General features: G+C 48.7%; 192 protein-coding genes (2 of these 192 running past the window's edge). 103 read left to right on the forward strand and 89 right to left on the reverse strand.

Annotated elements, in window-relative coordinates; all coding sequences use genetic code 11:
• The 4 genes from NX722_RS21845 to NX722_RS21860 form a co-directional block, all read left to right on the forward strand.
• Positions 1–1,238 carry the 3' portion of an IS1182 family transposase gene (locus NX722_RS21845; RefSeq protein ID WP_262563606.1) on the forward strand. 280 nt of this gene lie to the left of the window's left edge, so only the last 1,238 of its 1,518 coding nucleotides appear in the window; its start codon lies beyond the left edge, outside the window; its stop codon occupies positions 1,236–1,238.
• Between the two features lie 401 nt (positions 1,239–1,639).
• Entirely contained in the window at positions 1,640–1,954 is a 315-nt protein-coding gene (locus tag NX722_RS21850; protein ID WP_262564992.1) for a hypothetical protein, read from the forward strand.
• Positions 1,955–2,260: 306 nt separating this feature from the next.
• Complete coding sequence (locus NX722_RS21855) at positions 2,261–2,998, forward strand: GIY-YIG nuclease family protein (RefSeq protein WP_262564993.1); 738 nt, start codon at positions 2,261–2,263, stop codon at positions 2,996–2,998.
• A gap of 975 nt (positions 2,999–3,973) precedes the next feature.
• Positions 3,974–4,615, forward strand: a complete 642-nt coding sequence (locus NX722_RS21860) for a TetR/AcrR family transcriptional regulator (protein ID WP_262564994.1) — start codon at positions 3,974–3,976, stop codon at positions 4,613–4,615.
• 47 nt (positions 4,616–4,662) lie between these two features.
• Here the strand turns inward: NX722_RS21860 and NX722_RS21865 are convergent, their stop codons facing one another.
• The 4 genes from NX722_RS21865 to NX722_RS21880 all read right to left on the reverse strand — a co-directional run bounded on the left by NX722_RS21865 (position 4,663) and on the right by NX722_RS21880 (position 8,758).
• The gene (locus NX722_RS21865; RefSeq protein WP_262564995.1) at positions 4,663–5,121 is read right to left on the reverse strand and encodes an RDD family protein; all 459 of its coding nucleotides are present in this window, start codon (positions 5,119–5,121) and stop codon (positions 4,663–4,665) included.
• Positions 5,122–5,178: 57 nt separating this feature from the next.
• A complete protein-coding gene (locus NX722_RS21870; protein ID WP_322740981.1) occupies positions 5,179–5,661 on the reverse strand; it encodes a glutathione peroxidase in 483 nt (160 codons plus the stop codon).
• 98 nt (positions 5,662–5,759) lie between these two features.
• Positions 5,760–7,844, reverse strand: a complete 2,085-nt coding sequence (recG, locus tag NX722_RS21875) for an ATP-dependent DNA helicase RecG (RefSeq protein WP_262564996.1) — start codon at positions 7,842–7,844, stop codon at positions 5,760–5,762.
• Complete coding sequence (locus NX722_RS21880; RefSeq protein ID WP_262564997.1) at positions 7,844–8,758, reverse strand: hydrogen peroxide-inducible genes activator; 915 nt, start codon at positions 8,756–8,758, stop codon at positions 7,844–7,846. Before NX722_RS21880 ends, recG begins: the two co-directional genes overlap by 1 nt.
• Before the next feature lie 252 nt (positions 8,759–9,010).
• Between NX722_RS21880 and NX722_RS21885 the strand changes: the two genes are divergently transcribed.
• The 3 genes from NX722_RS21885 to NX722_RS21895 all read left to right on the forward strand — a co-directional run bounded on the left by NX722_RS21885 (position 9,011) and on the right by NX722_RS21895 (position 12,296).
• Complete coding sequence (locus tag NX722_RS21885) at positions 9,011–9,856, forward strand: SDR family oxidoreductase (RefSeq protein ID WP_262564998.1); 846 nt, start codon at positions 9,011–9,013, stop codon at positions 9,854–9,856.
• Positions 9,857–9,900: 44 nt separating this feature from the next.
• Positions 9,901–11,151 carry a flavin-containing monooxygenase gene (locus NX722_RS21890; protein WP_262564999.1) on the forward strand — a complete coding sequence of 417 codons (1,251 nt, stop codon included), beginning with the start codon at positions 9,901–9,903 and terminating at the stop codon, positions 11,149–11,151.
• A 101-nt stretch (positions 11,152–11,252) separates the two neighbouring features.
• The gene (locus tag NX722_RS21895; RefSeq protein WP_262565000.1) at positions 11,253–12,296 is read left to right on the forward strand and encodes a hypothetical protein; all 1,044 of its coding nucleotides are present in this window, start codon (positions 11,253–11,255) and stop codon (positions 12,294–12,296) included.
• A gap of 52 nt (positions 12,297–12,348) precedes the next feature.
• Here NX722_RS21895 and NX722_RS21900 read toward each other — a convergent pair whose 3' ends face one another.
• The 5 genes from NX722_RS21900 to rpoZ form a co-directional block, all read right to left on the reverse strand.
• Positions 12,349–12,735 (reverse strand): RidA family protein, encoded by a 387-nt coding sequence (locus tag NX722_RS21900; RefSeq protein WP_262565001.1) that lies wholly within the window; start codon positions 12,733–12,735, stop codon positions 12,349–12,351.
• Between the two features lie 129 nt (positions 12,736–12,864).
• Positions 12,865–13,611 (reverse strand): hypothetical protein, encoded by a 747-nt coding sequence (locus NX722_RS21905; protein ID WP_262565002.1) that lies wholly within the window; start codon positions 13,609–13,611, stop codon positions 12,865–12,867.
• Complete coding sequence (locus NX722_RS21910; protein ID WP_262565003.1) at positions 13,608–14,033, reverse strand: hypothetical protein; 426 nt, start codon at positions 14,031–14,033, stop codon at positions 13,608–13,610. The genes NX722_RS21905 and NX722_RS21910 overlap by 4 nt, the downstream gene beginning before the upstream one ends.
• An 81-nt stretch (positions 14,034–14,114) precedes the next feature.
• Entirely contained in the window at positions 14,115–16,244 is a 2,130-nt protein-coding gene (gene spoT / locus NX722_RS21915) for a bifunctional GTP diphosphokinase/guanosine-3',5'-bis pyrophosphate 3'-pyrophosphohydrolase (RefSeq protein ID WP_262565004.1), read from the reverse strand.
• Between the two features lie 50 nt (positions 16,245–16,294).
• The gene (gene rpoZ / locus NX722_RS21920; RefSeq protein WP_262565005.1) at positions 16,295–16,546 is read right to left on the reverse strand and encodes a DNA-directed RNA polymerase subunit omega; all 252 of its coding nucleotides are present in this window, start codon (positions 16,544–16,546) and stop codon (positions 16,295–16,297) included.
• A gap of 290 nt (positions 16,547–16,836) precedes the next feature.
• Between rpoZ and NX722_RS21925 the strand changes: the two genes are divergently transcribed.
• Complete coding sequence (locus NX722_RS21925) at positions 16,837–18,618, forward strand: aminopeptidase P family protein (protein ID WP_262565006.1); 1,782 nt, start codon at positions 16,837–16,839, stop codon at positions 18,616–18,618.
• 85 nt (positions 18,619–18,703) lie between these two features.
• Positions 18,704–19,507, forward strand: a complete 804-nt coding sequence (locus NX722_RS21930) for an alpha/beta fold hydrolase (protein ID WP_262565007.1) — start codon at positions 18,704–18,706, stop codon at positions 19,505–19,507.
• A 166-nt stretch (positions 19,508–19,673) separates the two neighbouring features.
• On the opposite strand, the gene gmk is transcribed toward NX722_RS21930, so the two are convergent.
• The gene (gene gmk, locus NX722_RS21935; protein WP_262565008.1) at positions 19,674–20,291 is read right to left on the reverse strand and encodes a guanylate kinase; all 618 of its coding nucleotides are present in this window, start codon (positions 20,289–20,291) and stop codon (positions 19,674–19,676) included.
• Between the two features lie 32 nt (positions 20,292–20,323).
• Complete coding sequence (locus NX722_RS21940) at positions 20,324–21,187, reverse strand: YicC/YloC family endoribonuclease (protein WP_262565009.1); 864 nt, start codon at positions 21,185–21,187, stop codon at positions 20,324–20,326.
• A 340-nt stretch (positions 21,188–21,527) separates the two neighbouring features.
• Between NX722_RS21940 and rph the strand changes: the two genes are divergently transcribed.
• Positions 21,528–22,244, forward strand: coding sequence for a ribonuclease PH (gene rph / locus NX722_RS21945; protein WP_262565010.1), 717 nt, complete (start codon positions 21,528–21,530; stop codon positions 22,242–22,244).
• A gap of 94 nt (positions 22,245–22,338) precedes the next feature.
• On the opposite strand, the gene NX722_RS21950 is transcribed toward rph, so the two are convergent.
• The 4 genes from NX722_RS21950 to NX722_RS21965 form a co-directional block, all read right to left on the reverse strand.
• Positions 22,339–23,298, reverse strand: a complete 960-nt coding sequence (locus NX722_RS21950) for an ABC transporter substrate-binding protein (protein ID WP_262565011.1) — start codon at positions 23,296–23,298, stop codon at positions 22,339–22,341.
• A gap of 46 nt (positions 23,299–23,344) precedes the next feature.
• Complete coding sequence (locus tag NX722_RS21955; RefSeq protein WP_262565012.1) at positions 23,345–24,355, reverse strand: ABC transporter permease; 1,011 nt, start codon at positions 24,353–24,355, stop codon at positions 23,345–23,347.
• Positions 24,355–25,848, reverse strand: a complete 1,494-nt coding sequence (locus NX722_RS21960; RefSeq protein WP_262565013.1) for a sugar ABC transporter ATP-binding protein — start codon at positions 25,846–25,848, stop codon at positions 24,355–24,357. The genes NX722_RS21955 and NX722_RS21960 overlap by 1 nt, the downstream gene beginning before the upstream one ends.
• 63 nt (positions 25,849–25,911) lie before the next feature.
• The gene (locus NX722_RS21965) at positions 25,912–26,562 is read right to left on the reverse strand and encodes an L-fuculose-phosphate aldolase (protein ID WP_262565014.1); all 651 of its coding nucleotides are present in this window, start codon (positions 26,560–26,562) and stop codon (positions 25,912–25,914) included.
• Positions 26,563–26,731: 169 nt separating this feature from the next.
• Between NX722_RS21965 and fucK the strand changes: the two genes are divergently transcribed.
• Together fucK and NX722_RS21975 are read left to right on the forward strand one after the other, a co-directional pair.
• Positions 26,732–28,150 carry an L-fuculokinase gene (gene fucK, locus NX722_RS21970; protein WP_262565015.1) on the forward strand — a complete coding sequence of 473 codons (1,419 nt, stop codon included), beginning with the start codon at positions 26,732–26,734 and terminating at the stop codon, positions 28,148–28,150.
• Positions 28,151–28,391: 241 nt separating this feature from the next.
• Positions 28,392–28,988, forward strand: coding sequence for an ATP/GTP-binding protein (locus tag NX722_RS21975; protein WP_262565016.1), 597 nt, complete (start codon positions 28,392–28,394; stop codon positions 28,986–28,988).
• Between the two features lie 18 nt (positions 28,989–29,006).
• On the opposite strand, the gene NX722_RS21980 is transcribed toward NX722_RS21975, so the two are convergent.
• Entirely contained in the window at positions 29,007–29,783 is a 777-nt protein-coding gene (locus NX722_RS21980; protein ID WP_262565017.1) for an exodeoxyribonuclease III, read from the reverse strand.
• 411 nt (positions 29,784–30,194) lie between these two features.
• On the opposite strand from NX722_RS21980, the gene pyrE reads away from it, so the two are divergent.
• Entirely contained in the window at positions 30,195–30,839 is a 645-nt protein-coding gene (gene pyrE, locus NX722_RS21985) for an orotate phosphoribosyltransferase (protein ID WP_262565018.1), read from the forward strand.
• A gap of 52 nt (positions 30,840–30,891) precedes the next feature.
• Here the strand turns inward: pyrE and NX722_RS21990 are convergent, their stop codons facing one another.
• The 6 genes from NX722_RS21990 to NX722_RS22015 form a co-directional block, all read right to left on the reverse strand.
• Complete coding sequence (locus tag NX722_RS21990; protein WP_262565019.1) at positions 30,892–32,973, reverse strand: alpha-amylase family glycosyl hydrolase; 2,082 nt, start codon at positions 32,971–32,973, stop codon at positions 30,892–30,894.
• A 188-nt stretch (positions 32,974–33,161) separates the two neighbouring features.
• Positions 33,162–33,752, reverse strand: coding sequence for a nucleoid occlusion factor SlmA (gene slmA / locus NX722_RS21995; RefSeq protein WP_262565020.1), 591 nt, complete (start codon positions 33,750–33,752; stop codon positions 33,162–33,164).
• Positions 33,745–34,683, reverse strand: coding sequence for an acetylglutamate kinase (argB, locus tag NX722_RS22000; protein ID WP_262565021.1), 939 nt, complete (start codon positions 34,681–34,683; stop codon positions 33,745–33,747). The genes slmA and argB overlap by 8 nt, the downstream gene beginning before the upstream one ends.
• Before the next feature lie 139 nt (positions 34,684–34,822).
• Complete coding sequence (gene dut / locus NX722_RS22005) at positions 34,823–35,278, reverse strand: dUTP diphosphatase (RefSeq protein WP_262565022.1); 456 nt, start codon at positions 35,276–35,278, stop codon at positions 34,823–34,825.
• Positions 35,275–36,504, reverse strand: coding sequence for a bifunctional phosphopantothenoylcysteine decarboxylase/phosphopantothenate--cysteine ligase CoaBC (coaBC, locus tag NX722_RS22010; RefSeq protein ID WP_262568707.1), 1,230 nt, complete (start codon positions 36,502–36,504; stop codon positions 35,275–35,277). The genes dut and coaBC overlap by 4 nt, the downstream gene beginning before the upstream one ends.
• Positions 36,505–36,623: 119 nt before the next feature.
• Positions 36,624–37,598: a sugar-binding transcriptional regulator gene (locus NX722_RS22015; protein ID WP_262565023.1), complete on the reverse strand. Its 975-nt coding sequence runs from the start codon at positions 37,596–37,598 to the stop codon at positions 36,624–36,626.
• 340 nt (positions 37,599–37,938) lie between these two features.
• Between NX722_RS22015 and NX722_RS22020 the strand changes: the two genes are divergently transcribed.
• Positions 37,939–38,184, forward strand: a complete 246-nt coding sequence (locus tag NX722_RS22020) for an HPr family phosphocarrier protein (RefSeq protein WP_262565024.1) — start codon at positions 37,939–37,941, stop codon at positions 38,182–38,184.
• A gap of 167 nt (positions 38,185–38,351) precedes the next feature.
• On the opposite strand, the gene NX722_RS22025 is transcribed toward NX722_RS22020, so the two are convergent.
• Together NX722_RS22025 and NX722_RS22030 are read right to left on the reverse strand one after the other, a co-directional pair.
• The gene (locus tag NX722_RS22025; protein WP_262565025.1) at positions 38,352–38,681 is read right to left on the reverse strand and encodes a helix-turn-helix domain-containing protein; all 330 of its coding nucleotides are present in this window, start codon (positions 38,679–38,681) and stop codon (positions 38,352–38,354) included.
• Positions 38,665–38,919, reverse strand: coding sequence for a type II toxin-antitoxin system RelE family toxin (locus NX722_RS22030; RefSeq protein WP_262565026.1), 255 nt, complete (start codon positions 38,917–38,919; stop codon positions 38,665–38,667). The genes NX722_RS22025 and NX722_RS22030 overlap by 17 nt, the downstream gene beginning before the upstream one ends.
• 171 nt (positions 38,920–39,090) lie before the next feature.
• Here NX722_RS22030 and radC point away from each other — a divergent pair, with 171 nt between their 5' ends.
• From radC to NX722_RS22060, 6 genes are all read left to right on the forward strand, one after another.
• Positions 39,091–39,780 (forward strand): RadC family protein, encoded by a 690-nt coding sequence (gene radC / locus NX722_RS22035; RefSeq protein WP_262565027.1) that lies wholly within the window; start codon positions 39,091–39,093, stop codon positions 39,778–39,780.
• 337 nt (positions 39,781–40,117) lie between these two features.
• Positions 40,118–40,354 carry a 50S ribosomal protein L28 gene (gene rpmB, locus NX722_RS22040; protein ID WP_034879091.1) on the forward strand — a complete coding sequence of 79 codons (237 nt, stop codon included), beginning with the start codon at positions 40,118–40,120 and terminating at the stop codon, positions 40,352–40,354.
• 20 nt (positions 40,355–40,374) lie between these two features.
• Positions 40,375–40,542, forward strand: coding sequence for a 50S ribosomal protein L33 (gene rpmG, locus NX722_RS22045; protein WP_034879088.1), 168 nt, complete (start codon positions 40,375–40,377; stop codon positions 40,540–40,542).
• A gap of 207 nt (positions 40,543–40,749) precedes the next feature.
• Complete coding sequence (locus NX722_RS22050; RefSeq protein ID WP_262565028.1) at positions 40,750–41,073, forward strand: hypothetical protein; 324 nt, start codon at positions 40,750–40,752, stop codon at positions 41,071–41,073.
• A 138-nt stretch (positions 41,074–41,211) separates the two neighbouring features.
• Positions 41,212–42,534: a prephenate-dependent tRNA uridine(34) hydroxylase TrhP gene (gene trhP, locus NX722_RS22055; protein ID WP_262565029.1), complete on the forward strand. Its 1,323-nt coding sequence runs from the start codon at positions 41,212–41,214 to the stop codon at positions 42,532–42,534.
• Between the two features lie 61 nt (positions 42,535–42,595).
• On the forward strand, positions 42,596–43,300 hold the full coding sequence (locus NX722_RS22060) for a hypothetical protein (RefSeq protein ID WP_262565030.1): 705 nt from the start codon (positions 42,596–42,598) through the stop codon (positions 43,298–43,300).
• A 5-nt stretch (positions 43,301–43,305) separates the two neighbouring features.
• Here the strand turns inward: NX722_RS22060 and NX722_RS22065 are convergent, their stop codons facing one another.
• The 3 genes from NX722_RS22065 to NX722_RS22075 form a co-directional block, all read right to left on the reverse strand.
• On the reverse strand, positions 43,306–44,664 hold the full coding sequence (locus NX722_RS22065) for a GPW/gp25 family protein (protein ID WP_262565031.1): 1,359 nt from the start codon (positions 44,662–44,664) through the stop codon (positions 43,306–43,308).
• A gap of 211 nt (positions 44,665–44,875) precedes the next feature.
• Positions 44,876–45,304, reverse strand: a complete 429-nt coding sequence (locus NX722_RS22070; RefSeq protein WP_262565032.1) for an H-NS histone family protein — start codon at positions 45,302–45,304, stop codon at positions 44,876–44,878.
• A gap of 544 nt (positions 45,305–45,848) precedes the next feature.
• Positions 45,849–46,064 (reverse strand): hypothetical protein, encoded by a 216-nt coding sequence (locus NX722_RS22075; protein WP_262565033.1) that lies wholly within the window; start codon positions 46,062–46,064, stop codon positions 45,849–45,851.
• Between the two features lie 204 nt (positions 46,065–46,268).
• On the opposite strand from NX722_RS22075, the gene NX722_RS22080 reads away from it, so the two are divergent.
• The gene (locus NX722_RS22080) at positions 46,269–48,080 is read left to right on the forward strand and encodes a Na/Pi cotransporter family protein (RefSeq protein ID WP_262565034.1); all 1,812 of its coding nucleotides are present in this window, start codon (positions 46,269–46,271) and stop codon (positions 48,078–48,080) included.
• Between the two features lie 37 nt (positions 48,081–48,117).
• On the opposite strand, the gene ppx is transcribed toward NX722_RS22080, so the two are convergent.
• Positions 48,118–49,620, reverse strand: a complete 1,503-nt coding sequence (ppx, locus tag NX722_RS22085; RefSeq protein WP_262565035.1) for an exopolyphosphatase — start codon at positions 49,618–49,620, stop codon at positions 48,118–48,120.
• A gap of 198 nt (positions 49,621–49,818) precedes the next feature.
• Between ppx and trxA the strand changes: the two genes are divergently transcribed.
• The 5 genes from trxA (at position 49,819) to NX722_RS22110 (ending at position 55,075) form a co-directional block, all read left to right on the forward strand.
• Positions 49,819–50,142 carry a thioredoxin TrxA gene (trxA, locus tag NX722_RS22090; RefSeq protein ID WP_262565036.1) on the forward strand — a complete coding sequence of 108 codons (324 nt, stop codon included), beginning with the start codon at positions 49,819–49,821 and terminating at the stop codon, positions 50,140–50,142.
• Positions 50,143–50,649: 507 nt separating this feature from the next.
• Positions 50,650–51,909, forward strand: coding sequence for a transcription termination factor Rho (gene rho / locus NX722_RS22095; RefSeq protein ID WP_262565037.1), 1,260 nt, complete (start codon positions 50,650–50,652; stop codon positions 51,907–51,909).
• Between the two features lie 116 nt (positions 51,910–52,025).
• Positions 52,026–53,501: a 4-hydroxy-3-polyprenylbenzoate decarboxylase gene (gene ubiD / locus NX722_RS22100; protein WP_262565038.1), complete on the forward strand. Its 1,476-nt coding sequence runs from the start codon at positions 52,026–52,028 to the stop codon at positions 53,499–53,501.
• Between the two features lie 5 nt (positions 53,502–53,506).
• Positions 53,507–54,229, forward strand: a complete 723-nt coding sequence (locus tag NX722_RS22105) for an NAD(P)H-flavin reductase (protein WP_262565039.1) — start codon at positions 53,507–53,509, stop codon at positions 54,227–54,229.
• Between the two features lie 198 nt (positions 54,230–54,427).
• Entirely contained in the window at positions 54,428–55,075 is a 648-nt protein-coding gene (locus NX722_RS22110) for a TetR/AcrR family transcriptional regulator (RefSeq protein WP_262565040.1), read from the forward strand.
• 42 nt (positions 55,076–55,117) lie between these two features.
• On the opposite strand, the gene parC is transcribed toward NX722_RS22110, so the two are convergent.
• From parC to NX722_RS22125, 3 genes are all read right to left on the reverse strand, one after another.
• On the reverse strand, positions 55,118–57,373 hold the full coding sequence (gene parC / locus NX722_RS22115; RefSeq protein ID WP_262565041.1) for a DNA topoisomerase IV subunit A: 2,256 nt from the start codon (positions 57,371–57,373) through the stop codon (positions 55,118–55,120).
• A 59-nt stretch (positions 57,374–57,432) separates the two neighbouring features.
• On the reverse strand, positions 57,433–58,134 hold the full coding sequence (locus NX722_RS22120) for an endonuclease (RefSeq protein WP_262565042.1): 702 nt from the start codon (positions 58,132–58,134) through the stop codon (positions 57,433–57,435).
• Positions 58,135–58,285: 151 nt separating this feature from the next.
• The gene (locus tag NX722_RS22125) at positions 58,286–58,930 is read right to left on the reverse strand and encodes a queuosine precursor transporter (protein WP_262565043.1); all 645 of its coding nucleotides are present in this window, start codon (positions 58,928–58,930) and stop codon (positions 58,286–58,288) included.
• Between the two features lie 218 nt (positions 58,931–59,148).
• Between NX722_RS22125 and NX722_RS22130 the strand changes: the two genes are divergently transcribed.
• On the forward strand, positions 59,149–60,066 hold the full coding sequence (locus NX722_RS22130; RefSeq protein ID WP_262565044.1) for a cation diffusion facilitator family transporter: 918 nt from the start codon (positions 59,149–59,151) through the stop codon (positions 60,064–60,066).
• A gap of 34 nt (positions 60,067–60,100) precedes the next feature.
• Here the strand turns inward: NX722_RS22130 and NX722_RS22135 are convergent, their stop codons facing one another.
• Both NX722_RS22135 and NX722_RS22140 read right to left on the reverse strand, forming a co-directional pair.
• Positions 60,101–60,322, reverse strand: a complete 222-nt coding sequence (locus tag NX722_RS22135; protein WP_265442377.1) for a hypothetical protein — start codon at positions 60,320–60,322, stop codon at positions 60,101–60,103.
• Positions 60,323–60,417: 95 nt separating this feature from the next.
• Positions 60,418–61,671: an FAD-dependent monooxygenase gene (locus NX722_RS22140; protein ID WP_262565046.1), complete on the reverse strand. Its 1,254-nt coding sequence runs from the start codon at positions 61,669–61,671 to the stop codon at positions 60,418–60,420.
• 151 nt (positions 61,672–61,822) lie between these two features.
• On the opposite strand from NX722_RS22140, the gene NX722_RS22145 reads away from it, so the two are divergent.
• The gene (locus NX722_RS22145) at positions 61,823–63,541 is read left to right on the forward strand and encodes a hypothetical protein (RefSeq protein ID WP_262565047.1); all 1,719 of its coding nucleotides are present in this window, start codon (positions 61,823–61,825) and stop codon (positions 63,539–63,541) included.
• Here the strand turns inward: NX722_RS22145 and NX722_RS22150 are convergent.
• The 3 genes from NX722_RS22150 to NX722_RS22160 form a co-directional block, all read right to left on the reverse strand.
• Positions 63,538–63,792: a hypothetical protein gene (locus tag NX722_RS22150; RefSeq protein ID WP_262565048.1), complete on the reverse strand. Its 255-nt coding sequence runs from the start codon at positions 63,790–63,792 to the stop codon at positions 63,538–63,540. The genes NX722_RS22145 and NX722_RS22150 overlap by 4 nt on opposite strands.
• Positions 63,793–63,847: 55 nt before the next feature.
• The gene (cdd, locus tag NX722_RS22155; RefSeq protein WP_262565049.1) at positions 63,848–64,759 is read right to left on the reverse strand and encodes a cytidine deaminase; all 912 of its coding nucleotides are present in this window, start codon (positions 64,757–64,759) and stop codon (positions 63,848–63,850) included.
• A 565-nt stretch (positions 64,760–65,324) separates the two neighbouring features.
• Entirely contained in the window at positions 65,325–66,527 is a 1,203-nt protein-coding gene (locus NX722_RS22160) for an ISL3 family transposase (RefSeq protein ID WP_262563714.1), read from the reverse strand.
• On the opposite strand from NX722_RS22160, the gene NX722_RS22165 reads away from it, so the two are divergent.
• Complete coding sequence (locus NX722_RS22165; protein ID WP_262565050.1) at positions 66,526–67,008, forward strand: hypothetical protein; 483 nt, start codon at positions 66,526–66,528, stop codon at positions 67,006–67,008. The two genes, NX722_RS22160 and NX722_RS22165, sit on opposite strands and share 2 nt — an antisense overlap.
• Before the next feature lie 141 nt (positions 67,009–67,149).
• The gene (murI, locus tag NX722_RS22170; RefSeq protein WP_265442378.1) at positions 67,150–67,986 is read left to right on the forward strand and encodes a glutamate racemase; all 837 of its coding nucleotides are present in this window, start codon (positions 67,150–67,152) and stop codon (positions 67,984–67,986) included.
• A 17-nt stretch (positions 67,987–68,003) separates the two neighbouring features.
• Here the strand turns inward: murI and NX722_RS22175 are convergent, their stop codons facing one another.
• Complete coding sequence (locus tag NX722_RS22175) at positions 68,004–69,110, reverse strand: TRAP transporter substrate-binding protein (protein WP_262565052.1); 1,107 nt, start codon at positions 69,108–69,110, stop codon at positions 68,004–68,006.
• A gap of 129 nt (positions 69,111–69,239) precedes the next feature.
• Complete coding sequence (gene uvrD / locus NX722_RS22180) at positions 69,240–71,411, reverse strand: DNA helicase II (RefSeq protein WP_262565053.1); 2,172 nt, start codon at positions 71,409–71,411, stop codon at positions 69,240–69,242.
• Between the two features lie 207 nt (positions 71,412–71,618).
• Between uvrD and NX722_RS22185 the strand changes: the two genes are divergently transcribed.
• A complete protein-coding gene (locus NX722_RS22185) occupies positions 71,619–71,795 on the forward strand; it encodes a hypothetical protein (protein ID WP_262565054.1) in 177 nt (58 codons plus the stop codon).
• A gap of 236 nt (positions 71,796–72,031) precedes the next feature.
• On the forward strand, positions 72,032–72,982 hold the full coding sequence (gene znuA, locus NX722_RS22190) for a zinc ABC transporter substrate-binding protein ZnuA (RefSeq protein WP_262565055.1): 951 nt from the start codon (positions 72,032–72,034) through the stop codon (positions 72,980–72,982).
• Here znuA and NX722_RS22195 read toward each other — a convergent pair whose 3' ends face one another.
• Both NX722_RS22195 and purU read right to left on the reverse strand, forming a co-directional pair.
• Positions 72,983–73,276 (reverse strand): Lar family restriction alleviation protein, encoded by a 294-nt coding sequence (locus NX722_RS22195; RefSeq protein WP_262565056.1) that lies wholly within the window; start codon positions 73,274–73,276, stop codon positions 72,983–72,985. It lies immediately after the preceding gene.
• Positions 73,277–73,366: 90 nt separating this feature from the next.
• The gene (gene purU / locus NX722_RS22200; protein ID WP_262565057.1) at positions 73,367–74,221 is read right to left on the reverse strand and encodes a formyltetrahydrofolate deformylase; all 855 of its coding nucleotides are present in this window, start codon (positions 74,219–74,221) and stop codon (positions 73,367–73,369) included.
• 155 nt (positions 74,222–74,376) lie between these two features.
• Here purU and def (NX722_RS22205) point away from each other — a divergent pair, with 155 nt between their 5' ends.
• Positions 74,377–74,985 (forward strand): peptide deformylase, encoded by a 609-nt coding sequence (gene def, locus NX722_RS22205; RefSeq protein ID WP_262565058.1) that lies wholly within the window; start codon positions 74,377–74,379, stop codon positions 74,983–74,985.
• Here the strand turns inward: def (NX722_RS22205) and NX722_RS22210 are convergent.
• The 7 genes from NX722_RS22210 to NX722_RS22240 form a co-directional block, all read right to left on the reverse strand.
• A complete protein-coding gene (locus tag NX722_RS22210) occupies positions 74,982–75,326 on the reverse strand; it encodes a hypothetical protein (protein ID WP_262565059.1) in 345 nt (114 codons plus the stop codon). The two genes, def (NX722_RS22205) and NX722_RS22210, sit on opposite strands and share 4 nt — an antisense overlap.
• Before the next feature lie 39 nt (positions 75,327–75,365).
• Entirely contained in the window at positions 75,366–75,914 is a 549-nt protein-coding gene (locus tag NX722_RS22215) for a hypothetical protein (RefSeq protein WP_262565060.1), read from the reverse strand.
• Positions 75,907–76,590 (reverse strand): NUDIX domain-containing protein, encoded by a 684-nt coding sequence (locus NX722_RS22220; RefSeq protein WP_262565061.1) that lies wholly within the window; start codon positions 76,588–76,590, stop codon positions 75,907–75,909. Before NX722_RS22220 ends, NX722_RS22215 begins: the two co-directional genes overlap by 8 nt.
• 10 nt (positions 76,591–76,600) lie before the next feature.
• Positions 76,601–77,170, reverse strand: coding sequence for an adenylyltransferase/cytidyltransferase family protein (locus NX722_RS22225; RefSeq protein WP_262565062.1), 570 nt, complete (start codon positions 77,168–77,170; stop codon positions 76,601–76,603).
• A gap of 445 nt (positions 77,171–77,615) precedes the next feature.
• Positions 77,616–78,488 (reverse strand): endonuclease/exonuclease/phosphatase family protein, encoded by an 873-nt coding sequence (locus tag NX722_RS22230; protein WP_262565063.1) that lies wholly within the window; start codon positions 78,486–78,488, stop codon positions 77,616–77,618.
• 75 nt (positions 78,489–78,563) lie between these two features.
• Positions 78,564–79,283, reverse strand: coding sequence for a thiol:disulfide interchange protein DsbA/DsbL (locus tag NX722_RS22235; protein ID WP_262565064.1), 720 nt, complete (start codon positions 79,281–79,283; stop codon positions 78,564–78,566).
• A gap of 121 nt (positions 79,284–79,404) precedes the next feature.
• On the reverse strand, positions 79,405–80,022 hold the full coding sequence (locus tag NX722_RS22240) for a c-type cytochrome (protein ID WP_262565065.1): 618 nt from the start codon (positions 80,020–80,022) through the stop codon (positions 79,405–79,407).
• Between the two features lie 359 nt (positions 80,023–80,381).
• Here NX722_RS22240 and yihA point away from each other — a divergent pair, with 359 nt between their 5' ends.
• Both yihA and NX722_RS22250 read left to right on the forward strand, forming a co-directional pair.
• Positions 80,382–81,056 carry a ribosome biogenesis GTP-binding protein YihA/YsxC gene (gene yihA, locus NX722_RS22245; RefSeq protein ID WP_262565066.1) on the forward strand — a complete coding sequence of 225 codons (675 nt, stop codon included), beginning with the start codon at positions 80,382–80,384 and terminating at the stop codon, positions 81,054–81,056.
• Positions 81,057–81,368: 312 nt separating this feature from the next.
• On the forward strand, positions 81,369–81,605 hold the full coding sequence (locus NX722_RS22250) for a hypothetical protein (protein ID WP_262565067.1): 237 nt from the start codon (positions 81,369–81,371) through the stop codon (positions 81,603–81,605).
• Between the two features lie 65 nt (positions 81,606–81,670).
• On the opposite strand, the gene polA is transcribed toward NX722_RS22250, so the two are convergent.
• Positions 81,671–84,451, reverse strand: a complete 2,781-nt coding sequence (gene polA / locus NX722_RS22255; RefSeq protein WP_262565068.1) for a DNA polymerase I — start codon at positions 84,449–84,451, stop codon at positions 81,671–81,673.
• 100 nt (positions 84,452–84,551) lie between these two features.
• Between polA and NX722_RS22260 the strand changes: the two genes are divergently transcribed.
• The 6 genes from NX722_RS22260 to znuB all read left to right on the forward strand — a co-directional run bounded on the left by NX722_RS22260 (position 84,552) and on the right by znuB (position 89,848).
• Complete coding sequence (locus tag NX722_RS22260) at positions 84,552–84,959, forward strand: DUF2782 domain-containing protein (RefSeq protein WP_262565069.1); 408 nt, start codon at positions 84,552–84,554, stop codon at positions 84,957–84,959.
• A gap of 78 nt (positions 84,960–85,037) precedes the next feature.
• The gene (locus NX722_RS22265; RefSeq protein WP_262565070.1) at positions 85,038–86,036 is read left to right on the forward strand and encodes a homoserine kinase; all 999 of its coding nucleotides are present in this window, start codon (positions 85,038–85,040) and stop codon (positions 86,034–86,036) included.
• A gap of 55 nt (positions 86,037–86,091) precedes the next feature.
• Complete coding sequence (locus NX722_RS22270; RefSeq protein ID WP_262565071.1) at positions 86,092–87,660, forward strand: hypothetical protein; 1,569 nt, start codon at positions 86,092–86,094, stop codon at positions 87,658–87,660.
• A gap of 89 nt (positions 87,661–87,749) precedes the next feature.
• Complete coding sequence (locus NX722_RS22275; protein ID WP_262565072.1) at positions 87,750–88,259, forward strand: Fur family transcriptional regulator; 510 nt, start codon at positions 87,750–87,752, stop codon at positions 88,257–88,259.
• 42 nt (positions 88,260–88,301) lie between these two features.
• A complete protein-coding gene (gene znuC / locus NX722_RS22280; protein WP_262565073.1) occupies positions 88,302–89,060 on the forward strand; it encodes a zinc ABC transporter ATP-binding protein ZnuC in 759 nt (252 codons plus the stop codon).
• Positions 89,060–89,848, forward strand: a complete 789-nt coding sequence (znuB, locus tag NX722_RS22285) for a zinc ABC transporter permease subunit ZnuB (RefSeq protein ID WP_262568709.1) — start codon at positions 89,060–89,062, stop codon at positions 89,846–89,848. The genes znuC and znuB overlap by 1 nt, the downstream gene beginning before the upstream one ends.
• A gap of 70 nt (positions 89,849–89,918) precedes the next feature.
• On the opposite strand, the gene NX722_RS22290 is transcribed toward znuB, so the two are convergent.
• From NX722_RS22290 to NX722_RS22320, 7 genes are all read right to left on the reverse strand, one after another.
• Entirely contained in the window at positions 89,919–91,313 is a 1,395-nt protein-coding gene (locus NX722_RS22290) for a MipA/OmpV family protein (protein WP_262565074.1), read from the reverse strand.
• Between the two features lie 110 nt (positions 91,314–91,423).
• A complete protein-coding gene (locus NX722_RS22295; RefSeq protein WP_262565075.1) occupies positions 91,424–92,332 on the reverse strand; it encodes a manganese-dependent inorganic pyrophosphatase in 909 nt (302 codons plus the stop codon).
• A gap of 215 nt (positions 92,333–92,547) precedes the next feature.
• Positions 92,548–93,210, reverse strand: coding sequence for an SCO family protein (locus NX722_RS22300; RefSeq protein ID WP_262565076.1), 663 nt, complete (start codon positions 93,208–93,210; stop codon positions 92,548–92,550).
• Positions 93,211–93,311: 101 nt separating this feature from the next.
• The gene (gene cyoE, locus NX722_RS22305) at positions 93,312–94,199 is read right to left on the reverse strand and encodes a heme o synthase (RefSeq protein WP_262565077.1); all 888 of its coding nucleotides are present in this window, start codon (positions 94,197–94,199) and stop codon (positions 93,312–93,314) included.
• An 11-nt stretch (positions 94,200–94,210) separates the two neighbouring features.
• The gene (locus NX722_RS22310) at positions 94,211–95,245 is read right to left on the reverse strand and encodes a COX15/CtaA family protein (protein ID WP_262565078.1); all 1,035 of its coding nucleotides are present in this window, start codon (positions 95,243–95,245) and stop codon (positions 94,211–94,213) included.
• Between the two features lie 85 nt (positions 95,246–95,330).
• A complete protein-coding gene (locus tag NX722_RS22315) occupies positions 95,331–95,966 on the reverse strand; it encodes a hypothetical protein (RefSeq protein WP_262565079.1) in 636 nt (211 codons plus the stop codon).
• Positions 95,947–96,663, reverse strand: a complete 717-nt coding sequence (locus NX722_RS22320; protein WP_262565080.1) for an SURF1 family protein — start codon at positions 96,661–96,663, stop codon at positions 95,947–95,949. Before NX722_RS22320 ends, NX722_RS22315 begins: the two co-directional genes overlap by 20 nt.
• A gap of 112 nt (positions 96,664–96,775) precedes the next feature.
• Here NX722_RS22320 and NX722_RS22325 point away from each other — a divergent pair, with 112 nt between their 5' ends.
• On the forward strand, positions 96,776–96,991 hold the full coding sequence (locus tag NX722_RS22325) for a DUF2909 domain-containing protein (protein ID WP_262565081.1): 216 nt from the start codon (positions 96,776–96,778) through the stop codon (positions 96,989–96,991).
• 26 nt (positions 96,992–97,017) lie between these two features.
• Here NX722_RS22325 and NX722_RS22330 read toward each other — a convergent pair whose 3' ends face one another.
• The 4 genes from NX722_RS22330 to coxB are packed head-to-tail and all read right to left on the reverse strand — an operon-like array spanning position 97,018 to position 101,303.
• On the reverse strand, positions 97,018–97,908 hold the full coding sequence (locus tag NX722_RS22330) for a cytochrome c oxidase subunit 3 (protein WP_262565082.1): 891 nt from the start codon (positions 97,906–97,908) through the stop codon (positions 97,018–97,020).
• Positions 97,909–97,918: 10 nt separating this feature from the next.
• The gene (locus tag NX722_RS22335) at positions 97,919–98,491 is read right to left on the reverse strand and encodes a cytochrome c oxidase assembly protein (protein ID WP_262565083.1); all 573 of its coding nucleotides are present in this window, start codon (positions 98,489–98,491) and stop codon (positions 97,919–97,921) included.
• Positions 98,492–98,506: 15 nt separating this feature from the next.
• Positions 98,507–100,090: a cytochrome c oxidase subunit I gene (gene ctaD / locus NX722_RS22340; RefSeq protein ID WP_262565084.1), complete on the reverse strand. Its 1,584-nt coding sequence runs from the start codon at positions 100,088–100,090 to the stop codon at positions 98,507–98,509.
• A gap of 10 nt (positions 100,091–100,100) precedes the next feature.
• Complete coding sequence (gene coxB / locus NX722_RS22345; protein ID WP_262565085.1) at positions 100,101–101,303, reverse strand: cytochrome c oxidase subunit II; 1,203 nt, start codon at positions 101,301–101,303, stop codon at positions 100,101–100,103.
• A 978-nt stretch (positions 101,304–102,281) separates the two neighbouring features.
• Between coxB and NX722_RS22350 the strand changes: the two genes are divergently transcribed.
• The gene (locus tag NX722_RS22350) at positions 102,282–102,986 is read left to right on the forward strand and encodes a hypothetical protein (protein WP_262565086.1); all 705 of its coding nucleotides are present in this window, start codon (positions 102,282–102,284) and stop codon (positions 102,984–102,986) included.
• 2 nt (positions 102,987–102,988) lie between these two features.
• Here NX722_RS22350 and NX722_RS22355 read toward each other — a convergent pair whose 3' ends face one another.
• From NX722_RS22355 to prlC, 3 genes are all read right to left on the reverse strand, one after another.
• Positions 102,989–103,240 carry a YheV family putative zinc ribbon protein gene (locus NX722_RS22355; RefSeq protein ID WP_262565087.1) on the reverse strand — a complete coding sequence of 84 codons (252 nt, stop codon included), beginning with the start codon at positions 103,238–103,240 and terminating at the stop codon, positions 102,989–102,991.
• Between the two features lie 148 nt (positions 103,241–103,388).
• Positions 103,389–103,877 carry a hypothetical protein gene (locus NX722_RS22360; protein ID WP_262565088.1) on the reverse strand — a complete coding sequence of 163 codons (489 nt, stop codon included), beginning with the start codon at positions 103,875–103,877 and terminating at the stop codon, positions 103,389–103,391.
• A 143-nt stretch (positions 103,878–104,020) separates the two neighbouring features.
• Positions 104,021–106,057 (reverse strand): oligopeptidase A, encoded by a 2,037-nt coding sequence (gene prlC, locus NX722_RS22365; protein WP_262565089.1) that lies wholly within the window; start codon positions 106,055–106,057, stop codon positions 104,021–104,023.
• A gap of 197 nt (positions 106,058–106,254) precedes the next feature.
• Here prlC and NX722_RS22370 point away from each other — a divergent pair, with 197 nt between their 5' ends.
• The 5 genes from NX722_RS22370 to NX722_RS22390 all read left to right on the forward strand — a co-directional run bounded on the left by NX722_RS22370 (position 106,255) and on the right by NX722_RS22390 (position 110,725).
• Entirely contained in the window at positions 106,255–106,797 is a 543-nt protein-coding gene (locus NX722_RS22370; protein ID WP_262565090.1) for a gamma carbonic anhydrase family protein, read from the forward strand.
• A gap of 59 nt (positions 106,798–106,856) precedes the next feature.
• Positions 106,857–107,135: a hypothetical protein gene (locus NX722_RS22375; RefSeq protein WP_262565091.1), complete on the forward strand. Its 279-nt coding sequence runs from the start codon at positions 106,857–106,859 to the stop codon at positions 107,133–107,135.
• Positions 107,136–107,318: 183 nt separating this feature from the next.
• Complete coding sequence (locus NX722_RS22380) at positions 107,319–107,921, forward strand: YhgN family NAAT transporter (RefSeq protein ID WP_407648027.1); 603 nt, start codon at positions 107,319–107,321, stop codon at positions 107,919–107,921.
• A 253-nt stretch (positions 107,922–108,174) separates the two neighbouring features.
• Positions 108,175–109,773 (forward strand): class I SAM-dependent DNA methyltransferase, encoded by a 1,599-nt coding sequence (locus NX722_RS22385; RefSeq protein WP_262565092.1) that lies wholly within the window; start codon positions 108,175–108,177, stop codon positions 109,771–109,773.
• Positions 109,763–110,725, forward strand: a complete 963-nt coding sequence (locus NX722_RS22390; protein WP_262565093.1) for a restriction endonuclease subunit S — start codon at positions 109,763–109,765, stop codon at positions 110,723–110,725. The genes NX722_RS22385 and NX722_RS22390 overlap by 11 nt, the downstream gene beginning before the upstream one ends.
• Positions 110,726–110,791: 66 nt before the next feature.
• On the opposite strand, the gene tnpA is transcribed toward NX722_RS22390, so the two are convergent.
• Positions 110,792–111,223, reverse strand: coding sequence for an IS200/IS605 family transposase (gene tnpA / locus NX722_RS22395; RefSeq protein ID WP_262563698.1), 432 nt, complete (start codon positions 111,221–111,223; stop codon positions 110,792–110,794).
• Positions 111,224–111,323: 100 nt separating this feature from the next.
• On the opposite strand from tnpA, the gene NX722_RS22400 reads away from it, so the two are divergent.
• The 11 genes from NX722_RS22400 to oppF all read left to right on the forward strand — a co-directional run bounded on the left by NX722_RS22400 (position 111,324) and on the right by oppF (position 126,287).
• A complete protein-coding gene (locus tag NX722_RS22400; RefSeq protein ID WP_262565094.1) occupies positions 111,324–111,707 on the forward strand; it encodes a restriction endonuclease subunit S domain-containing protein in 384 nt (127 codons plus the stop codon).
• Between the two features lie 9 nt (positions 111,708–111,716).
• Positions 111,717–112,763, forward strand: a complete 1,047-nt coding sequence (locus NX722_RS22405) for a PDDEXK nuclease domain-containing protein (protein ID WP_262565095.1) — start codon at positions 111,717–111,719, stop codon at positions 112,761–112,763.
• 95 nt (positions 112,764–112,858) lie between these two features.
• Positions 112,859–113,167, forward strand: a complete 309-nt coding sequence (locus NX722_RS22410; RefSeq protein WP_262565096.1) for a Fic/DOC family N-terminal domain-containing protein — start codon at positions 112,859–112,861, stop codon at positions 113,165–113,167.
• Between the two features lie 165 nt (positions 113,168–113,332).
• Positions 113,333–116,656 carry a type I restriction endonuclease subunit R gene (locus NX722_RS22415; protein ID WP_262565097.1) on the forward strand — a complete coding sequence of 1,108 codons (3,324 nt, stop codon included), beginning with the start codon at positions 113,333–113,335 and terminating at the stop codon, positions 116,654–116,656.
• Positions 116,657–116,967: 311 nt separating this feature from the next.
• Positions 116,968–118,293, forward strand: a complete 1,326-nt coding sequence (iscB, locus tag NX722_RS22420) for an RNA-guided endonuclease IscB (RefSeq protein WP_262565098.1) — start codon at positions 116,968–116,970, stop codon at positions 118,291–118,293.
• A 397-nt stretch (positions 118,294–118,690) separates the two neighbouring features.
• Complete coding sequence (locus NX722_RS22425) at positions 118,691–120,397, forward strand: glycosyl hydrolase family 18 protein (protein WP_262565099.1); 1,707 nt, start codon at positions 118,691–118,693, stop codon at positions 120,395–120,397.
• Between the two features lie 207 nt (positions 120,398–120,604).
• A complete protein-coding gene (locus NX722_RS22430) occupies positions 120,605–122,269 on the forward strand; it encodes a peptide ABC transporter substrate-binding protein (RefSeq protein ID WP_262565100.1) in 1,665 nt (554 codons plus the stop codon).
• Positions 122,270–122,372: 103 nt separating this feature from the next.
• Positions 122,373–123,293, forward strand: coding sequence for an oligopeptide ABC transporter permease OppB (gene oppB, locus NX722_RS22435; RefSeq protein ID WP_262568711.1), 921 nt, complete (start codon positions 122,373–122,375; stop codon positions 123,291–123,293).
• Entirely contained in the window at positions 123,293–124,282 is a 990-nt protein-coding gene (oppC, locus tag NX722_RS22440; RefSeq protein WP_262565101.1) for an oligopeptide ABC transporter permease OppC, read from the forward strand. The genes oppB and oppC overlap by 1 nt, the downstream gene beginning before the upstream one ends.
• 14 nt (positions 124,283–124,296) lie before the next feature.
• Positions 124,297–125,295, forward strand: a complete 999-nt coding sequence (oppD, locus tag NX722_RS22445) for an oligopeptide ABC transporter ATP-binding protein OppD (protein ID WP_262565102.1) — start codon at positions 124,297–124,299, stop codon at positions 125,293–125,295.
• A complete protein-coding gene (gene oppF / locus NX722_RS22450) occupies positions 125,292–126,287 on the forward strand; it encodes a murein tripeptide/oligopeptide ABC transporter ATP binding protein OppF (protein ID WP_262565103.1) in 996 nt (331 codons plus the stop codon). The genes oppD and oppF overlap by 4 nt, the downstream gene beginning before the upstream one ends.
• A 52-nt stretch (positions 126,288–126,339) precedes the next feature.
• On the opposite strand, the gene NX722_RS22455 is transcribed toward oppF, so the two are convergent.
• Positions 126,340–127,356 (reverse strand): hypothetical protein, encoded by a 1,017-nt coding sequence (locus NX722_RS22455; RefSeq protein ID WP_262565104.1) that lies wholly within the window; start codon positions 127,354–127,356, stop codon positions 126,340–126,342.
• A 785-nt stretch (positions 127,357–128,141) separates the two neighbouring features.
• Between NX722_RS22455 and speE the strand changes: the two genes are divergently transcribed.
• Genes speE through speB form a run of 4 tightly spaced genes read left to right on the forward strand, consistent with a single transcriptional unit; the run spans position 128,142 to position 132,923 of the window.
• Complete coding sequence (gene speE / locus NX722_RS22460; protein ID WP_262565105.1) at positions 128,142–129,041, forward strand: polyamine aminopropyltransferase; 900 nt, start codon at positions 128,142–128,144, stop codon at positions 129,039–129,041.
• Between the two features lie 35 nt (positions 129,042–129,076).
• Complete coding sequence (gene speA / locus NX722_RS22465; RefSeq protein ID WP_262565106.1) at positions 129,077–131,089, forward strand: biosynthetic arginine decarboxylase; 2,013 nt, start codon at positions 129,077–129,079, stop codon at positions 131,087–131,089.
• Positions 131,089–132,012 carry an S-adenosylmethionine decarboxylase proenzyme gene (locus NX722_RS22470; protein ID WP_262568712.1) on the forward strand — a complete coding sequence of 308 codons (924 nt, stop codon included), beginning with the start codon at positions 131,089–131,091 and terminating at the stop codon, positions 132,010–132,012. The genes speA and NX722_RS22470 overlap by 1 nt, the downstream gene beginning before the upstream one ends.
• Positions 132,009–132,923: an agmatinase gene (gene speB / locus NX722_RS22475; protein WP_262565107.1), complete on the forward strand. Its 915-nt coding sequence runs from the start codon at positions 132,009–132,011 to the stop codon at positions 132,921–132,923. The genes NX722_RS22470 and speB overlap by 4 nt, the downstream gene beginning before the upstream one ends.
• Before the next feature lie 34 nt (positions 132,924–132,957).
• Here the strand turns inward: speB and NX722_RS22480 are convergent, their stop codons facing one another.
• From NX722_RS22480 to purE, 5 genes are read right to left on the reverse strand one after another with little or no spacing between them, the layout of a single operon-like run.
• On the reverse strand, positions 132,958–133,611 hold the full coding sequence (locus NX722_RS22480) for a YiiX/YebB-like N1pC/P60 family cysteine hydrolase (protein WP_262565108.1): 654 nt from the start codon (positions 133,609–133,611) through the stop codon (positions 132,958–132,960).
• Positions 133,611–134,462 (reverse strand): shikimate dehydrogenase, encoded by an 852-nt coding sequence (gene aroE, locus NX722_RS22485; RefSeq protein ID WP_262565109.1) that lies wholly within the window; start codon positions 134,460–134,462, stop codon positions 133,611–133,613. The genes NX722_RS22480 and aroE overlap by 1 nt, the downstream gene beginning before the upstream one ends.
• The gene (hemF, locus tag NX722_RS22490) at positions 134,462–135,388 is read right to left on the reverse strand and encodes an oxygen-dependent coproporphyrinogen oxidase (RefSeq protein WP_262565110.1); all 927 of its coding nucleotides are present in this window, start codon (positions 135,386–135,388) and stop codon (positions 134,462–134,464) included. The genes aroE and hemF overlap by 1 nt, the downstream gene beginning before the upstream one ends.
• A gap of 38 nt (positions 135,389–135,426) precedes the next feature.
• A complete protein-coding gene (locus NX722_RS22495) occupies positions 135,427–136,050 on the reverse strand; it encodes an L-threonylcarbamoyladenylate synthase (protein WP_262565111.1) in 624 nt (207 codons plus the stop codon).
• A gap of 1 nt (position 136,051) precedes the next feature.
• On the reverse strand, positions 136,052–136,558 hold the full coding sequence (gene purE / locus NX722_RS22500) for a 5-(carboxyamino)imidazole ribonucleotide mutase (protein ID WP_262565112.1): 507 nt from the start codon (positions 136,556–136,558) through the stop codon (positions 136,052–136,054).
• Between the two features lie 226 nt (positions 136,559–136,784).
• Here purE and NX722_RS22505 point away from each other — a divergent pair, with 226 nt between their 5' ends.
• Positions 136,785–137,936 carry an iron-containing alcohol dehydrogenase gene (locus NX722_RS22505; RefSeq protein WP_262565113.1) on the forward strand — a complete coding sequence of 384 codons (1,152 nt, stop codon included), beginning with the start codon at positions 136,785–136,787 and terminating at the stop codon, positions 137,934–137,936.
• A 97-nt stretch (positions 137,937–138,033) separates the two neighbouring features.
• On the opposite strand, the gene ltrA (NX722_RS22510) is transcribed toward NX722_RS22505, so the two are convergent.
• A complete protein-coding gene (ltrA, locus tag NX722_RS22510; RefSeq protein ID WP_262563619.1) occupies positions 138,034–139,299 on the reverse strand; it encodes a group II intron reverse transcriptase/maturase in 1,266 nt (421 codons plus the stop codon).
• Positions 139,300–139,880: 581 nt separating this feature from the next.
• Between ltrA (NX722_RS22510) and NX722_RS22515 the strand changes: the two genes are divergently transcribed.
• Positions 139,881–140,033, forward strand: coding sequence for a hypothetical protein (locus tag NX722_RS22515; RefSeq protein WP_262564358.1), 153 nt, complete (start codon positions 139,881–139,883; stop codon positions 140,031–140,033).
• Positions 140,034–140,113: 80 nt separating this feature from the next.
• Here NX722_RS22515 and ltrA (NX722_RS22520) read toward each other — a convergent pair whose 3' ends face one another.
• Positions 140,114–141,379: a group II intron reverse transcriptase/maturase gene (gene ltrA, locus NX722_RS22520; RefSeq protein ID WP_262563619.1), complete on the reverse strand. Its 1,266-nt coding sequence runs from the start codon at positions 141,377–141,379 to the stop codon at positions 140,114–140,116.
• A 581-nt stretch (positions 141,380–141,960) separates the two neighbouring features.
• On the opposite strand from ltrA (NX722_RS22520), the gene NX722_RS22525 reads away from it, so the two are divergent.
• Complete coding sequence (locus tag NX722_RS22525; protein WP_262565114.1) at positions 141,961–143,052, forward strand: LysR substrate-binding domain-containing protein; 1,092 nt, start codon at positions 141,961–141,963, stop codon at positions 143,050–143,052.
• Positions 143,053–143,072: 20 nt separating this feature from the next.
• Here the strand turns inward: NX722_RS22525 and dprA are convergent, their stop codons facing one another.
• Positions 143,073–144,236, reverse strand: a complete 1,164-nt coding sequence (dprA, locus tag NX722_RS22530; RefSeq protein ID WP_262565115.1) for a DNA-processing protein DprA — start codon at positions 144,234–144,236, stop codon at positions 143,073–143,075.
• Complete coding sequence (locus NX722_RS22535; protein ID WP_262565116.1) at positions 144,233–145,267, reverse strand: LysM peptidoglycan-binding domain-containing protein; 1,035 nt, start codon at positions 145,265–145,267, stop codon at positions 144,233–144,235. The genes dprA and NX722_RS22535 overlap by 4 nt, the downstream gene beginning before the upstream one ends.
• A 266-nt stretch (positions 145,268–145,533) precedes the next feature.
• Between NX722_RS22535 and def (NX722_RS22540) the strand changes: the two genes are divergently transcribed.
• From def (NX722_RS22540) to NX722_RS22565, 6 genes are all read left to right on the forward strand, one after another.
• A complete protein-coding gene (def, locus tag NX722_RS22540; RefSeq protein WP_262565117.1) occupies positions 145,534–146,043 on the forward strand; it encodes a peptide deformylase in 510 nt (169 codons plus the stop codon).
• 94 nt (positions 146,044–146,137) lie between these two features.
• On the forward strand, positions 146,138–147,790 hold the full coding sequence (locus tag NX722_RS22545; RefSeq protein ID WP_262565118.1) for a hypothetical protein: 1,653 nt from the start codon (positions 146,138–146,140) through the stop codon (positions 147,788–147,790).
• Between the two features lie 136 nt (positions 147,791–147,926).
• Complete coding sequence (gene fmt, locus NX722_RS22550; RefSeq protein ID WP_262565119.1) at positions 147,927–148,883, forward strand: methionyl-tRNA formyltransferase; 957 nt, start codon at positions 147,927–147,929, stop codon at positions 148,881–148,883.
• Positions 148,883–150,205 (forward strand): 16S rRNA (cytosine(967)-C(5))-methyltransferase RsmB, encoded by a 1,323-nt coding sequence (rsmB, locus tag NX722_RS22555; protein ID WP_262565120.1) that lies wholly within the window; start codon positions 148,883–148,885, stop codon positions 150,203–150,205. The genes fmt and rsmB overlap by 1 nt, the downstream gene beginning before the upstream one ends.
• A gap of 12 nt (positions 150,206–150,217) precedes the next feature.
• Entirely contained in the window at positions 150,218–151,591 is a 1,374-nt protein-coding gene (trkA, locus tag NX722_RS22560; RefSeq protein ID WP_262565121.1) for a Trk system potassium transporter TrkA, read from the forward strand.
• A gap of 116 nt (positions 151,592–151,707) precedes the next feature.
• Positions 151,708–153,156: a TrkH family potassium uptake protein gene (locus NX722_RS22565; RefSeq protein ID WP_262565122.1), complete on the forward strand. Its 1,449-nt coding sequence runs from the start codon at positions 151,708–151,710 to the stop codon at positions 153,154–153,156.
• Between the two features lie 24 nt (positions 153,157–153,180).
• Here the strand turns inward: NX722_RS22565 and nadS are convergent, their stop codons facing one another.
• From nadS to NX722_RS22585, 4 genes are all read right to left on the reverse strand, one after another.
• A complete protein-coding gene (gene nadS, locus NX722_RS22570) occupies positions 153,181–153,498 on the reverse strand; it encodes a NadS family protein (protein WP_262565123.1) in 318 nt (105 codons plus the stop codon).
• A gap of 13 nt (positions 153,499–153,511) precedes the next feature.
• Entirely contained in the window at positions 153,512–153,673 is a 162-nt protein-coding gene (locus tag NX722_RS22575; RefSeq protein ID WP_262565124.1) for a hypothetical protein, read from the reverse strand.
• A gap of 36 nt (positions 153,674–153,709) precedes the next feature.
• Positions 153,710–153,862 carry a hypothetical protein gene (locus NX722_RS22580; protein ID WP_262565125.1) on the reverse strand — a complete coding sequence of 51 codons (153 nt, stop codon included), beginning with the start codon at positions 153,860–153,862 and terminating at the stop codon, positions 153,710–153,712.
• A 194-nt stretch (positions 153,863–154,056) separates the two neighbouring features.
• Entirely contained in the window at positions 154,057–154,698 is a 642-nt protein-coding gene (locus NX722_RS22585; RefSeq protein WP_262565126.1) for a GntR family transcriptional regulator, read from the reverse strand.
• A gap of 200 nt (positions 154,699–154,898) precedes the next feature.
• On the opposite strand from NX722_RS22585, the gene NX722_RS22590 reads away from it, so the two are divergent.
• The 8 genes from NX722_RS22590 to NX722_RS22625 all read left to right on the forward strand — a co-directional run bounded on the left by NX722_RS22590 (position 154,899) and on the right by NX722_RS22625 (position 166,082).
• Entirely contained in the window at positions 154,899–156,257 is a 1,359-nt protein-coding gene (locus tag NX722_RS22590; RefSeq protein WP_262565127.1) for an FAD-dependent oxidoreductase, read from the forward strand.
• Between the two features lie 82 nt (positions 156,258–156,339).
• Positions 156,340–157,914, forward strand: coding sequence for a BCCT family transporter (locus NX722_RS22595; protein WP_262565128.1), 1,575 nt, complete (start codon positions 156,340–156,342; stop codon positions 157,912–157,914).
• Between the two features lie 92 nt (positions 157,915–158,006).
• A complete protein-coding gene (locus tag NX722_RS22600) occupies positions 158,007–159,143 on the forward strand; it encodes a mandelate racemase/muconate lactonizing enzyme family protein (protein WP_262565129.1) in 1,137 nt (378 codons plus the stop codon).
• Positions 159,144–160,257: 1,114 nt separating this feature from the next.
• Entirely contained in the window at positions 160,258–161,406 is a 1,149-nt protein-coding gene (locus tag NX722_RS22605; protein ID WP_262565130.1) for a hypothetical protein, read from the forward strand.
• 201 nt (positions 161,407–161,607) lie between these two features.
• Positions 161,608–162,591 (forward strand): glycine--tRNA ligase subunit alpha, encoded by a 984-nt coding sequence (gene glyQ / locus NX722_RS22610; RefSeq protein ID WP_262565131.1) that lies wholly within the window; start codon positions 161,608–161,610, stop codon positions 162,589–162,591.
• Complete coding sequence (gene glyS / locus NX722_RS22615) at positions 162,591–164,681, forward strand: glycine--tRNA ligase subunit beta (protein WP_262565132.1); 2,091 nt, start codon at positions 162,591–162,593, stop codon at positions 164,679–164,681. Before glyQ ends, glyS begins: the two co-directional genes overlap by 1 nt.
• A gap of 57 nt (positions 164,682–164,738) precedes the next feature.
• A complete protein-coding gene (gmhB, locus tag NX722_RS22620) occupies positions 164,739–165,281 on the forward strand; it encodes a D-glycero-beta-D-manno-heptose 1,7-bisphosphate 7-phosphatase (protein ID WP_262565133.1) in 543 nt (180 codons plus the stop codon).
• 156 nt (positions 165,282–165,437) lie between these two features.
• Positions 165,438–166,082, forward strand: coding sequence for a lysophospholipid acyltransferase family protein (locus NX722_RS22625; RefSeq protein ID WP_262565134.1), 645 nt, complete (start codon positions 165,438–165,440; stop codon positions 166,080–166,082).
• A 131-nt stretch (positions 166,083–166,213) separates the two neighbouring features.
• Here NX722_RS22625 and lpcA read toward each other — a convergent pair whose 3' ends face one another.
• The 5 genes from lpcA to dnaA form a co-directional block, all read right to left on the reverse strand.
• Entirely contained in the window at positions 166,214–166,792 is a 579-nt protein-coding gene (lpcA, locus tag NX722_RS22630) for a D-sedoheptulose 7-phosphate isomerase (RefSeq protein WP_262565135.1), read from the reverse strand.
• A gap of 15 nt (positions 166,793–166,807) precedes the next feature.
• A complete protein-coding gene (gene gyrB, locus NX722_RS22635; RefSeq protein ID WP_262565136.1) occupies positions 166,808–169,222 on the reverse strand; it encodes a DNA topoisomerase (ATP-hydrolyzing) subunit B in 2,415 nt (804 codons plus the stop codon).
• Positions 169,215–170,402 carry a DNA replication/repair protein RecF gene (gene recF, locus NX722_RS22640; protein WP_262565137.1) on the reverse strand — a complete coding sequence of 396 codons (1,188 nt, stop codon included), beginning with the start codon at positions 170,400–170,402 and terminating at the stop codon, positions 169,215–169,217. Before recF ends, gyrB begins: the two co-directional genes overlap by 8 nt.
• Before the next feature lie 75 nt (positions 170,403–170,477).
• Positions 170,478–171,581, reverse strand: coding sequence for a DNA polymerase III subunit beta (gene dnaN, locus NX722_RS22645; RefSeq protein WP_262565138.1), 1,104 nt, complete (start codon positions 171,579–171,581; stop codon positions 170,478–170,480).
• Between the two features lie 118 nt (positions 171,582–171,699).
• Positions 171,700–173,436 carry a chromosomal replication initiator protein DnaA gene (gene dnaA / locus NX722_RS22650; protein ID WP_262565139.1) on the reverse strand — a complete coding sequence of 579 codons (1,737 nt, stop codon included), beginning with the start codon at positions 173,434–173,436 and terminating at the stop codon, positions 171,700–171,702.
• 876 nt (positions 173,437–174,312) lie between these two features.
• Between dnaA and rpmH the strand changes: the two genes are divergently transcribed.
• The 5 genes from rpmH (at position 174,313) to mnmE (ending at position 178,544) form a co-directional block, all read left to right on the forward strand.
• Positions 174,313–174,447 (forward strand): 50S ribosomal protein L34, encoded by a 135-nt coding sequence (gene rpmH, locus NX722_RS22655; protein WP_034878971.1) that lies wholly within the window; start codon positions 174,313–174,315, stop codon positions 174,445–174,447.
• Between the two features lie 21 nt (positions 174,448–174,468).
• Positions 174,469–174,882 carry a ribonuclease P protein component gene (rnpA, locus tag NX722_RS22660; RefSeq protein ID WP_262565140.1) on the forward strand — a complete coding sequence of 138 codons (414 nt, stop codon included), beginning with the start codon at positions 174,469–174,471 and terminating at the stop codon, positions 174,880–174,882.
• A 159-nt stretch (positions 174,883–175,041) separates the two neighbouring features.
• Positions 175,042–175,383, forward strand: a complete 342-nt coding sequence (yidD, locus tag NX722_RS22665; RefSeq protein ID WP_262565141.1) for a membrane protein insertion efficiency factor YidD — start codon at positions 175,042–175,044, stop codon at positions 175,381–175,383.
• Entirely contained in the window at positions 175,359–177,050 is a 1,692-nt protein-coding gene (gene yidC, locus NX722_RS22670) for a membrane protein insertase YidC (RefSeq protein WP_262565142.1), read from the forward strand. Before yidD ends, yidC begins: the two co-directional genes overlap by 25 nt.
• Before the next feature lie 117 nt (positions 177,051–177,167).
• Positions 177,168–178,544 (forward strand): tRNA uridine-5-carboxymethylaminomethyl(34) synthesis GTPase MnmE, encoded by a 1,377-nt coding sequence (gene mnmE, locus NX722_RS22675; RefSeq protein WP_262565143.1) that lies wholly within the window; start codon positions 177,168–177,170, stop codon positions 178,542–178,544.
• An 18-nt stretch (positions 178,545–178,562) separates the two neighbouring features.
• Here mnmE and NX722_RS22680 read toward each other — a convergent pair whose 3' ends face one another.
• Positions 178,563–179,201 (reverse strand): MarC family protein, encoded by a 639-nt coding sequence (locus NX722_RS22680; RefSeq protein ID WP_262565144.1) that lies wholly within the window; start codon positions 179,199–179,201, stop codon positions 178,563–178,565.
• A 41-nt stretch (positions 179,202–179,242) separates the two neighbouring features.
• Positions 179,243–179,689 (reverse strand): ATP-binding cassette domain-containing protein, encoded by a 447-nt coding sequence (locus tag NX722_RS22685; RefSeq protein ID WP_262565145.1) that lies wholly within the window; start codon positions 179,687–179,689, stop codon positions 179,243–179,245.
• 661 nt (positions 179,690–180,350) lie between these two features.
• On the opposite strand from NX722_RS22685, the gene NX722_RS22690 reads away from it, so the two are divergent.
• The 3 genes from NX722_RS22690 to NX722_RS22700 all read left to right on the forward strand — a co-directional run bounded on the left by NX722_RS22690 (position 180,351) and on the right by NX722_RS22700 (position 184,142).
• Positions 180,351–180,872: a hypothetical protein gene (locus NX722_RS22690; RefSeq protein WP_262565146.1), complete on the forward strand. Its 522-nt coding sequence runs from the start codon at positions 180,351–180,353 to the stop codon at positions 180,870–180,872.
• Positions 180,873–181,183: 311 nt separating this feature from the next.
• On the forward strand, positions 181,184–183,058 hold the full coding sequence (gene mnmG / locus NX722_RS22695; RefSeq protein WP_262565147.1) for a tRNA uridine-5-carboxymethylaminomethyl(34) synthesis enzyme MnmG: 1,875 nt from the start codon (positions 181,184–181,186) through the stop codon (positions 183,056–183,058).
• Positions 183,059–183,266: 208 nt separating this feature from the next.
• Complete coding sequence (locus tag NX722_RS22700) at positions 183,267–184,142, forward strand: class I SAM-dependent methyltransferase (protein WP_262565148.1); 876 nt, start codon at positions 183,267–183,269, stop codon at positions 184,140–184,142.
• Here NX722_RS22700 and NX722_RS22705 read toward each other — a convergent pair.
• From NX722_RS22705 to NX722_RS22715, 3 genes are all read right to left on the reverse strand, one after another.
• The gene (locus NX722_RS22705; protein WP_262565149.1) at positions 184,139–185,278 is read right to left on the reverse strand and encodes a lipase family protein; all 1,140 of its coding nucleotides are present in this window, start codon (positions 185,276–185,278) and stop codon (positions 184,139–184,141) included. The two genes, NX722_RS22700 and NX722_RS22705, sit on opposite strands and share 4 nt — an antisense overlap.
• Positions 185,275–185,736, reverse strand: a complete 462-nt coding sequence (locus NX722_RS22710) for a type III secretion system chaperone (RefSeq protein WP_262565150.1) — start codon at positions 185,734–185,736, stop codon at positions 185,275–185,277. The genes NX722_RS22705 and NX722_RS22710 overlap by 4 nt, the downstream gene beginning before the upstream one ends.
• Positions 185,737–185,840: 104 nt before the next feature.
• The gene (locus NX722_RS22715; RefSeq protein WP_262565151.1) at positions 185,841–186,422 is read right to left on the reverse strand and encodes a porin family protein; all 582 of its coding nucleotides are present in this window, start codon (positions 186,420–186,422) and stop codon (positions 185,841–185,843) included.
• Positions 186,423–186,629: 207 nt separating this feature from the next.
• On the opposite strand from NX722_RS22715, the gene rsmG reads away from it, so the two are divergent.
• From rsmG to NX722_RS22730, 3 genes are read left to right on the forward strand one after another with little or no spacing between them, the layout of a single operon-like run.
• The gene (rsmG, locus tag NX722_RS22720) at positions 186,630–187,268 is read left to right on the forward strand and encodes a 16S rRNA (guanine(527)-N(7))-methyltransferase RsmG (RefSeq protein WP_262565152.1); all 639 of its coding nucleotides are present in this window, start codon (positions 186,630–186,632) and stop codon (positions 187,266–187,268) included.
• Between the two features lie 24 nt (positions 187,269–187,292).
• Entirely contained in the window at positions 187,293–188,090 is a 798-nt protein-coding gene (locus NX722_RS22725; protein WP_262565153.1) for a ParA family protein, read from the forward strand.
• A complete protein-coding gene (locus NX722_RS22730; protein WP_262565154.1) occupies positions 188,090–189,034 on the forward strand; it encodes a ParB/RepB/Spo0J family partition protein in 945 nt (314 codons plus the stop codon). The genes NX722_RS22725 and NX722_RS22730 overlap by 1 nt, the downstream gene beginning before the upstream one ends.
• Before the next feature lie 47 nt (positions 189,035–189,081).
• On the opposite strand, the gene NX722_RS22735 is transcribed toward NX722_RS22730, so the two are convergent.
• Entirely contained in the window at positions 189,082–189,558 is a 477-nt protein-coding gene (locus NX722_RS22735) for a hypothetical protein (RefSeq protein ID WP_262565155.1), read from the reverse strand.
• Between the two features lie 427 nt (positions 189,559–189,985).
• Between NX722_RS22735 and NX722_RS22740 the strand changes: the two genes are divergently transcribed.
• The 12 genes from NX722_RS22740 (at position 189,986) to NX722_RS22795 (ending at position 201,819) form a co-directional block, all read left to right on the forward strand.
• Positions 189,986–190,336, forward strand: coding sequence for a YggL family protein (locus NX722_RS22740; protein WP_262565156.1), 351 nt, complete (start codon positions 189,986–189,988; stop codon positions 190,334–190,336).
• A gap of 132 nt (positions 190,337–190,468) precedes the next feature.
• Positions 190,469–192,454 carry a bifunctional 2',3'-cyclic-nucleotide 2'-phosphodiesterase/3'-nucleotidase gene (locus NX722_RS22745; protein ID WP_262565157.1) on the forward strand — a complete coding sequence of 662 codons (1,986 nt, stop codon included), beginning with the start codon at positions 190,469–190,471 and terminating at the stop codon, positions 192,452–192,454.
• A gap of 622 nt (positions 192,455–193,076) precedes the next feature.
• Complete coding sequence (locus NX722_RS22750; RefSeq protein ID WP_262565158.1) at positions 193,077–194,006, forward strand: LysR substrate-binding domain-containing protein; 930 nt, start codon at positions 193,077–193,079, stop codon at positions 194,004–194,006.
• A 435-nt stretch (positions 194,007–194,441) separates the two neighbouring features.
• On the forward strand, positions 194,442–194,858 hold the full coding sequence (locus tag NX722_RS22755; protein ID WP_262565159.1) for a F0F1 ATP synthase subunit I: 417 nt from the start codon (positions 194,442–194,444) through the stop codon (positions 194,856–194,858).
• 36 nt (positions 194,859–194,894) lie between these two features.
• Complete coding sequence (gene atpB / locus NX722_RS22760; RefSeq protein WP_262565160.1) at positions 194,895–195,761, forward strand: F0F1 ATP synthase subunit A; 867 nt, start codon at positions 194,895–194,897, stop codon at positions 195,759–195,761.
• 92 nt (positions 195,762–195,853) lie between these two features.
• The gene (atpE, locus tag NX722_RS22765) at positions 195,854–196,108 is read left to right on the forward strand and encodes a F0F1 ATP synthase subunit C (RefSeq protein WP_262565161.1); all 255 of its coding nucleotides are present in this window, start codon (positions 195,854–195,856) and stop codon (positions 196,106–196,108) included.
• 197 nt (positions 196,109–196,305) lie between these two features.
• The gene (locus tag NX722_RS22770; RefSeq protein ID WP_262565162.1) at positions 196,306–196,776 is read left to right on the forward strand and encodes a F0F1 ATP synthase subunit B; all 471 of its coding nucleotides are present in this window, start codon (positions 196,306–196,308) and stop codon (positions 196,774–196,776) included.
• A 12-nt stretch (positions 196,777–196,788) separates the two neighbouring features.
• Complete coding sequence (locus tag NX722_RS22775; protein ID WP_262565163.1) at positions 196,789–197,322, forward strand: F0F1 ATP synthase subunit delta; 534 nt, start codon at positions 196,789–196,791, stop codon at positions 197,320–197,322.
• Positions 197,323–197,420: 98 nt separating this feature from the next.
• The gene (gene atpA, locus NX722_RS22780; protein ID WP_262565164.1) at positions 197,421–198,977 is read left to right on the forward strand and encodes a F0F1 ATP synthase subunit alpha; all 1,557 of its coding nucleotides are present in this window, start codon (positions 197,421–197,423) and stop codon (positions 198,975–198,977) included.
• A gap of 53 nt (positions 198,978–199,030) precedes the next feature.
• On the forward strand, positions 199,031–199,891 hold the full coding sequence (gene atpG, locus NX722_RS22785; protein WP_262565165.1) for a F0F1 ATP synthase subunit gamma: 861 nt from the start codon (positions 199,031–199,033) through the stop codon (positions 199,889–199,891).
• A gap of 56 nt (positions 199,892–199,947) precedes the next feature.
• Positions 199,948–201,324 (forward strand): F0F1 ATP synthase subunit beta, encoded by a 1,377-nt coding sequence (atpD, locus tag NX722_RS22790; protein WP_262565166.1) that lies wholly within the window; start codon positions 199,948–199,950, stop codon positions 201,322–201,324.
• A gap of 69 nt (positions 201,325–201,393) precedes the next feature.
• The gene (locus NX722_RS22795) at positions 201,394–201,819 is read left to right on the forward strand and encodes a F0F1 ATP synthase subunit epsilon (protein WP_262565167.1); all 426 of its coding nucleotides are present in this window, start codon (positions 201,394–201,396) and stop codon (positions 201,817–201,819) included.
• Positions 201,820–201,892: 73 nt separating this feature from the next.
• On the opposite strand, the gene NX722_RS28995 is transcribed toward NX722_RS22795, so the two are convergent.
• Positions 201,893–202,500 carry the 3' portion of a C2H2-type zinc finger protein gene (locus tag NX722_RS28995; RefSeq protein WP_407648028.1) on the reverse strand. The gene runs 79 nt beyond the window's last position, so only the last 608 of its 687 coding nucleotides appear in the window; its start codon lies beyond the right edge, outside the window; it ends in the stop codon at positions 201,893–201,895.

Below are 202,500 nucleotides of genomic sequence, written 5' to 3' on the forward strand. Positions count from 1 at the left end.
TCATGTACATCTCTCAGATGAATTGCCCAAACTTCCGGGTCCTGGGGGACTTCCGCAAAAACAACCTGTCGTTTTTTCATGACTGTTTCAAACAGTCCGTCAAGCTGGCGATGGAGCTGAAACTGGCATCGCTTGGGCATATCAGCCTGGATGGTTCGAAATTCAAAGCCAACAGTTCAAAGCATAAGGCCATGAGCTACGGCCGGCTTAAAGCCAAAGAGGCAGAACTCAGCGCTGAGGTTGATGAACTGATCAAAAAAGCCAGCCAGTGCGATCAGGAAGAAGACGACGCCTACAAAGAAACCAATGGCTACAGTATTCCTGAAGACCTCCAGTTTAAAGAAGAACGGCTGAAGAAAATTAAGGCTGCCAAAAAAGCACTGGAAGAGCGTGAGAAAGCCCTCAATCCGGACGAGCCAATAGACGACAAGAAACAGATTAGCTTTGCAGACCATGATGCCCGGGTGATGAGCAAGAAAGGGTACTGCGAATACAGCTACAATGCCCAAATTAATGTAGATGCGGATCACCAGATCATTGTTGGCCAACACATCAGCCAGCGCGCCAACGACGTACAGGAAGTAGAACCTGCTCTTCAGGCTTTGTCAGAATCTACCGATGGCGCAGCTGTGGATAAATGGAGTATGGACAACGGCTATTTTTCAGGGCCAAATCTGCACACCTTGGATAAACACGGAATAGACGGTTATATCGCTACTGATAAGGAAGAAAAACCGGCTGTCACGAACCTTGAAAATACTGATCGAAAATTTGTCAAAGCGGATTTTACATACAATATTGAAGCTGACGTCTTCATCTGTCCGGCTGGGGAAAAATTGGTTACCAATCCAGCCAGTAAAGCTAAGAGGAAAGGCTACCGGGCAAACAAGGAAGTATGCCGAGAGTGCGCTTACCGCTCCAGATGCAGTGGCTCCAAGAAAAGTGCAGGCAAGGTAATTCGCACAGACAAGTTTGAAACTGCACGACAAGCCATGAATAAAAAAATGGAAACAAGCGAAGCGAAAGCGGTATACGAACGTCGCAAAGTAATAGCGGAACCGCCGTTTGGTCAGATAAAAAACTCTGGATTCAGGAGTTTCAGTCTGCGCGGGAAAGAGAAAGTGGAAGCAGAGTTTTCACTGGTATGCACAGTGCATAATTTCAAAAAAATTGTGAAGAAAGCTTTAACGGGGTCACTCCGTCTTGAGGATTTAAAAAAGGTTGAAAAAGCGGCATAAAGGTAAAGAAAAGCTGTAAATTGGCAAAAATGAGCAAATCAACCTCAAAAAGTGGTTGTTTTTTGCTCATTTTGAATTTTGCGAAACCTTTAGGAGGACTGCCTAAGCTATTCTCGGTCAGGCTCCTAGGGATATGGTGACGATGACGAGCTACAGCCCAGTAAAATCAAGGGGTCGTATAAATACGTAGAGACGAGCAAGGGTGACTGCAATGGTTGCCCTTTTTTGTAAAGTTTTACCGTCACCACACGTCACCGCCTGCACACACACCACGCCTCAAAACCGATCACAGTGGACACGCTGGTAGTTTTGTAAAGCCATCAGATACCACCTACCAATGAGAGCCTGCCGTTGGTCAAATAGCCACGCATTCGACGCAGCAACAAGAGCAGGTGCAGACTATGGAACACATCAATGCAGCCATGAACCGAGGCGAGTTGTTTGACGCCGCTGACGTGGACGGTATTGACCGGGACGAACTTGAAACGATTAGGGCAGTAGTGGAAGCGGAAGCGGTACTACTCCCAGGGACAAAGAACAAGCCGGGGCTGACTGGTGAATCACTGGAGCTACTGGACAGACTACTGATACCGGATAGCGACAGTACACGACAAACCATCTATGCCATTGCTGAAAAGTTTAAAGGTTTGGCAGTGACCGGAAATAGGACAAAATACTGCACTTTTTGTACGTGTGAAAGTGACTCAGAAGGCTAGAAGCCACGGATAGCAAGGGGTCTAGCGGCTTAGGCTTTTTCCCTTCCTTATAGAGACCAGGGATAGATCAGATTCATGTATGAAAGAATCTATACCCGGTAATTAGTCGAACGACGCCGGACGCCTGCAAGTGGCTAGGGTTTATCCCATTGACAGCCACCAGCACACTGAAAAGTCAAAGTGTCGGTTTGACAGTTTGAGAATCAGCACCAGCACAGTTTTAGTATTCGCTGAATTTAGCGAAAAACCTAACACCACCAGTACCACCAGCAGCAAATACTTTTAGCCAACATTGGAGAGAACCTAATGGTCAAAGCAACTACCAAAACATTCAGGCAATTCTGCAAGCCTTGTAATAGCGAACAGGACTTTTACGCCAACGGGACTAAACGGTGCGTGGAGTGTAAGCGGAAGCTGAACGCCGAAAAACACCCATCAGCTCAGGTGTACCAGCCAGCCGACAACCTTAAGCTATTGGGCATGACTAAAAATCAGTACGATAACTGCACAGAACCCGGCTTCGAACGTCTGTATCTGTCCAGCGTGTACCGATTGACGCACAGAGCGACAGGCCATACCTACATTGGTCAAACTGAACAGGCGACGGATAACCGGGTACATAGACACTTTGCAGCAGCTCAAGAACTCAAAAAGGATGGCTCAGGCGAGTACGTATACGACCATTCGATGGCGACGTTTATCCGTGGTCGTATTGCCGACGTTGGCCTGCAAGCCGCCAAAGAAGAATGGAGTACCAGTATCATCAATGAAAAGGTTTTTAATCTTGAACCCGGCGATAAGGATCGAGTTAAACAGGTGCTGTTGCAACTGGAGGGTTCGTATCTTGATGGTGAGTTACAGCACCCATTGAACCTGAATGAACAGGCTTCAGCGGTTGAGCTGTTCACAGTACCTCAGCTATCCGGTACACAGTCACCAGATACAGAAACACCGCTAGATGACTTCGGACGGTTTGAGGCTCAGTCGAAGGCAGTCATAGCTGCATACCAGAAAAGGTTAGGTCAGTATGTCAAAACGACATAGTGAATACGACTCTGCTTGCCTGGAACTGGTGTTACCCTTGCTGACTCTGGTTTCATGCAAGCTCGTTAACGTCTGGTACTGGCATATGGCAGAGGTGGTACCTAATTTGGAATACATACTCATTAAGAATAAGTTAGTAGAATAAGTTAGTAGGTTACTACATCTAGCTCTATCTTAAGATATCTATAGATATGTCTTTCGGTTCTTCTTTCTATAAGGAAGGTAAAAAGGTACTAACCTCACAGCCCACGTATAGTAAGGGCTTTAGGTTTTCACACTGGTATTTGACCGTGTAAAAGTGACCCACTTTGTCCTATTTCCCGGTCAGTACCGCTACAGCCCACGGTTTGCAAGGGCTGGAGAGAATGACTTAAATCCGGTCAGTACGCCAGCACCGGACAAAACCGCAAGTTTCAGCACCGGATAGTTCCTTTTTTAACCTGAAATCTCTCCAGTAGATTTTAGGTCAACACCAGCACACCCACCAGTACCGGAAACAATACGCCAGATACAGTGGACGCTAATTTATGCTGCCCACCATGAATACCCAATACGCCAAAACGGCGGCTTGACTTTTCTGATAGGTGGCGAAAAAGATACGGTATCTAATCCGCCAGATCGAAAAGCAATAAAGCTGACCCTTCAAATCGAGGGGTCAGGTCAGAAAAGAAGCTGTCAGTGTATTCCTGAATCAGATGTGTACCGCCGTCCCCGTGAGCTTGCCCGTTGTTCCGACCGGACGGACAACAGAACCGGCTTTTAAAACTTGCTACTCAGATTTGGCAAGCAAAACAACCACCACCAGCACACCCACCAGGGACAGCAATTCGCTAACAACTCTGCCAACATTCACATACTGTGCTAACCTGAACCCTCATTAAATCAAGAGGTTACACGGATGACCAGTGCTAACAACGTCAGTTTTACTAACCAGATGTTATGACCTCTGAACATCAATCTGCGGGGATAGAGTACATGTCAAAAACGACCGTAAAACCCAGAAAAACACCAGTGCAAAGCCGATCAAAAAAACGTGTTGAGTCGATCTTAGAGGTGACTGCATCCTTACTGGTAGAGAAAGGTTATGAGTCACTGACAGCAGTAGGTATAGCTGAGAAAGCCAAAATTCCAGTCGCATCTCTCTACCAGTATTATCCCAACAAAGAAGCTGTTATCTACGCGCTGTGTGAAAGCATGATAAACGACGTGATGCAAAGGTTTGACGACTACGAAAACTTTGATTCTCATAAACTGGGTATCTGGGAACTTCTCGAATTGATTGGTGAACAGGAGTACGCAAACCCGGCTAATCATAAGCTTGAGTTTGAACTCAACAGAGCAATGATTGCCATGCCACAACTGTCAGAGCTTCATGAGTCATTTGACGAGCGCATATCAAAACGCTTTTCTTCTATCCTGAAATACTATGGTTCAAAATGGAGCATTGATGAACTGGTCAACTTATCACGCATTGTCTTCAGAATGGGGACAACGTATTTTGAACACATTAACAATAACCGGGAAAATCCAACTCTGGCGAAGCAGAGCAAAGAATTGATAATGAAAGCAATGGGGTCACTGATTCAAGACTGTCTGCATGAGCCAGCAACCAGTTGAAACGCGCAGTGAGGGGAGCAGTGTATTATCCCCTCTGCTGGTTAATTTCAGCTTTCACTTTTCTTTAGTTTAATGACAACGGTACCTGCCAGTTTATCATGCCAGCCCTGTTTTCTCTTATCGATGGCAATCCAGATAAATCCAAGCATCAGTGGAATGATCGACAGAAAGTAACCAACATACCGGATAGCAGACTGACGAAATCCCGGAATTTGCCCGGTTTTGGCATCAACAACTTGCACCGACGTTGCCATTTTTCCAGGCGTCGCCCCTCTGTATCGCCAAAACAGGATGACAAACACAACAGGAAGCAGCCAGTTAATCAACAAGTCCCAACTGCCAAGTACCGGTGCTTCGTTGTGCCACATTTCGCTGCCGTAGATCACCAGCGTTAACGGGACAGTAACGAGCAATAATACAAAAGTATCAATCAGCGTGGCTCCACAGCGAGCCCAGAAACCTGCGTATTCAATAGATTCGGGAAGCTCCGGAGCCTGTTCAGTCATGTTTCCACCATTCAGTCCTGATTACATTGTCGTCTTATCGACCTGGGAGCCGATCTCTTATGACTCAAGTTCTGCGAGAATAGCACTCTCCAGATTTTCAGGTTTTGTCGTTGGTGCATAACGGGCAATCACTTCACCCCTGCGGTTCAGGAGAAACTTGGTGAAATTCCATTTAATTTTCTTCGTTCCTAATACTCCGGGAGCTGCCGACTTCAAATCCTGATACAGTGGGGCAGCACTGTCGCCGTTAACGTCAATTTTCTCAAAGACAGGGAAGGTTACACCGTAATTTTTTTCGCAGAAAGCTCCAATCTCATCACTGCTGCCAGGCTCCTGATGGCCAAACTGATCACACGGAAAGCCCAGGATCACCAGCCCCTTCTCACCGTACTTTTCATACAGGCTTTCCAGCCCTTTGTACTGGGGTGTAAAGCCGCACTTGCTGGCGGTATTAACAATAAGAACCACTTTCCCCCGGTAGCCACTTAGGGAGCAGGGTTCACCATTCAACAGTGGCATCTCATATTTCAGCAAGTCCATCATCGTTCTCCGTGCTGTTATTGTTTTGTCAATATAGAACGATATTTTTGCGCTATAGGCAAGACTGTTTCACTCAATCAATCACTGTTGTTTAACGATTAAACATTGGCGTATTGCTCAGCATGCCCCAGCCAGCGAAGAATCAACGGCTCGGCATTTTCCGGGGCGACCTGCAACAGGGTTTGTGCGGCGGAGCGAACATCTTCCAGCAAGTCACTGTCTCGCTCCAACTCAGCAACCCGCAGTTGCGCCAATCCTGTTTGCCGGGTTCCCAGCACTTCACCAGGCCCCCGTAACTCAAGGTCTTTTTCAGCAATAATAAAACCGTCGCTGGAGTCACGCATCACCTGCAGCCGCTCCCGACTCTGCTGAGATAACGGTGCGTGATACATCAGAAGACAATGACTGGCTATATTACCTCGACCAACACGCCCCCGAAGCTGATGAAGTTGCGCCAGCCCCAGCCGTTCAGGGTTTTCAATAATCATCAGGCTGGCATTGGGAACATCCACACCCACCTCAATGACCGTTGTAGCCACCAGCAGATGTAAATGACCTGATTTGAAGGCATCCATCACCTCCTGCTTTTCACTGGCTTTCATACGACCATGGACCAGGCCAATAGACAACTCTGGCAAGGTTTCCCGTAATTGTTCCGCAGTTACCTCCGCAGCCTGACACTGCAAGGTTTCCGACTCATCAATCAGCGTACAAACCCAATAGGCCTGCCGACCTTCCAGACAGGCAGCACGAAGCCTTTGCATGACCTGTTCACGCCGGTCGTCGCCAATCACAACGGTGTTAACCGGCGTGCGCCCCGGAGGCAGTTCATCAATCACCGAGCAATCAAGATCAGCATAAGCACTCATCGCCAGCGTTCTGGGAATCGGTGTGGCGGTCATAATCAGTTGATGAGGTTGTCCGCCGTTCTTTTCGCCTTTGTTCCGCAGAGCCATGCGCTGATGGACACCAAAGCGGTGCTGTTCATCGATAATTGCCAGCCCCAGTCGATGAAAGTCAACATCGTCCTGAAACAGGGCGTGGGTTCCTACGACAACTAACGCCCCACCGCTGGCTATTTCCTCCAGCACCTTCTCACGCTTTTTACCCGTGGTTTTGCCGGATAAATAAGCCACTGATACGCCCAGGGGCTTCAACCAGCTTTTAAAATTGCGTTCATGCTGTTCTGCCAGAATTTCAGTGGGTGCCATAATCGCCGCCTGATAGCCATTTTCCACCACCTGCAGGGCCGCCAGCGCAGCAACAACGGTTTTGCCTGATCCTACATCCCCCTGAACCAGACGGAGCATAGGCTCGGCCTGCATCATATCCTGACTGATTTCGGCCACTACCCGTTCTTGCGCGCCTGTCAGGTTAAACGACAACTGTTCACGGAAAGTGCGTGTCAGCTCTTGCTTAGGCGGCATGGGGTAGCTGTTAACAGTACGCACCAGCGTACGCAGCTTTTGCATACTGAGGTTGTGTGCCAGCAGTTCTTCAAAGGCAAGACGTCGCTGGGCTGGATGACGCCCCTCGCCAAGCAAAGCCACTGAATTGTCCGGAGGAGGGCTGTGGAGCAACCTCACAGCATCCACCAGCGTTTCCAGCCGATACTGTTGTTGAACAGACTCTGGTAGCCAGTCTTGCAGGGCAGAAGGGTTGTTCAGTTTATCCAGTGCCAGATCACACAGGCTGCGTATGCGTTGTTGAGTTAAGCCTTCTGTAGCGGGATACACCGGTGTCAGCGTTTCCTCAACCTCAAGCTCGTTGTCCGGCTTTATCACCCGGTACTCCGGATGGTAAAACTCCAGGCCTGATGCCCCCCGCCGGGGCTCACCAAAGCAACGAACTTCAACCCCGGCTTTCAGGTTATTTTTCTGAGCTGCAGAGAAATGATAAAAGCGTAAGCCCACACTGCCCGTGCCATCGCTGACCCGGCACAACAGACTTCGCCTGCGCCCCATCACCACTTCAGCGCCAAGCACTTTGCCCTGCACAACGAAGTCTCCATCTGGCTGGAGTGCGCCAATGGGTGTTATGCGGGTACGGTCCTGGTAACGTAATGGCAGATGAAACAGCAAATCCTGTAAATTGCGGATATGAATTTTAGCCAGTTTTTCCGCCAAAGCGGCCCCCACACCTTTGAGTGCCGTTACCGGAATCTCATGCAGAGGCTTACTCATCAATCTTTAATCCTGTTGATATCAGTACATTGTTTAAGCGCCCCAGCCAGAACATCAATGGCTTTGGGTCTTGGGAAGCTGGCTCGCCATGCCAGGGCGACTGTTCTTTCCGGCCTTGGAGTACTGAACGGCTTAGAGGTCAACACATTCGGTGCGTAATAGTTATTGCCCAGAGCCGACTCTGGCAGAATGCTGATGCCCATGCCTGACGCAACCATATGGCGGATGGTTTCCAGCGAAGTGGCTTCAATACCAGAGCCGTCATGCCCCTCATTTAGATTAAGCAGCGGGCAGGCCTCCAGAATCTGGTCGCGGAAACAATGACCTTCACCCAACAGCAATACTTCATCTCTGGACAGTTCTTCTTTATTAATCGCATCACGCTCAGCCCACGGATGATGGCTCGGCATCAATACCCTGAAGGCTTCATCATAGATGGGTAATGTTAAAACATCCGGTTCAGTGAAGGGCAGGGCAATGATGATGGCATCCAGTTCACCCTGTCTTAACTTTCGACGCAGAACGGCGGTAAAGTTTTCCTCTATATAAAGTGGCATACCGGATGCCAGCTCTGCCAGTTTGGGTACCAGGTGCGGGAACAGGTAAGGGCCAATGGTGTAGATCGCGCCCACCCGCAACGGTGTGCTCAACTGGTCTTTACCTTCTTTTGCCAGCTCTTTCACAGCATCCGCTTCTTCAAGGACTTTCCTTGCCTGCTGAACAATGCGTTGCCCCATATCACTGACACGAACAGCGTTGCGAGTACGCTCAAACAACTCAACGCCCAGTTCTTTTTCCAGTTTTTTCACCCCGGCACTGAGGGTAGGCTGGCTGACAAAGCATTCAGCTGCAGCACGACCAAAGTGCTGTTCCCGGGCAAGAGCGACAATATAGCGCAGTTCAGTCAGAGTCATAATAAAAGTAAGCCGACAACGATTATAAGAACACTGTAAATTTAATCAGTATTATTCACTAATTCCTTTGCTGTGTCAGCTTTTGCGCTATCTGTCGCTGTATTTTCCTGCTGTTACACTTTTCGCTCATGGCTATTTGGTACTGAAAAACTGAACTCAGATGATTCCATATGGCCGGATACTTAACCGTTGTTTGTACGAGCCAGATGTAGTTGACTAACGAACAGTTCTTTCTTTTTAACGAGAACAGAGATGGACACACAGAACATTCTAATCGCAGGTTGCGGCGACGTAGGGTGCGAGCTGGCCAGACAGCTGCTACTCTCAAGTGACTTTCAGGTCTGGGGGCTGCGTCGCTCCATTGACCAGCTGCCCGAAGGTGTTCACGCTATTCGCGGTGACCTTTCAGACCCAAAGAAGCTCGGCGCATGGCCTGAAACCATCGATTACGTTTTTTATACGGCCGCTGCCGACGGTTACTCACCAGAACTTTACCGACAGGCTTACGTCACTGGTCTTATGAATGTGATCAATCATTTAAAGCAGAACAGCATTCAGCCCAGGCACCTGTTCTTCACCTCCAGCACCAGCGTTTACCATCAGAGCCACGGTGAGTGGGTTGACGAAAACTCGGACTGCAACCCGCAAACCTTCGCAGGTCAAACATTACTGGAAGCTGAAAAGGTACTGTTTGCCAGTGACCTGCCTACCACTTCCGTTCGCTTTGGTGGCATTTATGGCCCTGGCAGAAACCGACTGATTAAACGGGTGCTGGAAAAAAAAGGATGTGCTAAAGAGCCGGTCGTTTACAGCAACCGAATTCACAGGGATGATTGCGCCGGCATTCTGAAACATCTACTGCAAATGAGTAACAGCGGGCAAACGCCTGATCCTGTTTACCTTGGTGTTGATAGCCAGCCTGCCCCTATGCACGATGTTCTGCACTGGATTGCCGGTCAGTACGGCGTAGAGCTGAGCGATGATCATCCTGCTCCCCCAAGATCCAGTAAACGTTGCAGCAATCGCAAAGTTCTTGATACGGGTTATCGTTTTAAATACCCGGATTACAAGGTTGGCTATCTGAACAATTCTGCCTGATAGCGGTCTATTCTTTCTCCAGTGAGATCAGGCAGAGAGCAAGAATGTCCGCTAACAAAGAAGTCGCCATCATCGGGGCAGGGCCAGCAGGGTTAATTACCGGCAGCATACTGAAGAAGGCTGGCTTCACTGTTACGCTCTTTGAGCAGCGTGACTGCCTGGGTGGTTCCTGGGCAATCCAGCCTTTGTCCACACTGGTTGATATTCGTGACGGGGTTTCCGGAATATACTCCCCAACCTTCCCCTCGTTGCGTTGCAATTTACCAAAGCAGGTCATGCCGCTGCCAGACTTCCCTTTTCCTGATGATTATCCACTCTATGCCCGCCATGATGATGTATTGTCACACCTGCATCGCTTTGCAGAGCACCAGAAGCTCCTGAGACACATTCGTTTTAACCATCGCTTTCTTAAACTTGACGCCTCATCCACAGCTTCACCCGAAAAGCGTCGCTGGCAGGTTCAGACCAGTCAGGGCGTTGGTGAATTTGATGCCGTTGTCTTCTGCAACAGTCACTACTCTTTCCCAAAACTGCCAGACCTTGAGCCATTACTTCCTTTTACCGGTCGGCTTGAGCACAGTTTCAGTTACCGGGGTCCTGAAGCCTATCGCCATAAACGTGTTGCCCTGATGGGCTCAGGACCTTCCGGTGAGGACCTGAGCAGAGAGATCAGCCACTGTGCCAGTAGAGTTTACCTTTGTACTCATCCTGGAAGCCGACAACTGCACAAGCCAGTCACGGGACGGTACGGAGCGCATAATAACCTGACCCGACACCGCGACGTTATTGCCTGTAATGACCGAACCGTGATACTGGAAAACGGTGAGAAACTGGAGAATATTGATGTTCTGATCCTGTGTACCGGTTTTCAGCCTGACCCGGCTTTCAGGCGTACTCTGCCGGGTACCGGACTGTCTGGTGACCAAAATACTATAGCCCCGCTTTACCTGAACCTGTTTCACCCGAAGTATCCTGAGCTGACAGCAACGAGCATGATACAGTGCGCTGCCCCCTTTATTCTGTATCGCTACCAGGCTGAAGCCATTGCGGGTTACCTGAAAGGCAAAATACAACTGCCCAATGCTCAGCAACGGCAATTTGCGGCAGAGCAGTCGGAGCTTCGTCAGACAGGACGAGTGGATTTTTCGATTCGCAAAGCCAACAGCATGGAGCATATAAACCGGCTGGCAAGCATGGCAGGCATTCCGCCGCCAACAAAAGAAATATTAGAAATACTGGCGACCGCCAATAAAAAACGGCTGGAGCACCCGGATACTTATCGAGACCTGCCGTGATAGAACGGGTAGAGCTTCGGAAGAAGCTCTGCAAAAGAGTTAACTAAAAAGGATCGTGCTATCTTTCCGTAGGGTATTTTTTATTAATATTGCCTGGAGTGATGATAGACATGCCGTATGTGTTGAAAAGGAGTTTTGTTTTATGGGTACTCAGCCTGGCACTAACCCGGTCACTGGTCGTTTATGGGATAAATCTTGAATTTTCTACGTCTGTCCTTTTCAAGTGGGATCTTTTTACAGATAGAAACGCTGATAGTGTTCTAACAGGAACAATAAGAGAAAATATTACTACCAGAAATAGTGTTATACGGCCTGACGAGGAGGCCGCTTTCGCTTCAGGTGAACCCCGTCGTCAATATACGGTAATCGAGTCGGACTCAGTAAGAAGCATTACAGTAACAGATCCTGTGAATCGCGTTAGCTTCACAGGATCGCCGTTTGAGCGATTCAGTAATAACTATGAAGGGACTCACAGGCTCAGGTATCTGTACAGAGACCCTCCCAGAACTCCATTTCTAACCAATTGGGATATTTTCAACTACCTTACCGGGAACCTCTTTGAGCGGATGAGGAACAGATTTCGACGTTATTTCAGGCGTTCACACACAACACCGCCTCGATCTCAGTTATCTTCTCGTGACGATGTTCGTCACTTATCTTTAGAAGAATTCAGGGATGGTCATAACGAGCTAAGCGTTCTGGAAAACAATGTATCGGTTATCTCCCTTTCAGGATCCGACATTATTACAGGAAGGTGGCTGGAAAGCATACTGGACAGTAACGATGAGTTTCAGGATAACATCGTTATACCAGGACTCCTTAATGATTCGATCCCTGTGCGTACCAGAGTCCGGGCAGCACCTGACAATTCGGCTGCAAGAGTGATTACAATGAGGGTTGATCCAGATCGGTCAGATGAGCTGGGAATTGAAAGAATTAACCTACACGTCCATAGCGGGTTCCCAGAAAGTACTATTGTGTCAGAAATTGAATTTATCTTTCATGAAACCAGACTGGTTATGCGCACAGTTGGACAAGAAAACCCTGTCCATGGACAGGGTTCAGGCACTTTACCACCAGCCGCCCCTTCTGCCGGACTTTATTCACCTACCGGCAATATTTTTACTGGGAGTACCACAAATTAAGAACTTACCAATGAACTATCTTGCCGTTAGTAAATCTTTGCCAGGAGCCGAACTACTTAAGTTCCAGAACAGCGTCAACCTCAACCGGTACACCCTTTGGCAACTCTTTCACGCCAATGGCAGCACGTGCCGGGTAAGGCTGCTCAAAGAACTCAGCCATCACTTCGTTCACAGCAGCAAAGTTGCTCAGGTCGGTCAGGAAGATATTCACCTTGGCGGCGTCCTCCAACGTACCACCTGCAGCTTCGGCAATCGCTTTAAGGTTGGTAAAACAACGACGTGTCAGGTCTTTAAAGTCGCCGTCCTGCACTTCCATGGTTTCAGGCACCAGTGGAATCTGTCCAGAAATATAAACGGTGGTCCCTGCTTTTACCGCCTGGGAGTATGTGCCAATCGCTTGCGGCGCTCCCCTAGTGTTAATAGTCTGTCGGTTACTCATCTCGTCCACCTTCCAAAAGGGTGATAGTAGGGAAGACTCCGCATATTGCAAGCAGATTTGCAGTTTATTATGAAGCACGAAGGAAGTAGCAGAAATGAAGGGTGATTTATTGTGCAAGAAACAATCTGCTCAATCAGGTTTTAATTTGCCCCAGCTTGTTGAATATTTATTTTTAATACAGAAATTATACAGCTCTTCATAGCCATGAATCCTTTGGCTTGTTAATTCACGATGAATAGACTTTAAGATAATTACACCATTATCAATATCAAGAGCCAATAATGGCTGAGTTATTACACTTTCGATATGAGCGAATTCAACTTCGCTGTTATTGTTGAATATTTTCATGGAAAACTCACAGTGAGTAACATTATACTCGGCTATACGTTGATTCTTAAGTAGTGGGCGATTATTCCTAATGTCATCTAAAAACAATTCTTTCAAATCGCTGACTTGTGAAAGCGTAATTATTCTTTCATAAGCTTGCATGGAAACTCTTAAGTATTGTTTTGTTCTACCATCTGCGAACGCAATTCTTGTGTCCAAAATGGCCCTGAGCGATGGTCCGGAAATATGTTCTTCACCATCAATCTCAATAATTTCAGCTGGCGAGAGAATGTTTGCCATTCCTTGATATATTAAAGGCCTTTCAGCACCTGAGTTGCCTGTTCTCAGGATGCCTGATAATCCCTTAACTTTAATATACGGAACTCCATTAACACAAATTTTAGTGTTAACAAAAAAAGCATTCACTATAGAAGTCAAGTGACCTTTATCAAGAACGCTGGTAGCAGCATTGGCAATATGATCAATTTCAGGCCTTTCAATTAAGTCGTCTAATTGATGATAAATTACAGATGGTAATTTGCTTGTCATGCCTTACCTACCATTTGACTATAAATCTTGTTTATTTTTTGCATAATCATCTCATAGTCTAATAGGTTATCATCAATGTTTTTGTCAGGATGAAATATTGATTGATACTTTTTCTTCCATTCATTAGCCATTTTTTTATCTAAATAATGTTTCTTTTTTATACCAAGTTCTTTATCAAAAGAAGTGCCTTGATGATTTATTATCATAAATGCCAGCTTATGCTTTTCTGACTTAAAAAAAGCATCTTCATTTTTAAGTGAAGAGACATCACAAAAAGCTTCTATAACTTTCAGTAAGTCTTTCTTTGTTTTTATTGACAATACATCAGAAAGACCCTTGTCGTTTAAAATATGTTCTCTTATTTCATCATACTTTTTGTCTATTTCATTCTCAGTAATTGATAAGGCATAAGATTTTTCCATTAATCTTCTCCAGTTAATATAAAGGTTGAGTATAATACTGAAACTAGGGATAGCAAAGTTACTGCGTCAACAACGCAGTAACTACGACTCCCTGCGGCGGGTAATGGAGTGTACGCCTTTAATCACGCGCAGTCGTTTAATGATGCGGGCAAGATGGACACGGTCTTTAACGTTCACCAGTAGTTGTACCATGCAGAAACTGGCATCACGTTCTTCCATGCTGATCTTTTCAATATTGCCTTCGACCGCCGTAATACTGGTGGCCAGAGAGGCGATCATGCCACGATGGTGTTCCAGCTCGACCTGAAGGTCTACTGTGAATTCACCGGAAACATGTTTGTCCCAGTCGACTTCCAGAACCTTTTCAGGGTTATGGCGAATTTCTGCAATGTTTTTGCAGCTGTCGGTGTGAATCACAATGCCCCGACCCGAGCTGACATGCCCCACCACCGGATCGCCGGGAATAGGGTGACAACACTTGGCAAAGCTGATCACCATGCCTTCAGTGCCACGAATGGTCAGAGACTGTTCAATATCCACATCCAGTGACGACTTCTCTTCACCATCGGTTTCCTGAGGCTCCACCAGCATACGGGCAACGATGTAAGCCATACGGTTACCAAGGCCGATGTCTTCAAGCAGTTCGTCCAGCGACTCCAGCTTAAAGTTTTTCAACTGCTGGTTGAGAATGCCCTGATCCAGCTGATCCACCCGGGTGTCAAAGCTGACCAGTGCCTTGTTCAACAGGCGATAGCCAAGAGCAATGGATTCGTTTCGACGCTGATATTTGAGGAAGTGACGGATGTTGGAACGGGCTTTGCCAGTCAGAACAAAGTTCAGCCAGGCAACATTGGGGCTGGCACCTTCCGCCGTTACGATTTCTACCGTCTGTCCGCTCTGCAGTGGCTGGCTGAGTGACGCAAGTCGTTTATCAATACGACAGGCAACGCAGGTATTACCCACATCGGTATGAACCGCATAGGCAAAATCGACCGCCGTCGCCCCTTTTGGCAATTCGAGAATCGTACCACGGGGCGTGAAAACATAGACTTCATCGGGAAAGAGGTCGATTTTAACGTTCTCAATAAATTCCAGAGAGTCACCGGCATTCTTCTGTAGTTCCAGCACACCTTTCAGCCACTGCCTTGTACGAGCATGACTGCCCGACAGCGCTTCATCACCGGATTTATACAGCCAGTGTGCGGCGATACCATTGTTTGCCATATCTTCCATTTCCTGAGTACGGATCTGGATTTCCACAGGTATGCCGTGCATACCGAACAAAGTGGTGTGGAGGGATTGATAGCCGTTGGCTTTGGGGATGGCGATATAGTCTTTGAAACGACCGGGGATGGGTTTGTAGAGGTTGTGAACAATGCCAAAGGCGCGGTAACAGCTGTCGACGCTCTCGACTATGATGCGAAAGGCGAACATGTCCATGATTTCACCAAAGGACTTGCTCTGGCTGCGCATCTTTTTATAAATGCTGTAGAGATGTTTCTCGCGACCCACCACCCTGCCTTTAAGACCTTCTTCTTCCAGTCGGGCAGCAATGGCTTTCTGTACTTTGCCCACCAGATCCCGGCGATTGCCACGCACCTGTTTGACAGCCTGGCGAATCATGCGTGAACGCATGGGGTACATGGCCTCAAAACCGAGGTCTTCCAGCTCAATCCGCAGACAGTGCATACCAAGGCGATTGGCTATTGGAACATAAATTTCGAGGGTTTCACGGGCAATTCTGCGGCGTTTGTCCGGTCGCAGAACCCCGAGGGTTCGCATGTTGTGCAAACGGTCTGAAAGCTTGACGAGAATAACCCGGATATCCCGGGCCATGGCCAGCGCCATTTTCTGAAAATTCTCGGCCTGAGCCAGGGTTTTATTCTCGAAGTGCATGTGGGTCAGCTTGCTGACCCCGTCTACCAGTTCAGCGACAACCTCACCAAACTGTTCGACAATAGCACTTTTTTCAATACCGGTGTCTTCTATGACATCGTGCAGCATGGCGGCCATCAGACTATGATGGTCCATGTGCATGTCGGCCAGAATAGCTGCCACTTCCAGAGGATGGGTGATATAAGGCTCACCACTGCGTCGTATCTGCCCGTCATGGGCCTGTTCGGCGTAATAGTAAGCCCTGCGAACAAGATTAATCTGTTCAAGGGTCAGGTAGGACTTCAAGCGGCCGGCAAACTCATCGATAGTCAGCAAAGCCCGCTCCTCCTGTGCAGCATTCCGGACATCAGAGGCTTTCCTGGCTGTTAGCTTTCTACACCAGCCAGAAACATAGCGGCATCGTCTTCATCAACAATGCGCTCTTCAACGGAACTTGCAGATACCAGGCCTTCAGCAATTTCACGCAGAGCCATTACCGTTGGCTTATCATTTTCCCATTCCAGTTTTGGTTCTTTACCACCAATGGACAGCTGGCGGGCGCGCTTGGAAGCCACCATCACCAGTTCAAATCGGTTATCAACGTTATCCAGGCAGTCTTCTACGGTTACTCGAGCCACTACTTCACCTCTCGTTATTTAGAAAAACGGTTTTCTTTCGCTATGGCTGCTTGAATCATCGAGCCGCCAGTCTATCGACGTGATATATTTTTGCCGACATTAGAGTCTACTTTACGACCTGTTTTCAAACAAGTGCGTACAATATCCAGGGCATTAAAACCGGGAACGACTTATGACGTTATCGGTTCCTTTTTAATTTCCGGAAGGCAGGCTTTGCCAATAGTATTTCCAACAACTTAAGGGTTATAGTTCCGGAAATAATTTCAAACCAAAGTCATTCGGAGTAGATCATGAGCAGTACACAAGAGAAGCTCACGGCCCTGAGAGCCGCCATGAGTGCCAGCGATATCGATGCCTGGATTATTCCCAGCTCTGACCCTCACGAAAGTGAATACACGGCAGAACACTGGGGGGGCAGGGCATGGCTGTCCGGTTTCACCGGTTCAGCAGGCACCGTGGTTGTACTGAAAGACCAGGCCGCCCTCTGGACCGATGGCCGTTATTTTCTGCAAGCCAGCCAGGAATTGGAGAACTCCGGCATTGAGCTGATGCGTGACGGGATGCCAGAGGTTCCGGCCATTCACGAGTGGCTGGTCGATACGTTGCCTGAAGGCAGTGTAGTCGGCTTTGATGGTAAGGTCATGAGCCATCACCAGACTGAGAAGTTACTGGCAGCTTTCGCTGACAAAAACATCACCATCGACGTTGAAAAAGACCTTCTGGAAACTATCTGGATCGATCGTCCAGATATGCCTGCGACACCGGTGTTTCTGCATGATGACAGCATTGCTGGCAAAACCAGAGAAGAGAAGCTGGCTGAAGTTCGCCTGGAGATGACAAAAAAAGGCGCCAGTCACCTGCTGATCACCATGCTGGACGATATTGCCTGGTTGCTGAACCTGCGCGCCAGCGATATTGAATGCAACCCGGTGTTCCTGTCCTATATTCTGCTGACAGACACCGACGTCAAACTGTATATCAATGCCAGCCGCATAGAAGACGATGCTTTGCAGGCTTTAAAGCAGTCGGGCATAGAGCTGCTGCCTTACGATGCCATCGCTGACGATATTCGCAACCTGGACAGCAACACACGCCTGTTGATGAATCCGGCTTCCACCAATCAGTGGCTGGTCAATGCGTTGCCGGAGTCCGTCAAAATTATTAAGGCTGCCAGCCCAACCCTTTTGCTGAAAGCCATTAAAAACGATGTGGAAATTCAGCGCATGGGTGACTGTCATCGACGCGATGGCGCAGCGGTTGTCCGCTTTATGCGCTGGCTGGAAGAGACAATTCCCGGCGGTGAGGTCACCGAGCTGTCACTGGATGAGTTTCTGCAGGCCAGTCGGGCGCAGGCACCAGAGTTCAAAGGGCCAAGTTTCCCAACTATTGCCGGTTATGCCTCTAATGGAGCCATTATTCACTATCGTGCTGATGAACAATCCTGCCAGAACGTTGAAGCAAAGGGGCTGCTCCTGGTTGATTCCGGTGCCCAGTACCCGGACGGCACCACCGATATTACCCGAACCTTTGCCTGTGGCCCCATGACAGAAGAAGAACAGAAAGACTATACGCTGGTTCTGAAGTCGCATATTAATCTGGCAAAAGCCCGCTTCCTGAAAGGTACTCGAGGCATGCAGCTGGATATCCTTGCCCGTCAGCCGGTCTGGGAAGCCGGGCAAAACTACAACCACGGCACAGGCCACGGCATTGGTTACTTTCTGAACGTACACGAAGGTCCTCACAGCGTCAGCCCTAAATGGATTGACCAGCCTTTGCAGGTGGGTATGCTGCTCACCAATGAGCCTGGCATGTACCGTAATGGCAAACATGGTGTACGCCTTGAAAACATCATGCGTGTGGCTGAAGACATCACGACAGAGTTCGGTGAATTCTACAATCTGGTTCCGATGACACTGGCACCGATTGATACACGCCCCATTATCCGGGAGATGCTGACCCAGCCTGAAATCGACTGGCTGAATCAATATCATGAAATGGTTCGTGAAGCGTTGTCGCCACTGCTCAGCGGTGCTGACCTTGACTGGCTGAATAAAGCCACTCAGCCATTCTGACGATCATTATTCCCGGCTTTCTGTCCTGAAAGCCGGGTGTTTCTTCTACGCCCTCATCTCTTTACAAGAATAAAGGAAGCGAAACGTGAGAAAGCAAGCCATTGGCGCCATTGCCCTTACCTTTCTGGCCGGGCTGTCGATTAACTCGCCAATGGCTTCAGAACCGAAAGTAACCACTCATTTCACCGATACCGGTGTCGCTTATGTGGAGCAGGGAAATCTGACCAGTCACTACCGAATAATTTTTATACACGGCTCGCCGGGCAGCAAAGAAGGCTATAAAGATTATCTGGAGGACCCCTGGCTTTTGAAGAATGCTGAGTTAATTTCTGTAGACCGGCTGGGTTATGGTCAGTCTCCGAAAAAACTTGAAGCCAGTCTGGACTCGCAATCCAGATCTATCGAACCACTACTGACTAAAGACAAAATCAATATTCTCGTTGGCCACTCACTGGGGGCAACAATTGCTCTTGATCTCGCGCTGATGGTTCCCAATCGGGTACAGGGGATGGTTCTGATTGCTCCCGCACTTGATCCCAAACTTGAAGAACCTAAATGGTACAACAAACTGGCAGACACCAGGCTGGTCAGTGCTTTTCTGCCTGACCACTGGAAAAAATCAAACGGAGAAATGATGCCGCTGGCCGATGAGCTTTCGAAGCTGAGTCGCAAAGACTGGCGTTTGTTAGATCCAGTGCCTGTCATTTTGATTCATGGCGATGAAGATAGCATTGCCGATCCTGATAACTCAGTATTCGCCATTAAACGTTTAAAGGGTAAGGGAAAGGAGCTGGTAAAAGTCAAAGGGGAGGGGCACTTTATCCTATGGAAAAATCCCCCCAGAGTTATTAACGAGATCAAAAAGATCATTAACGTTAGTCACCGCTGAAAGCAAAAATGTTCCGTGCATTAAGTCTGCTTTTTATGGCTTACGGGTCGCCACTCTGAAGAATCAAGGCCCGGAATCTGGTCACGCAGCAAAGCTGCATATAATCATACAGCTTCCTGCGCGGGAATGACGTTGAATATAGCCTTCAACGCAGGGAGGTTATGCGTTAATTCAGCAAGCCTTTAATCAGATCAGCCTTGTAGTGCTGCATCCATCCAATCGCCAGACGTCGGCTACGGATAATGGTTTGCAGGTCACGCAGAGCCAGATCAAACTCATCGTTGATCACCAGATAATCAAACTCACCGTAGTGAGACATTTCATTCACCGCCTGGGCCATACGGCGGTCAATGATTTCCATATCGTCTGTCGCACGACCAATCAAACGCTCACGCAATGCTTCCAGCGAGGGTGGCAGAATAAAAATACTGACGGCATCGGGCATCAGACGACGAACCTGTTTAGCTCCCTGCCAGTCGATTTCCAGAATAACATCTTCACCTTTTGCCAATTGCTCGCGTGCCCAGGTTTCAGAGGTTCCGTAGAAGTTTCCGAACACTTCCGCGTGTTCCAGAAAACGACCTTCACCCAGTTCTTTCTGGAATGCTTCAGCAGAGACAAAGTGATAATTTACACCATCCACTTCCCCCGGGCGCTGTTCGCGAGTGGTATGGGATACCGACACCTTAACGTGCGGCGTAGACTCTACCATTGCCTTAACCAGACTGGTTTTTCCCGCACCGGAAGGTGCTGCAATAATATAGAGTTTGCCTTTATTAGCCATGATTGCTCCAACAGCCGGGCAGCCGCCCAACATTATTCAATATTCTGGATCTGTTCTCTCATCTGTTCGATTAATACCTTGAGGTTTACCGCACTCTGGGTCAGACCGGCATTGATCGACTTGGACGACAGTGTGTTGGCTTCACGGTTCAGTTCCTGCATCAGGAAATCCAGCCTACGACCAATGCCGCCTTTTTTGTCCAGTGTTCGTTTTACTTCCTGAATATGAGTATCAAGACGATCCAGTTCTTCATCAACGTCCATCTTCTGCGCAAGAATAATCATTTCCTGCTCCAGACGCTCGGGATCCAGTTCTGCTTTGGCTTCTTCCAGGCGATCCAGAATCTTCTGTCTCTGGGCTTCAATCAGCTCAGGCAGAACACCGCGAATCGTACCCACTTCTTCGCTGATGCTGTTCAGGCGGGTCAGCACAAACTGCTTCAGTTCGGCTCCCTCTCGCTGACGCATATTAATCAGCTGAGTAATTGCCTCTTCAAACGCCTTCAGAGCCGCTGCATGCACAGGCGCCAGATTGGTTTCTTCGTTCTCCATCACGCCTGGCCAGCGCAGGATTTCCAGCGGATCGACGCCTGAAGCGTTAATGAACCAGGTTTCAACCTGATTAACAGCACTCTGCACACCTTCCAGAGCCGCCTCATTCAAAGTCAGTTTCTGGGTGCTTTCAGCCAGTTGCAGCCTCAGATTGCATTCAATCTTGCCACGACTCAGCTGCCTGCGCAGAACTTCACGCAACCCCGGTTCAATTTCGCGAGCCTGTTCCGACAATCGAAAATGCGGTTCAAGGTAGCGATGGTTAACAGAACGAATTTCCCACACCAGACTGCCCCAGTCTTCCTGGACTTGAACACGGGCAAAAGCGGTCATACTGGAAGTCATAAAAAACTCTTTTCGTACTCTTTACTATGAAAATGCAGCTCTCTCAGGCTGTGTAGCCATTTTCATGTTTCGGGGTGAGCTGCACTAAAAATGCCCCGGAAGCCTTCCAGAGTCGGCTCACAGATGAGAAAAAGGGACGGATTGTACGATTATCCGGAAGTTTATCCACAATTAAAACAATCTCATCGATAAAAAAATGGGCTTCGACCCTGAAAATTGTTGATGACAAACGCTAAAACGGCAAGGTTGCAATCTCACTGTCATTCACAACGCCGCTAGCCTTCCTATAAGTCTGGGTTATAATCTCGCCTTTCCATTTCCGGCGGTAGAAGGTAATACCATGCGTCCAAGCGGCAGAACAGCTGATCAACTGCGTGAAGTTAAAATCACCCGAGAGTACACCATGCACGCCGAAGGCTCAGTGTTGGTGGAATTCGGAAATACCAAGGTTATTTGTACTGCATCTGTCGATAAAGGTGTCCCACGTTTCCTGAAAGGTTCTGGTCAGGGCTGGGTAACGGCAGAGTACGGTATGCTGCCTCGCTCCACCACTGAGCGAATGGGTCGTGAAGCGGCTCGTGGCAAGCAGGGTGGCCGCACACTGGAAATCCAGCGCCTGATTGGCCGCTCCCTGCGTGCCGCTGTCGATATGAAAAAGCTGGGTGAAAACACCATCAACATTGATTGTGATGTTATTCAGGCTGACGGTGGCACCCGTACCGCTTCTATTACCGGCGCGTGCGTAGCACTGGTTGACGCTATTCGTCACATGCAGCGCAAGAAGATGATCAAGACTGATCCGTTTGTTCAGCTGATCGCTTCTGTGTCCGTTGGTATGTACAAAGGCAGCCCGGTTCTGGATCTGGACTACCCGGAAGATTCCAACGCTGATACCGATATGAACGTTGTGATGACTGAAGAAGGTGGTTTTATTGAAATTCAGGGTACTGCCGAAGCCGCGCCATTCAGCCAGAATGAAATGACCGCCATGCTGGCGCTGGCCAGGTCCGGCATTGAAGAACTGGTCATTTTGCAGAAGAAGGCACTGGACGAATAATTTCAGTGGCTGTTATCAGGCTGGCTGTTCTGGCCAGCCTGATCTCCAGAGACACTTACTGTTGCTATTTTCCGCTCATGGCTGTTTTTTCCGCTCATGGCTGTTTTGGTCTGATAATGTTTTGAATGTCTTTATTATTGACATTCTTACTGGTGACCAACACTGCCGGAATATCAATCACTTCCTTGACGTCATGACCTGTCAGAACGTTGTGCAGGGTTTTCATACCAACGTAGCCAATCTGGAACGCATCCTGAACCACCAGCCCCTGTATCACTCCGGCTTTCAGGAAGTTAACAACAGCGTCACTGGAATCAAAACCAACCACCTTGATTTTGCCAGCCAGCCCCAGACTGTCCACCGCTGAAGCCACTCCCAGGGTACTGGCTTCGTTGGTGGCATACACAGCTGACAGGTCAGGATTAGCGCGAATAATATCCATCGTCTGGTTCATTGCCCGCTGCGGATCACCCTCAGAATACAAAGGACTCAGAATTTTAATCGCCGGATATTTCCTTTTCATTTGCTGAACAAAGCCGTCAACGCGATCAGTGGCCGTCATCGTACCGGCATTGTGAGCCACTATTGCAACTTTGCCCTTGCCTCCCAGAATATCTTCCATAGCGTCAGCAGCCATAGCACCAGCAGCCTTGTTGTCAGTGGCAACAAACGACACCGGGATATCCGAGTTTACGTTGGAGTCGAAGGTGACAACCGGCACCTTCTGAGCATGGGCACGTTCAACCGAGGGCAGCAGCGCATTGCTGTCCAGTGCGGCCAGAAGCAGGCCATCCGGCTTTTGGGTCAGAACGTTTTCAACCAGTTGCACCTGCTGAGCAACCTGGGTTTCATCGGAAGGGCCAACGAAACTGGTTTTTACATTCAGCTCTCTGGCAGCAGTATCAGAACCCATTTTTACTGACTGCCAGAACTCAAGCATGAATCCTTTGCTGACAACCGGTATATACAACTTTTCTTTGGCAACTGAAGTCATCGATGCTGTCATCAACCCTGCCGATAAAAACACGGAGATTGTCAGAGTACGAAGATTCATGAAGGCTCCCTTGTCGTTATTAAGAATTAGTTCGTTAAAGGATGGCTTATCGCCGCTGCGTACGTTTACGCTGGTTATCCAGAAAAACTGCCGCCACAACCACCACACCCATTGCAACCATCTGCCAGAACTGAGAAACCCCTGTCAGGTTGAGACCGTTCTTGAGAACACTCATGATAAAAGCACCTATAACCGTTCCCCAGATTGTGCCAATGCCGCCACTCAGGCTGGTTCCACCAATCACCACAGCCGCAATAGCTTCCAGCTCATAACCAACGCCGGCAGAAGGCTGTCCGGAGTTCAGCCGGGAGGCGAGGATAATGCCGGCAATGCCGGTCATGAAGCCACAGAATGCGTAAACCATCAGTTTTACACGCTGAACGTTGATTCCAGACAGCCTTGATGCTTCTTCGTTACTTCCTACCGCGTATATATAACGGCCGAAAACCGTACGACGAAGGATGTATGCTGCCATCAGCGCAATCACAAACAGGCAGATTACCGGATAAGGAATAACACCCAGCAGCTTATCTTGCGCCAGCAGTCGGAATGCCGGGAAGTCAAGAAAGTAAATGGGACGTCCATCGGTGAATACCATGTTCAGTCCCCGGACAGACATCATCAGTCCCAGAGTGGCAATAAAGGAAGGAATGCCCGCTTTTGCCACCAGAACACCACTCAACAGACCACATAGCGTTGCAGCGGCAATACCGGCTGTCACGCACAAAGCCAGAGGCATTCCAAAAGTCGCTGCGATGCCGGTACATACGCCTGAGAAAGCCATGACAGAGCCCAGTGAAAGGTCAATGCCTCCGGTGATGATGACATAGGTCACTCCAACCGCCATGATGCCGATCACTGCTGTCTGCAGGGCAATGGTCATCAGATTTTCTATCGAAAAGAAGTAAGGGCTGCCAACACTGAAGAAGGCGCAAAGCAGAATAAGGCTCAATAACGGTGCCAGCTTCATCAACAGTTCTCTGTTGACGATAAAGTCTGACTTCTGTTTCTTCTGTTTTTCAGCTTGTTCGTACTCAATGGGTTCATACATAGCCATCAACCTCCTAATGCCGCATATTTCATAATGCTGTTCTGACAGGCCTGATCTCTGGACAGTTCACCGGTAATACGACCATGACGCATGACCAGGATTCGGTCGGAAAGGCCAATAATTTCCGGCAACTCAGACGAAATGATAATGATGGACTTGCCCTGCTGAACCAGTTCATTCATTAATTCATAGATTTCATATCGGGCGCTCACATCAATGCCCCGGGTCGGCTCATCAAAAATAAGTATATCGGTATCCCTGCAAAGCCATCGGGCAATGATAATTTTCTGCTGATTACCCCCGCTGAGGTTACCTGCCAGTTGCTCCAGATCAGGGGTTTTGATTCTCAAACGCCTGCTGAATTTTTCCACAACCGACGATATTTTTTTCTCATTGATAACACCCAGAACACTGGCGTACTTCTGGTAGTTACTGAGTAGTGTGTTCACCTGCACAGACAACCCCAGTGCAAGGCCTTCGAGCTTTCTGTCTTCCGTTAAATAACCAATGCCGGCTTCAATGGCCTCTTTGACAGAGTGATTTTTCAACAGATTTCGATTGAGAAGGATTTCTCCACTATCGATCGGATCGGCACCAAAAACTGCCCTTGCCAGCTCAGTTCTGCCTGCACCCATCAGTCCCGATAAGCCAAGAATTTCACCACGATAAAGATCAAAGCTGACATCATTCAGTACGCCTTCACGGCTGAGGTGTTTAACAGACAGTGCCACCTGATCAGAAGCAGCAGACTGACGGAGAGGAAAGAGATTACTCAGTTCTCTGCCCACCATCATGCTGATGAGTTTATCCAGCGTCGTATCCTTGTAGTTGACAGTGTCCACATATTCACCGTCCCGCATGACCGTAGCGCGATCGGCAATAATGGCTAGTTCTTCCAGACGATGGGAAATATAAACAATGCCAACCCCCTGATCCCTGAGCATATTTGTAACCCTGAACAGGCTGTCGATTTCACGTTCTGTCAGGGCCGCCGTTGGCTCATCCATAATCAGTATTCTGGAGTTGAACGACAATGCCTTAGCAATTTCCACCATCTGCTGCTGAGCAACAGTCAGGGTGCTGACCTGCCGGTCTGGAGCGATAGCCAGATTGAGCGTTTTCAGTATGCCGGCAGCAGCACGATTCTCACGCTCCTCATCAAGAAGCCAGCCTTTGCGATGTTCACGACCGATAAAAATATTCTGGGCAACCGTAAGATGGGAGCAGAGATTAAACTCCTGGTGAATGATGCTGATACCGAGCTTTCTGGCGGTCAGTGGCTCGTTAATAATGACCGGACTGCCTTTGTAAAAAATTTCGCCCTCATCTTTCTGGCAAACGCCGGACAGAATTTTCATCAGGGTAGACTTGCCTGCACCGTTTTCACCAAGCAAAGCATGAACTTCCCCCCTGCGAAGATTAAAATCCACCCGGTTAAGGGCAAGCACACCGGGAAATCGCTTGGTGATTTTTTTCATCACCAGCAAATCATCTGACATAAGCCTGTTCCCTCGAACTGTGATTAACGTCCACTCAAACCCCCAGAGTTCAAACCCGCAGAATTAACTTTTCTCTCTTAATCCATAACGTTTGAATTTGCCCACCACCACATCAATTTCATCATCAGGCAGCAGCGGAATTTCCAGTCCGGTTTGCAGCAGGTTGACGTACAGCTTAGACAAAGTTTCCACTTCTTCCGCAAGCCACATGGCATTGCCAAGGGTTTTGCCTGCCGCCGTCATGCCATGGTGCTGCATCAGGATGGCGTCACGCTTTAAGAAGCCAGCAGCCACATGACCGGACAATTCACTGGTTCCGTAAGTGGCATAGGGAACACAGGGAATGTCTTTTCCTCCTGCTGCAGCAATCATGTAGTGAATAGCAGGAATCGCCCTGCTCATGATCGCCAGAACTGTGCTGAACACGGCGTGGTTGTGTACCACAGCGTTCAGGTCAGAACGGGTCTGGTAAATAATCTGATGAAAGCGCCATTCGCTGGAAGGCACCTTTCCGTCCTCATAGCCACCATTATTGTGAACAAAGACGATGTCGCTCTCATCCATCTGGTCATAGGCAATGCCAGAAGGCGTGATCAACATCCCGTCCTCATATCGGCAACTGATATTACCTGCAGTTCCCTGGTTAAGGCCTGAGCGGTTCATATTCAGGCAGGCATCAATGATTTTTCCGGGCAGATCGCCTCTTACGTGCATAAAACAGGCTCCACTGTGTAACAAAGCAAGCATTGTGTCAGGGGGATACCAAGACCGGAGGCAGGTTATCTTGATTTTTTGACACAAACGCTCTTCTTTTAAGAGGTCTTAGTTTAATCGTTCTCGAAATATCTGCCGGTCACCAGACCTGTTGCAAGAAGGGGAAGTTATGAGGCAAGACGTTGTAATTGTTCTCGATTGTGGTGCCACCAATGTCCGGGCTATCGCCATTGACACCCGTGGGCATGTGGCAGCGAAAGCAGCGCGACCCAACGCAACCAGCCCCTCTATAGAAAATACTTCATGGCTCGTCTGGCCTTTGGATGACCTCTTTAAAAAACTCTGCCTCTGTTGTCAGGACGTCGTACAAACAGTCAGCCCCGAACAGGTAAAAGGCATCACAGTCACGACTTTCGGCGTGGACGGAGGGCTGGTCGATAACAACGGAGAACTGATTTATCCGGTTATCAGCTGGAAATGCCCACGTTCCAGCACTTTCATGCAACACCTGGAGAGGTACTTTAATCCTGAAGAAGTAGTGGTTCGCACCGGCGTCGGTCATTTTGCCTTCAATACCCTGAATAAACTGATCTGGTTCAAAGAAAACCGTCCGGAATTACTGACCAGCGCCTGCGGCTGGATGTTTATCAGCTCGTTATTCACTCACAAGCTTACGGGGCGAATGACCAACGATGCCACCATGGCTGGCACAGCACAGCTGACAGACCTGAATACGCAGTCATTCAGTAAAACCATTCTTTCTGCACTGGGCATCAGCACGAGTTTTTTTCCGGAACTGGTGCAGGCAGGCGAAGTGATCGGTTTATTGCTGCCAAAACCTGCGGAAACACTTGGCTTACAACCAGGCATCCCGGTGATATCAGCAGGTCATGACACCCAGTTTGCAGTTTTTGGTTCAGGAGCCAGTGAAGATCAGCCTGTTTTATCTTCGGGTTCATGGGAAATTCTGATGGCCCGCACCCGCAAGATCAGCTCATTATCATCAAATAGCCCGGGAAATGGATTCACCTGTGAATGGGATGCTCAAAAGGGCTGTTACAACCCCGGCGTTCAATGGCTGGCATCGGCGGTACTGGAATGGATTGGCAGACAGTTTTATCCGGAGCTGGAAGGTTCAGAAAAATATACCGGTATGATTCATGAAGCTTCCAGTGTGCCACCAGGCTGTAACGGCGTGAGCGTCAATCCTGATTTTTTGACCGGTGAAAACGACAAAACCTGCGGAGCTATCAGCGGCCTTACCCTGAACACTCAGCGCGGCAGTATTTACAGGGCAGCTCTTGAAGGTTTGAGCGGCAAGCTGAAAGCCAGCCTTCAACTGCTTGAACAGGTGGGAAATTTCTCAGCTGCCGAACTGATTCTGGTGGGTGGCGGTTCAAAAAATCAACTCTGGAACCAGATCAAAGCTGATACATTGCAAATCCCCATTAAAGTACTCAGGGAAGCTGATACCACCGCACTGGGCGCTTCCATGTTCACCATGACAGGTGCAGGGTTGTTTGAAAGTCCTGAATCAGCCAGAGCGGCGTTCGACCTGAAATACCAGACCATTTATCCCGGCAGGTAACGATTTTCACAAAGCAGCAATCGGGCTATATGCTATTTTGGTATCACTATTTCAGTTGGCATCAGGCAGCACTTAGATATTGACGGGGCATCAGAGTAATCACATTAAGGTTGCCTGTGTACCGGAAGACAATCTGAAAGGCGTCGTTCAGGTCTTTGTTGCCCAGTCTCTGACCCGGAACATACGTGTTTATGTCGCTGGAGGTATTGAGCTTTGACTGTGGAGCTTTGACTGTAGAACTATGATGATTTCAATCATTGGCTCTAATGGCACCGGTAAAACGACCCTGATCAACCAGCTACGCCGACACCCCGGCAACGACTGGCCAGTGTTTTCTGATTACTACAGAAGTACCGCCAAAAATCTGGGTTACAGCCGGCCAAGGGATATTCTGCTGGAAGACAGTCCGAATAAAGACAACACGATTACCGCCATGACATCGGCAGCGCTGGGAGCCATGCAACAATGGTTGAATACTTCAGCCCCTGACGGGTTTATTGACCTTGGCCCACCCGCCCTGCTGGCTTACCAGCGTTACTGGATGGCTGTCTGCAAAAAAACTGTCTCGCCTTATCTGTTACATCTCTGCCGGAAAATCTCGGATCAGATCGATGGTTACATTTACCTGCCCAGCAATCATTTTCCTATTGAAAAAGACGCTATGCGTTCAGCCGACCCGATTTTTCAACAGGACGTGGATCAATGGGTTAAACGATGCATTCAGGAATTGGAAATACCTGAACAGAAGCTGTTGTCAGTCAGCAGTGGAAACATTGGGGAGAGGGTAGAGGAAGCGTCTGACTGGTTAACCGGTTTAGCTCTCACGCCTGAAGCGTGAGAGCTGATTCGGGATTTCTTAAAGGCTAAGTTCCCAGTCGTAATCGATGATCACCGGACCATGTTTGGAAAAGGTCTGGTTCTTATAGATACCGCCACTCAGAACACGACTGCGCATACCGGCAGTAATAATCTGATAGTCCAGACGAATACCCATGTTGTCATTGCGCAGGGAGTCATCTTCCCAATAACTGTATTTGCCCGACTCACGATCCATTTCACGATAAGCGTCGTGGAAACCCATATCACCCAGCAAGCCTTCCATCCAGCCACGTTCAGCAGCCTGGAAGCCGGACACTTCTTCCTGCTCACGCCAGTTGGCAACATCAATCTTGCGATGAGCAATGTTCCAGGTACCCGCCATAATAAACTCACGACGCTTGCGACGTTGTTTGTTCAGGTGGTGGGAATAGCTGTCCAGGAAGCGGTACTTAAAGTTCTGGCTTTCGTCGTCGTGACCTTCCGGTACGTACAGACTGGCGATGCTGATCTTGTCAAAATCCGCCTGCAGGTAACGGCCTGTTTCATCCGCTTCAGGGAAGCCCAGGCCACTGATAATCGCTTTTGGCGCCTGACGTGTATAAATGGCAACACCGCCACGGTCTGGTCTCTGATAGCCGCCGTAGGCGTAGCAGAAGTAACCATCGAGCTGGAACCGGTCCTGCTCCATCGTATAGTCATCCTCACGGATGTCCTGCAGACAGATAACATCGGCATCCTGCTCATTGAGCCAATCGAACAGGCCTTTTTCTCGCGCGTTATTAATGCCTTCGCAATTGAAACTGATAACTCTCATTATTGACTACACCTTGTCCGGGTCAGAGACGCTGCGGACATAAAGCAAAAGTCTGGCAAGCAACGCCTAACCGCCATTACTTGTGACAGACCTGCCTGATACGGCTTAGCACTCTGGTCTTAACACTTCTGGTCAAAACCAGCCGCCGGTCAAACTCGACCGATCTAAATAGGCAGTACCAGGAAAAAATGGGGAACTGTATCGCACAAATGATACAGGTTCGGCAAAACAATGTTTATCCGCATAAATGCGGCTCCTGACCAGACAGCCATAAGCGAAAGTAAATAATAAAAAGCATTTACCGCTAAAATCACTCATGAACATCCATAGGCTCACCCAGCGCTATACATGGAGCCTGACGGCGAATAAAATGCACAGCCATTAACCAATATGGAACAGGTTGAATAGCCAATGTTTGATTACCAGAGAGAATTTATCGAGTTTGCCCTGCAACAGGAAGTCATTCGATTTGGTGAATTTACACTCAAGTCCGGTCGTAAGTCCCCCTACTTTTTTAATGCCGGCCTTTTCAATACCGGCGAAGCCATGAGCAAGCTGGGCAAGTTCTATGCCCGGGCACTGGTTAATTCCGGAATCGAATTCGATATTCTGTTTGGACCCGCCTATAAAGGCATTCCGCTGGCAACCGCTACAGCGGTGGCATTGTCTGAACAGCATGGGCGTAACGTCCCCTGGTGCTTCAACCGTAAGGAAGTGAAGGATCACGGCGAAGGCGGCAATATTGTAGGTGCATCTCTGGAAGGCCGTGCAATCATTGTCGATGACGTCATCAGCGCAGGGACTGCGGTTCGTGAAGTCATGCAGATCATTGAACCTTCTGATGCCAAACCTGCCGCTGTAATGATAGCACTGGATCGTCAGGAAAAAGGTCAGGGTGAACTGTCAGCCATTCAGGAAGTAGAGCGAGACTTTGACATTCCGGTCATCAGCATCGTTAAACTGAAAGACCTTCTGAGCTATGTCGAAGATGAGGAAGCGTTCAGGCAGTTCGCGCCAGCTATTCGGGCTTATCGTGAACAGTACGGCGTCGAATAAACGACACTGTTTTCAAGGCTTCCTGTACGACACAGGAAGCCTTTTTCACTGTTTACTGACAGCGACCTATATATAGACTTCCGGATCGCCCGGTAGGGTCAATTCTGAAACTGTAGACATATTCGCCGGGTTCCGGAATAACAACGCTGGACTCAGTGCCATAGCCCGATGCCGGTGCCATGTCCTGTATAACCCCCAACTGTACCGGTGCTGAACCTTTCACCGCCATTTCCGGACTCCACCCTGAGCTGGCAAACTTGAATGAAAAAGCGGTAGAAGCCGGTTCATTCACCACCACCTGATACAGGTTATCCCCCTTAAAACGGAATTTTCGACTATCCGGAGTTGCCATGAAATTGTTGCCGCCCCGGTAGCTGCCCCGTATCCACATATCTTTACCCAGAGGCCCTGCGCCTGTGGCATCCGGAATATCACAACGAGCCATATCGTCTGTTATCGTCGACACTTGCCCGCTATCAGTCTGGACTTCAGTGGCTGCTTCTATATTCAGGAAGCGACTTTCAAGCGCTTGCAATCGAACATTATAGACATCCTGCTCAACCGCAGTGACGGTTCCGTCCATCAGGTCAGTCAGAGAGCCTTCACTGCCGATGGCAGAACCATGAATCCGCAGCAACACATCCTCATTACTGACATTGACCAGATATAAAACATGATCGTCGTCTAAATCCTTGCGATCAATATAAATTCGGTCGTCTGAGTAAATATGAGTTCTGGCACCTTTGGACAACGCCGGGTGCTGATCACGCCATTGCATCAGCTGGTTGAAGTAGTGTCGTAAATCGACTTCATCCTGAGACAATTCAGACACTTCAGTTTGCCCCGAGATACGACCAACATGGTCGTCGCACAACCCTCTCATGGCACAGGTGTCGCCTGAAACCGGCTGGCTGAAACCTTCCGTGCGCGCGCCGATTTCGTCGTTATACAGCCACGTGAGTGGACCGGAATAAGCCGCCATAAAGCTCATGGCAGCACGATGTCTGGCCCAGTAATCTTCAGACCCATAGTCTGCCAGTCTGGCACGCTTGAGCAGGTTACCAAAACGGGGAACGTCGTGAGTACTGAGCATCAGATTCGGCATCGCATGATCAGGGTAATTGACAGACTTAGCCATGGCATTGGCAAGGTGGGTAGCCGGACGACCATGGTTACCTTCCTTGTCACTGCCAAAGGTTTGTACGACAGCGGTTCTTACAGGAAAGTCAAAAGCTGAATCAAGTGCCGGGGCCTCATCGGTACCATAACCGGTTTCTGCAATGTAACCGGCATCGTTCCAGATTTCTCCCACCATGTAACCTAAAGGATGAACGGTTTCACCCAGGTCGTTTTTATAAGTGACGGTCTGTGACGCCTCCTCAACCGCAGTTCGAAGTTCCGGCCAGAACCTCACAGGCACCTGATAGGCCTGATCCAGACGCCAGCCATCAATCTTCAGCTCTTTGATCCAGTAAGTCGCTACTTCCTTGAAGAAATCCAGGTCATCAGGATAGATCGCCTCACGTCCAACACCCGCCTGAGGTTTACCACCCTCAGATAACGTCAGACCCGAAGGGGAAGGGTAGTTGTTTGCATTGTTTTTGAAGTGTCCGAACACTCCGTCAAAGAAAACGTATAGTCCTCTGCTATGGGCTTCCTGAACTAATGTGCGGGCGTCGTCCATGGAACCAAAACGAGGGTCAATGGCAAAATAGTTACTGGCAAAATAACCCGTCGCATCCAGCTTGTCAGCCCAGACATTCTGATCAGCCATTGGTGCGCTGTGGAAAATCGGTGTCAGCCAGATGGCGTTAAAGCCCGATGCTTTGATGTAATCAAGGGATTGAGTGACGCCCACCAGGTCACCATGATGATGACTGGTACCATAACCATCACCAAACCCTGTTGCCGGATCACCGTCGGCAAACGCTTCGGTCATGATATGGAAAATACGCAGGTCACAAAGCTCTGAACTCTTTTTGCTGTTACAGATTAACCGGCTCTCCTGTTCACCCAGTGCAGCAGTTATCTCAACCTGGTCGTTTACCTGGCCATCTTCTGCTGCTTTATCTGGCATAGAAACGCAACTCGCCAGCAATACGCTGATACTTACAGCCAGTAGAGACTTCTTCATTCACTTCCCCCTGATTATTTTATTTCGTGCTGTATTATCGGGGGGAATGATCAGGGGCTCGATATGTAAAGCTTTTCAGTTATATTCGCTGTCCGCTGTCCGCTGTCCGATTTCCGTTTCCCGCTGTTGGGGATATGAGCAGCGGGCGACGGGCGACGGGCGGCGGACGACGGACAGCAAAACGTCGCTTATCGAAAGACGACGGTCGACGTATCCCGCCACTGATCCAACCACAGCTCGGTAGGCTTGCGTTTAAATTCACTGCGTACAAACTGGCTGATGCGTCCTTCGGCCAGTGCCAGAATCATGTTGGACGTCGTGCCAACCGTAGAACGTGTGCGCAGACCTTCGTTAAGTTCCGCTTCACGCAATATCTGCTTGATCTGGGTTTCCAACCGGTCAAACAACTGGATCATTCGGTGACGCAGACGATCGGGCTCCCCTGCCAGCGCATCACCATTGATGATTCGGGTCAGCCCCGGATTACGCTCGCAGAACGTTAACAACAACGTCAGAATTTTCTCGCAACGCCTCAGGGCTTCCGGCTCATCGTCCAGAATCAGTGCAATGCGGGAAAACAGGGTTTCTTCTATAAACTCGATCAGCCCCTCGAACATTTTCGCCTTACTGGGAAAGTGCCGGTAAAGTGCCGCTTCCGATACGCCAACTTCCTTAGCCAGAGCAGAAGTAGTAATTCGAACTCCCGGAGATGTTTCCAGCATATGTGCCAGAGCCTGCAGGATTTGATCTTTACGAGAAATTTTCTGTGGTTTAACCATTACAACCAGATACCGTCTCCACGTGTTCTCCGGTAATCAGGGTGCCAACGCCCTGGTCGGTTAACAGTTCCAGCAACAATGCATGGGGTACTCGCCCGTCAATGATCAGTGCTGTGTTAACCCCATTACCGACAGCGCTCAGGGCGCACTGAATTTTGGGCAACATGCCACCATAAATGGTGCCATCATCAATCAGGGCCTGAACCTGTTTAGCATTCAGGCCGGTTAATAGCTCGCCATCCTTGCTCAGCAATCCCTCGGTGTTAGTCAGTAGCAGCAGTTTTTCAGCCTTCAGGGCTTCAGCCAGCTTACCTGCCACCAGATCCGCATTGATATTGTAAGAAGCGCCTGCATCATCGACGCCAATGGGAGCAATGACAGGAATAAAGTCAGAGTGTTGCAGCATTTCGACAATGCTGGTGTCTATAGACTCCACTTCACCCACCTGCCCGATATCAATAATTTCAGGCACTGTCATTTCCGGCGTTTTATGGGTCACTTTCAGGCGTTTTGCCCGAATAAACCGACCGTCTTTCCCGGTAATGCCAACTGCTCTGCCGCCATTGCTGTTGATCAGGGAGACAATTTCCTTGTTGACCAGCCCGCCAAGCACCATCTGAACAACGTCCATTGTGCTGGAGTCAGTCACTCGCATGCCCTGAACAAACCGGCTTTCCAGGTTTAGTCGATTCAGCATTTCACCAATCTGCGGACCACCACCATGCACCACAACCGGATTAATACCCACTGCTTTGAGCAACACCACACTGCGGGCAAAGCTGCGCTTCAGTTCATCGTTTTCCATGGCATTGCCGCCGTATTTAACGACAATAGTTTTACCAGCGTATTGCTGGAGGTAAGGCAGAGCTTCAGTCAGCACCAGCGCCCTGTCCTGAAAATCTACCCTTTCTGTCATTGTTTCCGGGGGCATGGTCGCCTGTTCCTTATGACTGTTTGTTGTCTGAATCACCAGTCAAAATGAACAGCTACTTTAATTCATTTCAACTGGAATAGTACACGGCCTGAAGTCAATATTATTTGATTGAATATAGATACAGATTTATTTGTGATCAGTGCTTGCCGGTATGACCAAACCCGCCTGTACCACGGTCACTTTCTTCAAAACTGTCAACAATATCCAGCTCAGCCTGAACCACGGGCACCAGTACCAGCTGGGCAATGCGCTCGCCAGGCTCGACAGTAAAGGTGGTATTGCCCCGGTTCCAGCAGGAGACCATCAGCTGTCCCTGATAGTCGGAGTCAATCAGCCCAACCAGGTTACCCAGGACAACGCCATGTTTGTGGCCCAGCCCTGATCGAGGCAGAATCATAGCTGCCAGGGAAGAGTCTTCAATATGAATAGCCATTCCGGTCGGCAACAGTTCCGTCTGTCCGGGCTCCAGAGTCAGCGCTTCATTGATGCACGCACGCAGGTCGATACCCGCAGAACCATCGGTGGCATGGGCTGGCATTGGGAACTCATTGCCCAGGCGGTTATCCAGAATACGGGTTTTAATGGATCTCATGATTCCTGCTCTCTTTTCCATTTGTGGTAGCCACGGGAAGCAACACTCAAAATTTTACGGGCCAATACTTTCTTGGAAGCTCTTGGGAGGGTTTTCTGCAAGCCTTCGGCCAGTATGGTGACTTCATTCACGTCACTGGAAAAACCAATACTTTTATCGGAAACATCATTGGCGACAATCATGTTCATCCCTTTCTTCTGCATCTTGTTGGCCGCATACTCGATGACATTGCGGGTTTCAGCAGCAAAGCCAATCACAAAAGGCGGATTGTCCAACGCGGCGACAGAAGCAGCGATATCCGGATTTCGCACCAGCTTGAGCTCCAGAATTTCTTCTGTATTGTTGGGATCTTTCTTGATCTTGTCTTTCAGGATCTCAACCGGACGATAATCGCTGACCGCTGCGCAACCGATAAAAATATCCACACCTTCAATATTCTCCTGAACCGCATCATGCATTTGCTGAGCGCTGATAACATCAATAGTCTTCACCCGGCCAGGCTTATCGATACTCACCGGACCACTCACCAACGTCACTCTGGCACCTGCTTCTACTGCGGCTTCAGCAAGGGCATAAGCCATTTTTCCAGAGCTGTGATTAGAGATGAACCTGACCGGATCAATATCTTCACGGGTTGGTCCCGCAGTGATCAATACATTCCGGCCAGTGAAAATATCGTGTTTAAACATTTCTGCGGTATGCAGGGTAATCAAATCAGGATCCAGCATACGCCCCGGGCCAACATCACCACAGGCCTGGCTACCGTCAGCAGGACCAAATATTTTCAGCCCTTTTTCAAACAGTTTTGCTACGTTCTCCTGAGTCGTGGCGTCGCGCCACATCCCCTGATTCATGGCTGGAGCCAGACAAATGGGCGCTCCCGTTGCCAGGCACAGGGTTGTTAACAGGTCATCAGCCTGACCACCCGCAATGCGGGCAATAAAATCAGCTGTAGCAGGTGCAACAAGAACAATATCCGCCCACTTCGCCAGTTCAATATGCCCCATGCCAGCTTCTGCACGGGTATCCAGCAGATCAAGGTGTACCGGGTTGTGGGAAAGAGCCTGAAGCGTCAGTGGCGTGATGAACTCACAGGCTGCTTTTGTCATTACAACCCGTACATCCGCCCCCAGCTTACAGAGCGATCGTATCAGTTCAGCACTTTTATAGGCAGCAATACCACCGGTCACGCCGAGGACGATCCGTTTATTGCATAAGCGTTGCATGGAGGTTCCTGAAAAGTTAGTACAGAATTTTATCCGGGCTATTTTGTCTGAAATGGTTGAAAGATAACAGTCGTTATCCTGCTTTGTTATTTTGTCCATGCAGGCATTCTGTGCGATGACTACAGTGCTTTTTCAGCCAGACTCAGTAAAGCCAGAGCATTGTTAACGGTTGTCGCCAGAATAGTGATGCTGCCTGTCTGTAAGGCACCAAAGGTAGCCAGAACTTTTGAGTTTTCACTGGCTATGCCTATCACTTCTGGCATCTGTTTTAATTCAGAGGTTGTCAGGCCAATGATTCGACCTTTTATACTGGATTCAACGCAGCTGCCATCCAGCCGGAAGAAGTCGTAACCCATCATATCGCCCACTGCTCCCTGCTCCCGTCGTGCATTCACCAGGTCCTGAGCACTGAACCAGCCCAGATTTACCATATGACTGTTTTCGTTCAGATCGCCAATACCCACAATGCCAACATCTGCTTTGCGGGCTCGGTCCAGAGCCTGCTTGACGGTGTCATTCTGCTTCAGCTGTTCCACCAGTTTCGGGGAATCAACAAAAGCCGGGGCATAAAGAGTCTCGGAAACGCCGTCAAAGCATTTAGCCAGCTTCCGGCAAATATGGTCAGCATTGATCTCGTCGCCTGCCGGATGCGTTCCTCCAATGGCTGACACGAAACGAACGTTACGGGGGTGAACAAATGTATTGGTTTCAGCAATGGCGGCAATATTTCTTCCCTGACCTACCGCAACGACATCACCATCTCGCAATGTATCCGACAGGTACTTGAGAACGACCCTCGCCACCTGCTTTCTCTGCTTTTCTTCCGAGGACTGGTCAATGGCGACAAGTGCCGTCTTTAATCCGAAGGCTTTCTGAAGTTGCTGTTCGAGGTTGGTGCTGTAAACCGGGTGATGCCTGATATTGATTTCAACAATGCCATGGTCCCGGGCTTTCTTCAGTAAGCGGCCGACTTTTATTCTTGATATTTTGTGCTCTCTGGCAATGTGATCCTGAGTCCAGCCTTCCTGATAATAGAGAATAGAAACCCTGGTCAGTAACTCCGTGTCAAACTCTGTGCAATCAATAGACTCCATTTTTTCCTCATCATTTGCTGAGCGGCCACATTATGTTCAGCACAAGATCGAATGAACACCTTCTGACGATGTCAGGCACCGGATTATTGACTCAGATCAAAATAATGCCCGATAAAATCGACAATCATATGAACATCGTCAGATCATATGATCTTGCTCAAAAAATAACTAAATAATGAATAGCTTTATCCAGCAATGGCTAAAAGTTGATCTGATATATTGATACAGCTGCATAAACGACAACCACAGCAGTAAAACATTTGACCAAAAACAGTTCTGTGTGTTTAAGGCCATTTTTATTTATACAGGGAGAGAGAGCTATTCGCTTTCTGACAGGATTATGAAGACATTAACTATTAACTCAGGCACCGCACTCAACATCAAAAATCGCTATCACAAGTTTATGAAGGTCTGCGGCCTGTTCGACAGCAAAGTAGTGTTTGAAGCGAATAATACTGTGACTGATATCCACTCAGGCAGCGGGCTGATGAGTTCAATCAGACGGGATGAAAGCATTACTCTGCGCATAACGGGCAAGGATGAATCTCAGGCGGCTATTTTAATCAAAGAGTGCATTGGTTACTGAGAGAGAGGCTGTTTGGCAGGGCTAGTTCAGCTAAGCGCTAAAAACCATGCATGCAAAACCTTCGCGGGAATGGCGGTTGTATGGATATAAACGCTTGTCAGCACTAGCTGAACTTGCCGACACGAGCGAATGCCGTGTTAACTCAGAAAGGGTAAGTCAGTTAACCGCTATTCCTTTAGCTGCAATGTACTGATGCCAAGGGCATTAGCAACCCGTTCAAGGGTCTTCGTTTGAGGTTTTGAATCAGACTTTTCAATCTGTGCCATTGCGCTCTGGCTGATCCCCAGCCGGTCAGCCAACTGTTCCTGACTCAGCTTTTTATGTTTACGCCATGCAGCAATCAGACTATGACCCTTTAGCTGAAAGCCTACGACTTCGTGAGGGAAGTAGACCTCGTTATTCTGCCCGGTCAGTTGCAGCCATTGGTCGTAAGGCACAACCGCAAAGGCAGGTTTACCGGAATGGGTAATGATTTGAACGTCAGTAGGTATGTTCATTTCTGAGTTTTACCTCCTCGATGGTGACAATGCGTATGCCGCCGTCGAAATTAAAAAAGATTCTGTATCGACCCACCCTTAACCGGTAATCGTGCCGGTGGTTAGTCAGTTTTTTTATGTTTTGACACGCCGGGAAGTGTTCCAGAGCTGACGCTTCCCTGTAAACTTTGCTGGCATCCTGCCTTGGCAGCTTCAGAAGTTGTTTCCGGGCTTTATTAGACCAGCTTATTGTATTCATATCTTATAGTATAAGATAATTTATAAACTTTAATCGTTTTAACCAGCCCTCTCAATTGGGAGCTGACGCTCTTATTTGTCTCTGAAAAAAAACGGTCAAGTCACCTGGAATGGAATTTTCTCCTGTCTTCCCTGTCAGATATGAACACATTCATCTGAGAACCCGTTGTTCATGCCTGACTCTCACAGCCAAGCCTCTCAGCCGCCCTCTGAGCGCCCCAGAGAGAAACTGTTAAACCATGGGGCTGAGTCCTTAAGTGACACTGAACTGCTCGCTATTCTGCTCAGAACGGGCTCTAAGGGTGTGGGAGTGATCGAGCTGTCCCGAACGCTGATTCATCATTTTGGCTCACTGGATGGGCTGCTGAGCGCCAGACCAGCCCAGCTCAAACGTTTTAAAGGGCTTGGACAGGCCAAAATCGCTGAATTGCAGGCGATTCTGGCCATCTGTCAGCGTGTACTGGAACACCGGGTAAAGGAGGGCGATGCACTGACCAGCCCCGACAGCACCCGGCAATATTTGCAAATGCATTTCAGAGGCCAGACCAGCGAGCAGTTTGCCTGTCTGTTTCTGGATACACGCCATCGGGTGATTGTGCTGGAAACACTGTTTTACGGCACTATAAACTCTGCAGCAGTTTACCCTCGGGAGATTCTGAAGCGGGCTCTGGCGTTAAATGCCAGTGCGGTTATTCTCAGCCATAATCATCCCAGCGGCGACCCGGAACCCAGCCAGGCTGATATTCGTATTACCCGGATCATCAAACAGGCATTAGAACTGATTGACATTAAATGTCTGGATCATATGATTGTCGGCCGGGGTCAGATTGTGTCCCTGGCTGAAAGAGGTTTGCTGAATTAAGTCAACCGTACAATAAATCCCCTGCTGATGGCCTCAATGTCTTGCGAGACCAGCATTTCACAAGGGGTTGTAGGTAGAAGTTCGCCCGGTGCCAACTTGCGATTAAGGCTTGACTCTGGTATAAAGCCCGATCTTTGTTTGAGGGTAACTGCTGAGAGCTCTGGCTCATGATTTAATAAGGAAATGCGGTTTTATAGCTTAATAAAGAGCTTAATAAAGCGTATTTTCTGGCTCATGGCTGTTTGGGCTGGAATAAGCAGACTCTGGAATTCAGTTTAGTTTTCCGGCCTGATGGCTGGATCATTGTTTAGACAGATAGCTTTGAGAGGCCATCATAATGTCCAAAGTTTGTCAGGTTACCGGCAAGCGCCCGGTTACTGGGAACAACGTATCCCACGCGCAAAACAAAACTCGTCGTCGCTTCGTGCCTAACCTGCACTCCAAGCGCTTCTGGGTTGAGAGCGAAAATCGCTTTGTACGCCTGCGTGTTTCCTCCAAAGGCATGCGCATCATCGACAAGAAAGGCATCGACGCTGTTCTGGCTGACATGCGCGCCAACGGTCAAAAAATCTAAGACAGCGGGAGCAATAAGTCATGGCAAAAGGTATTCGCGAGAAGATTAAGCTGGTTTCTACGGCTGGTACTGGTCACTACTACACCACCAACAAGAACAAGCGTAACACTCCAGACAAGCTCGTATTCAAGAAATACGATCCTGTTGTGCGCAAGCACGTCGAGTACAAGGAACACAAGATCAAGTAAGATCGACGGTTTCTCAAAAAAACCAGACCCGATTCAATCCGGTCTGGTTTTTTTTGTGCCTGTAAATTTTTCAGAAAAAATGCATAACTATTCAATTGATTTATTGAAATATGTAATCGTTTTCAGTAAAACTCCCTCTCGACCAGCGCAGACGAATTATTCATGATAAGTGCGCCGAACCCCATCAGTAAGAGCTTTTGACTGATTATGATGTACCACAACACGTTATCCGAAACCGCCTCTGAAGTTGTCGCTGAAAAAGCTTTCGACCAGATTGAGGCGTTAAGCGAAACCTTTACGACACACGAAGCATCGGAAGCCAGTGAACTGGCTGTTCAGGTTTATCTGGATAAAGGGGCATCGGCAGAGTTTCAGCAGAAGGGTGGCAAAATTGTTGTGACAGCGGATCGGACTCCGGCAGGACCAATGGCAAGAGTGCTGGTAAAAGAAGGCACCGTATCCTGGCGCAGGGTTAACGTTCATATCCGCCTGAAAGACGACACACGCCTTATGCAAACCTTCGAGGTCTAACCCATTGTCTCTGTCAGGTAGCTAACCTTATGGCTATCTGACGGCTACCTGAAGTTGTTTGCAAAACTGCTTATTTCCTCAAACCCTGCCACTGATATAATGCGCCCCCTGTCCTGCAAACAGAGCATAATCAGATCGATGAAACCTGAACTCCTTTCCCCCGCTGGCACCCTGAAAAACATGCGTTACGCCTTTGCTTACGGTGCCGACGCTGTATACGCTGGCCAGCCTCGCTACAGCCTGCGTGTTCGCAACAACGACTTTAAGCTGGAAAACCTTGAGAACGGCATTAACGAAGCTCACGCCCGGGGCAAGAAGTTCTATCTCGCCAGCAATCTCGCGCCCCACAACAGCAAGGTAAAAACCTTTCTGAAGCATATGGAGCCGGTGATCGCGATGAAGCCGGACGCTCTGATTATGTCAGACCCTGGTCTGATCATGATGGTGCGTGAAACCTGGCCGGATATGCCAGTGCATCTGTCGGTACAGGCCAACGTCGTTAACTTTGCCACCGTCAAGTTCTGGGCGAAGCAGGGGGTTGAGCGCATCATCCTGTCCCGCGAACTGTCTCTGGATGAGATTCAGGAAATTCGTGAAGAAGCGCCGGAGATGGAAATCGAAGTGTTTGTCCATGGCTCCCTGTGTATTGCTTACTCAGGCCGCTGCCTGTTGTCTGGTTATATCAACAAACGTGACCCCAACCAGGGTACCTGCACCAATGCCTGCCGCTGGGAGTATCAGCCCCATGCTGCAACAGAAAGCTACACGGGTGAGGTAGTGCCACTGGCAAAGCCTGAAATGGTTCAACCCACTCTGGGGCAGGGCGCACCAACAGACCAGATTGTGCTTTTGCAGGAAAAAGGTCGCCCTGAGCAATACATGCCTGCTTTTGAAGATGAGCATGGCACCTACATCATGAACTCCAAAGACCTGCGAGCTGTACAGCACGTCCACCGCCTGACCGATATGGGAATTCACTCCCTGAAAATTGAGGGGCGCACCAAGTCATTCTACTACGTGGCTCGTACTGCACAGGTTTACCGGAAAACGATCGACGATGCCGCCGCAGGTCGCCCGTTTGACAGGAGTGCAATGGATACGCTGGAAAATCTGGCTAATCGCGGCTTTACCGAAGGTTTCTATCGCCGCCATGTTCACGACGAATACCAGAACTATGAGACCGGCAACTCCCGTGGGAACAAACAGCAATTTGTCGGGGACATCCTCGACTTCGACGGACAACAAGCCACTATCGACGTGAAGAACCGCTTCGAAACCGGTGACACCATGGAGTTGATGACACCAAAGGGAAATATTGCCTTCACCCTGGATAACATCGAAAACAAACACGGTGAATCTGTTTCTGTGGCTCCTGGCTCCGGTCATAAGGTGAAAATTCCGGTACCGGAAGGTGTTCAGCCAGACGAGATGTCTCTGCTGGTACGTAATCTCCCGCAGTAACTATTTGAAGCAGCTGTCAGAAGTCACTATCAGAAGCAACTGTCAGCAGTTGCCTTAACCATTGAAGGCTCATTTGGCCGTGTCGTCGGTCGATAGAGCCTTCATGGATTTCAAAACCTTTACCAAACTATTCTCCGGCTCACCGTTCAAGCCGTTGCTCCAGCATCGCGAATTAATACTGGATGCACTGTTACATCTAAACCAGCAGTTTCACAACCTGAACTCCGACCAATCATTTAATGCTCATTCTTCTAAGTGGATAAAGGCTTTTCCCGGTCAGCTCGAAAAGCTGGAACATGAAACACTACAGCGTCTCCATCAGCCATTCATCACCTCTCAGCCCAAAGACGTGGTGATTAACACACTACAAATACAGAGCGCTCTCGCCCATGAAATTTGTCGTCTGTCAGAGCGACTGGGTTACCGGCCTCTTAACCTGCCATCGGAGTTGATAGTACCCATAAATGTGCTGGCCCGTCAGTTTGGTCAAACGACCTGTCAACTCAGGCAGGGCATCGACGAGCTTGAGCAGTTAAGTGCCAGCGGATACAGAAAACGGCACAAGAGTTCTCTGCACAGGTTAAGAAAGCAGCTGGCACTCTACACTGACGAACTTAGAGACACCAGTCAGGAAATCAGGCTCCACGCCTGCCAGCTTGAACGTCACATCGACCCGGTTGATGTGGCGCTCTTATTTTTAATCCTTGATAGCATCAGTGATTTAGCGTTGTGGATGCGCTCCCTGATCGTGCATCTTCAAAACTGATCCACTCAAAACAAGGCAAAAGCAAAAGGCAGGATTAAAGGAATAATCCATGCTGTAACAGTACGGGCAGAGCTAGTGCGGGCAGAGCTATAGCTTTGTGTAAATGATGAATGCCCTGACATCTCTGAAGAGGTAGACGATATATAACCCGTCATATCAATATTGTCGCTATAAGCGTCATGGTTGTTCAACAGCTTTAAAGGGTTATCTGAATTCATTTGCACGAAGTATTTATAGTGGTCAGGGGTCGATGAAAAGTAGTTGTTAACACTGGTTCTGATCAGGGTCGTGAGAGCCCCCGTATCAAAAGCACTATCACCTTTTGGCACATAAAGATAAGAATTGGATACGCTTATAAAGATTTTATTTTTTCTTATCGAGGGTATTGAGTTGGGGACGGCTTTCGATTTGATAATACTCCCCTTGTGCAGGTTGCTGTAAAGCCGTGAGTGGGCAATGTGTATTCTGGGAACCAGTGTTCCCCGCTCTACAACCATCATACTCCTGTTTGAATTCAGTATATTTTTTGGCTTAGAAGTGGTTCGAATAATATCTGACCAGCCTATGATTATGATGCTTTTTCCCTCAGCATAAATAAGTGGAAAATTGCCCTCTGACTCAAAGGCATTCAAAAACACACCAAAAATAGACAGCCCTGCTTTTCCTGTGACAGAAAACCAGGCTTTCTGAGATTTGGCATCAGCAGAGTCGGAGCCAGTTACTGATAAAGCAGGAGCGAGCTTAACAGTCGCAGGCTTGTCGCTTTCTATTCCCGGCATAATACCATTCTGATGGCTTTGACCAAGGCTGCAGATTGTCAGAGAAAAATCCGAAATGTCCATTGAATCTTTCATTTCATAGGGAACTTTAGAGGCTTTCAGAAGAAGGAGTGCGATCGGCAGCCTGGTACCACCTAGCGACCCGGTTCCTGAATAGTCCTGAATCCCGCCAGATCCTGATCCTGATCCGGAAAATATAGAGTCTTCGTCATCACTGTTAAGAGGTATGATATCGTTTTTTGTTGTTTTAAATTGAGAGAGCATTTTTTTTATACGCCGTTCAAAACGATAATGTTGTTCTGTTCTTCTGTTAGTCTCCGGCTCAAAATAAAAACTCGAGTCAGGTAAACCAAAATCTGCCGAAGGCGTTTTCGGTAAAGAGCGTCTGGGTAAAGAGCGTCTGATTGATTCGAGGTGAACGAGCAGATCGTCTCCCGGTGATGCTTCTATGACCGTATCGTAATGAACCGGATCACAGGGATTGAAAGGATCCACCGGCTGATGACTGCCACTGGTTACAGGGGATGCTCCGCAATAACCACTTAAAACTGCCACTATAAACGCAGGAAGCGATTGATTTAGCATAAGGTACACCACTACTCTTTGCATTCGATATTCGGCCTGCCGAATAGAGTAGATCAATGCTTAGTAGTTGAGTGGTTCATTTATCTCAGAATTGAAGTGAATTTTTTGAGCAGAACACACCCTGTGCCTGTATGGAAATCTATGCACAGGGTGTACTCAGATTAACCGTTATATCAGGAGTCTGTCGGACTTAAGGCTGCCCTGCTGACCCCTAGTCGTTATCAACTATACAGTCGGTTCGCTTCTTGTTCGTTCGATCAAGGTAGTCCTGGAAATCTTTGGGCAGGCGCCCGGTCGTTGAACCATACCAGCGAACAATGTCTCCCGATATGGTCTGGTATTCAAAGTTGTGCTTGCTGACATTGCGCTTGCGCTTGGATTCTTTCCCCATTTCATCCAGCAGGCTTAGGTCAGAAATAGACAGGCCCCGTTCGGCCATGGCTTTCTTGATTTCTTCGATACTGCGCTTTTTCTCTTCGCGCTTGACCTCTTCGGCCTCTTTCTCATTGAACTTTTCCTGCAGTACCTCATTCATACGATTTATTATTCGCTCCATCTCTTCAGCATTCACGTCTTTGAAAAGAGAGCGAATTCTGGTTTTGCTGCCTAATCTGTGATGAAGTTCTTCGAATATATTCATTACTCTACCTCAGTGGCCAATCCAGATAGAAGGTACATTATTAAATGCCTGCTGAGCCTTTGGTAATCCTGAGCTGCAGCGGTGTTTAACAAAAACCATCTATCCTCCCTAACACCAGGTAACTGTTGACAAGTTACGCATAACTCAAGTGGAATATCCATGACATAAAGCCAGCCATTGATTCAGTGGAATAGACTTTCAGTTCATAGATTACACCACCTTGCCGTACGACCATGGCTATTTAACGATACGAAAACCACTTATACGACCAGCGCTGGATACTTTTTTTGCGTGCTTTTTCAACACTCACTCGCAATAATAATAACAACAGCCTGTATAATAGCTGTCATTATTTATTTCGAAATTTTTTTAAGGCAAAAATTATCGTTATTCTCAAACATTGAGTTCTTTGAAACGATAAGGAGCAAAAGGCAGAGTGTGACTGCGAAAAACAGAAATGTAATTAACACTCAGACATTATCTTCTCATATGAAAAAACGGTCTTTTTATTGCAGTACTGATGGTAAAAATTGCATTTTTATAGTCAGCAGCCATGGTCGTTTTGCCTGACTTTTTTGAAAGGCACTTCCTGCAACGTTTCCTGCAATGCAGAACCAATGGACGCAATAAGGTCTGCCGGGCGATATTCCCTGACTTCCCCATTATCCATCAATACTTTCACCCAACCCGTTTTCAAACTCTGGAACAAACGACCTTCTTCAAATGTATTTCGGTCTTTTACTCTTAAAGTGCCATTCATTGCTTTTCTTAGCCCGCTCAAAATCCTGAGCCTCTATTATCGGTAGCCGCTGTAGACACTTTAATGACATTTTTACGACCGATTGAAGACACCTGACACAGGCTGCCATAAACGTAAAAATTCGCCACTGAACACTGTAGAGCCTGCACCGTAACGCCGATAAATCAGCCTATAGCCTGAGTAGCTACCAATGGATGAGGCTTTATGCTTAGTCGACTTTTTTTACCATCAGCCCTGCTGCTATTGATTTACGGGTTCTGGGTCAGCCCGGAGTTCAAAATCATTGCTGCCGGAGTCGCTATATTTCTGTTTGGCATGGTTTACCTTGAACAGGGATTCAAGGTGTTCACTGGTGGGCTGTTGGAAAATATTCTGCAAAAAACCACTGACAAAGTTTGGAAAAGTCTCAGCTTTGGTATTGTTTCAACAGCCATTTTGCAATCAAGCTCGCTGGTTTCCGTCATTGTTATTTCATTTCTCAGCGCAGGACTGATTGGGCTGGCAGCCGGTGTGGGTATTATTTTCGGTGCCAACCTGGGCAGTACAGCAGGCGCATGGCTGGTTGCCGTGTTTGGTCTGAAAGTAAAATTATCTGCCTACGCTATGCCAATGCTTGTGATTGGCTTGCTGCTGAAAACTCAACGGGCGAAAAAACTTAATGGTTGTGGCTTTATTCTTCTTGGCATCGGCTTTCTGTTTCTGGGCATTCACTATATGAAAGAAGGCTTCGAAGCCTTTAAAAGTGCAATAGACCTTGCCGAATACGCCATGGACGGTTTTGCCGGGCTGATGGTTTACACCATGATTGGCATGGTCGCCACCGTTATCATGCAGTCGACCAATGCCACAATGGTACTCACCTTCTCTGCTCTGGCGATTGGTCAGCTTTCTTACGAAAACGCTCTGGCCATCGCTATTGGCTCCAACATAGGTACCACCATTACCGCTATTTTAGGCGCAATCAGTGCCAATGCCGAAGGTAAACGATTGGCCGTCGCACACCTGGCCTTCAATGTGATTACTGCACTGCTTGCCATTATCCTGATTGAGCCCCTGATCAACCTGGTTAATCAGATTGCCGAATACCATGGTGTTGCCAGTAACAACTACACACTCAAACTGGCTATTTTCCATACTCTGTTCAACATTCTGGGCATGCTGATACTGCTTCCATTTCTGGGTTTGATGGTGAAATGGTTACAGTCTCTATTCCGCGATCAGTCTGCAGCAAAACCCCTCAACCTTGCCAGTCACGATGGAACTGAGCCGGAAAAAGCGATCTACCTTAACCCGGTTACACTCAGTTATCCGGATACCGCTATGCGGGCTATGACGAGGGAGTGCGCACACTTGTACCGCAACGCACTGGAAATCATCTGTTATAGCATCTATCTATCTGGTGAAAAACTGCGAGAAACCGACAATCTGGAAGAGCTGGTCAAAAATTGGAAAAGAGAAGAGCAGCCCTGGACTATCAAGGACCTGTATATCCGCCATATCAAAGGCATTTATGCCGATATCATCCAGTATTCCGGAGCGCTTGAAGGTCGCCTGCCAAAGCAACAGGCTCAGGAACTGTTTGCCCTGAAAGTGGCCTGCAGAGATTTTGTACAGGCCATCAAGCACGTAAAGCATATTTATAAAAATATGGGTAAGTACACCGATTCAGAAAATGAGCAGATTCGGGAGCAATACAACCAGCTCAGGCTCTGCATTGCGTCGGTTTTGAAACTGGTTGACCTGTTGGGCGTAAAACGCCGGTACAGCCATATTCGTGAGCATACTGACCAGTTAAAACAGGAGCTAAGGGAGCAGGACAAGCAAACCAACACAGCCCTGAATGAATTGATTCGTTCCGGTCAGGTTGATGCCTATATGGCCAGCTCCCTTCTGAACGACAGCGCTCATGCGCATGATGCCTGTACCAACCTGATTGATGGTGCTGTGATTATGTTGACCAGAGACAGTGAGGAGTATCACGATTTTGATGTCACACCAGAGATCGCCCGTTCATAACAAACCGGATACGGCTGAGCAAAGCCCAGCCAGATAATCAGTCAACAACCAGCCAGTACCCTACCCGAATCTGTTCGATTCGCTCCCGCTCAAAATCCGCTGCCGTTAGCGTATGCTGTTTCAGCCATTTCTTAGGGAAAGAAACCGTCAGCTTTTTATTGTCAGCTTCAAGAGAGTAGGTAAACCCGTTATCCGCACCTTTGATATGATTCAGCACAATGGCGATTCGTAGCAGAATGGTCAGTTTCAACAACCTGCTTTCTTCATCATCACTGTCAATCAACGTCCTGGGGATTGTGCGCCGGTGTCCTCTGACCAGAAGAGCCAGCTTGCGCTGCTGCTCCTTGCTGAAGCCCATTAAATCGGAGTGATGAATCAGGTAAGCACCATGACGATGGTACTGGGAATGGGAAATATCCAGCCCGACTTCGCACACCAGGGCAGCCCAGGACAGTAACTCCCTTTCGCCCTGGCCTAATCCCCATTTTTCTGCCACCTGATCAAAGCAGCACAAAGCATGCTGACGAACCGCTTCCGCATTGCTCTGGTCCACATGATAACGTTTCATCAGGGCAGAAATCGTCCGGCCACGAACATCTTCATGCCGGTCACGCCCCAGCATGTCGTACAACACCCCTTCCCGCAGAGCGCCATCGGAATACTGCATCTGCTCAATATCAAACGCATCAAAACAGGCGATTAAAATCGCCAGGCCTGCAGGGAAAATCGTCTGCCGTTCGGGCTTCAGTCCGGAAAAGCGGATACGATCTGTGCGGTTGAATACCAGCAGATCATGTTTCAGTTTATTCAGTCGTTCCCGGGTAATAACATCCCCTTCGCCCATTGCCTGAAGGATACTGCTGACCGTACGAATAGACCCTGAGGACCCCACAGCATCTTCCCAGCTAAGCTCCCGATACGTTTTCTCTATATTCAACAGTTCCAGTCGGGCGGCATAATAAGCTGACTGGAAACGTTCCGGCGACAAATGCCCACCGGAAAAAAAGCGGTCATTGAACGTCACACACCCCATGTGCAAGCTCTCAAGCAGCCGGGGTTCAAAGCGCTCACCAACGATCAGTTCGGTACTGCCACCGCCAATATCCACCACCAGTCTGCGATCATTATCATCAGCCTGAGTCTGGGCAACCCCCAGATAAATCAGTCGCGCTTCTTCGCGCCCGGCAATGATTTCAATGGGATAAGGCAAAATTTTTGCGGCACGTCGAACAAATTCGTCGCTGTTTCTGGCTTTTCTCAGCGCATTGGTGCCAACAATTCTGATGGCCTGAAACGTTCTGCCTTTCATGTACTGGGCAAACTGTGCCAGACAGTTAAGTCCACGCTCCATGGCTGCATCAGACAAACTGCCATCTTTTGCCAGCCCGGCGGCTAGCTGAACTTTCTCGCCCAACCGTTCCACAGGCCGGATTTCTCCCTGGTCGACCCGGGCCACAATCATATGGAAACTGTTAGACCCCAGATCAATAGCCGCTACCAAAGGCTGGCCGTCTGTCTCACTTTGACCGATTTCTCTCATGATCCTTTACTGCAAGGGTGTGTTTACTTGAAAGCCGGACTCAGCATAACAGAAGGCGGCTTGTCTCACATAACAGATCATTAATTCCTGGCTGATCCTGCAAAACCATGCAAATTTAAAAATTCGAACAATTGTTTCTCAGGCAGACCGTTTGCTATGATTTCGAAACTGAATGCAAATGGCTAGGAGACCCATTCCATGAGCGATATTGTCAATGTGACAGACGCTTCCTTCGAAGAGGACGTACTGAAGGCTGACGGACCGGTACTGGTCGACTACTGGGCAGAGTGGTGCGGCCCCTGCAAAATGATTGCACCGGTTCTGGATGAAATTGCCCAGGACTACGACGGCAAGTTGAAGATCTGCAAACTGAACATCGACGAAAACGAAGCCACTCCACCCAAATATGGCGTGCGCGGTATCCCGACCCTGATGCTGTTCAAGGGCGGCAATGTAGAAGCGACTAAAGTCGGCGCTCTGTCCAAATCTCAGCTGACTGCATTTCTGGACAGTAACCTCTGATCCTTTTCAGGGAACAGGCAAGCCAGAAATGGCCGGATGTTATTTTGGTATTTTCATCCGGCGGTCTGCCTGATGCCTGCACCAGCATTGCGCTACTTTCATCATTGCGCTACGTTCGTCAATGCAACTCAGACAGACCTTTCAACGTACTGAGCAGAAAAAAGAATAATAAAACCTATTTAAAGTTGACGAGACACTAGTTCTTGATTATTTTCCAGAAAAGGATATAGACTGTTGGAGTGACACATGTCAGACGCCAACGATTGATAAATTGGTACAATGACAGTCAATAGAATTATTTCCGGCCGGGCTTGTTTTGAATTCTTTCGAGCCAACACTCACTTAATTCAAGTACATGACCTAAACATCGGGCTGTAGCTGAAAGGCTGTAAACAGCTTTCGCAGGGATTGGCATTAAGCGATCCTTAAAATAATAATCTCAATAATACCTGATTTTCCTGCAACTACGACGGCCACTACCTTTCAATATAACGTTCTCAAACTGTTATGCATCTTACCGAACTAAAGAAACAATCTGTTCCTGAGCTTCTGGCAAAAGCCAATGAAATGGGCCTGGACAACCTCGCCCGTTCACGAAAGCAGGACGTAATATTCTCTATCCTCAAGCGCCATGCCCGCAGCGGGGAAGACATCTTTGGCGAAGGCGTTCTGGAAATCCTCCAGGACGGCTTTGGCTTCCTGCGATCTGCCGACAGTTCCTATCTGGCAGGCCCTGATGATATTTACGTATCCCCAAGCCAGATCCGCCGTTTTAACCTGAGAACCGGCGACAGCATCTCGGGTAAAATTCGCCCGCCAAAAGAAGGTGAGCGTTATTTCGCGCTGCTGAAAGTTAACGAAATTAACTTTGATCAGCCTGAAAATGCCCGCAATAAAATTCTGTTTGAAAACCTGACGCCATTGTTCCCGCAGGATCGTCTGGTGATGGAAATGGGTAACGGTTCTACAGAAGACCTGACCGGTCGAATTATTGATCTGGTCTCCCCAATCGGCAAAGGTCAGCGCGGTCTGATCGTATCTCCGCCAAAAGCCGGTAAAACCCTGATGCTGCAAAATATTGCAGCCAACATCACCCGTAACAACCCTGAATGTCACCTGATTGTACTGCTGATCGACGAACGTCCTGAGGAAGTGACAGAGATGGCACGTTCTGTTCGTGGAGAAGTGGTCGCGTCCACGTTTGACGAACCACCATCACGTCACGTTCAGGTGGCCGAAATGGTACTGGAGAAAGCCAAGCGACTGGTTGAGCACAAGAAAGACGTTGTCATTCTGCTCGACTCCATTACCCGTCTGGCACGTGCTTACAACACCGTCATTCCATCTTCCGGCAAGGTTCTGACCGGTGGTGTGGATGCCCATGCCCTGGAACGTCCGAAGCGTTTCTTTGGTGCTGCCCGTAACATTGAAGAAGGCGGCAGCCTGACCATCGTAGCCACCGCACTGGTGGATACCGGCTCCAAGATGGACGAAGTGATCTTCGAGGAATTTAAAGGTACCGGTAACATGGAACTGAACCTCGACCGTCGCATCGCTGAAAAGCGTGTGTTCCCGGCTATCGGTATTAACAAGTCCGGTACTCGTCGTGAAGACCTGCTGACCACGGAAGAAGAGCTGCAGCGCATGTGGATTCTGCGTAAAATCCTGCACCCAATGGATGAAATACAGGCCGTTGAATTCCTGCTGGATCGTATGAAGCACACCAAGACCAATGAAGAGTTCTTCCAGGCCATGAAGCGCAAGTAAGTCTTCTTCTTTTTCTACAGAAACAGCTACCCCGTAGCCGTTTCTGTAGAAAAGCCTCCCTTCCTGATAACAATACAATCAGCCCCTATAACGATAACCTCCCGGCAGTAGAATCCATGAAATACAGGGACCTTCGAGATTTTATCCAATTGCTGGAACAGCAGGGCGAACTGAAACGAATTTCCGCTGAAGTCGACCCTTACCTGGAAATGACCGAGATCAGCGACCGAACCCTGCGTAAAAAGGGACCGGCACTACTGTTTGAAAACCCTAAAGGCTTTGATACGCCGGTGTTAACCAATCTGTTTGGTACACCACGACGAGTAGCCCTGGGTATGGGGCAGGACAATGTCAGCGCCCTGAAAGAAGTCGGGCAGTTACTCGCTTACCTGAAAGAGCCCGATCCCCCCAAAGGCTTTAAAGATGCCTTGCAGAAGCTTCCGATTTTCAAGCAGGTTCTAAACATGGGCCCCAGGGTGGTCAACAACGCTCCCTGCCAGGAAGAGGTCCTGAAAGGTGATGAGGTTGATTTAAGCCGACTGCCCATACAAACCTGCTGGCCCGGCGACGCCGCCCCCCTTGTCACCTGGCCTCTGGTCATCACGAAAGGTCCTGAAAAAGACCGCCAGAACCTGGGCATCTATCGCCAGCAGCTGCTTGGACCCAACAAGCTGATTATGCGCTGGCTGTCTCATCGTGGCGGCGCTCTTGATTACAGGGACTGGCAGCAAAAACATCCGGATAAGCCCTTTCCTGTTGCCGTTGCATTAGGCGCAGACCCGGCCACCATTCTTGGCGCTGTGACACCGGTTCCGGACTCCCTGTCAGAATATGCGTTTGCAGGTCTTCTGCGTGGTTCCCGAACCGAACTGGTCAAATGCAAAACCAGCGATCTGCAGGTACCAGCCAGTGCCGAGTTTGTTCTGGAAGGGCATATCCATCCGGGGGAATTGGCAGAAGAAGGTCCCTATGGTGACCATACCGGCTATTACAACGAAGTCGAATCCTTTCCGGTGTTCACTGTTGACTGCATCACCCACCGCAAAGAGCCGATCTACCACAGCACCTACACAGGCCGTCCACCCGATGAACCCGCCGTACTTGGGGTCGCGCTGAATGAAGTGTTTGTTCCAATTCTGAAAAAACAGTTTCCGGAAATTGTGGATTTCTACCTGCCACCGGAAGGCTGCTCCTATCGCATGGCCGTTGTCACCATGCGTAAAGAGTATCCGGGACACGCCAAGCGTATTATGCTGGGAGTATGGTCATTTCTCAGGCAGTTTATGTATACCAAGTTTGTGATCGTGACTGACGATGACGTGAATGCACGGGACTGGAATGACGTAATATGGGCAATGACCACCAGAATGGACCCCAAACGAGACTCCGTATTTATTGAGAACACGCCCATTGATTACCTGGACTTTGCCTCTCCTGTCGCTGGTTTAGGTTCAAAGGTGGGTTTTGACGCAACCAATAAATGGCAGGGTGAAACGGACCGTGAGTGGGGCAGGGTCATCACCATGAGCGATGACATTAAAAACCGGGTCGACGATCGTTGGCAGGAACTGGGCATTTTTCCAGAGGAATAATGACAATGAGCAATAACGTTTCGGAACAGGCTTTTGATGTAACCGACATTCATCCGGCAGGTTCTGACATTTACCGGATTATCCTGAAACCCCGGTCAGGTTTTGTACCGCCTTACCGGGCCGGGCAATACCTGGAAATTCTTTTACCCAACAAACAGCCCTGCGCCTTTTCCATCGCCTGCGCACCGTTAAACCAGCAGGAAGAGCTTGAACTGCACATACAAAAACTGCCAGACAGTTTAAACTCGACTTTACTGTTTGATCAGCTTGATAACGGATGCGTTGATGTTCGTATGCCTTCAGGCAACTGCTTTCTGCCAGAGCCCCTGCCGGAGACGCCTCTGGTGTTTATCGCGGCAGGCACAGGCTTCGCCCAGATGAAAAGCATGATAGAACACTGCCTGAACCTGAAACACTCCGGAGACATTCATCTGTACTGGGGCGCTCGTACGCCTGCTGATTTCTACCTGCCCTACCTGCCTGTGGAATGGTCAGCCAGAGGTATCCATTACCACCCGGTGGTCAGTGATGCCGATGACGACTGGTGTGGACGTCATGGTTTACTCTATCATGCCATCCTGGCTGACAAAGACCGGCTACTCAGAGGTCATATATATCTGAGTGGATCGCCACAAATGGTTTATACGACGGCAGACGCTATTGAAAGAGCTGGCTTTAATCGACAGAGTATGCACTCAGATGTTTTTGACTATGCGCCCAGACCTTGATTTAAAACGACAGTCGACTACTGCTACTTCATTCTTGTCTCTATTTCACTGAATAATAATTACTTTATATTAACTGCCACCTTTCACTTATAAGTCATTGGACGTTTAAAAACTGAAGTTATTGAATGGCAATTATGTAGCCCTTGTCTATATTGGTACTCGACAGTCATAACTCACAACTTAAACATGGTACCTGTCATGCAATCTTCTGCGTCCACTATTGGGCATACAGGAATAAAGACCAGCCGGGCCCGACAGAAAAATATCCAGGTCATACTCAAAGCCGCTGAAGACGAATTTGTGATCAGTGGGTTCAAAGGGGCTTCGATCCGTGACATTGCGAACCGGGCAGGGCTTCCTAAAGCCAATGTACACTACTACTTCAACAGCAAAATGGACCTGTACAGTGCCGTACTCTCCCACATAATGGATTTGTGGGAAGCGGTTTTCAGCGGACTGAATCCAGAGGATGATCCAGCCAGAGCATTACGACAATACATTAACGCCAAGATGCAATACTGTCTGGCTCATTCGAGTGCTTCCCGCATTTTCAGCAGTGAAATCCTTCACGGAGGTCAGCACCTTAAAGAACACTTCAAACATTTTAAAGTCTGGATCAACGACAAATCCAGAGTGATTCAGGCCTGGATTGAGCAGGGAAAAATGGACCCGGTCGACCCGTTGCATCTGATGTTTACCATTTGGGCAACCACACAATATTACGTAGACTACAACCCCCAGGTAGCCTCTGTCTTAGGGAAGGAAGAACTCAGTGAAAACGATATCCAGGCTGCAACTGATCATTTGTGCAACCTGGTTATCAAAGGCTGTGGTATCAGGGTTTAACGCTTCCCTAACCACGTCCTGCTGACAAGGCAGTGGATTTAACTATTCACTGTCGCCTGCCACTTCAACACTGTCTACCTTCTGGAAACCTCTGGGCAACTTGTTACCCCGACGCCCACGCTCACCATGATAGTGCTCAATATCTGTCGGCTTCAGCGTCACATGACGTTTACCCGCCCGTAGCACCAGTGAATCGCCTTTGCTGAAGACCGCCAGGGCAACCAGAATTTCAACCCGCTCTGCCGCCCTTGCCGTTGCAATACTGATAATTTTATTACCCTTGCCCCGACCAAGTTTTGGCAGCTCAGACAATGGGAACACCAGCATTCTGCCTTCATTGGTAATGGCCGCCAGCAGCTGTTCTTCACCCTGTACGGGTACAGGCGACATCACTCTGGCATTTTTGGGCAGGGTAAGAAGCGCCTTACCCGCTTTGTTCTTGCTGACCATATCGCCGTGCTGAACCACAAACCCATAACCGGCGTCTGATGCCATCAGGTAACAATTACTGGTATCCCCCACGCATAACCCTTCAAAGGTTGCGCCGGAAGGTGGATTGACACGTCCCGTTAAAGGCTCGCCCTGACCACGGGCAGAGGGCAGGCTATGGGTTTGAACCGAATAGGCGCGTCCGGTGGAATCGATAAAGACAGACGACTGATTACTCTTGCCTCGTGCCGACAGTCGATATTTATCACCCGACTTGTAGTTCATGGTAGAAGGGTCGACTTCATGACCTTTGGCACAACGCACCCAACCTTTTTCCGACAGAATGATGGTAACAGGCTCTGAACTCATCAAGTCTGTCTCAGACAAAGCCCTGGCTTCCTGACGCTGTTCAATGGGTGAACGACGTTCGTCGCCATATTTCTCTTTATCCGCAATAATTTCTTTCTTGATCAGGGTCTTCAAACGACGCTCGGAGCTTAATATCAGCTCCAGTTGCTTACGTTCTTTATCCAGTTCTTCCTGCTCAGCACGAATCTTCATCTCCTCAAGCTTTGCCAGCTGACGCAGCTTGATCTCCAGAATGGCATCAGCCTGCAACTCAGACAGCCCAAACTTTGCCATCAGGGCTTCTTTGGGTTTGTCTTCACTGCGAATAATATCGATCACTTCATCAATATTCAGGAAAGCTACCAATAATCCTTCCAGAATATGCAGGCGTGCCAGCACCTTGTCGAGACGATACTGCAAACGCCGACGCACCGTGTCAGTCCGCCACGACAACCATTCGGTCAGCATACGATCCAGTGATTTAACCTGTGGCCGACCATTGACACCAATCATGTTCATATTGACCCGATAGGTCTTTTCCAGATCAGTGGTAGCGAACAGGTGATTCATCAGGCCTTCCACATCAATGCGGCCGGACTTGGGAACGATCACCAGGCGGGTAGGGTTTTCATGGTCAGACTCATCACGCAGGTCAGCCACCATTGGCAGCTTTTTCGCCTGCATCTGGGCTGCAATCTGCTCCAGCACCTTGGCACCTGAACACTGGTGGGGCAGGGCGGTAATAATGATATCGCCCGATTCCTTCTGATAAACCGCACGCATCCGGATAGACCCACGACCCTGTTCGTACATTTTGAGAATGTCTTCACGGGGCGTGATGATTTCAGCGTCTGTCGGATAGTCTGGTCCCTGAATATGTTCAACCAGCTCTGCAATCGTTGCCTTCGGGTTTTCCAGCAGATGCACACAGGCATCGGCGACTTCGCTCAGGTTATGGGGAGGAACATCAGTAGCCATACCGACCGCAATACCCGTGGTGCCGTTCAGCAGCAGGTTGGGCAGGCGGGCAGGCAGAATGGAAGGCTCTTCCAGCGTGCCATCGAAGTTAGGTAACCAATCTACGGTACCCTGTCCCAGCTCACCCAGCAGAACATCCGAGTATTTCGTCAGGCGGGATTCGGTGTAACGCATCGCTGCAAACGACTTGGGGTCGTCAGGAGAACCCCAGTTGCCCTGACCGTCCACCAGCGTATAGCGATAGGAAAACGGCTGTGCCATCAGCACCATGGCTTCGTAACAGGCACTGTCGCCATGGGGATGAAACTTACCCAGCACATCACCCACGGTACGGGCAGACTTTTTGAACTTGGCCGTATTCTTCAGACCCAGTTCACTCATCGCATAGACGATACGACGCTGCACCGGCTTAAGCCCGTCGCCAATATGAGGCAGAGCCCGATCCAGAATGACGTACATGGAATAATTCAGGTAGGCACTTTCTGTGTACGCTCGCAATGACTGGCGTTCTATTCCGTCGTCGCCAATAACGGTTTGTTCCATTCTGATAAAATCCGGAAGCGTTAATGAATCGAGTTATATTATCATACCTAAGAGTCAGACTATCCGGCATGTGCTGAAACGTAAGGGTTCTCCCAGCCCTGAACCCGCGAAATCTTGTCATTGCGCTGAACCTCCCACTCAGTCGGTGGGTACATTTTGTCCCAGGCTTCGTAAAGCTTCCGCTGGCCGTCGCTGAGCCGGAATGGGTAACGGTCTTCCATATACAGATAAATTCGTGCAATTTTGCCCCGTTTGGCTATGGGGGGCTGCGCCTTGCGTTCTTTGAAGTTCACCTTAAAGTCACACTGCCCGTACATTTCCGGTGTGTCGAGAAGAAAGCCAAACCGGTAGTTAGACCGATCACCATTCACTTCACCCACCGCCGGGGTCAGGTTGTGCAGGTCGGCTTCCATACGGCGAAATTTTTCATTCTTGCCACAGTTTCTGCGACCGCCATCCTGCCAGCATTGTAGCTGATGACCAAACTCCCAGGCAGGTACGACATGTTCCCATTCAATGCGGTTGGCGCGAGCTTCCTGCTTGCGTATTTCATAACCACAGGATTCAAGATCGGGAACCAGCTTTTTACCTTCGCGCCTGAACTCGCAGTCACAGTAAAAGCTGGTCATATGGGTATGGTAGATTTTTTCAGCTTCACGCTTGGCCTGTGAGAAACTCTTCGGTGCAGAAGGTGCAGAAAACGCCTGAAATGAAATGGCACAGAGGCCTGCCAGCAAAGCAGCTTTAGAGAAAAACGACATTGGGTAAGACACTCACAAATTCCGACAGATGACTGGAAAATATTTGATTGTATCTTTAGTGATGGAAAGAGATAAGCAGCAGGGAATAAATTATACGTCTTAAGCCGTCTGGACAAACCAGACGGCTTGGAATGCCGATTAAGAGTGCATATCAGGCGTAAGCTGTCTGTACTTCTGAAACAATTTGTTTCTTCAGCACCGATACCCCCATATACACAACAGGTGTATCAATCGCCGCAATCAGCATTTTAACGATCCACTGTCCAATAATCATTTCACTGATCGGAAACACACCATAAAAGGCAATCGTTACAAAAACGGCTGAATCAATCAGTTGAGAAGAGAACGTAGAAGCGTTGTTACGCAGCCACAGGTGTTTACCATTGGTCGCCTTTTTCAAACGGCTAAAAATAGTGATATCCAGATACTGGCTGGAAATATAAGCCACCATACTGGCAATGATAATACGTGGGCTGTTGCCTAATACCTGTTCGAACACTTCCTGTCCCTGCCAGAAATAGGCGGCTGGCCAGACGATAGCCAGCTGAATCAGCAAGGTCACTGAAATCATGGCAACAAAACCCGCCAATACCATTTTACGCGCTACTTTTTCGCCGTAGACTTCACCGATAATATCGGTGCAGGCAAAGGTAATTGCGTAAGCCAGCACACCCGCAGGTACGGCAAAGCCGGCAACATTGATGATTTTTGCAGCCAGAACTGCTGCGATGGCCATGCCGGAGAAGAACAGAGAAAAGACGATCATTCCCGGCAGTGGGTATTCCCGGGTACTCATAAAAAGAGACTCCTCGTTTGAAACCGCTGTCGTTTATAGAATATGTACGAAAGTACATAATTTGCAGGCCGTGAACCTTATCGGTCTATCTGCATGAGGTCAATGGGGGCTTATCAGCAAAAGGGGGGAAACAGGGTAATCCGGTATTTTCAAACCGATCCGGTCATCTTAAGGTTACAGTCGGAAAACTCATAAAAATGCCTATAACCATGGACTCAATGACTGATACACAACTATCGCCGTCTGTTCATAACACAGAGCTGACAGCACACACTGTTACTGTTACAACCGGGATTGGCTTAATCGTTAACCTGGCTCTTTCTGTTCTGAAAATTCTGGCGGGAACACTGGGCAACAGCCGGGCTATGGTGGCTGATGGTTTGCACAGCCTTTCCGACCTTGTCAGTGACTTTGCGGTGCTTGCCGGTGTAAAAATCTGGTCAAAACCTGCCGACAGTCGACATCCATACGGGCATCAACGCTTTGAAACCCTGGCTACCCTGTTTATTGGGGTTCTAATGGTTGGTACAGGCATTGGCATAGCCTGGGATGCTTTTTCTTCCTGGGATGAAGGAAATATTTCCAATGCAGGACCTGTTGCTCTGGTTGCCGCACTGATCTCCATGGTTTCCAAAGAAGTTCTGTTCCACTGGACTCGACACAAAGGCAAACAGGTTAACTCGTCAGCTCTGATTGCCAACGCGTGGCACCATCGAAGCGATGCGTTAAGCTCAATACCCGCTGCCATTGCGGTGCTGGTATCAATGTTTCTGCCTCAGTTTGCCTGGATTGATCTGGCGGGTGCGCTCATTATTGCGCTGTTTATCCTGTTTTCAGCCTTTAAAATCTGTTCCCCTGCACTGGGTTCTCTGGTAGATACCGGAGCTTCAGAAGACATTATCGAGCGGCTCCATGAGCTTGCAGTCACCGTTGAGGGCGTTAAGGGCATTCACCGGTTAAGAAGCCGTTACCATGGTGGGTTGTTTGTGGATATGCACCTGAACGTTGATGGCACTCTGACCGTCAATCAGGGGCATGATATTGCGTTAGCGGTTGAAAAGTTATTGCTGGAAGAAGGGCCTCATATTCTTGAGGTACTGATACACGTTGACCCGTGGAATGATAAAAAGCATTAAAACGCAAAAGGGCAGCTGAAGCTGCCCTTTAGAATCAGTCACTATATTCTTCCATGGGAACCAGCATTTCCGAGAGCTGAACGCTCAGCATGCCAATCACAAAAACCACCAGCATCATGCCCGCACCGGACTGCACGGAAGACCATAGAGAGTCATGCTGGATCAGGTAATAATAAGCCGTTCCCAAAAACAGCCACATCCACCAGTAACCTAAAGAAGCAATTGCAGCCAGTTTTAAAAAGGCTGATAGCACCATCCGCATATCCTGACTCCCTACCTGAAATATTCAGCAGAGAATCGTAACGCCTCTGAGATTCCAGAGGCATCAGGGATTAACGCAAACACCGTATCTTATTGTAATAGCCATTCCGGCTTTTTACCGGAAACACCCATCGCATACTTCATCACCTGCGTAACTGCCAGCCTGTTTTTCCCGGCAATGGCCAACATCGCATTGCGGGCAAGCTTCAAGGGCAAACTGTTATTGCTGAATGTGTAATAGAAAGCATCCATTGTCGACATCATTAACAGATTGTCTTTACGTCTGGCCTTTTCATAGCCCGCCAGAACATCGACAGAGCCCGGGTTACGCTGCTGTTTTTTTGCATCAAACAGGTGTTGAGCCAGCCAGGCAACGTCCTGAAAACCAAGATTTACACCCTGACCTGCCAGGGGGTTTATGGTGTGGGCAGCGTCTCCCACCAGAACCACACCCGGTTTGTAGTAAGTTGCAGCATGTCTTCTGGCTAAAGGAAAGTAGCTGCACTCGTGCAACGCTTTTATTTCTGGCAACTCACCGGGAAAGGTGGTCACTATTTCATCAATAAGCTCATCAGTGCGATGCTGGTTAGCGAGCAACATTAACCGCCGAATCGGTTCCGGCTGGTGATACCACACGACAGAGGCATAGCTCCTGCCGTTGATATCAGGCAGGGGCAAAAACGCCTCGGGGCCAGTCGGGGTGAATGCCTGCCAGGTGATGTCCTGCTGCCCGCCAGCAATTTCAACGGTGGCGACAAAGCACTGCTGGGCATATTCAGACGTTTCAAGACGAATACCTGCCTGTTCACGAACTCTGGATTGAGCGCCATCTGCTCCGACCAGCAGTTCACCGGTGAAGGCGCGCCCATCCTGCAAAATAAGTTCGGGTTGTTGACCAGAGAGGTTTATGTGTTCAATCGTCACCGGACAATGCAGGTCTACACTGCCATTGTCTTTTAAGGCTTCCAGCAAACCCAGCTGAGTAACCCGGTTTTCGACGATAAAACCCAGCTGCTCAAAGTGAGCGTCTGCGGCGTCAAACAGGGTTTGATTGAAGTGTTGGCTAAAAGAATGCTCAAGCTTTTCCCAGACAGCCATTTTCCGATAGGGACACATGCGCATGGATTGCATACGTGACCAGGCTCCAACCTTTTGCAGCAAAGCTTCTGAAGCCTGACTCAATGCCGACACACGAATATCAGGTAAAGCCTCTGCCGAAAATGGTTCAGGCATTTTCTGGTCGAAAATCGCTACTGTAATACCATGCAAACCCAATGCCGCTGCCAATGCCGCACCGACCATTCCCCCACCAACTACCAGTACATCGTAATGTTTTTTACTCATGGTTGTTGCTCTTTATCGTTGCCTTAACAGTCGCCATTCTGGTCTTTTTTTTGTGATCATCAGAGCATAAGTACTCAAGAACTTGCAACTCCCTCAGTCACTGCTAAACAAATACAGTCAATAAATATAATGTCTGAACGAGGAAGACAAAATGAAATATCGGACTTTTTCGATGGTCTCTCTTTTTGCAACGTTTCCCGCTTTGGCTTTTGACTTGGGTTTTAGCTCAGAACTCAGTGGGTCAGCAGGGATTTTTGGTTCAATGATGACATCAACAAGGCTCGAAGCTCCCCCTCTTGAAGCAGGTTTCATCAGAAAAGATGCTATTTTAACTGACCACATAGCAGGCATCACAAGCAGCCAGATAGTGCCAAAACCGCAGCAAACTCAACAGGTAGCACTGCCTCTTTACGGTATCTCTGCCCAGATTTCTCGTGACACAAGGGGTCAGCAGTCTTTGTCATTCAAACTCTCTGAAAAATCCGGTAAGGCACTGCCTGAATCAAGCCAGCAGGATGCTTTCGGCTATCAAAGTCTACTGCTTACAATAGCCGAGCCCGTTGCTAATAATAAACTTAAGATTTTGTTTGATGAGGCCAGCTCCAGCTTTGTTCTCTCTTCAACAGCAGCAACAACACACAGAATCAAAGTGCCTTCCCGTGTAGACAGACAGGGTTACCCTGAAGGGATTTTGACCGGTTTTTCAATGCTTCACCACACGTCATTAGAGGATATGACCAGTGCCTGGTTCTGCTATGACAAGAATGCAGGTTACTTTTTATACTCCACTTTCTACTCCACTTTCTACTCCACCATAGCCTGTGATGATGGTTCACACTTATCATGGGATAAAGAGGAAAACTTATATAGTTATCACGCAGTAGCAGCTGCACCTTCTCCAGCTCCACCTGATTTCTCATTTGGCTGGCAACAGTTTGGTTATGATGAAAGCTGGCCCTTGTCTTACGAATACCTGCTTCTGACATTCAAAGGAAAGCCTGTCAGAGTTTCTGCTATAGGGGATGTCGGCTCTGAGGGAAAACCTGACGACGGAAATACCCCATCGAGTAACAATAATTCGGGCAGCAAATCCCCTTCTTCCGCAACTTCCTCAAACACACCGCAAAGCCCGTCTTCATATGCTGTAAGGCGTAACAGAGATTACTCCGGTTCTACAGGGGCAGCAGGGGCGGGGGGGAATGAACCTCCCCGCAGACCAGTCAAGTATGAGAAAGAAGAACCAGAAGACGGTGCTGTTTCCGACAAAACCAAGAAAAAACACAGAGAAAAAATACCTAAAGACTCTGGAGTTGTGACATTCTTTCCATCCACCCCAAACTTAAAACATTCACTACATACAGGCGCTGTATACAAAGAAAAACAGCAACTAACTCATAAGCAGATACGTATAATGATGATTTCTATTCGTAATGAAAAGTTAAAAGAACATCTCAATAATGCTCAGGAAAGTATTCAGAGTTCTATACAAATGCTGTCTGCTCCAGATTCACCGGCATCCCAGCATCTTCAGACTGCACTTAATTCGATACAATTAGCAACAGAACAATATTCCCCTAATTCACAAGATGGAGAGACGCAACCTGAACCTAAAGCTACTGACACTGACACTGAAACTGACACTGAAACTGAAACTGACTATAGTGACGACAGCGGACAAGAAGAAGGCTTTGACACAACCGATGAATATCCTGCTTTATCCAATAGCAAAGAAAACAGCATAATAAAGAAGCAGAAGAGAGAACATAATAAAAAACCTACCAAAAAACCAAAAAATGACCGTTCAAATAAAGATGGTAAAAAACATCACAGAAAAAACAAAGATCGCATTAGACCTGAAGAATATTTTTAGTCTGTTGTTGAAGGTTTGTCGTCTTTGCTCTTATTTCGCCGGGCTCTGCGCTCGGCGATTTTTCTTTTCTTTTTACGAGCCTTGCGCGCAGCCAGTTTTTTCGAACGGATAACATCGGAATGATCATGGGGCAAAACAGGGTTGTACTGTTTGTCATCCTGCTTTTTATGTTGCTGTTTCTCTCCTGAACCATCGTCAGGGTTGTGACCGTAATCCAGATTCGTGGATGTGGTGGAAGGATCTATTTTCATCGTTGAGCGTCCCTGCCCGAGATATGCATCATTGCTAACTTACTTCCTGTTAAGTTTAGACCCTGAAATACTGAAGCTTGACACCATAGTCAGCCAGAAAAGCTTCTGCCAGGTAGCGTTGTGAGCTGGTTCCCTGCTGTTCAACCATAACGGCAGCGACAATACGATCTTCTGGCTGCGCCAGCAATGCCATCCGCCAGTTAACAACCGCCGCCTCCATGGCTGAAATACCCGGGTTAAACGCAGCATTCTCTCCATAGCGCCCGGTAACTACCCGCCCACTGGACAGTTGCAGAGCCACACCCGCCCGGCTGTTTGAAACAGGCGCATGACTTCGCCGGGCCGCCTCCAGAGCAGCCTGAGCCAGTTCATTGGTTTCTGCCAACGGCTTTTCTGAAAACGACAATGAGTAACAAACATCGCTCATCAGGTACTCTTTGATACCCAGGTCATCAGGACCAAAAGCATCCGGCAGCAGGTCGCCAATCTTACAGGTAACCACCTCCCCTCTGGAGGTACGATCAATAATGATCTGCATGTCATCAACCTTGTTCAGTTCTTTCAAAAACTGGCGACAATGACCGCAGGGCGCTTCATTCACCATCAGGCGTTTCAACCAGGTTTCCCCCTGGTGCCAGGCGTTGGTGACAACACACTGCTCAGCATGGACAGTGATTTTCAGGGGATGCTGAGAAAACTCAAGGTTCGCACCAAAATACAGATTACCACTGCCGCCTTCTGCTATGGTTCCTACCTGAAAACTGGAAACCGGAGTAACACTCAGGGAAGCAGCGAGAGGCAATAGAGCTTTCATCAGCTCCTCGATTGTCATATTCAGACACGACAACAATGAGTCAACCTGCTTTTTATCCAGACGCCCCGACTGTGTGGACAGCGTTTTCAGAATCGATGCAGGTTCAGCAGGAAATTCGTTCAAAAGACTATTGAAATTGTTGTTAGTCTGCATGACATAATGACCAGTAAGAAATTAACGGATCATTACCATACCGAATTGCACTGCTCTGTCCAGTTTTCAGGTAAACTGCACGCTCCGGTGGACGGTTGCAGTATGAAGCGGCAGAAAGCCTTCTGAATCCCCTTCGACAACAATGGCAGTGAGCAAGACATCAGGAACAGCAAGGCGAAACAGAAAATATCAGGATGCATCCGAAGCAAGAAAAGAGCGAAAATATTATAACCTGGTACGAAGTGGTATCTCATCGGTGAGGAGGCAGGAGCATAACTATGTTAGGTATACACAGCCTTATTACTCTCGGAAATCTTGCATGCCATCATGTTTATAATGAACTTGCGTTCACGGCTATCAACCATCCTCCTGGTTTTCCTAGCTACAGGCCATCTCCCCATCCCGCAAATATGTCTACTCCGAACATGGGTGATGATATGTTTGGAGAGAAACGAAGTATACACGCAGAGTTAAGAGTACGCAGAACTGAATTTCTTGGAAGAAATCCAAGTGTTAGGCAGCAAGCTGCGTGGTGTAAAAAATGGCTCTTTTACAGGTTGGCTGATCATTTTACAGCCTCCTGCCTGATTTTAAGATAGAGGTAATCAAGATCATTGTAGCCACAAGCTTTGTAGATAATCCGTTTGATGACTCCATTGAAAGCTTCAATCTTCGCGCTGGTTATACGATGATGGCAGTACGACAGCAAGCCCTCTCTTGCCCTGTCCAAGCCCTTAGCAAACCTCTTAAGTTCTGCAATTCCGGTTTCTTTTGCTAACTCTATCCATCTATCCAGAAACTTGCCGGCACACGCTTTGTACGTGTACGTCCATAGCTGTTTGAGCATGTCTTTCAGGATGTAAGCCTGATTGAGATCCTCGTTCATGCTCAAGAGCTCTTTCAGACTGCTTTCTCGCTTTGGAGTCAGGTTCTCAGGGTTCATGAACAGGTTGAACCGCTGACCCTTGATAAAGGGCTTGTTCTCTTCTTCAGCCTGACGCCACTCCCTGCGCCTTATCTGATCTATCACATCATTATAATTGGCAATAATGTGAAACTTGTCGTATACAATATCCGCATTGGGCAAGTGCTCTTTCACCGAAGCCTGATAGCTGCCACCACGGTCTATGCCAACACACTCGATGCTCGCTTTTTGCTCTTCAGTCAGGCTGCTCAAGAACTCATCCAGAGTCTCTTTTCGCTTGCCTTCACCAAGGAAGAGGGTTTCTCCTGAGTCGGCGTTAAGAACAACGGTAAGATACTGATGGCCTTTGCCAATGGATTTTTCGTCAATGAGCAGAGCGCGAATACCGTCACGCTTTGGAGCTGGAAGCATTCTCAGCAGCATCTCTTTATCCCAACGACGGGCAGTACCACCGGATATAGCAATGAATTCAGGCACCTTGTCGCAGGGCATATAGCGACATAAATGGCTGACGTGTCGTTTAAGGCGATCGGTTGCCTGAGCCTTGGGAGTTAAACCAGGAATAGTAACGGTTTCAATATTGTTGCAGTGTGAGCAGCGGCCCTGAAAAGCTGTGAAGAGAAGATTTACCTGTAGAACTCCCAGTGGTAAATCCTGGACACACCGATCTTTTGTCTTCATTTGTCCCATAGGGGTTTCACATTGACTGCATTTCTCGTGCTGAATTCGGCCATCCCTGCGGAGATAGACAAAAGCTTGTTTGACTTCCCAATCAATATCAATCTGCTCGATTACCCAGCCGGGAAATGCGAACATAGGACGTAGTGAGGGTGTTGTACACATGTCTGATCCTTCAGAAATTTTGATCTGTTCAAATCAATCTTTCCTGAAAGGCTATTTCTGTTGCAACCCCTCATTTTCCATCAGCCAACCTGTAAAAGCCCCTAAAAAATTAGGGTTTGGGACGTGTGATGACTTTGCATCTATAGCATATAATTATTTATCAAATATAAAGCAATCACCTGATTTACATATAGGAATAGTCCGAACTGAGATCAATTACGACCATACTTTTTTACTATTAGATAGTAAGCCTATCCTGCCGGAGTTTATTTTAGGTGGTGAAAGATTTAAGAAAGCACTTCAAGGTTCTGTTGTATGTGACCCCTGGGCTAACTGTACTTTTCCTGCTTCGGACACCAGCTGTATTATCAAGTACTTTAGCTTAATACCACGATTTAATGGTATCTCCTTTTCATCAGGTCTTGTGCTTACAAGAAAGCATCCAGAATGGACCGAAGCCGAAAAGAACAGTCTCTTTTAGAGTGAAGCTGAATCAGTGACTCCCTGGTTAGACTCCTCACTGCTTATGAAATCCCCAGGAAACAGCGAAGAGCTCTTATTTGCAAACCGGTTGACAGCGTCTACCCTGTTTTATTTTGTGGAACAACGACACCCTTTATCTATGCAACAATCCGCTCAACCACTCGCTCAACAAGAGCAACAAAAGAAACCCATTGTTATCTTCGACTCCGGCGTTGGAGGGCTGAGTATTTATCAGGAAGTCAAACGCAGACTGCCGGGGGTTGAGGTTATTTACTGTGCGGACAACGAGGCATTTCCTTATGGTCCAAAACCAGAAGCGGAAGTCATTGACAGGACGCTGTATTGCCTGAACCAACTGGCAGAGCAATATCAGCCAGCCCTTGCCATTATCGCCTGCAATACCGCCAGTACCATCTCTCTGCCCCGCGCACGACAGGCACTGCAAATTCCAGTGGTGGGCGTTGTTCCAGCCATCAAACCGGCGGGGGAATGGTCAAAAAAGCGCAGTATTGGACTGCTGGCCACACCGGGAACCATTGCCAGAGAATATACTCATCAATTAATTCGTGATTTTGCCAGAGACTGTGATGTCATTTCTGTGGGTTCCAGTGAACTGGTTGCCATGGCAGAACGCCACCTGCGTGAACAGCCTGTCAGCCATGAGGAATACAAAACCGTCGTTGAACCTTTTTTTGCCAATGGCAAACAGCCCGACTGTATTGTATTAGGCTGCACCCACTTTCCTTTGCTGGAACAGCAGCTTCAGGCCGCCTGCCCGGTTCCCATTCACTGGATTAATTCCGGCGAAGCCATTGCCAGACGGGTTGAATTTCTACTGGAAACCATCCCTGATTCCAGCACACCGACCTCTGACCGGTTTATCTATACCGGCAGCCCTGACGGCATTCATGGCCTGATGCCTGCACTGGAAGCAATGGGATTTGAAGAAGTGCATCAGCTGGAGCAGGGTCGTTAACCCCTGCTCATCTGGCTCTATAAAGAACGTGCGTCGTAATAGGCTTCTTCAGAAATCTTGTGGTACTGCGTGGACTGTTCACGGAAAGCCTTAAAAGACTCGTAAACACGTTTGGCAACATCACTGCTGGCAGCCACTTCAGCCGTGACTTCGTCAGCCGTTTCCTTCAGCTCTTTTAATACGTCATCCGGCAAACGACGCAGTTTCACGCCATGTTCGGATACCAGCTGGTTGAGAGCGGCATTATTTCTGGCTGTGTACTCGTCAAGCATGTCCTGATGAGCCGCTTTTGCAGCAGCCTTTACGATAGCCTGAAGATCGGCTGGTAATGCATTCCAGGCATCCAGATTAATGGTAAATTCCATCATGGAACCTGGCTCATGCCAGCCGGGATAGTAGTAATAGGAAGCCACCTTATAGAAGCCAAACGCCATATCGTTATAAGGCCCAACCCATTCCGTTGCATCAATGGCACCAGTCTGCAAAGCAGTAAAGAGTTCACCACCAGGCAGTGTTACCGGAACGCCTCCCAGACGCTTCAGCACTTCTCCGCCCATGCCGGGAATGCGCATTTTCAGTCCCTTAATATCATCAAGAGAGTTAATTTCCCTGTTAAACCAGCCCGCCATTTGCACACCGGTATTACCACCTGCCAACGGCTTAATATTAAAAGGCTTGTAGACTTCATCCCATAGCGCCTGTCCACCGCCATAGTGAATCCAGCTGCTGATTTCCTGAGCGTTTAAACCAAAGGGGACGGCGGTAAAAAACTGTGTAGCAGGGTCTTTGCCTTTCCAGTAGTAAGCACCGGAATGCCCCATATCGGCTGTACCGTTCGACACGGCATCAAACACCTCCAGTGCCGGAACCAGTTCACCAGCGCCGTATATTTTGACCTGAAGGCGACCCGCGCTCATGTCATTAACCATGTCAGCAAAGCGTTCTGGGGCCATGCCCAATCCGGGAAAATTTTTCGGCCAGGACGTGACCAGTTTCCATTCAAAAGATTGTTGTTCAGGCTCTGCTACAACGGAGGTTTCAGCTTGCTCGGATGATCCACAACCGGCAAGAAATGTTGCAGACAATGCCAGCCCGACGGAGGCAAGCAGGTTACGACGTTTCATGACTTTACCTTTCTGTCATTGTTGTTTTTATACGGATGTTTTTATAGAAGACAGGTGCATGTTAGCAGGTGTGGCTTTTCTGGCAACTTAAATCAATCAGCCCGGACTGAACATCCGGGCTGGTATCAATCAGGAAATCACCACCAGATTAGCGTAAGCCATCATCAGCCATTTCGTGCCTTCACTGTCGAAGTTCACCTGTACTCTTGCCTGCGCCCCATCACCTTCAGCACTTACAATAGTACCTTCACCAAACACATCGTGGTGAACCCGCTGCCCAAGTGCCAGTCCGGCAGATGCAGCAGAAGACGTAGACTGTCGTGTGGTGGCGGGGCGGGAAATCGTACCTCCCAGACGCACTTCCTGAATCAGTTCACCCGGTATTTCACGAATAAACCGGGAAGGGCGGTTGAAGGTATCCTTGCCATATAAACGACGGTTTTCAGCATAACTGAGCGTCAGCTTTTCCATGGCTCGGGTAATACCCACATAACAAAGACGACGCTCCTCTTCCAGGTTGCCTTCTTCCAGCGACATTTTGTGAGGGAACAGACCCTCTTCCATACCGGCAAGAAACACCATAGGAAACTCCAGACCTTTTGCCGAGTGCAGAGTCATCATCTGAACACTGTCAGAAAACTGGTCAGCCTGAGTGTCACCGGCTTCCAGCGCCGCATTGGCCAGAAAGGCATCCAGCGGACTCATGGTTTCGATTTCTTCATCCAGATCAAGGTCGTCAATATCAAACTGACGACAGGCGGTCACCAGTTCCTCAAGGTTTTCTACCCTGGCACGACCTTTTTCACCCTTCTCTTTTTCATGGTGCGCCACCAGGCCGGTGTGGGTAATCACACGATCAGCCAGCTCACCAAGATCAAGGTCGTCACCCACCGCAGTGAGGGTTTCAATCAGGTCGACAAACTCCGCCAGAGAACGTCCGGCCTTGCCACCAATAGCCTTGTTGGCAATCACGCTCTTGATCGCCAGCCACAGGGAAACATCCTGTGTGCGGGCAGCTTCCCTGAGTTTTTCGACGGTTTTCTCGCCAATACCCCGTGCCGGAATATTAATCACCCGCTCCAGAGAGGTGTTGTCATGGGGTGTGCTGATCAACCTCAGGTAAGCCAGGGCATTCTTGATTTCAGCCCGTTCGAAGAAACGTTGACCACCATAAATCCGATAAGGAATCCCGGCTCTCAGCAACGCTTCTTCCAGATTGCGGGACTGGGCATTAGAGCGGTAAAGAATGGCAATGTCGCTACGGGACTTGCCTTCGTTAACGGCTTCGCTGATGCGATCAGAAATAAACCTTGCCTCATCCATTTCATTGAAACCGGAATAAAGCTGGATCGCTTCGCCATCGCCACTGTCGGTGTGCAACTCTTTGCCAAGACGGTCAGGGTTGTTGGCAATCACTGCATTGGCAGCATTCAGAATCCTGCCTGTGGAACGGTAATTCTGTTCAAGTTTAACCGTGCTGGACTTAGGGAAGTCTTCGGTAAACTGACGTATATTCTCAATGCGGGCACCACGCCAGCCATAAATGGACTGGTCATCATCACCCACGACCATCATTTTGTCTTCATCGCCCACCAGTAATCTTAACCAGGCGTATTGTACGGCGTTGGTATCCTGAAATTCGTCCACCAGAACGTAGCGAAAACGCTGTCGGTAGTGTTGAAGGATATCCGGACGTTTCAGGAACAGCTCATGGGCTCGCAGTAACAGTTCACCAAAATCGACCACACCCATCTGCTCGCAATATTGGTGATAGGCTCGATAAACATCCAGCATGGTACGTTCAAACGGGTCATAACCCGGATCAATATAATCCGGGCGAAGCCCTTCATCTTTCTTGCTGTTGATGTACCACTGTGCCTGTCTTGGCGGCCAGCGCTGATCATCCAGCTGCATCGCTTTCATAATGCGTTTTACAACCCGAAGCTGATCATCGCTGTCGAGAATCTGGAAGCTTTCCGGCAGACCGGCATCCTGATAATGAGTCCGCAACAGACGGTGAGACAAACCATGGAATGTACCCACCCACATGCCTCTTGGGGGAATCCCCAGCAGGTCTTCAATGCGTGAGCGCATTTCTGCCGCAGCCTTGTTGGTGAAGGTAACAGCCATGATGGAGTAAGGCGATATTGCTTCTGCCTGCACCAGCCAGGCAATGCGATGCACCAGTACTCTGGTCTTACCACTTCCGGCTCCAGCCAGTACCAACATCGAACTCAGCGGGGCTGTTACCGCCTGCCGCTGGGCATCGTTCAGAGAGTCAATAATCGGGGTTACATCCATAACGGGTCTTCGCAGTTAAAACTTGGAACAGTGTAACGAATACTTGATACGTTATCGATTTATGTCTTACGGGAGAGAGTGTGGCAAAGAGTTGAGCTGTGTACGAGATATCTCACAGAGATAAACGACATGGACTCTTGTCAAGAATATGACACACGCTTATTTTAAAATGGTCAGTAAGCAAAAAAATAAGAAGAGATTACTGCCATGCCCAAGAATAAAGCATCCAAAAAAACGTCCATCGCTGCTTCCGGTCATCCCCGGGACGAAATGCCCGAAAAAAAATCAAAGCGGGCTCTGTACATCCGTCGCGCCCTGGAAGACCGGGAAGAAAAGAAGCGCATGAGTAGTGAATGTGGTGAGGATTACTGGGGAAGCTATTAACAGTAGCTACTAACAGTAGCTATTAACGGTAACTATTAACGGAAACAGTCAGGCAGCTTGAAAGCTGCCTGAGTCCCTCCAACGACGGCTGCTACTCATCGAAAAAAATCACCCGACGAACCTGCCTGTGCTAAAAACAAGGGGTCTGATAAAAACCATTAATTGGACAAAAGTACACATTATTTTATGTATGTTATAATATAACGTTTTAGATTTAAGCAGTGTTGTAACGTTTCATGGTACCCAATAAAAAATTCCCTATAATAATCAGCCTTATCAGTTTGCTGTTCTTCCATGCGCCAGCATTTTCAAGCGAACTGCCCGGTCAACCGCAGCCTCCGAAAGTATTAACATCTATCAAGCCATTACAGCTGATTGCCCAGGCAATCACTGAGGGAATTACTGAGCCAGACGTTCTTCTGCCTCCCGGAGCTTCTCCTCACAACCACAGCCTGAGACCTTCTGATGCCCGCCTGCTGCAAAGCGCTGATGTCATGTTCTGGATAGGCCCGGATATGGAGGTGTTTCTTGAGAGGATGCTGGCCAATAACAGAACGACCCGTTCTGTCCCTATGATGAGCGCCAAAGGCATCCATTTAAGGCGCTATGACGATAGTGATGAACACCATCATCATCATCATCATCATGACGACGACGATCATCATCACCATGGAGACTACGATGCTCATATCTGGCTAAGTCCGCAGAATGCCATCGCTATGGCGACAGCCATGAGCTCAACCCTGAGTGAGATAGACCCGGACAATGCCAGCCTCTACAAAAACAACCTGAAAAACTTCGTCAGCACTATGAGCCAGATTGATGCCCGCAACAGGAAAAAGCTGGCACCTTTCGTCAAGCGCCCTATTTTTGTGTTCCACGATGCCTATGGTTACCTTCAGGATCACTATCACCTTAATATTGCCGGACATTTCACCCTGAACCCCGAACAGCAGCCGGGAGCCCGTCATCTGGCAGAGTTAAGAAGGAGGCTGAAGGAGTCTGGCAAAACCTGTGTATTCCGAGAACCACAGTTCCAGCCTGCTTATATCAATAGAATTGTTGAAGGCCTCGACACCAAAGTCTCTCTGCTTGATCCTCTGGCAACGGATATTGCGGAAGGGCCCAATGCTTATCCAGAATTTATCAACGGGCTTGTGGACAACATTGTTGACTGCCTGAAGTAATCAGGAAAATAAACTGATCCCCAGGTAGCTGCCAGCCAGAAAAGCCAAAACAGCTACCAGAGGAACCGTAGTGGCTGACAGAGTCAGCCACATTCTCAGCCTCTCAGACTCCAGTCGACGGTTCCAGCACTGCACACTGAACTCCAGATCATCATCCAGCTCGGAAGACAGTCCACATCGGTTGCAGTGAACCTGCCACATTTGTGTTTCTGCAACAACCATATCAGAGAGTTCTGCTTTTCCCCGGCAGCAGGGGCAAGGCTTGAGAAGCGCAAATGGCAGATTCTTTTCCATAAGCAGCTCAGTATAAATATCATTTAGAATCAGTTTTACACATTTCCTAACAGGTTATCCACAAGTTAGCTGGCTTCTGTTGAAAAGCGTTCAGTCCAGAATAACGGTCTTTCTGCCATCAACAATAACGCGGTCTTCAAGGTGATAACGCAGGCCATGAGCCAGAACCGTCTTCTCTACATCCTTGCCTAAACGCACCATATCCTCCGGTAGATGATTGTGACCCACCCGAATCACATCCTGTTCAATGATCGGGCCGGCATCCAGCTCTTCAGTGACATAATGACAGGTGGCTCCCACCAGTTTTACACCACGATCATAAGCCTGATGATAAGGTCGTGCGCCAACAAACGAAGGCAGGAAACTATGGTGAATATTGATTAACCGGTTCTCATAGAGAGAACACAATTCTGGCGGGATGATCTGCATGTAGCGCGCCAGTACAACAGTATCAACGGCATACTCAGACAAAAGCTCTTTCATGCGCTCGTAAGCCACAGCCTTGTCGTTTTTATCGACCGGCACATAAAGAAAAGCGATGCCATGCCATTCAACAAAACTGCGCAGATCTTCATGGTTAGAAATAACACATGGAATATCCATCGCCAGATCGCCACTGCGCCAGCGATAGAGGAGGTCAGACAGACAGTGAGCCTGTTTGCTGGCTAACAGGGCAACCCGGTGTGGCTGCGCTGAATCGTTGATACGCCAATCCAGTTTTAACTGATCAGCAATGGGCTGAAACCTTGTGCAAAACTCCTTTAGCCCAAACGGCAGGCTGTCCGCTTTGATTTCATGGCGCATGTAGAAGCGGCCTGTCACGGGATCGGAGTGGTGGTTAGCTTCAAGAATCCAGCCACCCTCCCCGGCAATAAACTGGCTGACTGCTGCTACAATACCACTGGCATCCGGACAGGAGATTAAAAGTCTATAGGTTCTTGTCATCGTACTATTCTTTCAGTTCGAGATTATTATGAAAAATACTCAGCCTGAAAAAGTTTCTGAAAAAAAGCCAAGCATTGAAAATGCGGCATTATATGATGACTCGGCCGTGATACCTTAACCATTTTTAATGATTAAAAGAAAACAGGGGAAGATCAATGAAATTGTCACCAGAAGCAGACGTTTTACTGATGGGTCATCCGTTGCTCTTTCATGAGCAGGCACAGGTAACACTGGACGAAATAGCAACCAGTGAGTTTCAGGATAATCTGGACGCCTTGCGCCAGATACAGCTCAGGAGTAAGGGCATCGGTATAGCCGCGCCACAGGCAGGTTGGCCGGTAAGAGTGTTAAGTGTGGGAATTTCTGAAAAGAATCGAATACGTTACCCTGATGTAGAACACATTCCTTTCAACTTCTGGATTAATCCACAAATCATAGAAAGCAGTACAGATACCTGCTGGACCTGGGAGGGCTGCCTTTCTGTACCGGGCATGCGCGGCTGGGTTGAAAGGCCGGAGTCGGTTAGGGTGGCAGGCTATGATCAGTCTGGTCAACGTCAGGAAGCAGAGCTGACCGGTTTTCATGCCCGATTAATGCAGCATGAGCTGGATCATCTCAATGGGGTTCTGTACCCCATGCGAGTGGATGACAAAAGCCTGTTGATTCCTGACGGAGCCCTGTTTAACCAGAATGAATGGGCTGAGGGATGGCCTACACCCAACGCAAGAAACACCCCGGGAGGCGTTATTTCAAAAGAACGTTAGAAAATATTTTCATCGTCTTCGCCGCCAATCAGGCTGGTTCGGTCTTCTTTGCGAAGTTCTTCACGGTAACGCCGACGATTCAATAACTTGTTTTGAACCGGGTCAGGCAGTTCGGTGAACTGAATGACAGCTTTGTCAATCAACAGGTCGATAACATCTTCCAGTACACGGATAAAATCAGCATCGGCAGCCTGCATAACCTTGCCGCCAATGGTTGGGTTTCGTTGAAGAAAAATGAGAACCGCCTCATCTTCCAGATCTACTGATTTCCACTCATCAGAAAGCTGTTTTTCTGAAACCGCTATTATCAGCCCCTTATCATCCTTTAGCGCGTATAGCATCCTTGCCTATCCTCTTTATTATCCTTTGCACATGACGGTTTATAAGCGACGGTTAATGGGTAATGACCGGAGCAGGTCATTAATTAGCCCTCGACTGACAGCATACAGGTCATCGCCTGGCAACCCTTCACTGGCACCGCTGATACTCCATAGCGTTTCATTGCTGCGAACGTCCGTGACGCTCAGGCTCAGGGCGACATGAGGCCTGCCCTCATCATCAAACATCCATTCATTTACAGCACCGGAAAATGCGAAGCTTATGCCACTCTGTGCTGCCCACTGGCGTCCATTCTGAATTCTGTGAGCATCTGCCAGCGTATCATTTGCAGTGGTGACCATAAATTCCGGATACAGCTGAGGCTCGTCGATACCGTTAGACGGCAGCATAACCATCAGAATTCTCTCAACCTGAGTAGCGACGTTCTCAGATTCGGTATAGTTAGCAAAGGGAAGTACAGCCCAGCTGGCAGTACCTGGCAATCCTTCCCTGTACAGATTGGGAATACCGGAAGACTGACAGCCCGCCAGCAGGAACAGTACCAACAGGGCAAACACATTGTTTTTAAGCATCACACTGTTTTTAAGCATATTGCTGTAGCTCCTGATGATGTAGTTTCAGCCACTGAATAGCGATAACGGCAGGTGCATTAGCAATGCGTCCGTCTTCTACCATCACATAGGCTTCAGAAAAAGGCATTACCTGCACCCGAATGTCTTCACCTTCTTCTTTCAGTCCATAGCAACCACCGGCTCCGGAAGCATCGATAATGCCACAGTAAAGCATCAGCCTTTCATTGGTGGCCCCCGGACTCATATAAAAATTAGAAATGGGCAGCAGCTCTTTCACTTCGCAGTTGGCTTCTTCTTTGACCTCCCGGCGAGCAACCGACTCCAGGGTTTCATTCGGCTCAGAAATCCCTGCTACCACTTCAAGCAGCCAGGGATCTTCCCTGCTTAACATAGGGCCAACACGGAACTGTTCAACCAGCACTACCTGATCCAGCCCCGGATCATAAAGGAGTACACCCACTGACGGTACACGATAGACTGCTTCCCGAATGAGCTGAGGACTCCATCCTCCCTCAAAAAGGGCATGTCGAATTGTGTATCGGCTTAGCTTCAAAAAACCGGAATAGATAGTTTCTTCTTCATCAATACAAACATCGCCCATTCCAAAACCGGCTCGCTGGGTAGATTGTTGGGTAGGTTGTTGGGTAGATTGTTGAGCAGATTGCCGGGTAGCCCGTTCATTAGATTGCTTCATAAATAGTTTGTCAGACCTGGTAGAGTTTATTGGTCAGAATGTAGTCACGTACGGATGGATATAGCAAACCATCCAGCACCTTTTTTCTGTTATCGTCCGATGTTGTCGAAGCTGTTAGTTCTCGTACCAGACTGCTTCGAATCGAGCGTCTTTCCTGCGCTGTAAACAGTTTCCAGCGTTGCTCTATTTCCTGAGCCTTATAGAACCGGTTCCAGATCACAGGGTCTGCGTTGTCCGGTCCGCGAATAAAACCAAGCTCCACCTCTTCGCCATATTGCTGCTCCAGCGCTTCCATCAAGTCAAAAGTATACACTGGTGTATCGGGGTTATTTCTCAGCAAAGTTTCTTCAAGCGTACAGAGTTCCAGTTCACAGTCCGGAACCTGAGCTTCTCTCAAAAAACATTGCAGCATGGCAACCCGCTCAGCAAAAGACAGCAATTTTTTGGAAAAAGCATGAGACGCTGACGGCACCAGAAGAATCCGGTCAAAATGACCAGCAGCCTGACTCAGAACATCCTGATGCCCGAGAGTAGGGGGATTAAAGGCAGAGCCGAATACTCCGATTTTTATTGGGTTCATACTGTCTCATCCAGAAGTTTGCACTCTATTCTACCATCTGCTTTTGTTTCGAATGATCTCTTCTGGATGCCCGAACTTCGCAAAATAAGCATCTTATAGGTAACTTATGCAACTGGCCGAAATGTCTTTTCAAGACATTTATTGTGGTCAAAATAACCAGAAAGCCCTTCATATTGTTGATTTCAGTCAACAAAATACGATTATCAGCTTTGAAAGTCTGTTTTTGCAGCCCGGCAGGAAAAACAACCTTAGTCAGTTTGATTACTTATCAAACAACACAAATATACTGATACAAATCAATTTTCAGGGGAGTAATATACTCCCCATCAATTACTCCCTGACTTCTGGTTGGAATTTGTTAAGGTCTGGCATCACCCCTCCTCCTTCCCCCTCGATGCCAGACCTTTTTTTATAAGTCTGACACCCGTTCCACAGAAGATTTGATTTATTTCCTCAACTCAACACTATCCGGAACTTCTATTTCGACTGCGACTGGCAGATGGTCGGAGATGGCTATATTCAGCACTTCCATTCTGTTCACCAGCAGTGACTGGCTGACAAGAATATGATCAAGGGATTTATGGGGCTTCCAGCTGGGGAACGTATTTTGTTCCCAGTGCGCGGCCTGTAAGCCACTTCCTTTCAGCGGGGATTGATTTAAAAGTTGCTCTGCATGAGTGTTCATATCACCCATCAACACAACGTGTCGGTAAGATTGCACCAGTTCACGAATATACGACAGTTGAATGTCACGGGTCCGGCGACTCAGTGCAAGGTGCATCATAACCACCAGCAGTGTATCCAGTCCCTGACCATATTCAGCGACAATAGCACCACGTCCGGGAATGATACCCGGCAATTTGTGATCTTCGAGAGTAGCTGGTTTATAACGGCTTAACAGTCCATTACTGTGTTGGGCAAACTTACCCAGGTTACGGTTCAACTGCTGGTACCAGTAAGGAAATCGTCCCCTGAGCGCAAGGTATTCGGTCTGATTCACAAAGCCACTGCGCAAACTGCCGCCATCGACTTCCTGCAAAGCAACAATATCGAAATCAGGCAAAACGGAAGCGATAGAGTCAAGGTTATGGACACGTTTGGCATGAGGTAAAACATGCTGCCAGCTGCGGGTCAGGTAGTGGCGATATTGCTGGGTATTGATACCTACCTGAATGTTAAAGCTGAGAAGTCGCAGGCTCTGGTGTTTATTAAAGCTCACGGGAAAATAGTCAAGTTCGCTACAGGCAACAGCCTGGGGAGACTTGCTGCGTCTTCGTAAACTGGCAGCAATAGCTCCCTTAAGGGTTCTTATCGGCATCGGTGATATCCGAACGTTACAGACTCTTTCTTAAGCTTACCCCAAGGTTTATCGACTATCCCATAACCGTAACAATTACTTTACTTTAACGTTCTGATCCTTAAGGGGCTGGCTCGTTGCGGGAGCTTCTTTCGCTTTAGCTTTAATACGCTCAGTAATAACTTTCTGGATCAGAAAATCAGCAATTTCAGGCATTTTTTCCAGACCGACCTTTGGCTCAATAACAAATCGTCCATCAACCACCAAGGCCGGCACACCCGTTAACTGATAGCCACGAACCTTGGAAGACGCCTGATTCAACAGGTTTTTTACACCAAATGAGTTGTAGTAAGACAGGAACTTTTTCTTATCCACTTTGTGGTGTTTGCTCAGAAACGCCACCATTTCCTCTTCATTCTTCAAAAGGTTTTTTCGCTCCTGAACCTCACGGAAAACAGAGTCATGAATGGAATTCAGAGTCTTTTCATCCGGAAAAAGGCTTTCCAGTGTGTAGTAAAGCTGGGCGTGGGTTTGCCAGAGATTCGGCCCGAAAAAAGCGGGAACACGAACAAGCTGTACTTCTTTGGACAGTCTGGGTTTCCAGCGATCAACAACCGCTTCAAGGCTACGACAATGAGGGCAGCCGTACCAGAACACTTCTGCTACTTCGATACGGTCAGGACCAACAGAAGTCTGAACGGGCGATTTAAGCAGACGATAATCTTTGCCTTCCGTAAAAAGCTCTTTAGCTGACGCCTGCGCCAGAACAGAGAGCAACAGGGCTGTTATCCAAAAGCTTCGAATTATTTTTTTCATCAAGAACTCCTGCCAATGCAGCTTCTTCCACCGTTTGACTTACCAGCTTTCGGGCTAGCCTGCGACGTCCGGTCTTCTGTTTTTACCAGAGAACAGCATAGACCCTTTAGCCCAATAAGACTTACTGAAGCCCACTGATATAACTGGCCAGAGCTTCAACTTCCTTATTGCTGAGCTTTTCAGCAATCATACGCATGGTTTTAGAGTCACCATCATTAACCCGAATGCCTTCCCGGAACTCCTTCAGCTGTTTCTCGGTGTATGCTGGATGCTGTCCGGAGATATGCGGGAAACCTGCCATAAAGTTGCCCTGACCGGTTGGTGAATGACAGGAGCTGCAAGCCGGTATGGCTTTTTTTTCGTCACCGAAGCGGAACAGTTTTTCACCCAGTGCCACTTTTTCCGGATCGGCAACACTTTTAGCGGCTGTCTGGCTGGCATAAAACGCAGAGATATCTTCTATATCCTGGTCGGAAAGTTTGGCAACAAATGGAGCCATTTCCGGCACACTTCGCACACCTGATTTTATTTCTTTTATCTGCTTGATCAGGTAACGCTCCCCCTGACCAGCAATATTGGGATAGTTGGGAACTGCACTGATACCTGTCGCCCCGTGACAGGCTGTACAGGTCGTTGCTTTTGCCTTACCGGCTTCTGCGTTTCCTTTCGCACACGCCAATCCTGAAACACCTAATGAGACACCCAATGGAACTAAGAGACTGAGAATGATTTTTTTCATTACCCCTGACCCAGCTACGGCACTTGCCAACAATGGCTGTTATTATTCTGGCCAAACCATACAGAAAGACTGTTTGTTATAATCAGCGTTTCTGAACCTCCTGAGAGAGGTTTTGGATGACACACTTGTTTATGTTTACTGATATCAACCCTGCCTGTTCACAGACAGTAATCCCACAGTGTTTGTAAGCAGCCCTGGGAGAACGTCTGGTAAGAACTTTGTGCCTTGTGTTCTTGTCAAACTTACGTACAAACAGTGTGTTAAGCGCTTTTCAGCGATTGCAGCAGCCAAAGGCCGCATACACCCCGAAACGCTGACTAGTATAAACACTTACCGAGTCGGCGACCAGAACAAGCCTCATGACTGAAACAAATAATACTACTCTCCGTCACATGAATTATCGTAAAGCACAATTTGTGACCAGTGCGCCCACCCTGAAGCAGTGTCCACCGGATAATGCCCGTGAAGTGGCATTTGCCGGTCGCTCCAATGCAGGAAAGTCCAGCGCCCTTAATGCCCTGACAGGTTCATCCAAGCTGGCAAGAACCAGTAAAACGCCAGGGCGGACACAGCTGATCAATTTTTTTGCGATAGAAGAAAATCGTTACCTTGTTGACCTGCCAGGTTACGGTTACGCCAAAGTACCAGAAGCCATGAAGATCAAATGGCAGAAGCACCTGGACGACTATCTGACCAACCGTGAATCGCTGGCAGGTGTTGTATTGCTGATGGATATCCGCCACCCCATGAAAGAGTTTGACCGAATGATCCTGCAATGGAGCATACAGTCCCATATGCCGCTGCATATCCTTCTGACCAAGGCTGACAAACTAAAATCCGGCGTAGGCAAACAAGCTCTGAACAAACTCAGAAACGAAGTCAAAGAGTATGATCATGTGACCGTTCAGCTATTTTCGTCCCTGAAGAAAACCGGTGTTACCGAGCTAGCTCACCACCTCGATACCTGGCTGGCTGTTGAAGACGAAGCCTTTTTTGAAGAAGTAGATGATGATGTAGAAGCTTCCGAAGAGTAAGCAAAAAAAACTCCAGTTCCCGGGGGAGGGGAACTGGAGTTCGAAGCTCCGATAACGGAGTGTATGCCAACACTAAACACACAAGGAGTTGGTGTAAGTAGACAATCAGCCTCCTTACATAACTTCAGACCAGCGTTTTTCTGAATAGTTCAAAAAAAAGTGGGTCATAGAGTAAAGAGTCGACAAAAAAGAGAGAAGCTTTACTCAAAATAAAACAGATGTCGTGTATATAGGCAAAAAAAACCAGCTATCAGTAGAGGTTGATAGCTGGTGATGACAGTCTGTTGTTGGGGAACGTCAGACTGTCTATTAATGCCAACACTAAACACACAAGGAGTGCAGAAAGTTTCCCTCCTGCAATACATAAGACAACCGCTTTTTAAAAAAGTTCAAAAATTTTTAAAATTTTTTTCAGCCAAAAAAAACCAGCTACCTTTGGGGGAAGGAAGCTGGTTGATTGCAGTGGTCTGCAGGGGAACAGCCACTGCTTTGCCAACACTAAACACACAAGGAGTAAACAAGCCACTAAACGTGACTGTTACTATCTAAGACAAGCTGTTTGAAGATTAGTTCCCGGATTTTTCCAGCCTTACAAAATCCTTACAAAACTCTTCTTAGTGCGCTTCATCCCAGTTGTCACCTATACCCGCTTCAACCAGTAATGGCACATCCAGAGAAGCAGCCTGTGCCATTTTCGCTTTAACCCCTCTGCAAACCGCTTCCAGATCACTTTCGGCCACTTCCAGAACCAGTTCATCGTGTACCTGCATAATTACGCGGGCATCCAGACCGCTTTCCATCAGCCAGTGGTCAACGTCAACCATCGCGCGTTTGATGATATCGGCTGCCGTTCCCTGCATCGGGGCATTGATCGCCGTACGCTCTGCCCCCTGACGGCGCATACCGTTACGGGCGTTAATTTCCGGCAGATACAGTCGGCGACCAAACAGGGTCTCAACATACCCTTTTTCACGAGCGCTCTCTTTGGTGGTTTCCATATAACGGAGTACACCCGGATAGCGATCAAAATACAGGTCAATGTATTCCTGGGCCGACTTTCTGGAGATATTCAGCTGTTTGGATAAGCCGAATGAAGACATGCCATAGATCAGGCCGAAGTTAATCGCCTTGGCACTCCGTCGCTGTTCAGACGTCACATCGTCCAGAGTCACCCCGAAGACTTCCGCAGCCGTCGCTTTGTGAATATCCAGCCCGTTAGCAAAGGCTTCCAGCAAACCTCTGTCGCCAGAGAGGTGTGCCATGATTCGTAACTCAATCTGAGAGTAGTCCGCCGCAATCAGCTTATAGCCCTGGGTCGCGACAAACGCCTGTCGAACCCTGCGACCCTCTTCTGTACGAATCGGAATGTTCTGCAGGTTAGGATCAGAAGACGACAGCCGTCCGGTCGCTGTCACCGCCTGATGATACGAGGTATGAATGCGCCCGGTTTCAGGGTTAATCATCTGTGGCAGTTTATCAGTGTAGGTCGACTTCAGCTTGCTCAACCCCCGGTGCTCAATCAGCAGTTTCGGCAGAGGGTAATCCAGTGCCAGCTCCTGCAATACATCTTCAGCAGTGGACGGCTGTCCCTTGGGGGTTTTCTTGATGACCGGAAGACCAAGTTTTTCAAACAGCAGGGCCTGTAACTGTTTTGGAGACGCAAGATTAAACGGTTCACCCGCCATTTCATGGGCCTGACGTTCCAGCTCTTTTAGCCGCTCTCCAATCTCCAGGCTCTGTGTTGCCAGCAAAGCCCCGTCGACTTTTGCACCATTGCGTTCCAGGCGGGAGATAATATCCACCAGCGGCATCTCAATGTCATGGAACACTTTGCCAAGGGAAGGTTCAGCTTCCAGCCCCGGATAGAGCGCCTGGTGAAGACGCAGGGTAATGTCCGCATCTTCTGCCGCATAAGGCGAGGCTTTCTCCAGTTCGATCTGATTAAACGTCAGTTGTTTTTTACCCTTGCCAGCGATATCTTCAAAAGACGTACACTGATGGCTAAGGTATTTGTCAGCCAGACTGTCCATATCGTGACGGGTAGCCGTCGAATTGAACACGTACGACTCCAGCATGGTATCAAAGGCAATGCCCTTCAGGTGGATACCGTAACGAGCCAGAACGCTCTGGTCATACTTCAGGTTCTGTCCTATTTTTTTCTTCGCATCACTTTCCAGCAGGGGTTTCAGCTGTTCCAACACCCAGTCGCGATCCAACTGCTCAGGCGCGCCCATATAATCGTGAGCCACCGGTACATAAGCCGCTTTACCCGGTTCAACAGCAAAGGAAACGCCCACCAGCTCTGCCACCATATAATCCAGACTGGTGGTTTCAGTATCAAAGGCAAACTGTTCCGCCTTGTTCAGTTGCTCCAGCCAGTGTTTGAACTCAGACTCAGTCAAAACCGTGTCATAGCTGGCTTCAGCCTTTGGTGTCTGATCTTCTGCTGCGGCTCCTGCCTCGCTGTCCAGTTCAGCGATCATGGACCGGAACTCAAACTTCCGGAACAACGCCAGCAAGGCTTCTTTGTCGACCGGATCAGCTTTCAGGCTGTCGACACTGACAGACAGTTCAACATCCGTTTTGATGGTGGCCAGCTCCCGGGATAACAGCACCACTTCTTTATGTTCAGCAAATTTAGCGGCAAAGTTTTTACTGCCCCGGAAGCCCAGTGCCGGAACCTCTTCCAGACGCTCAGCAATATCATCAATACTGCCAATCCCCTGCAAAAGTGCCAGGGCTGTCTTTTGCCCGACTCCCGGCATGCCCGGAATGTTATCACTGGAGTCCCCCATCAGGGCCAGATAATCCACAATCAGATTTGCTGGAATGCCAAACTTATCCACCACACCAGACAGATCGGTGGCTTCGTTTTTCATGGTGTCGATCAGGGTGACATGTTCGGAAACCAGCTGGGCAATATCCTTATCGCCGGTGGAAATGATCGTGTCCACCTGTTTTTCCGTTGCTTCGCGGGCAAGCGTGCCAATCACATCGTCCGCCTCAACACCTTCAATCATCAGCAACGGCATGCCCAACGCACGAACAATATCGTGAATCGGCTGAACCTGAGAACGCAAATCATCCGGCATAGGCTTGCGGGTAGCCTTGTAGTCGGAGTACAGGTCATGGCGGAAGTTTTTCCCCTTGGCATCAAAAATCACTGCGACCGTGCTGCCGGGGTATTCATTGTTCAACTTACGCAGCATATTGGTCATCACCCGGATTGCACCGGTGGGCTGACCATCAGAGGTTCGCAGGTTGGCTCGTTCGGACGCATGGAAGGCACGATAGAGATAAGAAGAACCATCAACAAGAATCAACGGGGCTGACGCTTGTTCTGGCTCTTGTCCTGGCTCTTGTTCTGGCTCTTGTTCTGACAGAGGTTCTGGCATAGTCATTACTTTTTAAAAGATATTCGGGTTAGAGAATTCCGAGTAAACTCAGCTACTGGAGCTATTTTAATGCCCTGATGGATGATGAGCGAGATACACCATGAAGAAACAACTCACAATATCGCTGATGACTGCCACTCTTTTCACCTCTCTTTTCATATCGGGGTGCGCGACCAGAGCGCCGGACTCAGAGCAAGCTAACCAGGAAAAGCCTGCGGAAGTGAGTACTGAGGCCAATGTGATCAGCGAAGCAGACTTCGAAAAAATTCCCAAAAATCTGCGGCCGAAAGACCTTGAACAACGGGATGACACAACCGTTGTGATTCGCTCAGGCGAGGACCGGACCATTCGCGAATACCGTATCGGCCCTTTTCTGTACGCCATTCATGTGACACCGAAGGTAGGCCCTCCGTACTTCCTGATTGCGGCGGATAATCAGGGAAACTTTATTCGAGCTGACAAACCCGGCATGCTAGTGCCATCGTGGACCATTTTCCAATGGAAATGAAGCCCGCCAGAATACAACCAATAAATAAGCCAGGCGCAAGCGTGCATAAGGGCCTGAGAGAGACGCATTAAGGAAGTTATGTCTGTTTACACCCACTTGTCAGCCAGTGACATAGAATCACTGTTATCACATTATGATCTTGGAGCCCTGTGCGACTTTACAGGTATCGAAAGTGGTGTCGAGAATACCAATTACTTCATTGACCTGAAGTCCGGCAACACCCAACAACGTTATGTTCTGACGCTGTTTGAATACCTGCCCGAAGAAACCCTGCCTTTTTTTATTGATTTCACAACGGAGCTTAGTGAAGGAGGTATCCGGGTTCCTGCGCCCATCAGGGACAGGCAGGGAGAAGCCCTGCATACATTAAAGGGCAAACCCTGTCTGATCAGCCCATGCTTTAAAGGCCAACATCTGAGTACAATCAGTGCTGAACATTGCCGTCAGATTGGTACACAGCTGGCAAAACTGCATCTAATTGGGCAAAAATCCAGCCTGCAACAGGAAAATCAGCGGGGCATTCCGTGGTTGAAGCTTCAGGTGAAGCGGCTAAGTCCACTTTTGCCTTCCCATGAGGCAGAACTGATGCAGACTCTCTGGCAGGACATCCTCTCTGAGCTATCTACCCATGAACAATCCAAAGCCTGCCAGTTACCAACAGGGCTAATCCACGGCGACCTGTTCCACGATAATGTTTTATTCGACCAGGAGAAAATTACCGGCATTATCGACTTTTACAACGCCTGCCACGACTACCTGCTTTATGACCTCGCGGTGACCGTCAATGACTGGTGCATTAATCCCGACCTGTCGTTGAACGACAATCGCTTGACGGCCATAACCCACGCCTACTCACAGGTTCGTTCATTTACTCCACAGGAAAAAGAATCATGGCCTCTGATGTTGCGCCTTGCCGCCTTCCGCTTCTGGATTTCCCGCATAATCACCTTTGTTCATCCTGAGCAGGAAGTGGATAAAGAACATCAGGAAAATCAGGTTCTCAACTTCAAAGACCCGGATGAATTTAAAAAAATGGTGCTTTTACGAAGTCAGGAAAACATCCCGGTACTTCCCTGACCTATTCTTGCTTTAAGGGATAACAGCAAGAACAGAAAAACAGCAAGGACGCAGCATGCTTGGTATACCTGCCAATCTGATTCAGCAAGCAGAAAAGCTCACACAAAAATACAATGACGACCAGGTACTTCGGCTTCGCAACGGCAGGATCGTTGCGGGTCAGTTTAAAGGAACCGGGCCGCAAAAATTTAAAGGCATGCTGGTCAGGTTATTCTGGCCTCCTACCAGCTGGAAAAGAAAGTATCTGGATACCAGGCAGGCAGAGTTTGAACATATCAGCAAACAGGAAGAGCGAGCCTTTGCAAAGGCGCTTGCCGGGGCTATTTCAAAACGCACGACACGTCCTTATAAAGCCGTGTCCAGCCTGATGGTGGTCGATGTCAAAGCGCTTCTGGAAGACTCTCAGGCTGATCGGGAAGAATTTGACCAGACCGTTGCCAGAATCACCGACGCCGTTACACACCCCTCAGAAATGGTGAGCGACCCACTGGACGGAGCCAAAAAAGTAGCGGACATGGCGGTAGACAGTAAAAAAATCTACCGGGTGACGCAAATGCTACAACTACGCTCAGACGTTACAGAGATCTTATCTCAGGCCGGTATAAAAAAAGCCACGATTGAACGGCTGGATAAAGCCCTTGACGACCAGACCGTCAAGCTGGCGCTGTATAACGTAGCCTGTGAGTACGCCAGAAGAGCATACAGCCCTCCAACAAGCTGGAGCAGCTCGTCACCTTCCTCTTCACCATTAGAAGAAAACACTCCTGCCCCTCGTACGCCATCAGAAGTACAGGAAGAAGACTGGAACCGTAAGCATAAAATGACCGACACCCTTCATCAGGAGAGCTTCAAATACCAGTCTCCGGCGGATCTGGCCGTCGAGCAGATGTTTGAGCAGGGTGAGCAACCTATTGACCGTGCTGATATTCCTGAAGGCAAGCACAAAACCCGAAAGATCAAAGAACTCCAGAAAATTAACGAACCCTGGGCAAAGCGGGCAATAGAGCTTCTGAATAGCGAATCGCCAGAAGATCATAAAAAAGCCGTCCTTTTGGAGCGAGTCCACCAGCGTTCAAAAGACCATGCAAAGCTACAGAAAGAAAAAGCCGAAGCCGTTCATCAGACACAAACCGCTTACTGGTCCAGATCACGACTGAAAGCTGCAAAAAAAATCGAGAAACTGGAAGACCAGGGCACAAAAGACAACAGTCACTTTCCGCAGGAATATCGTGATTTAGCAGCGCAAAGAATCAGTCGCCCCCTGTATTACGATAACGTGCAACTGCCCATGGATGAAGCAATAGAGCAAACCATAACGATGCTGAAAAACGCCTATCCTTCTCTGGCAGCAAAGGGTAGCGCCTTTCGGGAGCAGGAGCTGAGAAAGCATCTGAAAAACTTCCTTTCCCAAAGGAAAATCGAGCCTGTAGAGGTGCCATTCAGAGCGTTCTCTGCATCCACCCAGACCGGTGAAGACGAACTCATCGCAGCTATTTCTGAGTCCCCGAAAGAGGACAACAGTCTGGAGCCAGAAAGAGATGAACCTGCATCCGAAAAAGATTCAGACGGCTCCACTACGCCATCCTGGCATCCCACAGAACCACCTCCACTGGACAAAGAATAATACCATCGGGCAGGCATCTGCCCGATTAAATCCATATCGATTCGGGTTATAATGTAACATTATATTTTTCGAGTCATTAACCCAGCACAATGAGTAGTGTTTATCACCCCCACAATCATGACGAATGCATAGAAGAAGCTCTTCAGACAGCCTCTGATATCTGCCAGAGCAACGGGGTTCGTCTTACGCCTCTGCGTAAAACCGTTCTGAAGCTGGTCTGGCAAAGCCATCAGCCCGTTGGAGCCTATGAGGTTCTAGCCCAGCTGGCAAAGCTGGAATCCAGGTCTGCGCAGCCTCCTACCGTCTACCGGGCTTTGGACTTCCTGCTGGAACAGGGGCTTATTCACCGACTGTCGTCACTGAATGCTTTTATTGGCTGCCCGCATCCGGGGGAGTCACACCATGGCAGTTTCCTGATCTGCAAACAGTGCAGAACCACTCAGGAGGTGGATCATGCCGCTATAAATAATGCCATTCAGTCCTGTGCGTCTGAGCAGGGTTTTATTGTTTCCGAAAGCTCCATTGAACTAACCGGCCTGTGTCGTCATTGTGTTACCTCCGCTGACACACCGGATACCGACATGAATGGAGCGTCATGACCAGAACAGTTTTTATCTTCTCGCCTATTTTTACGGATTAAGATGTCTCAAACACTAATAAGCCTTAACAAGGTCACTCATGCTTACGGGGAGCGAACCGTACTGTCCAATATTTCTCTGGAGCTGAAGCCAGAGGAAATCGTAACGCTGATCGGCCCAAATGGCGCAGGAAAAACGACACTGGTTCGTGTTGTTCTGGGCTTGCAAAAACCTGACTCAGGACAGAGAACCATCAAACGTGGTTTACGAATCGGTTATATGCCACAGAAGCTCTACGTGGATAACACCATGCCCCTGACCGTTAAGCGCTTCCTGTCCCTGACTAACCAGCCACTTTCAGACGTAAAAAACGCCCTGGGCAGAACCGGGGTAGAGCATGTCATTAACTCTCCGGTTCAGTCCCTGTCCGGAGGTGAGCTGCAGAGAACCCTGCTGGCCAGGGCGCTGCTACATAAGCCACACCTGCTGGTGCTGGATGAACCGGTTCAGGGTGTCGATGTCAACGGGCAGAAGGAGCTTTATAAACTGATCACTGAGTTGAGGAATGAGCAGGGGTGCTCAGTACTTATGGTATCCCACGACCTGCACCTGGTCATGGCTTCTACCGACAAGGTAGTTTGCCTGAACCATCATATCTGCTGTTCTGGCTCCCCTCTTCAGGTACGACAGGACCCGGCCTACCTCAAACTGTTCGGCAGAGAATCAGACGAGCTGGCGATTTACACTCATCATCATGATCATGAACACACCTTAAAAGGGAATGTTGTTCACAAGGCTGATGGTAATGGAGACACGCCATGATTTCTGATCTGCTGCTCCATGCAATGCTCGCTGGCTTTGGTGTGGCCCTGATCGCCGGCCCCCTGGGTTGTTTTGTGGTCTGGCAACGTATGGCTTACTTTGGCGATACGCTCTCTCATTCAGCCCTGCTTGGGGTCGCCATTGGCTTATTGCTGGATATTGACCTGAACCTTGCGGTTATCTTCTGCTCACTGCTTCTGGCCCTGATTCTGGTACTGATGCAAAACCAGAAACGCATGGCTTCAGACACACTGCTGGGCATACTGGCTCACAGCAGTTTATCCATCGGTCTGGTCGCTGTCAGTTTTGCCGGTAATGTGCGGATCGATATGATGTCCTATCTGTTCGGTGATCTTCTGGCCACCGGTGTACAAGACCTGTACTGGATTTATGGCGGCGGGGTCATTGTGCTTGGTGCCCTGATCTGGCTCTGGCGTCCACTGCTGGCCATGACCGTTCACGCAGAGCTGGCCCAGGTAGAAGGCTTTCCGGTACAAAGAGTCAGACTGGTGTTAACCCTACTGATGGCGCTGGTGATTGCTATTGCCATGAAAATTGTTGGCGTTCTGCTGATCACTTCCCTCATGATCATTCCTGCTGCCACCGCCCAGAAATTTGCACGGACACCAGAGCAAATGGCTGCACTGTCGAGTGGCTTCGGCTTGCTGGGCGTGTCCGGCGGACTCTCTGCTTCGTGGCATCTGGATACCCCGGCAGGTCCGTCTGTCGTTGTCGTCTGTTTTCTAATGTTCCTGCTCAGTATGATTTATACGACTATTCGTGAGTAATATAAGTCCCTGACTTTATTGTTATTTCACCCGGTTTTGATGACCGGGTGATTTATTCAGGCAGATACTGTTAAAAATGGTATTGCAGATAAACAGTATTAAAATTACTGCCGCCCTTTATACGACCAAACTGGGATGCCTGTTTAAAAATAGAAGACCGATGATGCATACTGTAACCCACCCACAGGTTTTCCAGAGACTTACTGTGGACAAGATCACCCACGTTAGCGTCGAAGCTGACATCCAGATAGTTCATCAGCTTGCTGCCTTCACTGTCATGCTTGTTCATCTCCTGCCATTCGTTGTAGGTCAACCTGCTGACATAAGACAAACCTTCCGCAAGACCAAAACGCCAGCGAACCGGCCAGGTGAAGTTGTAATAAGCCTTGATGGAAACAATCCCTTCCCAGACCGGGTCCTGAACCTTTCTGCCATTCTCGTCTACTTTGTTTTTTTCATAGTGGTAGACGATACCGCTGTGAAGATAAATATCCACGGGATAGCCCAGCCACCCCTGTCGTAACGGATGACCGTAAAAGACAGAACTCATCTGATTGTTGTAGGGGTCACGTTCGGATTGAAAGCTAAGGATATCTCCCATATCCGACGGGGTCGCCCAGCCATGAGCCCCTCGCAGATAGGAACCTTCAGCCATGGCAGGAACCGTTCCGGTGCCTTTGGAAGGCTCATCAAAGTAGACAAAGCCAAGCCTGACAGCACCAAAGCCATTGCTGTCCACACTGGGTGAATGACGGGCGTTGGCATCCAGGTAAACGTACTCCAGGGAACCGGTTAAATAGAGTCCGTTCAGCAATGGGTAACGCAGGCTGACACCTGCTTCTGCCTCAATGCCTGCATCAATGTTCTGGCCATTGAACTCTTCATAATCACTCAGGCCATAGTAGTAGCTGTTAAATTTTTTGGATTTGTAACGCAGACCTACCCTCGGTTTAAGTTCCAGCTTACCGTATTGCAGCTGCCAGTCGTGGCCGGCATAAAACTGTGACCGGGACAGAGAACGGGTTTCGGTCAACGCCTCAAGGCGCCAGCTACGATTGTCGTTTACCCGATGAACCCACTGTACCCCCCAGTCCAGGGAATCTTCCTGATACTGGTTTTGCAGGCGATGAGGAATGCTGACAAAACGACGTTTAATGACGGCGTTGATGTGATTGTCATCATCTTCATAAGCTTTCAACCCCCATTCCAGATCGCGCAGGAAGATGGTTTCGCCTTCATAAAAAATCTGCGGAATGACCGTCCCTACAGAATCGGCTCGATCAACCTTATAAGGAATAGTGCTATGACGAAAAGAAACCCCAATCCCCCATTGACCGCTATTTGTCGTAGAAGCTATTGCTGCCTTAGAAACCGTTGCTGTCGTACAGGCCGCAACAGTGAAGATAGAAGCCATCGTTTTCAGGATCATTTTTCTGTGTCGGTCAGTGACATTGTTATTGGGCATAGATAGTTCGGGTTGTTCAATTAACTTACTGGCAAGGAGAACAGTAATTTGTAAACCTCACCGCCTTCTCTAAAAGATGACGGTGATATATTTATGGTATCAAACCCGGATTATGCAGCCAGAGTCTTTTGAATCCACGGCCATGCCTGCTTCTTACGGCTCAGGGTATCTTCCATCTGCACCCAGCGGTCGGCACTGTCGGACTTCAGCTTTTCAGCCCACTCACCCTGCACCAGCAGGCGAGTGGTTGAAGACGTGATATCCGTCAGCATCAGAGCAGCCAGTTTGAAACCGCCTTGTACGCAGCGAGCCTGTAACTCAGCGTCCAGAGCTTCCATTTTATCTTCAACCTGCTCGAAGCTGGCGATTTCCAACTGACCTACCACTACGTTGGCACCGTTAATGGCATACTGCTTCAGGTCACGGTCTACCAGGCTGTCGATAGTCAGGCCGTCCAGATTGGTCTTGGCACGCAGCAGACGATCAGCAAAGTCATACAGGCTGATACCCGCTTCCTCAGCCAGCAGTCTGGCGGCTTCGCGGTCTTTATCGGTACAGGTTGGAGAGCGGAAAGCAACGGTGTCACTGATGATGGCACCCAGCATCAGAATGGCAACAGAACGCTCGATCTTCACGCTTTCCATACGGAACAGATTGAACAGAATGGTAGAGCTGCAACCCACAGGCCAGATCCACATTTCCAGCGGATTAACAGTGGTCAGGTCGCCCAGTCGATGGTGGTCAATTACACCCATGATATCGGCTTTATCGAGACCTTCTGGCCCCTGACCCAGATCGGTGAAATCCACCAGCCATACTTTTTTACCTTCAACACTTTCACACAGAGCAGGCGCTTCAACTCCAGCTTCATTCAGGATAAAAGCAGTTTCGCCAGTGACTTCACCCTGGGCAACCGCAACCGCTTCAACACTGCGGGAAATTTTCAGCCACTCAGCAGCAACCAGTGATGAACAAATACTATCGGAATCGGGATTACTGTGACCTACAACCTGGATCATTATGTTCTCGTGTTTTTAATCTGATAACTTAGCCCAGTGCATGACTGTAGTCACCGTGTTGTGTGCCGCTTCGCTCTACCCAACCTGCGAATACGTCGACGTAACACATTAGTGTCAATGCACTGGCTTCAAAAAACACGCAGTGTATCGAAGTAAAGGTCTGGCTCAATATAAGTAATTCGCCATATATCGCCTGATGTTTTTAAGAATGTCCTTTAGCGCCTGTAGTTTTCATCAACAGCAGTCATGATCCGGGTAAGCTTTGCGGGCTCCAGAGGTGGTCTGATAAAACCGTGGTATTCGCCTGCCGGGTTGATGATGGCCAGATTAGCACCGTGATCGACCAGATAAAATTCATCCTCAGGGTCAAGCACTGGTGTATAGGGCATATTAAGCTGCACCGTGAGGTCATGAATGTTTTTTACCTCTCCGGTCACACCAATAAAATCTTTGTTAAAGTAAGGCACATAGCCTTTCAGCTTCTCAACAGTATCTCGACGAGGGTCAACGGAGACCAGCACATACCTCATCTGTTGAGCCAGATTTATATTGTCCTGCTTTAGTTGTTTATCCATTCCATTCAACTGGCTCAGTGTGATTGGGCAGATATCCGGACAGAATGTGTAGCCAAAGTACATCAGTGTCCACTGGCCCTTCTGACTACCATTGTTGTATATTTTGCCATTGTGGTCTGTCAGGTCGGCCATCTGGAATGATCGGGGAGCCTCAAACACGACGGTGCCCATTTTCTGCAGGTCTTCGAGAGAAATAGACGGCCTGGTTGTGTATTTATAAAACGTTAAACCAAACACCATGGCTACAACCGCAAGAAGTAACAGTACGGTTTTACTGACATTGCCTTTTATCTGTTTTTTCATGCGGCTCTCTCTTTATTTACTACGAATGCTTTACTAGTACATCGTCCCAACCTACGCAACACGTCAAAGTCATTGAATTCATGTACTAGAAAACTGTTCTTTTAAAATGTCGTGTAATGATCTGCCAGTAAAAATACAAACAGCAACATCAGATACGTGATGGAGTATTTGAACGTCTTAATGGCAGCATGGGGACGACTGTCACGCATCAGGGCAACTGACCAGTACAGGAATCGCCCCCCCAGCCCCAAAGCACCTGCCAGATAGAGTAAACCACTCATTCCCGTGAGAAAAGGCAGCACGCTGACCAGAATCATAATCACGGTATAAAGCACGATATGCAGTTTGGTATAGGCCTCGCCATGGGTGACTGGCAGCATGGGAATGTCAGCTTTGGCGTATTCTTTTTTACGGTGAATAGCCAGAGCCCAGAAGTGCGGAGGTGTCCAGGCAAAGATGATCAGCACCAGCAGCAGGGCATTACCATCAAACTGTCCTGTTACCGATGTCCAGCCCAGCAAGGGAGGAGCGGCTCCAGCCAGCCCGCCAATCACAATATTTTGTGGCGTCGCGCGCTTTAAGAACGACGTGTAAACCACGGCATAACCTATTAAGGACGCCAGAGTCAGCCAAGCGGTCAGGGGGTTAACCAGCCAGACCAGAATAGCCATCCCCGTTACGCCCAGAACAAAGGCAAAGGTTATTGCCTGTGCGGGGGCGATTCTTCCTTCTGCTACCGGTCGCTTGTGCGTTCGAGCCATGATGTTATCAATGCGCCGGTCAACCACATGGTTGATAACCGCTGCTGAAGCGGCGGACAAAGCGATGCCAGTATTACCAAACAACAGTACATCCAGTGGCACAATACCCGGCGTTGCCAGGCACATGCCTATCACCACCGTCAGCACCATCAGCGCAACCACTTTGGGCTTGGTCAGTTCCAGATAGTCCTTCCACTGGACGGGTTCGCTGTACGTTACCTTGTTCATAACAAGCTTCCTCATTCATCCCCTGAAACATGCAATCGATAATTTAAAGCTACCAGAGACAGCAGTAGCAAAGCCCCAAATAAATTATGTGCAACAGCCACCGGTAATGGCAGGTGCCAGACAATATTGCTGAGCCCCAGAATCACCTGAATCGTCAAAATAAACACCACGCTGACCGCTATTTTTTTCAGGCTGGAGCGTGAACTGTAAGACAGTTGTCTACTGTATCGGAGTACTCTGACTGATAGCAGCAATAACACCAGCACTGTTATTAAAGCACCCATTCGATGAGTCAGATGAATAGCGGTTCGGGCAGCAGAGTCCATTTGCCCTCCCAGATAGTTCGGGCCAATCTCCTGAGTGATATCAAACCCTTCGGCAAAGTCAGTGGGCGGCAGCCACTGCCCCTGACACATAGGCAGATCAGGGCAGGCGAGCGCTGCATAGTTTGAGCTGATCCAGCCTCCCAGGGTGATTTGCACAATCGCTACCAGTAAACCTGCCATGCTCAAAACCTTTAAACCCTTAAGAGCGTCTGAAGGCAGTTTTTTCCAGCCCATGCCAGACAGCCGAAGCGTCAGAAGGAACAACAGACTGAAGGTGGCAAAGCCTCCCAGCAGGTGCAATGTCACTACCTGAGGCCACAGCTTCAGCGTAACTGTCCACATGCCAAAAGCAGCCTGCAGAATAATCAGTCCCAGGATAAAGAAAGGAAGAACAACCGGCTGACCCGGCTCTTTACGGTGCTTCCACGAAACCAGTGCAATACTCAGCACCACCAGAAGCAACAGGCCCGCTACATAGCGATGAATCATTTCCGCCCAGCCTTTTCCAACTTCTACAGGAGAGTCGGGGAATAAAGCTTCTGCCACGGCTATTTCCCTGGCGGTTTCAGGAACGGTTAACTGTCCATAACAGCCAGGCCAGTCAGGGCAGCCCAGACCCGCATGAACCAGCCGTGTATAAGCCCCCAGAACTACTACAACCATTGCCAGGGCAGTGGCAAACAGTGCCAGATAAAAGCCCTTCTTTTTAACCGTTCCCATATCAGACCCTTTTATCCTGTTACTGTCGTTATTCTTACTGTGACTCGTGCTATGACTCGTGCTATGACTCTTGCTATAAAGTGTGCTAGCCGATTTTCGAGGCTTTCAGTAACCGCTTTAAGTCTTTAAGCAGATCTCCCCCATACTGCGCAGACTCATACCCCATCATGACATTGCCAAGAGGGTCCACAATAAAATAACGCCCTGTTGGCCACTCCCTGAGGTCAAGCTCCTTCAGTAAAACGGCCTTATTGGCTTTAAGCCAGATAATATCGGGATGCTCCTGCTGAAAATTGTGACTCAAAGACAGATCTTCATCCGCTATAAACGTTCTCACAACCCTGTCTGTTTCCTTGCCAAGCGCAATGTGTGCCTGCCGGGTCTGGTACATAGCCTCCTGACAGGATTCAGACAAACAATCTTTACTCCCCAATACTAAAATTGCCCAGCGTCCATCAAGATTTGCTTCAGAAAATGCCTGATCTCCCTGTATCAGGTTCAGTTGTGAGAGCGGTTTAGGCGGCAGGATCAGCTGACCTTTATTGGTTTTACCTTCAGGAATAAAGACACCTGTGAAGTACATCAGGTAAGAAAGACAGATGGCAAAGGCGGGAATTGCAAAAATCAGTAGCATCTGCAACCGACCTTTTGCTCTGCCTGGCTGGCTGTTCGGCTTTCTTTTGTTGCTTGTGTCTCTACGGTTATATTTGGCTTCCTGCATGCTGATGTTTCCTGAATTTAATCATTTGCCAAAGATAAAGTCCGAGCAGCACCAGCGCCATGGTGAACCACTGAAATGAGTAACCAAGGTGCTTGCCGGATGTCGTTTTCATCGTGACCGGACGAACCTGTAAAGCCCCCGGCTGCTGATCATCCAGAACCAACAACATAGATGGGATTTCAAGGTTTAATGCTGTTTTTATTTTTTGGAAGTCCAGCGTCTGGATGCGCTTGGGCCATGATTCGGCCCAGATATCTTCACCCAGAGTGAAGGCTTTTCCCAGAGGTCTATAAAGCATTCCCATTAGTTCAACTACAGTTTCAGGCGTTTTAACGTCGGGCAATACCATTCTGGATTCACTGCCCAGCCAACCCCGGTTAACCAGCAGCGACTGTCCGTCAGTTGTCGTAAAAGGCATAATCAGCTCATACCCTGCCAGTCCGGCATAGACCTGATTGTCACGTAAAAAATAGCGGGAAGCGTCAAACCGTCCCTGTACTTTAACAGGGAGATACATGGGATCAGGAAAGCGTTTTACGTCTGAGTAAAACAGGGGAGGCATCGCCACGCGCTCAGCCAGCATCTGTTCAAGTTCCAGCTTTTGCTCATAGCGGGAAAACTGCCATAGCCCAAGGGATATCAGCAAGGGCAGCAACAGCATCACCAACAGCGACAGCTTGATTCTATACTTCAACATCTGGTGCTCAATCCAGTTCCACTGTTATGCTTTTTTCTTAGCCTCTTACGAGGCTCTTAAAGCTTTCGTACAAGAACTCGTTCAGCTCTAATTTAAGCAATGGAAGTCTGGTATGTGGTTAAAAATTATTATTCTTATTCTTTTCTTCGCCGTACTCGTCTGCCTGGCTCGGGGACTTTACTACCTTATCACTGACCGAAGCGGATCAGCCAGGCTTGTTAACTCCCTGACGGTACGTATCACCCTGACTGCTCTGATCATGCTGATCATTGTGTTGGCATGGCTGCACGGTGATATTCACAGCAATGCCCCCTGGTTATACCGGTAAACTCATCGTATCAATAGCTATGTTTATCACAGCAGATAGACAAAGATAAACAGCCCGATCCAGACAACATCCACAAAGTGCCAGTACCAGCAGGCTGCCTCAAAGGCAAAGTGCTTTTCAGGCTCAAAATGACCTTTGAGAATTCTGAAAAACATAACGGTCAGCATCAGCGCCCCAAGGGTTACATGCGCCCCGTGGAATCCCGTCAGAATAAAGAAGGTGGAACCATAAATACCCGCACTGAGGGTTAATCCCAGCTCGTTATATGCCTCAATGTATTCTTCCGCCTGAAAGAACAAAAACGCAAAACCGAGTATCAGGGTGGCCAACAGCCATATTTTAACTTTGGTACGCTCATCTTTACGCAAGGCGTGATGGGCAATGGTCAGAGTAATGCTGGAAGTCACCAGCAGCAGCGTGTTCAGAAGCGGAAGATGAAAAGGGTCTACAATCGCGCCAGGACCAGGAAAGGTTTCATTATCCGGTGTTTTCATCAAAGGCCATTCGGCGGTAAATTCCGGCCATAACAGCTGATTCGTCATCTCCCCATGCCCTTCACCACCCAGCCAGGGAATTGCGAACATTCGAATGTAAAACAACGCACCGAAAAAAGCGAAGAAGAACATGACTTCCGAGAAAATAAACCAGCTCATCCCCCAACGAAAACTCCGGTCCATCTGAGGGCTGTAGAGACCGGCATGAGACTCACTGATCACATTGCCAAACCAGCCAAACAGCATATAAGCCATAATCAGCGCACCACCAAACAACACGTAGTGTGCATTAGAATCTTTCACACCGGCAGACATATCGTTCATCATCATGCCTGCACCCGCAAGCGTCAGAAACATGCCGACAGAGGCTATGATTGGCCACTTGCTCTGTGCCGGAACGTAATAGCTACCTTCGTCAGCCATTAAACTCTCCTCAAGACTTCAGCGTCCTTTCCCCCATGGTCGTCACATCAAACAGAGTGTACGACAGGGTTAGTTTGGTGATATGCCGGGGTAATTCCTGATCCACAATAATTCTCAGCGGCATGACTTTTTCTTCACCTGCATCAAGGGTCTGGGTGGTAAAGCAGAAACATTCCACCTTGTGCAGATAATTGGTGGCCTGAAATGGCGTTACACTGGGTATTGCCTGGCCGATCATTCTTTTACTGGTCGGGTTACGAGCGAAAAAGCTGAGTTCTCCTACCTGGCCCGGATGCACTTCGACTTCAGAAATATTCGGATGAAAGTCCCAGCTCATCCCTGCATTTTTCGTTGCCACAAACTGCACTTTGATAATGCGACTGGTGTCCATCACCGCTTTGCCGGTATAAGGGTTCGGGTCCGTCTTGCCATTCAACCCTGTGACTTTGCAGAAAACGTCGTAGATCGGAACCATGGCAAAGCCAAAACCAAACATACCACCCGCAACCAGTCCAGTGCGCAGCATGGTTCGTTTTGACAGATCGACGACTTTTTCTTCCTTGGTTTTATCCTTCTCAGTCATATGGCAACCCTTGCCTTACTTCACATCAGGAGGTGTCGTAAAGGTGTGGTAGGGTGCCGGGGAGGGCAGACTCCACTCCAGACCTTCAGCGCTTTCCCAGACCTGAGCTTCCGCTTTTTTACCTCCACGGATGCACTTGAGAACAATGAACAGAAACAACAGCTGTGTGGTCCCAAACAAAAAACCACCCAGGCTGGCAATCTGATTAAAGTCGGCAAATTGCAGGGCGTAGTCAGGAATTCGTCTGGGCATGCCGGCCAGACCAACAAAGTGCATTGGGAAAAATGTCAGGTTCATGCCAATAAACGACAACCAGAAGTGCGTTTTTGCCAGCGTTTCGTCGTACATGTGACCGGTCCACTTGGGAAGCCAGTAATACGTAGCGGCAAAGATGGCGAAAATAGCACCGGGCACCAGAACATAGTGGAAGTGTGCCACCACAAAGTAAGTATCATGGTATTGGAAATCGGCCGGTGCAATGGACAGCATCAGCCCGGAGAAACCACCGATGGTGAACAACACCACAAAAGCAATGGCAAACAGCATGGGCGTTTCAAAGGTCATGGCACCACGAAACATAGTGGTTACCCAGTTGAAAACCTTCACGCCTGTTGGCACAGCAATCAGCATGGTGGCATACATAAAGAACAGTTCACCCACCAGCGGAATCCCCACTGTGAACATGTGATGCGCCCAGACAATAAACGACAGGAATGCAATGCTACTGGTGGCGTAGACCATTGACGTGTAACCAAACAGCGGCTTGCGGGCAAAGGTAGGGATGATTGCAGACACGATACCAAACGACGGCAGTATCATGATGTACACTTCCGGATGTCCGAAGAACCAGAAGATATGCTGAAACAGTACCGGGTCACCACCGCCGCCGGCATTAAAGAAGCTGGTGCCAAAATGTATATCCATTAGCATCATGGTCACAGCACCTGCCAACACGGGCATCACTGCTATCAGAAGGTAGGCAGTGATCAGCCAGGTCCAGACAAACAGAGGCATTTTCATCATGGTCATACCGGGAGCCCGCAGATTGAGAATGGTGGCGATGATGTTGATCGCTCCCATAATCGACGAGATACCCAGCATGTGAATAGCAAAGATAAAAAAGGTGGTTGATGGAGGAGAGTAATCCGTGGACAGCGGCGCATAGAAAGTCCAGCCAAAGTTAGGGCCGCCACCTTCCATAAACAGAGTACTGACCAGCATCAGGGCAGCAAACGGCAGAATCCAGAAACTCCAGTTATTCATTCTTGGCAACGCCATATCAGGCGCACCAATCATCATCGGAATCATCCAGTTCGCCAGCCCGACAAAAGCAGGCATAACCGCACCAAACACCATGATCAGCCCGTGCATGGTGGTCATCTGGTTAAAAAATGCCGGCTCGACTATCTGCAATCCTGGCTGAAACAGTTCTGCCCGGATAACCATTGCCATGGCGCCCCCCGTCAGAAACATGATGAAACTGAACCACAAATACATCGAGCCAATATCTTTGTGGTTGGTGGTCAGCACCCAGCGCATTAAGCCTTTTGCCGGACCGTGGTGGTGATCGTCGTGATGTTCAAGTGTCTGTTCGGTCATGATGGCGTCCTCACGGCGATGCTTGCTTATCAAGAGCAGCTTGCTGCTGGCTTGCTGCGGGTTTGGCGCTGTCGTCTGGTTTCAGCTCTCCTGTCTTCTTGTACTCAAGAATCTGTTTTGGAGTGACAATCTGACCGGTGTTATTGCCCCAGGCGTTTCGCTCATAAGTAATAACGGCGGCCAGCTCGGCTTCATTCAGCTGGTTGGCAAATGCCTGCATAGCTGACCCTTTTTTGCCGTTCATAACGATATCAACATGGCCTTCAAGCCCATCAGCCTTAACCGTCATATCGGCTCCTTTTAATGCCGGGAACAATGGAGGCATTCCCTCTCCGCCCACCTGATGACAGGCTGCGCAGATTTTTTCGTAAGTGGTTTTGCCCAGCTTCATCAACTTATCCATGTCCCAGTTTTCCTGAGTTAACTGTCTGACCTTTTCTGCTTCCTGTCTTTTTTCCACAAGCCAGGCATTAAAGTCCTCGGGGGTTCTGGCATCCACGACAATGGGCATATAGCCGTGATTCTTACCGCACAGTTCGGCGCATTGCCCACGGTAAATGCCGGGCCTTTCAATTTTGGTCCAGGCTTCGTTAATAAATCCGGGAATAGCGTCGCGCTTAACGGCAAAAGCCGGAACCCACCAGGAATGGATAACGTCTGCGGCGGTAACAAGAAAACGAACCTTTTGACCAACGGGCAATACCAGTGGTTCATCCACTTCCAGCAGGTAGTTATTTTCTTTGTTGCGGACGTTGTAAATCTGTTCTTGCGGCGTCGACAGATTACTAAAGAATGAAACGCCTTCTCCCAGATATTCGTACTGCCACTTCCACTGGTAGCCCGTGATTTTAATATCCACTTCGGCTTCATCAGTGTTGTAAATGTCTATGAGGGTTCTGGTGGCAGGAATAGCCATTAAAACCAGAATGAGGAATGGAATCGTGGTCCAGGCAATTTCAACCAGCGTGCTTTCGTGAAAATGCTGCGGCTTAACGCCACGGGACTTCCGGTGCATGATGATTGAATAAAACATGACACCAAACACCAGTACGCCAATAACGACACAAATGATGAAAATGGTCATGTGAAGACCGTAGATGGAACGGCTGATAGCCGTCACCCCCTCAGTCATGTTGACCTGCCAGTCCGCCATCAGGCGTACGGGCAACAAGCTACCAAGAAAACCGGCAGCAAGAAGAAAAAGTGCTCGCATGTGCTGCATCATTCCCTTACATCCCCTGACGATCCGCACTCGGTCTCAGAAAGTTGAGGCGGAAACTTCTTATTATTATTGAGCAGACCCAGAGCCCTGCATTCAGAGGTGTGAATCAGTCAAAAAACGTCATGAACTGATTCTGTTATTGTCCTTTTCGACCTATCCTGGTCATTAGAGCATCTTGCTTGAAAAACGCTTTCCCCACACACCAACCAGCGGAATTCAAAACCGTGGTAAAGGGTAAATTTCTATGCAAGAGCGACCATTTATCAAAACGCCTTCACAATTAGAAGACAAGGTCACACTACCTGGACACTGCAAATTAACTACACCCTAGTTAGCTGCTTATAAGCTACCAAGACATTAGTGCCTGAGTACCCGGGTAAAACAGGTGTCAATCTGTACCCCGGCTTGCTAAACCCAAATCGCAGGAACACCCTGCAATACATACCCCTAGGATCTGACAATAATGATCCAAAGAGTATAGTCCCAGAACTCCATTAAACAACATGGATAAAAAAAAGGAAATTATTCCAGCACATTTTCTCCTGATCACCACAATGAAGAAAGAAAATTTTCATGGTAAAAACCAGACTGAAAGCAAACGACAAAGGACGTTCAATGCCCTGTAATAATGACATTTCAATTCCTTCATACACACTTGTCAGAAATCACCATGCCAGTCAAAAACGATCTGGAACTCATTATTAACAAAGTCACAACGACAAGAAATCCATTGCATTCATTTCTTGTTTTTTTCAGGAGAAATTTCCTCAGGCCACTTTAGTGAAAAGCAATGAAGATATGAACAATTTCAGCATATTTTGTGTGTCATTTTTTTGACTGCACAACTGCTTCGAAAAACATGAAATAGCTTATAAAACAAGGCATTTTTTTATTTTATTTTTTGATTCTAAAATTAATATTTTTTATGAAAAAGGGATATTTAAAATTGCTTGTGCTGAGTCTGTCTGTATGGTCAATTATCTCATCATCAGTCAGTATCAGCCACTGTTAATGGAGGCACAAATGGACGTGCAGGCGATCAGCGATCTTATCGATCACGCAAGAGAGCACGAAGCACAGAGCATGCATTTAAGTTCACTGGTGAAAAAGCAGCTCAACCAGCTGCACCACACCATAGAACTACCTGAAAAAAACGCATGCGAAACTCTGCTGAAGTTCGTAGCTGAATACATAGACCATGTTCCCGACTTTCTGAGAACGCTTGAAAAAGCCTCTGAAGAACTGGGAATTGAAAGCTTTATCTATCCGTTCCTGGATATCATCAATGAAAACTTTATGGCTCCTGTCCTTCAGTCACGATCAGACATTGATATGTATGAGCTACTGGAAAAATCCTATTTTGCCCACCGGTTGATTGAAGAAGTCAATGATACCTGGCTGGCAAAAACCGGCAGCACTCTGATCCCCATGAATATGACCTGGCCCAACCTGATCATCCACGCCATTCTGGGAGAAAAGTTTGGCAATGAACTGGATTCAATTGTGGCGCAGACAGTACGACATATGATGCGTTCCCAGACCATTTTCAATCCCGATAAATGCCAGCAGTTTATCAGCCAGAGAGACCCGGAAGAGTGGGTTAACACCTGGTCGAAATGGAACTGTATGCCCCATCAGATGGGCATTGACCTGAAGTTTACTTCTGCAGCCTGACATTAGTTGTCCAGTATACGAACCACCTGAACGTTCTGGTCTTCATTTAAAGTGTTATGCCTGCCTTCGCCTTCGTGGGAGACCCTGGTTTCCGGAAGCTCTCCCACCAGAGCAGGCTTGTTTTGAACTTCATCAGAAAAACCGCAGTCAACACACTCCCTGATATCAAAGTCTTCTTTCTGAAAAAACCGTACAGTGTCCTGAACGCCGCAGGCAGGGCAAACTGCTCCGGCTATAAACCGTTTTATTGTCATAAGTGATGCTCCGCTATACAGCTACGGTGCAGGCTATAGTATTTATCTTTGTAAGGCCAGAGGTTTGAGTAATCATCTGCTATGCTCAAAGCCCGAACAATAAAACAGAGCGGTATGCAGTATGAGCCTTGAAGCCAGAGTATCGTCGTTAGAAGAAAAATTTGAAACGTTGGATGATGCAGTCCGCAAACTGATAAATATCACTGCTGAGACACAGCAGATAGTCTTGGAAAATCAGCGTGAGAATCGTGTCAGGTTTGATCAGCAAGAGCGCAGAATGGACAGGCTGGAGTCCGCTGTTGGCGCACTGGCAGAAGCAACCCTCGCCGGATTTAAACGAGTTGACGAACGGCTCGACCAGCACGACAAGCGTTTCGACCAGATCGACAAACGCCTCGACCAGCACGATAAGCGCTTCGACCAGATCGACAAACGCCTCGACCAGATCGACAAACGCCTCGACCAGCACGATAAGCGCTTCGATCAGCACGACAAGCGCTTCGACCAGATCGACAAACGCCTCGACCAGCACGATAAGCGCTTCGATCAGCACGACAAGCGCTTCGACCAGATCGACAAACGCCTCGACCAGCACGACAAGCGCTTCGACCAGATCGACAAACGCCTCGACCAGCACGATAAACGTTTCGACCAGATCGACAAACGTTTCGACCAGTTAGAGCTGCTCATTCGCCAATCCCAGTCCAGTCACTAGCGACTCACTCTACCCGACTGCCTCCAGACAGCGGGTAAGTTCTGGATTGTCTACGCCAGAAAAAGTCAGGCAATACCGCTGTGACGCAACAGGGCATCAATCTCAGGCTCACGACCACGGAAGTTTACAAACAGTTCCATGGGTTCAGCAGAGCCGCCTTTCTCCAGAATTTCATTCAGGAAAGACTCACCGGTTTCACGGTTAAAAATGCCTTCTTCTTCAAAGCGGGAAAACGCATCAGCCGACAACACCTCAGCCCACTTGTAGCTGTAGTAACCTGCCGCATAACCGCCAGCAAAAATGTGGCTGAAGCTGTGCTGGAAGCGATTGAAAGTCGGTGGAATTACAACTGAAACCTGCTCTCGCACTTCACTCAATACTTCCTCAACCGCTTTGCCTTCTGCGTAATTCTTGTGCAGTTTAAAGTCAAACAGGGAGAACTCCAGCTGACGCACCATCATCATGGCAGACTGGAAATTTTTAGCGGCCAGCAGTTTATCCAGCATTTCACGGGGTAAAGGCTCACCGGTTTCGTGATGTCCGGAAATGAGTGCCAGACCTTCTTCTTCCCAGCACCAGTTTTCCATAAACTGGCTTGGCAATTCAACGGCATCCCATGCCACCCCGTTGATGCCTGACACTGGAGAGTAATCCACTTTCGTCAGCATGTGATGCAGGCCATGACCAAATTCATGGAACAGGGTAACCACTTCGTCGTGGGTCAACAGTGCAGGCTTATCACCAACAGGAGGCGTAAAGTTACAGGTCAGGTAAGCGACGGGCAGCTGCACGTTTTCCTGACCGGGCGCTCTGCGACGTACACGACATTCGTCCATCCAGGCGCCACCACGTTTGTGTTCACGGGCATAGAGATCAAGATAGAAACGACCAATCACCACGCCATCGCGTTTAATATTGTAGAAGCGCACATCTTTGTGCCAGACATCCACATCGGTCACCGTTTCAAAGGTGATGTCAAATAGCTTCCCGACTACGGCAAACATACCATCAATGCTTTTCTCTGCGGGGAACCACGGGCGCAACTCTTCCTGAGATATGGCATAACGGTTCTGCCGCAGTTTTTCGCCGTAGTAACCAATGTCCCACGCCTGCAGGTCATCGGCACCATATTCCTTTTTGGCAAAAGCTTTCAGTTCTGCCAGCTCTTTTTCTGCCTGAGGTTTGCTGCGTACCGCCAGGTCTTCCAGAAAAGCCACCACCTGGTCTGGTGTTTCAGCCATCTTAGTAGCCAGGGAGTATTCAGCATAATTATCAAAGTCCAGCAGTTGCGCCAGTTCATGGCGAAGCTTCAGGATATTTTTAATGTTTTCGCCGTTATCAAACTCACCCGCATTGGGTCCCTGATCAGAAGCCCTGGTACAGAAAGCAGTGTAAACTTCTTCACGCAGTTCGCGGTTATCGCAGTAGGTCATAACCGGGAAGAAGCTTGGAAAGTCGAGGTTCAGCATCCAGCCCTGATCGTGGCCTTTTGCCTCAGCCAGCTGACGTGCCCCCGCCAGTGCCGACTCCGGCAACCCTTTTAATTCATCTTCATCGGTAATCAGCTTTGACCACGCCATGGTGGCGTCCAGCACATTGTCGGAGAATTTACTAGTCAGCTCAGACAGCGCTTTCTGGATGTCGCCGTAACGGGCTTTTTTGTCTTCAGGCAGGGCAACGCCGGCCAGTTTGAAATCTCTTAGATAGTCATTGATGACTTTCTGCTGAGCTTTGTCGAGCTGCTTGAAATCATCCGCTTCCGCAATGTTGCGATAGGCTTCATACAAAGCCTGATTTTGCCCAATGCGTGTAGAATACTCGGACAGAATGGGCAGACAGGCGTTGTAAGCATCGCGCAACTCATCACTGTTCACCACGGCATTCATGTGGCCTACCGGAGACCATGCCTGATTAAGACGATCAGCCAGAATATCCATGGGTTCCTGTAAAGATTGCCAGCTGAAACGGGTTGTCTTTGCCAGTAACGATTCTATTGCCTGCTCATTTTCTTTAATGATGGTTTCAACCGCTGGCTGCACATGCTCAGGATTGATCTTTGAAAAAGGAGGCAGTTCGGAAGACTGAAGCAGCGGGTTGCTCATGTGTAATACTCTCTGATCTGTTCTTATTCATCACAATGGGTACAACAGAACGCTATTTCAAGCATCCGGAGTACCGACCGTTTAAACTTTCCCTCACTCCTGACTGTTTATACGTCTTTGGGCCAATAAAAGACAGATAGCCTGATAGAATAGTTAAAAACCGAATTCTAATCTTCAGTACCAGAGCGAGATACGCCATGAACCCTGCCATAAGAACCTTCAGAGGGAAAACGCCGGTTACCGGCAAAGGAGTGTTTATCGATCCGACAGCCTTAGTCATTGGCGATGTGGAGATTGGCAAAGACAGCTCGATATGGCCCATGAGTGTTGTTCGGGGAGATATGAACAGCATTCGAATTGGTGAACGCACCAGCATTCAGGATGGCTCAGTTCTGCACATTACTCACGCCAGCCATTACAACCCCAAAGGTCATGCCCTGACTATTGGCAGCGATGTTACCGTTGGCCACAGCGTCACCCTGCACGGATGCACTCTTCATGACCGGTGTCTGATTGGTCTTGGCTCTGTCGTGATGGACGGTGCAGTGGTTGAAGAAGAAGTTTTGGTGGCAGCCGGCTGCCTGGTACCTCCGGGCAGGCGACTGCAGAGTGGTTTCCTCTATAAAGGCAATCCGGCCAAAATGGTTCGTCCGCTGACCGAACAGGAAATCAGCTTCTTTTCCTACAGTGCAGCCAATTACGTAAAATTGAAGGATGAATATATTACTGAAAAGAATTAAAAATAATTTAATATTCACTTTATTAAGATTTAGCCCATAGTCTTACAGACGCTCTCTAAATGGCTCCCTATGCTTGTGAAATCAAGAATGATTTTGGAGATGTCGTCATGAGCCAGCCAATCACTCCCAGTTCTGCGTCAGGCAGCGAGATAAGTCAGACTGCCCTTATGGTGGCAGACCAGCAAACAAAAATGCAGGACATCAGTAAAAGCAACCTGAAGACTGAAAAGCCTCGTGAAACTCAGGCCGAAACCAGCTCCGAAATCAGTCATGGTTCAGTTAAAGATAAAAAGGCAAGACTCGCTTTTCTGATACACCAGCAAAATTTGGCGATTTAACGACTCACAATCGCCAACACTTTCAGCTTGATCGCAAAATAGTACATATACTATGCGCGTGTACTAATTCACCAAACCAACCTGAAAATCATCCCCCCAGCCAGCCTGCAACAGGCTGAGAAACTGCTAAAAATACTGCTACTATAGTCCGCCATTCTTTATTTCTATTGCGGCTTTAACCTGATGGATATATTTTCTACAGCGGTACTTTTATTCCTGATAATGGATCCCCTCGGCAACATGCCAATCTTTATATCAGCCCTTAAGCATGTCCCCGAAGAACGGAGAACCAAGGTTCTGATTCGAGAGCTACTGATCGCTTTGTCGATACTTGTTGTCTTCCTTTTCATAGGCGATAACGTGCTGGCACTGCTCAGTCTTGATCAGGAAGCAGTGAGCATCGCAGGTGGCGTTATACTTTTTCTAATAGCGCTAAAAATGGTATTCCCTCCTGCCCGTGGTGGCGGCATTATGGGAGATACACCTGATGGCGAGCCTTTCATTGTGCCAATGGCAACGCCCCTGATTGCCGGACCTTCCATTCTGGCCACGTTGATTTTGATGGGTAACCAAAACCCCGGACAAGAAATTGCCCTGCTTGGCGCATTGCTCATTGCCTGGTTTACCAGTTCTGCAATTCTTATCTTCTCTAATCGCATTATGAAGCTACTGGGCAATCGCGGTGTCTTCGCCATTGAGCGCCTGATGGGTATGATCCTGATCATGCTGTCGGTTCAGATGCTGATCAACGGTCTTACAAGCTACCTTGTCCATTATTACTCCTGATTACAGCGAAGAGAGGGCTTTTCCCTCTCTTCATTTTCCTTTCTGAAAGCAAGCTAACTACTTGCAAGCTCCGGGTGTGCGGCAGGCACATTCAGAGTCCCCCTGTGTCAGGAGAGATATTCATAGCGAACCATAAAACACGACAGATAAAGTATAAATTCAGATATCCGAAGACAGTGATGAATCAGTATTGACGCACCTCTTAACCCCCACATACCATGACGGCAATTTCAAATTTAGCAGTACCTCAGACATGGCTAAAAAACCTGCAAAAAAAGCCTCCCCTTCATCAAAGAAAGGCTTCGAAGAAACCCTCTGGGACTCCGCCAACAAGCTGCGAGGCAGCGTTGAATCTTCTGAATACAAGCACATCGTCTTAAGCCTGATCTTCCTGAAATTCATCAGTGACAAGTTTGAAGATCGCAGGGCTATGATCGGGAACGAATACGGCGCTGACTTTGTGGATATGGTGGACTTTTACACCATGGAGAACGTTTTCTATCTGCCGGAAGAAAGTCGCTGGTCGTTTGTGCTGAAACACGCCAAGCAGAACGATATTGCGGTGAAAATTGATACCGCCCTGCACGATATCGAGAAGAACAACCCGCAGCTGGCAGGCGCATTGCCGGATAACTACTTCTCCCGTCTGGGGCTGGATGGCTCCAAGCTGTCGGCGCTGATTGATACCATCAACAACATTGAGACCATGGCGAATGAATGCCATATGACCGAAGAAGATCTGGTGGGTCGTGTCTATGAATACTTCCTCGGCAAATTTGCCGCCAGTGAAGGTAAGGGCGGGGGCGAGTTCTATACGCCCAAGTCGGTGGTGACGCTGATTGCGGAAATGATTGAGCCGTACAAAGGCAAGATTTATGACCCGTGCTGCGGTTCCGGCGGTATGTTTGTGCAGTCCATCAAGTTTGTGGACAGCCATAAGGGTAACCGCAAGGATATCTCCATCTACGGGCAGGAATACACCAGCACGACCTACAAGCTGGCGAAAATGAACCTGGCGATTCGGGGCATTGCTGCAAACCTGGGCGATGTGGCGGGCGACACCTTCTTTAAAGACCAGCACCCGGACCTGAAAGCTGACTTTATTATGGCGAACCCGCCGTTTAACCAGAAGCAGTGGCGGCAGGCCAGCGAACTCAGCGACGATTCACGCTGGGACGGTTATGAAACCCCGCCCACCGGCAACGCCAACTACGCCTGGATCATGCACATGATCTCCAAACTGTCGGACAACGGCACCGCTGGTTTTGTGCTGGCGAACGGTTCCATGAGTTCCAACACCAGTGGCGAAGGGTCTATTCGTCAGAAGATTATTGAAAACGATCTTGTAGATTGCATGATCGCCCTGCCGGGGCAGCTGTTCTACACCACCCAGATTCCGGTGTGCCTGTGGTTCCTGACCAAGAACAAGAAAACAGATACCGAGCATGGCTATAAAAGCCGTGAAGAAGAAACCCTGTTTATTGATGCCCGCCAGATGGGTTCTATGGTCAGCCGCACCAATAAAGAACTGACCACGGAAGATATTGCCAAAATAACCGACACCTACCATGCATGGCGCTCTACCCGTCATTCCCGCGAAGGCGGGAATCCAATGGAGTACGAAGATATTCCCGGTTTCTGCAAAGCAGCCACGCTGGAAGAGATTAAAGCCAACGACTTCGTGCTGACCCCGGGGCGCTATGTGGGTGCTGCCGAGATAGAAGACGATGGAATTCCCTTTGAAACAAAGATGAAGGAACTGAGCCAGACCCTTTACCAGCAGATGCAGGATGCGGAGAAGCTGGATGCTGTGATTCGTGGGAATCTGGAGGTGTTGGGTTATGGTGAGTGAGTGGGTAACAAAACCTCTTGGAGACCTTATCGCCCTGCAAAGGGGACATGATTTACCGGCTCAGAATCGTGTTAATGGCTCAATTCCAATAATGGGTTCCTCCGGCATAACTGGTTACCACAATGAAGCAAAGACTTCTGGTCCGGGTGTTGTTATTGGTCGTAGTGGCAATTCAATGGGAGAGGTTAACTTCTCAGCTGAAGATTATTGGCCGCTGAATACTTGCCTCTACATAACAGACTTCAAAGACAATGATCCGCTCTACATCTATTACTTTCTTCAAACAATAGATTTCGATCAGTTCAACTCAGGTAGCGCTCAGAAGTCTCTGAACCGAAATGCTGTTTACCCATACGAGGTTTACACAACTGAAGATAAAGCTGAGCAGCGTAGAATTGGTCGAGCTCTTGCTGACCTAGACGACAAAATCCAACTCAACCGCCAAACCAACCAAACCCTCGAAAACATGGCGCAAGCCCTGTTTAAAAGCTGGTTTGTGGATTTTGATCCGGTGATCGATAACGTACTGGCGGCGGGCAACACCATTCCCGAACCTCTGCAAAAACGTGCCGAACAGCGCCAGGCTCTGCGAGCCAGTGATGAGGCGCCTACACCGCTGCCGGAAGCTATCCGCCAGCTGTTTCCCGCATCCTTTGTGTTTGATGCTGAGATGGGGTGGATTCCGGAGGGGTGGGAGGTTCAGCAGATCGGCAAAGTCATTGAAAATGTTGGCGGGGGTACACCAAGAACAAAAGAGGATGCCTTCTGGGTAGACGGGACGCATGCTTTCTGTACACCAAAGGATATGTCTTTGTTGACCAGCAAAGCACTCCTTGGAACCGAGAGACATTTGACCGATGCGGGTGTTGCAAAGATAAGTTCGGGACAATTACCGGAAGGAACTGTGCTGATGTCCTCACGGGCACCTATTGGCTATCTGGCAGTTAACTGACCTCCGGCATAGCCGGAGGCTTATCAGATTACGCCCTCTAAGGGCTTTTATTGCGCCCAAGGGCGCTTACCAGTCAAGATCATACTGATCTCTATTTCCATCATTCTTTTCTTGATCTCGGATATATGCCCGAACCACTTCTTCATCAAGTCCTACTGTTGAGACAAAGTAACCTCTTGCCCAAAAATGCTCTCCGTTAAAGTTACGCTGCTTGCCTTTGAAATTTTTCGCAATCTCTATTGCACACTTTCCTTTCAGATATCCAACGACATGAGATACCGGATATTTGGGTGGAATACTGATGCACATGTGAACATGATCAGACATCAAATGCCCTTCGAGAATTTTGCAGCCTTTCCTTCTGGCAAGCTCATGAAATATTTCTCCGAGAAACTTTCTCAAATTCCCATAGATTACCTTTCGTCTTCTCTTTGGGATAAAGACAATATGGTACTTACAATCCCAACGCGTATGAGCCAAACTCTTGTAGTCTCTCATTGGTTTTACCTTCAATTTTCTTGGTCGGAAACTGAAGGTTAGCTACTGTCGCTACGGTTAAACCTATGAGAGTCTCCCCGGCATAGCCGGGGGTTTATCAGTGTTAATTAATGACATTCCTGTTTCTGTGAATCAGGGAATTATTGCTATGAAGCCCAACGACGCTTTTAGTAGTGAATATCTTCTGAGTTGGGCAGAAGCCAACATGGAAGAAGTCGTATCACGGGCTAATGGCAGTACGTTCCTTGAGATCAGTAAAAAGAACTTCAGAGAAATTCCGTTTCTTATGCCTAATGAAGCCGTTCTGAATCAGTATGACAAGATTGCCAAACCTTACTTTCAGCGGATTGTTTCAATTCAGAAAGAAGTGAATCAGCTTGCCAAACTCCGGGACACCCTTCTCCCCAAACTCATCTCCGGCGAACTCCGCCTTCCTCCAGAAATGAGCGAAGCCCGACAACAAGATAAAACCACTGTCGTATAAGGTGACTTTATGACCGATCAATCGCCCACGCCTGACCGTTGGCCACTGTTTCAAGCCATCCGTAGTGTGACGACAGAAGCCCGGCAAAGCCTGAAACGCACCGTTAACCAAACCATGGTTCAGGCTTACTGGCAGGTGGGGCGGTTGATTGTTGAGGATGAGCAGCAGGGGAAAGGCCGCTCAGAATACGGTAAACAGCAGCTTAAAACTCTGTCACAGCAATTAACTAAAGAATTTGGCAAAGGCTTTGATACCAGCAATTTGAGCAATATGCGCCGGTTCTATCTGGCTTTTCCAAATTATGACGCACTGCGTCATAATTTGAGCTGGACCCATTATCGCCGCCTGATTCGCATCGACAACCCTTTGGCTCGTGACTGGTATATGCAGGAAGCCATTGACCAGAACTGGAGTGCCAGGGCTTTGGACCGGCAGGTGTGCAAGCTCTACTACGAGCGACTGCTGGCTACCCAGCATCATAAACAAAATCTCAAGCCTGTTCTGGATGAAGCTGCCGAAAAAACATCAGCTCTCGCTGAAAAACCTGAAGACTATTTACGCGATCCTTATATTCTCGATTTTTTAAATCTGCCCTGTGGCCCTTTTCAGGAAACCAGGTTAGAGCAAGCCCTGATCAATAACCTACAATCCTTTTTGCTGGAGCTGGGCAAAGGCTTTGCCTTTGTGGAACGGCAACAGCGTATCAGCACAGAAGATCAGGACTTCTACCTTGATCTGGTGTTCTACAACTTCAAGCTCAAATGTTTCCTGCTGATTGACCTGAAAATAGGCAAACTTACCCATCAGGATGTAGGGCAGATGGATACGTATGTCCGCATCTATGACCAGCACCACGATAGCCCCACCATCGGCCTGATTCTGTGCAGCGAAAAAAGCGAGGCGGTGGCAAAGTATTCGGTACTGACGGACAGCAAACAACTTTTTGCGTCCAAATACCTGGATTACCTGCCCAGCGAACAGGAGCTTCAGGAACAACTTCAGCGTGAATGGCTAGCACTTGCTAATAGAGAAACGAATCAGGAAACAGAGGAGTGAACCTTCCGGTATTTCCGGAGAGTTCAACAGGACAGTATGAAGTTCACAAAAGAACGCCTTGAACAAGCGATGTTAGAACGACCAGGAGAACAGGTATGACCCCTTACCAGCCGGATGACTTGCCTCTGGATAATCTTGATTACCGCCAGTTATTCTCTCTGGTGGGTGAAGCGAATGCCGCACTGGCTAGTTACGACGGTTTATTGCAGGGGATTCCTAATCCGGCGGTGATGCTATCTCCCCTGACGACTCAGGAAGCCGTGTTGTCTTCCAAAATCGAAGGTACTCAGGCGACGGTGGATGAGGTGCTGGAACAGGAAGCGGGCCTTACCAAAGATGGTGAGAAATATAAGGATATTCAGGAGTTGCAGCCAGGTTCTGGTAGAAGGGCGGCTGTGGTTTGAGGAGTCTGCGGACTCCCATAAAACCTTAGAGGAGCCTATTTTTTATTTTAGGCTCTTCTAAGTTATTTGAAGAGTTTCCAAACTCCTCTAACACCATAGAGGAGTCTAAAATGTTTTTTGCGCTCTTCTAATGAGTGATTCGGTAGTACCACGATGGAAGATGTTATGAAGTTCACAGAAGAACGCCTTGAACAAGCGATTATTCAGTTACTGGGAGAGCAGGGCTACCCTTATGTTCCCGGTTCACAGCTCAACCGGCAGCCGGAAGAGGTTCTGATTAAGGATGACCTGCAGGCTTTTCTGGCAAGGCAGTATAAACGTGAAGGCATTACCGACGCTGAGATTGATTCAGTGATTCGCCAGCTGGACATGCTTCCGACCAGTGATTTGTACGACAGTAATAAACAGTTTTGTGAATGGCTGTCGGATGGTTTTCTGCTTAAACGTGAAGATCCCAAACAAAAAGACCTTTATATCCAGCTGATTGATTTTCCTACTGAATCTGACGCTGCTGCGCTGCCAGAACTACCAATGGCGGCAGAACCTGAAGCTGAATATCAGGTGGATAGAAATATCTATAAACTGGTGAATCAGCTAAAGATTGAAGGCCGGGAAACCCACCGGATTCCCGATGCCATTTTATACGTCAACGGTCTGCCCCTGGTGGTGTTCGAGTTCAAGAGCGCCATTAAGGAAGATGAAGCCAATATTCACCATGCTTACGTGCAGCTCACCACCCGCTATCGCCGGGATATTCCCCAGCTGTTTGTGTACAACGCCCTGTGCGTGATCAGCGATGGTGTGAATAACAAAATGGGCAGCCTGTTTGCAGACTATGAGTTCTTCTATGCCTGGCGCAAGGTGACCGGAGATGAGTCTATAGAAAAGGATGGCATTGATTCGCTGCATACCATGCTGAACGGTCTGTTCGACAAGCAGCGGTTGCGGCAGGTGATGCGGCACTTTATCTATTTTCCGGATAAGGCCAATCAGGAGGTGAAAATTGTCTGCCGTTACCCGCAGTTTTATGCGGTGAACAAACTGTACGACCATATTCTTCTACACAAAAAGCCGGAAGGCGACGGTAAGGGTGGCACCTATTTTGGTGCCACCGGCTGCGGCAAGAGTTTTACCATGCAGTTTCTTGCCCGTCGGCTGATGAAAAGCCTCGCCTTTGAAAGCCCGACCATTGTGCTGATTACCGACCGTACCGATCTGGATGATCAGCTGTCGAAACAGATGACCAATGCCAAAACCTATATGGGCGACGAAACCATTGTCTCGGTGGAAAGCCGGGAGCAGTTGCGGATGCTGTTGAAAGGTCGTAACAGTGGCGGGGTGTTCCTCACCACCATTCACAAGTTTACGGAAGATACCGAGCTGCTGACGGAACGGGATAATGTGATCTGCATTTCCGATGAAGCCCACCGCAGCCAGGTGAACCTTGACCAGAAGGTGTCCATTACCGAAGACGGCGTGAAAAAGTCTTATGGCTTTGCCTACCATCTGCATCAGTCACTGCCGAACGCCACTTATGTAGGTTTCACCGGCACGCCCATTGATGCGACGCTGGACGTGTTCGGTGAGGTGGTAGACAGCTACACCATGAGCGAATCGGTGAAGGATGAGATTACCGTTCGCATTGTCTATGAAGGCCGTGCCGCTAAGGTGATTCTCGATAACCGCAAGCTGGAGGAGATCGAGAAATATTATCAGGACTGCGCCGAAGCGGGTGCCAGCGAATACCAGATTGAACAGAGCAAAAAGGCGGTCGCCAGTATGGGCTCTATTCTGGGTGATCCTGACCGGATTCGGGCATTGGCAAGGGATTTTGTCGCCCATTACGAGAACCGACTTGCCGAAGGTTCCACGGTGAAGGGCAAGGCGATGTTTGTGTCCAGCGAACGCAAGGTGGCCTGGGCATTTTATAAGGAGCTTCGCACGCTGCGCCCTCAATGGTTTGAAGTGCTGGAGTGCGAAGAAGGTGTTGAGCTTTCAGAAAAAGAAAAGAAAAAGATTAAGCCCATGGAACGGGTGAAGATGGTGATGACCCGTGGCAAGGACGACGAAAAGGAATTGTATGACCTGCTGGGCTCTTCAAGGGGAGAGAAAGACTATCGCAAGGAGCTGGATCGCCAGTTTAAAAACGAGAAGTCCAACTTCAAAATCGCCATTGTGGTGGATATGTGGCTGACCGGTTTTGACGTGCCGTTCCTCGATACGATTTATATTGATAAGCCGATCCAGAAACATAACCTGATCCAGACCATTTCCCGGGTGAACCGCAAGTTCTCCGGCAAGGACAAGGGGCTGGTGGTGGATTACATCGGCATCAAGAGCCAGATGAACCAAGCACTGGCGCAGTTCTCGAAAGCGGATGAGGCGAATTTTGAGGATGTTCAGCAGTCGGTGATCGTGGTGAAAGACCATCTCGACCTGTTGCGGCAGATATTCCATAAGTTCGATGCGTCGTCGTATTTTTCTGGTCGCACTGGAATTGTTCCCGACAATTCCAGCATTTCCGCCATCCATGGCAGTCATCCTGTAGAGCAGTTAAATTGCCTGAACAATGCCGCCGAGTTTGTGCTGAAGTTTGGCACGTTGGAAAAACGCTTTATGGCACTGGTGAAGCGTCTGAAGGCAGCTTATGACGTGTGTTGTGGCAGTGAGCTGTTAACCGGGGATGAACGAGACCGGATTCATTTTTATCTGGCGGTGCGTTCCATTGTCTTTAAGCTGACCAGGGGCGAAGCACCGGATACGGCACAGATGAACGCCAAAGTTCGGGAGCTGATTGCTCAGGCGATTCAGAGCGATGGTGTGGAAGAAATCTTCCGTCTTGGAGAAGGTGGAGCGACCGCCAGGGATGGTGGAAGTGCCATAAGCGCCGGGAGCGCGACTGGTGCGGAGATTGATATTTTCGATGAGGATTATCTTGCCAAAATCGACAAGATCAAGCTGCCCCACACCAAAATCCAGCTGTTGCAGAAAATGCTGGCCAAGGCCATTGAAGGCTTTAAGGAGACCAACCGGGCAAAAGGTATTGAGTTTACCCAGAAGTTTCAGTCGCTGGTGAATCGCTACAACGAGCGCAGGGAAGAAGATGTGCTGGTGAGCGAGGTGCTGGAAGATTTCTCGGATGAAATCATCAACCTGATGTCAGACCTTAAACGGGAGATGTCGTCTTTTGACGGCATGGGTATCAGCTTTGAAGAGAAAGCCTTCTACGACATTCTGATGTCGCTGGCGGTGAAGTATGACTTCTCTTATCCCGAAGATAAGCTGGTTGAGCTGTCGCAGGCTGTGAAGAAAGTGGTAGACGACAAAGCCCGTTTTCCGGACTGGAATAACCGGGATGATATCAAGGCTTCGCTGAAGGTGGATTTGATCCTGCTGCTGGCGAAGTTTGGGTATCCGCCGGTAAGTCGGGATGAGGTTTATAAGGAGATATTTGAGCAGGCGGAGAATTTTAAGAAGAATCGGTTGTGATGATGAGCCGCCTTTTGGGCGGCTTTTTCTGACTGTAGAGATGAAAGAGTCAATGACTCCCACCAATTCATTCTGAATTGGAAGGAGCTTGAAAAAGCTCTGAGTTGACCCGGCTTAGTGTTCCGCTTATGTGGAGCACTACGTTAGATGCGAATAGATAGACACCTTGGGATGCTTCACCAGTCCCAAGCTCTGTGGCAAGTGGTTAAACAGGCTATTGGAGTATTGCCAGTGCCGCTTGTTTAAAACCGCATCATAACTTTGCCAAGGTGATATTTACCGGCGTAAGCCGAGACTTAAAGGTAACTGATATGCAAAAAGTACTGGTTCTGGACAAACACAAACACCCCCTAATGCCGTGTTCGCCTGCAAGGGCAAGAAGGCTTTTGGGCAGCAAAAAAGCGGCAGTGTTTAGGCGCTATCCATTCACCATCATCCCGAAAGAGAGAGCCGGAGGTGAGCTGCAACCCGTTGAGTTAAAGCTCGACCCCGGTAGCAAGACAACCGGAATAGCCCTGGTCTCTGAAGGTAAAACCGGTAAAAAACTGTGCTTTGCCGCTAACCTTCAGCATCGGGGACAACTGGTCAAGGAGTCGCTTGACTCCCGTCGTGCAATCCGCAGGTCAAGGCGGAACCGGACTACCCGATACCGTAAACCACGTTTTCTGAACCGCACAAGGCCGGAAGGCTGGCTACCGCCAAGCCTTATCAGCCGAGTCCAGAACGTAGAAACATGGAGTAAACGCCTCTGCCGGTCAGTGCCGGTTACCAGCATAGCTGTGGAAGCTGTTCGCTTTGACACTCAGATCATGGAAAACCCAAACATTGCCGGTACTGGGTACCAGCGTGGGACGTTGTTTGGCACCGAACTGCGGGAGTACCTGTTGTACCGTGACGGTCATCGGTGCTGCTACTGCAAAGGGGCAAGCAAGGACACGATTCTGAACGTAGAGCATTTTATACCACGAGCAAAAAACGGTTCTAACCGTCTTGGCAACCTGTTCATTGCCTGCAGGAAGTGTAACGAAGACAAAGGCTCTCTGTTGCCGGAAACCTGGCTGGAGAGTCTGAAGAAGTCTAAGTCAGCCCTTAACAGGGTTCGGGTTAAGCAAGTAACCAAACTGCTTGGTGGTCAACGTCCTAACTGTTACAGGGACGCTGCTGCGGCTAATGCCACTCGCTATGCGACAGGCAACGCAGTCAAGTCCATCGGCTTGCCGACGACTTTCTGGTCTGGCGGAAGAACCAAGTTCAACCGCACTCAGCAGGGATACAGCAAAGACCACTGGATCGACGCAGCCTGCGTTGGAGAAACGGGCGTTGATGTAAAGATTGCCCGAAGCCTGCGACCGTTGCTGATTAAGGCAACCGGGCGTGGCTCCAGACAAATGTGTCGGGTCAGCAAATATGGGTTCCCCAGAACCAAAGCCAAGGGTGCAAAAATAGTAAAAGGCTTTCAGACAGGAGACATCGTGAAAGCGGTGGTTCCCTCCGGCAAGAAGCAAGGCACTCACGTTGGCAAAGTCGCTGTCAGAAGCTCAGGTAGCTTTAACATAACGGCTGGCACAACCCTACAGGGCATATCGTATCGACACTGCACACTGCTGCAGAAAACCGATGGGTATGCTTATTACTAATCAGCACCAGTCTTACAGACTGGTCGCTATTCCTCTCCACCCTATTGCTTCGCAAAAGGATGGAGTATCTCGCGGAGGTTTTGATGAAGGTGTCAGTGTCAGTTGTTACATCTGAAAGCTCTGCTAGACTGAATGCTGCTTGAGTATGAGCAGTCTCACCCGCTTCTTGTTTATCTTTTCTCAGGTCTGTTTGTTCTGTTCAGGGTGCCGTCGAACCTGATTAATTATCTTCAAAGCAAAAAAATTCTTCTATCCATTGTGCCGATCCTGAAATGATTGCCCTGACTGGCACTTCCCCATTTCCCGTACGTCTTGTGCGAAAAAAATTGTGCGAAAAAATTGCGCGAAAAAAGAGGCTTCAAAATACTCTTCCCAAATGCTCTGGAGGTCACTCAGGATGCTTCAACTAAAGACAAATGTATCGACTATTGCTGCATCGGTTGCACTGATGTATAGCAGCAATTTGATTTTTGCCGATGCAGATATTCAGCACGAAGAGAGTTGTACAGTTGAACGCTGCGTTACAGATACAACAAAACCGGACGGTACCTGGGTCGGTGGCTATTATTCCAGCTGGTCCTACTGGCAGGGCGGGGCTTCGGTCAAGGATCTTTCAATGATACAGGAAGCTGCCGGGTCAGCTAATTATATGGTTTATGCTTTCCTTGGCATTACCACAAACAAAACGCTAAAGGATAAAAAAGCACTATACAACGGGACAGTTATATTAAATGACCAGCAACAGGGAGCGCCCGGCACTGTCGTTGACACAGAGGCGCTGGCAGACAGAATCGCTGCAGGAAAATCAACCGTCTGTCCTGCCTTTCCTGACGATCAAAGCGCGTGCAGCAATTCCAGTGCAAGCACATACATGAAACACTACGCAAAGGCTTCGATGGATAAAACGATTTTGCTGGCATCGATTGGTGGCTGGAGCTATACCCCGCGATTTAATGAATTTTATAGGGACTACAAGGCAAATCCCCGGGTTTTAGATCGCTTTATCAATTCAACCGAAAACTGGCTTAAAGGGCACCCTGAATTTAGTGGTATTAGTGTTGATTGGGAATACCCTGGTTATGGACATGGTGACAGTCATAAGGGGCATGAGGGCGAGGGAAAGCTATACACAGAGATGATCACTCAATTGCGCGTGATGCTAGACAATCTGAAAGCAGCCAAAAACAAACGCTACTACCTGACAACAGCCGTTGTTGCTTCTGCTAAAAAAGCAAAAGGGCAGGCAAAACAGGGGGTAGACTGGCAAAAAGTTGCGAACAGTGTCGACTGGCTTGACCTGATGGCTTTTGACCTGCACGGTGAATTTGACGCAGCCGCACCAAAAGACCAGGCCGTTGCTCAAAGTATGAGTGCTCCAAAAGAACTGCAGGAAGCCATCAATTACTACACCCAAACCGGAAAAGTTCCCGCCAGAAAAATCATTCTGGGCATGCCAGCCTACGCGCGTGAAATGCTGATAGCAGACGAGCCAACTGAGTGTAATCAATACGGTTATTTTGGCAATTTGAAATATCCTGGTTTTCAAGATTACGCAGATGCTTTCAAAAAAACCTATTACCACGGTAAACCAGGATACTACGACTATCAGGACAACCCAAATCCAGAGCCCTACTACCCGGCCGGCGGTATGGTAGATTTCACCGGAGCTTATCATTACCAGTGCTTCCTCAGTATTGTTACGGAGGGTAAAGCCAAAGATAACTGCTATGTACTCGAAAACAGGGACAACAGAGGCGCACTGGGACAGCTGCCCCCCGAGGAATTAAGACTGAGCTACCCGGAGGAGCTGACACTGAGCTACCCGGAAGTCAATATAGCCTGGCTGTCTGGAAGCAAAAAAAATGTTGCTGCTAACTTTGCTGGCGCACCTTCATCAGGCGCATCTTATCCTGCCTATCCGGTGTTTACCTTAGACACGCAAAAAGTAGTCAGTGAAAAAGCAGAAAAACTAGTCAAGGCAAACAATCTCGGTGGTATGTGGTTTTGGGAACTAACAGGAGATGCTCTGAAAAGTCCCAAATATTCTCTGTTCTTACAGGCTTGCAAACAACTTGGTCATAAAGGAAAGTGCCTGACCCATTAAAGGGGCGTGAATTATTTCAATCGCAACAGAGTAGCTAATGTGCCATTGGGCAACAAACCGAATACAAAGGACTGTTCGATTTGCGCCAGCCCCCAGCAGAGCCTGAATAAATACCAGTGCCCTTTTTATTTGCATTACCTGATACTTGATCCATCTTCATACATCTAGTTATATAGGCTTTACAGCCTTGCCTGAACGCTATTACAAATGCCCATAGCTAAAGAAAAACAGGTAGAGAGGAAGACAATAATAATGAAGTGCTTGTCCATGATGGCGGCTATTGCCGTTATGACCGTACCATTGATTCCAGCCGCCGACGCCGCTGTCGTTCCGCCTGGCGTTAAACTCGCCAATGTTCAGGAACTGGTCAGAGACAACAGCGTAGAACCCGCCTCCCTTGACCCGCACAAGGTTGAAGGGATACCTGGAGGCCACATAAGCAGGGACCTGTTTGAAGGGCTGGTTAATCAGGATGCCGATGGCAATATTGTCCCCGGCCAGGCAGAAAGCTGGCTGGTCTCCGACGACCACAAGGTCTTCACTTTCAAGATTCGTGACAGCGCCCGCTGGTCTGATGGCACTCCGGTGACAGCCCATGATTTTGTCTATGGCTTCCAGCGGGCGGTGGATCCCTCTACAGCCTCCCGCTATAGCTGGTACATAGAAAAAACCACGGTTATAAATGCCTCCTCCATTATTCGTGGCGAGAAACCGCCGTCAGCCCTGGGGGTAAAAGCGCTGGATAACCGAACCTTCGAGGTTACGCTGGAGCAGCCGGTTCCTTACTTCATCAAGATGCTGGCACAACATACGACCTTTCCAGCCCATCGTGCCACCATTGAAAAATACGGTGACGAATGGACCCGCCCCGGCAAAATGGTGTCTAACGGTGCTTACAGGCTGGATGAATGGGTAGTTAATGGCAAAATTGTCCTCAAGCGCAACCGGCAGTACTGGGATGATAAAGAAACCATCATTAATCAGGTCACGTTCCTGCCTGTCGCTTCCGACTCCGCCAAACTGCACCGTTACAAAACCGGCGAACTGGATATGACTGACACCGTACCGCTGGAGCATTATAAAAACCTGATGAAGACCATCCCTGAGCAGGTAAAAACCTCTCCGGAGCTGGGTACTTATTACTACAGTTTCAATACCACCAGACCGCCCCTGAACGATGTCAGGGTTCGTAAAGCTCTGTCTTATGCCATTAACCGCTCTGCCATAACGGACCACATTCTCGGGCAAGGGCAAAAACCTGCTTATGCGTTTACTCCGGAAAGCATTAATGGTTTTACACCGCCCGTGACAAGCTTCAGCAAACTGACCCAGAAAGAGCGCAACCAGAAGGCAGTTCAGCTGATTCGTGAAGCCGGGTATGGTCCCGACAAGCCTCTGGAAGTCACTATTATTTACAACACCAGTGAGGCACACAAAAAACTGGCGATAGCCATTGCCCAGATGTGGAAGCCTCTGGGAGTAACAGTAAAACTGGAAAATCAGGAGTGGAAAACCTTTCTGGATATGAAACGTAATAACCGGTTTGAAATTGCCAGAGGTAGCTGGATGGGTGACTACAATGAAGCATCTACCATGCTGGATCTGCATACAACCGGTCACGGGCAGAATGATGCCCGCTTCAGCAACGAACAGTACGACGAATTAATGAAAAAGGCCCGACGGGCAGACACCGAAAAAGAGCGCAACGCCCTCTACACCCGGGCCGAGCAGATTCTTGCGGAAGACATGCCTGTTGCACCTATTTACCAGTATGTAAACAGCAGGCTGGTCAAACCCTACGTTGGCGGTTATCCAATCAACAATGTTGAAGGCACCATTTACACAAAAGACTTATATATAAAAGAACATTAAACCTGCTTCTGACAGGGAGAAACAATTGCGGCTACTAACTCGCTCATGGCTATTAATTCGCTCATGGCTGTTTTCCCGCTCATGGCTGTTTTCCCGCGCATGGCTGTTTATCCTGAAACGACTGGCACTGGCGATTCCCACCCTTTGGATACTGGTGACGCTGTCGTTTTTTCTGATTCAGGCAGCGCCAGGCAGCCCGTTTACGGGGGATTTTAATATGCCCCCACAGATCCTTGCTAACCTGGAGGCCAAATACCAGCTCGACGAGCCGCTGCACCGGCAATACTTCTACTATCTGTTCGACCTGCTGAAGGGCGACCTGGGTCCTTCATTTAAATATCAGGATTACTCTGTCAACGAGCTGGTTGCCCAGAGCCTGCCCCTGTCCATCAAACTCGGATTAACGGCTTTTGTCGTTATGGTCACCCTGGGCGTCACCCTGGGTACTGTTGCAGCTATCCGGCAGAATACCCGGGTCGATTATCTGGTGATGAGTTTTTCAATGACAGGTGTCGTACTACCATCGTTTGTTATTGCGCCACTTCTGGTACTGCTGTTTGCAGTCACTTTAGGCTGGTTACCCGCTGGCGGCTGGAACGATGGCAGCTGGCAGAACATGGTGTTGCCTGTGGCATCACTTACCACTGTTTATATTGCCTCTGTCGCACGCATTATGCGTTCCAGCATGATTGAAACCCTGAACAGCCCATTCATAAGAACAGCACGGGCAAAAGGGCTTCCGGCTCATCACATCGTATTAAGGCACGCCCTCAAACCTTCAATGCTTCCGGTTGTGTCTTACCTTGGACCCGCCTTTGTTGGCATTATCACCGGCTCAGTGGTGATTGAAACCGTGTTTGGCTTACCCGGCATAGGACAACACTTTGTGAACGGCGCGCTGAACCGGGACTACTCGCTGGTGCTGGGTCTGACGATTATCGTTGGTGCGCTGACCATCCTGTTTACGACTCTGGTCGATATACTGTACGGGCTGATTGATCCCAGAATCAGAATAAAAAACTAATGGCTAAAAAAACGTCTATCAACACGCCATTGAGCAAGCAGAGCCAGACAGCGGTTGAACACTTTTCCGAAGCTATTTCGTCTGAAGCTATTTCTTCTGAAGCTCTTTCTTCCAGAGCTATTGAAGCACAACGTGAAGTCGCTGGCCGCAGCCTCTGGGCAGACGCCCGCCGTCGTTTTCTGGGCAATCGTGCCGCTGTCCTGAGCCTGGTCATGCTGATGGTGATTTTACTGTTAGTCCTGTTTGGCTCATCAGCCAGTCAATACACCTTTGACGAAATTGACTGGTCGAATATGACCAGCCCCCCTTCCTTTGAAACCGGGCATTACTTTGGTACAGACCACCTTGGGCGCGACCTGTTTGTCCGTACTCTCGAAGGCGGACGTATTTCGTTTATAGTGGGCATCCTTGGTGCGCTGGTTGCGGTGATTATCGGCACGGTCTATGGCTCCATTGCCGGTTACCTTGGCGGGCGCATTGATGTGGTGATGATGCGTACCGTAGAAATTCTGGAATCTTTTCCTTTCATGTTTCTGGTGATTTTACTGGTCACCTTTTTTGGACGTTCCATACTGCTTATTTTTATTGCCATTGGTGCAGTCTCCTGGCTGGATATGGCGCGTATTGTACGGGGACAGACGCTCAGCCTGAAACGCAGGGAGTTTGTTGACGCTGCCATTATCAGTGGAGCCAACACAAGACAGGTTCTGTTTCGCCACCTGATTCCTAACCTGCTTGGAATTGTTGTGGTTTACGCATCGTTGCTGGTGCCGGGCATGATTCTGTTCGAGTCTTTTCTCAGTTTTCTGGGGCTGGGTGTTCAGGAGCCCATGACCAGCTGGGGCGCATTAGTTCATGAAGGCTCGTTGTCGATTGAAGTCGCCATCTGGCAACTGATTTTTCCGACAGCATTTCTGGTGGTCACCCTGTTCTGCTTCAATTTTATCGGCGATGGTTTGCGGGACGCCCTTGATCCCAGTGAAAGATAGGGCAGGAGGAGTGAATGAGCCTGTTAACGGTTAATGATCTGGAAGTTCGCTTCAACACCCCTGACGGTGAAGTCGTCGCAGTGAACCGGCTGAACTTCTCTTTGCAGGCTGGTGAAACCCTTGGGCTGGTTGGTGAGTCAGGCTCCGGCAAAACACAAACCGCGTTCGCCCTGATGGGATTGTTGGCAAAAAACGGTTTAGTGAAAGGCTCTGCCATCTTTTCAGGTCAAAACCTGCTGACTCTGCCTGATTCTGAAATGAATAAAATCAGGGCTAACGAGATCGCCATGATTTTTCAGGACCCGATGACGTCCCTGAACCCTTATATGAAAGTGGGGCCTCAGCTGGTGGAAGTTCTTCAGCATCACAAGGGGATGAATAAAAAAGCGGCATTTGCAGAGTCCGTGAGAATGCTCGATGCCGTAAAAATGCCGGAAGCCCGCCAGCGTATGTCCATGTATCCCCACGAATTTTCCGGCGGTATGCGCCAGCGGGTTGTAATCGCCATGGCACTGCTATGCCAACCCGGGCTCCTGATTGCTGACGAGCCGACAACGGCTCTGGATGTAACGGTTCAGGCGCAGATCATGGCGTTGCTGCAAGAGCTGAAGCAGGACTTTGGCACATCAATTATTCTCATTTCCCATGATCTTGGCATTATTGCCGGACTCTGCGACAAAGTACTGGTAATGTATGCTGGCCAAACTATGGAGTACGGTACAACAGACGCAATTTTCTACAATCCGTCCCACCCTTACACTCAGGCTTTGCTGGCATCCATTCCCCGTATTGACAGCCATTGCGGAAAACTGATTTCTATCCCCGGCAACCCTCCCAATCTGCTGAATCTGCCACCGGGTTGTCCCTTTCAGGAACGCTGCCAACATACCTCAAGCAACTGCCAACACTCACAACCTGAACTCAAAACCTTTGCAGACCAGCGACAACGAGCCTGTTTCTGGCAACCGGAAAGTGAGGTGGAAAGTGAGGTGGAAAGTGAGGCTAAACCATGAATAACGCTCCGTTACTGAGTGTTCGAAACCTCAAAGTGCATTTTCCGGTGACGGGCGATAACAGCTGGCCGTGGCAAAAGCCTTCTGTACTCAAAGCTGTTGATGGTATCAGCTTTGACCTGTCGGCAGGGGAGACCCTTGGCATTGTCGGAGAGTCAGGCTGTGGCAAATCAACCCTGGCAAGAGCCGTTATTGGTTTGACGGCGGCAACAGCAGGAGAGGTTATCTGGCAGGGCAGGTCTGTTTCCGGTTTAAAAAAGCGGGAACGTCGGAGCATCCAACAGCAAATCCAGATGATCTTTCAGGACCCACTGGCGTCCCTGAATCCACGCATGACCATTGGCGACATTATTGCCGAACCACTGCGGAACTATCAGCCAGAGCTGTCAAAGCCGGTTGTTCGCCAGCAAGTCAGGGAAATGATGGACAGGGTAGGGTTACTGCCCAATGTCATTAACCGCTACCCCCATGAGTTTTCAGGTGGTCAGTGCCAGCGGGCAGGCATTGCCCGGGCTCTGATACTGAAACCACAACTGGTGATCTGCGATGAACCGGTGAGTGCGCTGGATGTTTCCATACAGGCACAGGTTATTAACCTGTTACAGGCATTGCAGCAGGAGATGGGACTGGCACTGCTGTTTATCGCCCATGACCTCAGCGTCGTGAAGCATATCAGCGACCGTGTGCTGGTTATGTACCTGGGCAGTGAAATGGAATCAGCAAATTCAGAACAGCTGTACGCTCAGCCCATGCACCCTTACACGCGGGCGCTGCTGGCTTCAGTACCAGTGCCTGACCCCCACCTTGAACGCAATAAATTGAATAACCAGACCCTCAAACTCCTCGAAGGCGATCTGCCATCCCCCATCAACCCGCCTTCCGGCTGCGTTTTCCGAACCCGTTGCCCTGTCGCCAAACAGGATTGCGCCCGGATAAAACCAGACTTTCAGGATAAAGGCCACCAACACAGAGTCGCCTGCCCGAATACCTGAACTGCGGCAATCCGCGTGGGGTTCACCATATTCAGAGAGTGTCAATTTCTCTTTACCTGGTCTTCCATACATCACTGATGATAATGAAGAATATATTAAGAATCTTAGAAAGCCGACCAATACGTTTTATCACATCCTCTTTGGTTAAGTTTCTATATACCCCTGTACTCGTCTCAAACATATCAAATAAGCCCTGGTCGACAGGGTATAAAGATATTCTCAAATAACCCAGTTCGATATGTATTGGATCATCCCGTGTTGCGTTAAGCTCCGATTCCAGTCTGGGAAGCTCTCCACTTGATAAAAGACTACGCAATAAAGGAAATTCAAGCGCACTTATGTCACCTATTGCAAAAGCATTCACTAAGCCATTGGTATCAGTCAGCTCCGGACCAGGGATAAGTAGTAATGAAGTATTCCTCTCACTTATGTTTGAAGAATTTCTTAGCCAGATGGTCAGCCAGCGATTATGGATATCATCCAGTAACCCTTCAAAACCTCTCGATGGACGCCAGCCAAAACGAGCTGCCCTGACCAGATCTATAAAGTCATCAGAAAGCACGTTAATGCGGTCACCTTCCTCTGGATGTTGACCCAGTTCGTTATTAACTTGCAGCATGGCCGACCTGGCACGTCTCCGGATTGGCAAATAAGCATAATCTTTATCGTAAATCACACCTTTAAACTTATAAAAAACTGCTGAAAAGAAGAACCCTAAAGCCGCAAACGAGGTGATTGAAAATTCATGGGACGTATAGGTTGATAGCGCTTCGGCAAGCCCAAAACCAGCAAAAATAACTGCCAGTTTCATAAAACCCGGGGAAACCGTTGCACAATTACAGGCTCCCGCACAACCGCAATCTTCAGCAATTCTTTCATGTTGCTGCACTAGTGATTCAATCGTACTGGCACGACACCCGGGGCAATAATGTGTGCCAGTGGAAGGTTCTTCTTTTCCACAAAGCCGACAATGAGCATTGCATGGGGCGGCGATGATCAGAACCAGGCCAACCAGCCATATTTTCAGAATTAAAATAGGGCCTGCCCTGCCAGGAAGACAATGGTTCACGTTTCATCTCCAATTGGTTTTTAAAATAAGCAAAATTATTTTTTTAATTTGCGCTTCAGGGCTGCCTTTCTATACTGCTGAACGAAAGCATATCTGAGTAAGAGACTGTAGTTCCTACGCCGTATTCCCGCCATCTACACTCGGGCCGAACAGATTCTTGCGGAAGAAATACTGGTTGCCCAAACACCTCAACTGCGGCAATCCACATGGGGTTTGCCTATATTTGTTCCACTTTTTGCTTGTCTTTAAATTAGTTCAAAGGTTTAATTCGCACCTTTCCTGATGTACTCAACCTGAAACTAAGCAACCTGAGGAACTTATGGTTCTCAAAGTCTGAACCGTGCGTTGAATCGACCCGGCTTTCTTCAATGAAAGCGCTACCGGGAAAACAAACGTGCGGAATTAATTGTGGAGTGACTCTGATGTACAAACCAACCTGCTTACCGGCAATCCCTTCCCGGCCAGCCCGAAATGCTTCTCTGCATTCAGACTCAGTGATCAACTTCATCAATCGAATTCATAAGACTTCTTTACCCCAGAGTTCACCCCAGAGTTCACCCCAGAGTGACCTTTCCTCTTTTCACTCCTGGTTGTTCACCTACCCCTGATTGCCTGACCTGAACAAAACAGGCAAGAACCGTTCTCCGTATTGACGGTCTATTACCCTATCCACTACGCGATCCACTGCGCGATCTACTGCGCTTGGGCAGAGAACTTGCCCCATCCACCGGATGAAGTGGCTGCATTTCTGCATTAATCGCTTTAAAGAGCTGTTAAAGGATTCAATGATGCACAAAGACAATACTTATCTGGAAACCCTGTACTCCGGTTACGGGCAGAGCTTTACCGTTGAGAAGGTACTGTTTGAAGACAAAACCGAACACCAGCACCTGATTATTTTTGAGAACGAAGTCTTTGGTCGTGTTATGGCGCTGGACGGCGTGATCCAGACCACCGAAAAAGACGAATATATCTACCACGAAATGCTGACCCATGTCCCCGTTCTGGCTCATGGCAATGCAAAGCGTGTACTGATTATCGGTGGTGGTGACGGCGGTATTTTGCGTGAAGTGCTGAAACACAAAAGTGTTGAGCATGTCACCATGGTTGAAATCGACCAGGCGGTTGTGGATATGTGCAAACAATGGTTACCAAACCACTCTGCCGGTTCCTATGAAGATCCTCGTGTCAATCTGGTGATCGACGACGGCGTCAAGTTTGTCAACAACCCGGAAAAAGCAGCGGATAACAGCTTCGATGTGATTATCTCTGACTGTACTGACCCGATTGGTCCGGGTGAAGTGCTGTTCTCATCCGATTTCTACAACGGCTGCAAGCGTCTGCTGACTGAAAAAGGCATCTTCGTTGCTCAAAACGGTGTACCGCTGATGCAGCTGGAAGAAGTGGAAACCACTACTATGCGCCTGGGCAGCTACGTTAAAGACTGTCATTTCTACGCTGCCGCCATTCCGACTTATGCCTGTGGTGTGATGACCCTGGCGTGGGGAACGGACGATATCGAAGCACGCAACGTCGACGTTGAAGAACTGACCCGACGTTTTACAGCCAGTGGCATTAACACCCGTTACTACACACCGGCTCTGCACCACGGTGCCTTTGCACTGCCACGCTACGTTGAAGAAGCCATTGAGAAAGCAGAAGGCGCAAGAAAAGAAGCCTCGTGACAAAAAAAGTGAGTTTTTCCAGAGTAAAAAGCTAAATGGATAACACTGAAGACTTTAGTGACAGCAGACCTTTCCCGGCACAGGCAGTGCTGGGAGAACCCCTGTCTGACCAGAAAACAGAAAGCGGCATCGCTGAAAGCTGGAACGTGGAAGAAGCACGTTCCACTTACAACATTCGCTACTGGAGTCAGGACTATTTTGACCTGAACGACAATGGCAATGTAACAGTGAATATGAAGGGCAAGCCTCCGGTTAACCTGGACACTATTGCCCATCAGCTGACCCGACAGGGCGTGTCCCTGCCGGTGCTGGTGCGTTTCCCGGAAATTATCCACGACCGGGTCGATTCTCTGTGTAATACCTTTAACCGTGCCATTCACGAGTACGGTTACGACAACCAGTATCTGGCGGTATACCCGATCAAGGTCAACCAGCAGCGCGCCGTGGTGGAAGAAATTCTGGAAAGCCAGTCTGCCCGCCAGAACCGTCAGCTGGGGCTGGAGTCCGGAAGCAAACCGGAGCTGCTGGCGGTGCTGGCCCTGGCGAAACGTGCCAGCTCGGTCATTGTCTGTAACGGTTACAAAGACCGGGAATACGTTCGGCTGGCTCTGATTGGTGAAAAGCTGGGGCATCAGGTTTACATCGTTCTGGAAAAACTCACCGAGCTGGATATGGTACTCGCTGAAGCCGCCAAACTGGGTGTAAAACCAAGGCTGGGCTTACGGGTTCGTCTTGCCTCCCAGGGTAAAGGCAAGTGGCAGGCCAGCGGTGGCGAGAAATCCAAGTTCGGGCTGTCTGCCAGCCAGGTGCTGCATGTTATAGAGCGGTTGAAACAGGAAGACCATCTGGACTGCCTGCAACTGCTGCATTTCCATCTGGGGTCGCAGATTGCCAACATTCGTGACGTTCGCAAGGGTGTCAGCGAATGTGGCCGTATTTATGCGGAGCTGTTTCGCATGGGCGCACCGGTGAAGTTTCTGGATGTTGGCGGTGGTCTTGCGGTGGACTATGAAGGTACCCGCAGCCAGAGCCACTGTTCCATGAACTACAGCCTCCAGGAATATGCGAATAATATCGTCTATACCATTGGCGACCTGTGTAAACAGTACGGGCTGCCAGCTCCGGGCATTATTTCCGAGTCTGGTCGTAACCTGACCGCCCATCATGCTGTACTGATTACCGATGTCGTCGGAGTAGAAAGCTACGAACCGGAACTGCTCAAAGCGCCTGCCGAAGACGCTCCCCGCCTGCTGCACAATATGTGGAGTTCCTGGCAGGACCTGGCCCGGGGGTTGAGCCAGCGCGCCCTGGTGGAAATCTATCACGACAGTCAGGCTGACCTTGCCGAGGTACATACGCAGTTTGAACTCGGTCTGCTGGGGCTTGAACACCGGGCCTGGGCAGAAAACGTTAACCTGCGTATCTGTCATACCCTGAAAAAACACCTGTCTACCCGCAACCGGGCGCACCGACCATTGATTGATGAGCTGAGTGAAAAGTTGGCTGACAAATTCTATGTCAACTTCTCCCTGTTCCAGTCTCTGCCCGATGCCTGGGGCATTGATCAGGTATTTCCGGTTCTGCCGCTGTCCGGGCTCGACAGACCACCGGAAAAACGTGCCGTGATGCTTGACGTTACCTGCGACTCCGACGGCGTGATCAACCAGTACGTCGATGGTCAGGGCATTGAAACCACGTTGCCGGTACCCACCTGGCATCCTGACAAGCCTTACCTGATTGGTATTTTCATGGTAGGTGCCTATCAGGAAATTCTGGGCGATATGCACAATCTGTTTGGTGACGCGGATACGGCTTCGGTGCGTATAACAGAACTGGGACTGGTTGAAGTCACTGAATATCAGCCCGGTGACACGGTGGAAGACGTGCTGCGCTACGTCAACCTGCAACCGGAAAGCTTTTTGCGTACTTTCCGGCAGCTGGTCAGGGAAAGCCTGCCAATTAAAGAACAACAGGCCACACTGGCCGAACTGGAATCAGGACTTCGGGGTTATACCTACCTCGAATACGTCGGAGGGAATGAGCTGTGATGTTTTTTGAAGGCTCGGAAAAGAAAGTTGAAATGGTAACAGCACCCGAAGCAGGCTCACTGCGTGCGATGGGTAAGGATTTCTGGGCAGGTGTCGTCACCAAAGCCCAGGCAGACATCCTGGATACCATCAGCAACGAACACTGCGACGCTTACCTGCTGTCTGAATCCAGCCTGTTTGTCTGGCATAACCGCTTCCTGATGCTGACCTGCGGTACCACCACTCTGGTGGATGCGACCCTGCACTTTCTGGATCACTTCCCGCTGGAACACATCCATTTTGCCAGTTTCCAACGTAAAAACGAGTACCAGTCACACTTGCAGAAAAGCGCCTTTGAGGAAGATATTGAACGCCTGAGTCAACGCCTTGAAGGGTGTGCGTTCCGTCTTGGTCACCTGGACAGCCACCACAACTACGTTTTCCATCTGGACAAGCCTTACCAGCCGGAATCTGACGATAGCACCAGTGAGCTGCTGATGTACCACATCAAAGGTAAAAATGCCGATTACCTGCGCACTGAAGGCCAGACCGTTGAAGGGATTCGCAACCAGTTAAGACTGGATGAAATTCTGCCTGGCTTTGCAATCAGTGACTGGCTGTTTGAACCCTTTGGTTATTCCCTGAATGCAATTAAGGGGGATCGTTATGCGACCTTTCATATCACACCGCAGGAGGACAGTTCCTACGTTAGCTTTGAAACCAACATGGATCTGGAAAGCAACCATGTTATTAGCGTTCTGCTGGAAGCACTGAACCCCGGCTGCTGGGACCTGATTGGCTTTAATGCTGACCAGACACTTCCTGAAGGTCAGGACTATCAGTGCGTGTCCAGTTGCGACCTGCCTCTGAGCTGTGGATATGATATGAGTTTCAGACATTATCAGCACTCCGGACATGCCCGGGTGGAGGCAGAGAAATTATGAGTACCTTAGGACAAAGGGATGACCACTCCCTGTATGCCAATGCCTTTGGCTATCTGCGCCAGCCTTTAAACTTCAATCCACAGAACAGCAGTGCCGATGTGATTGTCACCGGTGTTCCGTTTGATCTGGCCACCACAGGCCGCAGCGGCAGTCGTCTGGGGCCTGAGGCCATCCGCAAGGCATCCAAGAATCTGGCGTGGGAAGGCATGCGCTGGCCGTGGAACTTTGATATTACCAAACGTCTGTCCATCGAAGACTGTGGCGACCTGGTGTTTGATTTTGGCGATGCACAGCAGATGTGTGACCGCTTGTTTGAACATGCTGACAGCCTGATTGCGGCTGGCAAGACTTTGCTCTGCTTCGGTGGTGACCATTATGTCTCACTGCCGCTGATGCGGGCTCATGCAAAGCATTACGGTAAAACGGCACTGATTCATTTTGACGCCCACACCGATGATTACGACCATGGCGGCAAGTTTGATCACGGCACTATGTTTTACCACGCTCAGGTGGAAGGTCTGATCGATCCATCGGCTTCTGTGCAGATAGGCATTCGTACGACATACAACAAGAACACACCATTTAATGTACTGGAGGCTGACTATGTTAATGACGCCCCTGTCGATGAAATCATAGAGAAGATCCGTCATATAGTTGGTGATCGTAAAATCTATCTCACCTTTGATATTGACAGCCTTGATCCGGCTTACGCACCGGGAACCGGCACGCCTGCCTGTGGCGGCTTGAGTACAGACAGGGCTTTGAGGCTCCTGCGTGGCCTGAAAGGACTGGACATTGTTGGAATGGACGTGGTGGAAGTCTGCCCGGCTTATGACCACAGCGATATTACAGCGCTAGCGGGAGCCACGGTTGCACTTGATTTGTTGTATTTGCAAAGCTTTCGCGGGTAAAGCTTGCTGATAACTGCCCGGTATCGGGCAGTTATCAGACGATTTGCAGCGGAGGCTCCTGATTAATCAAGGAATTTACCCTGGAGGGCAGTTGGCCCATCACGCTTATAATGTCTATTTTTTCCGAACAGGAGAGTAAAGCCGGATGAGATCCGGATTCACCTTCAGGGATTGGCTTTCGGGCTTTATTGTAATGCTGTACCCAGTAGGGAAGCAGTTCGTTGGTTTCCATATCCCTGAACCCCATAGGGATTTGTGGAAAAACAAAACGACCATGGTTGGCAAATCGCCAGGCTTCCAGAATCAGTTCACTGCAATACCAGCTTTTTTCCCTGCTGGCTTTTTCTTTGCTCATGTAGTGGCAGTCATAAGGTTTATCCAGCTGCTCAAGGATAAACTCAACCGCTTTTTCGTTCAGGTGTTGATACTCAGGTAACAGTCTGGCATGAACAACGCAGTGTCGTCCGGAAGTATCCAGAACAGAGTGTTGTAGAAACTGTTCCGGGCTGATGCAGCGTACCTGTGGCATAGTCGCCTCAACCACCTTTTCTTCACCACAATAGACCGCCACATGGTTCAGCAACATACCATTGTAACCGGCAAAAACACGACTGATGGCGTATTCCAGCTCTCCGCCTGAACGCAGCTGAAACAGCAGGTCGCCTTTTTGCAGGTTAGTCAGTTTCATCAAACAGTCTCTTTTGAAACAGCCATGTCTTCCCGGAGTTGTTGCAGTACAGCAGCCGTATCCGGACGTACGCCACGCCAGATCTGAAACTGTTCTGCCGCCTGTTCCACCAGCATACCCAGACCGTCAATCGCCTGTCTGGCACTCTGCGCCAGACCCCATTGGTTGAATACGGTTATTTCTCTGGCGTACATCATGTCGTAGCAGACGGTCTGTTCATTAACAATTTCAGCGGGCAGGGGAGGGAGGTCGCCCTGTAAGCTGGCCGAAGTGCCGTTAATAATCAGATCAAAAGGCTCTGACAGGTCAGCAAAGCCACCTGCTGAAACAGGCTGGCCGGGAAACAGTTCTGCCAGCGCTTCTGCTTTGCTGACGGTACGGTTTGCTATCACCAGTTCTGCGGGCTTCTGTTCCAGAATAGGTTCCAGCACACCACGCACTGCACCGCCAGCGCCCAGAATAAGAAGTCGGGCGTTTTTCAGATCAACCTGATGATTAACGGTTAAATCACGCACCAGCCCCAGACCGTCGGTATTGTCGCCATTAAGCACACCGTCGTTGCTTATCCACAAGGTATTCACAGCCCCGGCTTTTTCAGCCCTGGGCGTGCGGTGTTGTGCGTGCTCCCACGCCTGCTCCTTGAAAGGAACCGTGATGCTTAAACCGTGTCCGCCACGTTCTTCTTTAAAGAAGTGGTTAAGGGCTTCATCAAAACCGTCCACAGGTACCAGTCGGGCGTTATAACGCAGCCGCTGACCCGTCTGGCTGGCAAACAAGGTATGTATCCATGGTGATTTACTGTGAGCAACGGGGTTTCCCATCACAGCATACAGGTCAACAGGGCCAGCCATTAACGACTCTCCTCAGGCTCGTCTGCCCAGTCTCTGGGCTTTAGAAAATAATCGTACAGGCGTGCTTCTTCACTTCCCGGTTGTGGCTGCCAGTTGTAATTCCAGTGTACGACCGGTGGTAACGACATCAGGATAGACTCTGTACGCCCTCCTGACTGCAAACCGAACAAAGTGCCACGATCATAGACCAGGTTAAATTCAACATACCGTCCACGCCGATACTGCTGAAACTGTTTATGCTGCTCAGTGAAAGGGGTTTGCCTGCGCTTTTCAACAATGGGAATATAGGCGTCAATATAGCTGTTGCCAACCGCCTGCATAAACTCGAAACAGCGCTCAAAAGGCCATTCGTTCAGATCATCATAAAACAGCCCGCCAATCCCTCTTGGCTCGTTGCGGTGCTTCAGGAAAAAGTAGTCATCGCACCATTTTTTGTAGCGCGGGTAAACGTCTTTACCAAAAGGTTCGCAGGCTGCCTTTGCCGTGGTGTGCCAGTGTCTGCAGTCTTCTTCAAAACCGTAATAAGGCGTCAGGTCGTAGCCACCACCAAACCACCAGACCGGTTCTTCACCTTCTTTTTCTGCCACTATCAGCCGAACGTTGGCATGGGACGTAGGGATAAAAGGGTTGTCCGGATGAATAACCAGCGACACCCCCATGGCCTGAAAGCTTCGGCCTTCCAGCTCCGGACGTTTAGCCGTCGCTGAAGCAGGCAACCGTTCGCCGGTAACCCATGAAAAGTTGACACCTGCTTTTTCAAATACCCGACCACCTTCAAGTACTCGTGCACGTCCCCCACCACCACCATGGTATTCCCAGCTTTCTTCACGAAAAGTCTTGCCACCTTCCTGCTTTTCAATGGCGGTACAGATAGCGTCCTGCAGTGACAGTAAATAGTTTTTGACTTGTTCTGTTGTCGTTGTCATGTTTCATCCCATACACGCAGACGGCGTATATCGGCAACTTAGCCGGACCGGATGATCTGCCCGGTTCGTAAGTCACGAATTTCAGAGGGTGTATTTTGCGAACCGGTTTCTCCGGGCACGATCAGGTCGATCTCTGTACCAAAGTACTGGTTTAGTGCCTGTTCGGTTAATAAAGGAGGTTCTCCTGCCCGGTTTGCAGAAGTAGAAATCAGAGGGTGTCCGGTCGCTTCACATAAAGCCTGTACAACCGGATGGTCACTGATACGCACCGCAACAGTATCAAACTGGCCTTTTACCCAGTCCGGAACCCAGTGGTTAATATCAGGAATCAGCCATGTGAACGGACCTGGCCAGCGGTTAGAAAGGGTTTGCCGCTCTGTTGCCGTCAGCGGCTCCAGTAACGGCGCAATCTGAGATTCAGACGCCGCTACCAGAATCATGCCTTTCTCTACGGGGCGGGCTTTGATATCCAGAATACGATACACCGCATCCCTGTTCCACGGATCACAACCCAGCCCCCATACGGCTTCAGTAGGATAGGCAATGACGCCTCCCTGATGCACAACCATCGCTGCCCGGGCGGTAGAGGCTCTCTTATCCGGAGTTTTTTCCAAAGATTGTTTCAGAGTCGCCTCAGGTGTTACATCAGGGGTAGCAGTCATATTAACCGTTCAACTGTTGTTGCAGGGCGGCATCTTTTGCCAGCACCTCTTCAGCGTTGGCCTGACGCTCCATCTTCAGGCGTCCAGCCAACTCTTTGTCACCCAGGGCAATGATCTGTGCCGCCAGATAACCTGCGTTTTTAGCACCCGCCTTACCAATAGCAACGGTTGCCACTGGGATGCCGCCAGGCATTTGTACGGTAGACAGCAGAGCGTCCAGACCGTCCAGTGGGCCCGCATCAATCGGTACACCAATAACCGGCTTGATGGTCAGAGAAGCAACGACACCTGCCAGATGAGCCGCCATACCTGCACAGGCGATAAACGCAGCACAACCACGTTTGTCTGCATCGGTGACAAACTGGTGAGTCGCTTCCGGAGTTCGGTGTGCGGAATGCACTTTTACTTCAACTGGAATATCCAGTTTTTTCAGAACGTCGATTGCGGCCTGCACCTTAGGCAGGTCCGAATCGGACCCCATTAGAATAGCAACGAATGGCTTCGTCATAACACTTCCATTTGGATTGATCAGCAAGTGTCGTATTTTAACAGGTCTTTTTAACCATGTTGAGAGTGACACGTCCTGCCTTGCGAATGACCTTAATGTCTGATTGTTACTTAAAAGGTAACAGTTTTTTAACAATTTAGATTATTGTTAATCAAAAACAAGGAAGTATCATAGGCACCAGTTTCTTAATCAGTGTTTAAAACGTATTAAAAAGGACATATTAAAGATGAGCAATGTCTTCTACATGCCAGCTATGACCCTTATGGGTAAAGGCGCAATCAAGGATCTTGGTGCTGAATTACAGTCCAGAGGCTTTAAAAATGCCCTGATCGTAACCGACAAAGATCTGGTTGAGCTGAAACTGGTCGATCATCTGACTAACGAACTGGAAAAGTTCGGTATCACCTACAGCACCTTTGATGGTGTAAAACCAAACCCTACAGAGCAAAATATTGAAGATGGCCTGGCCCTGCTGAAAGCTGAAGGTTGCGACTTCGTTGTTTCATTTGGTGGTGGTTCTTCTCACGACTGCGCAAAAGGTATTGCCCTGGTTGCAGCCAATGGTGGTCACATTCGTGATTACTCCAAAGGCGTTCATTTATCGAAAAAACCACAGCTGCCTCTGGTGACTGTGAACACAACAGCAGGCACCGCTTCAGAAATGACGGTCTTTGCCATTATCACTGATACCAAAGGTGAGACTAAATACCCTGTTGTAGACAAAAACATCCTGCCGACAATCGCAGTAAATGATTCAGAACTCATGGTCGGCATGCCTAAGTTCCTGACAGCTGCAACCGGTATGGACGCCCTGACTCATGCGGTTGAAGCTTATGTTTCTACCATCGCTACCCCGGTTACTGATGCCTCTGCGATCAAGGCGATTGAACTGATTGCCCAAAATCTGGAAGCGGCTGTTGAAAATGGTCTGAACAGCGAAGCCCGTGATGCGATGCAATACGCTGAGTACCTGGCTGGTATGGCTTTCTCAAATGCTTCCCTTGGCTATGTACACTCCATGGCTCACCAGCTGGGTGGTGTTTATGACCTGCCTCACGGACTGTGCAACGCCATTCTGCTGCCCGAAGTATCGCGCTTCAATGCAAAAGAGAAAACATCCCGCTTTGCTGATATTGCCAGAGCGATGGGAGTGGACACTACCGGCTTAGGTGATATCGAGGCTGCTGAGGCGGGTATCCTCGCCATTGAAGCACTGTCCCGGAAAGTAGGTACCGCACAGAAGCTCGCTGAGCTGGGTGTTAAAGAAGAAAAGCTGGAATTTATGGCTGTTAATGCCTTAAACGACGCTTGCTCTCTGACCAACCCAAGAGAAGCATCCACTCAGGAGATTATCGAAATCTTCAAAAAAGTGATGTAACCTTTCTCTCCCATTAGGTAAGGCGGGGCTATTGCCCCGTCCTTCCCACAGAACCGTGCGTACGGACCTCGTACACGGCTCCTGCACTCTCTATCCCTTAACAATAAGGGGCAAGAACGCCCGTTTTAACGCCTTCCAAATTGAACAACTTTATCTCATTGAACCAGTTGTTCGGCATGGCTAAATGCGACAGGGGACTGCACGCATTTCTCCATGAACGCATTTTGATGTACTTAAATGGTGGCTTGTAACCCAGTTGCTTCAGCCGACGATGCAGCTTCGCTGGTTTCTTCCACTGTTTCAGTTGTAAACATCTCAGCCTGCGCCTCATCCATCCTGTCAGCCGTTTTAATTCACGACTACAGTTCGCTATCCTGAAGTAATTAGCAAATCCTCGTATCACAGGGTTCAGTTCTCGGATTACTCCTTCAAGGTTCGTTCCCCGATTCCTTTTCGTGATTCGCTTTACCTTTGCTTTCAGTGCGTTGAGCTTCTTTTCCTGTATGCGCGTATAGCTGCTCAGGATTTCAACTCCCAGAAATTTCACACCCTCGCCGCTATGGGCTATGTGTGTTTTATTCTGGTTGACCGTCAGTTTCAGGTCTTGCTCCAGTACTTTGGTCGCCACTTTCAGAGCGTTTTCTGCCGCTGCTTTGGAGCCACACAGAATCAGGATATCGTCCGCATAGCGGACAATCCTGTGCTTGCGTCGCATCATTTCCTGATCAAACGCATCAAGATAGACGTTTGAGATTAAGGGACTGATCACTCCGCCCTGTGGACTGCCTGTTTCCGTGGCTTCCAGTTGATAGCCAACCATCACCCCGCTTTTCAGGAACATTCTGATCAGGTTCAGGATGCTTCCATCTGCCACTTTGTGCCTGAACGCCTTGAGAATTAACTCGTGGTCGAGTCGGTCAAAGCATTTGGACAAGTCCATGTCCACCACCCAGCGTCTGTCGTACTTCCGTATGAACAGGGTCGCCTTGGTAATGGCTTGATGGCAGCTTCGATTCGGTCTATACCCATAGCTGGACGGGTGGAAGTCCGGATCAAAGATCGGGGTCAGGATATTTAGAAGTGCTTGTTGGACGATTCGGTCTTTTACTGCGGGGATTCCCAGCAGACGCTTTCCACCGTCTTCTTTGTCGATTTCTACACGCTTTACCGGTAGCGGTTTGTAGCGCTTTTCCCGCAATTCAAGCAGTAACTGTTCAAGATTCCCACGCAGATTCGAGGCGTAGTCGCTCAGGCTCTGCCCATCTATTCCGGCCGCACCTTTCGCTTTCCATACCTTTTTGAATCCGTTGTAAAGCGCTTCCATCGTCAGCAAGCGCCCATACAGGCTATAATATACTCTCATCAGTTACTGTCTCACGACAGACAGATTGCGCCATCCTTCTACTGTGGCCGGATTCTTCATGGACATTCACAGGCGTTCTGGCTCAAGGCAATCTACCTGCTACCTGTCCTTTACTCCCGAGCGCGGCTCTTTCTTTTAGCAGGATTGTTCCCAACCTCACCAGCCGAAGATGTCCTGCCTCGTCAGGCAGCTTGTGCGCTCACAGTGTCATTCCTGCGGTCTGACTGTTCTTTAAGAATGCTTCACCCCTTCGCAACATCTGCCGCTTTTGACGACACATGCCCTACAGTCACTCTGGCTGTAGTCATTCCGGTTTTGCCCTCCGAACGGTTACCCGCCTTCACAGGCCGGAATTTCATCACTACTACAGGATCATCTGCCACCTCACACCACTGTTACCCTTGAGTTTCCTCTTGCGATAACAGCCCCTGAGATTCAGAGATTGATGCCAGGCTTCCCCAGTTACTAAACGGTTCCCTGTCAGAAATGCCACCCTCAAGCACAGAGTTGGGACTGACTGAGTATCGGGCTTTGCGCTATTTCGCACGCTTGCCGCTCCCAACCTGCCGAATCAGGTTCGCTTGCGCTGTGTACCTCTGACTTCCTATGGCTTCCTTCAGACCCAACCGTTGGCCAGTTACGCCCTTGCCATTCAGATTGCCTTCCCCTCAGTCGGGGCGGCTCAGGCTTCTTTCAGCCTGACGGGTTTGCCCGCTTCGCTGGGCAAACATTAGGTAAGGCGGGGCTATTGCCCCGTCCTTCCCACAGAACCGTGCGTACGGACCTCGTACACGGCTCCTGCACTCTCTATCCCTTAACAATAAGGGGCAAGAACGCCCGTTTTAACGCCTTCCAAATTGAACAACTTTATCTCATTGAACCAGTTGTTCGGCATGGCTAAATGCGACAGGGGACTGCACGCATTTCTCCATGAACGCATTTTGATGTACTTAAATGGTGGCTTGTAACCCAGTTGCTTCAGCCGACGATGCAGCTTCGCTGGTTTCTTCCACTGTTTCAGTTGTAAACATCTCAGCCTGCGCCTCATCCATCCTGTCAGCCGTTTTAATTCACGACTACAGTTCGCTATCCTGAAGTAATTAGCAAATCCTCGTATCACAGGGTTCAGTTCTCGGATTACTCCTTCAAGGTTCGTTCCCCGATTCCTTTTCGTGATTCGCTTTACCTTTGCTTTCAGTGCGTTGAGCTTCTTTTCCTGTATGCGCGTATAGCTGCTCAGGATTTCAACTCCCAGAAATTTCACACCCTCGCCGCTATGGGCTATGTGTGTTTTATTCTGGTTGACCGTCAGTTTCAGGTCTTGCTCCAGTACTTTGGTCGCCACTTTCAGAGCGTTTTCTGCCGCTGCTTTGGAGCCACACAGAATCAGGATATCGTCCGCATAGCGGACAATCCTGTGCTTGCGTCGCATCATTTCCTGATCAAACGCATCAAGATAGACGTTTGAGATTAAGGGACTGATCACTCCGCCCTGTGGACTGCCTGTTTCCGTGGCTTCCAGTTGATAGCCAACCATCACCCCGCTTTTCAGGAACATTCTGATCAGGTTCAGGATGCTTCCATCTGCCACTTTGTGCCTGAACGCCTTGAGAATTAACTCGTGGTCGAGTCGGTCAAAGCATTTGGACAAGTCCATGTCCACCACCCAGCGTCTGTCGTACTTCCGTATGAACAGGGTCGCCTTGGTAATGGCTTGATGGCAGCTTCGATTCGGTCTATACCCATAGCTGGACGGGTGGAAGTCCGGATCAAAGATCGGGGTCAGGATATTTAGAAGTGCTTGTTGGACGATTCGGTCTTTTACTGCGGGGATTCCCAGCAGACGCTTTCCACCGTCTTCTTTGTCGATTTCTACACGCTTTACCGGTAGCGGTTTGTAGCGCTTTTCCCGCAATTCAAGCAGTAACTGTTCAAGATTCCCACGCAGATTCGAGGCGTAGTCGCTCAGGCTCTGCCCATCTATTCCGGCCGCACCTTTCGCTTTCCATACCTTTTTGAATCCGTTGTAAAGCGCTTCCATCGTCAGCAAGCGCCCATACAGGCTATAATATACTCTCATCAGTTACTGTCTCACGACAGACAGATTGCGCCATCCTTCTACTGTGGCCGGATTCTTCATGGACATTCACAGGCGTTCTGGCTCAAGGCAATCTACCTGCTACCTGTCCTTTACTCCCGAGCGCGGCTCTTTCTTTTAGCAGGATTGTTCCCAACCTCACCAGCCGAAGATGTCCTGCCTCGTCAGGCAGCTTGTGCGCTCACAGTGTCATTCCTGCGGTCTGACTGTTCTTTAAGAATGCTTCACCCCTTCGCAACATCTGCCGCTTTTGACGACACATGCCCTACAGTCACTCTGGCTGTAGTCATTCCGGTTTTGCCCTCCGAACGGTTACCCGCCTTCACAGGCCGGAATTTCATCACTACTACAGGATCATCTGCCACCTCACACCACTGTTACCCTTGAGTTTCCTCTTGCGATAACAGCCCCTGAGATTCAGAGATTGATGCCAGGCTTCCCCAGTTACTAAACGGTTCCCTGTCAGAAATGCCACCCTCAAGCACAGAGTTGGGACTGACTGAGTATCGGGCTTTGCGCTATTTCGCACGCTTGCCGCTCCCAACCTGCCGAATCAGGTTCGCTTGCGCTGTGTACCTCTGACTTCCTATGGCTTCCTTCAGACCCAACCGTTGGCCAGTTACGCCCTTGCCATTCAGATTGCCTTCCCCTCAGTCGGGGCGGCTCAGGCTTCTTTCAGCCTGACGGGTTTGCCCGCTTCGCTGGGCAAACAAAGAAAAAGCCGCTGTTTGCGGCTTTTTCCATATCTGGACACCTATATTCAATATCATGAGTCACCGGAGACCGGCATGAAATGGCAGGGAATCAATGAATTTGTTCATGTAGCGGAAGCCTCAAGCTTTACCCGGGCTGCCAGGAAGCTTGGGGTGTCCACTGCCCAGATTAGCCGTCAGATCAATTACCTGGAAAACAGGCTGAATATAAAGCTGTTTTACAGGACAACCAGAAAGGTGTCGTTAACAGAGGAAGGGGCTATTTATTATCAACACTGCCGGGCAATTGTGAATCAGTTAGAAGAAGCTGAGATTGCTGCAACCAATTTGCAAAGCAAACCCAGGGGAAAAATAAAGCTAACGGCTCCTGTCACCTATGGAGAGCAAAAGGTTTTACCTCTGGTCAATGACTTTGTCTGTCTCTATCCGGATATTGAAGCATCCGTTTATCTGGCCAACAGCCAGTTGGATATTATTGAAGAAGGTTACGATATAGCCATACGACTCGGAGAATTAACAGACTCCAGCTTTATGGCAAAAAAACTGGCGACCAGGGCCAACTATGTTTGCGCCTCCCCCGGGTACCTGAAAAAACACGGTACGCCACAATCCCCGGCAGACTTAAATTCACACAACTGTTTACTGGGAACGGTGGATCACTGGCATTTTTTCGTGGAGGGTGCCACAAAAGACTTCCGGGTATCAGGACGGCTTCGTTATAACAGTGGCTATGCACTGGTTGATGCGGCTTTAAAATCGCTGGGCATAGTGCAGCTACCCGATTTTTATGTACAACAACATCTGGATGATGGCACCTTGATTTCCATACTGGATGATTACAGACCAAAAGAAGAAGGCATCTGGGCTGTCTATCCATATAACAGGCAATTGTCGCCTAAAATTAAAATGTTGATTGAATACCTTACCGAACACCTGAAGTGACTTCTGTCTTGCGCGAGTTATTATCGAATCCTCAGGAAGCCCCCCGGCACCAACTTTACCAGCCCCTCCATTTCCAGCTCTGTCAGAACCACCGACAGTTCTTCGCAGGGCAGTCCTGATACCTGACTGAGCAAGTCCATACTGGCCACATCAAAACCCATGCAGTCCAGAACATGCAGATGCTGACTGTTAATCACATCGCTGACTATTTCTGGTTCAGCTTCTGCTTCCTCCAGCATTGGCTCAAGCAGGGGCTGAAGTTCAACCAGTATATCTTCATGGTTTTCTACCAGAACCGCGCCTTCCCGCAATAACTGGTGACAGCCTTTAGAGAGAGGGTTTAGCACTGAGCCGGGAACCGCAAATACATCTCGCCCCTGTTCCGCAGCCAGACGGGCAGAAATCAATGAACCACTTTTCTGCTCGGCTTCAACCACCAGAACACCAAGAGACAGCCCACTGATGATGCGGTTACGTCTGGGAAAGTGTCCGGGGCTGGGAGATGTTCCCAGGGGGAACTCACTGACAATGGCTCCCTGCTGGGCAATCAGGGAATAAAGATTACGGTGGTTTCGGGGATAAACCTGGTCAACGCCTGTCCCCAGAACAGCCACCGTACTGCCGTAACTGCTTAAAACACCCTGATGAGCTGCTGCGTCAATACCCAGCGCCAGACCGCTGGTAATAACCAGACCACTTTTACCCAGTTCAAGGGCAAGATCATAAGCCAGCCTGCACCCCGGTGGGGTAGGGCGACGACTACCGACGATTGCCAGCTGCGGTTCTGACAGCAGTTTTGGGTTACCAATCACATACAGCAGTGGTGGCGCATCCGGGATCTCTTTTAATCGGGCGGGATAATCCGGACAGTTAACACTGAGAATATGGTGGGCTTCACTGGATTCCAGCCAGTTGCGCGTATAGTTAAGCCGCTCACTGATATCAGGAGTTTCCGGATTTCCGGCAATATGCTGTGCAAGCTTATCGGGTAAACCAGCTTTGAGTTGCTGATAGGAGGCTGAAAGGATGGCTTCCGGATGACCAAATTCTTTGAGCAGTGACCGATAACGAACAGCACCCAGTCCGGGAATAAATGAAAGCAGCAACCATTGACTCAGTTGCTGCCATTCCTGCTGTTGCGATGCCTCATGTTCGGCATTCTGCCTGGTCAGTTCAAGGGTCATTCCGGACTCTTTATGTTATCCCCAATACTGATATCTTCGTTTGCTGACAGTACAATACCATAGCTCAATTTTTCGAACGGGCGATAAACCATTATCATTCCCACCCTCTCAGGTGGCAGCTGAACACTCTGTCCGGAAACCGGGTCTTTAACCTGCAAACTTTTATGGACAGTCAGAAGGTCGCCCTGTTTTAAACCTTCCCGCAGGCCCTTATTGATGATAACCGTATTGAGTCGACCGACTCTGTCAACAGCATCAAGCACGGACACAACGGCTCCTTCCACAGGAGCATCCGGAGCGCGGGGAAAAAAGGTAGTCGTTTGCGAGAAGGTATCGGCGGGCAGCACCCGGTCACCGGCACGAACCTCCCTGTTACTGTTAATCAGCCTGAGCGTGGCAACATCGCTGGAGGCTTTAACCATTGCCGCGTTGGCAATATCTATCGCCACTACGCCCAGCAGCTCACCACTGGCAGGGTCGGAAATCATTTTGCCCGAACGGTAAACCCCAAGGGTTCGTCCATACAGAGCCTTCACCTGTCCTCTGGCATAAATCCGGTCTCCTGTACCGGCGATAATTCTCTGCTGTTTGGTCGCAAATACATAGGGAGCCGCCTCCATTTCCTGCATATTATTAAATATCCGGCTGCTGTTCAGGAAGGCGTCTATTGCCTGAAGGGGAATAGCAGGAATTGCAGATTCTGCCGGGAGAGTGCGAACTTTCGGGCTGAGTTTTATCGTCCGGCCGCTTTCACCTCGCCGTACAATCGTCAGTCGTGGGCGACCATCGACATACACAAGACTGATGACATCTCCGGGGAAAATAAGATGCGGGTTATGAATCTGGGCATTCGCATGCCAGATTTCCGGCCACAGCCAGGGGCTTTTCAGGAATCGGTTGGATATATCCCACAGGGTATCGCCTCTGGTAACGATATATTCTCTTGGGGAATCGGATTTGATCGGACTTTCAAAGGCAAAACCCGATGTGGCAATACACGCTAGCAAAACCCCAAGAACGAAGCTTCTCATGTCAGAGCGACCCTTGATTTTTTATTTTTATCATTGCCCGAAGTGCATCAATTAGCGCTCAAATTGAGCAATGAATGTTATCTACAGTTTCGACCAGAGTACCTCTTTCTGAATATGCATACGCTTTTGCTGTTACCAGAGGTCTACCTGATGATTTCTTATGCGGGGGATACAGGCTGATGAGTATTAATGTACTTAAAACTACCTATATACCAAAAAGATATTTAAAATTATTTTCTAATCAATTTTTTCTATCAGAGACTCTCATGGCACTGCTCGATATTCTGGAATACCCTGACGAAAGACTGCGCACCATCGCCAAACCAATCAGTGAAGTGAACGATGATGTTCGCAAGATCGTTGATGACATGCTGGAAACCATGTACAACGCCAAAGGCGTTGGTCTGGCTGCCACTCAGGTGAATATCCACCAGCGCATCGTGGTGATGGACTTCTCTAAAGACAATAGCGAGCCTCTGGTACTGATTAACCCAACATTTGAATCCCTGACAGAAGAATTGACTGATATCTCCGAAGGCTGTTTATCGGTACCGGGTGTGTTTGAGTTGCTGGATCGTCCTGCCTCCGTGCGCCTGACGGCTCTGGATCGTGATGGTAATGAGTATTCTATGGATTTCGACGGTCTGGCAGCCGTGTGCGTTCAGCACGAAATCGATCACCTGAATGGCAAGCTGTTTGTGGATTACCTGTCCAAACTGAAGCAGGATCGTATTCGCAAGAAGATGGTCAAGCATAAGCGCCTGACTGTCGCCTGACTATTGCCTGACAATCGTCTGACTGTTAGCCCGGCATGATTTAATAGACTTGAGTCATGCCGATAGTATCTACAGAAAAACTGTGGATGCATCAATGATAAAAAAAATATTACCAACCATAATACTTTACCTTTTTGTTTTACCTCTGGTTGCAGAGGATAACCCTATAAGCAAAAACAAAGAAAATATAATTCTTATGGCAGCAAGTGCCTCAGAAGGGCTAGGTGACTACGCATACGGCGTCAAAATATACCATCTGCTGAATACAAAAATAACGGATGCAAATGTCGGCTTAATTCTCTATGGAGAACCTCATAAGAAAGAAGCTGTATTAAAAATATATTCTAAAGAGTTTGAAGAAAATTCTGTCATCTGGATTACAAATACAGACTCAGGAGAAGCCAGGCCCTCGATAAATCCGGACGAAGAAAGCTTATTATCTCGATTTTTAGAAGGAAAGAACGCCACCAATACCGTTCTGGCTCATGTTGGTTCAAATCCAGAAAATTTATTTCCTGTGAAATACCTGAATGGTTTGGACCTCTCTGTAAAGCTCAACATTACTGAAATGTTTTACTGTGATGGAAACCCCGGTATGTCGATAGCTTCAGAAGCCATATCGGGCTTGAACGATAGCTGGCATCTGGAGAATAGCGACCTGTCACTCCTCAAAAAGTATTGGTGGTTTACTGCTGATGTTTTTGAAGATGAAAGCGACAATGATGATCTGGAAAATGATGATCTGGAAAATGAAACCCATACAGAAAGCGATAGCGATCTCAGGATGAATTTACTGGGAGAAAACAATTATTCTTTCGGGGTAAAGTCAAAACACTCAAATAATGTCAATTCTTTTTGTGAAGACAACCACTCATTAAACTCTTATTTCTCATATAATGGACAGACATCAGGGGAACAAAAAATAGGCTTATTGCTCTCTGAAAGCCAAAAGAGAATGGTTGAAAATTTCTCAGAAATCAGTATTCCAAAACTATACGAAACCGTTCCGGAAAATGCCTTCAAATCAAATCATGAATTTTTAAAAATCTTATCAGGGAAAGACAGTACCGAAGACCAAATAAAATGGCTGCAAAACGATGGCTCTTATTTTTTCAGTTATATGCACGATGACCTGTCAAAATTAGACTTTATATCAACTACATTGCCCATTGCTGATCCGACAAAGGACATTAAGTATGTAACAAGCTTTCAAAGACTTGAAAAATACTTTGCAAATCCAGAACTCAAAGAATTAATAAAAACCTTACTGAATAGAATTATGGAAGACAACTCTATTCAACGGATTGTATTTTGGTCAGGCAATGATAATAGCTCCACAGAATATATACACCCAACTCAGAAAGGACGTACTTTATGGCTGATCAACCCTTTTCCAATAAGCAAGCCACTACTGGACTTGATTGCCATTGCATCCAGTCAGCCGGTTGCCGGGTGTACAGGAGATCACAGCTTTTATGACATCGTTTCCATAGGAAAATTACCTTACTACGAAAGAGTTCCTCATATATCGGTTCTTCCTATTGAGCTATCAGATATGTCTGAGGATGAGCAGCTGATGACACTCTCAGATTACTTCGATACATTTTCTTCTACAGAGAAAACCAAACTGCTCAAACAGAAAAAAACGTTCGTAGAATGGCAAAAGTTCAGAAAACAGCTGTGGCAAAATAATAATGGAAGCACAGCATTAATCGAACTGTTTGAAGACGCTCTCTCAGACCTCTAACAAACACAGCTGTACTAGTGTACCTCATACTCTGCCACAACCAGGATTTTACTCTCTGTAGCAGTTTCCTTATCATTCATCGTCATCTCTTATATCTCCGCTGCTGCGGAGCCATTCATAAGTCCCGAATATCGAAATGAAAAGCCTGAAAATCGTCTTTGCCGGTACGCCGGAGTTTGCCAGTGCGCATCTGCAAGCTGTACTCGATACACATCATGAAGTCATTGCTGTCTACACACAGCCAGACCGCCCGGCCGGGCGGGGACGCAAACTGAAGCCAGGCCCGGTGAAAGCGCTGGCACAACAGCACAACATTCCGGTTTACCAGCCAAAGACACTGCGTGATGAAGCCGCACAGCAGGAACTGGCAGACCTGAACGCCGATCTGATGATCGTTGTCGCTTACGGACTGATACTGCCTCAGGCCGTTCTGGATACCCCAAAACACGGCTGCATCAATGTGCATGGCTCTATTCTGCCTCGCTGGCGCGGTGCAGCCCCTGTTCAGCGGGCGATTGCAGCCGGTGATAAAGAATCCGGCGTCACGATTATGCAAATGGATGCCGGACTGGATACGGGTGACATGCTGATCAAGGCTCACTGCCCAATCAATGAATCGGATACCTCTTCAGACCTGCACGACCGCCTTATTGAAGTGGGTCAGCCAGCATTGGTCGCAGCGCTTGACGGGATTGCCGAAGACGCTCTGATCGCTGAAAAGCAAGATGATGCTGAGGCGTGCTATGCCCACAAGATGAGTAAGGAAGAAGCCCGGATTGACTGGAGCCGCCCGGTTTCAGAACTGCACAATCTGGTGCGGGCATTCAACCCCTGGCCTGTTGCAACCGCCGAATTTGAGGGTTTGGCGATTCGGATCTGGGAAGCCAGCCTCGTAGATGACGCTGTCACTAACGAGTCAGAAAAAGAGCCTGGCACCCTGCTCAGAGCCCAAAAGAAAGGGCTGGATATCGCTTGTCAAAGCGGTATCCTGCGCGTTACCAAAGTACAACTTCCCGGTAGCAAAGCTATGTCTGTCAGCGACCTGCTGAATAGCAAAAAAGAGTTGTTCACAGCCGGAAAACGGTTCAGCTAATGGCCAGAAAATCTTCTGTAAGGCTGGCCGCAGCCACTGCCGTTACCAGGGTCGTATCCGGTGAATCCCTGAGTCAGGTTCTGCCTGATCTGCAGGAAACCTTGCCAAAAAAAGATCAGGCTCTATTGGCCGAACTCTGTTACGGCACACTGCGTTACTACTTCCGCCTCAGTGCCTGGCTGAACAAGCTGGTTGATAAACCGCTCAAAAAGAAAGAGCAGGTGATACACAGCCTGATTCTGGTGGGATTGTACCAACTGTTCTACACCCGCATTCCGGCACACGCCGCCATCGGAGAAACCGTTCAGGTGACGCGCAGCATGGGCAAAGCCTGGGCGAGAGGGCTGGTTAATGGTGTTCTGCGTAATGCCCAGCGTAATAGTGACGAGTTGAACGATCTGGACGATCAGGACAGCGATCATTTCGATGAAATCTGCGCCAACGCCCATCCGGCATGGTTAATCGGTAAGTTGAAAAAAGGCTGGCCAGAACACTGGCAGGGTATTCTCAAGGCGAACAACAGCCAGCCCCCCATGACTCTGCGGGTCAATCAGAAACACCTGTCCCGTGATCGCTATCTGAAAAAGTTGCTGGATCATTGCATTCAGGCTTCACCGTCCACTACTGCTCCCCAGGCCATCACTCTGGCGAAGCCAGTGCCTGTGGATGAGCTGCCAGGCTTTGCTGAGGGCTGGGTTAGCGTTCAGGATGAATCTGCGCAACTGGCTGGTGTCTTGATTGATACAAAATCTGGCGAAAAGGTTCTCGACGCCTGCTGTGCTCCGGGAGGTAAAACCTGCCACCTGCTTGAGTTAAACGACGGTATAAAGCTTGATGCACTGGATGTGGATAACAAGCGACTGGCAAGGGTTCAGGAAAACCTTGATCGTATCGGCTTATCCGCCCGCCTGATGCATGGCGATGGTACACAGCCTGAGCAGTGGTGGGACAATCAACTGTACGACCATATTCTGCTGGATGCTCCCTGTTCAGCAACAGGTGTTATACGTCGTCACCCTGACATCAAGCTACTGCGTCAACCAGAAGACATTGATGCACTGGCCCGGTTACAACAACGCATTCTCAATACCATGTGGACATTGCTGAAACCGGGCGGCACTCTGTTATACGCCACCTGTTCAGTCATGCCGGCAGAAAACAGCAAACAGGTTGAAGCATTTCTGAGCAGCCACCCGGACGCCTGCCTGCAAACCATTGAAGGTCACTGGGGTCATGACACCGGGTTTGGACGACAGATTTTTCCCGGCAGCGGGGACGGATTCTTTTACAGCCTGATTAAAAAACAGGCACAGGGCAGTTAAGGATACTGATGCATGAAGATTATCATTCTTGGGGCAGGTCAGGTCGGTGGTACTCTCGCTGAAAACCTTGCCAGCGAGGAAAACGATATAACGGTGGTCGATACCAATGGTGAACGACTCCGGGAGCTGCAGGACAGAATTGATATTCGAACCATACAGGGAATGGCATCCTTCCCCTCAGTGCTCAAGCAGGCCGGGGCTGATGAAGCGGATATGCTGGTTGCCGTCACCAACAGTGACGAAGTCAACATGATCTCATGCCAGATTGCCTACACCATGTTTCATACACCTGCCAAAATTGCCCGAATCCGACAGGCAGCGTATCTGAGCAGAGACAACCTGTTTGGTGACGATGCTCTGCCGGTAGACGTCCTGATCAGTCCGGAGCAAGTGGTGACTAACTACATCAGACGCTTACTGGAACGCCCCGGGGCTTTGCAGGTTCTGGATTTTGCCGGAGGGCGCGCCCAGCTTGTGGCTATGAAAGCATACTACGGCGGTCCGCTGGTTGGTCAGGAGCTGCGCTATCTGAAAGAGCATATGCCAAACGTCGAGAGTCGTGTGGCTGCCATTTTCCGCCGGGGTCAGCCGATTATGCCCAAGGGGACAACGGTTCTGGAAGCAGACGATGAAGTCTTTTTTATTGCCGACCGTCGTCATATTCGTGATGTGATGAGCGAGATGCAGCGTCTGGATGACGATTACAAACGTATTATTATTGCCGGGGGCGGCAATATCGGTTTGCGGCTGGCGCAATCGGCGGAAAATGATTATAAGGTTAAAATCATTGAGCGCAGTATGTCACGCTGCCAGTTCCTGTCGGAAACGCTGACCAAGGCCATGGTTTTTAACGGCAATGCTTCCGATAAAGAGTTACTGATCGCAGAGAATATTGAAGAAACGGATGTATTCTGCGCTCTGACCAACGATGACGAAGCCAACGTTATGGCGGCCATGCTTGCCAAAAGGCTCGGTGCCCGCAAGGTGATGGCACTGATCAACAACCCTGCCTACGTTGACCTGGTACAGGGGGGTGAAATTGATATTGCGCTGTCACCTCAGCTGGCGACAATTGGCAGCCTGTTGAAACATGTTCGCAAAGGTGATGTGGTCAACGTACACTCTCTGCGTCGTGGCGCCGCAGAGGCAATGGAAGCCATTGCCCATGGCGATGAAAGTTCTTCAAAGGTAGTAGGGCGCACCGTTCAGGAAGTAGAGCTGCCGCCTGGCACCACCATTGGCGCGATTGTCCGTAACGATGAGGTGTTGATTGCACATGACACGACTCGCATTGAGTCCGGCGATCATATTATTCTGTTCCTGACCAATAAAAAACGCATCCACGAAGTGGAACGACTTTTTCAGGTGGGTCTGGGATTTTTCTGACTTTTAGCACAATACCGGGGCATTGAAACGTTCAATGCCCCGGGCCTGATAAAAAAGGAGCACTGACTCCACTCAGGCCTTTGCATGGCAGCAAGAAAAACAAAAACAGGGGTTGTATGCAATTCACAGTGGTCCTGCCCGTTCTGGGCTTCCTATTGATGGTATTCAGTCTGTCGAATATCCCGCCCATGATAGTCGCCTTAATCTATGGCGAGACTGAGATTTCAATCTTTACCTTCACATTCTTCCTGACTTTGCTTGGCGGGCTGTCCATGTGGCTTCCCTACAGGAAGATACAGGGCAATATGAGAATCCGGGACGGTTTTGTCATTACGGTGCTGTTCTGGCTGGTTCTTGGACTGGTTGGCTCTTTGCCTTTTCTGATGATGAAAGTGCCTTCGTTGTCAGTGACTGATGCGATCTTTGAATCCATGTCAGGGCTGACCACCACCGGAGCGACCATTCTCACCGGGCTCGACGATATGCCACGTTCGATCCTGTTTTATCGCCAGCAGCTCCAGTGGTTTGGCGGGATGGGAATCATCGTTCTTGCCGTCGCCATCATGCCAATGCTGGGCATTGGCGGCATGCAGCTGTATCGCACGGAAACCCCCGGGCCAGTAAAAGACACCAAGCTGACACCTCGTATCAAGGAAACCGCCAAAGCACTCTGGAAGCTTTATGTCGCCTTAACCGTCACCTGCGCCATTGGCTATAAGCTGGCAGGCATGGACTGGTTCGATGCCATCAGCCACAGTTTCTCAACCGTTGCCATCGGTGGCTTCTCAACCCACGATGCCAGTATTGGTTATTTCCAGTCACCCCTGATTAATGGAATGACCACTGTCTTCATGTTTGTTGCGGGTATTAATTTTGCCCTGCATTTCTTTGCCTGGCGCAACAAAACCCTCTCCCATTATCCAGGGGACTCGGAAACCAAAGGGTATGTACTGATCCTCTTAACCGTTGCCCTGATTACGGTGCTGACCCTGTATCTGTCGGATACTTATAGTCTCTGGAAAGCGGTTGAGTACGGTGTCTTTGAAGTGGTGTCAATTGCCACAACAACCGGTTATTCAAGCGCCGGTTTCTCAATCTGGCCTACCTTTCTGCCACTGTTGCTGTTTATTAACAGTTTTGTTGGGGGATGTTCCGGTTCAACAGCGGGCGGCATGAAAGTGGTGCGCATCATGCTCATCTTCAAACAGGGCATTCGGGAGTTACATCGCCTGGTTCATCCTAACGCAATTATTACGATCAAACTGGGTGGACAGCCGGTACACAGCCGGACAGGTGAGGCAGTCTGGGGATTTTTTGCGACTTATGTATTTCTGCTGGTTGTCATGTTTCTGCTGTTGATGGCAACGGGGCTGGATATTGTAACCGCCTTTTCTACAGTAGCTTCCTGCATGAACAACCTGGGTCCGGCGCTTGGCGAAGCAGCTGGCAACTATGAAAGTCTGCCCGATGTGGCTAAATGGATTCTGACCTTTGCCATGCTGCTGGGAAGGCTGGAAATATTTACTCTACTGGTACTTTTTACCCCGGTCTTCTGGCGTTATTAAACCTAAAAGGCAACAGGTTCTAATTCAGGGATGCGCCAGCCCCAGCATGGCAACAATTTGCTTTGGCTCTCTGGCCAGCAGGTTCAGCAATACACGAGCAGGGCCGTTCGGTTTGCGGTCGCCCCGCTCCCAATGGCGAAGGGTGGGGAGTTTTACGCCTACCGCCCGAGCAAACTCTTCCTGAGTCATGTCGAGCTGCTGGCGAATATCTTTGACATCCAGCGGGGATACGTCGTGGACAATGGCACCGCTTTGTTTGCCTTTGGTGAACTCAACAGCTTCGTCAAGCCCCTGCATGATGTCGTCGAAGACGCTGTGATTTGAATCTGGTGTGTGAGCCATGGTGTTTCTCCCTTTATCTGGTACGTGTTTTCCGGATCTGAGCTTGCCTGACCAGTACTTCGGTGACTTTCCTCATCTCATGCCTTTGGGCTTTGGTGAGGTTGCCCTGTTCGTTTTTGCCGTACACCGTCAGCAGGAACAGGGGGATGCCTTCGCTGTGATAGAAGTAGATCACCCGCACACCGCCACTTTTGCCGGAGCCACCCCGCTTCTAGCGCAGTTTGCGTACCCCACCGGTTTCCCGAATCAGGTCGCCGGATTTGGGGTGACCTGCCAGACACCGGATGATGTCTTCCCGCTCGGAAATACTAAGCAGGAGTTCTGCCCGCTTCTGGTAGTGGGGCAGTTCAACAACGGTATGCATTAGATTGTAATCCTTTGGATTAGTTTCGGAAAAGTATAGCCGGTTGTAGTACGGGTACTTAGCAAAATCTCCGTAAACTTTCGACAAGGCGGGGAGTGTCACCTCAAATAAAAGACAGAAAACAGCTCTGTATAAACAGCCGGAATCAGGTGTTTCTGAATTCTGTAGCATGTCAGCAGAGCCTGATAGGGGGATTAATATGTAAGCTGTTTCAGTGTGAACTCATAAAGATAATCAATCACTTTGTTCGCCGCCTGTGCGGCTTTGATTTTGTCGCCACTACTAACGGCTTTCATAACTTCAGCATGAAGCGTAGCCGGATGTTCGGTATTGTCTTCCTTATGCTTAAACCAGAACCTGCGGGAAAGCCCTTGCAGTGGGCGCATAGCTTGACGAATATATTCGTTTCTGGAAGCGGCCACAAGTTCGTAGTGAACTTGTCTCAGATGATAGAAAAAAGACTCATCATCGTGATTGCGGGCGCATACCATGATCCCTTCTGCCAGTTTTTCCATTTGTGCTTTTTGTGTCGGCGTCGCTTTTTCTGCAGCCAGTTCTGCACAGAGCACCTCTATCGGACGACGAACCTCCAGTAGTTTCAACTGGGTTTCCATCGTTACCACCGGTATCTGAATGCCGCGTCTGGGATAGATATTAACCATCTGCTCCCAGGCCAGCTTTTGTAAAGCCTCCCTTATGGGAGTGCGTCCCATATTGAGCATTTCTCCCAGCTGCTTTTCGGAATACATGGCACCGGGTTCCAGTTGTTGAAAAATAACCATGAATTCCAGCCGGGCATAGGCGCTGTCTGTTTGTGAAAGTTCTTTCTCTGCCATTGTCCTTATCTGTACGGGGATCTGCTCGTATTGCTGTGTAATTGGGCATGATACACAGATCCGTAAATTGTCTGATTAGGCAATAACCGCAAGGTCGTATTCTTAGCGTTTTTTGATCTGAATCAGTATTCGCATATTTCATCTGGATATTATTAATGTGCAACTGATATATCACAGGTGAAGCAGGTTATCTCATCGCAATGAACGACTGGAAACTGATCAATACAATAAAAGATGGCAACGAAGAACTTACCGTACTGCGCGAAGTGGACGTTCTTGTGGTGGGCGGCGGCTCTGCTGGTGTTGCGGCAGCGACCACCTGTGGCAGAAATGGCCTGAGTACTTTGTTGATAGAAAAATACGGTTTTTGTGGCGGCTCAGCAGTGGCGGGAATGTCTGGTACTATCTGCGGTATGTATCTGGCCAGCGATGATAAAGACAAAGCTCCGGAACAGGTGGTATTTGGCTTTACCGAAGAGTTTCGTCAGGCACTCCTCCAGCGTGGCGGTCTGACTGAGCCACAGCGTTACGGCAAAACCTTCACTGCTACCCATGACCCACTGGTATGGCGTGAAGTAGCTGACGACTTTCTGATGGAAGCCGGTGTCGAAGTGCTGTATCACACCGCCGTCTCCGGTGTCGTGATGGAAGGCGATACTTATACTGGCGTGGTCGTAGAATCCAATGCCGGACAGAGCCTGATTAAAGCTAAACGCATTATTGATGCCAGTGGTGATGCTGCGGTGGTAGCCAGAGCCGGTGGTGAATACTTCTTTGGCGATAACGGTGTTATTCAGAACCCGACCATGTTCTTCCGCATCGGCGGTGTGGATATGGACACTTATCTGGAGTTTTACGGCGAAGACACTATCTGCCCAACCAAAGTGACAGAAAAAATTCTGGAGCTTAATGCTTCCGGTGAGTATGAACTACCCCGCCATAAAATCTGGATTTTTCCAACCTCCCGTCCAAACGAACTGATGGTCAATGCGACCCGCCTGGCCGGTCAGGATGGTCGGGTGCTGAATGTGATTGATCCGGTTGATTTCTCTGAATCTGAAATCTTCGGACGTAAACAGGTTCGTGAATACGCCCGCTTCCTGAAGAGTTTTGTTCCCGGCTGCGAAGAAAGCTATGTGGTCGATACCGGGGTAGAAGTCGGTATCCGTCAGACCCGTTCTATCGAAGGCGTTGACAAACTGAGCAACGAGGATGTGGTCAGCTGCCGTAAACGTCCGGACAGTATTTGCCGCAGCCCGTGGCCAATCGAACTGCATTCCGGTACCAAGCCAAAACTGCACTGGTTACTGGAAGACTGGTATGACGTTCCTTACAACACTCTGCTGCCAAAGGCCGGTGAAAACATCATCGTAGCAGGACGTTGCCTGTCCGCAGAACATGAAGCCCTGGCTTCTGCCCGGGTAACAGCCCAGACCTTTGAATACGGTCACGCTGCCGGACAGGCTGTTACTCTCTCACTGAAAAACAATCTCAGCCTGCGGGAGATAAGCGGAGAGGAAGTACGTACCTGCATGGTTACCGCCGGTAGCTGCATTTAATAATTTCTAAGACCAGTCTCCTTGCCTGCCGCCAGACTCTTTGCAGCAGGCAAGGGTATATCTCACCATACCGGAGCCATTCATGAGTCACAGCATGACTGATACGATGGAAGCCAGCTCTTCAGGCTTCCTGTCTAAGTTCGACAATCTTGATCACCGCCTTTTTTGGCCAGCTATTGGCTTTACCTTTCTGATACTGCTTTCTGCGGTGCTGTTTCCGGAAGGAACAAACACCTTCGCCAATACAGGCATGAAGTGGATTACCAATGAGTTCGGCTGGTTTATCCAGCTGGCTGGTTTTGCCTGTCTGGCTGTTCTTCTGTGGCTGGCATTCAGTCGTTTTGGCTCTATAAAACTGGGGGCGGAGTCTGATACACCTGAATTTTCAGATTCTTCTTATGCTTATATGATTTTCACTGCCGGTGTTGGTGCGGCGTTGATTTTCTGGGCTGTTGGCGAACCCATGTATTACATGCAAAGCCCACCCATGTTTTCGGAAGTAGGGTCAGTTGAAGCTTCCCAATGGCTTATTACTTTTACTTTGTTTCACTGGGGACCTATTGGTTGGGCAATTTTCTGCCTGCCTGCTGTACCTTTTGCTTATTACCTGCACAAGAAGAAAAAGCGTAACCTGCGTTTAAGTAACGTGCTGGAAGATGTTATTGGCAAAAAGAACGCCAATGGTACTGTTGGTTACATCATTAATATTATCGCCATCTTCGGCACCCTTGGTGCATTCTCGACCTCTATGGGGTTAACTGTCGGTCTTATTGGTGCAGGCATCAATAAGTTAACCGGCATACCGAACGACATTGTTCTGCAAGTTGGTTTGATAGCCGCCTTCATTATCTTCTATGCCTTTGTTATGTTTGCCGGTATGAAGAAAGGCGTTGCAAAACTCGCTAATGCTTGTGTCTATGCAGCGTTTATTCTGGGCTTATTTGTTCTTATCTCCGGCCCAACCGCATTTATCTTCTCTTATTTCTTTGATAGTGCCGGAGTAATGTTCAATAACTTCATCCGTATGAGCTTCTGGTCTGACCCTGTACAGAAATCTGGTTTTCCACAAGCCTGGACCATGTATTACTGGGCCTGGTACTTCGCTTACCTGGTAATGATGGGGGTTTTCCTGGCGCGGATCTCTAAAGGCCGCACTATTAGACAACTGGTACTGACCACCATTACCTGTGGTTCTGCAGGTGCAGCATTCTTTATTGCAATCTTCGGTAGCTACTCCGTACACAGCGAAATTAATGGCATCCTTCCTGTTCTGGAATGGATGAATGAGTTCGGTGTATCCATGGCGGTTGTTGAAACTATTAATGCTTTGCCAATGGGTTCCATCATTCTGGTTGTATTCCTGTTTGTAGAGTTCTTCCTGATGTCCACCACCATGACATCAACCGCTGTTTCCATGTCCATGATGACCACAAAAGAGTTGGATGCAGACAGTGACCCGGATGCTTCTGTTCGTATGATCTGGGCGCTTGGTATTGGTGCAGTTTCCATGGCTGCATTCTTTATGGGAGGCAGCATCGACACCATCAAGTCCATGTGCATCATCGTTGGTTTGCCCATGATCGCTCTGTACATCCTGATGATGATTTGCCTGAAGAAGTGGATTAAGCAAGACCACCCCGAATTGATGGCGAAATAATTCGCTCCCTGAATTTTAAAAGCGGGCACCAGTTGCTGAACTGCTGAACTCTGGTAACTGGTGCAAACGGCTTCCTTTTATTCTGAGAACTCATGAGCAAAATCACAAAACTAGAAGTGCTACCCGTTTCTTTAAAAAGCACAAACTGGGATCAGAGCACTGTTGTTATAAAAATTACCGATGAAAACGGTGTTACCGGTATTGGTGAAGCAGACGGCCCAACGGAGACAATTCAAGCCTATATTAATCAGGACACAGCGCATTGCTGGAGTCAGAATTTCACTGAGATGCTGATAGGGCGTGATCCGCTGGAGCTGACAGCCAACTGGGATTACATGTATAACGGCACTATCTGGCAGGGAGCGCGTGGTCTGGGGCTGTTTGCCATTTCCGGCATTGATATGGCCTTATACGACCTGGCTGGCAAGCAGGTAAACAAGCCTGCTTACAAATTACTGGGTGGTGCGCAGCGGGATGAACTGACCCCATACTTTACTCTTTATCCTTCCTATAGCAGTGACAAGCCTCTGTTCGAGCAGATGTCTGAGTGGGAAGAGCTGATGGGCAAAGCTCAGGATATGGGAGCTAAGGCTTTCAAACTGGCTATCTTTGCTAAAGATGTCAGCGATAGTAAGTTGATAAAGTTCATCAAAAAATGCCGTGAGTTTGCCGGGGATGATGTCGATATGATGGTTGATTTCCTTTATCGGTGGCGTGACCCTTATGCCGCTTCGAACACTCTGAACAAACTGCAAGATGTGGATCTGTATTTTGCAGAAGCAGTTCTGCAACACGACCACATGCAAGCCCACCGCATTCTTGCTGAAAACACGACTACCCGCATCTGCGGTGCCGAAATGGCAACCACCCGCTGGGAGTGCAAACAGTGGATTGAAGAAGCTAAAGTTGCCATCCTGCAACCCGACCTGAACCGTGCCGGCGGTTTAACAGAACTGCGTCGTATTGCGGACATGGGGGAACTATATGGTGTGCAGGTTATGCCCCATGGCTGGAAGACCGGTATCTCCGCTGCGGCAGGTTGCCACTTCCAGGCAGCAGCCAAAGATGCGACCTACTTTGAGTTTCTGCATCCGGAACTGTATGACGGCCCTTTGCGCCAGCATCTGGTAACTCCGGAGCCTGAAGTTGTCGATGGACACTTTGTTCTTCCGGACGCTCCGGGTCTGGGCATTGAACTAAATGAAGATTTCATTAATACCCTTCATTAATTAAGGGACAGAAAAGTTGAGGCCTCGCCCCCCATGCAGAAGGCTATCTCTTTATCACAAATCCTAATCTGGACTTATCCTTTTCAGTGATGAGTCCAGATCATGTTCCTCCTGAACAACGGGCGGGATATTCGACAGACTGAATACCGTCATCTGTATGATCTGTCTCGCTTCCCCCTTCTTCCGACAGGCTCAGGATAAAAGGAATACATGGTATTTACTTAATTGCCGCTCCCTAAGTTTATCAGGCTCCGAACCGATAAAAATCATACGTATTAACTAAGCGGTTTATCAAATGCCCATTACCTCCAAACCGCCATTCACCCGTCCACCTTATTCATCAGATACTGATCACCTTTCACCCGGCAGACACACTGACGAAAGGGTAAGAAAAACAGCTGAACCCTCAGGGTTATCAACTGCGGGGGGGGAAGCTGGTAAACACACACCTCTGAGGGCGAGGAATATAAGACCTGTCGCCGCCTCTCCCACCGTTAACGCCAGGGCTGTTGCCAAAGCAAACTATATACAGCAGTTACGTAAAACCAGTGTCCTGCAGGCTCAGGCCAGTCTGGTCAATCACATCCCTGCATTAAAAAGGCTGGGGGCCGACCCTGCCGGTATTCCGGCTAACCTCGGTTTTTCTATTTCTTATAACGATAAAGGAACACTTATCAGTGTGGTGCCGCCCGATGAACGTTTAAGGGCGAATCCACAAAAATACAATGAGATAAAAACCAGACTGATAAGAAAACTGGAGCAGATTGAAAACCAGTACAAAGGCGCTAAAAAACAGGATCTATTCAATAAAACTGCTACCGCAGAAGAACAGTTAAGAACCAGCAAAGAGGCTTTAAGCGAAACAGGGGCTTCAATGCCTGTTGTTGATTACAGGCAGTTTATGATTCCTCTTGGCTCAATGGTAAGCCGGCCAGCCCCACCTTCTAATCCAGGTGAAGCCGCAGCAGCCAGACGACCCGGTGAGTTTATGCTTGAGAGGGAAAGACGAAGGCATGACGCACCAGTACCAACAGGCTCAGGAGTTTCGGGTGGTTTTAAACTGGATCAGTCTGATGTTGACAGAGTTCGCTTTATCTCACCAGGAGAGTCGAATTTGCTGGAAACCGCATCCTCATCATCATACCGTTTACTGAAACAGGCCTACCTTGGTTTCAGAACTGCAGATGCTGACTGGTTGGAGAACACTCATATCGGTTTTCAACCTTCAGAGCCTACAACCTTTGAACGTATTGCGTATTCAAACAGCAACCATCAGGTACTGAAAAAATTTAAAGTTCAGATTCAGCCACGATCAGACCGGGACTACCTGCCAGGGGATGAAATTCTTGTTGTTAGAGACTTACGCACAAACCAGCTAAAACTTGTGCGCTCTGGCTCATTTGATGGTGAGGATGAAGGGGGGGGTGGTTTTCCCGGGTACTCAAGACAGGGCGCGGAAAGAGCCTTTGCCTTCCTGAAAAACATGACAGCTGATAATTGCAGGCCGTATAAGCATTTGCAAGCCGGAAGTGGTGGACATATAGAAGCATGGAGCTGCGGCTTCAATTCACTTCAGGTTGCTATTTTTATGGCGACTGGTATTAAAATTCCGTTTCCGGTGCTGGTTGCAACCATTGAAAATCAGCTCAATGAACGCCAGGAAGAAGATCATCAGCACATTAGACAAAAACTGAGTGATGGTCGTTACTGTTTTGGGGTAACAATTCTTCAAATATTACTGGGAACAACAGAACGATACAAAAAACCGCCTTTTGCCGAGGCTTACAATGATTATGTTTTATTGGGAACCGAATCAGGTTCAAACCATCACAACAAATTCTACGAAGAGTATAACGGTAGACGGCATATTCGCTGCGATACAAAAGCGCTTACCCGAAATGAGATAGAAAACCATGATTTTGACAAAGCGGGCTCAGTGATTGTCGGGCAAGGTGCCTACGCCTATGCCATTTACAGAACGAAAGCCATTGATGAGAGAAGCTACCAGTACGTTGTTTATGACCCCCACAATTTTCGTTTCGAAAAAGACTTCTTCACTAATCCGCGCAAAAAAGGGTTGAAAATCTTTAACTCAAAACAGGAGGCCTTCCATTACATATCAACCCAAAAAGATGGTTATTACGAAAGCAGAGGAAAATTTGATGGTTTCTACAGATTTCCAGATATCATCCTTCAGGACCTACTGAAAAAAATGCAAAAAACAAAGGGCCAATGGGAAAGAGACACTGCCAAAAGGGCTTGATAAACATCTTCGGCTGCCTTTATCCACATTAATTAACATCTTATCCACAACCTTATACTATCCGCCGTAAAACGGTATAATCCGCCTCTGTTTACGATAATTCATCCCGTTTCCGGCTAATCGGAATCTTGCCCTCGCGCCTTTTCAGTAAGGGTATACAGGGACTATAAAACCGAATTCGAGCCTCCATGAGGTAATAAAGTGACTGCTCAAAGCACGCCTGACATCAAAACATTCCAGGGCCTCATTCTTGCCCTGCAGCAATTCTGGGCCAAACAGGGTTGCGTGATCATGCAACCACTGGATATGGAAGTAGGAGCTGGCACTTTTCACCCTGCCACCTTCCTGCGTGCCATTGGTCCTGAAAACTGGAACTCTGCCTATGTGCAGCCAAGCCGCCGTCCAACCGATGGCCGCTATGGTGAGAACCCTAACCGTCTGCAGCACTACTACCAGTTTCAGGTAGTGATGAAGCCTTCCCCGGCGAATATTCAGGACCTGTACCTGGACTCCCTGCGCGTGCTGGGCATTGATCCTCTGGTACACGATATTCGTTTTGTAGAAGACAACTGGGAATCTCCCACCCTGGGCGCCTGGGGTCTGGGCTGGGAAGTCTGGATGAACGGTATGGAAGTGACTCAGTTCACTTACTTCCAGCAGGTCGGTGGCATTGAATGCTTCCCGGTCACCGGTGAGATCACTTACGGTCTGGAGCGTCTGGCCATGTATATTCAGGGCGTGGACAATGTTTACGACCTGGTATGGACAGAAGGCCCGCAGGGTACTGTCACCTACGGCGACGTGTTCCTGCAGCAGGAAGTGGAAATGTCCACTTTCAACTTCGAGCATGCCGACACTCAGGAACTGTTCCATCAGTTTAATTTCTTTGAAGGTGAGTCTGCCCGCCTGGTTGAACTAAACCTGCCTCTGCCTGCTTACGAGTATGTGCTGAAAGCTTCCCACACCTTCAACCTGCTGGATGCCCGTCATGCCATTTCGGTTACTGAGCGTCAGCGCTACATCCTGCGTGTACGGACACTGGCCCGCGCTGTGGCTAAAGCTTACTTCGACGCACGCCATAAGCTGGGCTTCCCCATGGCCAGCGATGAGATTCGTGAAGACGCTCTTAATGAAATAAGTGCGCAACAGCAGTCCTCCACCCCGGAAGCTCAGGAGAAAAAGTAATGAGTAAACAAGATTTCCTGGTTGAGCTGGGTACAGAAGAACTGCCACCAAAAGCTTTGAAAAAGCTGTCTGCTGCCTTCACTGACGGCATTATTGATGGTCTGAAAGACGCACAACTGTCCTTTGATGGCTTTGAGTCTTTCGCTGCACCACGTCGACTGGCACTGCTGGTAAAAGGTCTGGAAACTGCCCAGCCTGACCAGAAACTGGAACGTCGTGGTCCTGCGGTTAAGGCAGCCTTTGATGCTGAGGGTAACCCAACCCGTGCCGCTGAAGGTTTTGCCCGCTCTAACGGTGTCACCGTTGAGCAGCTGGAGCAACAGGAAACCCCGAAAGGTGCCTGGCTGGTTTTCCGCGCTATTCAGCCGGGACTGCAAACCAAAGAACTGCTACCTGAAATCGTCTCCAGATCACTGGCGGCTCTGCCGATTCCCAAGCGTATGCGCTGGGGTGCCAGCCGGGCTGAATTTGTTCGTCCGGTTCACTGGCTGGTGATGCTGATGGATTCTGAAGTCGTCGATTGCGAAATCCTTGGATTGAAAAGCGGCAATACCACCAGAGGCCACCGCTTCCATGCCAACAAAGCGCTGACCATTAACGCAGCGGCAGATTACCAGAAGCTGCTGCTGGAAGAAGGTAAGGTCGTTGCCGACTTTGCAGCTCGCCGCAGAACCATTAAAACCAAAGTGAACGAAGTAGCTGCTGCCGCTGGCGGTACTGCGGTGATCGATGAAGACCTGCTGGACGAAGTGACGGCCTTGAACGAATGGCCTGTGCCTCTGTCCGGTCAGTTCGATAAAGCGTTTCTGGAAGTACCGGCAGAAGCCTTGATCTCTTCCATGAAAGCGCATCAGAAATACTTTCATATGGTAGATGCGGAAGGTCAGCTGATGCCTTACTTCATCACTGTGTCCAATATTGAAAGTCTTGACCCGACTCATGTGGTGGAAGGTAACGAAAAAGTTATCCGCCCACGTCTGGCTGACGCCAGGTTCTTCTTCGATACCGACAAGAAGACCACACTGGAAGCCCGCCGCGAGAATCTGAAGCCTGTTGTATTCCAGCAGCAGTTAGGTTCTGTTTATGACAAGACGGACCGTATCGCCCGTCTGGCCGCTTTTATCGCTGAACAGGAAGGTGGACAGCCTGAGCTGGCTAAACGTGCCGGTGAACTGTGCAAGTCTGACCTGAACTCTGAAATGGTTCTGGAGTTCCCGGAACTGCAAGGCATCATGGGGCAATACTACGGTGCCTTTGACGGTGAGGCAGAAGAGGTGTGCGTCGCTCTGAACGAACAGTATATGCCACGCTTTGCAGGTGATGAACTGCCGTCCAATCTAACGGGAAGCGCTGTTGCCATTGCCGACAAAATTGACACCCTGACCGGTATCTTCGGTATCAATCAGCCACCCTCTGGCAGCAAAGACCCGTTTGCGCTGCGTCGTGCGACTCTGGGTGTTCTGCGTATTATCGTTGAGAAAAAGCTGGATCTGGACCTGCGGGACCTGATTAATCACGCTATTGAAGGTTACAAGGCACAGGGCGTTGAACTGCCTGCCAGTGAAGGTCTGACAGAAACGATTCTGGAATTTATGCTGGAGCGTTTCCGCGCCTGGTATCAGGATGAGAATATTCCTGCCGAGGTGTTCCTGTCAGTCATGGCTCTGAAGCCTTCCCAGCCGTTCGATTTTAACCAGCGAATTAAAGCCGTTCATGCTTTCAGCCAGCTGGCTGAAGCCGATGCACTGTCAGCGGCCAACAAGCGGGTTTCCAACATCATGGCCAAAGCCGGTGATCTGCTGATTCCTGATTCTGTCGATGCTGGCCTGATGAGCGAAGAAGCTGAACAGGTTCTGGCGAAAGCTCTGGCTGACAAGAAAGTAGAAGTTCAGCCTGCCCTTGAACAGCGTCAGTACAGTCAGGCAATGGAGAATCTCGCACCATTAAAGGACATTGTTGATAACTTCTTCGACAAGGTACTGGTGAATGCAGAAGACGAAGCCATTCGTCTGAATCGTTACGCTTTGCTGAAGCAACTTCGCAGCCTGTTCCTGCACGTTGCTGATATTTCGTTGTTACAGAAATCCTGATAAACAGCAATAAAAGAGCGGCAAAAGCCGCTCTTTTTTTAGGTATTATGTCGGTCTATGAACACACTGATTATTCTTGATCGTGACGGAGTGGTTAACGAAGACTCCGATAACTACATTCGCTCTGTGGATGAATGGATTCCAGTTCCCGGCAGTATTGAAGCCATTGCCAGGTTAAGTAAAGCAGGTTATACCCTTGCTGTTGCAACCAACCAGTCAGGTATTGCCAGGGGGTATTATCCACTCTCTGAACTGGAAGCCATGCACACCAGAATGAACCAGCTGGTTCAGGAGCAGGGTGGGCATATAGACTGCATCACTTACTGTCCCCATGGACCTGACGAAGGTTGCCAGTGCAGAAAGCCGGAAACCGGTCTGGTTGACCAGATTGAACAATACCTTAATATGTCCGCCAGTGGTGCCTGGTTTGTTGGTGACTCATTAAAAGACCTGCAATGCGCGAGGCGTAAACACTGCCAGCCAGCACTGGTAAGAACAGGAAAAGGTGAAAGAACTCTGGCAAAGGGCGAGGGGCTGGAAGGTGTTCCGGTGTTTGAATCACTGGCTGACTTTGTAGATCATTTGCTCGGGCATTTCTGACCGCCAGCCGCCTTCTTAAGCCAAGAGCTAAGAGCTAAGAGCCACAAATCGTGACAACATAGAAAAAGGTTTTAAATGTCCGTTGTCGTATATAGTTTTAGAACAATTCTGCTTTACCTGGCTTTGACTGTATGGACAGTCTGCTGGTCGTCATTCATGTTGATAGGGTTGCCACTGACTCCTTTCAGAAAAAGACACATCCTGGTAAAAATCTGGGGTCATGTCACTATCGGCCTAACTCGCTGGATTGCAGGAGTAAAGTGGGAAATTAAGGGAAAGGAGAATATTCCGGACACTCCCTGTGTCATCGTCAGTAACCATCAGAGTTCCTGGGAAACCTTCTTCCTGCAGACGCTGTTTACACCTCAAACCCAGGTGATAAAAAAATCACTGCTGAACATTCCTTTTTTTGGCTGGGCTTTTCGACTGATCAAACCCATTGCTATTGATCGTGATGACCCCAGGCGTTCTCTGCAACAAATCGTAGAGCAAGGCAAGCAGGCTTTGGAAAACAATGTCTGGGTCTTGATTTTCCCCGAAGGGACACGAATCCCTAATGGCGAGCTGGGTAAGTTTTCCCGGGGAGGCATTAATCTGGCTCGTAAAGCGGAAAGGAATATCTTGCCTGTCGCACACAACGCCGGTAGTTGCTGGCCCAACACGTCATGGATAAAGCGTCCTGGTACTATCACGGTGCATATTGGTAAGGAAATCAGTATTGAAGATAAAACGCCTGCTCAGTTGAATGAGGAGTCCAGGCAGTGGATTGAAAAGGCGCTTGAAGAAATGAACCACCGCTGAACATTTAACAATCACCCAAATAAAAAATGCCCTCATTCCATCGGGATGAGGGCATTTTTTTGTTTATCTATTTTCGGCTATTGGCTTTTAGCTTTTAGCTGTCCATACAGCCAACAGCCAACAGCCAAATACTATTCCGCCATCAGCTTTTCAATCAGCTGAATCATGATGTGAATCGCTTTGATATGAACTTCCTGAATTCGATCAGCATAGCCAAAATGTGGCACCCGTATTTCTACATCTGCCATTCCAGTCATCTTGCCTCCGTCCTTACCGCTTAATAAAACAACCTTCATGCCTTTTTTTCTGGCTGCTTCAATGGCTGTGATGATATTTCCGGAGTTTCCGCTGGTGCTGATTCCCAGAAGGACATCGCCTTCAAACCCGACCCCTTCAATGTAGCGGGAAAAGACATGGTCATAGCCATAGTCATTGGATACGCAGGACAGGTGACTGACATCTGAAATAGCAATAGCCGGGTAGGCTGGACGATTATCTCGATAACGACCGGTCAACTCTTCCGCAAAATGCATGGCATCACAATGAGAGCCGCCATTGCCGCAGGAAATAACCTTACCTCGATTTTTAAATGAGTCAGCAATCAGTCTGGCTGCATCATTAATGGCATTGATACAGCTTTCGTCGTTCAGGAAACGATCCAGCACCTGTTGTGCTTCTTCAAGTTCTTGTCGAATAAGTGACTGGTACATAGCGACTTCCTATCATCACACGTCAAGGTTTGCCACACGCAGAGCGTTGGTTTCAATAAAGTCACGACGAGGCTCAACCTGATCGCCCATCAAGGTGTTAAAGATCTGGTCGGCAGCAATCGCATCTTCAATGGTCACTCGCAGCATCCGGCGCACATCCGGGTCCATGGTGGTTTCCCAGAGCTGATCCGGATTCATCTCACCCAAACCTTTATAACGCTGGATACCAACCCGTTTGGTCGATTCAACCATCAACCATTCAAGGCCATCTTCAAACGAGGTTGTTTCCTTTTTACGTTCACCTTTCTGGAAGAAAGCATTTTCTTCCAGCAGCCCCTGCAACTGCTCACCCAGCTTGACGATTGCTCGATAATCGCCGGAGGAGAAGAAATCATTTCTCCAGGTGTATTCAGACGGAATACCGTGCGCCAGAATAGTCACTTTGGGCAGCCAGGCGTGATGCTCACGATCTTCAATGCATTCGAAAGTAATAGTGCGACCAGCCAGATCAATCTTCTGAACACGTTCATTCAGTTTGTCTGTCCAGTTTTTCATAAAGGCTTCATTACCAAGGCTGGTTTCTTCCACCTCAGGCATGTAAATCAATTCCTTCATGATATCCATAGGGTACAGACGGGACAGTCGCTCGATCCCTGCTATCACCTGACGGTACTCTTTCACCAGATTTTCCAGAGGTTCATCGGCTATACCCGGAGCATTTTCATTCACATGCATGCTGGCATTTTCCAGCGCTGCCTGCGTCAGGTATTCACTGAGTGCAGTTTCGTCTTTCAGGTACTGTTCTTGCTTTCCACGCTTGATCTTGTACAGAGGTGGTTGAGCGATGTAGACATAGCCGTTTTCAATCAGCTCAGGCATTTGACGGAAGAAGAAAGTCAGCAGCAGTGTACGAATGTGAGAACCATCAACATCCGCATCCGTCATGATAATGATGTTGTGATAACGCAGCTTTTCTATATTGAATTCGGAACGCCCAATGCCACAGCCCATAGCTGTGATCAAAGTACCTACTTCAGCAGAAGACAGCATCTTGTCGAAGCGAGCCTTCTCTACGTTCAGAATTTTACCTTTCAGCGGAAGAATAGCCTGGGTCTTACGGTTACGCCCCTGCTTGGCAGAACCACCCGCAGAGTCACCCTCCACAATATACAGTTCTGACAGTGCCGGATCTTTTTCCTGACAGTCAGCCAGCTTTCCTGGCAGACCGGCAATATCCAGAGCACCTTTCCGCCGGGTCATTTCACGAGCTTTACGGGCCGCTTCACGGGCGCGTGCAGCATCCAGCATTTTGTTAACAACCGCTTTGGATTCCTGAGGATTTTCCAGCAGGTAATCAGAAAAGTATTTACTCATTTCCTGTTCTACGGCTGTTTTTACTTCAGATGACACCAGCTTGTCTTTGGTCTGGGAAGAGAACTTGGGGTCCGGTACCTTCACAGAAATAATAGCCGTCAGACCTTCGCGGGCATCATCACCAGAAGTGGAAACTTTCTGCTTCTTGGCAAAACCTTCCCGCTCAATATAGCCATTCAGGCTTCGGGTCAGGGCTGCACGGAAACCCGCCAGATGAGTACCGCCATCACGCTGTGGAATGTTGTTGGTGAAGCTATAGATGCTTTCTTGAAAGCCATCATTCCATTGCAAAGCCACTTCAACACCAACACCGTCTTCACGATTTATGTTGAAATGGAACACCTTATTTATGTTCGTCTTGTTGGTATTCAGATACTCAACAAATGCGCTCAGACCACCTTCATAGCGGAAGTCATCTTCCTTACCGGTGCGCTCATCCACCAGTTTGATGTAAACACCGGAGTTCAGGAACGACAACTCACGCAGTCGCTTAGCCAGAATATCGTAGCTGAACTGAATATTGTTGAAGGTTTCTTCGGATGGGATGAAATGAATCTCTGTACCGCTGTTTTCAGTTTCACCGATGACTTTCATAGGCTCCTGAGGAACACCATGCATATACACCTGATGATGAACCTGTCCACCACGGCGAATGGTCATTTTCAGTTCTTTTGACAGAGCATTAACAACCGATACCCCTACGCCATGCAGACCACCGGACACCTTGTAAGTGTTGTCATCAAACTTACCACCGGCATGCAGGACTGTCATGATAACTTCGGCAGCAGAGACACCTTCTTCTTCATGGATATCTACCGGAATACCACGGCCATTATCCTTCACGGTAATGGATTCGTCCGGATGAATGATAACAGTGATCTGGTCACAGTAGCCCGCAAGGGCCTCGTCAATTGAGTTATCAACTACCTCAAACACCATGTGGTGCAGACCTGTACCATCATCCGTGTCACCAATATACATACCCGGGCGCTTACGAACGGCATCCAGGCCTTTCAGCACCTTAATATTGGACGCATCGTAGTTTTGTTCACTCATGCTCTATCTCCAACGATTCAGCCTGGCGAATCTCACGCCCAGGATAGATTTGCTCATTAGCCTCCAGTCGCCCTTGTTTCACGTGAAACACTTTGACATTGACTTCAGGCAGCCAGCAATCAGACAGTGCAGATTGCTCGACACAGGTGATAAACACCTGGCTTTTCATATTTTGTAGTATTGAACACAGAGCTTTCCGGTGAGGAGCGTCCAGCTCCGATGGTAGGTCGTCCACCAGAAAAACGCATTGCTTGCCGGTCTTTTGATAGAACAACAAGCCTTGTGCCAACTTTAACGCGCAGACAACCAGCTTTAACTGTCCACGCGAAAGAATATCAATGGCATTTATGCCATCTATTTTTACCCGAATATCGGCTCGCTGAGGTCCTGAATGCGAGAAACCGGACTGAATATCTCTCTCCATTCCTTCTGCAAGTACTTCAGCAAAAGAGCGTAACCTGTCCCACCCCCGGTAATAACTGAGCTTAATACCTTCAAGATCTGTTAATTGTCCGAGCACTTCATGAAAGACTGGCGCCAACTGCTCAAAATACTCTTGCCTTAACAGATGAACAGCTTCTGAAGCTTTCACCAGTTCAGCATCCCAGACAGGAAGTTCAGAGCGAATCTTATCGGGAACAGAACGATTAATAGAACTGGATAGTCTACCATGACGAAGCAAACTATTCCGCTGTTTGAGCGCCTTCTGCAAGCGTTTCCAGAGAGGAATAAAATCACGCTGTTTCACGTGAAACACTCCCCAATCTAAAAACTGTCTTCGGTCTTTCGGAGAGCCTTCCAGTAACCGAAAAGTATCGGGATTGATTAACTGCAAGGGCAGGTGTCGTGCCAGCTCAGAAGTCGACCTTAAGTTCTCACCAGACACTCGTATCTGGAAGTTCTCATCCTGCAAGGCTCTGGATACGCCCACATTCAACATCGCACTGCCTGAATGGCGAATCTGACCAAAAACAGTACATTTTGGCTGATCCCTGCGAATAACTGGCTTTACCCTGTTACTGCGAAAAGAACGAGCTAGCCCCAGTAGATGGATAGCCTCAAGTACGCTGGTCTTGCCACTACCGTTCAGGCCATAAAGAATGTTGATGGAAGGAGAGGGCTGTATGGTTAAAGATTCGAGATTACGAATATCTTTAACCATCAATTTATGGATGGTCATGCACAACCCTCGGAAGAAAACAGCGACTTAACAGGATGTGTCGATATTTGAGAGCTGTGCATTTTCATACATTATTTACAGACGCATCGGCATAACAACGTAAGTGGAATCGCCACCTTCGGACTCTTCCAGCAAAGCACTGCTGTTAGGATCAGAAAGGGTGATCTTCACAGAATCACCGGAAATAACAGACAGAACGTCCAACAGATAGCTGACGTTAAAGCCAATTTCGATAGCATCTCCATGATAGCTCAGGCTCACTTCCTCTTCTGCTTCTTCCTGCTCAGGGTTGTTTGCCATTACCTTAAGCAGACCATCATTCAGAATCAGACGAATACCACGATACTTTTCATTGGACAGAATAGAAGCTCTCTGGAAAGCCTGACGCAGCTGTTGACGATCACCCACAATAATTTTGTCACCACCGCGAGGGACGACACGATCATAATCCGGGAATTTCCCATCAACCAGCTTGGAAGTGAAAATAAAGTCACCGGCTTTGGCGCGGATATGGTTAGCACCCAGAGAGATATGCACCATCTCGTCACCTTCGGTAAGAAGGCGAGCCATTTCCATAATACCCTTGCGAGGCACAATCACCTGGTGTCGATCCTGCTGATTAATGTCGGCATCCACTGCACACATAGCGAGACGGTGACCGTCGGTTGCAACAGCCCGGAGACAGTTCTGACTGACCTCTAGCAACATGCCATTCAGGTAGTAACGAACATCCTGTTGAGCCATAGCAAAGGCTGTGCGATCAATCAGGCGACGCATCCGGGCCTGACCGATGGTAAAGGTCATTGAGCCCGCTTCTTCTTCAATGCTTGGAAATTCATTAGCTGGCAGAGTGGAAAGTGTGAAGCGTGAACGTCCGGCGCGCACCTTAACCCTTTGATCATCCTGAGAAAACTCAATCATGGCGTTCTCAGGAAGAGACTTACAGATATCCATCAGCTTACGTGCCGGAACAGTAATCTCGCCGCCTTCAGTGACATCATCCAGAGAAACGCGGCCAACCAGCTCCACTTCCAGGTCTGTACCTGTCAGGGAGAGTTGGTCACCGCCCACCACCATCAGGACGTTAGACAAAACAGGTAGTGTCTGCCTGCGCTCTACAACGCCCGCCACCAGTTGCAGTGGCTTCAGCAATGCTTCCCGATTAATGGTAAATTTCATCGCTTTCCTTTCTCTTGCTAGCTGGAAAAGAGCCGGTGCCCTTTTCTCAAATTCAATAAAATCTGTTGAAACTTTTATACCAGAAACTATTACACCAGAAACTACTGCATCAGAATAATTAACTGGTCAAAGATCTCAACAGGTTCTTGTAGTCATCCCGAATCTCACTATCTGTACCCGTTAGCTCTTTTACTTTGCGACAGGCATGTAGCACCGTAGTATGATCTCGACCACCGTAGGCATCGCCAATTTCCGGCAGACTGTGACTGGTTAATTCCTTGGACAGCGCCATGGCAACCTGTCGGGGTCTTGCCACAGAACGACTGCGTCGTTTGGATAAGATATCAGCAACTTTGATTTTGTAATACTCTGCTACTGTTCTTTGAATATTATCTATAGAGACCTGCTTGTCCTGCAAGGCTAAAAGGTCTTTCAGGGACTCCCTGATCAGGTCTATATCAATCTTCCTTCCCATAAAGTGCGCGCTCGCAATAACACGCTTGAGCGCTCCTTCCAGCTCCCGAACATTAGAGCGTATACGCTGTGCAATAAAGAAAGCCGCTTCATGGGGCAGGTCGACACGGTGCTGTTCTGCTTTTTTCATCAGGATCGCAACGCGGGTTTCCAGTTCCGGGGGTTCAACCGCTACGGTTAGTCCCCAGCCAAAGCGGGACTTCAGACGCTCTTCAACACCACTGATTTCTTTGGGATAGCGATCACAGGTCAGGATCATCTGCTGGCCACCTTCCAGTAACGCATTGAAAGTATGGAAAAACTCTTCCTGTGACCGTTCTTTACCCGCAAAAAATTGAATATCATCAATCAACAAAGCATCAACAGACCGGTAATAACGCTTGAAGTCATTGATAGCATTGAGCTGCAGAGCTTTGACCATATCTGCCACAAAGCGCTCTGAATGCAGGTAAACCACTCTGGCATTCGGGTTGTGCTTTACCAGAGAATTACCTACTGCATGCATCAGGTGAGTTTTACCCAGACCAACACCACCATAAAGGAACAGTGGGTTATAGGCCGCTCCCGGATTTTCTGCCACCTGCCGAGAAGCTGCCAGTGCCAACTGGTTGGATTTACCTTCAACAAAAGTTTCAAAGGTGAACTGGGTATTCAAAGAGCTGTGATGCTTAATGGAACCTTCTACTTCAACCTGGCGGGTTGGTGTAACAATTTCCCGGGAAGGGTCTGGCTCTTCCGTTACAAGCCCACCCTCTTTAATAGAATCTTTAAGAGTGTCTTTCAGCGGATTAACTTTACGCTGCTTTTTAGCTACAGGTTTGGCCTGTGCTTCATCAACAGCTTCTTCAGCCATCGGCTCATCCACAGCCAGGGACTCCTGCATTAACAGAGGCTCGGACGCTCTGTTCACTTCCAGATTGTTCACCAGCTTTTCAGTAACGGTTCGCTCTTGTAGCTCAGAACCTGCCGCAGGGCTTTTCACCGAATCCTGAATCGGGTTGTGAAACGCTGGTTTAGGGGAAGGCTGTACCTGAACAGAAGCCGTTGAACGCTGAGCAAACTGCGAAGAAAATGAAGGTGTACTGCTGGCATGTGAAGACGTTCTGCTGCTGGAACGACGACTCAGAGATTGCGGTCGGCGGTTTGACACAGCCAGGGCTACAGCCGGTGGTTGTCCATCGGTCAGCTCATCGAGAATTTCCTCAACTCTCGGCAAAAACTTCTCCTTCACCCAGTCTGATACAAAGCGGTTAGGAGCCAGCAGACATAAGTCATGCTCATCCCCCATTACTTTTAGCGGGCGAATCCATGTATTGAACTGCTGCGATGACAGCTCATCCTGAAGAAGATCTATGCATTTTTGCCAGAGCTCAAGGGGCACAGGCGCTCTCCTGAAAACGATCCTGATAACGAGCCCGACAGCGACCCGGAAACCGGATGATGATAAAGCTTATCACCCTGCCTGCTGAACAACTTTCTGAAAGGCTGGGTATTGCGAACAATTGTATCCTTTCGCCCAAAAGTTATCCACACCTTCCCTAGATGATTGCAGAGCTGATCACCACTTTTTTTGTGCCTTTAATTCATATAGTTATCAACAGAAAAAGTCTGTCTTTAAGGTGAATTATTTATTAATTTTTTGCTGTGGATAGACCTGTTTACTAGCAGGGTAAATCCATAGGAATGAGCTGTGTATAACCAGTTGCATAACTTACCCTGTGCATAACTGGTTAGTTTATACACAACTCATCCTCAGGTAAGGAACAGCTAAATACCGTGATTTCTACAGCTTGATACACAGGCCTTAGGCCTTGATATTACTGACAAAAGCCTGCTTATCCACAGAAAATGGCCTGCTAAATTACAATCATAAATACAAAACAACACTAAACAAAAAAAATATATATTTTTTTAATTTATGAACTGATCCTGATTTGTTAATCAGTGAAGGATGGGGTGGATAAAATCAACTATGTTTTTTGGCGAAGAAAGAGAAGTTAATAATTAAGATCAAATGACAATTTTGTGAGTGTTGAATTTTTATCATGAGTATCAAAAGCAGGGCTCTATAGGCTGGTGCTAATCAACATAAGGGCAACAACATGGGGTCCAGCGGCAAACTCTTGACAAATGCAAATTGACGCAGATTGGTCAATTCCTTAGAATGCCCGTCTTTTTGTATATCCATAAAGGGTGTACAGCGTCTTCCTGAGAAGATTGATTAACCAGGAATCGATTAACCAAGAGTAGTGTCATCATGAAAAGAACTTTTCAACCATCTAACCTGAAGCGTGCTCGTTCCCACGGTTTCCGCGCTCGTATGGCTACCAAGAACGGTCGTGCTGTTATCAACCGTCGTCGTGCTAAAGGCCGTAAGCGTCTGAGCGCCTGATTTAAGCAGTAAGACTGTCAGGTGAGCTTCGCTTTTAGCCGCGATAAGCGGTTGTGCTCAGCAGCTGATTTTAAGCAGGTATTTGACCGGGCTGATATCAAGGTATCCAGTCGGCACTTACTGATTCTGGCGAAAGTGAGTGATCACGATCATTCCAGACTGGGTCTGGTAATTGCCAAAAAGAATATCCGTAAGGCCACCGGTCGAAATCGTGTCAAGCGACATATTCGTGAGTCATTTCGTCTGAAACAGGGCGAACTGGGTCATCTGGATATCGTAGTACTGGCACGGCGAGGCTTGGATGAGCTCGAAAACTACGACATAAACAAACTGCTAACCAGACAGTGGCACAAGCTGGCACGTCGTCTGGGTGAGTGGGAACAATCCAGGCAACTTGAGGCCAGACAGCCCAAAGTTGTGGATAAAACCACTTAACAATTTGGTGGACGTTGTAGAGCTGGGTGACTGGGGAGGTAGACACTGCCTCCAGTCGCTTGCGTCACCAGGGAAGGCTTTTGCCTTGATTGGTAAGCACAGCTTATGGAACTAAGCCTTACTGTCTCCTGAAGTCCAGGGTAGATTGAGTAAAAAGACATGCAAAACAGCGTGATACACACGATCAAAGATCTGCCGAGACTACTCGCCAAAGGTTTGATCCGGGTCTATCGCTATTGCATAAGCCCTCTTATGGCAGGGCGTTGTCGATTTTATCCAACCTGTTCCGCTTATGCTCAGGAAGCACTCGACAGCCATGGTTTTCTGAAAGGCAGCAAACTCACTATTTTAAGACTGCTGCGTTGCCATCCCTGGCATCCGGGAGGCTTCGATCCGGTGCCGGAACCCTCAGACAGGCTCAATCGGACAGAATCAGACAATCATTCCCATCAACCAGAATCTGTGGCTCGGACATCATGGATCTGCAAAGAACACTCCTGATAGGCGCCGTAGCTGTTGTTGGTGTACTGACACTCCAACAATGGAACGAAGATTACAATCAACCAGCCCGACCAACCGGGGAAGAAGCAATAACAGGCATGTCTAATATCTCTATCGCACAAAGCGGTTCAGATATGCCGACACTCTCCTCCGATAGCGCAGGTACGGTTACCATTGACGGTAATAGTAATACATCGCCATCCGCTCAACTTGTCAGCGTAAAGACAAATACCCTGAATGTTCAGATTGATCCCGCCGGTGGCGATATTATCGGTCTGAACCTGCCTCAATACCCTGCCTGGCTACCGGAAGAAGATGAGGAGGTTCCTCCCTTTGAACTACTGGTACAGAAATCAGACTGCGTCAGCGGTAGTGTGACCTGCGAATACACTGCGCAGAGCGCACTGGTACGAGCGGATGGTCCACAGGCTGACAACCAGCGGCCACTGTACAACGTCAGGCAGAACAGCTTTACCCTGGATGATGGCAAGGATACCGTCGTTGTTGAGCTGACCCGTTCCACCGATGAGCTGAACCTGACCAAGCGTTATACGTTTGTCCGTGACTCCTACGATATCCGTATGGATTATGTCATTGAGAACAAGGGTGACACCCTATGGCAGGATCGCTTTTATGCACAGCTGAAGCGTGATGGCTCTGAAGACCCCAGCACCGCCAACTCCAGCGCACCGATGAACACCTATCAAGGTGCCGCTGTGCGTTCTGTGGATCAGCCTTACGTTAAACTGCCCTTCAAGGACTTTGCCAAGTCCCGCTTTGAGCAGAATGTTGAAGGCGGCTATGCGGCTATGTTGCAGTTGTACTTCCTCACGGCGTGGGTGCCGGATCAGGCACAACGTCATACCTACTACACCAACCTGTCCCATGACCAGAAGTATTACTTTGTCGGCTTTATCGACAACGTCGCTGTTCAGCCGGGCCAGACCGTTACCGTAGGTGCCGACCTTTACGCCGGTCCAAAAGATCAGGATCATCTGGAACAGCTGGCCGATGGACTCCAGCTGACCAAAGACTTTGGCTGGTTATGGTTCCTGGCTCAGCCTCTGTTTACCCTGCTGAAATTTATTCATTCCATGGTGGGTAACTGGGGCTGGTCCATTATTCTGCTGACGGTGTGTGTGAAAGCGATCTTCTATCCGCTGAACGCTACCAGCTTCCGTTCCATGGCGAAAATGCGCAAGCTGGGACCGAAGATGGCAGATCTGAAAGAGAAGCATGGCGAAGATCGTCAGAAGCTGTCTCAGGCGATGATGGAGCTCTACAAGAAGGAGAAGGTCAACCCAATGGGTGGCTGTCTGCCAATTCTTGTTCAGATGCCTGTCTTTATCGCCCTGTACTGGGTACTGCAGGAGTCTATTGAGCTGCGTCAGGCTCCGTGGCTGGGCTGGATACATGACTTGTCCCAGATGGACCCATACTTCATCCTACCGCTGATCATGGGTGGTTCCATGTTCGCTCAGCAGCTGCTGAATCCAACTCCGCCAGACCCTGTTCAGGCGAAAGTGATGAAGCTGATGCCGGTTATCTTCACTGTGTTCTTCCTGTGGTTCCCGGCCGGTCTGGTACTGTACTGGATAACCAACAATACACTGTCGATTATTCAACAGTTCATCATTACCAGGAAGATTGAGAAAGAAAGTACTTAACGTTCTTTTGCCAATGCTTCAAAAAAACGACCCGGCGGCTTTGCTTCCGGGTCGTTTTTTTTATTCGTTACAGCCGCTAAACTACGCTTCATTTTCTATCTACGACGTAACCGATACATGTCCGATCTCAGTTCTATCCATAACGACACCATTGCTGCACAGGCTACCGCACCGGGACGCGGTGGGGTGGGCATAATCAGGGTTTCCGGGCCTGATGCTCTGAAAGTGGCACGAGAGGTGCTGAAGATCGAGCCTAAGCCACGTTTTGCCCGTTATGGTCCGTTCCATGATCAGAATGATGAAGTGCTGGATCAGGGGATAGCACTGTTTTTCCCGAACCCGAACTCTTTTACCGGAGAAGACGTTCTTGAACTACAGGGGCATGGCGGGCCTGTTATTCTGGATCTTCTGTTGCGGCGGATTCTTGATCTGGGTGTCAGGCAGGCCAATCCGGGCGAGTTTTCGGAACGGGCTTTTCTAAACGACAAGATGGATCTTGCCCAGGCTGAAGCCATTGCTGACCTGATTGATTCAAGCTCTGAGCAGGCAGCCCGTTCCGCCCTGCGTTCCATGCAGGGGGCATTTTCCAGACGGGTTAACACGCTGGTTGAGTCGCTGATTCAGCTTCGGATCTATGTGGAAGCGGCGATTGACTTTCCGGAAGAGGAAATTGACTTTCTGGCCGATGGCAAAGTCAGCAATGACCTGAACCTTATCATTGGTAATCTGGCTGAAGTAGTTCGTGAGGCCGGGCAGGGGGCTATCCAGCGGGAAGGGATGACCGTTGTTATTGCCGGTCGCCCCAATGCCGGTAAATCCAGTCTGCTGAATGTCCTGGCCGGACGTGAAACGGCTATTGTTACTGACATTGCCGGAACCACTCGCGATGTATTGCGTGAACATATTCACATCGACGGCATGCCATTGCATGTTATTGATACGGCAGGCCTGCGCGAAACAGACGACAAGGTTGAACAGATTGGTGTGGAGCGTGCGTTTCAGGAAATTGAAGACGCTGATCGTGTATTACTGATGGTGGACAGCACCGGGACGGACGCCATGAATCCTCACGATATCTGGCCAGAGTTTGTTGACCGTCTGCCATCGAAAGATAAATTAACCGTTATACGTAACAAAATAGACCTGACCGGTGAACAGGCGGGCATAGAAGACGCTGACGGCGTTCCTGTCGTCAGGGTGTGTGCGATGAGGGAACATGGACTGGATGCGCTCAGAGAGCATTTAAAAGCCTGTATGGGCTATGAAGGAGCTATGGAAGGTGGTTTCTCTGCCCGTCGTCGTCATCTGGATGCCTTGCGCCGTGCCGGTGAGTTTCTGGATAACGGTCGTTTACAGCTTGAACATATGGGCGCAGGCGAGCTGTTGGCAGAAGACCTGCGACACGCTCAGAAAGCGCTAGGGGAAATTACCGGACAGCTCACCAGTGATGATTTGCTGGGTAGGATTTTCTCATCGTTCTGTATTGGAAAATAAACAATTAAGAGCGGTGCATCATAAGTTGAGATGCATCGCTCCATAGACGCCCCTAATGATCATCTGCACGCCCATAACGGCCAGTACCAGTCCCATCATACGACTAATGACCTTTATAGCACTCTCACCAATAAAACTCAGGAAGCGTTCACCGGAAACAAAGAAGAAGTAGTTGATGGCATTCAGTATTGCCATTGAAATTATGCAGAATATGGCCTCAGAAAAGCCTTTGTCACTCACATAGCTCATTGTCGAGGCAATAATACCGGGGCCTGCCAGAATGGGTATCGCCAGTGGGCAGACGGAAATACTCAACTCCGCTTCAAGGCTTTTTGCGTTGTCTTCCTGAGTGGGTGTATGCACTTCGGAGGAGTCTCCGTTCAGCATGTCCCTGCCAATCAGGAAAATTAGAATACCGCCAGCTATTCGAAAAGCGGGTATGGTTATCCCGAATGCATCAAAGATGACTCTTCCCATCAGGCAAAAGCTTGAAACAATGAAAAAAGAAATTATGTTTGAGCGTAAAGCGATGGTGCGTTTTTCGTCGGATTTCATGCCTTCAGTGAGGCTGATAAATACCGGTGCGTTGGCAGCGGGATTCATCATGGCAAAGAGGGCAATGAATACAGTGATTCCGGATGTAATGAGTTCGACCATAGTCTTAACAACAGGAGTCTTCAACAGTAGAAAGCGTAAGCCTAGCTCAATCGAGCTGACCATTTAGCTGGCAGTAACTCAGTATTATCCACAACAAACAGTTTATCGTTCAGAGCCACTTCAGTACGCAGGCTTCGTCCCATAAACTGTTGATGTCGTATAGTTGCAGGGTCAGTCGGGCTGCTGCATGAGTTGCTATATAAGTTGCTATATAAGTTGCTATATAAGTTGCTACATGAATTGTCACAAAGGCACTTTTCCACAGTCAGCATCTGCGGTCGAATAAATAATTCCACAGCCGTTCCAGGCTGTGTACAAACCTTTGTGGAAGACTCTACAACCCCGACCGGAGTAGTGATCTGATGGCTGTTAATAACTTTACCCTGTAATAAGTTACCCGCCCCCATAAACCCGGCAACAAAGCGGCAGGAAGGCTGGTTATACACATCGAAGGATCGTCCCCGTTGCAGAATTTTTCCTTCGTGCATAACGGCGACTGAATCGGCAAATACAAGCAGTTAGCAGAAGAGATTTAGCAGTTTCATTGCTGTTATTTTTTTAGTTATTCTAAATATGAATGATTTTCATTTGCGTATTGTAGATAGTTCGGCTTCATTGACCAGATAAATTTGTACGAATGTTCACTCTCTACCTGAACCTTATGGAGTCTAGCCTGTGCACTTATACCTACCCGGTCGGTGTGAGCTTTCTATCTGACTTGGCAGGTTGGTTGTGGACTGATTAGGAGGTTGATCACAAAACTATTCACAGGGTAGGAGTCATTACCAAGGATATTTATCACTTGTCTGGGCTGTTTTATATGGATAAAAAGCATTGTTTCCTACAGGAAAATAACAGGTTAATAGCAGGAATCTCACAAGAGACTGACAGGGTTATTCAATTTGTAATCCACTGCTATTAAAGGCTTTAAGTGAGTTATCCACAGAAGGTACTCACACCATTTATGTTTAACAACAAGAGCCGAATATTGACCCTCATCTACACCGCCGACCTATTGTTATAAGCTCGTAACAAACCCCATAAACTCATTATCTGCCTGAATAACTATCCTGATTGAGTAACGGTCTGATAGTGGCACTCTCATCGGAAAGCGAGCGCTTCATAACGGACGAATAAGGTGGGCAGATAATGGGAAAACTATACGACTACCAAACGGCAGATCAGGTTGTATTTGCACCAGACGGCAGTCCTGTTGAGGGAGCTTGTGCTGGAGCTGTATGTTTATGGCTGCTGCAGCGCTTTCTCGGACAACCACTGATGATTCCGCCCGACCTGGCAACAGCTACAGCGCTGCAGCAAGCCTATTTAAACACGGGGCCACTGATGCTGGAGGAGCAAAGAAATGCTTTGGTGTATATCGGCTATAAACTTCATGCCATAGGCTTGCATACAGTTGAAGAGTTCGGTACCAAAGACGTTGTTGCTTTGATTTATCTCATATTTCTCCAGCCTGGTCTCTATTACCTGTCTGTGACCGTTTCCGGAGGAGGTCTGCACGCTGTCGGGATGCAAGTCCTTGAAAGAGGCAGGTGTTACCTGTTCGACCCTGATGATGGGCTTAGCGAGCTCTCTTTTGCCGAAGTTGTTGACTATTTTATTCTTGAGTGCGATGAGGATGAGGGCATGTTTTCAGCCATTAAAGTATCCTGACTATCCAGACCCGCTACGATGACTCGCTACGATGACTCGCTACGATGAGAAGTTACGTGCGGCACTTGTATAGCTGGATAGCCATCGCGGATTTCTTCGGGCTTTACGACTGAAAGAGACAATGGCTTGTGAGTAAGCTCTTACCAGTCATCTCTTTTTGCTTTTATTGGAAGATTTATTGAAAGAGATGTACTGCTTTTCCTTTCCAACGTAAACCGTGGCCAGAGGCATGTTGTTGGAAAGTGGCTGATGTATACTTAGCCGTTTTTTCCAGTTTCCAGACAAATGAAGCAGGTGACCTGACCTTGGCAGTGGATTTTCCAACTCGGTTTGATGTGATTGTGATCGGTGGCGGCCATGCCGGTACCGAGGCAGCGCTCGCTTCAGCACGTATGGGTGTTAAAACCCTGCTGCTGACCCATAACATCGAAACTCTGGGCATGATGTCCTGTAACCCCGCGATTGGCGGCATTGGCAAAAGCCATCTGGTGAAGGAAGTGGATGCCCTGGGTGGCGCCATGGCGCTGGCAACTGATCTGGGTGGTATCCAGTTCAGAGTTCTGAATGCCCGCAAGGGGCCGGCGGTACGGGCAACCCGCGCTCAGGCGGATCGCGCCCTTTACCGGCAGGCCATTCGTACCATTCTGGAGAATCAGGAAAACCTGTGGATATTTCAGCAGCAGGCTGACGACCTGGTAATGAATCAGGATAAGGTGGCGGGCGTTGTGACCAACATGGGGGTGCGCTTCCTGGCCGATAATGTGGTTCTGACGGCTGGTACTTTCCTTGGGGGACGTATCCATATTGGTCTGGAAAACCAGAGCGGTGGCCGTGCGGGAGATCCTCCGTCCATCGCCCTTGCGGATCGCCTGCGCGAGCTGAACCTGCGGGTTGAACGTCTGAAAACAGGCACTCCGGCTCGTATTGATGCCCGCAGTGTGGACTTTTCAGTGATGCAGGAACAGCCGGGTGATACGCCAACGCCGGTTATGTCTTATATGGGCTCTGTGGAGCAACATCCGCAGCAGGTGTCCTGTTTTATTACCCATACCAATGAACGTACTCACGACCTGATTCGTGGAGGCCTGGACCGGTCGCCCATGTTTACCGGCGTGATCGAAGGTGTGGGGCCTCGCTACTGCCCCTCCATTGAGGACAAGATCACCCGCTTTGCTGACAAGAATTCCCATCAGGTATTTCTTGAGCCGGAAGGGTTATCCACACATGAACTGTATCCAAACGGGATATCCACAAGTTTGCCATTCGATGTTCAGATAGATTTTATCCGTTCCATCCGTGGTCTGGAGAATGCGCATATTACCCGTCCGGGTTACGCCATCGAATACGATTACTTTGATCCCCGTGACCTGAAGTACTCTCTTGAAACCAAAGCCATTGACGGCTTGTTCTTTGCGGGTCAGATCAATGGTACGACGGGCTATGAAGAGGCGGCAGCACAGGGCTTGCTGGCGGGTATGAACGCTGCTTTGCGCGCCAGAGACCAGGAGAGCTGGTGTCCTCGTCGTGATGAAGCTTACATTGGCGTACTGGTTGACGACCTGATTACCAACGGTACCAGCGAACCGTACCGTATGTTTACCAGCCGGGCGGAATACCGTTTGATTCTACGTGAAGATAACGCCGACCTGCGTCTGACAGAAAAAGGTCGTGAGCTGGGTCTTGTGGATCACCGTCGCTGGGCTTCTTTTGTGGATAAAAAAGAGCGCATGGAGAAGGAAAGTGAGCGTCTGCGCACCACTTATATACAACCGCAGAGCGAAGCTTCAGCAAAGATTGAAGGCAAGCTGTCTAACCCTCTGACCCGGGAATACAGCCTGCAGGAGCTGCTGCGCCGCCCTGAACTGACCTATGATGATGTCGCCGATCTGTCGGGTGAGTCAGAAAGTAATCCACAGGTAAGAGAACAGGTTGAGATTGCTACGAAGTACGAAGGCTATATCAATCGCCAGACCGAAGAGATTGAACGTCTGCGTCGTTATGAGAATACTGCGATCCCTGCTGGTCTCGATTACGATGGCATTGAAGGACTTTCCAATGAAATTAAGCAGAAGCTGAAAGAGAATCAGCCAGAAACCCTTGGTCGGGCTTCCCGAATTCAGGGTATGACACCAGCGGCTGTATCACTGCTTCTTATTCATCTGAAAAAACGTTCGATCGCTGCCTGAAAAGCAGGTTGAGAGATAAACGGGTAACTAATGAAAGGTCGTGAAAATAGCTTAAACCCTTGTTAGCATTGGCTTTCAAGGGTTTTTTATTGTTAAAAATAAAAGTTAATTACCCATTTTAATTAAACTAGAATAGTGTTTTTATGTACTAAAGCTAATTTCAAGAATTTTTCTTTTCTATTTATCTGGTATTTAACGGGTAATAAATATGATTGAGCAAATTGAACAAGAGGTTGAAAAACACTACGGCGACCGCTCCGTTGATCTTGAAGAAAAAATTATTCAGGCACTACGGAAAGAGGGTAAAGATATCAACAATCTGGTGTGGACTGATCTGAACGGACTGGATGAATTTCATTTGCGTAAGCGGGAAGCCACAGTGGAAATGGCTTCGCTTCTGAATTTACAGCCTGAGACCAGGGTTCTTGATGCAGGTTCAGGTCTGGGTGGTCCATCAAGGTATCTGGCGTCAGAATACGGTTGTCATATCAATGGCATTGATTTGTCAGGGGTGTTTTGTGATGTTGCCAGATCGTTTGCCAGACGCTTCGGCTTTGAGGACCGGCTCAGTTATCAACAGGGTAGCGTTCTTGACCTTCCTTTTGCAGACGACAGTTTTGATGTGACCTGGACCCAGCACGTATCAATGAACATTGAAAATAAAGCAGGTTTCTTTACTGAGCTGGCGCGGGTACTGAAGCCGGATGGGATGCTGGCCTGTTACGACATTATTGCCGGTTCTGGTGAACCCATCGACTTTCCTGTTCCCTGGGCGAAGACACAAAACATCAGTTTCCTTGCCAGTGCCGAAGAACAGAAGCAAGCGATCACTCACTCCGGGCTGGATATTCTATCGTGGGATGACAAAAGTCAGGAAGCATTAGTGTGGCTGGAAACCGCTCAGGAAAAATTCAGGGCTGGACTCATAGCTGGAGAGCCGCGCCCACTGGGCAGTAAGCTTTTTCTGGGGGAAATGTTCAGTGAAGTGATGTCAAATCAGGTGAGAAACTTTCAGTCGGGTCGCACAAGGGTGGTTCAGATTATTGGCAGAAAAACAGTCAAGCCTGACCTGGTAATTAATTAACCGGATTTTGCAAAGTAATGAATATGACGGGTGAACTTGTCATGGCGATCCAGGCTATTCGAAGCTTCATTGTCTGCAGGGAGAGTAGTCACTTTACCGATATGTTCGATCTTGCCGCCTGCTTTCCTGATTAACAAGTTGTCACTCATGTTCGGTACTGCATCGCCTTCTATATAGTAATGCTGAACATGCGCAGCGGCATTGGCTTTTCTTTCCTCGGGGATAGACTCTCGCATCTCCCTGCCAAGCTCAGCACTGGAAAAACAAATGGCGTGTACGGGCTCTTTCTGGCTCAGGGCGGCATAGGCTGCTTCACCTCCACCTTTGGAATGACCGGATACCGAAAACGCATAGTCCTTATATTTCGGGTCAGCAGCCATCAGGCTCTGTACCTTTTGAGTCAATTCGCTGGCCTGTTTGTAGCTGTCAGGTGCTTTGCCAAGCAGGGCGTTTTTGGCATTGGCGATCCATTGCCTGAGAGTGAACCCGCGGTTTGACAGGGAGCGTTTAACCAGTCCTCCGGTGGCTTTGCCTGATGTGGTTCCACCAAATACAAGCCTTACTTCTGGTTTGGGATCGGATGTCGGGTTGTGGAGAATATAGGCTGTTAATCCTGATTTTTTATCATAAATGAAGCCTTCCGAACCTTTTGTGGAAAGCCCGGCTGCGTTCCCTGCTGCCAGAGCAAGAGGGCGGGCTATATCCCATTGTCCAAAGTTGAGGTGTTTTCCCACTTCCGGGTCAACCTTCGTATGATTTTCCGGGAGTTGCGTAGCCTGACTGATTTTGTCCAGAGATCGATGGTAGGGAAATGCAGCAATTTCGGCATCAATGGCTAATTGAATTTTTTGTCCGATATCGTTTGGAGGTGGAGCTTCTACGGCATAAGGTTTTGGTATTTCTGAAACAAGCTTCACAGTCGATTCCTGTGGCTGGTGATGCAGAGACTGGAAAGAACCTGTTATCTTTCCTGGTTGCCCGGTTGTTCCTGGTTTGAGCTGTTGCAGCCGCTCTCTCAGAGCGGGGCTTGATACACGGGCAGATGAGGTTTTTTCGTCTTTCGACAGGGGCGAATGATTGTCTGGTTTAAATCCTGAGGATTGTGCTGTTGAAGAGCTGGTTCCGTTGAGATTCACACCTGCACCCCTGAGATCGGTGTTGAAGAAAGACCGGCAAGCTCCTGCTCTTCATTTGCCAGCTCCTGTTTCAGGCTTTCAGTAAGCTGGATGTAATTAAAGAGCAGGTTTTCAAAAATGTCTGTTGTCAGGTTGCCAATTGGCGAGCTGGTCATCAGGTGAATGCCGTAGCCTTCATCATCTATGGAAAACCATGTTCCACGCAGCCTGTCAGGGTTGCTATTAAGGGTCAGTAGTTGCAGAGCCCTGCCATGACGAATGTCCGGATCAGAAGGCAGCCGGGAAAGCTGGGTGTGAATTATCAGGAGATCACTGCCTTCAGGCAGTTCGATAACAGCAGCTGTTTCATCGTTTTCATTGAGCAGCGTGCAGGCGTTGCCATTGATGGGGAAGTTGTGACCACTGATGTCACTCAGGTGCTGAATCAGTTGTTCGAATTGTTGTTGCGGGTCAGTCATCAGATTTAGCTCCTGTGAACCTGAATGTTCACATCGGCTTCTGATACTGATGTTTTAGTCAGTATGGAGTCAACACTGTCGCGTGTTGACTCCGGGTGATGCTATCAGAAACGGTAAGCAACAGACAGGTAAGCTTCAGCAGCGTTCTTGTGCTTCAGTTTAAAACTGTCTTTCTTAACTTCGTTACCGTAAGCGCGGTATCTCAGGCCCAGCTCAGCGTCAACAGGGCCAACCTGGTACATTACGCCAGTCTGAGCGCCGAATACAGCAGAGGTTTTGTTTCCAGCTTTCTCAACTTTCATCTTATTGGCACCCAGGGAAGCACCAACGAAAGGACGGAATGCAGAACCTTCCATGAAAACGTAATCAACAGACGCCATCAGGGTCTGCTCTTTGACCTTGCCGTCCGCCAGTTTTTTAGCATTTTCGTCTTTGAACTTAAAGCTCTTGTTCTGGCTGTATGTACCGTAAACTCGTACGTTGTCGTTCAGGTATTTACCAACGCGGATGCCGAAGCTGTTGTTTTTTACCTTTTTGTCGGTTTCTTTCGTGGATGGGCTATTAAATTCAAAAGAACTTTTGGCTTTACCAGCTTCAATACCTGCGAACCAGTCACCAGCTTGAGCAGCAGTAGCACCAGACATCAGTGCAGCAGACATCAGCGCAGTAGAAATAATCTTTTTCATGAGCGAGGGAACTCCATTAGCTTGTTAGTTGATTGGCAGGTCAGGTTTATAAACTATCAACCAGTAAGCCCTCTATTCAGGTACTGTATTGAAATCATTACGGACTTTGCGTTCGATACTTATCGTGTGGTGGTCTTAGTTAGTGGTTCGACGCTCCGGACAGGTTACAATAAGCAACTAATTGATTTTTTTTCTGGTTAGTTTGAAATGTCCCTACGTGAAAGTATCTGCCGAGGCGCAAATACATTGTCTGTGTCGTTAACTGAAGAGCAGGCTGATTTGCTGACCCGGTATGTTGAGTTGCTGGCCAAATGGAACAAGGCTTACAACCTGACCGCCGTACGCGATATTAATGAGATGGTGTCCCGCCATATTCTCGACAGTCTGAGTATTGCACCGTACATGACCGGCGATTTCCTGATGGACGTGGGTTCCGGCCCTGGTTTGCCGGGTATGATCATGGCGATTATGTACCCTGAAAAGCAATTCACCCTGCTTGACAGTAATGGCAAGAAAACCCGATTCATGACTCAGGCAAAAATGGAACTGGGTTTAAATAATGTTCGGGTTGAAAACACCCGCTGTGAATCCTTTCAGGCTGAACAACCTTTTGATGTTATTATGTCACGAGCCTTCAGCTCTTTACTGGATATGGTGGAAGGAACGCACCATCTGCTGAGCCCGGAAGGTACCTTTCTGGCAATGAAAGGCCTGTATCCGGAAGAAGAGTTACAGGAGCTGTACGCTGTACGGCCTGATATTAAAGAGACCGGAAGTCATATTTTGTCGGTTCCGGGTTGTGAGGCACAGCGTCATCTCGTTATGCTGAAACAGATTAAGAACTAACAGAACGAACGGTAACATAAGGCAGTGGGAAAAATACTCGCGGTAACCAATCAGAAAGGTGGCGTTGGCAAAACAACGTCCTGCGTGAACTTATCCGCTTCTCTGGTCGCCAGTAAGCGCAGGGTATTGCTGATCGATCTGGATCCCCAGGGCAATGCCACCATGGGAAGCGGTGTGAATAAGCATGACCTGGAACTGTCTTCCTACCATGTTCTGACCGGACGAGGCGTCATTGATGATGTCATTGTGCATAGTGAAGGCGCTGGTTACGATATACTTCCCACTAATTCTGACCTGACTGCTGCCGAAGTAGAACTGATGAACCTTAAGGGTAAGGAAACCCGCCTGCGGGATGCCCTGAAGAGGATTCAGGATCGCTACGACTTCATCATGATTGATTGTCCACCGTCGTTAAATATGCTGACACTGAATGCCCTGGTGGCTGCAGAAGGTGTGATCATTCCGATGCAGTGCGAGTATTATGCACTGGAAGGGTTAACAGCTCTGATGGAAACCATTACCGGTGTCCGTCAGACACTTAATCCCCGGCTGCATATTGAAGGTCTGTTGCGAACCATGTACGACCCCCGTATCAGTTTGACTAACGAGGTGTCCCGCCAGCTGATCAGCCATTTTGGTGATCAGGTTTATCGCACAGTGATTCCAAGGAATGTGCGGCTGGCAGAAGCGCCCAGTCATGGCAAGCCGGTACTGGCTTATGACAAGAACTCCCGTGGTGCCATTGCTTATCTTGCTTTGGCTGGAGAAATGATCCGCAGGCACGACATTAAGTTCAAGACTCAAAGGGAAGCTGTGAGCTAATGGCTAAAAAACGTCTCGGCACCAATTTAAATGCACTGCTTGGCGGTGCCAATTTATCGGCTTCTGTATCTGGCGATCTCGCGATGCCTGAAGCCTCTGTGAATAACCTTGTTGAAGGTTCTTCTGGTAGCTCTTTAGATAAGTCTTTAGATAAGTCTTTAGATAAAGAGCTGAGAGAGCTTCCGGTAGAGTTTGTCGTTCGGGGTAAATACCAGCCTCGTCGTGATATGCACCCGGATGCTCTCGAAGAGCTGGCAGAAAGTATCAAGGCTCAGGGAATCATGCAGCCGATAGTGGTTCGTCCACTGGCTGAAAACCGTTATGAAATCATTGCCGGTGAACGGCGCTGGCGGGCTGCCCAGATTGCTGGTCTGGGGGAAGTGCCGGTTCTGATCCGTGACGTACCTGACGATGCTGCCATCGCCATGGCGCTGATCGAAAATATCCAGCGTGAAGACCTGAATCCTATTGAAGAAGCCATCGCCCTGTCCCGTTTACAGAAAGAGTTTGAACTCACGCAACAGGAAGTGGCTGAAGCGGTGGGTAAATCCCGTACTGCGGTAACCAACACTTTGCGGTTGATGTCCCTCGGTGATGAGGTAAAAAAACTGCTGGAGTATGGCGATCTGGAAATGGGGCATGCCCGGGCTTTGCTGCCTCTGCCAGAAATGGAACAGCTGGAAGCGGCTCGTTCCGTGGTGGCAAAAGGTTTGTCAGTACGCCAGACCGAAGCGCTGGCACGCCGTATCCAGCAGGAAAAAGAGCAGGGCAAAAAAGGCAAAGAGGAGAAGGTTGATCCGGATATCAAGCGCCTTGAGGATGACCTGACTGACCGCATTGGTGCCAAAGTAGCCATTCAGTACAATGCAAAAGGCAAGGGCAAGCTGGTTATTTCCTATAACAGCCTTGATGAGCTGGATGGGGTGTTAGCTCATATTCAATAACTGAGTCACTTCGTTGTTTTGCAAGGATAGCCGTTGCAAAACAACGGCTATTTGACTTTTTCCAGGGCAAAAAAAGCAGCTTTAATATCGTTAACCTCTTGCTCAGACAGGTCGGTTCTGAAAGGGTTGGTTTCGTCCATTACTTGATCTTTGTATTGTTTGGCCTCCACAGGGAAAAGTTTATCAAATAGAAGCTGGTGAACTGGTCCGGTAAAGGAGATGCAACTTTTTGCCTTATCACTTAAATAATTTCTCATAAATTCATCTTTGGCATCTTTTCCATCCTGCACAAAGAGGACAGCACTCAAACCTCTGTATATTTTGCCACCAGGTCGTAAATTACGCTTTATATTGTACTTTTCGTCTACCGTCAGGAAGCTAATAAAATCCATTAAAACGGACTCGGCTTTGTCTGCATAATCATCAGCAGCCATCATTCCGTGTTTTTCCAGCTTCATGGTTTTTTCTATCTGGCTATGAAGTTTGACAAGACTTTGAACCGCTTTTTCAGGCTTGTCTGACATCCAGTTTTGTAACATTTCACTGAATATTTTTCTGGATTGCTTTTTACTGCGTGCCAGCCGCCAGTTAACCCATACTGATGGCTTTGCTTTTTTTGTTTGCCGGGATGTTATAGGTTTTGAGTGGGTGAGGGAGGCATCTGGCTCAATGGCATTGGGGATTTTAGCTTCGACCTGCTCATTGGTTTTAACTTTGAATCCGAATTTTTGAGCAATTATTTTCTTTATACTGGCAAGACTTATATGCTGCCTGAAATATGCCCTGGTTCTGGCCATTGAAACTTTCATGATCATCCCTGCGCGGTTATTAGCCCGTTAACAAGAAGGTTAGCCTATAACTTTGCGATTCAGATAACGGCTTTGCCAAGGTGGACTATCTGTCGTATCTTCTAGTGCATAATTTTGATGAGTATCTTTAAGGTTGTAACTGATGATCAAGGTCGATGCTAAAAAGCGCAGCAGGCGGCTGCGTAAAAAACTGTACGCCGATGAATTTAAAGTCCTGGGTTTTGAGGTGGACTTAACGTTTGCCGATTCCACCACTGAGGAAGCCATGGATGTTTTTTTTGAGGATTTTCTGACAAATGTGATCGATGCCAACCAGTTGGTCTTTGGTGGCGGTGGCACTAAAGAAGGTTTTTCTGGCTTTGTGGTACCTGCTAAACGCTATGCTTCTTCCTCTGAAGATCATCGAAAACTGCTGGATAGCTGGTTTGAGCAGCAGGATATGGTGACAAATTACTCTGTTGGTGGGCTGATCGACGCCAATTTTGAACTCTAGAGTTCAGGTTTTGACCTCTTAAAATCCTGACAAACCCCTGAGTTGATGCCATTGAACCAGAGGTTTGTCGGGCGGTTCTGGTATCACCTGAACTCTCTGCTGTTGGTTTTCAGTCACTTAAGCGGGTTCCCTATGTTGTTCCACCGGACTGTGTTTGCATCGGTACTGTCAGGCTGGCTTGCCAGCGGTATTCTCTATATAGCGAGTTATACAGCAACTTATGCAGCAACCCTTGAGCTGAGAGTCATGGAGACCACTGACATTCATGCCAATGTCATGGACTTTGATTACTACAAAGGACTGACGTCTGAAGAAATAGGTTTAGCCAGAGTTGCAACACTGATCCGCCAGGCTCGGAAAGAGGTGGAAAACAGCGTTCTGGTCGACAATGGTGATTTGATTCAGGGCTCGCCCATGGGCGATTACATAGCAGACAAAGGACTTAATAAAGGGGATATCCATCCTGTTTATAAAGCCATGAATCTGCTGGATTACGATGCAGGTAATATTGGTAATCATGAATTCAATTATGGGCTGAATTACCTGAAGCTGGCGGTAGCGGGAGCCAATTTTCCTTATGTCTGCGCCAATGTGCTGTCGGCAAAAAACAAGCGGTATCTGTTCAACCCTTATGTCATACAAGACAAGATGTTCGTCGATACAAAAGGACAAAAACAGGCGGTGCGGGTTGGTTTTATAGGGTTTGTGCCGCCACAGATTATCCAGTGGGACAGAAAGCACCTTGAAGGCAGGGTGATTGCAAAAGATATTGTGCAATCTGCCAGAAATCTGGTGCCTGAGATGAAAGAAGAGGGAGCGGACGTCATCATTGCCATCCCTCATTCAGGTATCAGTACCGACCCCTATAAGACCATGGCTGAAAACTCGGTGTATTACCTGTCACAGGTCGATGGCATTGATGCCATTATGTTTGGTCATTCCCACGGTGTGTTCCCGGGGTCTGACTATAAAGGAATCAAAGGTATTGATATCGATGACGGCACAATCAACGGTGTCGCAGCGGTTATGCCCGGACGATGGGGAGACCATCTGGGTATTGTCGATTTAACACTGAGCAACAGCAGTGGAGAGTGGGAGGTGATTTCAGGTCGATCAGAAGCCCGGCCAGTTTACGATCGACACCACAATAAGGCTCTGGTTGAAGCCGATCCCGAAATTATCAAAGCCGTGAAAATTGAGCATAAAGCCACCAAAAACTTTGTTAACCAGCCTATAGGCAAAGCAACTGACGTTATGTACAGCTATCTGGCTCTGGTACAGGACGACCCTACTATTCAGATTGTGAACGATGCCCAGGTTAATTACGTCAGGGAGTTTGTGGAGGGTGATCCGGATCTGGATGGAATTCCTGTTATTTCTGCAGCGGCTCCCTTCAAGGTCGGTGGACGAAAGAATGATCCGAATGGTTTTACCGAAGTGGAAGCCGGTACCCTGACGTTCAGTAACGCTGCCGATCTTTATCTCTATCCGAATACTCTGGTCGCTCTGAAAATAAATGGCAAAGAGCTGAAAGAGTGGCTGGAAATGTCTGCCGGACAGTTTAACCAGATTGACCCGAACAGTACTAAACGTCAGCACCTGATTAACTGGGACGGCTTCAGAACGTACAATTTTGATGTAGTGGATGGCGTACAGTACATGATCGATGTAACACAACCGGCAAAATACGACGGTGATGGTCAGTTGATAAATCCTGAATCAGAAAGAATTACAGAGCTGATGTTTAAGGGCAAACCCGTCAGGGAAGATCAGGCGTTTATCATTGCCACCAATAACTACAGAGGTTACGGTGGCGGCAACTTTGCCGGTACTGGTGAAAAAAATATCGCTTTTGCGTCGCCGGATGAAAACAGACAAGTGTTGTCCAATTACATTGCTAAAGAAACGTTGGTAACAGGTTTTGTCAAACCAACCGCTGACAATAACTGGAAGCTGGCTCCTATCCAGACCAGTGCCGATCTGGATATTGTTGTTGAGACGGCACCAGGAAAAAAGGCGGCTGATTTTATCAAAAAGCACGCAGTGTATGACATGAAAGAGGTTGGCAGGGATGATGCCGAGTTTGCTTTATACAGGATAGACCTGGGACAGCATTAATGTGGAGGATGGGGCTGTGCAGGTTCTGCCTGGAAAATAATTTCGCAAAAAAAAGCCGCAATTTATTGCGGCTAAGTCTTCTGCGGTAACGTCAGTGTTCGAAAGCAATAAAGCTGTCGGGGTTTACATCCTGTTCGTTCATTCAGGTTATAAAGCGCGATAGCCTTTTGCTGATTATTGTTACTGTCTCGTTTACCTGTCAGAATGCTGGCACATCCGGGGAGGGTACGATGCCTGGCAAGGATTTACTTTAAATGTTTATCAGCTTCGCGGAAAAACAGAGACATATGATTCCAGCATGTCGCATTTCGCTTACGTCTTTTTAAATGAACAATCTGCTCAAACACTGGAGTCTGTTTTTTTAATTCCACCCAGGATTTAATTGAAGTATTCTTCATGCCTTTTCCTTACTACTAACAAAGACAAAAAGGAAAGCTGCCTTTGCAATTTATGGGCGCAGTATATGAGCTGACTGCAGACCTGAAAAATCAATAAAAGATCAGGGAGATATAAGTGATTCTTATCCCTATTGTTAGTATCAGAAATAGGCGCTATGTTTCATCTCCGGACTTTGGGCGGCGGTTGGTTGCCTGCTTTAGTAAGTCCTGGTGCAGTGCCAGAAGTGACCAGAAAACAGAAAGGCTGGGTTGACGGTATGCATATCACTTTACGGCAGCTGGAAATTTTTAAGGCCGTTGCGCAGTGTGGAAGGGTAACGGCTGCAGCCGAGTTGCTGTTTATTTCCCAACCTGCGGCCAGTATGGCGCTGTCTGAGCTTGAGAAACACCTTGGGTCGCTGTTTGATCGACACCAGGGGGCGTCCATGACTTTAAACGATGCTGGTCGTGCGTTGCTGCCCATGGCCTGTGAGCTGGTTGATCGGGCAAAAGAGATAGAGCAGCAGTTTATTGATGGCAGTTGCTATGAGCAGGGTGTTCTTAAAATCAGTGCCAGCTCTACGGTTGGCAACAATCTGATGCCCAAAATCCTTGGTGACTTTTCCAGAGAGTTTCCCAGAATCCGCACCGAACTGACGATTGATAACTCGCGCAGCATCGTCAATAGCCTGGTGACTATGGATATTGACATGGCGGTTGTTGAAGGCATCTGTCTGCATCCGGATATCGATGTTCACACCTGGCGGGAGGATGAACTGGTTATTATTGCGCACCCGGACCATCCTCTGGCGAACAAAGATAATGTTGAGCTTAAGGCCCTGAAAGACGAGAGCTGGATTCTGAGAGAATCGGGTTCTGGTACGCGGGAGCTGTTTGATGAAGTCATTGCTTCACAGCTGGTGACCCCCAGAATACTGATGAGCCTGAATCGCTCAGAGGCCATCAAACAGGCCGTTTCGGACGGTTTGGGTATTGCGTGCATTTCCAGGCTGGCGGTCTGGCGTGCAGTTAATGGTGGTCTGCTGTCGATCATTAACGTCAGGGACCTTACCCTTAAACGGTATTTTTATCTTCTGCTTAATCGTAATAAGTACCGCAGCGGTGCTGTTCAAAAAATAACCGACTTTATTCTTTCTAAAAGAGAGGGTGAGTAGCAAATACTACTCACCCTTGAAGCTGGTTGATTTCTCTATAGGGTCATCTGGATGAAGCAGGCCAAAAAAACAGGCCTGACTTTAACAGGTGAAGGAACTTGAATAGGTATCTGGCATGTATGTCTAAAGACCTGTAGGGGTAGTGTTTGTTTTTTAGTCTGTTTTCTGGTGATTAATAAATAGTCGTGCTGGATATTGTTTGCACTGTTTTATGAGTAGATGAAGCTTTGTCTTGAAGGATAATAGTTAATTACTGTTAATCTATTGGTTGAACGTAGGTACTTCTACACATTATACTTCTCGCCGCTGGGGGAGAGAAAAACAGCTAAAAAGTCAGTGCGATGAGACCAAAAAATAGACAACAATGTTACGTCAGGCGAACAACTGAGCTCCCTTATCAACTTACGCATAACAGTCCAGCAGGTAGTGAACTCTATGTCTGAAGTCAGGGCGTGGAAATACAACAACTTAAGCCGCTACCCACATTTGCGCCGTCCTGCGGTTCATCGGGTTGTGCTTGCCCAGTTGTTGACTACATTGTGCTTGTCCCTGTTTTTGTTACCGATGGGAATTGTCCATGCCACTTCCGCTTTCCTGGGCGGGCTGGCGTGTGCCATTCCTAATGCCTATCTGGTCTGGAAGGCATTTCGTTACAGGGGTGCAAACGCTGCACAAAAAATTGCCAGATCTTTTTACCAGGGAGAAGCAGGTAAGTTTGCATTAACCATGCTGGCTTTTGTCCTGATTTTTACTCTGGTGAAACCGGTTGAACCGCTGTCGCTCTTTGGCGCATTTGTACTGGTTCAGGCGGTAAACTGGTTTACACCTTTGCTGATCGGGTTTCGTCAGTAAAGAACGATTAGCTTTTGATGGTTAACGGGGAACTCCATGGCAGCAACTGCTTCTGAATATATTCAGCACCATTTGCAGAATCTGACCTTTGGTCAGCTACCAGAAGGACTGGAACGTGCTGATGGTACTATTACGGCTGAACCTGTCTGGACTATTGCTCAAAGTGCCTACGAAGCCAAAGCGATGGGTTTCTGGGCGCTTAACCTTGACAGCCTGTTCTGGTCGGTTTTACTTGGCATTGTATTTCTGTCTCTGTTTATGAAGGTTGCGCGAAACGCAGAGAAAGGTGTGCCTTCAGGATTTCAGAATGCCATAGAAAGTGTTGTCGAGTTCGTTGATAACAGTGTTAAAGATTCTTTCCACGGTAAAAGTGACCTGATTGCTCCTTTAGCACTGACCATATTCGTCTGGGTTCTGTTTATGAATCTTATGGATTTGATTCCGGTAGACTGGTTGCCCGGCGTTGCCACCCTCACTGGCCTTCCCTATATGAAAGTGGTGCCTTCTACTGACCTGAATATAACCCTGGGCATGTCACTTTCCGTTTTCGGGCTGGTTATTTTTTATTCCATAAAGGTAAAAGGTGCAGGCGGTTTCCTTAAAGAGTTGACACTTAATCCGTTCCGTAGCTCCAACAAGTTGGTTCAGGCTGTCCTGATTCCCATCAACTTACTGCTGGAGTCGGTAACACTGATCGCTAAGCCGGTTTCTCTGGGACTACGGTTGTTTGGCAACCTTTATGCCGGGGAGCTGATCTTTATCCTGATTGCAATGCTTGGCTATTTCCAGCTGCCATTGCATTTTGGTTGGGCAGTATTCCATATTCTGGTTGTCACTCTACAGGCATTTATCTTTATGACCTTAACTATTGTTTACTTGACTATGGCGAATGAAAAGCACTGAACTTTCTCATTAGCAGATACCAGGTTGTATTTAATAACGTGGCCTCAACGGGGCGAATTTAGTAAAAAAAACGACGACAGTCGGGAGGGTGTATGGACTTAGTAGTAGGTCTGACGGTAATTAGCGTAGCATTCATGCTGGGTATTGCAGCATTAGCCACGGGAATAGGCTTCGGCCTTTTAGGGGGGAAATTTTTGGAGGGGGTAGCGCGTCAACCGGAAATAGCACCTATGTTGCAAACCAAGATGTTTATTCTTGCAGGTTTGCTGGACGCAGTACCTATGATTGCTGTGGGTATTGCACTGTTCTTCACGTTCGCTAATCCGTTTGTGGCTCTCGTTCAATAATCAGCGATACCTGGTATCTGGCTGTTACAGTAGGCTGATTCAAAGATCCGGTTGGAAGGTTAAAGCAGTACAGCCGGCTTACTGGGAGCCAACAGCTTGAGCGGCAACCCCGGTGGAACGCTGTCTCAGGCTGACAAGAAAAAACAGTGCGGGTTGATTTGAATATCTTTTGAAACAACTGGAGCACAGGAGTTTGCATGAATATAAATGCGACCCTTATAGGTCAGTCGATAGCGTTTGCTGTGTTTGTGTGGTTCTGCATGAAGTATGTATGGCCCCCTATTATGCAGAACCTGAACGCCCGGAAAAAACAAATTGCAGATGGTCTGACTGCTGCCGCCCGTGGCAAAGAGGAGCTGGAAGTTGCACAACTGAAAGCCACTGAACAGCTGCAGGGGGCGCGTGAGCAGGCTCAGGAAATCATCGATCTTGCCAACAAGCGTGCAGGACAGATTGTTGATGAAGCCAAAGAGCATGCCAAAGAGGAAGCTGAAAGAGTGAAAGCTGCTGCCCAGGCTGATATTGAACAGGAACTCAACCGTGCTCGTGAAGCATTGCGTGCTCAGGTCGCTGTTCTTGCCGTTACCGGAGCCGAACGGATTCTTGGTAAAAACCTGGATGAGTCTGCCAACAGCCGTCTGGTTGATGACCTGGTGGCGGAATTATAAAGAGGGTTAACCATGGAATTGACCACATGTGCCCGTCCTTACGCTAAGGCCGCATTTAAGCTGGCCAAGGAACTTGGCCAGCTGGATGAGTGGTCCCGGATGCTGACACTGTGTGTCAGCGTATCCAGGCATGAGGCTGTTGACCGGATGTTGAACGACCCGTCCACAAACGGTGACATGAAGGCAGAGGCTTTTATCCAGTTGTGTGAGGGCAGCCTTACGGTTGAAGTCGAAAACTACATCAGGGTTCTTACCAATAAAAAACGCATTTCACTGCTGCCGCATATTGATGTGCTGTTTGAGCAGATGAAATCACAAGATCAGAGTTATCAGGATGTAGTCGTAACTTCAGCGTTCCCTCTGACGGAATCTCAGGAAGAGAAGATCGCTAAAAAAGTTGAACAGCGTCTTGGGCGAAGTGTCCGGATGCACACAAAAATAGACAGCGACCTGGTGGGTGGGGTGATCGTAAAAGCTGGCGATCTCGTGATCGATGGCAGTGTTCGTACCCGCTTGACCGAGTTGGCTGATGCAATGATTTCATAGTTATTTTTTAGCTATTTCAATGGCTACTCAGTCTTTGGTTAACAGCCTGGAGCTGAAAAATAGCTGGTTTTAATAGCTACAAATTTGGCAGGTAAGCTATGCAACTGAATCCTTCCGAGGTCAGTGACATCATCAAAAGCCGCATTGCGCAACTTGATGTGTCCAGTGAAGCGCAAAACGAAGGTACCATTGTCAGTGTGACCGACGGTATCGTTCGTATCCATGGTCTGGCCGACGTTATGTACGGGGAGATGATCAAATTCTCCGGTGGCGTATACGGCATGGCTCTCAACCTGGAACAGGACTCCGTAGGGGCTGTTGTTTTAGGCGACTACGGTCATCTGGCTGAAGGTCAGAGTGTTCAGTGTACAGGTCGAATTCTCGAAGTTCCGGTGGGCAAAGAGCTGCTCGGTCGTGTGGTGGATGCATTGGGTAATCCGGTTGATGGCAAAGGGCCTCTGCAAGCCTCTGATTCTTCGTCACTAACAACAGCACCCATTGAAAAGGTCGCACCGGGGGTTATTGCCCGTCAGTCGGTGGATGAACCGGTGCAGACCGGATACAAGTCCGTTGACTCAATGGTACCCATTGGGCGTGGTCAGCGTGAGCTGGTCATTGGTGACCGCCAAACCGGTAAAACCGCTCTGGCTGTCGATGCCATCATCAACCAGAAAGGTACTGGCATCAAGTGTGTCTACGTGGCCATCGGCCAGAAGCAATCCACCATTGCCAACGTTGTACGAAAGCTTGAAGAACACGGTGCAATGGAACACACCATCGTTGTGGCTGCTGGTGCTGCAGATCCGGCTGCTATGCAGTTTCTTGCTCCTTTTGGTGGTTGTTCAATGGGCGAGTACTTCCGTGACCGTGGTGAAGATGCCCTGATTGTTTATGATGATTTAACTAAGCAGGCCTGGGCATATCGGCAGATCTCTCTCCTGCTGCGTCGCCCTCCCGGTCGAGAAGCTTATCCTGGTGACGTTTTTTATCTCCACTCCCGCCTGTTGGAACGTGCTGCCCGTGTCAATGCAGACTACGTAGAAAAAATTACTGACGGTGAAGTTAAAGGCCAGACCGGCTCATTAACGGCTCTGCCCATCATTGAAACTCAGGCAGGTGACGTATCTGCCTTTGTACCCACCAACGTAATTTCTATTACCGATGGTCAGATTTTCCTTGAAACGGATCTATTCAACGCGGGTATTCGTCCGGCGATGAATGCTGGCGTATCGGTATCCCGGGTAGGTGGTGCTGCTCAAACAAAAATCATTAAAAAGCTTGGTGGCGGTATTCGTCTGGCACTGGCTCAGTATCGTGAGCTTCAGGCATTTGCCCAGTTTGCATCAGACCTTGATGAAGCCACACGTAAACAGCTTGAGCACGGTCAGCGCGTGACCGAACTGATGAAACAGAAGCAGTATGAGCCTCTGTCAGTCGCCGAAATGGGTCTTGTTATTTATGCGGCAGAACATGGCTACCTGGAAGATGTTGCGCTGAACAAGATCGGTGATTTTGAAGCGGCTCTGCTCAGTTTTGCCAAAGCTGAATACAGTGAGTTGATCGCCAGGGTGAATGAAACCGGCGACTACAACGACGACATTCAGGCAGGTATCAAGGAAGCCATTGAAAAGTTCAAGGCCACCCAGACCTGGTAAACATCGGTGTATCAAAGCCAGCTTCCGGTAACGGTGGCTGGTGAGGACTGAAAATGGCAGGCGCAAAAGAGATTAGGACGCAAATATCGTCCATCAAAAGTACGCAGAAGATCACCAGCGCCATGGAAATGGTGGCAGCGAGCAAAATGCGTAAAGCCCAGGATAGACGGGAAACCAGTCGTCCCTATGCAGAACGCATCCGTCAGGTTGTCGGACATGTTGCTCATGCTAATGCCGAATACAATCACACTTATATGTTTGAGCGGGAAGTGAAGCGAGTTGGCTTCATTATCGTTTCAACAGACCGTGGTTTGTGTGGTGGTCTTAACATCAACCTGTTCAAGAAAGCCGTTTCTGAAATGAGTGGCTGGAAGGATAAAGGCGTTGAGATTGACCTTTGCCTGATTGGCAGTAAGGCTGTTTCATTCTTCCGTAACTACGGTGGCAATGTTATCGCGGCTATCACTCATATTGGCGACTCACCCAGCATTGGCGACCTGATCGGTGGTCTGAAAGTGATGCTCGACAGCTACGATGAGGGGGCGATTGATCGCCTGTTCGTAGTGCATAATGAGTTTGTGAATACTATGGCGCAAACACCAACGTCATTGCAGTTGTTGCCTCTGGTAGCAGACGGTGATGATTCACTGAATAAACCCTGGGATTACATCTATGAACCCGATGCTAAAAAGCTGCTGGATGGGTTATTAGTGCGTTATATCGAATCCCAGGTATTTCAGGCTGTGGTAGAAAATAATGCCTGTGAACAGGCGGCACGAATGGTTGCCATGAAGAGTGCGACTGATAACGCCGGAAACCTGATTGACGATTTGCAACTGGTTTACAACAAGGCTCGTCAGGCAGCAATCACGCAGGAATTGTCAGAAATCGTAAGCGGCGCCGCAGCCGTTTAAAGCGCTGCAGCTTTGTAGTGCACGGCTGTAAAAAAGAAAAAGGTAGAGGGTAGGTTATGAGTAGCGGTCGTATCGTACAAATAATCGGCGCCGTCATTGACGTCGAATTTCCAAGGGAAAGCGTTCCCAAAGTGTATGATGCTTTAACAGTAGACGACAAAAGTCTTGTTCTGGAAGTGCAGCAACAGCTGGGCGACGGTATTGTGCGTTCCATTGCTATGGGCTCCACTGAAGGGGTCTCCCGTGGGCTGGCGGTCAATAATACCGGCGCACCGATTCAGGTGCCAGTTGGTAAAGAAACCCTGGGACGCATTATGGATGTTCTGGGTGATCCTATCGATGAGAAAGGTCCCATCGGTGAACAGGAGCGAGCTTCTATTCACCGCAAAGCCCCCAGTTATGCTGACCAGTCTGCATCTAATGAACTGCTGGAAACGGGCATCAAGGTTATCGATCTGGTTTGCCCGTTTGCCAAGGGCGGTAAGGTGGGTCTGTTCGGTGGTGCTGGTGTTGGTAAAACCGTCAACATGATGGAGCTGATCCGGAACATCGCGATTGAACACTCTGGCTTCTCAGTGTTTGCCGGTGTGGGTGAGCGGACTCGTGAAGGTAATGACTTCTATCATGAAATGACCGACTCCAACGTTATTGATAAAGTATCGCTGGTGTACGGCCAGATGAATGAACCGCCCGGTAACCGTCTTCGTGTTGCATTGACTGGCTTGACCATGGCGGAAAAGTTCCGTGATGAAGGGCGTGATGTACTGCTGTTTATCGACAACATCTATCGTTACACCCTGGCGGGTACTGAAGTGTCAGCATTGCTGGGTCGTATGCCATCGGCTGTAGGCTATCAGCCCACTCTGGCTGAAGAGATGGGTGTTCTGCAGGAACGGATTACTTCTACAAAAACCGGTTCCATTACCTCCATTCAGGCTGTGTATGTCCCTGCGGATGACCTGACTGACCCTTCGCCGGCCACTACTTTCTCGCACCTTGATGCAACCGTTGTACTGAGCCGTGATATCGCCTCTAAAGGTATTTATCCGGCGATTGACCCACTGGATTCCACTTCCCGTCAGTTAGACCCTCTGGTGATTGGTCAGGAACATTACGAAGTAGCCCGTGGTGTACAAACCGTTCTACAACGCTACAAGGAACTGAAAGACATCATCGCGATTCTGGGTATGGATGAACTGTCTGAAGAAGACAAACTGACCGTTTCCAGGGCTCGTAAGATCGAACGTTTCCTGTCTCAGCCATTCTTCGTAGCAGAAGTATTTACCGGATCTCCTGGTAAATATGTATCGCTGAAAGATACCATCAGAGCCTTCAAGGGTATTCTGGATGGTGAATACGATAACCTGCCAGAACAAGCGTTCTACATGGTAGGTTCTATTGAAGAAGCGGTTGAAAAAGCCAAGTCCATCTAAAGCCCGGATTTATCTTTCTTCCTCTATATATAGAAGAAGGAAGATAGATACTAAGAGAGGTAACAAAATATGGCGAACACAGTTCACTGTGACATCGTTAGTGCCGAGGAGGAGATTTTCTCCGGGCAGGTTGAAATGGTTGTTGCCACGGGCTCTCTCGGGGATTTGGGGATAACTCCCGGCCATACTCCACTGTTAACAGAGTTAAGCCCAGGCCCGATACGCCTTATTGCAGAAGGTGGAGAGGAAGAAGTGTTTTATATTTCCGGTGGATTTCTGGAAGTACAGCCTTCTCAGGTAAAGGTTCTGGCTGACACGGCTCTGCGTGCAGACGATATGGATGAAGCGGCAGCAGCAGAAGCCAAGAAGCTGGCTGAACAAGAATTGACCAATCAGAGTGGCGAGTTCGATTACTCCCGTGCAGCAACTCAGCTGGCTGAAGCCGCAGCACAGTTGCGGACACTGCAGGCCATCCGCAAGAAGCTGGGTAAATAGCCTACTAATTCTCCTTCAAAGAGATAGCTTATTCATAATCAATGAAAGCCCTGAATTTCCGGGGCTTTTTCCCTTATTGCGATGAAGAATTACTGGGGTCAGTCTCTGTCCGGGGCTCAGTAGTTACAATAACTTTTCCATCACGTTGTGTGACAATGACTGTCTCTGTTAACGCAGTTGTATTAGTAACCACTCGAACTGGTGGGCTTTCATTATTAAGTGGCCTGATATAGCTTACGCTGGTTTCTGTGGAGGAGCCTGGGTCAGAGTTAAGGGAGTGTGTTGTTGCGACTATTCCGGCGGGCTCTTGAATGGATACGGTTATATCAGGCGTATCCGGGGCTGAGTGACGCTGTCTCATGTGCTTTTTGAGCCCATCTTTTCGTGAATAAACAGATCCACAGACTGAGCAACGAAACTTTTCTCCTGTATGGATTCGCTTGTGTCTACTGAGATGCGATGTCGCTTTAAATGTGTCTCCACAGACATTACATTTATATGGCCTTACACCTGTATGAATTCGCATGTGGTTGGTTAAGCCAGCCGATGTGGTAAAACTTTTTTCACAGAGATCACATTTATATGCCTTTACGTCTGTATGGGTTCGCATGTGTGTGGTTAAATTATACGACTCGGCAAAAGCTTTTCCACAGACATCACAGATACATAACTTTTCGCCTG

The sequence above is a fragment of the Endozoicomonas gorgoniicola genome (genome assembly GCF_025562715.2).
Taxonomy (GTDB): domain Bacteria; phylum Pseudomonadota; class Gammaproteobacteria; order Pseudomonadales; family Endozoicomonadaceae; genus Endozoicomonas_A; species Endozoicomonas_A gorgoniicola.

Coding starts and splice junctions, on each gene's coding strand:
- NX722_RS21850 (WP_262564992.1), top strand. CDS start 1,640: ATGGAACACATCAATGCAGCCATGAACCGAGGCGAGTTGTTTGACGCC.
- NX722_RS21855 (WP_262564993.1), top strand. CDS start 2,261: ATGGTCAAAGCAACTACCAAAACATTCAGGCAATTCTGCAAGCCTTGT.
- NX722_RS21860 (WP_262564994.1), top strand. CDS start 3,974: ATGTCAAAAACGACCGTAAAACCCAGAAAAACACCAGTGCAAAGCCGA.
- NX722_RS21865 (WP_262564995.1), bottom strand. CDS start 5,121: ATGACTGAACAGGCTCCGGAGCTTCCCGAATCTATTGAATACGCAGGT.
- NX722_RS21870 (WP_322740981.1), bottom strand. CDS start 5,661: ATGGACTTGCTGAAATATGAGATGCCACTGTTGAATGGTGAACCCTGC.
- recG (WP_262564996.1), bottom strand. CDS start 7,844: ATGAGTAAGCCTCTGCATGAGATTCCGGTAACGGCACTCAAAGGTGTG.
- NX722_RS21880 (WP_262564997.1), bottom strand. CDS start 8,758: ATGACTCTGACTGAACTGCGCTATATTGTCGCTCTTGCCCGGGAACAG.
- NX722_RS21885 (WP_262564998.1), top strand. CDS start 9,011: ATGGACACACAGAACATTCTAATCGCAGGTTGCGGCGACGTAGGGTGC.
- NX722_RS21890 (WP_262564999.1), top strand. CDS start 9,901: ATGTCCGCTAACAAAGAAGTCGCCATCATCGGGGCAGGGCCAGCAGGG.
- NX722_RS21895 (WP_262565000.1), top strand. CDS start 11,253: ATGATAGACATGCCGTATGTGTTGAAAAGGAGTTTTGTTTTATGGGTA.
- NX722_RS21900 (WP_262565001.1), bottom strand. CDS start 12,735: ATGAGTAACCGACAGACTATTAACACTAGGGGAGCGCCGCAAGCGATT.
- NX722_RS21905 (WP_262565002.1), bottom strand. CDS start 13,611: ATGACAAGCAAATTACCATCTGTAATTTATCATCAATTAGACGACTTA.
- NX722_RS21910 (WP_262565003.1), bottom strand. CDS start 14,033: ATGGAAAAATCTTATGCCTTATCAATTACTGAGAATGAAATAGACAAA.
- NX722_RS21925 (WP_262565006.1), top strand. CDS start 16,837: ATGAGCAGTACACAAGAGAAGCTCACGGCCCTGAGAGCCGCCATGAGT.
- gmk (WP_262565008.1), bottom strand. CDS start 20,291: ATGGCTAATAAAGGCAAACTCTATATTATTGCAGCACCTTCCGGTGCG.
- NX722_RS21940 (WP_262565009.1), bottom strand. CDS start 21,187: ATGACTTCCAGTATGACCGCTTTTGCCCGTGTTCAAGTCCAGGAAGAC.
- rph (WP_262565010.1), top strand. CDS start 21,528: ATGCGTCCAAGCGGCAGAACAGCTGATCAACTGCGTGAAGTTAAAATC.
- NX722_RS21950 (WP_262565011.1), bottom strand. CDS start 23,298: ATGAATCTTCGTACTCTGACAATCTCCGTGTTTTTATCGGCAGGGTTG.
- NX722_RS21955 (WP_262565012.1), bottom strand. CDS start 24,355: ATGGCTATGTATGAACCCATTGAGTACGAACAAGCTGAAAAACAGAAG.
- NX722_RS21960 (WP_262565013.1), bottom strand. CDS start 25,848: ATGTCAGATGATTTGCTGGTGATGAAAAAAATCACCAAGCGATTTCCC.
- NX722_RS21965 (WP_262565014.1), bottom strand. CDS start 26,562: ATGCACGTAAGAGGCGATCTGCCCGGAAAAATCATTGATGCCTGCCTG.
- fucK (WP_262565015.1), top strand. CDS start 26,732: ATGAGGCAAGACGTTGTAATTGTTCTCGATTGTGGTGCCACCAATGTC.
- NX722_RS21975 (WP_262565016.1), top strand. CDS start 28,392: ATGATGATTTCAATCATTGGCTCTAATGGCACCGGTAAAACGACCCTG.
- NX722_RS21980 (WP_262565017.1), bottom strand. CDS start 29,783: ATGAGAGTTATCAGTTTCAATTGCGAAGGCATTAATAACGCGCGAGAA.
- pyrE (WP_262565018.1), top strand. CDS start 30,195: ATGTTTGATTACCAGAGAGAATTTATCGAGTTTGCCCTGCAACAGGAA.
- NX722_RS21990 (WP_262565019.1), bottom strand. CDS start 32,973: ATGAAGAAGTCTCTACTGGCTGTAAGTATCAGCGTATTGCTGGCGAGT.
- slmA (WP_262565020.1), bottom strand. CDS start 33,752: ATGGTTAAACCACAGAAAATTTCTCGTAAAGATCAAATCCTGCAGGCT.
- argB (WP_262565021.1), bottom strand. CDS start 34,683: ATGCCCCCGGAAACAATGACAGAAAGGGTAGATTTTCAGGACAGGGCG.
- dut (WP_262565022.1), bottom strand. CDS start 35,278: ATGAGATCCATTAAAACCCGTATTCTGGATAACCGCCTGGGCAATGAG.
- coaBC (WP_262568707.1), bottom strand. CDS start 36,504: ATGCAACGCTTATGCAATAAACGGATCGTCCTCGGCGTGACCGGTGGT.
- NX722_RS22015 (WP_262565023.1), bottom strand. CDS start 37,598: ATGGAGTCTATTGATTGCACAGAGTTTGACACGGAGTTACTGACCAGG.
- NX722_RS22020 (WP_262565024.1), top strand. CDS start 37,939: ATGAAGACATTAACTATTAACTCAGGCACCGCACTCAACATCAAAAAT.
- NX722_RS22025 (WP_262565025.1), bottom strand. CDS start 38,681: ATGAACATACCTACTGACGTTCAAATCATTACCCATTCCGGTAAACCT.
- NX722_RS22030 (WP_262565026.1), bottom strand. CDS start 38,919: ATGAATACAATAAGCTGGTCTAATAAAGCCCGGAAACAACTTCTGAAG.
- radC (WP_262565027.1), top strand. CDS start 39,091: ATGCCTGACTCTCACAGCCAAGCCTCTCAGCCGCCCTCTGAGCGCCCC.
- rpmB (WP_034879091.1), top strand. CDS start 40,118: ATGTCCAAAGTTTGTCAGGTTACCGGCAAGCGCCCGGTTACTGGGAAC.
- rpmG (WP_034879088.1), top strand. CDS start 40,375: ATGGCAAAAGGTATTCGCGAGAAGATTAAGCTGGTTTCTACGGCTGGT.
- NX722_RS22050 (WP_262565028.1), top strand. CDS start 40,750: ATGATGTACCACAACACGTTATCCGAAACCGCCTCTGAAGTTGTCGCT.
- trhP (WP_262565029.1), top strand. CDS start 41,212: ATGAAACCTGAACTCCTTTCCCCCGCTGGCACCCTGAAAAACATGCGT.
- NX722_RS22065 (WP_262565031.1), bottom strand. CDS start 44,664: ATGCTAAATCAATCGCTTCCTGCGTTTATAGTGGCAGTTTTAAGTGGT.
- NX722_RS22070 (WP_262565032.1), bottom strand. CDS start 45,304: ATGAATATATTCGAAGAACTTCATCACAGATTAGGCAGCAAAACCAGA.
- NX722_RS22075 (WP_262565033.1), bottom strand. CDS start 46,064: ATGAATGGCACTTTAAGAGTAAAAGACCGAAATACATTTGAAGAAGGT.
- NX722_RS22080 (WP_262565034.1), top strand. CDS start 46,269: ATGCTTAGTCGACTTTTTTTACCATCAGCCCTGCTGCTATTGATTTAC.
- ppx (WP_262565035.1), bottom strand. CDS start 49,620: ATGAGAGAAATCGGTCAAAGTGAGACAGACGGCCAGCCTTTGGTAGCG.
- trxA (WP_262565036.1), top strand. CDS start 49,819: ATGAGCGATATTGTCAATGTGACAGACGCTTCCTTCGAAGAGGACGTA.
- rho (WP_262565037.1), top strand. CDS start 50,650: ATGCATCTTACCGAACTAAAGAAACAATCTGTTCCTGAGCTTCTGGCA.
- ubiD (WP_262565038.1), top strand. CDS start 52,026: ATGAAATACAGGGACCTTCGAGATTTTATCCAATTGCTGGAACAGCAG.
- NX722_RS22105 (WP_262565039.1), top strand. CDS start 53,507: ATGAGCAATAACGTTTCGGAACAGGCTTTTGATGTAACCGACATTCAT.
- NX722_RS22110 (WP_262565040.1), top strand. CDS start 54,428: ATGCAATCTTCTGCGTCCACTATTGGGCATACAGGAATAAAGACCAGC.
- parC (WP_262565041.1), bottom strand. CDS start 57,373: ATGGAACAAACCGTTATTGGCGACGACGGAATAGAACGCCAGTCATTG.
- NX722_RS22120 (WP_262565042.1), bottom strand. CDS start 58,134: ATGTCGTTTTTCTCTAAAGCTGCTTTGCTGGCAGGCCTCTGTGCCATT.
- NX722_RS22125 (WP_262565043.1), bottom strand. CDS start 58,930: ATGAGTACCCGGGAATACCCACTGCCGGGAATGATCGTCTTTTCTCTG.
- NX722_RS22130 (WP_262565044.1), top strand. CDS start 59,149: ATGACTGATACACAACTATCGCCGTCTGTTCATAACACAGAGCTGACA.
- NX722_RS22135 (WP_265442377.1), bottom strand. CDS start 60,322: ATGGTGCTATCAGCCTTTTTAAAACTGGCTGCAATTGCTTCTTTAGGT.
- NX722_RS22140 (WP_262565046.1), bottom strand. CDS start 61,671: ATGAGTAAAAAACATTACGATGTACTGGTAGTTGGTGGGGGAATGGTC.
- NX722_RS22145 (WP_262565047.1), top strand. CDS start 61,823: ATGAAATATCGGACTTTTTCGATGGTCTCTCTTTTTGCAACGTTTCCC.
- NX722_RS22150 (WP_262565048.1), bottom strand. CDS start 63,792: ATGAAAATAGATCCTTCCACCACATCCACGAATCTGGATTACGGTCAC.
- cdd (WP_262565049.1), bottom strand. CDS start 64,759: ATGCAGACTAACAACAATTTCAATAGTCTTTTGAACGAATTTCCTGCT.
- NX722_RS22165 (WP_262565050.1), top strand. CDS start 66,526: ATGTCTGATCCTTCAGAAATTTTGATCTGTTCAAATCAATCTTTCCTG.
- NX722_RS22160 (WP_262563714.1), bottom strand. CDS start 66,527: ATGTGTACAACACCCTCACTACGTCCTATGTTCGCATTTCCCGGCTGG.
- murI (WP_265442378.1), top strand. CDS start 67,150: ATGCAACAATCCGCTCAACCACTCGCTCAACAAGAGCAACAAAAGAAA.
- NX722_RS22175 (WP_262565052.1), bottom strand. CDS start 69,110: ATGAAACGTCGTAACCTGCTTGCCTCCGTCGGGCTGGCATTGTCTGCA.
- uvrD (WP_262565053.1), bottom strand. CDS start 71,411: ATGGATGTAACCCCGATTATTGACTCTCTGAACGATGCCCAGCGGCAG.
- NX722_RS22185 (WP_262565054.1), top strand. CDS start 71,619: ATGCCCAAGAATAAAGCATCCAAAAAAACGTCCATCGCTGCTTCCGGT.
- znuA (WP_262565055.1), top strand. CDS start 72,032: ATGGTACCCAATAAAAAATTCCCTATAATAATCAGCCTTATCAGTTTG.
- NX722_RS22195 (WP_262565056.1), bottom strand. CDS start 73,276: ATGGAAAAGAATCTGCCATTTGCGCTTCTCAAGCCTTGCCCCTGCTGC.
- purU (WP_262565057.1), bottom strand. CDS start 74,221: ATGACAAGAACCTATAGACTTTTAATCTCCTGTCCGGATGCCAGTGGT.
- def (WP_262565058.1), top strand. CDS start 74,377: ATGAAATTGTCACCAGAAGCAGACGTTTTACTGATGGGTCATCCGTTG.
- NX722_RS22210 (WP_262565059.1), bottom strand. CDS start 75,326: ATGCTATACGCGCTAAAGGATGATAAGGGGCTGATAATAGCGGTTTCA.
- NX722_RS22215 (WP_262565060.1), bottom strand. CDS start 75,914: ATGCTTAAAAACAGTGTGATGCTTAAAAACAATGTGTTTGCCCTGTTG.
- NX722_RS22220 (WP_262565061.1), bottom strand. CDS start 76,590: ATGAAGCAATCTAATGAACGGGCTACCCGGCAATCTGCTCAACAATCT.
- NX722_RS22225 (WP_262565062.1), bottom strand. CDS start 77,170: ATGAACCCAATAAAAATCGGAGTATTCGGCTCTGCCTTTAATCCCCCT.
- NX722_RS22230 (WP_262565063.1), bottom strand. CDS start 78,488: ATGCCGATAAGAACCCTTAAGGGAGCTATTGCTGCCAGTTTACGAAGA.
- NX722_RS22235 (WP_262565064.1), bottom strand. CDS start 79,283: ATGAAAAAAATAATTCGAAGCTTTTGGATAACAGCCCTGTTGCTCTCT.
- NX722_RS22240 (WP_262565065.1), bottom strand. CDS start 80,022: ATGAAAAAAATCATTCTCAGTCTCTTAGTTCCATTGGGTGTCTCATTA.
- yihA (WP_262565066.1), top strand. CDS start 80,382: ATGACTGAAACAAATAATACTACTCTCCGTCACATGAATTATCGTAAA.
- NX722_RS22250 (WP_262565067.1), top strand. CDS start 81,369: ATGCCAACACTAAACACACAAGGAGTGCAGAAAGTTTCCCTCCTGCAA.
- polA (WP_262565068.1), bottom strand. CDS start 84,451: ATGCCAGAACCTCTGTCAGAACAAGAGCCAGAACAAGAGCCAGGACAA.
- NX722_RS22260 (WP_262565069.1), top strand. CDS start 84,552: ATGAAGAAACAACTCACAATATCGCTGATGACTGCCACTCTTTTCACC.
- NX722_RS22265 (WP_262565070.1), top strand. CDS start 85,038: ATGTCTGTTTACACCCACTTGTCAGCCAGTGACATAGAATCACTGTTA.
- NX722_RS22270 (WP_262565071.1), top strand. CDS start 86,092: ATGCTTGGTATACCTGCCAATCTGATTCAGCAAGCAGAAAAGCTCACA.
- NX722_RS22275 (WP_262565072.1), top strand. CDS start 87,750: ATGAGTAGTGTTTATCACCCCCACAATCATGACGAATGCATAGAAGAA.
- znuC (WP_262565073.1), top strand. CDS start 88,302: ATGTCTCAAACACTAATAAGCCTTAACAAGGTCACTCATGCTTACGGG.
- NX722_RS22290 (WP_262565074.1), bottom strand. CDS start 91,313: ATGCCCAATAACAATGTCACTGACCGACACAGAAAAATGATCCTGAAA.
- NX722_RS22295 (WP_262565075.1), bottom strand. CDS start 92,332: ATGATCCAGGTTGTAGGTCACAGTAATCCCGATTCCGATAGTATTTGT.
- NX722_RS22300 (WP_262565076.1), bottom strand. CDS start 93,210: ATGAAAAAACAGATAAAAGGCAATGTCAGTAAAACCGTACTGTTACTT.
- cyoE (WP_262565077.1), bottom strand. CDS start 94,199: ATGAACAAGGTAACGTACAGCGAACCCGTCCAGTGGAAGGACTATCTG.
- NX722_RS22310 (WP_262565078.1), bottom strand. CDS start 95,245: ATGGGAACGGTTAAAAAGAAGGGCTTTTATCTGGCACTGTTTGCCACT.
- NX722_RS22315 (WP_262565079.1), bottom strand. CDS start 95,966: ATGCAGGAAGCCAAATATAACCGTAGAGACACAAGCAACAAAAGAAAG.
- NX722_RS22320 (WP_262565080.1), bottom strand. CDS start 96,663: ATGTTGAAGTATAGAATCAAGCTGTCGCTGTTGGTGATGCTGTTGCTG.
- NX722_RS22325 (WP_262565081.1), top strand. CDS start 96,776: ATGTGGTTAAAAATTATTATTCTTATTCTTTTCTTCGCCGTACTCGTC.
- NX722_RS22330 (WP_262565082.1), bottom strand. CDS start 97,908: ATGGCTGACGAAGGTAGCTATTACGTTCCGGCACAGAGCAAGTGGCCA.
- NX722_RS22335 (WP_262565083.1), bottom strand. CDS start 98,491: ATGACTGAGAAGGATAAAACCAAGGAAGAAAAAGTCGTCGATCTGTCA.
- ctaD (WP_262565084.1), bottom strand. CDS start 100,090: ATGACCGAACAGACACTTGAACATCACGACGATCACCACCACGGTCCG.
- coxB (WP_262565085.1), bottom strand. CDS start 101,303: ATGCGAGCACTTTTTCTTCTTGCTGCCGGTTTTCTTGGTAGCTTGTTG.
- NX722_RS22350 (WP_262565086.1), top strand. CDS start 102,282: ATGGTCAATTATCTCATCATCAGTCAGTATCAGCCACTGTTAATGGAG.
- NX722_RS22355 (WP_262565087.1), bottom strand. CDS start 103,240: ATGACAATAAAACGGTTTATAGCCGGAGCAGTTTGCCCTGCCTGCGGC.
- prlC (WP_262565089.1), bottom strand. CDS start 106,057: ATGAGCAACCCGCTGCTTCAGTCTTCCGAACTGCCTCCTTTTTCAAAG.
- NX722_RS22370 (WP_262565090.1), top strand. CDS start 106,255: ATGAACCCTGCCATAAGAACCTTCAGAGGGAAAACGCCGGTTACCGGC.
- NX722_RS22375 (WP_262565091.1), top strand. CDS start 106,857: ATGGCTCCCTATGCTTGTGAAATCAAGAATGATTTTGGAGATGTCGTC.
- NX722_RS22380 (WP_407648027.1), top strand. CDS start 107,319: ATGGATATATTTTCTACAGCGGTACTTTTATTCCTGATAATGGATCCC.
- NX722_RS22385 (WP_262565092.1), top strand. CDS start 108,175: ATGGCTAAAAAACCTGCAAAAAAAGCCTCCCCTTCATCAAAGAAAGGC.
- NX722_RS22390 (WP_262565093.1), top strand. CDS start 109,763: ATGGTGAGTGAGTGGGTAACAAAACCTCTTGGAGACCTTATCGCCCTG.
- tnpA (WP_262563698.1), bottom strand. CDS start 111,223: ATGAGAGACTACAAGAGTTTGGCTCATACGCGTTGGGATTGTAAGTAC.
- NX722_RS22405 (WP_262565095.1), top strand. CDS start 111,717: ATGACCGATCAATCGCCCACGCCTGACCGTTGGCCACTGTTTCAAGCC.
- NX722_RS22410 (WP_262565096.1), top strand. CDS start 112,859: ATGACCCCTTACCAGCCGGATGACTTGCCTCTGGATAATCTTGATTAC.
- NX722_RS22415 (WP_262565097.1), top strand. CDS start 113,333: ATGAAGTTCACAGAAGAACGCCTTGAACAAGCGATTATTCAGTTACTG.
- iscB (WP_262565098.1), top strand. CDS start 116,968: ATGCAAAAAGTACTGGTTCTGGACAAACACAAACACCCCCTAATGCCG.
- NX722_RS22425 (WP_262565099.1), top strand. CDS start 118,691: ATGCTTCAACTAAAGACAAATGTATCGACTATTGCTGCATCGGTTGCA.
- NX722_RS22430 (WP_262565100.1), top strand. CDS start 120,605: ATGCCCATAGCTAAAGAAAAACAGGTAGAGAGGAAGACAATAATAATG.
- oppC (WP_262565101.1), top strand. CDS start 123,293: ATGGCTAAAAAAACGTCTATCAACACGCCATTGAGCAAGCAGAGCCAG.
- oppD (WP_262565102.1), top strand. CDS start 124,297: ATGAGCCTGTTAACGGTTAATGATCTGGAAGTTCGCTTCAACACCCCT.
- oppF (WP_262565103.1), top strand. CDS start 125,292: ATGAATAACGCTCCGTTACTGAGTGTTCGAAACCTCAAAGTGCATTTT.
- speE (WP_262565105.1), top strand. CDS start 128,142: ATGATGCACAAAGACAATACTTATCTGGAAACCCTGTACTCCGGTTAC.
- speA (WP_262565106.1), top strand. CDS start 129,077: ATGGATAACACTGAAGACTTTAGTGACAGCAGACCTTTCCCGGCACAG.
- NX722_RS22470 (WP_262568712.1), top strand. CDS start 131,089: ATGTTTTTTGAAGGCTCGGAAAAGAAAGTTGAAATGGTAACAGCACCC.
- speB (WP_262565107.1), top strand. CDS start 132,009: ATGAGTACCTTAGGACAAAGGGATGACCACTCCCTGTATGCCAATGCC.
- NX722_RS22480 (WP_262565108.1), bottom strand. CDS start 133,611: ATGAAACTGACTAACCTGCAAAAAGGCGACCTGCTGTTTCAGCTGCGT.
- aroE (WP_262565109.1), bottom strand. CDS start 134,462: ATGGCTGGCCCTGTTGACCTGTATGCTGTGATGGGAAACCCCGTTGCT.
- hemF (WP_262565110.1), bottom strand. CDS start 135,388: ATGACAACGACAACAGAACAAGTCAAAAACTATTTACTGTCACTGCAG.
- NX722_RS22495 (WP_262565111.1), bottom strand. CDS start 136,050: ATGACTGCTACCCCTGATGTAACACCTGAGGCGACTCTGAAACAATCT.
- purE (WP_262565112.1), bottom strand. CDS start 136,558: ATGACGAAGCCATTCGTTGCTATTCTAATGGGGTCCGATTCGGACCTG.
- NX722_RS22505 (WP_262565113.1), top strand. CDS start 136,785: ATGAGCAATGTCTTCTACATGCCAGCTATGACCCTTATGGGTAAAGGC.
- ltrA (WP_262563619.1), bottom strand. CDS start 139,299: ATGAGAGTATATTATAGCCTGTATGGGCGCTTGCTGACGATGGAAGCG.
- ltrA (WP_262563619.1), bottom strand. CDS start 141,379: ATGAGAGTATATTATAGCCTGTATGGGCGCTTGCTGACGATGGAAGCG.
- dprA (WP_262565115.1), bottom strand. CDS start 144,236: ATGACCCTTGAACTGACCAGGCAGAATGCCGAACATGAGGCATCGCAA.
- NX722_RS22535 (WP_262565116.1), bottom strand. CDS start 145,267: ATGAGAAGCTTCGTTCTTGGGGTTTTGCTAGCGTGTATTGCCACATCG.
- def (WP_262565117.1), top strand. CDS start 145,534: ATGGCACTGCTCGATATTCTGGAATACCCTGACGAAAGACTGCGCACC.
- NX722_RS22545 (WP_262565118.1), top strand. CDS start 146,138: ATGATAAAAAAAATATTACCAACCATAATACTTTACCTTTTTGTTTTA.
- fmt (WP_262565119.1), top strand. CDS start 147,927: ATGAAAAGCCTGAAAATCGTCTTTGCCGGTACGCCGGAGTTTGCCAGT.
- rsmB (WP_262565120.1), top strand. CDS start 148,883: ATGGCCAGAAAATCTTCTGTAAGGCTGGCCGCAGCCACTGCCGTTACC.
- trkA (WP_262565121.1), top strand. CDS start 150,218: ATGAAGATTATCATTCTTGGGGCAGGTCAGGTCGGTGGTACTCTCGCT.
- NX722_RS22565 (WP_262565122.1), top strand. CDS start 151,708: ATGCAATTCACAGTGGTCCTGCCCGTTCTGGGCTTCCTATTGATGGTA.
- nadS (WP_262565123.1), bottom strand. CDS start 153,498: ATGGCTCACACACCAGATTCAAATCACAGCGTCTTCGACGACATCATG.
- NX722_RS22580 (WP_262565125.1), bottom strand. CDS start 153,862: ATGCATACCGTTGTTGAACTGCCCCACTACCAGAAGCGGGCAGAACTC.
- NX722_RS22585 (WP_262565126.1), bottom strand. CDS start 154,698: ATGGCAGAGAAAGAACTTTCACAAACAGACAGCGCCTATGCCCGGCTG.
- NX722_RS22590 (WP_262565127.1), top strand. CDS start 154,899: ATGAACGACTGGAAACTGATCAATACAATAAAAGATGGCAACGAAGAA.
- NX722_RS22595 (WP_262565128.1), top strand. CDS start 156,340: ATGAGTCACAGCATGACTGATACGATGGAAGCCAGCTCTTCAGGCTTC.
- NX722_RS22600 (WP_262565129.1), top strand. CDS start 158,007: ATGAGCAAAATCACAAAACTAGAAGTGCTACCCGTTTCTTTAAAAAGC.
- glyS (WP_262565132.1), top strand. CDS start 162,591: ATGAGTAAACAAGATTTCCTGGTTGAGCTGGGTACAGAAGAACTGCCA.
- gmhB (WP_262565133.1), top strand. CDS start 164,739: ATGAACACACTGATTATTCTTGATCGTGACGGAGTGGTTAACGAAGAC.
- NX722_RS22625 (WP_262565134.1), top strand. CDS start 165,438: ATGTTGATAGGGTTGCCACTGACTCCTTTCAGAAAAAGACACATCCTG.
- lpcA (WP_262565135.1), bottom strand. CDS start 166,792: ATGTACCAGTCACTTATTCGACAAGAACTTGAAGAAGCACAACAGGTG.
- gyrB (WP_262565136.1), bottom strand. CDS start 169,222: ATGAGTGAACAAAACTACGATGCGTCCAATATTAAGGTGCTGAAAGGC.
- recF (WP_262565137.1), bottom strand. CDS start 170,402: ATGACCATCCATAAATTGATGGTTAAAGATATTCGTAATCTCGAATCT.
- dnaN (WP_262565138.1), bottom strand. CDS start 171,581: ATGAAATTTACCATTAATCGGGAAGCATTGCTGAAGCCACTGCAACTG.
- rpmH (WP_034878971.1), top strand. CDS start 174,313: ATGAAAAGAACTTTTCAACCATCTAACCTGAAGCGTGCTCGTTCCCAC.
- yidD (WP_262565141.1), top strand. CDS start 175,042: ATGCAAAACAGCGTGATACACACGATCAAAGATCTGCCGAGACTACTC.
- yidC (WP_262565142.1), top strand. CDS start 175,359: ATGGATCTGCAAAGAACACTCCTGATAGGCGCCGTAGCTGTTGTTGGT.
- mnmE (WP_262565143.1), top strand. CDS start 177,168: ATGTCCGATCTCAGTTCTATCCATAACGACACCATTGCTGCACAGGCT.
- NX722_RS22680 (WP_262565144.1), bottom strand. CDS start 179,201: ATGGTCGAACTCATTACATCCGGAATCACTGTATTCATTGCCCTCTTT.
- NX722_RS22685 (WP_262565145.1), bottom strand. CDS start 179,689: ATGCACGAAGGAAAAATTCTGCAACGGGGACGATCCTTCGATGTGTAT.
- NX722_RS22690 (WP_262565146.1), top strand. CDS start 180,351: ATGGGAAAACTATACGACTACCAAACGGCAGATCAGGTTGTATTTGCA.
- NX722_RS22700 (WP_262565148.1), top strand. CDS start 183,267: ATGATTGAGCAAATTGAACAAGAGGTTGAAAAACACTACGGCGACCGC.
- NX722_RS22710 (WP_262565150.1), bottom strand. CDS start 185,736: ATGACTGACCCGCAACAACAATTCGAACAACTGATTCAGCACCTGAGT.
- NX722_RS22715 (WP_262565151.1), bottom strand. CDS start 186,422: ATGAAAAAGATTATTTCTACTGCGCTGATGTCTGCTGCACTGATGTCT.
- rsmG (WP_262565152.1), top strand. CDS start 186,630: ATGTCCCTACGTGAAAGTATCTGCCGAGGCGCAAATACATTGTCTGTG.
- NX722_RS22730 (WP_262565154.1), top strand. CDS start 188,090: ATGGCTAAAAAACGTCTCGGCACCAATTTAAATGCACTGCTTGGCGGT.
- NX722_RS22735 (WP_262565155.1), bottom strand. CDS start 189,558: ATGTCAGACAAGCCTGAAAAAGCGGTTCAAAGTCTTGTCAAACTTCAT.
- NX722_RS22740 (WP_262565156.1), top strand. CDS start 189,986: ATGATCAAGGTCGATGCTAAAAAGCGCAGCAGGCGGCTGCGTAAAAAA.
- NX722_RS22745 (WP_262565157.1), top strand. CDS start 190,469: ATGTTGTTCCACCGGACTGTGTTTGCATCGGTACTGTCAGGCTGGCTT.
- NX722_RS22755 (WP_262565159.1), top strand. CDS start 194,442: ATGTCTGAAGTCAGGGCGTGGAAATACAACAACTTAAGCCGCTACCCA.
- atpB (WP_262565160.1), top strand. CDS start 194,895: ATGGCAGCAACTGCTTCTGAATATATTCAGCACCATTTGCAGAATCTG.
- atpE (WP_262565161.1), top strand. CDS start 195,854: ATGGACTTAGTAGTAGGTCTGACGGTAATTAGCGTAGCATTCATGCTG.
- NX722_RS22770 (WP_262565162.1), top strand. CDS start 196,306: ATGAATATAAATGCGACCCTTATAGGTCAGTCGATAGCGTTTGCTGTG.
- NX722_RS22775 (WP_262565163.1), top strand. CDS start 196,789: ATGGAATTGACCACATGTGCCCGTCCTTACGCTAAGGCCGCATTTAAG.
- atpA (WP_262565164.1), top strand. CDS start 197,421: ATGCAACTGAATCCTTCCGAGGTCAGTGACATCATCAAAAGCCGCATT.
- atpG (WP_262565165.1), top strand. CDS start 199,031: ATGGCAGGCGCAAAAGAGATTAGGACGCAAATATCGTCCATCAAAAGT.
- atpD (WP_262565166.1), top strand. CDS start 199,948: ATGAGTAGCGGTCGTATCGTACAAATAATCGGCGCCGTCATTGACGTC.
- NX722_RS22795 (WP_262565167.1), top strand. CDS start 201,394: ATGGCGAACACAGTTCACTGTGACATCGTTAGTGCCGAGGAGGAGATT.